Origin of the sequence: Amycolatopsis keratiniphila, from assembly GCF_000400635.2 — a bacterium.
Classification (GTDB): domain Bacteria; phylum Actinomycetota; class Actinomycetes; order Mycobacteriales; family Pseudonocardiaceae; genus Amycolatopsis; species Amycolatopsis keratiniphila.
The window spans coordinates 5138261-5368946 of sequence record NC_021252.1 but is presented as its reverse complement, the minus strand read 5'-3'; the positions used below and the strand labels follow the sequence as shown (position 1 = coordinate 5368946).

The window sequence follows — 230686 nt, the reverse complement described above, 5'->3', positions numbered from 1 at the left end:
TGGTCACCAGCAGTTGGACGCCGAGCCGGGCGGAATCCGAGATCGTGCGCGCCACCAGGACGGCGGAAAGGCTGATGGGCATGCACCGCAGACGTCCGGTGAAACCGCTGTAGATCTCCGCGAGCAGGCCGGCGCCCGAACTCATCGCCGTGGTCATCGCGATGTTCACCAGTGTCGCCGGGACGAGGAAGTTCACGTATCCCTGATACGCCGCGACCCCGGGCAGCGTGCTGACCCCGGTGAACACCTGGCTGAACAGCAGGAGCAGCACGATCGGTTGCAGCAGCCCGAAGAACACCAGCCGCCGGTCACCGAAGGCCGTCTTCAGCGAGCGGACCGCGAGCACCCGGACCTGGGTGGTGAAGGTGCTCGGCGGCCAGGTCGCCGGATCGGTCAGCACCGGCTGCGACGGTGCGCGGTGCCGTGCCTCGGTCATGGCGCGGCCGCCGGATTCCGGTGCAGTGAAAGGTAGACGTCGTCGAGTGTCGGCTCGGCGACGGTGAGGTCCTTCATGGGCGCGCCCGCCGCGTCGAGCGCGCGGACCAGCACCGTGATGTCGGCGGGCCCGGACAGCGCGACGCCGATCACCAGCCCGGAGGCCGACGTCGTGCAGCTCATCCCGAGCCGGTGCAGCGCGGCCAGCGCCCGGCGGGCGGCCAGGTCGGTGCCGAAGGTCAGCGTCGCGGTCCTTTCCCCGAGCCGCGCCTTCAGCTCCGACGGCCGCCCGGAAACCGTGACGTGGCCCAGCCCCAGCACGATGACGTGATCCGCCAGTCTGTCCGCCTCCTCGAGGTACTGCGTGGTGAGCACGACGGTGGTGCCGCGCGCGGCGAGCCGTTCGACGCCGTCCCAGAGCCCCGCCCGGCTGAGCGGGTCGAGCCCGGTCGTCGGTTCGTCGAGGAACAGGACGTCGGGGGAGCCGACCAGGCCGGCGGCCAGATCGAGCCGCCGCCGCATCCCGCCGGAGTACGTCCGCGCCGGCCGGTCCGCCGCGTCGTCGAGGCCGAACATGGCGAGCAGTTCGGCCGAGCGGGCCCTGGCCTGGCGCCGGTTCGCGCCCAGCAGCCTGGCGACGAGCTCGAGGTTGCCGCGGCCGGAGAGCGCGTCGTCGACCGCCGCGAACTGCCCGGTGACGCCGATCCTCCGCCGGACGTGATGCCCGGCGCGCACGACGTCGAAACCGCACACCTTCGCGCTTCCGCCGGTCGGCTTGACCCGGGTGCTGAGGATGTCGATCAACGTCGTCTTGCCCGCGCCGTTGTGGCCGAGCACCGCGAGCACGGTGCCGCGGCCGACCCGGAGACTGACGCCGGCGAGGGCCGTCACTTCACCGTAGTGCTTGGCGAGGCCGGTCACCTCGATGGCAGCCTGCTCCATTCGCCGAACCTAGCGGGGTTTTCGGCGCTGCCGCAATGCCCAGAGCCTCGTGAGTGGCAAGGACGGTTAGAACCGTCATTACCACTCACGAGACCCAAGGCAAAACAGTTACGCCCATTACAATCTTTTCCCCACGCGAAGCCGCCGTTCCCCGATTACTTGTCCCTCCGGCATTCCGTCAGTAGCGTGCTGCACCAGTTGGCCGTTCGGCCGGACAATCGAAATGAGGAAGCCCGAATGTCAGTGCTGACCGGGCGCGTTCTGCGCGCCTTCCTGCTCCCGGCGGTGCTGGGGCTGGGGGCGCTTTCCTTGGCTTCCGCCTCCGCCGACCCCGCGCGAACCCAGCAGGTACGAGAAGCCGTCGCGCAGGAACCCGCCGTCGCGCAAGCCGGGCTGACGTTCGGCTTCTACGTCGGCGACGAACAACAGCCCACGACCAGCCGCGTCGCGAAACTCGGTTCGGACATCACCTTCCCGCAGGGCCGGTTCGACGGCAAGATCCTCGGTTTCTCCGGGCAGGTGCCGATCACCGGCAAACTCGCCATCCCGCCGACGTCGAGCTATTTCGTGTCCTTCCGGTTCATGCCCGCCACCGGCGACGTCGCACTCATCCCGGACGGCGATGCCACCGGCACGGTCCTCGTGAAGACCGGCGCCAACGGCGACTGCAAAGCGGTCGGTACCAACATCTGCGCGCTCACCGACGTCACGAACAAGGTGTTCATCAAGCTCTCGAACGCCAAGGTGGACGGCAAGGTCCTCGACGTCGGCCCGAACTGCCGGACCGCGCAATCGGTCGCGGTGAACATCAAGGCCCTGGTGCCGCTCGCGTTCCCCGCGCCGCCGGTGAAGGTCACGAGCACCTTCGCCACACCGGCGTTCGCCGGATGCGGGGTGCGTGAGGATCTGAGCCCGTTGCTGACCGGGCTGGTGTCCGGCCCCGGCAACACCCTGGTCACCAACCTCAGGCTGCGATGCGTCGGCGATGGCCCGCCCCCCAACGGATGTGGAGCCTGACGATGGCCAATCCAGTCGCCCTGCTCGCCCGCGCGCCGGAGAAGGCCGCCGCGGGACTGCGCGAATTCGGCCGCATGTGCGCCATGGGGATCGACGTCGTCCTCGGGATGTTCCGCCGCCCGGTGCAGGTCCGCGAGTTCATCCAGCAGTTCTGGTTCATCGCGAGTGTGTCGATCACGCCCGCGATCCTCGTGTCGATCCCGTTCGGCGCGGTCATCTCACTGCAACTGGGTTCGCTCACGAGCCAGATCGGCGCGCAGCAGTTCAACGGCGCCGCGAGCGTCCTCGCGGTGGTGCAGCAGGCCAGTCCGATCGTGACCACGCTGATCATCGCGGGAGCGGGCGGGTCGGCGATCTGCGCGGACCTGGGCGCCCGCTCCATCCGCGAGGAGATCGACGCGATGGAGGTGCTCGGCGTCTCGCCGATCCACCGCCTGATCGTGCCCCGCGTACAAGCGGCCATCGGCGTTTCGGTGCTGCTCAACGGTTTGGTCAGCGTCGTCGGCGTACTGGGCGGCTACTTCTTCAACGTCATCGTGCAGGGCGGCACCCCGGGGGCGTACCTCGCGAGTTTCAACGCGCTGGCCCAGCTGCCCGACCTCGTCGTCAGCTCGATCAAGGCGTTCATCTTCGGTTTCCTCGCCGGTGTCGTCGCGGCCTACCGCGGACTGAACCCGAGAGGCGGCCCCAAGGGGGTCGGCGACGTCGTCAACCAGTCGGTGGTGATCACGTTTCTGCTCCTGTTCTTCGTCAACACGATCCTGACCGCGCTGTACCTGCAGCTCGTCCCGGCGAAGGGAACCTGATCCCGTGACCAGCGTCCCCGAACGGGCCCGCGAGGCGTTCAAACGCCCCGGGAACAGTCTTTTCGAGCTGGGCGACCAGTTGCTGTTCTACATCCGCGCGCTCGCGGCGATCCCGATGGCCGTCACCCGCTACTTCCGCGAAGTGGTGCGCCTTCTCGCCGAAGTGACCTTCGGCAGCGGGGCGCTCGCGGTGATCGGCGGCACCGTCGGCGTGATGGTCGGCCTGTGCGTGTTCACCGGGATCACGGTGGGGCTCCAGGGTTTCAGCGCGCTGAACCAGATCAACATCTCCGCGATGACCGGCTTCCTCACCGCCTACTTCAACACCCGCGAGATCGCGCCGCTCTCGGCGGGGCTCGCGCTGTCCGCGACGGTCGGCGCCGGGTTCACCGCGCAACTGGGCGCCATGCGGATCTCCGAAGAGATCGACGCGCTCGAAGTGATGGCCGTACGCAGCATGCCCTACCTCGTCACCACGCGGATCGTGGCCGGGTTCATCGCGATCATCCCGCTCTACGTGATCGGCCTGCTGATCTCGTATCTGGGCTCGCGGGTGACGACGGTGGTCTTCTTCGGACAGTCCGGCGGAACCTACGACCACTACTTCTCCCTGTTCTTACCTCCTGAAGACGTGTTGTGGTCGTTCGGCAAGGTGCTCGTGTTCAGCGTCGGCGTGATCCTCACGCACTGCTTCTACGGCTATCGCGCCGCGGGCGGCCCGGCCGGTGTCGGCGTCGCGGTCGGCCGCGCCGTGCGGACGTCGATCGTGCTGATCAGCGTGCTCGATCTTTTTCTCAGCCTGGCGATCTGGGGAGCGACCACCACGGTGAAGGTGTCCGGATGAGCGCGCGGGCACGGACGCAGGCGGCGGGGGTGATCTTCCTCGTCATCCTGGTGCTGCTGGGCTGGCTCGCCGTCGCGATCTTCAACAAGGACTTCGAGCGCGCGGAACTGGTCACGCTCAAGACCGATCGCGTCGGCAACCAGCTGGCCCCGCCCGCCGAGGTCAAGGTCCGGGGCGTGCCGTTCGGCGAGGTCAGGGCGGTCCGGGGCACGGCGGAGGGCGCGGAGATCGACCTCGCCATCGATCCGGCGAAGATCGATCAGCTGCCGCGCAACGTCTCGGCGCGGCTGCTGCCGAAGACGGTGTTCGGCGAGCGTTACGTCAACCTCGTGCTCCCGGAGCGGCCCGCCGGCGGATCGCTGCGTGACGGCGACGTCATCGGGCAGGACCGGTCGGCCAACGCGATCGAACTCGAACGTGTCCTCGGCGACCTGCTGCCCCTGCTGCGGGCGGTGCAGCCGCAGAAGCTGAACAGTTCATTGGGCGCGATCTCGCTCGCGCTCGACAATCGCGGGAAGTCCTTGGGGGACAGCATCGTCCAGCTCAACGACCTCCTCAACCAGGTGAATCCGCTGATGCCGCGGTTCAAGGCCGACGTCAGCGGTCTCGCCGACGTGGCGGATCTGTACACCGGCGCGGCGCCGGACATCCTCAAGGCCCTCTCGGATCTCTCGACGACCGCGAAGACCATTGTGGACACTCGTGCGGACCTCGACAAGCTGTACACGAGCGTCACCACCGCGAGCGGCGACCTGAACAAGTTCTTGGTGCAGAACAAGGACAACATCATCGGTGTCAGCGTGAAGAGCAGGCCGACCCTGGAACTGCTGTCCCGGTATGCACCCGAGTTCCCCTGCCTGTTCGACGCGGTCAACCGGCTCAAGCCGGTGATGGAGAAGGCGTTGGGCAAGGGCACCGGCGAACCCGGGCTGCACGTGACGCTGTCCGTCCACGACCCGCGCGACAAGTACGTGCCGGGCCGGGACGATCCGCGGTTCGACCAGAAGGGCGGGCCGCGCTGCTATGGCGGCGGCGGGTCTTCGGCGGCGGTCGCGTTCGCCGCCGATGGGGACCTCGGCCCGGCCAATTCGAAGGGGGAGCGGGGGCTGGTCGCCGAGATCCTGGCGCCGTCGCTCGGGATGAAGCCGGCCGAGGTCCCGGACTGGAGCAGCGTGCTCGTGGGCCCGGCGTTGCGCGGTACGGAGGTGACCGTCCGATGAGGGGTGTCGCGGGGCCGGCGATCAAAGGCCTGATCTTCTTCGTGATCACCGCGGTGGCGACCGGGATCCTGGCGATCACCATCGCCAACTCCGGGGTCGGCACGACGGTCGGCTACACCGCGAGGTTCACCGACGCGACGTCGGTCAACCCCGGCGACGAGGTCCGGATGTCCGGTGTCCGCATCGGACAGGTGGATTCGGTCGGCGTGGTCGAACGACGGCTGGCGGACGTGCGGTTCTCGGTCGAGAACAAGCGTCGTCTCACGGCCGGGGCCACGGTCACCATCCGGTATCGCAATCTCGTCGGCCAGCGGTATCTCTCGATCGACCCTGGTCCGGACGGGCCGGCGCCGCTGGACGAGGGTGCGCTGATCCCGCCGGAGCGGACCCATCCGGCGCTGGATCTGACGGCGTTGTTCAACGGGTTCAAACCGCTGTTCCAGGCGCTTTCGCCGAGCGACGTCAACCAGTTGTCGTTCGAGATCGTCCAGGTGCTGCAGGGCGAGGGGAGCACCATCGACAGCCTCATCGAGCACACCGCGTCGCTCACGAACACCCTGGCGGGCAAGGATCAGGTGATCGGCCAGGTGATCGGGAACCTCAACACGGTGCTCGACACGCTCAACTCGCAGGGCGACCAGTTCGACAAGCTCGTCGACGTCACCGCGCAACTGGTCTCCGGGCTCGCCGGTGACGCGAAACCGATCGGGCAGGCGATCGGCGGGCTCGGCGAACTCACCACGGCCACCGCGGATCTGCTCCAGGACGGCCGCGCGCCGTTGAAGGACAGCATCAACACCCTCGGCGACCTGTCGAAGAACCTCGCCGACAACACCCCGGTGTTCGAGCAGTTTCTGGCGAACCTGCCCAAGAAGCTGGATCGCATGGGCGCGATGGTCTCGTACGGTTCGTGGTTCAACTTCTACCTGTGCTCGGTGAAATCGGACGCGCCGCCCGCGCCCGGCGGTCCGCCGGTCGGTATCCCGTTGACCCAGGGACGGTGCCGATGAAAGCGCCGAGGATCAAACCCTTCCGCAGCCGCAACCCCATCGTCGTCGGCGCCATCACGGCGCTGCTGATGACCATCACGGGTTCGGCGGTGTTCTTCTCCGACGATCTCCCGGTGATCGGCGGCGGCACCACGTACGCGGCGGAGTTCACCGAAGCGGCCGGGCTCAAGCGCAACGACGAGGTCCGCGTCGCCGGGGTGAAGGTCGGCGAGGTCTCCGACGTCCTGCTGGACGGCGCCAAGGTCAAGGTCCTGTTCCGGGTCAAGGACACCTGGGTCGGGAACCGGACCACCGCGTCGATCAAGATCAAAACCCTGCTGGGCCAGAAGAACCTGGTCCTCGATCCCATCGGCAACGCCGAACTGGATCCGGACGAGCCGATCCCGGTGCAGCGCACGAGCTCGCCGTACGACGTCACCACCGTGTTCAACGATCTCGCGAACACGGTGGGCGCGATCGACACCGATCAGCTGGCGAAGGCGTTCGGAACGCTGTCGGAAACCCTCGGTGCCTCCACTCCGCAGGACGTCCGGACCGCTTTCGACGGCATCACCGCGCTGTCCAAGACGCTCGCCTCCCGGGATCAGGAACTGGTGAAGTTGTTCGCCAACACGAACAAGGTGTCCAAGACGCTCGGTGACCGTTCGCAGCAGATCGAGGCGCTGATCCGTGACGGCAACACGCTCCTCACGGAGCTGAACGCGCGTAAGGACGCGATCGCGAAGCTGTTCAGCGGGGTGAAGAACCTTTCGATCCAGCTCAAGGGACTGGTGGCGGACAACCAGAAGACGCTCGGGCCCGCGCTCGACCAGCTTGATCGCGTCGCCACCGTGCTGCTGCGCAACCAGGACAAACTCAACGAGAGCCTGCGGCTGGCCGGCCCCTTCTACCGGCTGCTCGGCAACGCGGTCGGCAACGGCCGGTGGATCGACACCTACATCTGCGGGCTCGTCCCGACCGGCGGCACGCCGGGCAGCTGCATGCCTTCGAGGCAAGGGGGACGCTGATGGGACGCCACTTCACACTCACGGATCTCGGCGCCCACGCCCGGCGGCGGGCCTGGATGCGGCGGCTCGCGGTCGCCGTCGTCGCGGGCCTGCTGGTGACGGCGGCCTGGCCGCTGCTGACCCGGCAGGCCGACCGCGTCGTGACCGGGTTCTTCACCGCGACCGTCGGGGTGTACCCGAACACCGAGGTACGGGTGCTCGGAGTTCCGGTCGGCTCGGTCACGAAGGTCGAACCACGCGGCACGAACGTCGAGGTGACCATGACGGTCCGGCCCGACATCAAGCTGCCCGCGGACGTCGGCGCCGTCGTGATCACGCCGAGCCTGGTCGCCGACCGGTACGTACAGCTCACCCCGGTGTACCTCGGCGGACCGGAGCTGGGCGGCGACGCGCGGATCCCGCCCGAGCGCACGGTCACCCCGGTCGAGGTCGACGAACTCCTGGGCAGTCTCAACCAGCTGATGACCGCGCTGGGACCGAAGGGCGCCAACCGGGACGGCGCGGTCAGCGACGTCCTCACCAAGGCCGCGACCTACCTCGACGGCAACGGCGGCAAACTCGGCGAGGCGATCAAGAACCTCGGCGAGTTCGCCAGGACGGCGAGCGACTCCAAGGACGATCTCTTCAACTCGGTCGACAACATCAGCAAGTTCACCGCGATGCTCGCCGCGAACGACGGCAAGGTGAAACAGGCGATCCAGCAGATCTCCTCGCTGAGCAAGATCCTGGCCGATCAGCGGGACCAGTTCTCCGGCGCGATGACCGAACTCACCGAGGCGCTCAGCGTGGTGCAGGGCTTCATCAAGGACAACCGGGGCAAGGTCAAGTCCGATGTGGACAAGCTCGCCGAGATCACCAAGCTCCTCACCCAGCAGAAGGCGTCGCTGAGCGAAGCACTCGACGCCGCGCCGAACGCGCTGGCGAACGTGCTCGGCGCGTACAACCAGGGCGCGGGAACGCTGGACGGACGAGGGAACCTCACCGAATTCTCGGGGGCGAAATGAAAACCCGGATCGCTGCGGTACTTGTCCTCGTACTGGCCGCCACCGGCTGCAGCGACGGCGTGGACGTCTACGACATCCCGCTGCCGGGCGGGGCCGCGCTGGGGGAGCGCCCGATCCACGTCACGGCGAGTTTCACCAACGTGCTGGACCTCGTGCCCCAGTCCGGGGTGAAGGTCAACGACGTCCCGGTCGGCCAGGTGCGGACCGTCGATCTGGCCCCGGACGGCCGCAGCGCGGTGGTCGGCCTGATCATCAACGGGGACGTGAACCTGCCGGCCAACGCCGTCGCGCGGCTGCGGCAGGCGAGCATCCTCGGCGAGAAGTTCGTCGAGCTCGCGCCGCCTCCGGAGGGGACGCCGAGCGGACGGCTGGTCGACGGCGCGGTGATCCCGTTGGCCAGTTCTTCGCTGACCCCGGAGATCGAGGAGGTCTTCGGCGCGCTTTCCCTGCTGCTCAACGGCGGTGGTGTCGCGCAGGTGCAGAACATCACCCGTGAACTCAACGACGCGCTCGGCGGCAAGGAGAGCGCGGCACGCAGCCTCCTGTCCAATTTGGACGTATTCGTCCGCGGGCTCGATGAACACAAGGCGGAGATCACCCGCGCCATCGAGAGCGTCAACAAGCTCGCGGCGACACTGAACGCGAACACCGAAGAGATCAAGGCGACGCTGAACGGGCTCACCCCTGGCATCGAGGTGCTGAACCAGCAGCGTCAGGCTTTGGTCGGGATGCTGAAGTCGTTGGACGGGCTCACCTCGGTCGCGGTCGACACGGTGAATCGCAGCAAGGACGACCTCGTCGCCGACCTCAAGGCACTCGAACCGTTGCTGCGGAAGCTGGCCGAGTCCGGGGACAAACTGCCGAAGGCGATGGAGATGATCTTCACCTTCCCGTTCCCCGACGCTGCGCTCGAAGCCATCCGCGGTGATTACCTGAACACGTTCCTGACCTTCAAGAACAGTGGTGGCCGCTGATGTTGACCAAGTTCGTCCGCGTGCAGCTGGTGGTCTTCGTGACCATCGCGGTCCTCGGCGTCGCGTACGTCGGCGCGACGTACGCGGGGCTGGACAAACTGGTGCTCGATCGCGGGTACACCGTCAAGGTGCGGCTCGCGACCGGCGGCGGCATCTTCAGCAACGCCGAGGTCACCTATCGTGGCGTGCCGATCGGCCGGGTCGGCGAACTGCGGCTGACCGCTTCCGGCATGGAGGTGGACCTCGAGATCGAGCCGGGCGGCCCGGAGGTACCCGCGGACACCGAAGCCGTCGTCGCCAACAGGTCCGCCGTCGGCGAGCAGTACGTCGACCTGCGGCCGCGCCGCGACAACGGCGCCATGCTGCGGGACGGTTCGGTGATCGCCGAGGCGGACACGAAGATCCCGCTGCCGGTGGACGTCGTCTTGTCCAGTGTGGACTCTTTCGCGAACTCAGTGCCGAAGCCCGCGCTGCGGACCGTGGTCGACGAGCTGTACAACGCGACGTCCGACGCGGGCCCGGCGCTGGATCAGCTCGTCGGCAGGGGGATCGAGTTCGTGCGGGAGGCGAGCGCGCACGTCGGCCCGCTGACCAGGTTCGTGACCGACGCGCAGACCGTGCTCGACACCCAGGTCTCACAGGCGGACGCGATCCGCTCGTTCGGCGCGAACGCGAAACTGCTCGCCGCGACGTTGAAGAGCTCCGATGGCGATCTGCGACGGCTGATCCCGGCCGTCCCGGCGGCCGCGAACGAGGTCAGCACACTGCTGCGGGAGACCGGGCCGAGCCTCGGCATCCTGCTGGCGAACCTGCTGACGACCGCGGACGTACTGGAAACGCGTCAGGACGGCCTCGAGCAACTGCTGGTCACCGCGCCGAAAGCGGTCGCCGCCGGGCACGCGATCATGGGGCCGGACGGCGCGCACGTCGGCCTCTCGCTGACGTTCTTCGATCCGCCGCCGTGCGTCACCGGTTACGGGACCGGCTATCGCGACGGACTCGACACCTCGCCGCGTCCGCTGAACACCGCGGCGCGCTGTGCCCTGCCGAAGGGCAATCCGACGAACGTGCGCGGCTCGCAGAACGTGCCCAGGAGGTGAAGGCCATGACCCGGATCGCCGCATTCATCGCAGCCGTCGCCACCGCGGCGGCGGCCTGGTTCGGCTACTCGTGGTGGGACGCCGTGCACGACGACGGTGTCGCGCGGGCCACGGTCCGCGACGAGGCCTTGCAGGCGGGCAGGCAATCGGTCGCCGCACTGACCACTTTGGACTACCGGCAGGCGGAACAGGGTTACCAGAACTGGCTGAACCTGTCCGGCGGCGCGCTGCACGAAGAGCTGGCGCGGGACCGGGAAGGCGGCCTCGGCCGGATCGGCCAGGCGAAGACCGTCACCACCGGCCGGGTCGTCGACGCCGCGGTGACCGAAGTGGACAGTGGCGGCGGGACGGCCGAGGTGGTCGCATCGGTCGAACTCGAGGTGCGGCCCGAAGGCGGGGAAGCCGTGACCAAGCACAACCGGTTCCGCGCCGGCCTGACCCGGACGCCGGACGGGTGGCGCGTCACGTCGCTCGGCCAGGTGCCGGTGACCGACACCGGAAAGCCCTGACGGAGGACGCGATGACCACGAAACGAGCCGGCAAACCGGCACGGCGCGCGGTGAAGGTGGCCGGGAAGATGGGCGGGAGCACCCGGGTCGCCTTGCTTGAGCCACCTGAGGAGGCGCCGGTCGTCGTCGCTCCGGTACGGCGGCGGGGCGCGGTGGTGTTCGGCGCGGTCGCGCTGGTGATGGCGGGCCTCGCGGGGTGGTTCGCCATCGAGGCGCGGGACGCGACGGCGGCGCTGACGCACAACACCGCGCTGACCGACGTCGCCACCACCGCCGAGGTCAGCGACCAGATCGGCAAGGCGCTCGGCACGGTCTTCTCCTACCGCTACGACGACCCCGCCAAGAGCGAGCAAGCCGCGAAGGCGGTCCTCACCGGACCGGCGCTGGGACAGTACGACCAGCTGTTCGCGCAGGTGCGGGGGCTCGCGGCGGAGCAGAAGCTGGTCGTGACCTCGACCGCGGTGGTCTCGGGTGTCAAGGTCCTCGATGGGGACCGGGCTTCGCTGCTGGTGTTTCTCGACCAGACCGGTGTGCGGGGGGATGGGCAGCGGAGCACGGGGGCGGCTCAGCTGAGCGTGAGTGCGGAACGGGCCGAGGGGAAGTGGCGGGTGACCGCTTTGGCTGCCGCCTGACGTCGGGGGCCGCCTTGGTGAGGGGTGTGTGGAAATAGGGACGTTCAACGTCCCTATTTCCACACACCCCTCAATCAACGCAACCAAGGTCCCCCAATCGCTTCCGTGAGTGACCTTCCCGTGCTGCAGCCTTGATGTGACCGGGAGTTGCGCCTGGCCCGAGGGTTGCGAAAGCCACTTTCGCAACCTTCAACGTTGCGAAAGTGGCTTTCGCAACGTCGGCCGCGGTACCCCGAGACGCGCGAGCGCGTGAAGGCCCCCTTCCCTCGGCTCAGCCGAGGGAAGGGGGCCTTCACGCGCAAAGCCGTCAAGAAGGAGCAGCCCGCAAAGCCAGGATCATCTCGAACCGCCGCTCAGGATCCCGCAGCCCGTCCGCGAACAGCGCCTCCAGTTCCTGCGCGCGGGACCGCACCGTCTGCGGATGCACCGCCAACCGCTCCGCGACCTCGCGGACGTTCCCGCAGGTCTCCAGCCACGCCAGCAGCGTCCCCGCCAGCCGCGAATGCTGCTTCCCGGTCAGTCCGGCCAGCGGCCCGAGCCGTTCCCGGACGAGCTCGGCGGCCAGGAACGGTTCCTTGAGCAGCCACAGGCGCGAAAGATGGTCGACACACCACGTCACGGGTTCGTCCACGAGCGCGCCGGTGTCGACGAGCCGCAGGGCCTCGCGCGCGGCACGCAGGGAGCGGGCCGCGAAGACGGGCGGGACCGCGGGGCCGATCGCGGCCCGCCTGACCGCCAGAGCTTCCGCGAATTGCTCCCGTCCGTCCGGTTCCGGAGCGGGCAGCAGCAGGCAGGGTGAAGTGCTCTCGAAGTCGGTGAGCGCGGCCGGTGGGGCATCGTCCGGCGGCTGGTCGAGGGCGACGGCGACGAGCAGGTCCGGTAGCTGCCAGCGGGCCAGGCCAGCGGCGTGTTTGACGACCTCGGGCGGCGACGGGGGTTCGGCGAGCAGGAGTTCCATCAGCCGGTGCCGCCGGCGCTCCAGTGCGCCGGCGGCTTTTTCCCGTGCCTCCGCGTGGCCCTCGACCGAGAGTGCCGAAAGCTCGTCGATGTAGGCGAAGATGGCTTCCGCGAGCAAGCACAGCGTCGCGGAAGGCACCCCCGCACGGCGCCCCACTTCGGCCATCCGGCGCCAGGTCACCCTGGCGCCCACCCGGTAGGCCGCCTGGAGGACGTCGACGTTGCGGCCCTGATGGAACTCCTGGACACCCAGGCTCACGAACACGCTCCGCCGGTCCTCCGACGGCCCCTCGGGGTTGCCGAGGCGCTCGAGGAACTGCACGAACGCCATCTGCACGCCGGTCTTGAGTGCCTTCCCGAACGCGCCGTCCAGTGGCCGCGCGTATTCGGGGATGGTCCGCTGGATCTCCCGGACCACCTCCCCGGCCGTATCGCCCAGCCCTGGCCGGAACACCGTCGCCAGTTCTCTCGGCAGCAGCGCCCAGAGCTGGACCGGACGCCCGCTCGACCCACCCGGCCGGGCGGGCGTGAGCAGCGGTCCGTACGTCGCCTCGACCCCGCTGCGGGCGTCCTGCGGTCGGGTCACCTCGTCACCTCGTTGTGAGTGGGAAACGCTGATCTGGTCAGTCGTCGGCGAGCAGGGCCTCCGCACGCAGGGCGATCTCCATGTCGAGCCGGTCGTCGGCGTTGTTCAACCGGTCGCCGAAGAGATCGATGAGCTGGTGCATGCGGTAGCGGACGGTCTGCGGGTGGACCTTGAGTTTCTTCGCGATCTCCGGAGCGCTGCCCCGGGACTGGAGCCAGATCAGCAACGTCTCCCCGAGCCGCGCCCGCTGCTTGGGCGTGAGGTCGTCGAACGGGGCGAGGCTGCGTGTGCACAGCTCACGGACCAGGAACTCGTCGGCGAGCAGCCACAGGGTGGACAGGTGGTCGCTGTACCGCGTGACCGGATTGTCCGGCAGGACCCCGCGCTGGACCAGCCGCAGCGTGCGGCGGGCCCACAGCAGGGAGCGTGGCGCTTCGGTGAGCCGCACGGCCGGGCCGATCACCGCGCGCCAGCCGGGAAGCCGCTCGGCGAGGTCCTTCAGGTGCTTGTCCGGGTCACCGGTGACCAGGCAGGGCTTCGGACCTTCGAAGTCGACCAGGACGTCGGCGTCCAGATCGGCGCTGTCGGGGTCCAGCGGGCCGAGCCGTCGTTCCAGTGCGACGACCGTGACCTCGGTGGGCAGTGCCCACTGCGCGTTCGCCGCGTGCGACGCGATCGACTGCGGTGAGGACGGGGGATCGGAGAGCATCAGTTCGAGCAACCGGCGCCTGCGTCTCGCCCTGGTGCCCGCGGCCCGTTCCTGCGCGGCCGTGTAGCCCTCGATGGACAAGGCGGAAATCTCGTCCACGTAAGCGAAAATCGCTTCGGCCGCGGTGCACAGGAGATCGGCGTCCGCTCCGATCGCCTGCCCGAATTCCGAAACGTGCCGCCACGCGACACGGCCGCCGACGCGGTACGCCGTCTGAAGACAGTCGAGACTGCGGCCTTCGCTGAATTCGACCTTTCCGAGGTTGCGGAACACCGCCGACCATTTGTCGAGCGGCGCCGTCCCCTGACCGACGGTGTCGAGGCAGTGCAGGATCGCCTGCCGGATACCCTGCGTGATCATCTGTCCGAACGCGCCTTCCAACGGCTGCGCGTATTCGGGGACGGCTCGTTGCACCTCCTGCAGGATGGCTCGTGCCAAGGGGTCGGCCCGCGGCCGGAACCGCTCGCCCAGGTCTCTGGGCAGTGACGCCCACAGTCCATTCGCACCGGTGCTGCGCACAGGTCGGTTCTCCACTGGGGTTCTCGGTGCCGGCGTGAAGGCGCGCGGTCGCTGGACCGGACCCGGTGGCTGGCGGTGCGGGGTGGCGGGGTGGCGCACGTCGGGGTCGGGTCGTGCGGTCCGCAGATCGTGCCGCGAGAATCCGGTATCCAAGTCGGTCATGTTTTTATCCTTGCTGGCAACAAAATCAGCCTCTTCAACGGTGAAGCCGATCCAGATTTTGTGGCTCACGCAACATAAAATCCTGCCGAGAGGACTGTCAACGGCTGGCGGGAGCTTGATCGGCCACCTGGATGGACTACACCCGAACGGGTGGTCCGAACCGGCGGCGAGTGACATTTAGGCAGGCCTGAGATGGCGTCCGGATGACAACTTTTCCTGGACGTTTTCGGGCGCTTCCGCCGCCTCGCTGGCGCGGATGAGTACCTCGACGACCTCGTCCAGGCTCAGCCTGGCGGGCGCGGTCGCGGCGAGGAAGCGTTCGAGCTCGCCGGCGAACCGGGCCGGGTCGGCCACATGTGGAAAGTGTTTCGCATTTTCGAACACGGTCAATCGGCTGTCCGGCAGCACTTCCGCCGTCTTCCGGCCGTGCGCGACCGGGATGAGCGGATCGTGCGCGCCCCAGACGACGAGCGTCGGCACCTCCCTGGCGAGGTAGAGCTTGTCGATCGCGCTCGCGCGCTGGCCGCGGAGGTCGATCAGGCTGCGGGCGATGAACAGGAAGGCGCGCCGCCTTCCTGGGTCTGCCAGTGACGCAAGGTGACGGGTCAGCTCGCGGGTCTCGGGGGAAAGTTCCCCGCCGAGGGACCGGCATGCCGCGGCGAGTCCGCGTGCGATCGCGACGGTGACCGGGTTGACCGCGAGGGACAGCGTCACCTTGGCCCCCGGCAGCGCCGTCGCGCGCAGTACCGGGGTCACCTGTGGGCCGAGTCCGGCGCTGCCCACGAGCACCAGACGGGCGCACATCTCGGGGAACTGGTAGGCGAACTGCATCGCGATCCCGCCGCCGAGGGAGTGCCCGGCGATGGTGGCGTGCCGGTTCCCGGTGAGCGCGAGGACGTCGCGCACCACGCTTGCCATCGCGCCGAGGCCGTAGTCGGCTCGCGGGGCGGCAGAATCGCCGTGGCCGGGAAGGTCCGGGACGAGGACGCGGCGCCCGAACCCGCTCCGCTCGAAATGGTCGAGCAACGGGACCCAGGTCTCGCCGCTGCCCGAGATCCCGTGCAGCAGCACGAGCGGCTCGCCCGCGGTGTCCTTTGTGGACGGAACGTATTCCCGCAGCCGGATTTCCCGGCCGTGCAGGGTCAGTGTGCGCGCTTGGAGGGCCATGTCCCGCCTTTCCGTTGTCAGGCGTCAAAATAACGTGTGGAACGGTCGGTTCGTCAGCGTGTCGCGGGACACGTCGGGCGATTGCGACCCGCGTGACAAGAATGCCGGTACCGACCCCGAGGCGGATGCCAAAAGCGGGGACGACGGGCTATTGCGCATCGACATTTTCCCACCGTCCCGGTATTCAGGAAAGCGTCGGTAAACACCCGTCACCACGGGAGAAACGCAATGGCCTGCCGGGCGGACTTCCACGTCGACCAGCCGAGGGCGAAGCACGCCCGCCGCGGCCTCCGCTGGGTGCTCCCCACCGTGCGGCCACCGGAACGGCGAGTGCGGCGCATCAGGTCCCTTCGTCGCGCCGGTGAGCGCGCATGAGGCGCTGCGCGCGCAGGGCGAGCTGCATGTTCAACCGGTCGTCGGCGTCCCTGAGGCGGTCGCCGAACAGGTCCTCCAGCTGACGGAGACGGTTCCGCACGGTCTGCGGGTGCACGCCGAGCCGTTGTGCGATCTCCGGCGCCCCGCCACGGGTTTCCAGCCACGCCAACAGGGTTTCGCTGAGCCGCTCCTGCTGCTTCTCGCTCAGCGAGGTGAACGGGTCGAGGCTCTGCTTGGCGAGTTCGGCGCCGAGGAAGTCTTCGGCGAGCAGCCACAGCGTGGCGAGGTGGTCCCGGCACCAGATGATCGGGCCGGGCGCGTCCTCGCCGGTCAACAGGAGCGCGCGGCGGGCGGTGCGGAGGGCGGCCGGGGCGTCGGTGAGCGGCACGACGGGGGACACGGCCACCCGCCAGCCGTCCAGCGCGTCCTTCAACGGGGCGAGGTCGGTGTCGGGGTCCGCGGTGAGCAGGTACGGCTCCGCGCTGTCGAGGTCGGCCAGCACGGTGTCGTCCAGGAGATGTTCCGGGAAGGCGGGAGCGCCCGCGGCGCGCTGGAGGGCGACCATCGCGGCGGCGCTCGGAACCCGCCAGCCCGCGCCGTCGGCCAGGCTGGCGATACTGCACGCCGAGCCGTCCGGTGCCTGGGCGATCAGCTCCAGCAGACGTCGCCGCCGGAGTGGGATCGCGCCGGCGGCCCTGGCTTCCGCCTGCTGGTAGCCCTCGATCGTCGTGGCGCACAGCTCGTCGACGTAGACGAAGACGGACTCCGCCGCGAGCGCGATGACGTCGAGACCGACGCCGAGCCCGCGCACGATGGGCCGCATCGCCCGCCATGCCGCCCGCGCGCCGACGGTCACGCTGTCGTGCAACGGTTCCAGGCTCCGGCCCTCGGCGAACTCCATCCGCCCGCGCATGCGGTAGAAGTCGATCCAGCGGTCGTGGGGGAGGTCCGGATCGCCGATGCAGTCGACGTAATGCCGCACCGCCCGCTCGCACGAGACGACCAGGACGCGGCCGAAGACACCGCGCAACGGCTGCGAATACGCGGTGACCGATCGCTGAACCTGCTTGACCATGGCGGCCGCGGCGTGCCCGGTATACGGACGCAGTTCTTCGCCGAGCGAACGCGGCAACGTCGCCAGCATGCCGAAACCGCGGTACTCGACCACCAAGACCACCCTTTGATTTTCTTCGAACCGGGGAGAAAAACATGAATCCGTTTGCATGACCGCGTCGGATCGACGGGAACGGTGCGGGGCCGTTTGTACTGGATCGGCGGACGGCCTGTACCCCGAATGTGACGTTGAATTTGCAACGGAAAGTCGCGGGGCTCACCGAGGTGACAACGGACGGGCGTTTCGGTGTGACGTCTTTTGACACGGATGTGTCGACGGTTCTACGCTCCGTGCATTCGAGTGCGCCGGTGGCGCGCGGACGAAAGGGAATTGGTGCCCGTAATCGTCGGCCTACTTCTCAACGGGGGATCGCACACGTGAGCTGGCAGCCCGTCGGCGCCCTCTGGGCACGCCTGCCGAGGGAACTCGGCGACGCCGTCCGCCCGCGGATCCCGGCGATCGCCCGGCACTGCGTCGAAGGCGTGATGTCCGAGATCGGTGAATGCGCCGAGGTGTTCAGTGACGGCGAGGCCCGCGCGGCGGCCGTCGAGCTGACCAGGCGCAGTATCGAACGCGCCATCGACCGGGTCGGCGTCCCCGAACTGCTGCAGAACGACCTCCTGGTCGATTTCCGCGCGCAGGGGCGGATCGCGTTCCATCAAGGCCTCAGCCGGGAAGCCGCGCAGGCGGCGTTCAGGGTCTCGAGCCGGGTGCTGTGGCGGTCGATCGCTTCGATCGGCCGTCAGCTCCAGCTGCCGGGTGACGTCCTCTACGGCGCGGCCGAGTGCCTCTTCGGCGACGTCGTCGAGGTGACGATGGCGCTGGCGGACGGCTACAACGCCGCACAGGCGGAGGCGACCGGTCCCGCGGAGCAGCGGGCGCGGTTGTTCCGGCTGCTGGCCGGCGGCACCGGGTACAGCCAGGCCGACGCCGGCGCGCTCGCCGTCGCCATCGGCTGGCGGATCCCGGAGCGGATCACGGCGGTCGTCTTCACCGCGTCACCCGGAGCGCCCCCGTTCCCGGCCGGGCTGCTGCCCTCGGCGGTTCCCGTCGATCTCGTCTCCGACCTGCCCGGTGCGCTGGTGGCCTGCCCCGAAGCCGATCTGAGTGGTCTGCGGGAGCTGCCGTCCGGCTGGTCGGCGACGGTCGGGGTGTCCGTCCCGACCGCGCAGGCCGCCGAGTCGTACCGCATCGCGCGCCGCGCGTCCGAGCTCGCTCAGCGGGGCATGATCACCCCGGTCGGCCCGGTGCTGTGGTGCGAGGAGCACATCACCACGCTGCTGTTGCTCGCCGACGAGTTCCTCCTCGACCGGCTGGCGGGCGAGGCGCTGGAACCGTTGTCGGGGCTGGCGCCGCGTCAGCACGACGAGCTGTCCGCGACCCTGCTCACCCAGGTGCAGACGCGGGGGAGCGCACCCGAGATCGCCCGGCAGCTCGCGGTGCACCCGCAGACGGTGCGGGCGCGGCTGCGGCGGCTTTCCGAGCTGTTCGGCGAGCGGCTGGACGATCCGGATCAGCGGCTGCGGATCGAGCTGGCGTTGCGCGCGGAACGTCTGCGGCCCGCCGACGTGTGACTCACCTTGTCCACAAAGGACGGATAGGTCGCGTGACCGCATGGCCGGCACGTGTGATCAGACGGACGACACGCGTGTCCAGACGGACGACACGGGACCGGCTCCGGCTGCGCGTGTGGCGTCCGTCCAGTCACGCGTGTCGTCCGTCTGATCACGTGCGCCGTCCCGCCGAACACGCGCAATCGCCGAAGCGCACGGGGTCGTGAGTGGCGATTCGGGTTCTAAGCCGAATCGCCACTCACGACCCGCGTGTCAGGCGCAGTTCGACGTCGCCGGAGCGCCCGCGACCCGGTCCTTGAGGAAGGCGAGCACGTCGGCGTTCCCGGTGTAGACCGCCGTGATGTGGTCGGTCTCGAAGGTCTTCCAGGTCGTCTTGACCCCGGCGGTGCAGTAGGCCTTGTGCAACGCGTCGGCCTGGGCGAACTGCACGAGCTGGTCCTGGGTGGCGTGGTAGAGGAACACCGGGACCTTGGGGGGAGTGCCGCCGAGCTTGTTCTCGTTGAGGCGTTTCACCCATTCCGGACGAACGTACCCGGCGCTGGTCGTGTAGTCGGCGATCTTGTTGTTCGCGTAGGTGGTGAGCAGCTCGAACGTGCACGCGCTCTTCTGCATCTCCGCGAGCTTCACGCGGCCGTTGTCGCTGAGGAACGAGTCCAGTTTCAGTTCGGGATAGGCGTTGTCCAGGCCGATCAGGGCGTAGGCGAAGACACCGAAACCGAACTTCCCGTCGAGCTGCAGGGTGACCTGGACGAGGTCGGCGGGCACACCGCCGGCGGCGACGCCGACGAGGTTCAGCTCCGGCGCGTAGGCGGGCTGGAGTTCCGCGGCCCAGGCGGCCGCCCCGCCGCCCTGCGAGTACCCGCGGAAGAGCACCTTGGCGTCGGTAGACAGTTTCGCCTCCGGCAGACGTTGCGCGGCGCGGACGGCGTCGATCACCGCCGGGCCTTCCGAACGCCCGACCACGTAGGTCGTCTTCGGATCCTGGCGATAGCCCTCGTAGTCGGTGAGGGCGACGGCGTACCCGGCGTCGAGCGCGTCGTCGAGACCGGACTGTTCGTAGAACGCGCCGATGTCGATCATCTTCGACGGCGTGCAGGTGAACGCGGGACCGTGCGTACCGGCGGCGAACGAGACGATCGGCGCCTTCGCCGGGTCCACGTTCTTCGGCACCAGCACGGTCCCGGTCACCGCGTCCGGCTGCCCGAGCGCGTTCGTCGACAGGTACATGACCTGCCACGCGTTGACGGAATCCTTACGCGGACCGGCTTTCGAGACACGCGAGCGGATGATGTCACCCGGTTTGCCCGCCGGGAGCGGGGAAGGCGGGGTGTAGAACGAGTCGTCGGACGCCGCCGGGACGGCGGAGCTCGCCGGGCTTCCGGTCAGCACGGTCAGGAGACCGGCGGACAGGACGATCGCCAGCGCGACGGCGAGCGCCCGGCGGGACGGACGGGGGAACGGGGTCGGCACGGCCGGGCCTCCAGGGCGGATGGGGTGGCGGTGTCGCGAAAGCCACTTTCAGGACATCAGGTGCTCGGGTGGCAGTGGCGAAGGCTCCTTTCGTCGCATCAGATGCGGTGAAGGGAGCCTTCAGCCCACGCATGTGTCCCGAAAGTGGCTTTCGTGACACCGTTCGGACTTCGTGGTCGGGGATCAGGCGTTGCCGCCGTAGACCTGGCGGCAGGTCGTGGACTCGGTGAAGGCGAGATCCAGTTCCGGATTGGTGCGCAGGTGCTTGATCGGGCCTTCCGGCTCGCTCAGCCCGCTCATCGTGCTGTCCGCGTCCGCGACGACCTTCTGCAGACTCGCCTGGTCGGTGACCTTCGCGTCCTGCATCCGGGTCAGGGTGGCGGACACCTTCGACTTGGTCTCGCCGAGTGTGGTGGTCGCCTTGTCCACGGCGGACTGTCCATCCGGGACCGGCGGCACGCCGGCGTTGCGGATCCCGCCCGCCATGTCGTCGAGCGCGGCGGACAGCGAGTTCAGGAAGCTCACCATGGCGGTCTTCGTCGCCTGCGGGTTGCCGGGATCGAACGCGGGCGGCTGGGACAGCTTCGCCGAGCCCGTCGCGACGCCCGAGCACACCTTGTCCACCCACGCGAGCGCGGCCGGGTCGGCGTGCCTGCCCGCGTCGGCGGGGTCGTCCGGCCCGCAGGCGGTCAGCAGGACCGACGCGGCGGTCACGGAGACGGTGGCGAACGCGATTCGCGCTGCCGTGCGGCGCATTCTTTTCATGGTTTCCCCGTCGAATTCGGCGAAAGAGGGCCTGCCCCGGCGCGACGAGCGGGATTCCGCGATGGTCGGCGGCGACCGGCTTGCTGAACCGCGAGGTTACTCACGAAAGAATCCGGCAGGCAAGGCGGGCGGCGGCCGGAAAAGGCGGATTGGCATGCGCGAGATAGTTTTCCGGGGTGCGATTGTCACCCTCGTCAGCGGTTCCATGAGCGGCTTGATCCGGCTCTGAACTGGGAAAACCCATGTGCCGCTACTAGGAACACTCCCGTCGCACCGTGTCAGCGTGACAATTTACCGATGGCGCGTCAACTTTTCCGGGGAAGCACTTGATAGCGGTGCGGACGCGTCGTTAGTTTACTGTTCGGTTGCGATCCGTCAGACATCGTCGCTACCCGGAGAATTCTCCCGGGCCGATATTCATTGCTCTGGGGAATTGTACGCCGTTTCGTATCATCGTTGATACCACGGAAGGACGATCGTGAGTCACCGTAGAGGAACCAAGAAGGCGGTCGCCGCCGCCGCTGCCGGTGCCGTGGGGCTTGCCACCGCGGTACTCGTGGTCGGGGCACAGTCCAGTGTCGCCGATCCGATCTCGCTCCCGCTCAACTATCACTGCAACCTGCCGCTCGTGGGGTCGCAGTCGCTCAAGGTGGTCATCAACACCGATCTCCCGCTGTCGGTCAAGACCGGTCAGCCGACCGGCACGTTCGACATCAAGGCCGTCTCCACGATCAACGCGGACACGGTCAGCGGGCTCAACCTGATCGGTGCGACCACGCTGGAAGGCCAGGCCATCGCGGCGGCGACCGTGGCGGCGCCGGGACTCAACCTCCCGGTCAAGGTCCCGAACGACATCGCCAAGCAGAACATCCCCACCTCGGGCGAGATGACGGTCAACGCGGCGGGCAAGACGCCTTCGCTGACCTTCAACCAGCCCGGCGAGGCGAAGATCACCGTGGGTGACATTCAGCTGAAGGTCACCCCGCGCAAGGCCGACGGTTCGGTCACCGGCATCACGCCGGACGGCACGATCGACGCGCCGTGCACGCAGGATCCCGGCCAGAACAACACCCTGGCCACGATCAAGATCGGTGACGGTGGTGGCGGCACGACCACGCCGACCACGCCCACCACTCCGACCACGCCCACCACCCCCACGACGCCGACCACGCCGACGACTCCGCCCACCTCCACCCCCGGTGGCGGCGGAATCAAGTACGCGTTCGGCATCAAGGGACAGACCGCGCTGAAGTCGCTCGGCAGCACGGCCGCGATCAACGGTGGGTTCGACGCGGACGTGGACCTCGCGTCGAAGACGTTCACCGGTGACCTGAAGCTCGACCCGTCGTCCACCCAGTTCAAGCTGTTCGGGTTCATCGACGGGCGTTCGGAGATCAAGGTCGAACAGGTCGGCAAGCAGACCGGCGAGCTCGTCGGCACCGGGTTCAAGGCGCACATCAAGTTCAACGTGTTCCTGCCGAGCGTGCAGATCTTCGGGATCCCCATCAGCACCGACCCGAAGTGCGGCACGGTCAGCCCGTCCACCAGCGAGATGACCACGGGTCCGGACTTCGACCTGCTCAAGGGCGGGAAGCTCACCGGCACCTACTCGCTGTCCGCGCTGCAGAACTGCGGTCAGCTGAACGACTGGGTCAGCGCGTTCGCCAAGAGCGACGGCAACACGCTGGACCTGAACCTCACCAAGAAGTAAGTCAGCAGCCGGTCCCCGTCGCCTCCCGCGACGGGGACCGGTGCCGTTTTCGGGAAGGCGACCATGCCCCTTCGTGCCAACGTCCGAATGCTGCTCGCGGCGGGCCTTGTCGTGCTGATCACCGCCGGCTGCCTGCTGTTCGTCGCCGTCCGCAGCGCGGCGGCCGGTACGCCGGTCGACAAGAAGCTGTCGTTCACCTGCCCGTTCCCGCTGATCGGGTTGCAGAAGCTCGACGTGAACATCAAGGCCGACTTCGAGGTGCCGACGGCGCCCGGCGGTACGCTCACCACCTCCGGGCTGACCATCACCGTGACCGTGCCGGACAAGGCGGCCCGCGGCCTGAACCTCGTCGGCGCCACCACCATCGAAGGCACCGCCGCCGCGGGTGTGACACTGGTCAACGGCGACGCGAATCCGCTCCCCGTGCGCCTCCCGCTCAATGTCGCGAAGACCGATCTCCCGCCGTCCGGCACGTTCGCCACGGTGGCGACCGGCTCGGTCCCCACCATCACGCTGGCGAAACCGGGCAAGACGACACTCACCGTCGGCGACTTCACCACCCGGCTCACCCCGAAGAAGGCCGACGGTTCCTTCACCGGGCTCGGCTCGTTCACCTCGGACTGCACGCTCGACTCCGGCCAGGACCCGGTCCTGCTTTCCTTCGAACTCGGTGAGAAACCCGCGGGACACCGGTACGCGGTCGCCGGGAAGACCGGCGTCAAAGCACTGAGCGCCGTGGCGCCGCTCGCCGGCACCTTCGACCTGAGCCCCACCGCGGCCACCGTGTTCAGCGGCGGCCCGGTGTTCGACAAGGCGCACGCCGACTTCCGGCTCTTCGGCTTCCTGCCGGGCTCGGCCGATCTGGAGTTCGTCGCCGACGGACCGCAGGGAGGCGACCTCGCCGGGACCGGTTTCGTCGCGCGGTCCCGGTTCACCACCGTCCTCCCGCTCGTCACGCTCGTCGGCATGCCGGTCAGCACCGGGCCGTCCTGCCGGACGTCGGCCCCGTCAACGGCGGAATTGCGTACCGGTGAGGGCTTCACCATGGCGAAAGGCGGCGCGCTCGCCGGCACCTACTCGCTCGCGCCGCTGACCGGCTGTGGCGCGTTCACCTCGTACGTGAGCACCCTCTTCCAGGGAGACGGCAACACCTTCGAACTCGCACTGACCCCACGCCAGGCCTGACTTGGGACACCTGTTTCACCACCATCGCAGTAGTCGGCCCGGCGGCGGGTCCGGTTCCCGCCGCCGGTAATCTGCCTCGCGACACCACCAGGGACACCTGTTCCACCACCGAGGAACCATCGGTGAAACCTGGGAGTGCCACGAAATGACGATTTCCGCGCCGGAGGCCACCGTCCGCACGGTGGAGCTGACCGTGTCGGGGATGACCTGCGCCGCCTGTTCGGCGCGGGTGGAACGCGCGCTGAACAAGCTCGACGGGGTGCGCGCGTCGGTGAACTACGCGACCGAGCGGGCCACCGTGCAGGTCCCCGGAACGCTGGCCGACGACGTGCTCATCGAGCGGGTCCGCAAATCCGGTTACCCGGCGGAGATCCGCGGCGACGAGGATCCGGACACCGGTTTCGCGCGGGTCCGGGATCTCCGCCGGCGGCTGGTCGTCGCCGCGCTGCTGGCGATCCCGCTCGGGAACCTCTCGATCACGCTCGCCCTGGTGCCGCGGCTGCGGTTCCCGGCTGGGAACTGCTGTGCCTCGCGTTGGCCGTGCCCGTCGTCTTCTGGTCCGCGCTGCCGTTCCATCGCGCCACGCTGCGGAACCTTCGTCATCGATCGTCCAGTATGGACACCCTGGTCTCGCTGGGTGTGCTTTCGTCGTTCGCGTGGTCGGCTTGGTCCGCCTTCGCCGGCGGCACCGAACCCGGCTACTGGATCGGCTTCGGCCCGACGGCGGCCGGTGCCGACGCCATCTATCTCGACGTGGCCGCCGGGGTGACCACCTTCCTGCTGGCCGGGCGGTACTTCGAGAGCCGGTCCCGGCGCAGCGCCGCCGGACTGCTCGCCGCGCTGGACGCCTTGGCCGCCAAGGACGTCCGGGTGCTGCGGGACGGAGCCGAGCGGATGGTCCCGATCGGCGAACTGGCCGTCGGCGACCTGTTCGTGGTCAAGCCGGGGGAGTCCATCGCCGCCGACGGCGTCGTCCACAGCGGACTGTCCACTGTGGATGTCAGCGCGGTGACCGGTGAACCCGTGCCCGCGGAGGTCTCCACCGGGGATCGGGTCATCGGTGCTTCGGTGAACCGGGACGGCAGGCTCGTCGTCCGCGCGACCGCGGTCGGCACGCATACCCAGCTGGCCCAGATGACCGCGCTCGCGGAACGCGCGCAGGCCCGCAAGGCCGCGGTGCAACGTCTGGTCGACCGGATCTGCGCGGTGTTCGTCCCCGCCGTGCTCGGCGTGGCCGCGCTGACGCTCGCGGTCTGGCTGCTCGGCGGGGCACCCGCGCGCGAAGGGTTCGCGGCGGCCGTCGCCGTCCTCATCATCGCCTGCCCGTGCGCGCTCGGGCTCGCGACGCCGACCGCGCTGATGGCCGGGGTCGGCCGCGGCGCCCAGCTCGGCATCCTCATCAAGGGGCCGGACGCGCTCGAGGCGAGCCGCACGGTGGACACCGTCGTACTGGACAAGACCGGCACCGTCACCACCGGGAAGATGACCGTCACCGCGTGCCGCCCCGCCGACGGGTTCACCACCGGCGAGCTGCTGCGGTTCGCCGCGGCCGTGGAGGTCGGTTCGGAGCACGCCATCGCGGCGGCCGTGGTGACCGCGGCGCGGGCCGAACTGCCGGACCTGCCCCCGGTCGAACGCTTCGCCGCGCTGCCCGGGCTCGGCGCGCAGGGCGAGGTCGAGGGGCACGACGTCCTCGTCGGCAACGCGCGGTTGTTCGCCGATCGAGGGATCCCCTGTGACTCCGCGGCGGCGGACGGCGCGACGGCGATCCTCGTCGCGGTGGACGGCCGGGTCGCCGGGCACCTGGAAGTCCGGGACGTCGTGAAGCCGTCGGCACCGGCCGCCGTCGAGGCCCTGCACGCGCTCGGCCTGCGGACCGTGCTCCTGACCGGTGACAACGAAGCCGCCGCGCGTGTGGTCGCGGAGGAGATCGGCGTCTCCGACGTGCGCGCCGGGGTGCTGCCGGCGGAGAAGGCCGCGGTCATCGAGGAACTGCGGGCCGGGGGAGCGCGGGTCGCGATGGTCGGCGACGGGATCAACGACGGTCCGGCGCTGGCCACCGCGGATCTCGGCATGGCGATGGCGCGGGGCAGCGACATCGCGGTCCGCTCCGCCGACATGGTGCTGGTCCGCGAAGACCTGCGCGTGGTCCCCGACGCCATCCGGCTCGCCGACCGCACGCTGCGGATCATCCGGGGGAACTTGGCCTGGGCGTTCGGCTACAACGTCGCCGCGATCCCGCTGGCCGCGCTCGGCCTGCTGAACCCGCTGATCGCCGGGGCGGCGATGTCGCTGTCCTCGGTGCTCGTCGTGTCCAACAGCCTCCGGCTCAAGGACTTCCGACGCGCCGCGTGACACTTCCGGGTGGTTTTGTACCATCGCCCCTCGGAACAAGGGGGTCTTCGTGAAGCCGTTGAACACCGGCGAACCCACCGGCGTGGGGCGCTACCGGGTGTTCGCCGCGCTCGGCGAGGGCGGGATGGGCCGGGTGCTGCTCGGGACCTCCTCCGACGGCCGCCTGGTCGCGATCAAGCAGGTCCATCCCGGTTTCGCGCAGGACCCCGGCTTCCGCGAGCGATTCCGCCGCGAGGTCGAAACCTCCCGCCTGGTGTCCGGCGCGTACACCGCGCCGGTCATGGACGCCGACCCGAACGCGCCGACGCCGTGGCTGGCCTCGGTGTTCGTGCCGGGACCGGCGCTGTCCGAGGCCGTCGCCGCCGGCGGTCCGCTGCCTCCGGTGGCGGTCCGACATCTCGCCGCCGGGCTCGCGTTGGCGCTCGGCGACATCCACCGGGCCGGGCTGATCCACCGCGACCTGAAGCCGAGCAACGTCATCCTCACCGGTGACGGCCCCCGGGTGATCGACTTCGGCATCGCCCGCGCCGTCGGAGGCGACTCCGAACTCACGCACACCGGCGCCGTCATCGGTTCGCCCGGGTTCATGTCGCCGGAACAGGCCGAGGGCAAGCCGCTGACCCCGGCGAGCGACATGTTCTCGTTCGGCGCGCTGCTGGTGATGGCCGCGACCGGAGCGAATCCCTTCACCGGGACCTCCACTCCGCACACCTTGTACAACGTCGTGCACGTCCACCCCGACCTGCGGCATCTGGCGCCCGAAATCCGGCAGATCGTCGAACCGTGCCTGGCGAAGAACCCGGCGGACCGGCCGTCCCCGGCGTGGGTGCTGGAGCGGCTGGGCCCGATCCCGCCGATGGCCGGCCCGTGGCCGCCGGTGGTGTCCCACCTCATCGCCACGCAACAGGCCGAGGTCCAGCGGCTGCTGAACCCGCCACCGCCGAAGCGATCCCGGCGTGGCCTTTACGCGGGGCTCGCCGCGGGCGCCGTCGTGCTGCTCGTCGGTGGCGTCGTCGCGGCGGTCTCCCTGAGCGGCGACGATCCGCCGCCGGCGGCCGTCGCGCCGAGTTCGCCGCCGCAACCGGACGAGCCGATCCCCACTCCGGTCAACCGGGACCCGCTCGGCCCGGACAACCTGCGCCGGGTCGACCTGTGCAAGGTCCTGAAAGGCCGCGACGTGCCCGGGTTCGGCAAGCTGAGCACCAAGATCGACATGCAGTTCGACTCGTGCACGTACTCTTCGCCCGCGGGCAAGTGGCTGGAGCTCGCCGTCGGCGGCGACCTGGTCGAAGGCGAAGCGGGCGGCGAGCTGGAAGGGCTTCCGTTGCGGATCAAGGGATCCGACGACGCGTGCGCGGTCGCCGTCCCGGTCTCCGGCCTGCCGAACACGAAGCTCACCGTCGACGTCAACTCGATGTCCACAAAGGACGCCGCGTGTTCGGTGGTGAAGGCCGCGCTCGCCGACGCGGTGAAGCGGATCCGGGCAGGCGGCCAGGAACGCGAGCTCCCCGCCGGGACCCTGGCGCCGCTGGACCCGTGTGCGCTGGTCGGCCCCGTGACGACGGACCGGCTGATCGGGCCGGTCGTCGAAACGATCCGCGAACATCTGCACCAATGCCGGTACGACGCGGCGGGCAATGTCCGGCTGAGCCTCGTGCGGGCGTATCCGCCGTCCCAGTCGAAGGACTCGTACTACACGGAGACGGCCACCCTCGATCTCGGCGGCGCCAAGGTGTACCTGGCGAAGAAGGACGACGGCGTCGCCCGTTCCACCTGTTCGCTGACGTGGCAGCATCGGTCCGTCAGCGACCGAGACGGCGAGAACGTCGAGCTCACGGTCGGGACCAGTGGTACGAAGATGACCGCCGACGAAGCCTGCGAGAAGGCCAAGGCCTTCGCCGGGGTGCTGCTGCAGAAACTTCCGAAACCCTAGGGCTGGTCAGTGAAACCGTTGAATCCCGGCGAACCCCGGCAGATCGGCCCGTACCGAATCATCGCCGAACTCGGCGAAGGCGGGATGGGCCGCGTCGTGCTCGGCCTCGCCCCGGACGGCAGGCTCGTCGCGGTCAAACAGCTGCACGCCCAGTTCGCGCACGACCCGCGCTTCCGTGAGCGGTTCCGGCGCGAGGTCGCCACGTCGCGGCTGGTCTCCGGCGCGTACACGGCCGCGGTCATGGACGCCGACGCGGAAGCGGAAACGCCGTGGCTCGCGTCGGTCTTCGTCACGGGACCGTCGTTGAAGGAGGCCGTGGACGCGGCCGGGCCGCTGCCCGTCGAGTCGGTGCGGCTGCTGGCGTCCGGGCTCGCCGCGGCGCTGACCGAGATCCACCGTGCCGGGCTGATCCACCGGGACCTCAAACCCAGCAACATCATCCTGACGAGTGACGGCCCGAGGGTGATCGACTTCGGCATCGCGCGGGTGGCGGAGGAGGCGCAGGACCTCACCGGGACGGGCGCGATCATCGGCTCGCCCGCGTTCATGTCCCCGGAACAGGCGGGCAGCGGGCAGATCACCGGCGCGAGCGACGTGTTCTCCCTCGGCGCGATCCTGGTCATGGCCGCGACCGGCCGCGGCCCGTTCACCGGCCCGACCGCGCCGCAGACGCTGTATAACGTCGTGCACGCCGCGGCGGATTTCAGCGCGGTCCCGGACGAGATCCGGCGGGTCGCCGAACCCTGTCTGGCCAAGGACCCGGCGCGGCGGCCGACTCCGGAACAGATCCTGGACTTCCTCGGCCCCGTGCCGCCAGGTATGGCGCCCTGGCCGCCCGCCGTGCACGCCCGGATCCGGCAGCAGGACACCGAAGTGCGCTCGGTGCTGGCCCTGCCGCTGCCGATCTGGCGGCCGCCGCCCAAGAAGATGGCGCCGCGGACGAAGAAGATCCTGTTCGGTTCGCTCGCCGCGGTCGTCCTGCTCGTCGTCGCCGGGATGGTCGCGCTCGGCCTCGCCATCGCCGAGCACGCCAAACCCGAGAGTCCCGGGGTCACCTCGCTGTCGGCGAACGATGCGCTCGCCGCGGAACGCTTGCGGCTGGTGGATCCGTGCAAGGTGCTCGCCGGGCGGTTCGTGCAGGAATTCGGCACCCTGAAGCCGGAAACCGGCCCGATCTACCCGGCTCGCTGCAGGTACACCGGGCTCAAGGGCGTCAGCTTCGAACTCCGGCTCGGCGAAGGGGTGAGCACCAGCAGCGTCGAACGGACGGACCGCACGGCCGAAGGATTGCCGTTGCTGCGCAGCACGATCAGCGGCGGCTGCGATTCGGTCGCGCAACTGCCGGCGGATCGGCGGCTCGGCGTCGTCGTGTCCCATCCGGGGCGGGAAGGCGATCCCTGCAAGGCCGCCGACGACATGCTGAGCGCCGCGCTCACCCGGCTGCGCACGCACGAGGTCGACCGTACGGGTGATCCGGCGAGCATCCTGCCGCTCGACCCGTGCACGGTCGGCGACCCCGCGGTGCTCGGCAAGGCCATGCCCAACGCGCAGCCCGCGCCGCGGACGCTGCGGATCTGCGAGTGGGTGGGCGGCGGGGACACGCTGACCGTCGAGCTGCAGCGAGGCGCCTACGCGCCGGAGGGATCGCCGGTCGACCTCGGCAGCGGTGTCACCGGTGACATGCGGGAGTTCGGTGGTTCGAACTGCGCCGTCACCTGGCAGCATCGGCCGCTGCCGGACCGCGAGGTCGAACATGTCGCCGTCCGTCTCCTGGCGCGCGAAGGGAGCGGAAGCCCTTGCGACCGGGCGAAGGAGATCGCGGGCTCGATCGCCTCAAGGCTGCCGAGACCTTGAGCTTCGCGGATAGGGAACCCCCTGTGAGGCCTCGGAAACGGGGTCCGCTAAGCTATCGCCAGTACGAACGAAACACCACGCGCGTTTAGCTCAGCGGGAGAGCGCTTCCCTGACACGGAAGAGGTCACTGGTTCAATCCCAGTATCGCGCACCAGGTTCACTTCCTCCGGTGGACCGAAGTTCGTACCACGGGCGATTAGCTCAGGGGGAGAGCGCTTCGTTCACACCGAAGAGGTCACTGGTTCGATCCCAGTATCGCCCACCACCGAAAAGGCCCCACCCGACACCGGGTGGGGCCTTTTCGTGTTGTGCCTGAACACGTGACTCGCGTGATTGAAGCCGTAACTCGCGTGATTGGACGCCGAACTCGGTGATGCGGCCCCAATCACGCGAGATGCGTCTCCAATCACGCGTGTTCGGCTTTAGCGGAGCGCTTCGATCATCGGTGTCAGGGTGTCCATGGTCGCGGCGAGGTCGGCCTTCGGGTCGGGGGAGTGGGCGAGCCAGACGGCGGCCTCGTTCATCGCGCCGGAAAGCAGGCGTACCAACGGTTCGACGGGCCGCTTCGCCAGGACGCCCTCGGTCATCAGGTCGGTCAGGGCTTCGGCGAGGTGCCGGGCGGAGGACTCCGCGTCCAGTTCGCGCCAGTCCTGCCAGCCGACGACGGACGGACCGTCCAGCAGCATGATCTGCTGGGTCTCCGGATCGGTCGCGGCGGCGAGGAACGCGCGGCAGCCGGCGAGCAGTCCGGCCCACGCGTCCGGCGCGGCGTCCGCGGCCCGCGCGATCTGCTCGCCGACGTCGTGCTGCACGACGCCGAGCACGTGCCGGAACAGCTCCGCCTTGCTGCTGAAGTGGTGGTAGAGCGCGCCTTTGCTCACGCCCGCGGTCTGCGCGATGGTCTCCAGGCCGACCTTGCCGTACCCGTGCTCGGCGAACAGCCGCCGGGCGGTGGCGGTCAACGCCTCCATCGTCTCTTCGCGCTGCTGCTGTTTCGTGCGGGCCATACCCGGATCTTGACATACCGACCGTCGGTTGGCTAACTTCGAAAAAACAAACCGACGGTCGGTATTGTTAGCGAGACAAGGCGGAATCATGCGTCTGACCAGCTTCTATCCCGTTCTCATGACCGAGAAGATCGCCGAGACACGAGACTTCTACCGCGATCACTTCGGCTTCGAGCTCACCTTCGAGGCCGACTGGTACGTCAGCCTCAAACGCGGCGAGTGGGAGCTCGCGATCCTCGCCCCGGGGCACGACACCATTCCCGGTGGCGCGGGCAAACCCGTGCAGGGACTATTGCTGAACTTCGAGGTCGAAGACGTCGACGCCGAGCACCGGCGGCTGGTCGAAGACGCCGGGCTGCCCGAGGCGCTTTCCCTGCGCAGCGAGGAGTTCGGGCAGCGGCACTTCATCGTCGCCGACCCCAACGGCGTCCTGATCGACGTGATCCAGGAGATCCCGCCGACCGGGGAGTTCGCCGGGCAGTTCACCGACGAGGCACGCCCGAGCTGACGAGCACGGCCACCAGGAACAGTCCACAAGCGACCGCCGCCGACACCTGAAGCCCCGTGGTGCAGGCGGCCCTCGCGGCGTCGAGCAATTCGTCGGCTAAAGGCGACGTGAGGCCTGAGGCGGCCGCCTCCGCCTGAGCCGGCCCCGAAAGAGCGAGCGCTCGCGCCGGTTCCGGCACGCCCGCCGGGACGGCCAGGTGTCCCGCGTACACGGCGGCGGCCAGGGAACCGAACACCGTCGTCCCGAAGCCGGCACCGAGTTCGTAGCCGGTCTTCTCGACCGCCGCGGCACCGCCCGCCTGGTCCGCCGACGTCGCCGAAAGCAGGGTGTCGGTGCTCGAAGTGAGCGCGAGCGCCATTCCCAGGCCCAGCCCGGTCAGCCCGGCACCCAGCAGCACCGGCGATGTCAGGGCCGCCGAACCCGCCGCCGGGACCAGCAACGAGACGGCCGCCACCGCGAACCCGGCCGTGCGGACCGGGGCGTTGCCGAAACGGCCCAGCAGCGAGGGCGTCACCACACTGCCGACGGCCGACGCGCCCAGCACGAGGAGCAGCCGGCCCGCCGCCGCCGTGGGCGAGAGCCCGAGCACCACCTGCAGGTATTGGGCGAACAGCAGCCCGAGCCCGACGAGCGTGCTCATCACCAGCAACACCCCGCCGACCGCGGCCCGCACTCCCGGTCGCCGGAACAGGGCGAGGTCCAGCAGCGGCGGGTCGGTCCGGCGCTGGCGGCGCAGGAACAGTCCGATGAGGACACATCCGGTCATGCCCGAGGCGACGGCCGTGGTCCAGGCGCCCGGATGCCCGACGGCGAATGCGATCCCGAGCACGCCGCCCGCCGCGAGCGCCGCACTGACCGCGTCCCACGGCCGCCGCCCGGGCGGATTCCGGGGAAGCCAGCGCAGCGCCAGGACGATCGCCGCCAGGATCACCGGCGGGTTCAGCAGGAACGTGGCCCGCCAGCCCCACACCTCGACGAGCACACCGCCGAGGATCGGCCCGAACACCGAGCCGGTGCCCGCGATCCCGCTGCATACCGCGATCGCCGTGCGGCGACGCCGCTGATCCGGGAACAGTTCGCGGAGCAGCGACATCGTCACCGGCATGATCATCGCTCCGCCGCAGCCGAGCAGCGCGCGGCAGCCCAGCAGCACCGGCACGTTCGGCGCGAACGCGCAGCCGAGCGACGCGATCCCGAACACGACGTACCCGGCGACCAGTACGCGCCGCCGCCCGTACCGGTCGCCGAGGGTGCCGAACGGCAGCAGCAGCGGCGCGGCGGTCAACGGGTAGATCGCCACGATCCACACCTGAGCCGCCGCGCCCGGGCGCAGCTGCCGGACCAGGTCGGGCAACGCGACATGCAGCACGGTCGCGTCGACCGCCACGAGGAAGAGCCCGGCGCCGAGTACCGCCAAAAGCGGCCAGGCGCGGTCGACCGCTCGCTCGGCCCGGGCCGTGGTCACAGGAGTCCCGTCAGATGCCTCGCCACGACATCGACGTGGGGCGGGTCGACCACCGACAGGTGATGCGCCTCGACCGGCACGATCTCCAGGTCCGGGCACAGTTCCGCCCAGCCGGCCGCGAGATCCGTGCGCGAATACCGGGGTTCCATGGCCAGCCCGGCCGCGTACTGCTCGGTCGCCCGGTAGAGCACGACCCGCCCGTCGTAGCGGCGGGGCGTACCGCGTTCGGCCGCCAGCGTGTCCAAAAAGGACTGACGCTGGTGCCGGAGCACACCGGGGCTGAGCAAGCCCGCTTCGGCGACCCGCCGCATGGTCAGCTCGATCTGCTCCTCTTCGGGCAGCGGTGCGAGCTCCTCGTGGCCGAGGCGCACTTCACGGCCGTAGGTCCCTTCGACGTATCCGGTGAAGCGCAGGAACCGCCGCGCCGATGACGCCCGCGGATCGAGGTCCGGCTCCGGAAGCGGGAGCATCGTGTCGATCAGCGCGACGAACTCGACCTCCTCGCCTTCTTCGGCGAGCCGCGCGGCGACGCCGTACGCCAGCGCCCCGCCGAACGACCAGCCCGCCAGCCGGTACGGCCGGTCTCGACGTTGTTCCCGCACCAACGGCAGCAACTGTTCGACCCGCTCTTCGATGCTGACACCGGGAACGCGTTCGAACCCGACGCACGGCACACCGGCGGGCAGCCGCTCCAGCAGCGGCCGGTACACCGTGCAGGTGCTGCCGCCGGGGTGGAACAGCAGCAGCGGCGCGACTCCGGCCTCACCGGGCACGAGGACGTGCACCGGCCCTCGCTCTTCCCGCGTGTCGAGAACCGTTCGGGCGACGTCGGCGATGGCCGCGAGCGTGTCGTGCCGACGGAGTTCGGCGGCGTCGACAGCCATGGCGAGTTCGGTGCCGAGCCCCTTGGCGAGCAGCTCGGCCAGCCGGTCGGGTGCGGCCGTCTCGGTCAGCCGCACGTGCGTGCCTGCCGCTTCGGTGCCGGTGTGTTCCTGCCACAGGCGCAGCACCAGCCGGTCCGCCGCGTCCCAGGCGCGACCGCGCGACGGCAACGGTTCCTCGTTCTCGCGGGGCGCGAGATCGCGGCTGAGATCGGCGAGCGTGGCGCCCCGGAGCACGGCGGCCGAGTCGGGTTCGGTGCCGAACTCCCGGCGGACGGCCTCGCGGATCCGGTTCGCCATCAGGGAATCCAGTCCGAGCTCCACCAGCGGGACGTGGGCGTCGAGGCGGTCGGGGCGCAGCCCCATGACGGCGGCGACGATCTCGGTGAGCCGGTCGCCTCCGCCGCTCCGCACGGGTTCGGGCTCGGGGGTGCGGGCCGCGAACGACGGTGCTTCCTCAGCGGAGGTGTACCAGTGCCGTTCGTGCCGCCACGGCATCGGCGGGACGTCGACCAGCCGGGCCCCGTCGTCCGGATCGGCGGTGGTGATCCGGGTGCCCGCGCAGTACAGCTCGGCCGCGGCGGCGCCCAGCGCGCGGACCTCGTCCTGGCCCCGGCGCAAGGTCCCGGTGACGAGCGCGTCGCCGATCCCCTCGGCTTCGAGCGTCCTCGCCACCGAACCCCGCAGGATCGGATGCGGCGACACTTCGAGGAAGACGCGGTGCCCGTCCGCGGCGGCGGCCGCCACGGCCTGCCGGAACCGCACCGGACGACGCAGATGCGTGGCCCAGTACCCGGCGTCGAAGTCCGGCAGCTCCCGCGGATCGGCCAGAACCGTGTCGTACCAAGGAACCGTGGGACGACGGCCGCCCAGTTCGACGAGCGCCTCTCGCAGCGCGGGCAGCACCGGGTCGACGCGGGCGGAGTGGCCGGCGACCTCGACCGGCAGCCGACGCGCCCGCAGGCCGGCGGCTTCGAGTTCCGCGACCAGGAGGTCGAGCACGGTCGCGTCCCCGGCCACGGTCAGCTGCCCCGGCGCGGATTCGACGGCGAGTTCGATGTCCGGGTACAGGTCCAGCTCTTCCGGCGCGAGTTCGACCGCCGCCATCGCGCCGCCGGGTCCGATGGTGCCCAGGAGCCGGGCCCGGGTCGCCACCAGGTGGACGGCCTCGTCGGGGGTGAGCACGCCGCTCACCACGGCGGCCGCCGCGGAGCCGAGGGAGTGCCCGACGACGGCCGCTGGCCGGACGCCGAGCGCCTCCCACTGGGCGGCGAGCGCGATCTGGATCCCGAAGATGGCCGTCTGGGTTTCAGGCAGGGACAAGGGATCCCCGCTGGTGAGCAGGGCGCGCAGCGAGCGGCCGGTGTGCTCGGTGAACAGGTCGTGGAGCTTGTCGACCTGTGCGGCGAACGCGGGTTCGGCGGCCAGCAGGCCCTGCCCCATGCCCGGCCACTGCGAGCCGTGGCCGGAGAACACGAACACCGGCCCGTCGGTGCTCCGCGCGGTGCCGGTGACCGCGCCCGCGGGCAGCGGATCGGCGTCGGAACCGACGGCGCGCAGCAGCCCGGCCAGCTCGGCCGTGTCCCCGGCGACGACGGCCGCGCGGTGCGGACCGCCGTTGTCGCGCCGGGAGAGCGTGTGGGTGACGTCGGCCAGGGACAGCGACGGTGTGGCTTCCAGCCAGTTCGCCAGCTGCGTCGCGCGTTCGGTGAGGCGGTCGTGGGTACGGGCGGACAGCAGACCGATGCGGACGTCACCGCGGTCCGGGACCGGCTCCGGCGGCGGCGCCTGTTCGAGGACGACGTGCGCGTTGGTCCCGCCGAAACCGAACGCGGACACACCCGCCGTGGCACGGCCGGACCGGCGTGGCCACGGCGTCGGCTCGGTCACCACCTTCAGGCGCAGGTCGTCGAACGGGATGTGCGGGTTGGGGGCGGTGAAGTGCAGCTGAGGCGGCAGTTCGTCCCGGGTCATCGCGAGCACGACCTTGATCAGCCCGGCGATCCCCGCGGCCGCCTCCGCGTGCGCGATGTTCGTCTTCACCGAGCCGATCAGCAGCGGTGCGTCGGCGGGACGGTCCTTGCCGAGTACCGCGCCGAGCGAGCGGGCCTCGATCGGGTCGCCCAGCAACGTGCCGGTGCCGTGCGCCTCGACGTAGTCCACAGTGGACGGATCGAGCCGGGCGCCGTGGTACGCCGTGCGCAGCATGTCCTGTTGTGCGACGGGGTTCGGTGCGGCCATGCCCTGTGAGCGCCCGTCGGAGTTGACCGCGGTGGAGCGGATCACCGCCAGCACCCGGTCCCCGTCGTATTCGGCGTCGGCCAGCCGCTTGAGCACGACGACACCGCAGCCCTCGGCGCGCGCGATGCCGTCGGCGTCCGCGGCGAACGTCTTGCATCGGCCGTTCCCGGCGAGCAGCCCCGCCGCGGCGAACGCGGCCGTCGGACCGGGCAGCAGCATGAGGTTCACCCCGCCCGCCAAGGCCAGATCCGCCTCGCCGTCACGCAGCGCGCGGACCGCGTGGTGCACCGCGACCAGCGACGAGGAGCAGGCGGTGTCCACCGCCATACTCGGCCCGCGCAGGTCGTAGACGTAGGAGAGCCGGTTGGCCGCGATGCTCCCGGCGGCGCCGGTGGCGGTCCACAGATCCACGCCGCCACCCGCCATCGTGAGATGGCCGTAGTCGTGGGTCGAGATCCCGGTGAACACACCGGTCCGGCTGCCGCGCAGGGAGGCCGGGGCGATCCCCGCGTGTTCCAGCGCGGCCCAGGCGACCTCCAGCAGCATCCGCTGTTGTGGGTCCATTGTGGACGCTTCACGCGGGGTGATGCCGAAGTGGTCCGCGTCGAAACCGGCCACGTCGTCGAGGAATCCGCCGACGATCGGGGCCGCGTCGGCGCTCCACCGGCCCGGCGGCGCGGTCCGGACGGCGTCCCGCCCGCTGCGGAGCAGCTCCCAGAACTCGTCGAGGCCGTCCGCGCCCGGCCAGCGGCAGCCGAGGCCGACGACGGCGACCGGATCGGTCCGGCGACGGTCCGTGCCCGGCTGTTCGGGTTCGGGCTCGGTCCCGCCGGTGAGCGAGCGGGCCAGGTGGTCGATGGTCGGGCTCTCCCACAGCAGGGTGGCCGGGAGCGAGGTGCCGAGCAGGTCTTCGAGATCGGCGGCGATACCGACGGCCTGGCGGGAGGACAGGCCGTAGTCGCTGAGCGGGCGGTCGGCTTCGAGCCGGGCCGCGTCGACGCCGGTGTGACCGGCGACGGTGTCCAGCAGCCAGCGGCGCAGCGTGGGGGTGTCGAACGACGGGTTTCTCATCGCACCAGGGCCTTTCCGTAATCGCCGGCGAGGTAACGGTCGCGGCAGGCGCTCCGCGCGATCTTGCCGCTGGAGGTCCGCGGGACCAGACCCGCCGGGACGAGCACGACGTCGCGCAGCGCGAGGCCGTGCGCGTCGGAAACGAGCCGCCGGACCGCCGCGGCGAGCGCACGCTCGTCCTCGGTGGTCAGCGCGCTGTGGCCGCGGTGCTCGGCGACGACGACCGCGGCTTCGGTGTCGGTGCCTTCGACGGCGAACGCGGCGACACTGCCGGGGCGGATGTCGCGGTCGGCCGAGGCCGCCGTCGCTTCGACGTCCTGTGGGTAGTGGTTGCGGCCGTCGACGATGAGCAGATCCTTGATCCGGCCCGCGATGTAGACCTCGCCGTCGTACCGGACGCCGAGGTCGCCGGTGCGCAACCAAGGGCCGGCCGGCAGGCCCGCGTGGTCGCCGGTCAGCCTCGCGCCGAAGGTTTCGGTGCTCTCCAAGGGTTTCTGCCAGTAGCCGGTGCCGACGTTGGGGCCGTGGACCCAGATCTCGCCGACCGAACCGTCCTTCAGGGCGACGCCGGTTTCGGGATCGACCAGCGCGACTCGCTGGCCCACCGGGACACCGCAGGCGACCAGCTTGAGGCCGTCCTCCGACGGCCGTGCCGTTCCGGCGCCCAGCGCCGCGCGGTCGAACGTGGTGACCCGAGGCGGAACGCCGGGGCCGGTGGTGACGAACACGGTCGCCTCGGCCAGCCCGTACGCGGGCCGGGTCTTGTCCGGGGTGTACCCGGCTTCGGCGAAGGTTTCGTGGAACCGGTCGAGCACGCCGGGGTTGATCGGCTCGGCGCCGTTGACGATCGCGGCGACCCGGTCGAGACGGAGCTTGGCGCGGTCTTCCTCGCGCACCCGGCTCGCGGCGTAGTGGAAGGCGAAGTTCGGGGCGGCGCTCCAGCTCCCGTTGTGGTCGCCGAGCAGTTCCAGCCAGCGCACCGGGCGTTCGATGAAGGCCAGCGGATCCATCAGCACCGATCGCATGCCCAGCGCCAGCGGCGTGATCAAGCCGAGTACGAGACCCATGTCGTGGAACAGCGGCAGCCACGACACCGTGGTCCCCGTCGGTGCGATCCCGAGCCCGTGCACCGCCTGGCGGACGTTGGCGAGCACGTTCTCGTGGGTCAGCACCACTCCGGCCGGGCTGCGCGTCGAGCCGGAGGTGTACTGCAGGTACGCCACGTCGTCAGGCGCCGCTGCCGGGGCGGGCCAGGCGCGGACGGGTCCGGCCTTGTCGGCCGCGACGACCGTGACGTGCTCGCCGCCGGGCAGGCCCGCCAGGAACTCACGGACCGCGTCCTCGGCCGCGGCGGTGGTGATCACCGCGGTGGGGGAGCAGTCGGTCAGTACGGCGGCGAGCCGTCCGGCGTGCCCGGGCAGCCCGGGATCGAACAGCGGCACGGCGATCGCGCCCGCGGTGATCGCGCCAAGGAAGGCGACGACGTACTCGGCGCTTTGCGGGCACAGGATCGCCACCCGGTCACCGGCCCGGACGGGCAGCGCGCCCGCGACGGCGTCGACACGGTCCTTGAGTTGTTTCCACGTCAGCGTCCGCCGTCGCCCGGCGCGATCGGTCGCGAAGTCGGTGAAGGTGACCGCCGGCCGGTCGCCGTCGGTGTCCGCCCAATGCCGGAGGCAGTCGGGAAGGGTGGGGCCGGCCGTGGCGGGCAGGTTTTCGGGGGCCAAGGACATGACGTCTCCTCGGGGTTCGGCGTTCGGCGGGGTGGTGCGGGGGATTCAGCGGCCGAGCGGACCGGCGGCGTGCCGCCAGGCGTCGACGGCGAGCGCGTCGAGATCGAGGCCGGTGGTCCCGGCGTCACGAAGCACGACCAGCACGTCGTCGGCGGCGATGGCGACGGTGCGCAGACGCAGCCCCGGCAGCTCGGGGGGCTGCCCGGGAAGCGTCAGGAGTTGTTCGTAGGAAAGGGTTTTCGCACCCGGCACGGCGGGAGCCGGGTGGACGGTGACGGTCGACACCGCGGTACCGGCCGCGTCGTCGACCGTCACCTTCGAGCACCGCCCGGCCTGCGCGGCCCAGGCCGCCAGATCGGGTGGGTTCGTCATACGGGCGACCAGTTCGGAGACCTGGCCGCCGGGGACGGCGGACTGGAAGCCCTGGCCGGCGGCGCCGTCGCGGACCAGCCTGCCGTGGACGACGTCTTCGCAACCACCGACGTCGACCCTGCTTTCGCGACTGTCCGGGGTGGACAGTGCCGAGGCCACGTCGAAACCGTCGCGCGCGGACGCTCGCGGGACGGATCCAGGTGGTAGCAGGGCGGCCTCCGGAACGACGGGGGAAGGCGGTGCGGGCGCGGCCTGAATCGATTCTCCGGGGGCGCCGGAAATGGTCGCGACCGCGGCGGCGGACACGACGAGAGCGCGAATTCGGGCAGCCATGAATAGCCCTTTCGGAAGGGTCCTTGGGGAGGGCGGTCCCTTCGGTGGGACGCGGGCGCCGGGGTCGCGTCGGGGAACGCCGAACCCGGGCGGCACGACGAAGGCTACGACGGGAAATCGAATACCGGAAGGTGTCAAGAGAACGTAAATGTCCTTCATGTACAGGGTGTGACCTGGGAGTTTCGGCCTTTTCGCAGGTGTGCGCGCCGGTCTGGTACTCCCGTGCCACAGTCGCTCACTGTCCGTGAGTGATGGGTCACCCGACTGGGGGAGGTTGAGGGATTTCTTGTTTCCCTGGCATTCATATTGTCCTCCCGGATTGTGGGCAGGACAATTGCCTGGAGGGGCTCGTTCCGCTTAACGTGTCGCCACCTCTGATTTTCTTTCTCGGGTAATCGCCGTCACATTTTCGAATTCTGTCGAACGACCGGGACAAAGGATTACGTATGCGCAATACTTCGAGGCGGCTGTGGGCGGTCGCGGCCGTCACCTGCCTGCTGTCGGCCGTCGTCGTGGCCCCGGCGCGGGCCGAGAGCGGTGTCCCGGAAGCCAGGGCGGACGACGGCTCGCACGTCGTGGCGCAGACCACTGTGGACGGTGACCCGCGGATGCTGGACCTCACCGTGCGCTCGGTCGGCGTCGGGAGTTACGCGATGGTCCGGCTGATTCTGCCGTCGGGGTGGGCCGCCGAGCCGGACCGGAAGTGGCCGGCGGTGTACCTGCTCGCCGGGGAGACGCGGCTGCAGGATTATCGCGGCTGGACCGCCAACACCGACATCCGGAAGCTCGCCGACGACTCCGGCGCGCTGGTGGTGATGCCGGGCTCGGGTTCCGCGGGGTTCTTTTCCGACTGGTGGAATTACGGCAAGAACGTCGTGCTCAATCAATGGGAGACGTTCACCGCCGTCGAGATCCCGCAGTTGATCGATCGCGGCTATCGCGGGGACGGTCGCCGGGTGGCGGCGGGGCTCTCGCTCGGCGGTTACGGGGCGGTCGAACTCGCCGCCCGTCGGCCGGGGGTCTTCCGGTTCGCCGGGTCGTTCAGCGGCAATCTCAACCCCACGGGCCCGTACGGCGAGCTGCTGACCAGCGCTATCGTCGCCTCCGCCCGGCAAGACCCCGAAGCGCTCTGGGGCGACCGCCGTCGTGAGGCGTCGCGCTGGGACGCGCACGATCCGCTGGTGAACGCCGATCGCCTGCGTGGCACCGAGCTGTACCTGTCCACCGGCAACGGTCTTCCGGGGCCGTTCGACGGCAAGCTCCCGATCGACGTGCTGCCCGGCGCGATGCTGCTCGAATTCCTCTGCTCCGGCCAGACCACCGCGATGGCCGACCGGCTGAACCGGCTCGGTGTCCCGGTCATGACGGACTTCTACGGTGCCGGCACGCATCATTGGGCGTACTGGCAGGACCAGTTGCACAAGACGTGGCCGCGGATGCTGCGCGCCCTCGCCGCGCCGGTGAAGGCGGGGGAGGCGTCGTGACCCGTCCGTCCTTTGTGGTCACCGGGGCGTCGAGCGGGATCGGCCGGGCGTGCGTGGCCGAACTCGTCCGGCGGCACGCCCATGTCTGGGCCAGTGTGCGCACCGACGCCGATGAAACCGACCTCGCGCGGACGTTCGGTGAGGCGGTCACCGTGTTGCGGATGGATCTCCGGGATCCGGCGTCGATCGCGGCCTGTGGGGAGAAGGTCGCGGCGGCGGGCCCCTTGCGGGGGCTGGTGAACAACGCCGGGATGGCCCGGCCGGGGCCGCTGGAGCACGTCCCTCTCGACGATTTCCGGCACCAGCTGGAGGTCAATGTCACCGGTCAGCTGGCCGTCACGCAGGCGATGCTGCCCGCGCTGCGTGCCGCGTCCGGTGCCAGGGTCGTGACGGTCGGGTCGATGGGCGGCCGGATCGCGGGGCCGATGGTCGGGCCGTATCACACGTCGAAGTTCGCCTTGGTCGGCTTGACCGACAGCCTGCGCGCCGAACTCGCCCCGTCCGGGATCGGCGTCGTCCTCGTCGAGCCCGGCGCCGTCGCCACGTCGATCTGGTCGCGTGCTCGCACCGCCGCCGAAGAGGTGCGCGCCGCGCTGCCGGAAGCCGCGCGGGAAAGGTATGCGGCGCAACTGGACGAAGCCGAACGCAGTGCCGAGCGGTCCGCGCGGAACGGTGTGCCACCCGAGCGGGCGGCGCGGGTCGTGGTCCACGCGCTGACCGCACGCCGTGTAGCGCCGCGGTACCTGGTGGGCAGGGACGCGCATATCGCCGCCGTGCTGGCGAACCTGCCGTTCCGCCTCCGTTACCGGCTGACGGCGGCGAAGCGATGAGCCGGCTCGTCGTGATCGTCGCTCCCGGCTCGCGGGGCGACGTCCAGCCGTGCATCGCCTTGGGGCGTGGTCTCGACGGTGATCGGGTGCGGGTGCTGGCGGCGGAACGGTTCCGGACCCTGGTGACCTCGCACGGCCTGGATTTCGCGCCGCTTTCGGCCGATCCCGCGGAGATCCTCGGTTCGGACGGCGGGCGCGAATGGACCGAGGGGCGCACGTCCGCGACCTTCCTGCGCGGGTTGCGCGGCGCGCTGGCCCCGGTGATGGAGCGTCTGCTGGCCGACGTCCACCAGGGCGCGGCGGGGGCGGACCTCGTGCTCGCCCCGACGCTGGGATTCCTTGGTGCGCACCTGGGCGCGTCACTCGGTGTTCCCGACGTCGAACTGCACTATCAGCCCAGCGTGCCGACGGGGGCCTTCGCCCATCCGTTGGTGCCGTGGGCGGCCAGGACCGGGCCGTGCGGCAGGCGGCTGAGCTTCCGCGCCGTCGACGCCGTCGCCTGGCAGGTGCTGCGGCCGGAGGTGGATCGGTGGCGTGAGCGGACACTCGGCCTGCCCGCAGCGGGGCTGCGCGGGCTCCGGCGGACGGAAACCCCTGTGCTGTGCGGGTTTTCCGACGCCGTGGTGCCCCGGCCGAAGGACTGGCCCGCGCGCGTCCACGTCACCGGGTACTGGTTCCTCGAGGCGCCCGTGGCCTGGCGGCCGGATCCGCGCCTGCGGGATTTCCTCGCGTCCGGGCCACCTCCGGTGTACGTCGGTTTCGGCAGTATGCGGCCGTCGGAGGCGGAACGGACGTTCGCGGCCGTCCGTACGGCGTTGCGCCGGACGGGGTTGCGGGGTCTGCTCGGTACCGATGCTCGAGTCGACGACGACGATCTGCTGACCGTCGGGGATGTTCCGCACGCGTGGCTGTTCCCACGCACCGCTGCGGTGGTGCACCACGGTGGCGCGGGCACGACCGCGGCCGCGTTGCGCGCGGGTGTTCCCTCACTGGTCTGCCCGGTCTTCTCCGACCAGCCTTACTGGGGCGACCGGGTCTTCCGCCTCGGCGCCGGGCCCCGACCGCTACCGCTGCGGGAGCTGACCGCGGATTCGCTGACCGCGCGGCTGCTGGAACTGTCCGGCAACCTCCTGTTCCGCCGCGGCGCGCAGTACGTCGCGGCGCGGCTGCGTGAGGAGGACGGGGTGGCACGGGCCCGGCAGGTGCTGCGATCGGTGGGCTAAATGTATGCGTTTCGCATATAGTTGAGGCATGGACCTCGAGACAGCGATCAACGAATGGCACGAGAGCGTCAACGAAGGCGACCTGAGGCGATCGGCGGACGCGGTCGGGGACCCCGTCGTCGTTCTCGGGCCCAAAGGCGCCGGGCCGATCACGTCCGCGCAGTTCGCCGACTGGGTGGATCGCTCGGGGATCAGGCTGAAGCCGCGATCGTGGCATCCGGTCAGCGATCACCTGATGGTGGTGGAGGAGGACGCGACCTGGCCCGAAAGCGCGGGACCGACCCGGGTGGCGACCGTGTTCCGGGTGGGCGGCGGCAAGGTCACCGCGGCGCTCCGGCTGCCCGATCTGAAGTCCGCGCTCGAACTGGCCTACATCTGCCGCGAGATGGCGGCGACCGAATGAGCGCCCCGGGTCCGGGCCAGGCCCTGTTCGCCTTCGTGCGGCACTGGTCGCGCCGGACGGCGGCCGTCGCCGACCAGGGCCGTCTCGTCCTCGTCTGCGAGGCGGCCCATTCTCTCGCCGGGCGCGGGGCCGAGACGACGGTGAACGCGATCGCCGTCGAGATCGGCCTCGACCAGAGCGGCGCGTCGCGGCTGGTCAAGGCCGCGATCGAGGTGGGCTGCCTGTCCAGGGAGCCGTCTCGGAGCGACGGGCGCCGCCGCGAGGTTTCGCTGACCGCGGCGGGCCGGTCCATGCTCGACCAGGCCCACCGTTGGCAGGAACAGGTTTTCGATCAGCTCACCGACGGATGGAGCGAGAAGCGGCGAAGCGAGTTTCAGCGGGCCATGAGCGAACTCATCGACCGCTCACATCGGCTAAATGCTCCGTGAGGCGGCCGAAGCAGGACTGCCAGCCTTCGTGGTGACTGTCGCGCTCCGCCGCGGTCTCGAAGATCGCTTGGTGGAACGACATTTCCGTCTTCCCGTCGAGGTCGGAGAGGGCGACCGTGACGAGGGTGTCGTGCCCGCGGAAGCCTTCGGGCTCCTCCCAGGCGAAGCTGAAGACGAGCCGCTCCGGCGCGACGATCTCGTGGTAGACGCCCGACATCCACAGCTCGGTCTCGCCGTCGCTGATGCAGGTGCGCCACTTGCCGCCCACGGTGAGGTTGACGGTGCAGGACTTGCTGGTGAAGCCGGCCGGGCCCCACCACCGCGCGAGATGGTCCGGGTCGGTCCACACGCGGAAGACGAGCTCGCGCGGTGCGTCGAGGAGACGGGTGATCGTCAGGTCGGTCATCGTGGTTCTCTTCCGCAGGTATTCAACCGATAGGTTAATCAATGTCCTGGTTGAACTCTAGTGGCGTTGTCAACCTGGGCGGCACGCGTGATCAGACGGACGTCACGCGTGACTGAACGGACGGCACACGTGTCCAGCCGGACGGCTCGCGGCGGGACCGGTCGCGGCCGAGTGTCGTCCAACCGGTCACGCGTGTCGTCCGTCGAATCACGCGTGCCGTCCACTCGGTCACGCTAAACCGCCCTGAACATCGGTGCCGGTCCGTACGGTCGCAGGCATGACTCTGCGTTCAGCACTCTGGCTGCCGATCTTCGACGAACTCGCCGATCCGGTGATCATCGCGCGGCTCGCCGCCGAAGCCGAAGAAGCGGGCTGGCACGGCTTGTTCGTCTGGGACCACATCCGGTGGCGTGAGCCGGTGCGCGCGATCGCCGATCCGTGGATCACTCTCGCCGCCGTCGCGTCCGCGACCGAGAGCCTCGCCTTCGGCCCGATGGTCACGCCGCTGGCTCGTCGCCGTCCGGTCAAGCTCGCCCGCGAGACGGCCACTTTGGACCGATTGGGCGGCGGGCGGCTGATCCTCGGCGCAGGGCTCGGCAGTGACCGCTTCGGCGAGGAGTTCTCGAGGACCGGCGACGAATCGGACGATCGCAAGCGCGCCGAAATGCTCGACGAATCGCTTGAGATCCTCACCGCCGCCTGGTCCGGCGAGCCGGTGCGGCACCACGGCGCGCACTACACGGTCGACGACATCACCTTCCTGCCTCGGCCCGCCCGTCCGATCCCTGTGTGGCTGGCCGGTTTCCCGGGGAAGACGAAGCCGATGCGCAGGGCCGCGCGCTACGACGGGTTCTTCCCGGTGAACCTGCCGCACGCGGACGAGTTCGTCGAGGCGGTCGAGACGATCACCGCGCTGCGCGAAGGCGACGAGACGCCGTACGACTTCGCCATCGGGGTGCCCGCGGGCACGGATCTCGCGCCCTACGAGCGCGCTGGGGCGACCTGGTGGATGGCCGAATTTCCCTGGGACGACCTGTCCGTCGACACGGTGCGCGGCGTCTTGAGGGAGGGCCCGTCTTGACCCCCGCTTTAATATCTCTTTACTAAATGCGATACTGGACCGACGAGGGGAGTACTTCCCAAGAGCTTGCCCGGTCAGTACGGACACCCCGCCGGTGTCCCCGGGAGGCCGCCCCCGCCGGGGTGAAGGAGACCTCGAACTTCGAGTTCGAGGAGGCTCCATGCCCGAGTCCGTGGCAACCGTGGGATCGCCGGGGTTGTGGGCGATCAGCATCGCCGTCCTGCTGGCACTGCTCGTCGCCGATTTCGTGGTGACCCGGCGCCCCCACGAGGTGTCGATGCGGGAGGCCGCCGGCTGGTCGGTCTTCTACCTCGCGCTTCCGGTGGTGTTCGGGCTCTGGTTGTGGCTCGAGTTCGGGGGCGGTCAGGCGCTCGAGTTCATGACGGGGTTCGTCGTCGAGAAGTCGTTGTCGGTCGACAACCTGTTCGTCTTCATGCTGTTGCTCGCCGCCTTCGCGGTGCCGTCCGAGGTGCAGCAACGGGTGCTGCTATACGGCATCGTGGGCGCGCTGGTGCTCCGCGGCGTGTTCATCGCGGCCGGTGCCGCGATGCTGTCGGCGGGAACCTGGGCGTTCCTCGTCTTCGGCGTGATCCTGTTCGTCTCGGCGATCAAGATCCTGCGCGAGGCCATGTCCGGCGGTCAGAGTGAGATGGACCTTTCGCAGCTGCGGTCGGTCCGGTTGCTGCGCAGGCTGATGCCGGTCACGGACGACTATCGCGGCACCAGGCTGACCGTGCGTGAACACGGACGCCGCGCGCTCACCCCGCTGGCGGTCGTGGTCGTCGCGGTCTTCGCGACCGACGTGGTGTTCGCGGTCGATTCCGTGCCCGCGGTGTACGGCATCACCGAAGACCCGTACCTCGTGTTCGCCACCAACGCCTTCGCCTTGATGGGCTTGCGCGCCTTGTACTTCGTGCTCCACTCGGCGCTCGCGAAGCTGGTCCACCTGAACCACGGCCTCGCGATCATCCTCGCCTTCATCGGGGTGAAGCTGGTGCTGCACTGGGCGCACGGCATCTGGCCGTCGGTGCCGCAGGTCCCGACCCCGGCCTCGCTGGGCGTGATCGTCGCGGTCCTCGTCACGGTGTCGTTCACCAGCCTGTACGCGCGCCGTCGCGAAGCCGCCCGGGCGGCACGGGAGTGAGTGATGATCACCGAACTCGTCGTCGGTTTCCTGATCGATCTTGCGGTCGCCGCCCTCTTCCTGGCCGCGTTGCTCCTGGTCTTCGCGGCGATGCGGCCGCCGCGGCCGCCGCGCGGTCCCTGACCGTGGGAAACCTGGCGTGTCGGTAGTCCGGACCGACGGCATGTCCGGTACGGCCGGTACGCTCCCGGTGGTTGAGAAGACAGCCGTCTTCTGTTCGCGCGCCGGAAAATCCGGTGAGGAAAGGTGGCTGTCCTTGTCCAACGCCGTGCGTTACGGCGAGCAGTCCCCGCCCCGTAGATCTTCTTTCCAGCCGACCCGGTTGCATGTCCTGCTGGTCGAGGACGACGACGGCGACGCGCTCCTGGTCGAAGAAATGCTCGCGGACGCCGTCGAAAACCTGGAACAGGTCGTCCTCGACAGGGTGACGACGCTCGAACGGGCCCTCGCACGGCCGATCACGGCCGACTGCGTGCTCCTGGATCTCCAGCTTCCGGACGCGACGGGGCTGACCGGCCTGACCAGGCTCCGGCAGCACGCGCCGTCGACCGCGGTGATCGTCCTGACCGGCCAGGAGGACGAGGCCACCGGGGTGGCGGCGCTGGGCGCGGGCGCCCAGGACTACCTGGTCAAACAGCATGTCGACGGCAGGCTTCTGGCGCGGACCCTCCGGTATTCCTGGGAACGCAGCCGCGCCGAACGTGTCGAGCAGCAACTGTTGCAGCATCAGTTGCTGGCCAGGGAGAACGCGCGCCTCGAACGGGGTCTGCTGCCGACCCCGCTGGTGACCGATCCCCGGCTCGGACTCGCGGTGAGATACCGGCCCGGCCGGAACGGGGCGTTGCTGGGCGGCGACTTCTACGACGCCGTCGAACTCCCCGACGGCACCCTGCAACTGGTCATCGGGGACGTGTGCGGGCACGGTCCGGACGAAGCGGCGCTCGGTGTCGCGCTGCGGATCGCGTGGCGTTCGGTCGTGCTCGCCGGGCTGCCGATGGCGGAAACATTGGCGATGGTGGAGGAAATGCTGCGGCACGAGGCATTGGGGCCGCTGTTCGCCACCGTCTGCATGATCACCGTCGCCCCGGACCGCCGCTCACTGAGGATGGCACTGGCCGGTCATCCGCAGCCGCTCCTGATCGACGACTCGGGCGGCAGGCTGCTGTCCAGGGAGAAACTCGGCCCGCCTCTGGGCGTCGCGCCGGGTACGGGATGGCAGGAGCTGACGGTGCAGCTGGGGCCGCGATGGTCATTGCTGCTGTACACCGACGGCCTTTTCGAGGGTCGCGTCGAGGGCAGCGGCGAACGGGTCGGGCTCGAACGGATGGCCGCCGCCGCGCTGGACAGCCTGAACGCCGAGGGCTACTCCGCCGCGGCACTCGATCGCCTGATCAGCGAGATGGACCTCCTGCACGGAGGGCCGCTGGACGACGACGTCGCGCTGGCTCTGCTCACGTTCGATTCCGGCGAGCCGCCGCGATGAAGCCCGTTTGGTCGATCAGCCGCTGGGCCGTGTTGTCCGGGGTGATCGCCGGCCTGCTGCTCGGGGGCGCGATCGTGGCCGGCGCGCTGACCTTGACGAACCTCACCGATTCGCGCGCCAGGCTGCTCGACGTCACCGGCCCGCAGGTGCTGCAGTCCACCTCCCTCTCGACGGCGATGCTGAACCAGGAGACCGGTGTACGCGGCTACATCCTGGCCGGACGGTCCGAGTTCCTGGAGCCGTACCGGGACGGATTGAGGGCGCAGGACGCGGCCGTCGCCGAGTTGCGGCGGCTCGGCGTAGTCCCAGGTACCGCGAGTGGTGACGAGCTGGACCGGGTGCTGAGCGCCGCCGCGACCTGGCGAAGGACGGTCATCGAACCCGTGCTCGCCGGAGCACCGGCCACCGGCGCGCAGGTGGACGCGAGCAAACCGCTGTTCGACGAGGTCCGCGCGGCGCTCGGTGTGTTGCAGAACCGCCTGGAGGCCGACCGGCTGGACGCGCGGGAGGACCTGGCGGCCTCCGCCGACGTCCTGCGGGCCATGCTCGTCGTGATCGCGGTCCTGCTCTGCGCCGCGTTCGCGCTGGTCTTCCTGGTCCTGCACCGGAAACTGATCAAGCCGATCCGTCAGCTGGCCTCCGAGGTCCGGGACGTCGCGCAAACCGACGTCCACCGCGAGGTCCGCGGCTCCGGTCCGAAGGAGATGCGAGAGCTGGCGTCCGATGTGGAGTCACTGCGTTCGCGGGTCCTCGAAGAGGTCGCGCAGTTGGAGCGGGCGCAGGAACTGATCGTGACCCGGACCCGCGAGCTGGAGCGGTCGAACTCGGACCTGGAGCAGTTCGCCTACGTGGCTTCGCACGACCTGCAGGAGCCACTGCGCAAGGTGGCCAGTTTCTGCCAGCTGCTCCAGAAGCGGTATCAGGGAAAACTGGACGAACGGGGGGACCAGTACATCGGTTTCGCCGTCGACGGCGCCAAACGGATGCAGGCGCTGATCAACGACCTGCTCGCCTTCTCCCGCGTCGGCCGGCGCCCGGGGGAAAGTATCCTGCTGGAGTCCGGGGAACTGCTGGACACCGCGCTGGGCAACCTCGAAGACGCGATCGCCGAGTCCGGCGCCGGCATCACCCACGGCGAGCTACCCGCCGTACGAGGGGAGAAATCCCTACTGGTGGCGGTCTTCCAAAACCTCGTCGGCAACGCGATCAAGTTCCGCGGCGAGGAGCCGCCGGAGATCGAGATCTCCGCTGAGCGGGACGGCGATGACTGGCGTTTCTCCGTCACCGATAACGGGATCGGCATCAGCGACGAGTACGCCGAGCGGATCTTCGTGATCTTCCAGCGGCTGCACGGCCGCGGCGAGTACCCGGGTACGGGGATCGGGCTGGCCCTGTGCCGCAAGATCGTCGAACACCACGGCGGGAGGATCTGGCTGGACACCACCGTCGCGTCCGGGACCCGGTTCTGCTTCACCCTGCCCGCAGCCCAGAACCCCGACGAAGGAAACGAGCAAGCATGACCGAGTCCTTGGAGCCGATCCACATCCTGCTGGTCGAAGACGACCCCGGCGACGTCCTCATGACGCAGGAGGCGTTCGAGCACCACAAGATCCGCAACACGCTTTCGGTCGTCTCCGACGGAGAGCAGGCCTTGCAGTTCTTGCGCAGGGAAGCACCGTACGAGGACGCGGAACGTCCGGGACTGATCCTGCTCGACCTGAACCTGCCCCGCAAGGACGGCCGCGAGGTGCTCAGCGAGGTCAAGGCGTCGCCGGAGCTGCGCACCATTCCGGTCGTCGTGCTCACCACTTCCGAAGCCGAAGAGGACATCCTCCGCAGCTACGACCTGCACGCCAACGCCTACGTCACCAAGCCGGTCGACTTCGACCGGTTCATCGACGTGGTACGCCAGATCGACAACTTCTTCGTCACCGTGGTGAAGCTTCCGCGCTGAGCTCAGGGAAAGCGGATCACGGTGATCCCGGCCAGCACGAAGAACACGAGCACCACCAGGGTTCCACTGTGCCCGCCGGATGAACTGGTCACGACCTGCTCGACGGCGCCGGTCAGCCGGACGCCGCAGTCCGCGACGACGGTGTGCCTGCCCGCTTCGATCCGCGTGAATTCGACGGCCGCGGTGAAGGCGCCGGTGCCGTCGGCGTAGGCGCCGCCGACGCGTTCGCCGTCCGACGTCAGCGTGACGCGTTCGCCGGGGGTGCAGCCCTTGCCGGTCGCGGACAACGCTTCGCCGGGCTGCACGCTCGGCCGGTCGAGGATCAGGTCGTTCGGGCCCGGCGGGGTGCTGCTCGTCGACGGGACGTCCGTCGGCGGCGGGGGAGTGTCCGTTGTGGACGGTGGCGTTGTCGTGGTGGTGGGCGGCGGTGTCGTCGTGGTGACCGGGGTGGTGGTCGTCCCCGGTCTGGTCGGGGTCGTCACCGGAACCGACGGCTTGGTCGCCGGCGGCACCTTCGTCGTCGGCGGGGCTGTGGTGACGGTCCCGGTCACGCGGAAGATCGCGCTCCCGGTCAGGGGCTGGCCGGTCCGCGCGTTCGTGCACGCGCCCGTGACCGTGTGGCTGCCGGGTGCCGCGTTGCCCGGCACCGTCGTCCCGACCTGTCCGCTGGGGGCGCTGACCGACGTGACGGCCGTTCCGTCCCACGTGAAAGAAATAGGTCCTTTGCAGGGCGAGAAATTCCAGGAAATGGTGAAAGAACTCCCTGCGGGCCCGCTCGAAGGTTTCAAACCAACCGTGGACTGATACGGGGACTGCTGCGCGTTTCCCGTTCCCACCTGGGAAATCAGGAACAACAACCCGGTCACGGTGCCGAATATCAGGCGAACCACGATACGCATTGGGACGTCCCTCTCCGGTAAGTACTCGCTGTAGCATTCCGGACCAGTCGGCCGAGGAAAACAGGGGATGCGCAAAATGGGACGTGTCATCGCGGCAGGGGTTGCGTTGGGGCTGTGCGCGGTCCTCTTGGGCTCACCACCGGCCAATGCGGACGATGTCCCTCGTGGCAAGCTCGACCTGGCGGTCACCCTCGACGACCGGCCGATCGCCAACGCCACGGTCATGATCGATCCGGTGAAACAGGTCGAACTCACCGTCACGGCGACCAACAGCGGAGGGACCGCTCTCAAGGTCCGCAGCGTGCGGGTGTCCGGGGTGGCGCTGGCCCTGACCTTCTTCGCCTACGACACCACGGCACCGTTCGAGGTCCCCGCGCACAGCCGGGTCACCCGGACCTTCGTGCTGGACATGGCGGACCTGTCCGGTCAAGCGATCGGGCTGCTCCCGTCGACGGTCGAACTGCTCGACGCCCAGCGCGGCACGCTCGGCGAGGCGACCACCGTCGCGGACATCCGCGGGTCTTTCTGGTCCGTCTACGGCGCTTTCGGGCTCGCGATGCTCGTGCTCACCGTGCTGGCGTGGCTGACCGCCCTGCTCGCGCTGGCCCGCCACCGCCTTCCCGCCAACCGGTGGCGGCGCGGCCTGCGTTTCCTGCCCGCCGGATTCGGCACCGGGCTCGTCGCCGTCGTCTCGCTGTCGGTGCTGCGGCTCGTCCCGCCGGAGCCGGCGATCGAGATCCCGGTGGTCCTCGGCGCCGCCGTGATCGCCTTCCTGCTCGGCTACCTGACCCCGCATCCCGCGCCGGGCCCCGGTGGCGACGAGACGGTCCGCTTTCCCGACGCCACCAAGGAATTCAACCGATGAGCGCACCCGCCGAGGTCGTCGCCGCGCTGCCGCAGTACGAGATCGGGGCCGCGATCGGCCAGGGCGGGATGGGGGTCGTCTTCGCCGGCGTCCACCGTTCGCTGCGCCGCGACGTCGCCATCAAGCAACTGCCGTGGGACGTGCTGAACCACGCCGTCAGCAGCGAGCTCTTCGACCGCGAAGCCCGGGTGCTGGCCAGCCTCGACCATCCGCACATCGTGCCGGTGTACGACTACGTGCGCACCGGACGTGAGCATCTGATGGTGATGGAACGGCTCGACGGCGGCACGGTGCACAGCCGGTTCCACAGTGGTGAGATCGGCGGGGAACAGGCCTGCGCGATCGGGCTGGCGATGCTCGCGGGGCTCCACGCGGCGCACGAAGCGGGCGTGCTGCACCTCGACGTCAAACCGAAGAACCTGCTCTTCACCACCCAAGGCGTGATGAAGGTGGCCGACTTCGGCATCGCGAAGGTGATCAGCGAGGGCGCCACCCTCGTCACGCACGGCGGCGAAGTCCTCGGCACGCCCGCCTACATCGCGCCCGAGCAGGCGATGGGCAACGCGCTGAGCCCGGCGGCGGACGTCTACTCGGCGGGCACGGTGCTCTACGAACTGTTGTCCGGGAAGCTGCCGTTCGACAACACCCGTGGCGCGATCAGCATGATGCGCCAGCACATGTTCACCGATCCGCATCCGATCGACGGCGTGCCGTCACCGCTCGCCGGGGTCGTGATGCGCAGTCTCTCGCGCGAACTCGATTCCCGGTACCGCGACGCGGAGACCTTCGCCGCCGACCTCGCCTCGGCCGCAACCGCCGTGTACGGACCGGGCTGGCTCGAACGCTCCCGCGTACCCGTCCGGCACCTCACCCCGAGGGTGATCTCCGCGATCGGCGCACCGGCGCCCGCCGGAGACGGCCCGACCCGGCCGGTCCGCCGTCCCGCGCCGGATCCGACGGTGTTGGCGACCCGCGCGGATCTCGAGCCGCGGAAACACTCCGGCACGGTGCTCTGGTTCCGGCTCGCCGCGGCGGCCGCCGCGATCGTGCTCGTGGTGCTCACCCTGCTCACGCCGGAACGGCTGCCGCACGAGGCCACGACGCTGAAGATCGACGGCGTCGCGGCCTCGTCGGCACCCATCGACCTCAGCAAGACGTTCGCGGTGACCGGGGAGGGGAACCCGGGACAGGTCACCCTCGCCCTTTCCGCCGCTGGGATCCCGCTCGGTTCCGCGTCGGCGGTGCCGAAACCCGAGGGCGAGGGCTTCCGAGCCGATCTCGCCTTCCCCGGACTCACCCGGTGGATCGCCGGCGGCGCCGTCACCGCGACCCTGACCGCGGACGGTGTCCCGCGGACCTTCACCGTCGTCACCGAACAGCATCCGCTCGCGAGCGCGCTCGGCGCGGGCAGCCTGATCCTCGCCCTGTTCGCCTTGGCGTATCTGGAATCCGGGCTGCGCACCATCCGGAACGGACACCGCTGGCGGGGCGCGCTCATCGGTGGACCGGTGCTCGGCCTGCTGTTCGGTGCGACGGCGTGGCTGTGCGTCTCGGTGCTGAGAGTGCACGAGCCCGCGGTCCTCTTCGGTGTCGGTTGCGCGATCGCGGGTGCCGTGGCGACCGGTTTCGTGGTCGCGGCCGCCCGCGTCCGGCGCACGCGCTGACGCCCGGACCGCCCCGGGTCACGACTTGCGGTGCTTGCCCTCGTCGTCGGTGACCTCGAACTGTTCCTTGCGGACCTTGCCGGAGATCGTCTGGTCCTCGGTGACGGTCTCGGTCTTGAGCCTCGCCCGCTCGACCGCGACGGTTTCCTTGTTCACCACCGGTTTCTCGGCGTGCAGCACGACTTCCTGTTCGTCCTCGGCGATCTCGGCCCGTTCGCCGCCCGGCTTCGTGATCGGCTCCCGCTCGATCCGGACCTCCTCGTGACTGACCGGAACGGTGACCTGCTGCTCTTCGGTGACGACGTACTTGCGCAGCCGGACATGGCCGGTCTCGACCTGCTCGGTGCCGACGTTCAGCCGTTCCTCGGAGCGCGTCATGGCGGGTTCGGCGTCCCGGTCCCGCTTGCCGGTGTCCGCGCGTGTGCCCGGGTCCATACCGGCCTTGCCACGACCGGTGTCGCCCCGGCCTTGCGTCCGGTCGTCCATCCGGCCGTCCGGGGACGTCCTCGGCATCGGCAGTCCGTAATGCCGGTACAGCTGCGCGCTCTCCTCCGCGGACAGGTGGCCGTCGGCCTCGATACGGGGCGCGTCGGTGACCGCGTCCTTGTCGACGCGGACGTGCACGCCTTCCTTGTCCGCATGCGCGCCCGACAGCGGGACGAAACTCTCCTTGGTGCCGAACAGGCCCGTTTTGACGGTGATCCATTCCGGCTGGCGCGTCGCGTCGGCGAGGTAGACGTTGCCCACCTTCCCGAGCTTGTTCCCGGTCGGGTCGACCACGGCACTGTCGATGAGTTCCTGCGGCTGCATGGTCTTCGCCATCGGTCCTGCTCCTCTCGAAAGATGCTGCTGAGAAGCCCACCGTCGGCCGGGCCGGTGATCATGGCAACCGTCGTGGTGCACCTGTGGGTGACCCCGGAAAGTGGTGGTTTGAAGCGCCGCTCACGGGCTAGGTGCGGGACGTAGTCGCAGGTGGAAGCGGGTGTCCGGGTGGTGGCGAGCACGCCTGGGGGATGGCGCGAAGGTGTGGTTCCGAAAATCGGATGCGGGGGCTTCCGGCCGTGTCCTACCCTCGTGAGCGTGATGCAGCAACTGCTGTTCCTCTGAGGAACGACGCCTCCACCGGTACCGCGAGCCGCGGTACCGGAGTTCGTTCTTCCTGCTCATCACCTTCACCGGAGGCAGTTCCTTCATGCATTCCCCTCTTTCGCCCGCGCCTGTGCGCGCGGCGCACGTCCGCCTGTCCGGCGTCCACCTCTCCTTCGGGGGACGGCCCGTGCTCTCCGGCGTCGATCTCGTCGCCGCGGCCGGGGACCGGGTCGCCATCGTCGGGGAGAACGGTCGCGGCAAGACCACCCTGCTCCGGGTGCTCGCCGGCGACCTGCCCGCCGATCGCGGCGAGGTGCACCGCTCGGGTTCGGTCGGCGTCGCCGACCAGCAGATCCCGCTCGGCGCGACCGACACCGTCGGCGCGTTGATCGACCTCGAACTGGCCGCCGTCCGCGAGGCGCTGGCTCGTCTCGAAGCCGCCACGGAGGCGCTCAGCGATGGTCTTCCGGGCGCGGACGAGGTCTTCGCCGCCGCGCTGGAACAGGCCGAAGCCCTCGACGCGTGGGACGCCGACAGGCGCGTCGAAGTGTCGTTGGCGGCCTTGAACGCCGTGGACGATCGTGACCGTCCACTCGGGACACTCTCGGTCGGGCAGCGCCACCGGGTCCGGCTGGCCTGCCTGCTCGGCGCCGGGCATCCGATCCTGCTGCTCGACGAGCCGACGAACCATCTCGACGCGGCGGGCCTCGACCACCTCACCGAGCGGTTGCGCGCGCATCCGGGTGTGGTGGTCCTGGTCAGCCACGACCGGGCGTTGCTCGCGGACGTCGCCACCACGGTGATCGACCTCGATCCTTCGAGCGACGGCAGGCCGCGCGTCTACGGCGGCGGGTACGCGGGTTACGTCGAGGCACGCCATGCCGAACGCGCCCGCTGGGAAGCCGAGCACGCCGAGCAGATCGCCGAGCGGCAACGGCTGGCCGACGATCTGTCCGCCGCCCGGAACCGGTTGCGCGACAACTGGCGCCCGCCCAAGGGCACCGGCAGGCATGTCCGTGCCACCCGCGCGCCCGGGCTGGTCCGCTCGGTCCACCGGCGGCAGGAAGAGCTGGCCGGGCACGTGGTGGCCGTCCCGCCGCCGCCCGCCCGGTTCTCCATGCCGGACTTGCCGTCACACGGAGGTGCTGTCCTGCTCCGTGCCGCCGGGATCACGGTGGCCGGACGGCTCGCGCGTCCGGTCGACGTGGCGCTGGAAAGCGGCGACCGGCTGGTGGTCACCGGCCCCAACGGAGCGGGCAAGTCGACGCTCCTGAGCGTGCTGGCCGGGGAACTGGAGCCGGACACGGGCACGGTCACCCGCTCCCGGTCGGCGCGGATCGGGCGGCTGGGACAGGAATCCGACCTGCCGGGCAGGCGGACGGCGATGGAGTTGTACGACGAACGGCTCGCCAGGTTGGGGATCTCCGGCCCGGGGCTGGGTGAACTGGGCCTGCTCGCCGGTTACGACCGCCACCGGCCGGTGGAGGAGTTGTCGGTCGGAGCCCGGCGACGGTTGGACCTGGCGCTCGTACTGGCCGCTCGCCCGCACGTCGTGCTGCTGGACGAACCGACCAACCACCTGTCCGCCGCGCTCGTCGACGAGCTGACCGCCGCGCTCGGGACGACACCGGCCGCGGTGGTGATCGCGACGCACGACCGGCAGCTTTCACGGGACACGGCGTCCTGGCCGAGGCTCACGTTGTGAACCGTCAATCGTGGCGGGCGAGGGTGTAGCGCACGGTCTGCGCCAGCACCACGCTGCCGTCGAGCTCGCGGAGCGGTTCGAGCTCCGCGAGCACGGCCCGGCGCACGGCGTCGAGCCGGTCTTGCGGGATCAGCTCCCAGAACATCCGCTGGCCGTGCGACCAGGACCAGGTGATCCAGTGCCCGGGGTCGGCGAACTTCACCGGATAGACGCGTTCCACGGACGTGACACCGGTGAAGCCCGCCGACTCCACGGCCTGGCCGAAACCCTCGATGGTGGCGAAGAGGCCCGACCTGATGGCGAGCGTCCAGGCCAGCTCCGGCGGTACGAACGGTTTGAACACCTCACGCACGGCGGCCCATCGCGGATCGTCGGCGCCGAAGGTGGTCACGCCCAGCCGGCCGCCAGGCGCCAGGAGGCGATGCCAAGACCGCAGCCCGGCGATCGGATCGGGCAGGAAGAAGACCACGAACGACGCGAGGACCACGTCGAAGGCGGCGTCGGGCAAGGTCGGTTCTTGGGCGTCCATAAGGGAAACCGAGGCGTTCGCGCCGCGAGCCTCGACGTCTTTCGCGGTCCGCTCGACCATTTCCGCGGACAGGTCGATCCCCAGCACCGATCCGCTCGCGCTGACCCGCTCGGCCGCCGGGAACAGCACCGCGCCCCGGCCGCAGCCGACGTCCAGCACCCGCTCACCGGGGACGAGCGTGACCCGGTCGAGCAGTTCTTCGGCGAACGCGCCGAAGAAGTCGACGCCGAGAGCGTCGTACGTCTCCGCCGTCCGGTCGAACAGCCGCGCCATCGCCTGCCGGGTGTAAGCGCTCATGCGCAGGACGATGGCCCGGCGAAAACGGTGTTGTCAAACGGATGGCGGATATTTGTCATACCGCTCTGTGTGGCGATCCCCGGAATCCGCTCCGGGGTGTCAATTCCTCTGGTGGCCGGTATTCGAAGGCGTAACTCGCGTGATCAGGCGCGCAACTCGCGTGATTGGAGCCGTAACTCGCGAGTTACGTCTCCAATCACGCGAGTTACGCCTTCGATCACGCGAGTGCGGTCTCACGAGAAGGCGCGGGAAACCTGCGAGAGCACGATGAGCCCGCACACCACCAGGTTCTTGTACTTGTGCTCCACCACGATGGCGACGAATTCGCGAATCGTGGCGCTCGGCCAGAAATACCACGCCGTCGGCGACCCGATGACCTGGCCGTTCACCTTGGCGCGCCGGGCGATGAGGGCGGCGCGGAGCACGTGGAAGTTGTTCGTGACGACCGTGCAGCGATAGTCCGCCTTCCGCTGCCGCATGATCTCGGCGCTGAAGGTGAGGTTCTCGAAGGTCGTCCGCGACCGGTCTTCGAGCAGGATCCGCTCCCTCGGTACCCCGTTCCCGACCAGATGCTCGGCCATGGCGTGGGACTCGGGCAGGTCCTCGTCGGGGCCCTGCCCGCCCGAGGTGACCACCATCGGTTCCCCGCCGCGGCGGGCTTCCGCGTCGAGCACGCGCCGGGCGCGGTTCAGACGGCCGGCCAGCAGCGGCGGGACCCGGTGACCGTCCAGCAGCCCCGAACCCAGCACCACCACGAAGTCCACGCCCTTCTCGGTCCGGATGCGGCCGTAGACGATCGAGTACAGGAGGAAACAGACGAAAAGGAACGAGAAGTAGACGACGAGGCCGTTCAGGATCCCCCGCACGATGTCGAGGGGTTCCCAAGACAGCTGCGTGACCGTCGCGTTGAAGACGATCAGCGCGCAGATGCCGATCCCCGTCAGCAGCGAGAGGACGTTGGCCAGCCTGCGTCCCTCCCGGCGGAGCATGGTGATCCCGTTGCAGATCAGGAAGACCGTCAGCGCGAGAACCGTCGGGATGATCAGCAGGATCACGCCGACCGCGACGAAACCCGCGGCCTCGGGAGACACCGAGGCGAGCAGCGCGATGAACGTCACGCCGAGGAAGAGGAGTGCGAAGAAGAGGTAGAAGCCGTTCCGCAACCGGCGCCGGTCGCGCAGGAAGCTCACCAGGAACGCCGCGCAGCACAGGGCCGCGATGGCGAAAGGGATGGCAGCGGCCTCCACGGGGAACTCCAGCCTTGGGACGATGCGGACACGCGGCGGCATTCAAACACACGACGGAGCCGCCGAACGCTCTTCCCGTTGGTGTGTCGCCGTTACCGACCCGAGCGAGTCAGCGTGCGCGTTGCACCGGACGCTCGTCCCACACCGGTTCCGTCGTTTCCCGCACCTGCCCGTCCGAGCCGAACACGAGATACCGATCGAAGGAACGTGCGAACCAGCGGTCGTGCGTCACCGCGATGGTGGTGCCTTCGTAGGCTTCCAGCGCCTGTTGCAGCGCTTCCGCCGAAACGAGGTCGAGGTTGTCCGTCGGTTCGTCGAGCAGCAGGATGGTGGCGCCGCCGATCTCCAGCAGCAGGATCTGGAACCGCGCCTGCTGACCGCCGGACAGCTTCTCGAACCGCTGGTCGCCCTGCCCGTCGAGTTCGTAGCGGCGCAGGATGTTCATCGCGGGCCCGCGGCTCCGGGCGTAGCCGGTCCAGAGGATTTCGACGAGCGTCTGCCCGAGCAGTTCGGGGTGGGCGTGCGTCTGCGCGAAGTGACCGGGGACGACGCGGGCGCCGAGCTTCCACTGTCCGTCGTGCGCGACGTCCTCGCCGGCCAGCAGCCGCAGGAAATGCGATTTGCCGGAGCCGTTCGAGCCGAGCACCGCGACCCGTTCGCCGTAGAAGACCTCCAGATCGAAGGGTTTCATCAGGCCGCTCAGTTCGAGCCCCGCGCAGGTGACGGCGCGAACCCCGGTCCGGCCGCCGCGCAGGCGCATGGTGATCTTCTGTTCGCGCGGGGGAGCGGCGGGCGCCCCGGCCTCCTCGAATTTCCGCAGCCGCGTCTGCGCGGCGTGGTAGCGCGAGGCCATCTCGTCGCTGCGCGCGGCGTACTGGCGCATGTCGGTGACGAGTTTCTTGAGCTGGGCGTGCTTTTCGTCCCACCGGCGGCGGAGTTCCTCGAAGCGTTCGAACCTTTCCGCACGCGCCTGGTGGTAGGTGTCGAAGCCGCCGCCGTGCACCCAGACGTCGCCACCGGCGGGCCCGGGTTCGACGCTGATGATCTTCTTCGCCGCCCGCGCGAGGAGTTCCCGGTCGTGCGAAACGAACAGCACGGTCTTCTTGGTCTCGCGCAGCCGTTCTTCCAGCCACTGCTTGCCGGGGACGTCGAGGTAGTTGTCCGGTTCGTCGAGCAGGAGGACGCCGGCCCCGCCGAGGAGCAGCGCCTCCAGCACCAGCCGTTTCTGTTCGCCGCCGGACAGCGTGCGCACCTCGCGCCAGCGCGCCTTCTCGTACGGCAGGTTGAGCGCCGCCGTCGTGCACTTGTCCCACACGACTTCGGCTTCGTAGCCGCGAGCGTCGCCCCAGTCTCCGAGCGCCTGTGCGTACGCCATCTGGTTCGCCTCGTCGTCGCGTTCCATCAAGGCGAGTTCGGTCTCGTCGACGGCACGCGCGGCGGCGCGGAGCGCGTCCGGCGACACCGAGACGAGCAGATCCCGCACAGTCCGTTCGTCGCGCACCGACCCGACGAACTGGGGCATCACCCCGAGCCCGCCGCTGATGGTCACGGAACCCGCGCTGGGGGAGAGTTCCCCCGAGATCAGCCGCAGCAACGTCGTCTTGCCCGCCCCGTTGGCGCCGACGAGCGCACAGACACCGCCCTCCCCGACCCGGAAAGAGACATCGTCGAGAAGCAGCCGTCCGTCGGGCAGGTGGTACTCGACGTGCGCGACTTCCACGTGACCCATGGCGACAGACTGCCCGCGCGCTCGGGAGTCACGCAACGCAATATCTCCGGTAATGTCGGTGACGTGGAGCGAACCTACTTCGGCGTGCGGCTCAAGCTGATGCTTGCGCTGTTCCTGCCCGAGTTGTTCGTCGTGCTCCCGGTCGTCGGCGGGATCAACCCGCTGAGCCTGGCCACCGCGCTGACGGCGTCGGTGGCGGTCGCCAACCCGCTCGGACTGGCCGCCGCCCTGACCGCGTCCCTCGCCGCCGTCCTGCTCGCGCTCGCGGTGCATTTCCGCCTGGAACCGGCGGCCGCCGCGATGCGGGTGCGCGCCATCAGCCTGCGCGAACGCGCGCAGCTGTTCCTGAGCCTGCGCGACCCCGACGCACGCGGTCGCGTCCGGCCAAGGGCTCCGTCACCGGGCATCGCGACTGCCTGACCTTTTTCGTTCGAAGGTGAGGCAGTCACTCCTGCCCGCATACCTTCGACCGACGGAGTGACCTGGTCATGTTCGATGTCTTCCTGTACCCCGTTTCCGCCATTCTCTGGTTCTGGCACAAGGTCTTCGGTGCCGTGTCGAGCCCCGACTCGGGCATCGCCTGGGTGCTGTCCATCGTGTTCCTCGTCTTCACGCTGCGCCTCCTGCTGGTGAAACCCGCTCTCGGCGCGTTGCGCGCGGGCCGCCGTATGCAGGCACTCGCCCCGGAGATGCGGCGGATCAAGGAGAAGTACGGCAAGGACCGCCAGCGCATGGCGAAAGAGATCCAAGAACTGCACGCCGAAAGCGGATCCAGCCCGCTGGGCGGCTGTCTCCCGGCGCTGATCCAGCTCCCGGTGTTCCTGTCGCTGTACTGGGTCCTGCGCGATTTCACCCCGGGAGCCGTTTCGAACCACGTTTTCGACCACGCCGGTGTGCGGTCGTTCCTGAACGCCGACCTGTTCGGCGCGAAGCTCGGCAACTGGCTTTCGCAACCCGCGGCGGAACTGGCCGCGTTCGGCACCGACCACGTCCACATGATCGCCGTCGGAGTGCCGCTGATGCTGATCGCGAGCCTGGCCACGTTCTTGTCGATGCGGTCGGGACTCGCGCGGCAGGCCTCTCCGGAGACGGCCGGGATCACCAAGCTGATGATGTACCTGGCGCCGGTCGGCATGCTGGTGTCGGGGGCGTTCTTCCCGGTGCCGATCGGGGTGCTGGTGTACTTCCTGGCCACCAACGTGTGGACGCTGGGGCAACAGCACTTCCTCACCAAGGTCGTCGACCGGGAGGAGGCGGGCCGCTGACCGGCCGGCGGTGTGTCGGCCAGATCACGCGAACCAGGGCCAAGAACTGTTCGGTACCGGCGTGTCGGGCAAAGCCCGATGGGGAATCATCGCGCTCGCCCGGGAACTGTTCCCGGGCGGGTGGGTGTTCCCGGCGCCGTCCGGCGCCGGGAACGCGTTCGCAGATGACGTCCGGTGAGCGACGTGGGGTCCTCGGCCAAGGCCGATGGCGTGCCTTCGAACACCACCGTCCCGCCTTCGGCACCCGCACCCGGCCCGATGTCGATGACATGGTCGGCGTGCGCGATCACCCGCTGGTCGTGTTCGATCAGCACGAGGGTCGCCCCGTCGTCGACGAGTTCGTCGAAGAGGGCGAGCAACCGGTCGACGTCGCTCCCGTGCAGCCCGGCCGTGGGTTCGTCGAGGATCAGGCGCAGTTCGTGCGCGGGGCCGGCGTCGGCGAGGTGCCGGGCGAGCAGCAGCCGTTGCCTTTCGCCGCCCGACAAGGTGTCGAGGCTCTGCCCGATCGTCAGGTAGCCGAGCCCGACCCGGTCCAGCCAGCGCGACCGTTGCCCGATCGGAGACCGCTCGCCGAACAGGGCGGCGGCGTCCGCCGGGTTCATCGCCAGCACGTCGGCGATCGTCCGGCCGTGCAGGCGCGCGGCGAGCGCGTCCGGGTTGAACCGGGTGCCGCCGCAGGCGTCGCAAGCGGTCTGGACGTCGTCGAGGAACGCCAGATCGGTGATGATGACGCCCTTTCCCTTGCAGACCGGGCACGCCCCGCGGCCGTTGGCGCTGAACCACGACGGATGCTTTCCGGTGGCCTTCCCGAAGGTTTCGCGGATGGGTTCGGCGATGCCGAGCACCGTGGCGGGTGTCGAACGGATGCCACCGCGCAGCGGCGCCTGTTCGACGACGACGAAATCGGGATGCCGCCGGGGGAGTTCGCCGGTGATCAGGGTGCTCTTGCCGGAGCCGGCGACTCCCGAGACGACGGTCAGGACGCCGAGCGGAACGTCGACGGTGACATCGCGGAGGTTGTGGCTGGTGGCACCGGAGATGGTCACGGCGCCTCGCGCGACGCGGGTCCGCTCACGGAAACGAAGCGGGGCACCGAGGAGCCGCCCGGTCTCGGTACCGGCCGTGACGAGTTCGCCGGGGCCGCCCTCGAACTGGATGCGCCCGCCGCCGTCACCACCGGCGGGGCCGAGATCGATGACGTGGTCGGCGGCCGCGATGACCGCGGGATGGTGTTCGACGACCAGGATCGTGTTGTGCGCGTCGCGGAGCCTGGCCAGCAGTTCGAGAAGGCGGTGCACGTCGTGCGGATGCAGGCCGGTGCTGGGCTCGTCGAATACATAGCAGACGTCGCTGAGCGCGCTCCCGAGATGGCGGACGATCTTGACGCGCTGCGCTTCGCCGCCCGACAACGTCCTCGACTCCCGGGACAGGCTGAGGTAGCCGAGACCGACGGAATCCAGCGCGTCGAGGCGTTCCCGGATCGCCTGCGACAGCGGCGCCACCGACGGATCGCGCACGGCCGAAACGACGTCACGCAGCTCGCCGACCGGCATGGCGGACCAGTCCGCGATGGACCGCCCGTCGATCAGGCTTCCGCGTGCCGCCTCGGAAAGGCGGGTTCCCGCGCACTCCGGGCAGACACCGCGGGTGACGACTCCGGCGAGCCCTTCCTGTTCCTCCGCCGTGAGCCGCGACGGCGTCTTGCGAAGATAGGAGTCCCGCAGGCGCGGGACGATGCCGTCGAAGAGGCCGTGCCTGGGGTAATCGGGGCCGGGGTCGTCGAGGGGGAGTGCTTCGGCGTGCAGCAGCGTCTCGACCTTCGCCGACGGCAACCGTCCCAACGGGACATCGGGGTCGACGAGTCCGGAATGCACGAGGCGTTTCCAGCGGTAGGTGCCGGGGGCGAACGTCGGGAACCGCACCGCGCCTTCGCGTAGGCTCCGCGAACGGTCGAGCAGCCGGTCGAGGTCGATGTCGTCGACCGAGCCGAGGCCTTCGCAGCGCGGGCACATCCCGGCCGGATCGTTGAACGAGTAGGCGGGCGAGAACCCGGCACCCGGCTTTCCGAGGCGGGAGAACAGCAGTCGCAGCAGCGGCGCGATGTCGCTCGCCGTGCCCACGGTGGACCGCGCGTTGCCGGTGAACCGCCGCTGATCGACGATCGTGGTGAAGACCAGTCCGTCGATCCGGTCGACGTCGGCGGGCGGATGCTGGGGGAGCCGGTTCCGGACGAACGCGGGATAGGTGCCGGTGACCAGGCGCTCGGCTTCGGCCGCGATGGTGTCGAACGCGAGCGACGACTTCCCGGATCCCGACACGCCGGTGAACACCGTCAGCCGGTGCTTCGGTACCCGGACCGAGATGTCGCGGAGGTTGTGCGTGCGGGCTCCTTCCACGGTGATCCACCGGCCACGGTCAGCTTGATCTTTCGCCATGAACCGAGGCTACGATGAGATGTGGCCGGATTACGGCCACAACTATCGGGAGGCATCGTGACTGCACCACGGGAACGGATGCTGCGGCTGTTGTCGCTCCTGCAGTCCGGCCGGGCGTGGCCCGCCGCCGAACTCGCGACGGCCATGGAAGTCCCGCCGCGCACCCTGCGCCGGGACATCGACCACCTTCGCGGGCTGGGCTACCCCGTCGAGAGCAGCCGCGGCCCGGGAGGCAACTACCGGCTGGTCGCGGGCACCGCGCTGCCGCCGCTCATGCTGGAACACGACGAGGCGATCGCCACCGTGCTCGGCCTGCGGCTCGCCGCGGCGGGCGGGACCGGCGTGGACCTGACCGCCGAATCGGCCGACCGCGCCGCCGCGAAACTCCGGCGCGTCCTGCCGCCGGCACTGCGGCGGCGGACCGACGAAATGCTCGCCGCGGTCGAATTCGGGACCGGTGAACAGCCGCGGGTCGCCCAAGACGTCCTGAACGTCCTGGCCGCCGCGATCGCGGCTCGGCGGTGCCTCGAGTTCGCGTACACGGGAAAGGACGGACCGTCGTCGCGGACGGTCGAGCCGATGCGGCTCGTCCAGCTCGGCACGCGGTGGTACCTCTACGCCTGGGACCTCGGCAGACGCGATTGGCGGAGCTTCCGGCTCGACCGGATCGGCGCGCCGTCGAAAACCGAGGTGGCGTTCGAGCCGCGTGCGCTCCCCGTCGACGATGTCGCGGCTCATCTCCAGGAGCGCTTTCACAGCCCCAAATCCCTCCGGATCACGCTGACCCTGGAGGTCGGCGCGGCCGAGGCCGCTGCCCGGCTTCACCGGGTCGACGGGAGTTTCGAGGCTCTTGGGGACGACAGGTGCCGATATGTCGCGTACGTCGATTCCTTCGAGTGGCTGGCGGTCGTCCTGACGCTCACCGATATCGGGTTCACGGTGGAGGAACCGGCGGAATTCGGCGAATACCTCGCGCGGACGGGGGAGCGGCTGCTGCGGGGCGCCACCCGCTAGCCCTGGGTTGTCAGTCCCGGTTCGAGTCCGTGAAGGCCTCCTTGAGGGACTCTGGGTCCCTCAAGGAGGCCTTCACGGACTTACCGCTCCCCACTCAAGAGGGCTGAGGCCACTGCTGCCCCCGCGTCCAGGAATCCAGCACCATCAGCGTCTTCGTACCCGTCACCTGGTGATGCCGCCGGATCTCGTCGATGGTGCGCTGCAGGTGGCCCATGTCCCGCACCCGCAGCCACACGAGCGCGTCCGGGTCGCCCGCGATGGTGAACACCGCCTGGGCCTCGGGCATCCGGGTGGTGGTGCGGACGATCTCGCCGACCTTGGTGGTCCCGGTGAACCGCAGTTCGGTGAACGCCTCGATGCCCCAGCCGAGTTTGGCGTGGTCGATCTGGACGGTGTAGCCGACGATGACGCCGTTCTCCTGCATGCGGTCGATCCGGCGTTTGACCGCCGCGGTGGACAGCGTGACGCGGGCCCCGATGTCGCCAAGGGTGCGCCGCGCGTCCTCGCGCAGCAGTTCGAGGATCTCGCGATCGGTCTCGTCGATGAGCTGGTCCGCCATGAGCCAGGATGGTACGCAGACGCAACGGATATCGGCCAGCGGTGAAGATGGGCCGGATTTTTTGCGTGCCGGGTGCCAATAGACTGCCGCCTGTTGCGACGGCCCGCGCGGTCGGGTCTCCTGTCGTGACGTCACGCGGGGGTGCCGAAGGAGGCAGGTCTGGTGGAGCAGTTCACGTTGGAGGACCGGTATCTGCGGGAGGACGGCACCGTCTACCTCAGCGGCGTCCAGGCCCTGGTCCGGATGCTGTTCGACCGGGTGCGGCACGATCGCGCCGCCGGGGCGTCCCCCGCCGTGTTCGTCTCCGGCTACGAGGGTTCGCCGCTGGCCGGCTACGACCTCGAACTCGGCCGCCGCTCCCACCTGCTCGAGAAGCACGACGTCGTGCACCGTCCCGGCCTGAACGAGGAGCTCGCCGCGACTGCGGTCATGGGCAGCCAGCTCACCGCGTCGGTCGGCTCGTCGCGCGGCGGGGTCACCGGGTTCTGGTACGGCAAGGCACCCGGCCTCGACCGGGCGACGGACGCGCTGCGGCACGCCAACCTCGCGGGTACCGATCCGGCGGGCGGTGCGGTGGCGCTGGTCGGCGACGATCCGAACGCCAAGTCCTCGTCGGTGCCGTGCGCCTCCGAGCTCGCGCTGGCCGATCTGGCCATGCCGGTGTTCTTCCCGTCCGACTCCCAGGACGTGCTGGACTTCGGCCTGCACGCCGTGGAGCTGTCCAGGGCGAGCGGATTGTGGTCGTCGATGAAACTCGTGGCGAACGTGGCCGACGCCGCGAGCACCGCGCAGGTCCGGCCGGCCTGGACGGCGCCGGAGCTGGCGCTGCCCGCGTACCGGCACAAGCCCAGCACCCGGTTGCTCGGCACCACGTTGATGGCGCTCGAACGCAGCCTGTACACCGAACGCCTGCCGCTGGCCGTCGAGTACGTGCGCGCGAGCGGGGTCAACCGCATCGTCCAGGAAGGGCCGGCGGACCGGGTCGGCATCGTCACCGCCGGAAAGTCCTATTTGGACTTGATGCAGGCGCTGCGGTTGCTCGGCCTGGACGCCGAAGCGTTGTCCCGGCACGGGATCCGGATCCTCAAGCTCGGTGTGATCCATCCGCTCGAACCGTCGATCGTCCGCCGGTTCGCCGACGGCCTCGCCGAGATCGTCGTGGTGGAGGAGAAGCGTTCCTTCGTCGAGTCGGCGATCAAGGAGGTCTTGTACGGCACGGCCGGCGCACCGCCGGTGTACGGCAAGACCGGCCCGGACGGCCGCACCCTGTGCACCGAACTCGGCGAGCTCGACCCGGACGCCATCGCGAGGGTGCTGGCCACCCGGCTGAGCGAGCACCACGAGATCCCGTCGGTGACCGCGTGGCGGCAGCGGCGCCGCCGCGAGCGCATCTCCGTCCCGTTGCTGACCAGGACGCCGTATTTCTGTTCCGGCTGCCCGCACAACTCCTCGACCAAGGTGCCCGATGGCACGGTGGTCGGCGGCGGTATCGGCTGCCACGCCATGGCGTTGTTCATGGAACCGGAACAGGTCGGGGACGTGGTCGGCCTGACCCAGATGGGCGGCGAGGGCGCGCAGTGGCTCGGGATGGAGCCGTTCGTCGACGCCTCGCATTTCGTGCAGAACATCGGTGACGGCACGTTCACCCATTCCGGCAGCCTCGCGGTGCGGGCGGCGGTGGCCGCCGGAGTGAACATCACCTACAAGATTCTCTACAACGCGACGGTCGCGATGACCGGTGGGCAGGACGCCGTCGGTGGCCTGTCGGTGGACCGGCTGGCGTCGCTGCTCCTGGTCGAAGGCGTCGCGAAGGTGGTCATCACCAGCGATGAGCCGAAGCGGCTTCGCGGCGTCCGGATGCCGGACGGCGTCGAGGTCCGGCACCGCGACGAACTGCTGAGCACCCAAGAGGAACTGGCCCGCGTGCCCGGGGTGACGGTGCTCATCCACGATCAGGAATGCGCCGCCGAGAAGCGCCGCAAACGCCGTCGCGGCAAGCTGGAGACCCCGGCCGCCAAGGTCGTGATCAACGAGCGGGTGTGCGAGGGCTGCGGCGACTGCGGCGAGAAGTCGAACTGCCTGTCCGTGCAGCCGGTGAGCACCGAATTCGGCCGCAAGACCGCGATCCACCAGTCGTCGTGCAACGTCGACTACTCCTGTCTGGCGGGGGATTGCCCCTCGTTCATGACCGTGGTGCCCACCGGTCGCAAACACCGGCGGAAGGCCGGGGAGATCACCGCGGCCGAACTGCCCGCTCCCGAAACGTCCGGCACCGACTTCACCGTTCGCATCACCGGCGTCGGCGGGACCGGCGTGGTCACCGTCGCGCAGATCCTCGCCACGGCCGCTGTCCTTGAAGGCAAGCAGGTCCGGACACTGGACCAGACCGGGCTCGCGCAGAAGGGCGGCGCCGTCGTCTCGGATCTGAAGATCACCACCGAGCCGACGCCGCAGGCCCCGAAACTCGCGGCCGGGGAATGCGATCTCTACCTGGCTTGCGACGTCCTCGTCGGCGCGGATCCCGCGTATCTGACGGTGACGGATCCCGGCAGGACCACGGCCGTGGTCTCCACGACCGAGGTGCCGACCGGCCGGATGGTCGTGGACACCACGGTGTCCTTCCCCGATGCCGCCGCCGTGCGCGGGGCGATCTCGGACAACGCGGCGCGGACGGTGGCGCTCGACGCGCGGGAACTGGCGGAGATCCTGTTCGACGACGACCAGTTCGCCAACATCCTCCAGCTCGGCGCGGCGCACCAGACCGGCGCCATCCCGCTGGACGCGGCCAGCGTGGAACGCGCGATCGAACTCAACGGGGTCGCCGTCGCGGGCAACCTTCAAGCGTTCCGCCGGGGCAGGCAACTCGTCGCCGATCCCGACGCGCTGCACGCCGTGGTCGCGCCGCCCGCCGTCGCCGCGAGCCCCACTCCGTCGGCGGGCGCGCTGCGTGCCCGCGCGCTCGTGCGCGCCGAACCGGGTTCGGAACTCGCGCGCCTGCTGGACATCCGCGTTCCCGAACTCGCCCGGTACCAGAACGTTCGCTACGCGAGGGAGTACGCCGAGTTCGTCGAGCGAGTCCGGTTGCTGGAAGGGGATTCGACCGCCATCACCGAAGCGGTGGCGCGGAATCTGCACAAACTGATGGCCTACAAGGACGAATACGAGGTCGCGCGGCTTTCGCTCGATCCCGCCGTGCTCGCCGGGATCGAGGCGGAGTTCGGCGTCGGGAGCCGGTACGCCTATCGCCTGCACCCGCCCTTCCTGCGCGCGATGGGCATGAAGCGGAAGATCGCGCTCGGCCCGAAGTTCCGCCCGGTGTTCGTCGCGCTGCGCGCCGCGCGGAAGCTGCGCGGCACCCGCTGGGACCCGTTCGGCAAGGCACACGTCCGGAAGGTGGAGCGGGAACTCGTGGGGCAGTACCGGGAGACGATCCTCGCCGCTTTCGGCACCGAGGACGCCGATCGCGGCAGGATCCTGGCCTTGGCCGAGCTGCCCGACTTGGTTCGCGGCTACGAAGACGTCAAACTGGCGAACGTCGAGGCCTACCGCCGGGAACAGTTGGCGCTCCTGGCCGATCTCGTCCAGGCGGACCGGCTCGGCGCGAACATCTGACGCTCTCGACGGCTGATTTCGGCCTCTGGCAAGAGGTTCTGCTTTCCGGCGGTCCCGGTCGGCGGTCCGTGTGCATTAGTGTCGACGCGGGGTCCGCACATCCACTGATCGGGATTGGGGAGTCGTCGTGAAGAGGAATTGTGTGCCGGTAGCGCGAAGACGGATGTTCACACTGGTGGCGGCGCTCGCCGTGGCCACCGGCTCGGTGACGGGGACCGCGCGGGCCACCACGACGGGGCCGGTGGATCTCGGCACGCTGCCGGGGGACGACGAGAGCACGGTCCTCGCGGTCAACGAGGCGGGGGAGATGGTGGGGCTGTCGCTCGTGGGTCCGACCCCGAAGCGCAGCCATCCGGTCCGCTGGGACGCCAACGGTCAGATCATGGCGCTGCCCACGCCGGGAGGCACCGAGGGGCAGGTGCGCGACATCAACGGCCTCGGGGTGTCCGCGGGGTACGTGCTGACCGCGACCACCGCCGTACCCGCTCGCTGGGACGCCGCGGGGCAGGCGACCTTGCTGCAGCTTCCGCCCGGTTATCACAACGCCACCGCGTGGGCGATCAGCGACACCAACGTCGTCATCGGGGCCTGGCTGACGCCGTCCGAGCAGTACCACGGGTTCCGCTGGGATCCCGACGGCACGGCCACCGACCTCGGCACGTTGCCCGGCGAGACCTGGAGCATGGCCGACGGCATCTCCGGCGACGGCGCCATCATCGTCGGCGGAGCCGTCCGCTCCGCGGCGAACCAGGCCGTGCGGTGGGTGAACGGCGGGCCGATCACCGAGCTGGCGCCGCAGGGCGTGAGCAGCGGTGCGGGCCGGATCAACAAGGGCGGGGTGGCCGCCGGAACCTTGCGGGAGACCAGTAGCGGACCTCCGATCCCGGCGAAGTGGGATCGGGACGGCGTGCTCGATCCCCTGGACTGGCCGAGCCCGCACTCGGTGTGGATCTACGGGATCGGCCCCACCGGTTACGTGGTCGGCAGCGGCTACCTCAACCCGCCGCGCCGCTCGGCCCTGCTCTGGGACCTCGACGGCGGCGTCATCGCGCTGCCCGACGACGGCCTCGGCGCCGACGCCGAAGCGGTCGACTCCCAGGGCACCGTGGCGGGCACTTTCCGGAGTCAGGCGACGGTCTGGTTCCGGGACGGGGAACGGCGGCAGCTCGGCAAGCTGCCGGGCGGCACTCGCAGCCGGGGTTACCGGATCACGGACAACGGCCGTGTCGTCGGGACGGCTTCGAACGCGGCCGGGCAGTCGCACGCGGTGTACTGGACCCTCGACTAGCGGATCCGCCGAATATCCACTGGACGGCACGACGAGACTCGGTGTGTGGATTCCCGTCGAGCGATGAGCACTCCGGACCTGGGCCCGATGCCGCGGCGCATCACCGTGGACGCGCTGCAGGTGCGCGCGCTGCTGGACGAGCAGTTCCCGGAGTGGGCCGGTCTCCCGGTCCGGCCGGTGGCCGAATCCGGGTGGGACAACAGGACTTTCCGGATCGGCGACGACATGCTGGCGCGGCTGCCGAGCGCCGCCGAGTACGCGTTGGCGGTGGACAAGGAACAGCGCTGGCTCCCGCTGCTCGCTCCCCGGCTGCTGTTGCCCGTCCCGGTTCCGCTGGCGAAGGGGCAGCCCGGCGCGGGTTACCCCTTCGAGTGGTCGGTCTACCGGTGGCTCGACGGCGAACCCGCGACCGCCGGCCGGATCGCCGATCCGGTCCGGTTCGCCGTCGACCTCGCCGGTTTCCTGGCGGCCCTGCGGACCGTCGACACCACGGGCGGCCCGCGTCCGGGCAAGCACAACTGGTTCCGGGGCGCCGGTCTGCGCACCTACGACGCGCAGACCGAGCGCGCGCTCACGGCGCTGGACGGCGACTTCGACACCGGTCCGGCCCGCGAGATCTGGAAGGCCGCGCTCGACAGCCCGTGGGACGGAACGGACCGCTGGTTCCACGGCGACATCGCGCCGGGGAATCTCCTGCTCGACGGCGGGGAACTGGCGGCCGTCATCGATTTCGGCACCTGCGGCGTCGGCGATCCGTCCTGTGACCTGGCGGTCGCCTGGACGTCGCTGACCGCCGCCGGCAGGCGAGCCTTCCGCGAGCGGCTTTCGGTCGACGATCCGGAATGGGAGCGTGGGCGTGGGTGGGCGCTGTGGAAGGCCTTGATCACTTGCGCTCGGACGCGCGACCGCGTCGACGAGGAAGCGGTGAACGCGCGGCGCGTCCTGGCGGGGATTCTGGCCGGTCCTTCCGGCGCCCGCTGAGCTTGACCCGATCGCGGCCCTGTTGGCCAGTAACCACCCGCGCGGGGGTGGCGGCGGACGTTTTGGGGGCGCGGCTGACAGATTCGCGAACGGTGAATCGGCCGCGTATGACAAAGACGAAGAATGGTCGCGCGGCCTCTGTGATTTTGCTTGCCTGCCGAGCCTCGCGGGTGTGTTAATTCCCTGTGGCATACCCGTAAATGTGCGCACGCGCCCGCTGGGAAGAGCCCGCGAAAGCGGGCATTAATCGTTTGTCCGATGGTTTCGGCGGGTGTGGTCTATGTGTTGGAGAGGGACCTGTGAAACACAGAAGACGTAGTCGAAGACTGGCTGGGGGCATCGCCGTCGTGAGCACGGCGGCCTTGGTGGCATTGGGTCTCACGATCGGCTCGGGCACCAGTGCCGCCGCTCCGGGTGAGCTCACGCAGAATTACTCGTGCCCGTTCCCGTTGATCGGTAATCAGAACGTCTCGGTCACCATCAAGACCACGCAACCTTCGACGATCGAGACCGGGAAACTGACTCCCGCCATCGAGATCACCGCCGTGTCCAACGCGGGCAAGACGGCGACGGAAGGCCTTCGGCTCGTCGGTGCCGAGTCCATCAAGGGCACCGCGAAGGCGACCTCCACCGTGACGATGCCCGGCAGCCAGGGCACGATGACCGTGAAGGTCGACTCCGACGTGCCGAAACAGCCCATCCCGGCGGCGGGCAACGACCTGGTCGTGAACGCCACGGGCAGCGCGCCCGCGCTGAGGTTCGATCAGCCGGGCACCGCGACGCTCGCCGTGAACAACCTGCAGCTGGTGATGACCCCGCTCAAGGCCGACGGCACCGAGACCGGTCTCGGCACCTTCACTTCGGACTGCACGCTGGCGGCGGGGGCCGAGACCGTCCTGCAGACCTACACGGTGACCGGTTCGCCGGTCACCCCGGAAGCCGTTGTCGGCACCGGGAACCGCCCGCCGCTGAAGCAGGTCTACAGCTGCCCGTTCCCCTTGATCGGCAACCAGGACGTCACGGTCGACATCAACGCCACGTTGCCCGACTCGATCCCGGTGGGCCAGTTCACCCCCAAGATAGACATCAAGGCCGTCTCCAACGCGGGCTCGACCGCGACCGAAGGGCTCCGGCTCGTCGGCGCCGAGACGATCAAGGGATCGGCGCTGGCCACCTCGCTGGTCTCCAGCCCGCAGGGGCATCTCGCCGTCGGCGTGCCGACCGCGGTTCCGCAGCAGCCCATCCCGCCCAAGGGCAACGACCTGGTGATCAACGCGAGCGGTTCCGCACCGTCGCTGCGGTTCGACCAGCCGGGGACGGCCACGCTGTCGGTGCACGATCTGGTGCTGACCATGACGCCGTTGACGGCTTCCGGCGCGGAGACCGGCCTCGGCACGTTCGTCGCGGACTGCACGCCCGCGAGCGGCCAGGCCAACGTGCTGCACACGTTCACCGTCACCGCGGCGGCGGACACGACCGCGCCGTCGGCTCCCGGCGCCGTGACGGTCGGTGACGTCACCCAGAACAGTGTCGCGCTGTCCTGGGGCGCCGCCACCGACAACGTCGCCGTGACCGGCTACGACGTCTTCAACGGCAGCACTCTGGTGAAGTCGGTGACGGGTACTTCGGCCACTGTGGACGGTCTAACCCCGGACACTGAGTACTCCTTCACCGTCAAGGCGAAGGACGCGGCTGGCAACGTCTCCACGGCCACCGCGCCCGCCACCGCCCGGACCGCGAAGGCCCCGGACACGCAGGCACCGACGACGCCCGGGAACGTGCACTCGACCGGAACCACTCAAACCAGCGTGACGCTGGCCTGGGACGCGTCGAGTGACAACGTCGGTGTCACCGGCTACGACGTCTTGAAGGGCACCGAGGTCGTCAAGTCGGTCACCGAACCCCAGGCGACGATCGACGGTCTGGCGGCCGATACCGAGTACACCTTCACCGTGGTCGCCAAGGACGCCGCGGGCAACGCGTCGGCGGCGAGTGCCGCTGTCACGGCGCGGACGCAGGCGGCGCCTGACACGCAGGCTCCGGGGGCGCCGGGCAACCCCCGCTCCACCGGAACCTCGGCCTCCAGCGTCGGGTTGGCGTGGGACGCGTCGAGCGACAATGTCGGCGTCACCGGTTACGACGTCTACAACGGCGACACCCTGGTGAAGTCGGTGACCGAAACCAGTGCCACCGTCGACGGTCTCGCCGCCGACACCGAGTACACCTTCACCGTGGTGGCCAAGGACGCGGCCGGGAACAAGTCGGCGCCCAGCGCGCCGGTGACCGCCCGGACCGCGACCGCTCCGGACACCGAAGCGCCCAGCGTTCCGGCCGGTCTCGCCACGGCCGACGTCACCCAGTCCAGCGTCGCGCTGTCCTGGACCGCGTCGAGCGACAACGTCGGTGTCGTCGGCTATGACGTCTTCAACGGCGGTACTTTGGTGAAGTCGGTGACGGGGACTTCGGCCACTGTGGACGGTCTCGCGCCGGACACGGAGTACTCGTTCACCGTGGTGGCGAAGGATGCCGCGGGCAACGTGTCGGCTCCCAGCGCCGCCGCCACGGCGCGGACGCAGGCAGCTCCCGACACGCAAGCTCCCGTGGCACCGGGCAACCCGCGCTCCACCGGGACCACGCAGACCAGCGTGAATCTCGAATGGAACGCGGCGACGGACAACGTCGGTGTCGTCGGTTATGACGTCTTCAACGGCGGCACTTTGGTGAAGTCGGTGGCGGGGACTTCGGCCACTGTGGACGGTCTCGCGCCGGACACGGAGTACTCGTTCACCGTCGTCGCCAAGGACGCCGCGGGCAACGCGTCGACCCCGAGTGCCGCCATCACCGTCCGGACGCAGGCCGCTCCCGACACGCAGGCTCCCGCGGCGCCGGGCAACCCGCGCTCCACCGGGACCACGCAGACCAGCGTGAGCCTCGCGTGGGACGCGGCGACGGACAACGTCGGAGTCACCGAGTACGACGTCTTGAAGGGCACCGAGGTCGTCAAGTCGGTGACCGGGACTTCGGCCACTGTGGACGGTCTCACGGCCGACACGGAGTACACCTTCACCGTGGTCGCCAAGGACGCCGCGGGGAACAAGTCGGCCGCCAGCGCGCCGGTCACGGCGAAGACCAAGCCGAACACGTCCCCGATCGTCAAGTACAGCTACGACCTGGCCGGCAAGACCCAGCTGAAGAAGCTCTCCGGCCCGATCGACCTGCGCGGTGGCATCAACGCCGCGATCAGCCTGGCGAACGGGACCTTCGAGGCCGACCTGACGCTGAACCCGACGAGCGCGAACCTCACGCTCTGGGGCTTCGTGCCGGTCAACGCGAAGATCGAGTTCGCGTCGGCGGGCAAGACCACCGGCACGCTGGCCGACGGCGTGCTCAAGTCGACCTCGGCGGTGACGGTCAAGCTGCCGCGGATCAGCGTCTTCGGTTTCCCGGTCTCGGCGAGCGCGAAGTGCCAGACGAAGACGCCGGCCCAGATCCCGCTCCAGTCGAAGGCGGGCTTCGATCCGCTGGCCGGTGGCAAGCTCACCGGCTCCTACACCCTGCCGCCGCTGCAGGGCTGCGGGTTCCTCAACGACATCATCAGCGCCGTCACCTCCGGCCCCGGCAACACGGTGGAGGTGAACCTCAAGCCGCGTCCGGTCGGCTGATCCCGCGCACCACGTGATCCGGCCCCGTCGCACCTCGCGGCGGGGCCGGTTCGCCGCGCCGGATTCCGGCGAACAGCAGCGCGGTCGCGACGAGGAGGATCGGCCACGGCGTGAACAGGAGGACCGCGGCGATCAGCAGAGTCCAGATCCCCAGCGCCCAGGCGAGGAACACGGGCGGGGTGATGCCGCGCCGTTCCAGCCAGAGCACGGTCAAGCCGACGAGGACGAGCGGCACGCCGAAGCTGGCCGCGCTGAGCCAGAAGGCGCTGTTCGCCGGGCTCATGGCGGCGAGGTCGTCGCGCCACAGGCCTCCGCTGAACCACGTGCCTGCGTGACCGGCTGCCTTCATCACCGTGAGGGCGCCCAAGGTGTGGGCCGTGCCGAAGAACGTTATGAGCCAGCCCGCCCATTTGATCATGTCATCTCCCCAGGTCGTGTTATACGGTTGCGTATAACGTCAGGTTAGACCGGTTATACGGTGGCGTACAACCAGTGGAGAGGTGAGGTGGGCCACGGCATGGGCGCATTGCGCACACCGCGGGAGAAGTGGGTCGAAGAAGGTCTGCGGGCGCTGGCGGAGGGTGGGGTGGACGCGGTGCGCGTCGAGGCTCTCGCCAAGGCGCTCGGCGTGACCAAGGGCGGGTTCTACGGCTACTTCGCCGACCGCGCGGCTCTGCTGGAGGCGATGCTGGACGCCTGGGAGTACGAAAGCGTCGACGAGGTCCTTGCTCGCGTCGAGCGAGAGGGGTGCGACGCGCGGGACAAGGTCCGGCTGGCCGGTAGGCTGACTTTCTCCGGTGGCCGGTTGCTGCCCATCGATCTGGCCGTTCGTGACTGGGCTCGCCGCGACGACGCCGTGGCCGAACGCCTGCGGCGCGTGGACAACCGGCGCATGCAGCTGGCCCGCGACGGGATCGCCACGTTCTGCGACGACCCCGACGAGGTCGAAGCCCGGGCGTTGCTCGCCTTCTGTGCGGCCATCGGCAACCACTTTCTCGCCGCGGACCACCCGGGACAGACCCGTGTCCAAGTCCTCGCCCGCGCCGCCGACCTCATTCTCGATGGTCCGCCCACTGATCCCAGCCGATTCACCGGACCACCGGCCTGATTGGTCCGGGTTACTCCGATCGGCCCTGACGGGCGCGGCGGTTCAGGTAATAAGTTGCCGCTAACAACAAATCCTGCCGTCGATGAAGCCTGTGGGAAGGACCCTCATGAAGTCACCGAAACGGCGTCGCGCGATAGTCGCGCTGTTGACCGTGCCGGCGCTGCTTGCCGCGACGCCGGTGAGCGCCGCGCCGCTGGCGGACGCGCCCGGCGCACCGGGTACCGGGGCGGCCTGGACGACCGGGGGCAAGGAAGGTTTCGGCACCGCCGCCGGCGCCGCGTCGAAGGTGTGGTTCACCCTCGGCCAGGGGATCAGCCACGAGATCTATTACCCGACCGTGGACACCGCCAACGTCCAGGACCTGCAGTACGTGGTGTCCGACGGCGCCGGTTTCACGCAGCTGGAACGCGATCACACCACCAAACAGCTCGTGCTCACCGATCCGCGCTCGCTGAGCTACCGGCAGATCAACACCGCCACCAACGGCCGGTATCGCATCACCAAGACCCACACCGCCGACCCGGCCCGGTCCACCGTGCTGATCCAGACCAGGTTCGAGGTGCTCAGCGGGGGGCCGCTGCAGTTGTACGCGCTGTACAACCCTTCGCTGAACAACAGCGGCATGGGCGACACGGGCGCCACCTCCGGCGGGCAACTGGTCGCTTCGGACGGGCCGGTGTCGAGCGCGCTGGCCGCCTCCACCGGTTTCGTCAAGGCGACCAGCGGTTACAGCGGAACCGCGAGCGACGGTTACGTCGACCTGAGCGGCGACCACGTCCTCGGCGCGCAGTACGACTCGGCCTCGACGCCGGGGAACCTGGTGCAGCTGGGGCAGATTCCCGTGGGAACGGACACGACCTTCACGCTGGCGGTCGGTTTCGGGAGCGATCGCGGTGCCGCGTCGGCGAACGCGTCGGCCTCGCTCGCGGGTGGTTTCGCGTCGGCGGACACCGCGTACCGGTCGGGCTGGAGCGGCTATCTGTCCTCGTTGGCCGCGGTGCCCCGGTCGATCTCGGGTGCCGGGTTGACCACGCAATACAACGTCGCGCTGATGACCCTCAAGGCTCATGAGGACAAGACCTATCCGGGGGCGAACGTCGCCTCGCTCACCAATCCGTGGGGTGAGGCGAAGGACGGGAACGGCACGGGGGACTGCGGCTACCACGCCGTCTGGTCTCGCGACCTCTACCAGGTCTCGACCGCGCAGATCGCGGCGGGAGACTCGGCGGCGGCCAACCGCTCGGTCGACTACCTGTTCACCGTGCAGCAGCGCCCGGACGGTTCCTTCCCGCAGAACACCCGGCTCGACGGCGCCAACTGCTGGACCAGCCTGCAGATGGACGAGGTCGCCTTCCCGATCGTGCTGGCGTGGCAGCTGAACCGGTTCGACGCGGGGATGTGGGCGAAGGTGAAGAAGTCCGCGGACTTCCTCGTCGCGCGTGGTCCTTCCACACCGCAGGAACGCTGGGAGGAGAACGGCGGCTACTCGCCGTCCACCATCGCCGCGGAGATCGCCGGCCTGATCTGCGCCGCCGACATCGCCGAACGCAACGGGGACACCACGAGCGCCGCGCGTTATCGCCAGATCGCCGACCAGTGGCAGGCGCAGGTGAGCGCGTGGACGTTCACCACGTCCGGTCCGCTTGGCGACGGCCGGTATTTCCATCGCATCGACGGAAACGGCAATCCCAACGACGGCCAGAACATCTTCCTGCAGAACGGAGGCGGGAACCACGACGAGCGCGCCATCATCGACGCGGGCTTCCTGGACCTCGTCCGCCTCGGCGTGAAGCCTGCGGCCGATCCGGACGTCGCGGCCTCACTGTCCGAAGTGGACTCCACGCTGAAGGTCGACACCCCGAACGGCCCGATGTGGTACCGGTACAACCACGACGGCTACGGCGAGACGGCGTCCGGAGGCCCCTACACCGGCGCCGGCGTCGGACGGCTGTGGCCGCTGCTCACCGGTGAACGTGGCGAGTACGAACTGGCCAACGGCCGCCCGGCGACAACGCATCTGGCCACCATGGCCGCCTCGGCGAACGCCGGTTTCCTGATCCCGGAACAGGTTTGGGACCGGCCGAGCGCCGCGGGCTTCACCTTCGGCGAAGGCACCGGTGCGGCGACGCCGCTGGCGTGGTCGATGGCGCAGTTCGTCCGGCTGGCGCACTCGATCGACGCCGGTGTCCCGGTCGAGACGCCGTCGGTGGTCAAGCAGCGGTACAGCGCGGCGTGCTCCGGCGTTTCGGCCGAGTTCACGGTGAACGCCACGACTTCGTGGGGCCAGAACATCTTCGTCGTCGGTGACCGTGCGGAACTCGGGGCGTGGAACCCGGCGAACGCCGTCCCGTTGTCCTCCGCGAACTATCCTTTGTGGACAGGGAAGGTCGCGCTGCCGAAGGGTGCCGCGTTCCAGTACAAGTACATTCGCAAGGAGGGTGGGGCCGTGACCTGGGAGTCGGGCGCGAATCGTGTCGGTACCGCTTCGGGTGGCTGCACGTTGGCGCTGAACGACACCTGGCGGCCCTAATACCTGGTCCGTGAAGGCCTCCTTGCCTACCCTGAGGGTAGTGAAGGAGGCCTTCACTACCCTCAGGGGCGCCGCAGGCGCACCAGCAACCACAGCGGTCACAGCGATCGCGCGTGAAGGCCCCCTTCATTGCGTCTAGCGCAGTGAAGGAGTCCTTCATGTACTTCCGTGAGCAAGGGCGGCGGTGGCGTGGTGGCTCACGACCACCTGTACGGAACGGCGGCTTCGCGTGTTTGATCGGACGGCACGCGTGATCAGATGGACGACACGGCGGTGGCGAAGCCTTCGCCGTGAGTCGTCGTCCAGACACGCGTGTCGTCCGTCTGATCACGTGTGGCCGCCGCCATCAGCAGCGCGCCCGCCAGTGCGCCGAGCCGCAGACGCGACCTCCCGCTGGACACGGTCGTCCTGTGCGGTTCCATTTCCGATTCCTCCCCATGTCCGGATCTGCTGCCGGCTCCACGCTCTCCACCCGCGGGGCATCGTGGCAAGCGGAACCGCCCGGAATGGGAGGCTGGAACGAAACCTTCCCGCTGACCTGCGACTTCGCCATGCCGGGAGACGTGATCTCGCGAATTCGCGCGGCGAAAGGTCCGCGGTGGGACACTGAGAACCGGTCGGAACGTGGCGCGGAGGGGGCTCAGCGTGATGGCGAGTGAGGCGGCTGCCAGGCTGGCGGCACTTCTCACCGAGCACAAACAGCGGAGCGGCCTGAGTTACGAACAGCTCGGACGCAAGGTGCATTCGAGCCGGTCGACCGTGCACCGCTACTGCACGGGACGGAACGTCCCCGCGACGTTCGCGCCGATCGAGGCGATCGCGACGGCGTGCGGCGCGAGCCGGGAGGATCTCGCGAAGCTGTACCGATCGTGGGAACGCGCGGACCTGGGCGACGCCACGGTCCGGGACATCCTCGGCACGGACACCGTCGTCCGGGAAGCCGACGTGGCCGTCCCCGATCGGAGGCGGCCGCTGACCAAGGTCGCGCTCGCCGCGGTGCTCGGGGCCGTCCTGCTCGCCGGAGGCGCCATGGGGAATCCGCCGGACCGGCAGGCGCCCGGCACGACCCCCACCGTCCAGGCGGCGATGTGGACGAACGCGCCGCGGGCGATCGAGCCGGAATTCGTCGGGGTGACGGCGAACTCCAATACCGGGCAGATGCCGTCGTTCGGGGTCGGGTCCGTCCGGTTGTGGAACACCCGCACCCGATGGCAGAACCTGGAGCCCGCCCGCGGCAGCTACGACTGGGCGACACTCGAACGGCTCGTGACCGGCGCTCGCGGGGCCGGTTTCCCGGTGACCCTGACCTTTGGCGGCACTCCACTCTGGGCGAGCCCGAACAGCCCGAAGTCCGTCTACACCGACGACTCCCGCACGGGCCCGCCGGACGACCTCGCGGACTGGGAGCGTTTCGTGCGTACGGTCGCCGAGCAGTACCGGGGCCGGATCGCCGCTTACGAGTTGTGGGACATGGCCAATCACCAGGACTTCTTCTCCGGTTCGATGGCCGAACTCGTGGAGATGACGCGGCTGGCGAGCCAGGCGATCAAAGCCGCCGACCCCGACGCCACCGTGGTGTGCCCGTCCATGGGTGAGCTCTGGGATCCCGCGGCGTTCGACGAGTTGCGGCAGTTCGCCCGGCTCGGCGGCTACGACCATTGCGCCGCCGCCGCGGTGAAACTGGCTCCCCGCAACGACTCCGACCCGCCGGAGACGATGCTTCCGTTGGCGCGGGAGATCGAGAAGGCACTGCAGGAAGCCGGTGCGGGCGTCAGGCTGTGGAGCACCGGCTCGGCCTACGACGTGAACAGGCAACAGCCCGTGGACGCCGACAGGGGAGCGCAGCACGCGGCCCGGTTCTTCCTTTCCGGGCTGTACGCGCAATACCGCCGGATGTACTTCTACAACTGGGGAAGCGCCAAGATCCCGATCGTGCTGCAACCCGTCGGCGGTCCGCACACGAAGGCGGCGCGACACGTGGAACGCCTGAACGAGTGGTTGAAGGGCAGCCGGATCCACTCTTGCGGGCAAGGACGCGAAGCCGGGTTGCCCGACCATCTTTGGCAGTGCCGCTTCGACCAGGGCGGCAGGAATTTCCTGATCTGGTGGACCATCGACCGATCCGATCGGATCCCGTCGGCGCCCGGCACCACCTCGGTCGAACGGCTCGACGGGGCCGGCACGCCGATCGAACCCGGCGCCGACGTCACCGTCACCGGCAGCCCGATCCTGCTCCGGCTCGGCTGAGGCCGGGCTTCAGCCGCTGTTCAAAGCGGACACGACCGCCGCCACGGTCACCGTGTTGAAGACGAAGGCGATGATCGCGTGCGTCGTCACCGTCCTGCGCATCTCGCGGGAGACGACGTCCACGTCGGTCGTTCCGAACGTCGTCATCACGGACACCGCGAAGTAGATGTAGTCGGACCACTCGGCGGCTCCGTCTCCGGGGAACCGCATCGCCTTCCCCGCCTCGACCACGTTGTCCGCGTGGTAGGCGATCGCGAAGGACACGAGGACACAGACCCACGCGACGACGACCAGGGCCACCGCCACTCCCACGCGCATCCCCGCCGGCAGGCTCTCGCCGCCCAGCCCCGGCATCCACACGACCGCCACGGCGAGCGCGGCCGCGGCGATGAAGATCGACACCCCCGGCCCCGGCGCCGTCCCGAAGACGTAGCGCTGCACGAACGTGCCGCGGCTCTCCCGGCGCGCCCAGTCCCGGATCTGCTCCGAGGTCGCCGCGCCGAACGCGGCCACTGTCACCACGAGATAGCCGACGAGGTAGGCGAGAAGAACCAGGACGCCACCGTCCACCGGCGCGAGCGAAAGCACGTCGTCGCCGAACGCGAGCGCCAACGCGGCGACGAGCAGCGCGAACGCGAGGCTCAAGCCGCTCCGGCGCCGCTCCGACAACCAGATCCGAGCCGTTTCCCGAGACAGTGCCGTCTCCCTTCGCGCACGTCGCACCGGAGCACGCTACTCCATTCCGGTGGCGGAACCTTTCATCGCGGCGTCGCTGATCGCGTTCGCCTCGTCGATCCGTGCCATGTGCTCCTCGGCCCAGTTCCGGAGCGCCGCCAGCGGCATTTCCAGGGACAGACCCAGGTCGGTCAGCCGGTAGTGCACCCGGGGCGGCACGGTGGGCTCCACCCGGCGGGCGACGAGGCCGTCGCGGACCAGGCTGTGCAAGGTCACCGACAGCATTTTCTGGGACACGCCGGGGATCCGGCGCCGCAGCTCGGCGAACCGCACCTCGTGCGGAGCCGCCTCCGCGAGCACCTTGACCGCCATCGACGTCCATTTCGTCCCAATGCGGTCCAGCAGGCGGCGGGTGGGGCATTCGGGGTCGAAGAGATCACCGCGCCGTGTGGTCACCTGGAGCTCACCACCTGTGTCGAAAGTGCCGTCTTGGCGGCATCGCTGAAGTTACCTACGGTTTTCTGGTAACCAATGGTAACCACTACGGAGGCGACGTGCCCTCGACACGACGGATCACCGTCAACGGCGTCCAGCTCAACGTGGCGACCGCGGGCAGCGGGCCCGCGGTCCTGCTCCTGCACGGGTTCCCGCACACGTGGCGGCTCTGGAGCGAGATCATCGGCCCGCTGGCCGAGCGCCACCGGGTCATCGCCCCGGATCTGCGCGGGTTCGGCGACAGCACCCGTGCCGCCGACGGCTACGACGCGGGGACGCTGGCCTCGGACGTCGAGAGCCTTCTCGACGCGCTCGGCGAGCCCAACGCGGCCGTGGTCGCCATCGACGCCGGCACCCCGGTCGCCTTCCTCCTCGCCCTGCGGCGGCCGGATCTGGTGCGGCGGCTCGTCCTGATGGAGTCGATGCTTGGCTCGCTGCCCGGCGCCGAGGACTTCCTCGCCGGTGGCCCGCCGTGGTGGTTCGGCTTCCACGCCGTTCCCGGGCTCGGCGAAACGGTCCTCATCGGACACGAGGCGGAGTACGTGGACTGGTTTCTCGCCTCGGGCACCCTCGGGCGTGGTGTGGCGCCGGAGATCCGAGACGCCTTCGTCGACGCCTACACCGGCCGGGATGCCCTGCGCTGTGCCTTCTCCTACTACCGCGCCATGCCGGTCAGCGCGCGCCAGATCGGCGAGGCGGTCGCGGCCCGCCGTCTCACCGTGCCCACGATGGCGATCGGCGCCCATCCGGTGGGCCGCGCGCTGGAACGGCAACTGCGTCCCGTCACCGACGACCTCACCGCACATCTGCTGCCGGACTGCGGCCACATCATCCCGCTGGACAAACCAAAGGAACTGCTCCGCCTGCTGACGGCGGCGTGTGTCCACAGTGGATCCTATTAGGCAAGGAACATTGTCTATCCGCACAGAGCCCGCACGCGGGCGACGCTCAAGACGAAACAGTGGATCCGCGACCACAAGGACAGCGGTCAGTTCGGCGCCTGGCACAACGGTGTGGACGACAACAAGCTCAACTCGCTCGGCTTGGGGAACAGCCCCGTCCCCGGCCCCGGCTCGACCTGGGGCGGCAGGATCTACGGGAACCACGGTCAGGCGGGCGGCAAGTTCGGGAACGAGGTCCGGTTGCCGCACAACGGCAAGACGAGTGACGGCAAGTACTACGAATTCGACGTCCACCCGACGCCGCGGTATGACAACAAACCCATCAGGGACGCCGACCAGTACACCGACTTCAACGGGAAACCGTTGCCGGAGAACCAGCGGCCGAAGCCGGATCGCATCGTGAAGGACGACAACGGCAAGTCCAGAGCAGAGCTACCTCGCATCAGGCACTCGACGATGTGGGAATCGGGACGTTGAGTGTCCCGATTCCCACATCGTCGCCGTCGCCGAAAATCGGCACCGCCCCTCAACAGGACGAGGAAAGCTCGGCGAGTTCCGTTTTGGTGCCCTCCGCGGCCGGCAGGCCCAGCTCGGCGTAGCCGGCGATCGCGCGTTCGTAGTGGTCGCGGACGGTTTCCGGATCGGAAGCGGCCCGGGCGAGTCCCCGGTGGGCGCGCGCGATCTGCTCGTGACAGCCGTACCTGGTCGCCACGGCCAGGGCCTCGGCGTGGTTCGCGCAGGCCGTGTCCGGGTAGCCGCACGCCAGGCAGGCTTCGCCGAGTCCGTTGAGCGCCCACGATTCGCCGTCGCGCCCGCCGTGCCGCCGGAACAAATCGAGTGCCTGACGGTGGTGGGCGGCCGCGTCGACCGGACGGCCGTCCAGCGCTTCGGCCCGCCCCAGTCCGTCGATGGCCCATGCCTCGCTGCCCCGATGGCCGAGTTTGCCGAACAGGGCCGCGGCTTCGCTGTGCAGGCGACAGGAATCGGCCGGCCCGCCTTCGTTCGCGGCGAGTTCCCCGAGACCGATCTTCACCCAGGCCTCGCCGAACCGGTGGCCCGCCTCCCGATGCAGTGCCATCGCCTGCCGAAGGTGCTCGTATCCCTGTTCCCGGCGGTCGATCCGGGCTTCGACGGTGCCCAGCCGGGTGAGCTGATGAGCTTGCCCGGTCAGGTCACCGAGACGGCGGAACAGGGCCAGCGCGCGGGTGTAGTAGCCGACGGCCTGCCGGTAATATCCGGCGCTTTCCTCGATCATGCCGACGTTTCCCAGCGCGCGTGCCTGTCCGAGCGGATTCCCGGCCTCGTCGAACAAGTCGTACGCCGCCCACATGGCCGCGGCGGCGGATTCGGCCCTGCCCGCCTGCATGTGGAGGCCGCCGACGGCGACCAGCACCTCCGCTTCGGCGCGGCGGTCACCGATGGCGCGGGCCGCCTTGATGGCGTGTCCGTGGACGGCGAGCGCAGCCGTCTCGTGGTGCCCGTCGAGGTAGCGGAACAGCAGCGCGGACAACGTCACGGCGTGTTCGGGCCGTCCGGCCGCGGCCAGCGCCTGGACGGTCGGCAGTTCGGCGTCCAGCCAATCCCGCGCGCTGTCGGCGTCGTCGAGCGCCGGTATCACGCACTTCGGCGAGGCGACCGTGGGCCGGCGGTTCGCTTCGGCGGGGTAGAGACGGTCCATCGCCGCCGCGACTGTGGCGAGGTAGTAGCCGTAGATCCGGTCCAGTGCCGCGGGCTCGTCGCACTCGATCTCCGCGGCGTACGCCTTCAGCAGGTCGTGCATGCCGTGGCGGTCGGCGCCGACGGGGTGGACCAGATGCGCGCGGACGAGGGCGTCGAGCCAGGCCCGGGCCTGGTCGTAGGAGCTTCCGGTCAGCGCGGCCAAGGCGTACGAGTCGAACACGGGCGCCGGATGCCTGCCGAGCAGGGCGAAGGCGCGGACGGTGTCTTCGCTGAGCTGACGCAGCGACCACGAGAACACCGCACGCACCGCGGCCCGCTGATCACCGCCGGAACTGAGCAGTTTCAAGGTCTGCTGGGCGGCTCGCAGCTCGCCGACCAGCCGGGACAGCGGCGTGGACGGCCGGGACACGGCGAGTTCCGCCACCAGGCGGAGGGTGAGCGGCAACCGGACACACCGTTCGGCCAGTTCGGCGGCGGCCTCGGGTTCGGCGGTGACCCGGGTGCCGATGAGCCGCCGGAGCAGGTCGGCCGCGTCGGCCACCGACAACCGGTCCACGTCGACCCGGTGGGCGCCGTGGAGCGCGACCAGCCCGGCGAGTGAGTCGCGGCTGGTGACCACCACGGCGCAGCTGTGCGTGCCGGGGAGCAAGGGCCGGATCTGTTCGAGCGTCGCCGCGTTGTCCAGGAGGACGAGCATCCGCCTGCCCGCCACCTCGGTACGGAACCGGGCGGCGCGTTCCGCCTCGCCGGACGGCATCCGCGTGCCTTCGGGCAGCAGTGCGGACAGGAGGGCGGCCAGCGCGTCGGCCGAGGACATCGGCTCGCCGGGGGCGTAGCCGCACAGATCCAGATACAGCTGCCCGTCCGGAAAACGGTCCCGCATCCGGTGGCCCCAGTGCACGGCGGTCGCGGTCTTGCCCGCCCCGGCCGTACCGGTGAGGCAGACGAGGACCGGTTCTTCGCCGGCGCCGTCGGCGAGCCGGTCCAGCTCCGCCAGTTCACCGGCCCGGCCGGTGAACGCGGCGACGTCGGCGGGCAGTTGGGCGGGTACGGGAGGCGGCGCCGCGGCCACCGTCGGCAGGTCGTGGCGGAGGACGGCCTCGTGCACGGCGGCGAGCTCCGGACCGGGGTCGGCGCCCAGTTCTTCTCGCAATGCGCGAAGAATCCGTTCGTAGTGGGTGAGCGCGTCGGCGCCGCGGCCCACGGCGTACAGCGCCCGCATCAACGCCGCCGCGGCGGGTTCCTGCAACGGCTGTTCGTCGGTGAGCTCGGTCAGGCGGGTGAGTGTCGCCGCCGCGTCGCCTTCACGGATCTTGGCGTCGGCCCACGCGACGATCGCCGCCGTGCGCTCCTGATACAACGTCCGGCGGGTGCGTTCGGCCCAGTCGCCGCGAAGCCCGGCCAGCGGTTCGCCCTCCCAGAGTTCGAGTGCCGCGCTGAGCCGGGTGACGTCGGTCGGGTGCTCGCGGAGCAGGCGCCGGAACCGGAAGACGTCGACCTGTTCCGGCCGGGCGACGAGGCGGTAACCGCCCGGATCCCTCGTCACCCGCGCGCCGGCGGGATCGGCCTGTTCCAGGGCGCGCCGGATCCGGGTGATGTGGGCCTGCAGGGAACGACGCACCCGTTCGGGCGGCGACTCGCCCCAGACCCGGTCGATCAGCAGGTCCACGCCGACGGTACGGCCCGCTTCGAACAACAGTACGGCGAGTACGGCCTGCCTCCGCGGCTCGCCGATGGCGACGGCCCGCCCGCGTACCTGCAGGCGGACCGGCCCCAGTACCCGGAAATCCACGGAAGAATGGTAGAACCGATATTTCGGTCACCACAACACAATCTCGGCTTTTTTCGGGACATGACGAACAGAAATCGTTTTATCGCAAGGGAAAGGAACGGAAAGAGTCGGTACCCTGTTGGCGGGTAACCGATGGTGGTCAGGCATGATCACGGCTCATGACGCGCGACACTGACGACCGATCGTTGTACGAAACCATCTTCCGGCGCCGGGACACCAGGGGCGAATTCACCGGAGAGCCGATTCCGGCGGACGTACTGCGTCGCGTGTTGAGCGCGGCGCACGCCGCACCGAGCGTCGGTCTTTCCCAGCCATGGGATTTCGTCGTCGTGTCCGATATGGACCTTCGAAAGAAGTTCCGTGAGCACGTGCTGGCCGAACGCGAAGTGTTCGAAGGACGGCTGGATGCCGAGAGGGCCCGCGTCTTCGCGCCGATCAAGATCGAAGGGGTCGTGGCGTCGTCCGCGGGAATCGTGGTCGGCTATGACCCGTCGCGCGGTGCGCCGGACGTCCTGGGACGGCACGCGATCGCCGACGCCGGCCTGTACTCGGTGTGCCTGGCCATCCAGAATCTCTGGCTGGCGGCGACCGCCGAAGGGCTTGGCGTCGGATGGGTCAGCTTCTATCGCGAGGAGTACTTGCGCGATCTGGTGGGGTTGCCCGGACATGTGCGTCCGGTGGCGTGGCTGTGCGTCGGTCCGGTGCGGGACCTGCCGACGGTGCCGGATCTGGAGCGGCACGGCTGGCGGGAACGGCTTCCGCTCGACGCGGTGCTGCACTTCGAGCAGTACGCGAAGGGGAGCGGACTGGCCGGTCGCGAGTGACGCCAAGCCCGCCGCGCGTGCCTGATACGGGCGTTTTGTGCGGGGGTCGTGAGTGTTGATGGTCGTTCTGGTGAACCTGTATTTGCTTACCCACTCGGCTTGACGCCGTCATGCTGCTGTGGCGGAGCCGATATCGGCGAGTGGGGTCGAGCGCCCCTCGACGATGTAGGAATTGGGACGCTCAACGTCCCGATTCCTACATCGTCGGCACCTGGCACGCCGAGCTTCCGGCGCCATCCCCCCGAGACCCGTACGACTCTGGACATTGGCCCAGCGCCCTCGGAAGCGTGGCGCGGTGGTCAGCGCAGCTTGTCGACCTCGGCGATCCGCTCCCAGCGCGCGCCGAGCGCGTTGAGCAGCGCGGCCATGTCGATGTCGTCGTCGCCGTCGAGGAGCGCCTTGTCCAACCGCCGGGCACGGCGGTTGACCTGGCTCAGTACCGACTTGCCCTCGTCGGTGAGCGAAAGCAGTTTGCGCCGCGCGTCGTGCGGGGATTCGACGCGCCGGATGAGTCCCCGCCGCTCCAGCCTGCGGCACAGGTCGGCCATCGTCGAGGTGTCGAGGGCGACCGCGCCCGCGAGCGAGCTCTGGTCGCTTCCGGGGTAGGCGCGGACCGCGGACAGGACGGCGAACTGCGGACCGGTCAGCACCGGGTCCACGTGACGGTTCCACGCGGCGAGGTAGGCCTGATACAGCCGCCGGGCGCCGTAGCCGGGGGCCGCCAGCAGGTCCGACGGCGTCGCGGGAGTGACGGCCGGCGTGTCGTCCCTGCGCCGGCCCGTGCGCGCCGATTCACCCATCGCTACTCCTTGTCGGCTCCAACCCGCTGCCCGGGCCCCCGCGGTGATCCTACGTGTCCGGACGGTCGCTCACCGGCAGGCCGCCGAGATCTGTCCGTAGTCACCTCTTGCGTATCCGGATAGTACGTGTTCGTATGAAGGCCGGTCTTCCGTATCCGGATAGTACGTGCTCGGATCAATATGGAGGTGGTCGGCGATGGACCGGAACCTGTTCAACGACATCTGTTTGCGCCAGCTGACGTTCTCGGGGGTGCACGAGGGCGAGACCGTGGTGGTGCTGACCCGCGGCGGTGAGCGGGCGGAGTACGCCGACGCCTTCTTGTGGGCCGCTCAGCAGCTGGGCGCTTCGGCCTACCACATGCGGCTGCCCTCGCCGGTCAGCGCGGCGGGCGCGTGGGCGGTGGGCGACTCGGGGCTCGGGAACATCCCGCTGGCGGTCGAGGCGCTCAAGAGCGTCGACATGGTGGTCGACTGCACGTTCCTGTTGTTCAGCAAGGAACAGTTCGCCATCCAGGACGCGGGGACCCGGATCCTCACCGCCGTCGAGCCGCCCGAGCTGCTGGCCAGGCTCATGCCGACGAAGGAACTGCGCGAGCGCGTGGAGATCGGCGCGGAACTCCTGGCCAAGGCCGGCACGATGCGCATCACCAGCCCGGCGGGCACCGACGTCACCTATCAGCTCGGCGTGTACCCGACGTTGTCCGAATACGGCTACACCGACACGCCCGGCCGCTGGGACCACTGGCCGGCGGCGTTCGTGTTCACCGGCGGTGCCGACGACGGCGTCGACGGGAAGATCGTGCTGTCACCGGGTGACGTTCTGTTGCCGTTCAACACCTACGTACAGACCCCGGTCGAGATCACCATCGAGCAGGGTTTCATCCGGGACATCCGCGGTGGCGCCGGATCGTCCGGGCTGGACGCGGATCTGCTGCGTTCCTACATCGAGAGTTTCGACGATCCGCGCGGCTACGGCATGAGCCACGTGGGCTGGGGGCTCGACGAACGCGCGCACTGGCACGGCCTGACCCAGTTCCCCGGCGGGATGGGCATGGAACTGCGGAGTTTCTACGGCAACGTCATGTTCTCCATCGGCCCCAACAACGAGCTCGGCGGCCCGAACGACACCCCGTGCCACTTCGACATCCCGATGCGCGGCAATTCCCTTTACCTGGACGACGAACTGATCGTCGACAACGGCGAGCTGACCGTCGCCGAGATGCGTCCGGCGGCCCGCCGATGACCGACCACCACATCGGGATGATCGTCCCCAGCTCGAATCTCACGATGGAGACCGAGCTGCCGCGGATGCTGCGCGCCAGGGAGGAAGCCGATCCGGGCGACCGGTTCGTCTTCCATTCCGCGCGGGCCAGGATGCGGCACGTCGAACCCGAACAGTTGCGGGCGATGAACGCCCAGGCCGGCCGGGCGGCGGCCGAACTCGCCGACGCCAAACCCGACGTCGTCGCCACCGCGTGTCTCGTGGCGATCATGGCGCAGGGGCCCGGTTACCACTGCACCGCCGAAGACGACATCACGCGCGTGCTGCGGGAAGAGGGCTGCGACGCGCCGGTCGTCTCCAGTGCCGGTGCGCTGCTGTCCGGGCTCGGCGCGCTCGGCGCCCGCAAGGTCGCGATCATCACGCCGTATATGAAGCCGTTGACCAAGGCGGTGGCGGACTACATCGAGGACGCCGGGGTCGAGGTGGCCGACGCCCTTTCCCTGGAGGTGCCGGACAACCTCGCCGTGGCCCGGCTGGACCCCGCCGGGTTGCGAGAACACCATCGCAAACTGAATCTGTCCGATGTGGACGCCCTGGTGCTGTCCGCCTGTGTGCAGATGCCGTCGCTGCCCGCGATCCAGCCGGTGGAGGACGAGATCGGGATCCCGGTCCTGTCGGCGGCGACGGCGACGACGTTCCGGATCCTGACGGAACTCGGCGTCGAGCCCACGGTGCCGGGCGCCGGGAGGTTGCTCAGCGGCGCGGAAACGTTGACGAAGACGGGAGGCGGGCATGGCCGCGAGTCAGTCGTTTGAGGTCGTTGTCGTCGGTGGCGGGCTCGGCGGGCTCTGCGCCGCGTTGTCCTTGCGGCAGCGGGGTTTGCGCGTCACCGTGGTCGAGGCCGCCCCGGCGCTGGGCGAGATCGGCGCGGGGATCCAGACCGCGCCGAACGCCAGCCGGATCCTCATCGGGCTGGGGTTGCGCGCCCGGCTGGAGCGGGTGCGGACCGAGCCGCAGGACCAGGTGCGCCGTCGGTGGGCCGACGGGAGCATCATCGCCCAGCTGGAGCTGGGCAGCCGGGTGACCGACCAGTACGGCGCGCCCTACTGGCACTACCACCGCGCCGACCTGCACGGAGTCCTGCTCGACGCCTGCCTGGATCCCGACGGGACCGGTCCGGTGGTGCGGGTGGCGACCGGTGCGCGAGTGGCCGACCTCGACCGGACGGTGCCGGACCGGCCCACCGTGATCACCGCCGACGGGCGCCGGTTCACCGGCGACGTCGTGATCGGGGCGGACGGCATCCGGTCTTCGGTGCGCGATCTCGCCGGCTTCGACGACACCCTCGCGTTCTCCGGCGAGATGGCCTACCGGGCGCTGATCTCCGGCGACCTGATCGCGCAGGACCCCGCCACCCGCTTCCTGGTGGACCGCTATCACTCCACGATCTGGTACGGCCCCAACAAACACCTGGTGCACTACATGATCCGCGGCGGGGAGTACCTGAACGTGGTCGCGATCGTGCCGTGCACCGAATCGGTGGCCAAGGACTGGAGCGGTCCGGCGACCGCCGCCGAACTCGCCGCGGAGTACCACGACTGGGACGATCGGGTACCGACGATGCTGGCGAAGGCGAAGGACGAGGACGTCTCGGTGTGGGCGATGTACCGCCGTCGCCGTGACCCGGTCTGGGTCGACGGCCGGGTCGCCCTGCTCGGCGACGCGTGCCACGCGATGCTGCCGTACCAGGCACAGGGCGCGTCGCAGGCGATGGAGGACGCCGCGGTGCTGGCCGAGGAGCTGGGGCGGGTGACCCGCGACGGGATCGACGGTGCTTTGATCCGCTACGTGGACCGGCGCGCCAAGCACGCGGGCATGGTGCAGGACGCCTCGCTGCAGAACATGGACTTCTACCACTTGCCCGACGGTCCCGAACAGCGCGAACGGGACGAGAAGCTGCGGCGCTTCGACGGCGAATCCGACGTGTCCTACGACTGGCTGTGGAACGGCAGCCCGCTCACCGACCCCGACACCGAGTCCATCCACTACCAGTTCGCCCGCTGAGGCGCGCTGGCCGGCAATCGCATCGGAGTGGTTCATGCGTACTGGTGATCAGATCGTCCAGGACCTGCCCTGGCGTTGGAGCGTTCAGGGAAAGATCTTCCTCATCGGCGGGCTGGGCTACATGTTCGATGCCTGGGACGTCGCGTTGAACGGATTCCTCACCCCGCTGGTCGGGACGGAATTCGGGTTGTCCGCCGGCGGCAAGGGCCTGGTGGCCACCGCGAACCTGATCGGCATGGCCGTGGGCGCGGTCGCCTGGGGCACGATCGCCGACCGGATCGGCCGGAAGAAGGCGTTCAGCATCACGCTGCTGCTGTTCGCGCTGTTCTCCGTGCTGGGCGCGCTCGCGCCGAACGTGGAGACGTTCCTCGCCCTGCGTTTCCTGGCGGGGATCGGACTGGGCGGCTGCATCCCGGTCGACTACGCGATCGTCAGCGAGTTCTCCCCGCGCAAGCATCGAGGCCGGGTCCTGTCCGCGATGGACGGCTGGTGGCCGATCGGGACCACACTGGCCGCCGTCAGCGCGACGCTCCTGCTCCCGGTCGAGGGGAACTGGCGCTGGATGCTGGTCTTGATGATCCTGCCCGCGCTGCTGCTGTTCTGGGTGCGGCGTGGTGTCCCGGAATCACCGCTGTACCTGGTGCGCAAGGGCCGCGAGGCGGAGGCACGGGCGGTGATCGACGACCTCGTGCGCCGCACGGGAGCGACTCCGGAGCCGTACTCGATCCCGCCCGCGGTGGTCGAGGACACCCGGGGCGGCGCGGTCGCGGCCGCGTTCGACCAGCTGCGCCGGGTGTGGGCGTTCAACCCGAGGATCACGGCGGTGGCGTGGTCGCTGTTCATCAGTGTCATGCTGGTCTACTACGCCGCGCTCAGCTGGATGCCGTCCATCCTGCGGGCGCAGGGATTCGGCGAGATCGCCGCCTTCGCCTCGACCGCGCTCATGAACGCGACCGGCATCGTGGGTGTCGCGGTGGCCGTGCTCCTGGTCGACAAGGTCGGCCGCAAGCGGATCATCATGGTCGCCGGTCCGCTCACCGCGCTGTCGCTCGTGGTGTTCTCCCTGCTGCTCGACACGCCTGCCGCGGCGGTCGTGGCGATCGGCGCGTTCGGCCTGTTCGCGCTGGTGGTCATCCCGGTGATGTACGCCTACGTCTCCGAGCTCTACCCGACGGAACTGCGGGCTTCGGGATTCGGCTGGGCGTCGTCGTCGAGCCGGGCGATCACCGGTTTCGCGCCCCTGCTGTTCGGCAGCGTGCTGTGGCCGGTGCTCGGGTTGCCCCTCACCTTCGCGGTGCTGGGGGTGCTCGTGGTGGCCGCGGTCTTGTTCATGATGACGGGCGCGCCGGAGACCCGCGGCCGCGAACTCGACCGGATCGTCGACCCGGCCGAGCCATCCGCCGAAACCAGGACGGCTCTGTGAAGCCCGCCGCGTTCCGGTACCACCGGGCCCACGACGTCACCGACGCCGTCGGCCTGCTCGGCGAGCTCGCCGCGGCGGGCGAGGACCCGAAACTCATCGCCGGCGGCCAGAGCCTGATGCCGATGATGAACTTCCGGCTCGCCCGTCCGACGGCGCTGGTGGATCTGGGACCGTTGCGCCGGGACCCGGCGCTGAACTCCGTCCGGCGTGACGGGGCCGGCCTCACCATCGGCGCGCTGGTCACCCATCGGGCGGTGGAGGTCTCCGAGCTGGGACCGGATTTCGACGTGCTCTCCCGTGCGATGCGGTGGGTGGGGCACCTGCCGATCCGCTCCCGCGGCACGGTGGCGGGCAGCATCGTCCACGGTGACGCGACCGCGGAATGGTGCCTGCTCGCCCTGCTGCTCGACGCGGTGATCGTCGCCGAAGGCCCGCGCGGTCCCAGGGAGATCCCGGCCGCGGAGATGTTCCACGGCTTCTACACCACGGCCGTCGAACCGGACGAGGTCGTGACGGCGGTGCGTTTCACCAGGCCGTCGCCGCGGGCCGCGGTGACCGAATTCGCACGCCGCCACGGCGATTTCGCGATCGTCGACGCCGCGGTGAGCATCGACGCGGAGCACGGGGGCCGGGTCGTGCTCGGCGGCGTGGCCCCCGCGCCCGTCCGGGTGCCCGAGGCCGAGGCACTGCTCGACGGCGGCGTTCCCGGTCCGGAGCTGTTCGCCGCGTGCGGTGCGGCCGCCGCGGCGGCGATCGATCCGCCCGACGACGCGGCGGGCAGCGCTGCCTACCGCCGACGGCTGGCGCGAACGCTCGTCACCCAGGCGCTGCACGAGGCGTGGGAGAAAGGAGAAACGCGATGACCGCACGGTTCGACGGGCGCCAGGGCCGCTGGGTCGGCGCGTCGGTGCCCCGGCGTGAGGATCCCCGCCTGCTCACCGGCCGCGGCCGGTTCGTCGACGACATCCAGCTGCCCGGCATGCTGCACGCGGCCTTCGTCCGTTCGACGGTCGCGCACGGCAAGCTGGCCGGGATCGACCTTTCGGCGACTCTGGCGGTCGATGGTGTCGTCGCCGCGTATACGGCGGAAGACCTGGCACTCGGTGACATCGTCGCGTTGCTCGACCGTCCGCCGGAGGAGTTCTCGCCGACCGCGATGCCGATCCTGGCCAGGGAGAAGGTGCGGTTCACCGGCGAACCGGTGGCGCTGGTCGTCGCTCGGGATCCGTACAGCGCCGAGGACGGTGTCGAGGCCGCGGTGGTGGACTACGAGCCGCTCGGGGCGATCGTGTCGGAGGAGTCGGCGTTCGCCGAGGGCGCTCCGCTCGTGCACGACGAGGTGCCCGGCAACGTGCTGGTCGACGTGTCGATGTTCGACACGCCTGGTGTCGACGCGGCGTTCGAAGCGGCCCGCGCGGGCGGCGGCCGGGTGGTCGAGGTCGTCACGAAGAGCGGGCGGCAGAACGCGCTCCCGCTCGAAACACGGGGAGTCGTGGCGTCCTGGGACGACCACGACGACCAGTTGCTCGTCCAGATGTGCACGCAGGTGCCGCATCAGGTGCGCACGGCGATGGCCCGTTCGCTGCGGGTCCCCGAACGCACCGTGCGGGTCACCGTCCCGGACATGGGCGGCGGCTTCGGCCAGAAATGCGTCGTCGGCCGCGAGGAGATCGCGGTCGCGGCGGCGGCGCGGCGGCTGAACCGGCCGTTGAAATGGATCGAAGACCGGCGTGAGGCGCTCACGGCGGGATTCCTTGCCAGGGAACAGCGTTACCGCACGCTGGCGGCGTTCGACGAGGACGGGCGGATCACCGCGCTGGACGTCGACGTCGTCTGCGACATGGGCGCCTACTCCTGCTACCCGTTCACGGCCGGCATCGAGCCGCTGATGGCGTCGGCCGAGATGCCGAGCGTGTACCAGGTGCCCGAGTACCGCGTCCGTGCCCGCGCCATCGCGAGCAACAAGGCACCGACGGCGCCCTATCGCGGAGTCAGCCGTCCGCAGTACGTGATGGCGATCGAACGGATCATGGAACGCGCCGCCAGGGAACTCGGCCTCGATCCGGTCGAGATCCGGCGGCGGAACGTGATCACGCAGTTCCCGTACACCGGCGTCAACGCCATCACCTACGACCCCGGCACCTACCGTGAATCGCTCGAGCTCGCCGAGGCGGCGATCCGGGACGAGGGCTGGTACGAGATCCGGGACCGTGCGGCGGCCGAAGGCAGGCACATCGGCATCGGCTACTGCTGTTTCTCCGAGCGGACCGGATACGGCTCGGGCGCCTTCGCCAAACGGAAGATGGCGGTGGTCCCCGGTTTCGACATCTCCGAGATCCGGATGGACACGACCGGCTCCGTCGTGGTCACCAGCGGGACCATGAACCACGGTCAGTCGCACGAGACGACGCTGGCGCAGATCGTGGCCGACCGGCTGGGGCTGCACCTCGACCAGGTCAAACTGCGTCAGGGCGACACCGAGCGCATCGCCTACGGCTGGGGCACTTTCGCCTCCCGCTCGGTGACGATCGGTGGCTCGGCGGTGTCCCTCGCGGCCGGGAAACTCGGCGAACTGCTGTGCAGGATCGCCGCCCATCTGCTCGAGACGAGTCCCGACAACGTCCGCCTCGACGGTGACGGCGGCGTCGTCCAGATCGACGATCCGGAGCGCCGCGCGTCCTTCGAGGAGATCGCCGATGTGGCGTACCTGCGCAGTCACCTGCTGCCCAAGGACGTCGAGCCGACGCTGACGGCCACGGCGAGCTTCGACGTACCCGGCGACGGCACCTTCTCGAACGCCACGCACGCCGTGGTCGTCGAGGCCGATCCGGGCACCGGCCAGATCAAGATCCTGCGCTACGCGTGCGTGGAGGACTGCGGGGTGGTGATCCACCCGCAGGTCGTCGACGGCCAGTGCCGGGGCGGGATCGCGCAGGGCATCGCCGGCGCCCTGTTCGAGGAGATCACCTACGCGGGCAACGGGGAACCGTCGGCCGCGAGCTTCATCGACTACCTGGTCCCGACCGCGACGGAGATCCCCGACATCACCGTCACCCATCTCGAAACCCCTTGCGCGTTCACGGAAAACGGTGCGAAGGGGGCGGGGGAGGGCGGCACCATCGGCGCGCCCGCCGCGGTGCTGAACGCGATCAACGACGCGTTGCGCCACACGGGGGTCGAACTCGACGTGACCCCGGTGCATCCGCAGACCGTGCTCGCCGCGCTCGACGCGGGGGTCCACAAGGAAATGAGCGTTCTGTCATGAGCGACCGGCACCTGATCGTCCTGAACGTCAACGGCGAGCCGCACGAGGCCCTCGTCGAGCCGCGCAAGACCCTGCTCGACGTGCTGCGGCACGACCTCGGGCTCACCGGCACCCACGTCGGCTGCGAGCACGGGGTGTGCGGCGCCTGCACCGTCCTCGTCGACGGCGAACCGGTGCGGGCGTGCCTGATGTTCGCCGTGCAGGCGGAGTCGGCCGAGATCCGCACGGTCGAATCGCTGGGACGCGACGGCGAACTTTCCGATCTGCAGCGGTCTTTCAGCGAGCACCACGGCCTGCAATGCGGCTTCTGCACCCCCGGATTCCTCATGCTGGCTGAGGGTTTTCTGGCTCAGCGGCCCGACGCCGGCCGTGAGGAGATCCGCGAGGCCGTGTCGGCGAATCTGTGCCGCTGCACCGGTTATCAGACGATCGTGGACGCGATCGAGGCGACCGCGACCCGTCGATGCCACGCCAAGGAGAAGGAGGCGACAGCGTGATCCTGGAGAACCAGCTGTCCGTACCGGCCGGACCCGACGAGGTCTTCGCCTTGATCAACGACGTCGAGCGGGTGGCGGGCTGTCTGCCCGGCGCGACCCTCGACGGACGGCAGGACGACGCCTATCTCGGCCGCGTGAAGGTCAAGGTCGGCCCGATCACCGCCGCCTACTCCGGCACCGTGCGGTTCACCGACGTCACCGAGGCCGACCGCAGCCTGCGGCTGGTGGCCAGGGGAGCGGACGCCCACGGCAACGGCGACGCCGAGGCCGACGTGACGCTGACCGTGCGCGAGGCACCCGGCGGCGCCACCATCGAACTGCGCACCGATCTGTCGATCCGCGGCAAGCTCGCCCAGTTCGGCAAGGGCGCGATCGGCGCCGTCTCCACCCGGCTGCTCGACCAGTTCGCCCGCAATCTCGCCGACCAGCTGCGAGCGGGGCCCGTCGCGGCCACGAGCGCCGCTCCCGCGCCGGTGCCGGAGGCCGTCGACGGTCTCGCCATGGTGCTTCCGGAGGGCGTCAAACGCTACGGCGTGATCGCGGCCGCCGCGGCCCTCGGGCTGTTCCAGGGCTGGCTGCTGGGCCGGATCCGCACCCAGGACAAACTGATCAAGGAGTTGCAGCGTGGCCGTCGATGAAAGCCTCGACAGCGTGTACGACCGGGCCGGTTTCGGGGCGAGCGTGCCGCGCGGATCGCGTCCGGCGCTGGTCGTGGTCGACCTGACGCGGGGCTTCACCGAGCCCGCGTTCCCGTCCGGCGCCGACCTCACCGCCGAAGTCACCGCGACCACCGCCCTCGTCGCCGAAGCACGGCGACAGGGTGTGCCGGTGATCTACACCGCGATCAGTTACACACCCGCCGAGGCGGACGGCGACGCCGTGGCGTGGCTCCGGAAAGCGCCCGGGATGCGGGCGCTTTGTGAAGGAAGTGAAGTGGTCGCCCTCGACCCGAGGCTCGAACAGCGGGAGGGCGACCATCTCATCCTGAAGAAGGGCGCGTCGGCGTTCCACGGGACTTCGCTGGCCGCGCTCCTCACGAGTCTGGGCACGGACACCGTCGTCGTCTGCGGTGCGACGACTTCGGGATGTGTCCGTGCGACCGCCGTCGACGCCGTCCAGTCCGGTTTCGACACGCTCGTCGTCCGGGAAGCCTGCGGTGACCGCGCTGCCGGGCCCCACGACGCCGCTTTGTTCGACCTGCAAGCGAAATACGCGGACGTCGTCGGACTCGACGATGCCCTGACGTATCTCGCGGATCTGGATCGCCGCACACTCGGGCAACCCGCGTTGGCGGATCTCGGCGACGTTCCGGCGACCAGCCGGTGGGTGACGTCGGGTTCAGTGCGGCTGCACGTGCTCGACTACGGTCCCTCCGATGGTATCCCGGTGCTCGTGCTGCCGGGGATCACCAGCCCGGCGGTCACGATGGACTTCGTGGCACGGGAACTCACCGACCTCGTGCGGCCGATCGTGCTCGACGTCCGCGGCCGCGGGCTGTCCGATGACGCCGCGGAGTACGACTTGGCGAGCTACGCCGCGGACGTCGATGCGGTCGTGGACGGACTCGGGCTGCGCGATCCGATCCTTTTCGGACACTCTATGGGCGCACGGATCGCAGCCCGTGCCGCCACCACCCGGCCGTTCCGGGGCACGGTGCTCGCCGACCCGCCGCTGAGCGGCCCCGGGCGGGCACCGTATCCGACCACACTCGACGCCTTCCTCGGGCAACTCGACCAAGCGCGCCGGGGGACCGATGCCGACGAGGTGGCCCGATCGTGGCCGCGATGGCCGCGTCGGGAGCAGGAACTGCGCGCCCGCTGGCTGTCTTCGTGCTCCCGCGACGCGATCGTCGCCACGCACGGCGGGTTCGAATCCGAGGACTTCTTCGACGACTGGCCGAAGGTGCCCGCGTCGACGTACTTCCTGTACGGCGGCGCGAGCCCGGTCGTCACGGCCGCCGGTGCGGCGGAAGCGGCCGAGCGCAATCCGTCGGCCGAGTTCGTCGAGATCCCGAAGGCGGGGCACATGATCTTCTGGGATGAGCCCGAAGCCGCTCTTGCCGCTTTGCGGGAGGCGTTGCGCAAGCTGCTCTGAGCGGGGTGAAGCCGGAACTCGCGTGATCAGAAGCCGCACTCGCGTGATTGAGGGCGTAACTCACGTGATTGGAGGCGGGACACGTCGGTGCGGGCGAGTTACGCCTTCAATCACGCGAATAGCGGCTTCAATCACGTGAATCGCGGTTCTGATCACGCAACGAATCAGCGATCGAGTACGGCCGTAGGACCCAGGGCCCAGGGACACCGGCCAGGATCGGTCCTCGGTCCGACGCGAAGGCGTATCCCGTTGGGATGGACTGGCGAGCGACGTGTTCGCGCTCGACGGGAAGAAGTCCTGATGCTCAAGTTCGACCGGCTCACCAAGCGACGAGGATCGGCGACGATCCTGTCCGACGTCAGTTTCGAAGCCCGTCCGGGAAGGGTGACCGGCTTCCTCGGGCCCAACGGCGCCGGGAAGTCGTCGACCCTGCGGATCCTCCTTGGGCTGGACCGGCCGACGTCGGGAACCGCGCTGGTCGACGGCGTTCCGTTCGCCGCCTTGCGGGATCCTCTGCGCAAGGTCGGCGCCGTACTCGACGGCTCGGGCGCGCATCGCTCGCGCACCGGCCGAGCGCATCTGAAGTGGGTCGCCGCGGCGGGCGGGATCCCGCGCGGCAGGGTGGACGAGGTCCTCGCGGAGGTCGGGCTGTCCGCCGCCGCGGGCAAACGCGTCCGCGGCTACTCGCTGGGGATGGGGCGACGGCTGGCACTGGCGGCGGCATTGCTCGGCGACCCCGAGGTACTGGTGCTCGACGAACCGGTCAACGGTCTCGATCCGGAAGGCATCCGATGGATCCGCGGTTTCCTCCGCGAACGGGCCGCGGCCGGGCGGACCGTCCTGCTTTCGAGCCACCTCATGGGAGAACTGTCGGAGACGGTCGACGACGTCGTGGTCATCGACGGCGGCAGGATCGTCGCGCGGGGAACACTCGCCGAGGTCGTCGGTCGGCACCGAAGCCTGGAGGACGCGTTCTTCGCGCTCACCACAGGGGCCGTCCGATGAGGGTCTATCGCGGAGAACTGCGCAAACTCACCTCGCTGCCGTCGGTCTGGGCCGCGGTCGCGGTCGGCGTACTGGTCCCGGCCGGCCTGACGTTCCTCAACGCGAGGGCGGCGGTCAGTCGTGGCAACGTGGACCTCGGATTCCAGGAACTCGCGTTCGGCGTGGTGGGCGCGATCATCCTGGGCGTCGTCGCGGTGAGCAGCGAGTACACCGCCGAAGGGGAGAACGCCGGTGGTGGACGCCAGATCACCACGAGTCTCACGGTCGTGTCGTCCCGGAGGCGCTTGCTGGTCGCGAAGCTGGCGGGGATGAGCACGGTGGTCGCGGCGCTGGCGGCGGTTTCCTCGGCCATCACCCTCACGATCGTCGAAGCGCTGGGCGTGAGCGATTTCGGGCGCTTGCCGGGAGTCGTCCTCTACTGGGTGCTGACCGCCCTGCTCGCGTCCGGCCTGACCTTGTTGACACGCAACGGAATCCTGCCGCTCACCGTGCTGATTCTGAACACGTCGGTGGTCACGGTCACTTACCTGCTCACGAAAGTCACGCCGCTGGCCGCGTTCTTCCCCGACCTGGCCGGGTTCCGGATGTTCGTCGAGCGGGTGGATCTGCCCGTCCGGCTCTCGCCGGTCACCGGTGGCCTGGTGATGACGGCCTGGGTCGCGGCGCTGCTCGCCGCCGGTTCCCTGGTCTTCCGCAGGAGGGACGCGTGACGGGCGGCCGGGCGATCCGGGCCGAGATCCTCAAACTGCTCAGCCTGCCGGCGACGTACTTCACCCTGCTCGGCACCTTGGGTGTTTCGGCGATCCTCGCGACCGCGTTCTCGCGACAAGGCGTCTCACCCGTCGGCTACGTCCAGGCCGGGTTCATCGTTCTCGGTGTCGTCGCGGTGACGTCGGAGTACGGCGGCGGCCAGATCCACCGCACCCTGACCGCCATGCCGCGCCGGATCACCCAGCATCTTGCCAAAATGACCGCTCTTCTGATCGTGGCCGTCCCGGCGGCCGCCCTGACCGCGCTGGCCGGCGGACCGTGGTCCGACGTGGCGGGAGCGAGCGCCTATCTCGCGCTCACCACGATCCTCTCCGCCGCCGTCGCGACGGTTGTGCGCTGGAGTGTCCCGGCGGTGGCCGGGCTCCTCGGGTACTACTTCATCGCGGGCCCGCTTCTCCGTGACCGGGCCACTTTCGCGGAGTACCTCCCGGACGCCGCGAGCCACGACGTGCGTTCACTCGGCGGCTCGGCCGTCGTGCTGGGCTGGGGGCTCGTCGCGGTGGGGATCTCGGCGATCACGTTCCACCGGCGGGACGCTTGACCGCGCGCGGGGCCACCAGTCCCAGGTCGTACGCCGTGATCACCAGCTGGGCGCGGTCGCGGGCCGATAGCTTGCTCAGGAGCCGGCTGATATGCGTCTTGACCGTCTTGACGGCGATGGTCAGCGTCTCGGCGATCTCGGTGTTGGACAGCCCGCGGCCGACGTAGGTGAGGATCTCGATCTCACGCTGGGTCAGGCCGGCGGGCGGGGGCGGGCTGTGGTGCGGCGGCGCCGTGACGTAGTGCGCTATCAGCCGGGTGAGAATGGCGGGCGCGAACAGGGATTCGCCGCTGTGCGTCCGGCGGACGGCGGTGATGAGCTCGTCCGGTTCGGTGTCCTTGAGCAGGAATCCGCTCGCACCCGCGCGGAGCGCGCCGTAGACGTACTCGTCCAGCTCGAACATGCTCAGCACGAGGATCCTGGTCCCGGCCAGGTCGGGGCGGGCGCTGATCTCCTTGGTGGCCAAGATCCCGTCCTGGCCGGGCATGCGGATGTCCATCAGCACGACGTCGGGGCGCAGCCGCCGCGCCAGTTCCACCGCCTGCGTCCCGTCTTCGGCCTGTCCGACGACGACCAGGTCCGGGGTGGCGTCGATGATGATCGCCAGGCTATGCCGCAGCAGCCGCTGGTCGTCGGCGAGCAGGACCCTGATCGGTGGCTGTCCGGTCACGGGCGTGCTCCGTCCGGTAGTCGCGCGATGAGCCGGAATCCGGTCCCGGACGGTGCCGCGTGCAGGTCGCCGCCGAGCACCTCGGTTCGTTCTCGAAGTCCGGCCAGGCCGTGACCGGCACCCGGGGCGGGGGACCAGGCACTTCGTGGCCCGTCGTCCTCGACGGTCACGACGATCGTGTCACCGTCGCGCTGTACGTCGACGCGAGCGATCGTCGGTCCGGCGTAGCGCGCGGTGTTCGCGACGGCTTCACGGACGATTTCGCACACAGTCGCTTGTACCCCAGGGGAAACGTCCCCGAGCTCGCCGACGTCCAGTCGCGGCTCGATGCCCAGCGGACGAGCGGCCTCGACGATGGCGGGAAGATCCGACAGGTTCAGCACGGGCCGCAACGGGGCGCCGCGCTCGTCAGGGTCGCGAAGCACGGCCAGCATGCGCCGGAGTTCGGTGACCGCGTCCCGGCTCGTCCGCTCGATGTCGGCGAGTGCCTGTTCGCGCTCCGCTTCCCGGACTTCCCCTTGGACCCGCCGCGCCGCACTGGCTCGCAACGTGATCACCCCGAGGCCGTGGGAAACGATGTCGTGGAGTTCCCGGGCGATCCGGAGCCGCTCATGCTGCGTGGCGTGCTCCGCCGCCCAACCGGTGAGGCGGGCTTCGTAGTCGAGGCGCCGCTTGCGAGCGCGGATCAGCGTCCATGTCGTCACGCCGATGGCCGTGGCCACCACGAGAATCGGCACGACGACCGCGCCGGGCCCGTTCGCGCCGACGGCCAGCAGCGCGATCGCGGCCACGACCAGCACCGCGGAGGCGACCAGCCACGCACGCGATCGCCATTCGGGGCGGTCCGGCGGTGTCATCACCGGCCATCGTATTACCGGCGGTTCTCAGGCCGCATGCGCCAGCGTCAGCGCACCGCCCGCCGCCGAAAGCAGGAGAACGGACCAGCGGACGGACCGTTCACCGACCCGGCGGCTGAGCGCCCGCCCCAGAAGATCGCCCGCGAGTGCGGCGAGAGCGACCGCGAGGAGCACGCTCACGGGCACCTCCACCCAGCCGAGGCTGGGCAACGCGACCAGGCCGAGGAGGAAGAAGTAGATCGACAGCGTCCCGCGTGTCTCGTCCGCGCCCCAGCCCGCGCTCGCCCCGTACACCGCCACGGCGGGACCCGAGAGCCCGGCGACGGAGTTCATCGCGGCGCTCAGCACGCCCGCGCCGACGGCGCCTGTCCGGCCGGCCAGCCGTCTGCTGGTGATGCCGCTCGCCAGCACGCCGACGGCGAGGACGCAGCAGCCGCCCGCGGCGAGCAGCAGCGGCCGCGCGGGGACACCGCGGACCACGAGCGCGACGATCGGCGTGAACAGCACCGCGGGCACCGTCAGCCACGCGACCTGGGTCCATCTGATCGCCCGCCAATGGGTGATCGCGACCGCGAGATAGACCGGGAAGCCGAGCAGCAGGGTGAGCCGGACGGCGTCGAGCGGGCCCAGGGCCAGCGCCAGGAACGGTACGCACAGCAGGGAAAGCCCCATCCCGGAAAGGCGCTGGGCGACCACCCCGGCCGCCGCCGCGAGCGAGGTCATGGCCAGGGTTCCCACGAGTCCATTGTGGATCCGGTCTCGGCGTGGCGGTAGCCGTCGTCTGGCGAAGACGTCATAGCCCAGCGCTATGAGCGGCGAAGGATGCCTTGTGGTGTGAAGGTGGCTTTCGTCGCGTCGAATGCGGGGAAAGTCCCCTTCGGCCCAGGCTCTGCGGGGCTGCGGTCAGGGGTGTGTCGCGAACTGGACCCGTCGAACGCGCGGGTTCTGGCACTTCTGGCCGTTCCAGCCGTGCCGCACGCTCAGCGTCACTGCCTTTGGAACAGACGGGAGCGTGAGATGAAGATCGGTGTCCCTCGTGAAGTCAAGAACCACGAGTACCGGGTCGCGGTGACGCCCGCGGGCGTACACGAGTTCACTTCGGCCGGGCACGAGGTGTTCGTCGAGCGCGGAGCGGGGGAAGGGTCCTCCGTGCGCGACGAGGACTACGCCGCCGCCGGTGCGAAGGTGCTCGACAGCGCCGACGACGTCTGGGCGACCGGAGACCTCGTGCTCAAGGTCAAGGAGCCGATCGCCGAGGAGTACCACCGCCTGCGCCGCGATCAGCTGCTGTTCACCTACCTCCACCTCGCCGCGAGCGAGCCGTGCACGCGGGCGCTGCTGGACGCGGGCACGACGTCGGTGGCGTACGAGACGGTGCAGCTGCCGAACGGATCGCTGCCCCTGCTGTTCCCGATGAGCGAGGTCGCCGGGCGGCTGGCGCCGCAGGTCGGCGCGCAGACGCTGATGCGTGCCAACGGCGGGCGGGGTGTGCTCATCGGCGGCGTCTCCGGGGTTGCCCCGGCCCGGGTGGTCGTACTCGGAGCCGGTGTCGCGGGTATGAACGCGGTCGCCGGCGCGGCGGGGACCTGGGCCGACGTCGTCCTGTTCGACAAGAACGTCGACAAGCTCCGTGCCGCCGACCGGATGTACCAGGGCCGGATCCGCACCGCCGCGGCCAACGCGTACTCGATCGAAGAGGCCGTGCTCGAAGCCGACCTCGTGATCGGCGCGGTGCTCGTGCCCGGTGCCAAGGCGCCGAGCCTGGTGTCGAACGATCTCGTGTCCCGGATGAAGCCGGGCAGCGTGCTCGTCGACATCTCCGTCGACCAGGGTGGCTGTTTCGAGGACACGCGACCGACGACGCATGCCGAGCCGACGTTCCAGGTGCACAACTCGGTGTTCTACTGCGTCGCCAACATGCCCGGCGCCGTTCCGCACACCTCGACCTACGCGCTGACGAACGTCACGCTTCCCTACGCGCTGGAGCTGGCGAACCACGGTCTGTCCGGCGCCGTCGCGCGGTGCCCGGAGCTGCGCGGCGGGGTCAGCACGGTGGACGGCAGGCTGACGTCCGCGCCGGTCGGAGAGGCACTCGGAATCGCTTCGGCGGGCCTCGACGACGTGCTCGGCTAGGTGGTGCGGGCCGGGATCGGGAGCTAGGTTCAGATCCCGGCCCGTCGCCGGAAGGGAGGTGCCGTTGCCGCGAACGTTGATCGAAATCGACCGGACGTCCGCCGAGCCGCTCTACCGGCAGGTGCGGCGTGCCATCGAGCACGGCATCGCGATCGGCACGTTCGACCCGGCGCACCGGCTGCCGAGTTCGCGTGAGCTGGCCGCAGAACTCGGCGTTTCCCGCAACACCATCAACCTCGCCTACCAGGAGCTGGTCGCCGAGGGGTTCGTGGAGAGCCGGGAGCGCAGCGGGCTGTTCATCAACGCGGAGATGCGGCCACATTGCGCGGTGCAGGAGCGTGGCACCAGCCCGGCCATCGACTGGAGCGCGCGGGTGCGCCGGTACCCGGACGCCGGGGTGCCGCATATCGAGAAACGCCCGGACTGGCACACCTACCCGTACCCGTTCCTCGCCGGGCAGGTGGACGTCACCGCGTTCCCGGCGCGGTCGTGGACCCGCTGCCTGCGTGACGCGCTGTACCGGCCGCACGTGTTCCCGAGCCTGCAGGACAGCGTCGGCTCCGACGACCCGATGCTGGTCGACCTGATCTGCCGTCAGCTGCTCACCGCGCGGGGGATCGAGGCCGACCCGTCGGAGGTGCTGATCACCGTCGGCTCGCAGCAGGGCCTCGACCTGCTCGGCCGCGCGCTGCTCGGGCCGGACAGCGTCGTGGCGATGGAGAACCCGGGATACCTCGACGCCCGGCACATCTTCCTGCGCACCGGCGCCGGGCTGCGCGGCGTCGACGTCGATCAGAGCGGCCTGCGCCCGCCGGACACGCTCGACGGCGTCGACCTGCTCTATCTCACCCCGAGCCACCATCACCCGACGAACGCGACGTTGAGCATCGGCCGCCGCCGACGGCTGCTCAGCCTCGCCGCGAGTGCGGGCACGGTGCTCGTCGAGGACGACTACGACAGCGAATTCCGGTACCACGGCAGCCCGACGCCCGCGCTCAAGGCGCTCGACGGCACCGGTGACGCGATCTACCTCGGCACCTTCTCCAAGTTCCTCTCGCCGGGCCTGCGGCTCGGGTACCTGGTCGGGCCGCGTGAACTGGTGCGGGAGCTGCGGGAGATCCGGCGGTACGTGCTGCGGCATCCGCCCGGTCACCTCCAGCGGGCGCTGGCGTTGCTGATCGACAGCGGCGAGTACCACCGCTCGCTGCGGCGATACCGCACGAAACTGATGCGGAAATGGGAGGCGACCTGCGCAGCGGTCACCGAACACCTGCCGTGGACGCAGACGGCGTACCCGCCGGGCGGCGTCAGCCTCTGGATGACCGGGCCGCCCGAGTTGGACTGCCGGGCGCTGATCGAGCGCGCCGAGCGCGACGGCGTCCTGATCGAGCCCGGTGACATCTTCTTCGTCGGCGACGATCCGCCGAAGAACCATTTCCGGATCGGGTTCGCGGCCGTTCCCTTGCGTGACATAGACCCCGGTATCCGGCTCCTCGGCCAGGCCTGCCGCGACCTGATCGCGTAACTGGTACCACCGCACCGGAGCGTTCTGGACCTGTTCAGGCGGCCAGACGTGCCGCACTGTCTGGGGATCCCTCGTGAGCCAGGACACGTCGCCAGGAGGTCCCTGTGGTGGAGTTCGTTCGAGAAGCCGATTTCGTCGCGCTCGGTGGCACCGTCCTCACCTTGGACGCGGCGGGGAGACGGGTGCGCGCGCTGGCCGCGAGCGGCGGGCGGATCACCGCGCTGGGTTCCGAACGGGAGATCTCCCGGCTGATCGGCCCGGGGACCACCGTGCTCGACCTGGCCGAGCGCACGGTGATCCCCGGTTTCGTCGAGTCCCACAACCATCCGGCGTTCTTCGGGATGACGCTGGCCGCGCCGGTCGACGCCGGCAGCCCGCCCAACGACACCATCGCCGACATCGCCGGACGCGTCGCCCAGGCGGCGAAGGAACTGGGCCCGGGGGAGTGGATCCGGGGTTTCCGGTACGACGACACGCTGCTCGCGGACGGCCGTCATCCGACGCGCGCGGACCTCGACCCCGTCTCCGGCCGCAATCCCGTGGTGCTGACCCATGTTTCCGGTCACTTCTGCACCGCGAACTCGCTCGCCCTGCGCGAAGTCGGGATCACCGCCGAGACCCCGGACCCGCCCGGCGGGCTCATCGTGCGCGACGCCCGCGGGGAGCCGACCGGTGTGCTCGTCGAGACCGCGGCCTTCCTCGTCACGTCCCGGTTGCCCGGGCAGAGCGCGGGCGAACTGGCCGAAGCGCTCCTCCTGGCGGACGAGGAGTACCTCGCCAACGGCGTGACCTCCGTGCACGACACCGGTATCGGGCTCATCGGCGGAGCCGCGGAACTGGAGGCGTACGCGCTGCTGCGGCGCGCCGGAAAGCTGCGTGTCCGGGTGCGCGGCTACCTGTTCGACGGTCTCCTGCCCGGCCTCGACGAAGGCCACCCGGAACCGCCGGAAGCCCAGGCGGACGACAAGTTCGCGATGACGGGGGTGAAGATCGTCGCGGACGGTTCGATCCAGGGCAAGACCGGCTGCCTCGCGGAGGGCTACACCTGCGATCCGGACGAGCACGGCATGATGCTGCTCGAACCCGCCGACCTCGGCCGCCGGATCGCCGCGCTCGACGCGGCGGGCTGGCAGGTCGCCGTGCACGGCAACGGCGACGCGGCGATCGACGCGATCATCGACGGCTACTCCCGGCTGGGCTCGCCGCGGGGAACCGGCAGGCGGCATCGGATCGAGCACTGCCAGACGGTGCGCGAAGACCAGCTGGACCGGATGGCCGCCCACGACGTCCTCGCGTCGTTCTTCGTCAAGCACGTCTACTACTGGGGCGACCGGCATCGCGACGTCTTCCTCGGGCCCGAGCGGGCGCGCCGGATCAGCCCGCTGGTTTCGGCCCGGTCACGAGGAATCCACTTCGGACTGCATTCGGACACCCCGGTGACCCCGGTGCCGCCCCTGGAGGGGATCTGGTGCGCGGTGCGCCGGATCACCAGGCAGGGCAAGGTACTCGGCCCCGAACAGGCCGTGGACGTCGACGCCGCGTTGCGCGGCTACACGATCGACGCGGCCTACCTCGCGGGCGAGGAAGACGTCAAAGGCAGCCTGGAGATCGGGAAACTCGCCGATCTCGCGGTGCTGTCCGGTGATCCCACCACGGTCGACCCCGACCTGATCCGCGAGCTGACCGTGGACGCCACCGTCAGCGGCGGCGAGGTCGTCTGGCGGCGCGAGACGACGGGAGCACGACGATGATCCGCAGCTGGCCGAGTGTCCTCATAGGACTGTTCGTCCCCGCCGTCGTCCTGCTGGCGGGAATCCTGATGCTGTCCGGTTCGACAGCGTCGGTGCTGGGCATCCCGGTGCTGTTCTTCTGGGTGTTCTGCTGCTGCCCGCTGACCACCCTGTGCCTGTGGATCAGCTGGCGTTTCTTCGACCGCGCCCACTACCCGGAGGACGACTGATGCTGATCGCGATCGTGGCGGTGGTGATGGCGGGCTCGATCGGGCTCGCGGTGTGGGCCGGACGGTCCACACGCGACGGCGGAATCTCGGAATTCCTAGTCGGCGGCCGGTCCTTCCCGGCGTGGCTGGTGTACTTTCTCGCGGTCGGCGAGGTGTACAGCATCGGGACGATGATCGGGTTCCCCAGCGGGATCTACGCGCACGGCGCGAGCTACGGGATCTGGTTCCTCGGCTACATCCTGCTCGCGTACTCGCTGGGCTATTTCCTGGCCCCGCTGGTATGGCGGGCGGCGAAACGGTACGACGCGATGACCGTGCCCGACGTGTTCGGACGGCATTTCGGCAGCAGGCGGCTGGAGCTGATCACCTGCGTGACGATGCTGATCGCGCTGGTCCCGTGGGGGCAGTACCAGTTCATCGGGCTCCAGGTGGTGCTGAGCAATCTGGGGCTGCGGCTGGATCCGGTGCAGAGCGTGGTGCTGGCGGGCATCGTGGCGTTCGTCTACATCGCCGTCTCCGGCGTGCGGTCGCCCGCGTTCGTCTCGATCCTCAAGGATTTCTTCATGCTGCTCGGCGTGGTGCTCGTCGGGGTGGCGGTCGTGATCGCCGCCGGCGGCACCGCGAAGGTCAGCGGGCCCGAGGTGCTCAGCGCGGCGCAGACCACCATGGGCGGCTCGGAACTGACCTTCGCGATGACGACGATCCTCTTCCAGAGCATCGTGTTCTACCTCGGTTTCGGTGGCGCGTATGTGTTCCCGGCCCGGTCCGAACGCGCGGTGAAGAGCTCGACCGTGTGGATGCCGATGTACATGCTGATCTACCCGTTCCTGGTGCTGGCCGCCTACTACGGCGTGCGCGCGCATCCGGATCTGGAGAACCCGAACACGGTGTTCATGGTGACCGCCAAGGGTTTACTGCCCGACTGGCTGCTGGGACTCGTCGCCGCCGGGGCGGCGCTCTCCGGTGTGCTGGTGCTCGCGGCGACCGCGCTCACCATCGGCGGCATGGTCTGCCGCAACCTCGCGCCGAATGTCCCTGCTGCGGCGCAACGGCGCTGGACGGTGGTCGCGGTGGCGAGTTTCCTGGTGCTGGCGGCGGTACTGACCCTCGTCGCGTCGACGTTGATGCTCACGATCCTGAACCTGACGTACAACCTCCTGGCCCAGGTCGTCCCCGGCTGGCTCGCGATCCTCTTCGTGCGCCGGGTGCGGACGGCCGCGGTCGCCGCCGGGATGGTCGCCGGGGTGCTCACCGCGATCGCCCTGTACGTCACCGGTGCGACGTTCGGCGGGTTCAACGCGGGTCTGGTGTCGCTCGGCGTGAACCTGGCCGTGGTGGTGGCCTGGAGCCTGGTGAAACCGGACGTGGCGCGGACACCGGTGGCCCGGTCGGCCGAGGCCGCCCCGGCCGCCGAGGCGGTCCCGTCACTCAGCACGTGACCAGAGACGGAACTCGCGTGATCGAGGACCGAACTCGCGTGATTGGAGGCGGAACTCTCGCCTCGCGGGTGATGCGCCTCCAATCACGCGAGTTCCGCCCGGAATCACGCGAGTTCCGGCTCCAATCACGCGTGATCCGGTTAGCTCGACCGGGTTCGCCACGAGCGCAGGGCGAGGCGCCGCGTCGCGGGCCGGACCTCCTCGGCCACCTGGTGTCCGTACACCGCCGTCGCGACCGAGCGTTTCAGGTCGCGGCACCGCCGGAGTACGTGCGGCGGGAACCCGGTACCGGTCGGGCGGTCCGGGGTTCCGCCCTCCTCGGCGTCGAACGACGTCCAGCCCGAGCCGAGGTCGATCAGGCTGCGGTGCTTGGTCGTGTAGTACCCGCGCGACACGCTGAACGCGAGACCGGCCGCGCCGGCCGCCGCGGCGACGAGATGCAGGTGATAGCGGCTGGAGATCCAGGTCTGCCCGGGCGCCAGCGGCAGGCCGTGGCGCCAGATGTCGCGGAACGGATGGAACTCGGCACCGGCGAGTTCGTGTTCGAGCAGCGCCGGGACGGCGCGGTCGACACGGGGAATCCCTTCGACGACGGCGAGTTGCTCCGGGTCGACTTCCCAAGCCCGCAACAAACCCAGCACCTGGGAGGCCAGCACGGACGGTTCGAAGGCGCCGATGTCGGATTGGACGCACAGCACGAATTCGCGCGCCTGCGCGGCGGGTCTCTGCTCGGGCGGCTCCAGGAAGACGTCGTCGCATGTGCGGACGACCCCGGGCAGCAGTTCGGCCGACGGGTCGTCGCGGACGTCGACGACGTCGAAACGGTCGGCGAGCGACCGGAGGAGATCGGTGGCGCCGGGCGGGAACGGCGTCAGTCCCTGCCCGGTCATGGCGGTGCGGGCACCTGACCGCCGGGCGGCCGCAGCGGCACCGGCGAGCAGCCCGATGTGCCGGGGCCACAGCGCGTTGAGGTAGCCGCCGCCGACCAGGTGCAGCACGTCGGTCCGGCCGAGCAGATCGATGCCCGCGTCCCAGCGTGGCGCGAGCCCGGGGTCGTTCACCGCCGACTGGACCCAGTTCGCGACTTCCCACGGATCGTCCGACGGCGCCTCGCCGCACAGCCGCCACAGGGTGTCCGTGCAGCGAAGGCGCGGATGCAGATCGTTCAGCAGCAGTTGCGCGGGTCCCGGTGAGTGCGTGTCGAGCCAGACGTCCGCCTCCGGCTCGGTCCGTGCCAGATAGCGCAGCCAGGTCGCCGCGATGAGTTCGTCGCCGAAATTCGGAAAGCCGCTCGGGCCGATCAGATAGTGGGAACGGCGGGGACGCGGCGCGCGGGTGGGGGAATCGCTTCCCGCACCCGCGCTTCCGTCGAAGGTCACTGCGCGACGGTGATCTGCGTGTCCAACGCCTTGTCGCCCTGCGCCTTTTCGTTGCCGGTCGCCTCGGTCTTGACGCGGTCCTTGGCCACACCCGCCCCTTCGAGCGCGGCGGTGATCGCTTCCGCGCGCTTTTCGGAGAGAGCCTTGGACTTTTCCGCGTCGGGGTAACCCGCGTGCGTGGCGACGGCGATCTTGACGTCGTTGCCCTGCATGGCCTTGGCGATCTCACCGAGTGCCGTTTTACTCTTTTCGGACAGTTCCGCACTTTCGGTGGTGAAGGTGATCGGTGACTGCTGAAGCGCCTGCTGGATCGCGGCGGTCACTTTCTGGGCCGCCTCGCCTCCGGCCTGGCCCCCGTCGCCGGTGCCCGCTCCCGAGGAGGCCGGGGCGCCGGAGGACGGCGCGCCAGCCGCACTTGAAGCGGTTCCATTCGTGCCAGAAGACCCAGCCGCACCGTTTTCGCCTTCGGAGCCGCATGCGGCCACGAGGCCGGCCACGATCGCCACGCCCGTCACCGTTCGGGCAATTGTCCTGCGCATGAAGTTCGAACTCCCTTTGGCCGTCTCCGCATTGGCTGACGCCAGGGATACGAACACGAAAGGACTAAAAGCGCCAACCGCGAGCGAGTGCGTCCCTCGGTCGCCATCCGTGGCCGAAGTCCGGATAAATCGCTTCGACCAGGAAACTCGTTACAGTCATGGATCGGTGAAGAGATCGGCAAGTCCACCCGAGTGAGCGACCGTGGGTGCCGTCGCTTCGTGGTCGAAGCGCTTTTCCTTACCTGGTCGAAGGAAATCGTGCCGGGGACTCACCCACCCGTCGTCCCCGAGTTGCCCCGCGACGCGAATGCACTTTGATGGAAGGCATGCGCCGGATTGACGGCGTACCGAATAGTGAGGAGTTCTCATGGGTATCGACTTCGAAGGCATGAAGGACAAGGTGAGCGGCGAACACGTCGACAAGGCCGCCGATTTCGCAAAAGGCCGCTTCGGTGAACACTCCGACAAGATCGACTCGGCCGCCGACAAGGCGAAGGACTACCTCGGTGAATCCGGTGGCGAGCAGCAGGGCGAAGGCCGGCAGGACTCACCGCAGGGTCAATAACCCGAGGACGTCCCGGAACGGCGCGTACCCGGACGTCACCGAGGTGTCGAGCACTCGCGAGCGGCGGTAGAAGGGGCTGAGGTCGAGGCCGACCCCGACCCCGCGGATCTCGACGGTGCTTTCCTCCCGCAGCACCGTTTCCCGCAGATGCTCGTCCAGGTAATGCGGATCGTTCGCCAGGCTCGTCGCGCTGTCCATGGGGCTGCCGTCGGAGAGGACGAGCAGGATCCGGCGTGCTTCCGGTCGTGCGCGCATCCGGGCGCAGGCCCAGGCCACCGCCTCACCGTCGATCCCTTCCCGGAACAGATCGGCTTTCAGCAGTGCGGCGAGGCCGGGGCGTGCCCGGCGCCACGGCGTTTCGGCGGCCTTGAACACGAGGTGAAGCCGTTCGTTGAGCCTGCCTGGATGCGGTGGCCGCCCGGCCCGGATCCAGTCGCGCCTCGGCCTGCCCCCGTTCCAGCCGCCGGTGGTGAACCCGAGCACTTCGCAGGCCGCCCCGGCGAGTTCGATCGAGCGTGCGAAGAGGTCGACCAGCGCGGCGACGGGCTCCGCGTGCGCGGTCATCGAACCCGAGCAGTCGATCAGGAACGTCACGAGCGTGTCCGCCACCGGTTCGATCCGCTCGGTGCGGAAGATCCTTCGTTCCGTGGGTGAACTGATCAGCTGCGCCAGGGTCCGGCCGTCGAGCAGGCCTTCCTCCTGCGCACCGTCCCAGCCGTCGCGTGCCGGTTCGGCGAGCACCGCCTTGAGGTCGCGTGCCAGCCGTCCCGGCCCGACGCCCTGCCTGCCGACACGCCGGTCGAGCCGCTCGCGGAGTTCGGCGAGCATCGCGGGGCGAACCAGGTCCGAAGCGCGCCGCTCGCGGTCGTACGCGGTGGTGTGGATCCGGTACGCCGCACCGGATTCGCCCAACGTCCGGCTGTTTCCGGCGGTCGCCGAGGGGATCTCCTCGCCTTGGCTCGCGTCGAAGTCGATCGCGAGGTTGAAGCGGGGGTCGGTGGGATCGCCGTCGTCTTCGGCGTCTTGAGTGGTTCCGGCGAGCAGCGCGCCGGTCTTCCGGGCGATCGCCAGCGCGTGTTCGGCGAACGCCTTCTGATCCGTCCGATGCCGTCGCAAGCCCGCGAGGTCGTGGCCGAGCGACGGCGCCAAGGCGAACCGGGTCGCCTCGATCAGGTCCTCGGTCTCCTCGACCACGGGTTCGGCGGTGATCCGCGAGCGGCAGATCTGGGCGACCGTGTACAGCAGCAGCCCGCGGGCGGTCTCCGTCAGCCCGGACCGGTGGAACTCCAGCGACCAGCGGACATGGCGCAGACGCAGGTTCCTCCGCATCCCCGGCAGCTCCGCGGGTGGGAGCGACTCGACGCGGAACTGTTCCAGCAGCTCGAAAATCCCGCGTTCGGCCGGATCTGCCGGGCTCAGACCGCGGTGCAGCGCGGCGTCCGACGCGGTGAGGCGCAAGGCCATCCCGTCCGCGATCCCGCGTGCGGACAGCAGATCGTCGTCGGCGGACTGACGCAGGTGAGGTGCGTGCAGGGGCAGCGGTTCGCGTCCTCGATGCAACCGCCGCGCCCGGAAATGCAGTGCCGGATCGCCGCTGAGGGCCCGTACCGCGGCCGCGCACAGCTCCTCGACCTGGTTGCGGCGCCGGGTTTCCGCCTGCCCGGCGGTCATGCCGAGAGCAGGTGGAGTTCGTCGTCGAAGCAGCGCTGGAAGTACTCCGCCACCAGGTCGCGCTCGGCTTCGTCGCATTTGTTCACGAAGGACAGCCGGAAGGCCGTCGCCGGATCACCGAAGATCTCGATGTTCTCCGCCCAGGTGATCACCGTGCGCGGGGACATCAAAGTGGACAGATCACCGGCCTGGAAACCCTTGCGGGTCAAGGCGGCCACCGCGACGAGGGAGGCCGCCAGGTTTTCCGGGAGGCCGGGCACCCTGGCCCGCACGATCGCGATCTCCTCGGCGGCGGACAGGTAGTTCAGCGACGCCACGATGTTCCAGCGGTCGATCTGCGCGTGGTTCAGCCGCTGCGCGCCGTGGTACAGGCCGTTGAGGTTGCCAAGGCCGACCGTGTTGGCGGTGGCGAACAGCCGGAACGACGGATGCGGCCGCAGCACCCGGTTCTGATCGGTGAGGGTGAACTTGCCGTCGCGTTCGAGGACCCGCTGGAGCACGAACATCACGTCCGGGCGGCCCGCGTCGTATTCGTCGAGCACCAGCGCGACCGGCCGCTGCAACGCCCACGGGAGGATGCCCTCCTGGAACTCGGTGACCTGCTTGCCCTCGCGCAGCACGACCGCGTCGCGGCCGACGAGGTCGAGGCGGTTGAGGTGACCGTCCAGGTTGACCCGCACGCACGGCCAGTTGAGCCGCGCGGCGACCTGTTCGATATGGGTCGACTTCCCGGTGCCGTGCAGCCCCTGCACCAGCACACGGCGGTCGTGGGTGAACCCGGCGAGCAGCGCCAGCGTCACGTCCGGGTTGAAGCGGTACGCCTCGTCGACCTCGGGGACGTGCTCGGTGCGTTCGCGGAACGCGCCGACGACAAGATCCGAATCGATGCCGAAGACGTCACGCACCGGGAGCCGAAGCTCGGGGACCATGAGAACTCCTTACGACGGAACACTTTCCGGTTCGGACCCGCCCTCGGCGTCGACACGGCTGATCGCCTCGGCCGCGCGCTGCAGTGCCGGGAGCGTCTGCAGGGCCTTATCCGGCGTCAGCCGCATGACCGGCGCCTGCACGGCGACGCAGAGGTTGGCGCGCCCCGGTACGAGGACCGCGACGCACACCAGACCGGGCAGGAACTCCTCGTCGTCGAGCGCGAACCCGTCCCGGCGGACGCGGGTGAACTCGGCCTCGAGCGCGTCGAGGTCGGTGATGGTCTTGTTCGTGTACTGCTTGAGCGGCGCGTGCGCGAGCAGCTTCCGCCGCTGCGACGGGCTCATCTGCGCGAGGATCATCTTGCCGCTGGCCGAACAGTGGATCGGCACCCGCGAGCCCGGCCGGAGGTAGAACCGCAGCGGTTCCGGGGTTTCGACCCGGTCGAGGTACACGATCTCGTTGCCGGACAACGTGGTCACGTTGCAGCTCTCGCCGAGTTCGTCGACGAGGTGACGCAGGACGGCGTGCCGGGCGCCGTGGTGGGTCGCGTTGAGGAGCAGGTTCTCCGCGAGCCGGCGCAGCCGGTGGCCGGTGCCGTAGTGACGCCCGTCGGCCTGCCGGATCAGCAGGCCCGCGCCTTCGAGCTGCTGCAGCATGCGGTGCAGCGTCGGTTTCGGCAGGCCGGTCTCCTCGACGAGACCCTGCAGGGAGACCAGCTGATCCTTGGCGGCGATCAGCTCGAGCAGGGAGAACAGCCGCATGGTCGGCGTGTCCCCGTTGATCGGATCGGGTTCGCGAAGCAGCTCCATGTTCCGAAAAGTAGCACACGGCGTCTCGGTTTCCAGAATCTAGCGTTGACGCTCGGCGGTCCGCGTCCTATCGTCGATTGCATCCTGATTTCAGGAACGCCACGTACCGATTTTTGTAAATCTCGCCTGTCGAAGGAGCGGAACATGACGGAACGGAAGACGGGTGACGGCCGCGTGGTCGTCAACGGCCGGAAGAAGATGACCCCGTCCGAGGCCTTCGTCGAGACGCTCGTGGCGAACGGCGTCACCGACATCTTCGGCATCATGGGTTCGGCGTTCATGGACGCGATGGACATCTTCGCGCCGGCGGGGATCCGGCTGGTACCGGTGGTGCACGAGCAGGGCGCCGGGCACATGGCCGACGGTTACGCCCGGGTGAGCGGCAGGCACGGCGTCGTCATCGGGCAGAACGGCCCCGGCATCAGCAACTGCGTGACCGCGATCGCGGCCGCGTACTGGGCGCACAGCCCGGTCGTCATCGTGACGCCGGAAGCGGGCACCATGGGCACCGGCCTCGGCGGCTTCCAGGAGGCCAACCAGCTGCCGATGTTCCAGGAGTTCACGAAGTACCAGGGGCACGTCAACAACCCGAAGCGGATGGCCGAGTACACCGGCCGTTGCTTCGACCGCGCCCACTCGGAACTCGGCCCGACGCAGCTCAACATCCCGCGTGACTTCTTCTACGGCGAGATCGAGGCCGAGATCCCGGAGCCCGCCCGCCTCGACCGCGGCCCCGGCGGCGAGCGGAGCCTCGACGAGGCCGCCGCGCTGCTGGCCACGGCGGAGTTCCCGGTGATCATCTCCGGCGGCGGCGTCGTGATGGCCGACGGCGTCGAGGAGTGCAAGGCGCTCGCCGAACGTCTCGGCGCGCCGGTGGTGAACAGCTACCTGCACAACGACTCGTTCCCGGCGAGCCACCCGCAGTGGTGCGGGCCGCTGGGGTATCAGGGTTCCAAGGCCGCGATGAAACTGATCTCGCAGGCGGACGTCGTGATCGCGCTCGGTTCGCGGCTCGGCCCGTTCGGCACCCTGCCGCAGCACGGCATGGACTACTGGCCCAAGGACGCGAAGATCATCCAGATCGACGCGGACCACAAGATGCTCGGCCTGGTCAAGAAGATCACCGTCGGCATCTGCGGTGACGCCAAGGACGCGGCGGTCGCGCTGACCAAGCGGCTGGCGGACCGCACGCTCGCCTGTGACTCCACAAAGGACGCTCGCGCGGCGAAGATCAAGGCGGAGAAGGACGCGTGGGAGGCCGAGCTCGACGCCTGGACCCACGAGACGGACCCGTTCAGCCTCGACATGATCGCCGAGCAGGAGGGCGAGGAGGGCAACTGGCTGCATCCGCGGGAAGTGTTGCGGGAGCTGGAGAAGGCCATGCCGCCGCGGGTGATGGTGTCGACCGACATCGGCAACATCAACTCGGTCGCGAACAGCTATCTGCGGTTCGAGGAACCGCGAAGCTTCTTCGCCCCGATGAGCTTCGGCAACTGCGGGTACGCGCTGCCGACCATCATCGGCGCCAAGGCCGCGGCACCCGACCGGCCCGCGATCTCCTACGCCGGCGACGGCGCGTGGGGGATGAGCATGGGCGAGATCATGACCGCGGTGCGCCACGACATCCCGGTCACCGCGGTGGTGTTCCACAACCGGCAGTGGGGCGCGGAGAAGAAGAACCAGGTCGACTTCTACAACCGCCGGTTCGTCGCGGGCGAACTGGAGAGCGAGAGCTTCGCGGGGATCGCCAAGGCGATGGGTGCGGAGGGCATCGTCGTGGAGAAGCTCGACGAGGTCGGCCCCGCGCTGCAACGCGCCGTCGAGGCGCAGATGAACGAGGGCAAGACCACCGTCGTCGAGATCATGTGCACCCGCGAGCTGGGCGACCCGTTCCGCCGCGACGCGCTGTCCAAGCCGGTGCGGTTCCTGGAGAAGTACAAGGACTACGTGTAGGCCTCGGTTTGCGCGTGAAGGCCCCCTTCCCTCGGCTGAGTCGAGGGAAGGGGGCCTTCACGCGCGCACGGGGAGGGCTGCGGTGAGGCGTCGGTCCAGTTGGTCGTGAGTGGCGATTCGGGTTCTAACCCGAATCGCCACTCACGACCAACTGGACCCATCGAACGCCGCCGCTCTGGTGCTGGGCCGGTGCCAGCCGGGTTGCGAAAGTCAAAGCACAGACTCGTGTCTCGAAGGAGGTCTCCGGTGGACGTCACCCAGCTGCGAGCGCAGGCTCGACGGCATCTCGGCCCGCACTTCACCCGCAAGGACACCTGGGCCTCGGATTTCCCGGTGTTCGTACGCGGCGAGGGAAGCTACCTGATCGACACCGAAGGACGCCGTCATCTCGACGGGCTCGCCGGGCTGTTCTGCGTCAACATGGGCCACGGCCGGGCAGACATCGCCAAGGCCGCCGCCGACCAGGTAGGCACCCTCGCCTACGCGAGCAACTGGGGTTCGGCGCACACGCCCGCGATCGAGGCCGCCACGCTGCTGGCCGAGCTGGCGCCGGGCGACCTCGGGACGACGTTCTTCGTCAACTCCGGTTCGGAAGCGGTCGAAACCGCGCTGAAGTTCGCCCGGCAGTATCACCGCAGCCAGGGACAGCCCGAGCGCACGAAGATCATCAGCCGTGACATGGCCTATCACGGCACGACCATCGGCGCCCTCTCGGTGACCGGGCTGGCGAAGATCAAGGAACCCTTCGGCCCGCTCATGCCCGGCGTCCGCCACGTGCCGAACACGTTGGGGCTGCTGGGAGACTGCGGCCCGGCGTCCGAATTGGACTGTGTCGCCGCGATCGAGCGGGTCATCCTCGAAGAAGGGCCGGAGACCATCGCGGCGCTGTTCGCCGAGCCGGTGCAGAACGGCCGCGGCGCGCTGGTCCCGCCGAAGGGGTACTGGCCCGCTTTGCGTGTCCTGTGCGACAAGTACGGCATCCTGCTCGTCTCGGACGAGGTCATCTGCTCGTTCGGCAGGCTCGGGCACTGGTTCGGGCACGGGCTCACCGGCGTCGTGCCGGATCTGATCACCTTCGCCAAGGGATCGACGTCGGGATACGCGCCGCTCGGCGGGGTGATCGCGCGCGAGAAGCTGGTCACCGAGCTGTACGACTCGCCGAAGGGCGGTGTCTTCACCCACGGCGCCACCTGGGGCGGGCATCCCGTCGCCACCGCCGTCGCGGTCGCGAACCTCACCGCGATGCGGGACGAGAACGTGCTCGGCAACGTCCTCGCCGAGGGGCCGGAACTGTTCGCCGCGCTGAACTCCCTCAAGTCCGCGCACCGCTGCGTCAAGGACGTCCGCGGCACCGGCTTCTTCTACGCCATCGAGCTGATGGCCGACCGCGACAGCGGCCGCGAGCTGACCGAGGCCGAATCGCTGAAGGTGCTTCGCGAGGTGCTCCCGGAGGCGTTCCGCCGCACGGGCGTCATCCTCCGCGGCGACGATCGCGGCGCGACGATGCTGATGATCTCCCCGCCGCTGGTCGCCGACCGCGAGGTGCTCACCGAACTGCTCCATGGCGTCGACGCGATGCTCAACGACGTCGAGAAGGTCGTCCAGCCCTGAATCAGCCCTTTTCACCCGGTGGGGGTCGCCGTCTTCCGGCGGCCCCCGCTTCGTACGCGGAGGTACTTCGATGAGCCTGACCACCGAGGTCACGCCGGACGCGACGCTCGACGGATGGCGGAAGGCGTTACGCGGCCGGAACCTCCGCGTCGCCTTGCCGGACGGCGACGACGAGCGCGCCGTCCGCGCCGCGGTAGCACTCCGGGACGAAGGTGTCGTGCGGCCGTTGCTGTTCGGCGACGGGGCGCGCCTGCTCGCGGCAGGGGCCACCGACGACTTGATCGTGGACGTCGCCGACGCGCTCGCCGACGACCGGACCGAGGCCGCCCTGGTGACGGGGTTCGCCCGGCATCCGGAAAAGCTCGCTGCCGCCCGGCGCGATCCGGTGTTCGTGGCGGCCGCCGCTTTGCGGGCCGGCCACGTGGACGCCTGCGTCGCCGGCGCGACCCGGCCGACCGCCGACGTCCTGCGCGCGGGGCTGCGGGTCGTGGGTCTCGCCCCGGGAGTGTCCACTTTGAGCAGTTGCTTCCTGTTGCTGCTCCCGGATGGACGACGGCTGACCTTCTCGGACTGCGCGGTGGTGCCCGAGCCGGGCGCGGCACAGCTGGCGGACATCGCCCTCGCCGCCGCGGCGACCCACCGCGGCCTGACCGGCGAGGATCCCGTGGTCGCCATGCTGTCGTTCAGCACCCAGGGGAGTGCCGACCACCAGCGGGTCGAGGTCGTCCGCGAGGCGACTTCGCTGGTGCGGCAGCGGGAACCCGATCTTCCGGTCGACGGTGAGCTGCAGTTCGACGCCGCGCTCGTGGCGTCGATCGCGGCGGCCAAGGCGCCCGGTTCCGCGGTCGCCGGCCGCGCTAACGTCCTCGTGTTCCCGAATCTGGACGCGGGCAACATCGGCTACAAGATCGCCGAGCGGCTCGGGGGCGCCGTCGCGCTCGGCCCGATCCTCCAGGGCCTCGCGGCGCCGCTCAACGACCTCTCGCGCGGCTGCTCGGCGTCCGACATCGAGACGCTCGCGCTCTTGACCGCCGTCCAAGCTAGCCGAGCAGTGCGAGGCTGACGTAGGCGATGGTGCCGACGAGCAGCGTGGAGAGCAGGCCCAGCAGCAGCGCCCGGCCACCGGTGCGGACCAGGGTGCCGATCCGGACCGCGCAGCCGAGCCCGAAAAGCGCTCCTGCCAGCAGCAGCGTGCAGGCGGCCTTGGCGACGTCGAGCGCCACGCCGGGCAGGATCCCGGTGCTGCGCACCACCACCATCGCCAGGAAACCGAGGACGAACAGCGGGACCAGCGGGGCGCGCTTCCCGGCGGCGGACGGGCGGCGCCGCCGTTCGTGCACGCTGACCGCGGCGACCATCGGGGCCAGCAGGACGACACGGCTCAGCTTCACCACCACGGCGACCGCGACGGCGGCGGTCCCGGCCGGGGTGGCGGCCGCGACGACCTGGGCGACCTCGTGCACGCCCAACCCGGCCCAGCCGCCGATCCGCAGCGCGTCCATCCCCAGCCAGCCGCCGATGAGCGGGACCGCCGCGATCGCCAGGCCGCCATAGAAGGTGACCAGTGCGACCGCGGTCGCGACGTCGGAGTCCTCACGTTCGATGACCCCTTCCATCGCCGCGATCGCCGACGCGCCACAGATCGAGAAACCGGTCGCGACCAGCATCGCGAGCCCGCGCGGAACACAGATCAGCCTGCCGAGCCCGATCGTGCCGAGGAACGTGAGGCCGACCGTCAGCACCACCGCGAGCAGCGTGCCGGGACCGAGCGAAAGCACCGAAGGGAGAGCGAGTTGCAGACCGAGAAGAACGACACCGGCACGCAGGAGCTTCTTCGTGACCTTCGCGATCGCTTGCCGGGTGCCGTCCGAAAGCACCGGCAGCGAACCGGCGAGCACCCCGAGCACGACCGCGAGAGTGAGCGCGCTCAGCACGGGAACGGCGGTGCTCAGCAGGTACGCGACGACCACGCCGAGGGCGGTGACGGCCAGACCGGTGAGGTGCGGCTTCGTTCGCCGCGCGGAGATGGTGCCCATACCGACGAGCGTCGTCCGGAAAGGACAGCGCCGGTAGGCGGGAGAACGGCGGGTAGGTCATGCACTTTGGCTATGACCGCTCCGGAACTGGACTCCTTGCGCCTGCTCGTCCTCGTCGGCGAACTGGGCAGTATCGGTCAGGCCGCCGCCGCTCTCGGGATGACGCGGCCGTCGGCGGGCAAGCGACTGTCCCTTGTGGAACGAAGGCTCGGGCTGGTGCTGGTGGACCGGACCCGCCGCGGCTCCGCGCTCACCCCGGACGGCCGGGTGATCGCGGGCTGGGCGCGGCGTGTGCTCGCCGAACTCGGCGGACTGCTCGACGGCGCCCAAGCCCTGCGGGCGCGGCACGAGACCGGACTCCGGATCGCGGCGAGCATGACGCTTGCCGAGCATCTGGTCCCGCGCTGGATCGGCGAGCTCAACCGCGCCCACCCCGGCCTCCGGCTCGGCCTGGAGGTCACGAACTCGGATCGGGTCGCCGAGCTGGCCCGCGCCGAGCTGGCCGACATCGGTTTCGTCGAATCGCCCGGCCCGTTCGCCGGGCTCGCGTCGCGGAAGGTCGCCGCGGACCATCTCGTGGTCGTCGTCGCCCGCACTCATCCCTGGGCGCGTGAACGCCGTTCGCTGACCCCGGCGGAGCTGGTGAACACGCCGCTCGTCGTCCGGGAACACGGCTCCGGAACCAGGGAAACCGTCGATATCGCGTTGCGCAAGGCCGGCGTGGGGCCGGTGAAACCATTGCTGGAACTGGGTTCCGCCTCCGCCGTCCGCAGTGCGGTGATCGCAGGCGCGGGCCCGGCGGTGATCAGCGCCTTGGACGTCGCGGACCACGAGCTCGTGCCCGTCGCGGTGGAGACCGTCGACTTCGGACGGGTGCTGCGCGCGGTCTGGCCGGAGGGACGGCGCCTCACCGGTCCGGCGGCGGAACTGCTGGCGCTGGCCGTGCGCCGCTCGTCGCGAAGGTGATCTGGACCCCTTTCCCACATCGTAACTGGCACTCGCCCCTGGCCCGACTTGTTCCTACGGTGACCGGAACCACAATGGAGCTCCCAGCGCCACCGCTCCGGCGGTGCGTGCGAGAAGGAGGAGACGTGACTTCAACGTCCGGTCCGGCACAGAGCAGCGGCCTGAAACCAGGGCTCAAACAGCGACATATGAACCTGATCGCCCTCGGCGGCGTCATCGGCGCCGGGCTGTTCGTCGGCAGTGGCGTGGTCATCCAATCGGCGGGCCCGGCGGCGGTGGTCTCGTTCCTCATCGCCGGCCTGATCACCGTGCTCATCATGCGCATGCTCGCGGAGATGACGATCGCCAAACCCGCGCTCGGGTCGTTCTACGTCTACGCCAGGGAGGCGCTCGGCAACCGCGCGGGCTTCGCCGTCGGCTGGATGTACTGGTACTTCTTCGTCATCGTCGTGGCGGTCGAAGCCGTCGCGGGCGGCCGGATCCTGCAGCTGTGGGTACCCGACGTGCCACTGTGGGTGCTCAGTCTCGGCCTGCTCGTGATCCTCACCGGTACCAATATGGTCTCGGCGCGGTCCTATGGCGAGTTCGAGTACTGGTTCTCTTCGATCAAGGTCGTCGCGATCGTCGTGTTCCTGGTCGTCGGTGCCCTGTACCTGTTCGGTTTCTGGCCGGGTGCCAACGGCGGCCTGACGAATCTGGTGTCCCACGGCGGATTCGCGCCACTCGGGATCGGGGCGGTGCTCGCGGCGGTGGTGCCGTGCATCGGTTTCTACACCGGCGCGGAGATCGTCACCATCGCCGCCGCCGAGTCCGCGGAGCCGAAGAAGGCGATCGCGAAGGCCATGCGCTCGATCATCTTCCGCGTGGTGCTGTTCTACGTCGGCTCCGTGTTCCTCGTCGTCGCGATCAAGTCCTGGGACGATCCGGCGACCGCGGTCAGCCCGTACGCGGCGGTGCTGGAGGTGCTCGGCATCCCGGCCGTGGCGACGATCATGAACGCGATCGTCCTGACCGCGGTGCTCTCGTGCCTGAACTCGGCCCTGTACACCTCGTCGCGGATGTTGTTCGCGCTCACCAGCAACGGCGACGCGCCGAAGGCGTTCACCCGGCTTTCCGGCAGCGGCGTGCCGAGGCGCGCGATCCTGGCCGGGACGGTCATCGGCTACATCTCGGTCATCGCCGCCTACACCTCACCGGATCTGATCTTCCAGTTCCTGGTCAACTCCTACGGCGCCGTCGCGCTGTTCGTGTACCTCGCGATCGCGCTCGCGCAGGTGCGGCTCCGCCGCCGGCTTGAGCGCGAAGACCCGGGCAAGCTCACGCTCAAGATGTGGCTGTTCCCATGGCTGAGCTACGCGACCATCGCGCTGATGGCCGCCGTGATCCTGGCGATGGCGCTGCTGCCGTCGACCCGCTCGCAGTTCTGGCTGAGCGCGGTGACGCTCGCGCTGATCCTCATCGGGTTCGAGATCCGCAGGCGGCGCGGCAAGCCGGCGGTTCCGGTCGCGCCCGTCGATCCCGTCCCGGACGAACCGAAGCGTGCCCCGGCCGCCGTCCGGGAGTGACCTGGATGGGCTGAAAGCGTCCTTCGCCGCGTCTGATGCGGCGAAGGACGCTTTACCATCGGCTCACCGTGGTTTCCCCTGCCACGCTTGCTGAACGCGAAGCCGGCAGGCCCCACCTTCCGGGAGTGGCTCGAAACCCGCTCCTGACCGACCGGCCGAGCCTCGGGCTGAAGGGGCCCTTCACCGCATCCGACGCGGTGAAGGGCCCCTTCAGCCCATTCCCTAGACTTCAGCGGTGATCGCATCATGGGGGCTCGATGCCGCGCTCGAAGTCGGGATCGCCGCGTTCTGCGCGGGCGAAGAACCGCCGAGTGACGACGTGTTCTGGGACCGGCTGACCGGCGCGGGAGTCGAGCCGTGGCTTGCCGAGCGGCTGCTGGTCTTCCTGCCGATGGCCTACGTCCGGCGGTTGCTGCCGGACGTCACGTATCCGGACGCCGTGCGCGACTCCCGCGGGCAGGTCTTCCTCTCGCAGGAGCCGGTTTTCGTGGCGGCGTTCGATCGCGCCCAGTACGCGAACCGGGCGGAATTCGAGCGGATCGCGTTCCGCAGCAGCACGTTCGCCGTGATCAACGAGGCGCTGAACGCCGGATCGCAGCTCGCGGACCTGGAGCTCGCCGAACCCGTGCTGTTCAAGGATCTGGAACCGGTCGTCGAGGGCGACGGCGGTGTGCCTTCACCGCAAGCGGTATTCGAGGCTTTCCTTCGCGAGCACGGTGTCGTGCTGGGCGATGACACTCGTGTCGATACGAAACTCATCGTGCATCCCGCCCCGGAAGGCATGGTGATGGCTCAGGTCGACTTCGCCGTGTCGCATCCCGCGCTGGCCGAGCCGTGGCTCGTCGAAAGCTTCGCCGGGCACGGCACCACTTGGCGTGAGGCGATCGGCCGTGCGGTGGACGGTTTCCGCCACGGGGCGTTGCATCCGATCGTCGACGGGTTGCTGTCGCCCGGCGCCGCGGCCGATCAGGTCGGCCGCGAGCGGTACGACCATCCGGACGGCGCGTTCGAACTGGTGCTGGGCGCGCAGATCACCATGTTCGCCGAGAACGTGCCTTCCGTCGAACCGCTGCTCGACCGGTTGCTGGAAGCGTTGCGCGCGGAAAAGCTCAGCCGGAAGGTGCACGGGCTCCGGTTGTTCGTCGCGCACAACGAGGGCGCTTTGCTGAACAACGAAGTCCTGTTGGACAGCCGCCCGTGGTCCGGCGGCGAGGCGGTGGTGGCGGATCACCCGGCGCTGGTCGCCGAGGGGCGGGTCGCGACGCGGGTGTTCGGGCTGCTCGTGCCCCTCGACGTCTAGTTCAGGTCGGTTCCGCGGGTTTCGGCGCTGAGGAACAGGGCGACGACGGTGACGGCGATCGTGCCCACGAGGTACAGCACGACCGCCGTGGGGCCCTGTTTTTCGGCCAGCCACACCGCGATGAGGGGGGCCGGCGCGCCTGCGATGATCGAAGATCCTTGGAAGACCAGGGAAGCCCCGGCGAAGCGGCGGCGCGTCGGGAAGAGTTCGGCGATCCAAGCCGCTTCCGGCCCGGCGAGGAGTCCGTGCAGCGCCGCCCCGACGCCGATGCCGAGGTAGAGCAGAGGCAGCGCGTCGGCCTGGACGATCGCGAAGAAGACCGGCGCCCAGACCGCGAGGCCGAGCGCGGGGACCAGCATCGCCACGCGCCGCCCGACGCGGTCGGACCAGTAACCGCCGGCCAGCATCCCCGCGAACTGCAGCAGCGACCCGATGGCGACGGCGAGGAGCACGTCGGACTTGTCGTAGCCGAAAGTCTTTGTGGCGTAAGCGACCACGAAGACGGTGTAGACGTAGAAGGCCACGTTTTCGCCGAGCCGCACGCCGAGACCGCGCAGGACGGGACCGGGGTGGGCGAGCGTTTCGAGGATGCTCGACCGTTCGCGGACGGTTTTCGTGGCTGCCCGTGCCTGTGCTTCCTGGAACACCGGCGACTCGTCGATGCGCCGCCGGATCCAGAAGCCGATGACCAGCAGCGGGACCGCGAACAGGAACCCGACCCGCCAGCCCCACTGGTCGAAGGCATTGTCGGGGAGCACCAAGGCGATCCCGCCGACCACGGCCGTGGCCAGCACCGTGCCCAGAGGCGCTCCCGCCTGCGGCCACGCCGACCAGAAACCGCGCCGTTTCGGGCTTCCGTATTCGCTGACCATCAGCACCGCCGCGCCGAACTCGCCGCCGAGGGCGAATCCCTGGATCAGCCTCAGCACGACGAGCGAGATCGTCGCCCCGATGCCGACCTGCGAATAGGTGGGAAGCAGCCCGATCGCGGAGGTCGACAATCCGAGGAGCAGGAAAGTGGTCACCAGCATGGGTTTGCGCCCGAGGCGATCGCCGAGATGCCCGAAGACGATGCCGCCGATCGGACGGGCGACGAAGCCGAGCCCCTGCGTCGCCAGCGCGAGCAGCAACTGCGCGAACCCGTTGCCGCCGGGGAAGAACAGCGGCCCGAGCACGGTGGCCGCGAGGATTCCGTAGAGCGCGAAGTCGTACCACTCGAGCACGGCGCCCGCGGTACTGCCCGCCAGGACCCGCCGGAACGCCGACCGGCTGACACCGGGGGACCTCGAACCGGCCGCTTCGCGCGAGGCGGGCACGTTCGTCACTTTCGCTCCTCGTCTCCGGCCGATTCCATGCGTCCGATAATCGGACAGTTCGGGACGCTATTCGGACACGTAGGAACATAGACCGAGCCGACAGGATCACGCAATCGTCGATGTCGAGGAGACCGGACCGGCTCCGACTCTTCCGTGAAAGCGCCCGGACAGCGGCGCCACGGAGACGAAGGAGGCCTTGCGATGACCAAGGTGGTGCTGGACGTGTCGATGTCGCTGGACGGTTTCACCGCCGGGCCGAACGTGCGGGCCGAGGAGCCGATGGGGGACGGCGGTGAACGGCTGCACGAGTGGATGGCCGGGGAGGGGGCCGATGCCCGTGCCGTCGAAGAGGTGAACGCGATGGTCGGGGCAACGGTCATCGGGCGGCGCACCTTCGACCTCGGCCTGCGGCCGTGGGGCGGTACGCCGTGGCCCGGCGTGCCGAGTTTCGTGGTCACTCATCGGACAGAGGAAGACTTCCGCGGCGACAACGGCGGGATGTTCTTCTTCGACGGACTGGAGGCCGCGGTCCGGCGAGCCGAAGACGCCGCGGGGGGACAGGGACGTCTTGGTGATGGGCGCGGACGTCGCCGGGCAACTGCTCGTCGCCGGCCTGCTCGACGAGGTCCATCTTCATGTCGCTCCGGTGCTGCTGGGGCAGGGGACCGGTGTGTTCGGCGGGCGGGTGGGTGAGTTGGTGCTGGAGGGGGCGCCTGTCGCTGGGTTGGCCACTCACCTGCGTTTTCGGGTCGCCGGCGTCTCGTGAGGGGAGAGGACGATTCCCACCGTCTATGCCCCTCACGGGGGTCGTGAGGTTCTGTCGCTGGAATTCGCCTTTCGCGTCCGGCGTCGACGATCCGGTCCGTGAAGGCCTCCTTGCCTACCCTGAAGGTAGTGAAGGAGGCCTTCACTGACTTGCGAGGGCAAGTACCGCGCGACGCCCGCTGGCCCTGTGCGAAGCCACCAGTCAGATGCGGAACTCCTGATCTGCCAGGGAGTCGACGCGATGCTCGGAGCGTGGACGCTAACGACCGCAGCGATCCACCCGTTTCCACGGCCAATCCGAAACGAGCCAGCGTGCGACGGCGTCGGCGAGCACGGCATCGAGCTCCGCTTTGTCGGCCCGCACCCAGGACTGCACCGTGACGTCCCACTCTTCGGAGGCCGTGGGATACAGGTAGACGCAACCGATGACGTCGCCGTCGGCCGGGCTGAGGACGGTGAACGTGAAGCCGGTGTGCCGCGCGAAGTCTTCGGCGTGGCGGCGCAGGTCGGCGAGGTTCTCCTCGAGTGTCATGCCGTCGCGTGGCGGCCAGTCGCCGTCGGGATAGCCGGGAGTCGAACGAATGTGCTCGATGCTCGACATCCAGGCGGCGTGGTCGGCCGGATTGTGTTCCGGTCCCAGGGGTTCGAGGCGGAACTCGTCGGTGACGAGTGCGGTCGGCGGCAGGAAACCGGCTGGTACGAACACATCCGCGGCCATGGGCGAAGACCGTAGTGACGGATCGGGCCGCTCGCACTCGAATTTCACCCGCGGCAGCACCGGCGCCGTCCGCAAGACCTGACGGCTACCTCTCGAAAACGAGGTCGTAATCCTTGCGCCAGGTGGCTCCCTGATCTTCGGACGCCTCCCAGCGGCCCGTGATCCGATCCGGCTCGACCTCGGCGACGAACCGTTGGAACATGTCGGGGTCTTCCCGGCTCAGAGTCCATTCGGTGCCGTCGAAATCCATGGCGAAGACCCGGCACACGCCCCGTTCGTCGTGGTACAGCGCCGTATACGCGTCGCGGGTGTCGCTGCGGCCGAGAACCAGGACCATCTCGCTCGCGGCTTGCCCGTCCTCACCGCCCATCGTCCAGCGAAGGACCACGAACGCGTCACCGAGCCATTCGATCGTCGCCGAACCCGGCACCTTCTGATCGGGCGGTTCCAGAAACCACGCGTCGCTCAGTGTCGTCCGCCACGAACCGACCAGGACGTCCAACCGTTCCATGGCTTCGTTGCGCATCGCTGCCTCCTCGCGTGGCCCGGTGATCCGCAGCGTAGTCAGTTCGCCGAACGGGGCAAGCTCGCGCGGACCTGCTCGGCGGCCAGCTCACCCGACGAGGCCGCGTCGGCGAGGGAAGGCATGTCGAGCTGGTAGTCGCCGGCCAGATGCACCGGGCCGAGATGGCGGCGCAGGGTCGGCAGCGAGGCACGTCCGCCGGGCGCCCAGAACGGCACGACCCGGTGGTGACGCCGGACGATCCCCTCGTCGAGTTTCCCTTCGAGTTCGGGGTAGAGCGAGAGGAGGTCCGCGGTGAACCGGCTGACGATTTCCTCGTCGGTGAGTTCGAACAGGTTGTCCGCCACCGCGCCACCCGCGAAACAGGCCAGCGCGCCGCCCGGTTTCCGCGCACCGGGACCGCGCAGGGCCGCGGCGTGGTTGAACATCGCCTGGAACGACAGCTGCGGCGTCGAAACGGCGATGTAGTCGTCCCATCGCTGTGGGCCCTCTTCGTGGGTGAAGAAGCCGACCACCACGTACCGCCCGTAGTGGATGTCGTCGAACGCCGACCGGTATCCGGGCGGCAGGCCGGGCATGAGCTTCACGGCCACGTCACTCGGAACGGCGACGATCGCGCGACGGGCCCGTATCCGCGCCGGTCCGTTCTCGTCGGTGTGGTCCACGACGACGCCGTCCTCGGTCCACTCCACCGACGTCACCGGGGAGTTCAGCCGCAGCCGATCGCCGAGGTCGGCGGCCAGTACGTCGGTGAGGGTCTGATTTCCCCCTTCCGGCAAGGAGAAGTTGGGTACCTTCGCCGGATCCGTCAGAAGGATGCCCATCGAGAAGACGAACTGGGTCGCGGCGGTCTCCTCGGGCTCGCAGCCCATCCATTGCCCGGACCACGACCGGACCATGTCCCGTGCGACCTCGGAGCCGATCCCTCGAAGCACGTACGACGCGGATGTCGCGTCGAGCTTCGCCCTGACCCGTTTCGCCAGGCGGTTGCCGGGATTCATCTGCAGGAACGGTGCCGCGGCGAGGATGCGCGCGCCGACGGCCGCCAGCCCGACCCGGTCCAGGAAGGTCATCCGGGAGCGGAACATCAGACCGAACGGATTCGAGGTGTCGACCTGCTTTCCGTGGAGCGCGAGGGCCACCTTCTTGCCCGCCAGCGTCCCCATCCCGACCTGGTGGCGTTCGAGGGCTTCGATCAGCGGGCCGGTCCCCTCGGTGAACTGGGTGCCGAGGTTGATCCAGTAGTCGCCTTGGCGCACCGACTCCACCCGGCCTCCGGCGCGATCGGTGGCTTCGAGCACGACGACGTCCCGATCGGACAGGGCGGTCGCCGCCATCAAGCCGGCCATACCGGCACCGACCACGACGACTTCCGTCTCGGTTTCGATCACGGTTCACTCCGTTCCGGTGTCGGCTTCAGCGCCGTGGAGATGGCGTCCACCAGCCGTCCCATGGCCGCTTTGCTGCTCCGGCTGATCGCCGTGAAGGAGATGTAGCCGTGCACGAGCCCGGGCTCGTGGATCACCTCGGTCGGCACGCCGCTCTTCAGCAAGGCGGTCGCGTAAGCGAGTCCGTCGTCGCGGAGCGGGTCGAATCCGGCGACCGTCACGATGGCGCGGGGGAGGCCGCTCAGGTCGCCCGCCTGCAACGGCGAAACCCGCGGGTCCAGACGGTCGGCTCCATCGGGCAGGTAATGCCCCATGAACCACTCGATCTGTTCGGCCGACAACGCGGCGGAGCCGGCGAACTCGTCCTGGGACGGGCGCCGCTCCGAAATATCGGTCACCGGCTGGATGAGCACCTGCGCCATCGGCTGGACCGCTTCGCCGCGAAGTCGTTGGCAGAGCACGGCGGCGATGTTGCCGCCCGCGCTTTCACCCGCGACGACGATCCGGTGTGGGTCCGCGTGCTCGGTCGCGTACTGCCAAGCGGTGAGCGCGTCGTCGTGCGCCGCCGGGAAGGGGTGCTCGGGCGCGAGACGGTACTCGACGGACAAGACGTCGGCGCCCGTTCCCTGCGCGAGCATCCGCGCGGGAGAGGCGTAGCTCGCACGGCTTCCCAGCGCGAATCCGCCGCCGTGGAAGAAAAGGATCAGACTCCCGGACGGCTTGCCGGAGCCGTAGCGGGTCGCCGCCAGCCCACCGCCGAGGTCGAGTTCCTGTTCGACCGTGCAAGGGCCGATCCGGTCGGCGAACAACGCCGCGTCGCGCTCGGTCACCTCGCGGGCCTCCGCCGCCGACAGATCGCTGTAGTCGTCACCGGCCTCCGTGAGCCTCATCAGGAAGGCGACGTCGACGGCCATCCGGTCGCCGGCGTCGTTGACCGGCGGGCGTACCAGCCGCGCGAGGAGCGGGGCGGGGGTGCGGCTCAAGGCGATGACGAAGGCCCGCTGGACACGCTGGCCGAAGGTGAGACGCGTCGCGGTCATGAGTCGCTCGCGACGCTCGTGAGGTCGGCGCGGGCGGAGTCCCGGACGGAGAAACGGATGTGCCGGTCGACCAGTTTCCCTTTGAAGAGCCGGTTGTCCTTCACGAACGTCGTGTGCATCCGCCAAGGCAGTTCGGTGCCCTGCCGCGGGAGTTCGGGCTTCGCCCGCTGCATGTAACCCGCGGTGAGATCGAGGAGATCCGTGGTGGCGAGTCCTTCGGGCACGACCGGCACCGCGATGTCGTACCCGTTCGTCTCCATCCGGCGGATCACGTCGCCGACCAACCGGCACACGTTGCCCAGGCGGAGGGTCCACGACGCCTTGGTGTAGCCGAGCATCATGGCCCAGTTCGGGATGCCGGAGATGAGGGCACCGCGATAGAGGAGGGTTTCGGACATCTTCACCGGACGACCGTCCACTGTGGGCTGGATGCCGCCCAGCAGCTGCATGACGAGACCGGTCGCGGTGACGATGACGTCGGCCTCCAGCGTCTTGCCCGACTCCAGCAGGACACCGTTCTCGGTGAAACGGTCGATCCGGTCGGTGACCACGTCGGCGTTCCCGTCGCGGAGTGCCTTGAAGAACTCGCCGTCCGGCGTGACGCAGAGGCGCTCGTCCCAAGGGGCGTACGGCGGATTGAAATGCGTGTCCACGTCGATGCCCGGCGGAAGCTCCTTGATCGTCCACTTGCGCAACGCCTTCCGCCCGAATTCGGGGAACTTGCGCAGACTGGAAACGAGCAGGAAGTCGATCCAGATGTTCTTCAGGCGCGTGGCCGCGTAGCCGCGCTTGGCCCCGAGCAGCTTGGTGAGCTTGACGGCGATGTTGTCGAACCGCGGCTGGGAGGCGATGTAGCTCGGGGTGCGCTGCAGCATCGTCACGTGCGCCGCGGCGCCTTCGCCCATCAGCATGGCCGGGAGCATCGTCACCGCCGTCGCGCCACTCCCGATGATCACCACACGCTTGCCGCGGTGGTCGTAGTTTTCGGGCCACTGCTGGGGATGCAGGATGTCGCCCCGGAAGTCGTCACGCCCTTCGAAGTGCGGCGTGTACCCCGCGTCGTATCGGTAGTAGCCGGTCGCGCTGAAGACGAAGCGGGTCTTGATCGTCTTCGCGCGTTCGGTACCGGCGTCGTCCGTCGCGGTCACTTGAAGCGTCCAGCGTGCCTCCGTGCTCGACCAGTCGGCGGACGTCACCCGGTGCCGGAGCCGGAGGATCTTGTCCAGGCCGAATTCGCGCACCGTCTCGTCGAGGTATTCACGGATCAGCGGCGCTTCGGCGATCGCGCTCCGATGCCGCCACGGCTTGAACTCGTAGGCGTAGGTGTGGAGATCGGAGTCGGACCGGACACCGGGATAGCGGAACAGGTCCCAGGTGCCGCCGATCGAGTCGCGGGATTCCAGCAGGATGACCTTCTTGCCCGGAAAGTCGGCCATCAGATGCTGGGCCGCGCCGATACCGGAGATACCGGCGCCGATGACGACGATGTCGGCGGCCTCCGTGGCGTCCGTGTCCTTCATGCTGCACTTCCTTTGCCGTTCCGGTTCTGGGGGAGAGCGGGGACGACGCCGGTCCCGCGGGCGCGGGTGGCGACGATGGGTTCGGCGAGGACTTCCGCGCCGCCCGTGCGATCGGTGGCCCTGGCGATCACGCGCAGCTCGAAGTCGATGGTCCGGCTTCGGGTGCCTTTCGCCGCGAGCCGTGCCTCGACCTCGATGACGTCGCCGCCGCGCACCGACGACAGGAATTCCACGGACGAGTAGCCCGCGAAGAGGCTTTCGTGACCGTCCATGACGATCGCGAGATGAGTTCCGGCGTCGCCGAACAGCGCCAGGCCGAACGCTCCGTCGACGAGGTTGCCTGCGTAGTGAGCCTCGGAGTAGGCGACGTAGCGCTGGTGGATGACGTGCATGAAAGCTCCTAGTAGGTCATCCGATTAAGTCATTTGATCGAGTGTGTGGCAACTTCCCGCCTTCGTCAAGAGGCGGCAGGGACGCTCGCCCGAATGGGCCTGTTGACAACGTGCGACGGCGCGCTCATCATCTTCGTCAATTGATCGAGTCATTTGACTAACTCTGGCGTGCTACCCGCCAAGATCGAAAGGGCCGACGAATGGCCGAGATCATGACGTTCCCCGAAACACCCGTAAGGGAGGGCCCGGCCGTCGCCATCGTGATCGAGGACGACGCGAGTCCCGTTGTCCGGTTGATCGGGCGCACCTTGCGTGACTCCTCGCGAACCGGTCACGCACACGAGGTCTTGAGCCGGTCCGCCGGCACCGTGGCGGTCCGGTCCCACGACACGCCGCAGTCCGCGACGATCGCCTTCCGCGGCGACACGATCGCGGTGACCGGCGGTGTGGTGATCGAGCCCGACGCGACGGTCTTCGTCGACCTGCGGGCGCGGTTCGCCTCCGTGCGGGAGTCCGCCGGCGATATCGTCCTGGCCGCCGACACCTTGCGCGCGCTGACGCCGCCGCTCCCGCACTGGCGTGCGGCCGCCCGGAATTTCTGGGCGGTGACAAGGGAAATCCCGGGCATCCCCGACGTCCTCATCGTCGAGGCCGATGGCTCGGAGCGGCAGCGGTTCGGCGACGGCGAGACCGAGTACCTGATGGCGGGTCCGGCCGACCTGCTCGCCGGCTTCTTCAGCGGAGCGGACGATTTCGCCGGCTCCCTGGCGGCCGGGCTGCGGATCAAAGGCACGTTGGCGCAGATGTCGGTCATGACGGCCGCTTCGTGGAAGGTCCGTTTCGATGTCTGACCCGCGCGCCGTGCGCCTCGAAGCTACGAACCACGACGGAAGCTTTCTCGGCAAGAACGTGTCGCCCACGAAATTCGCCTCGGGCAAGGAAGCCGGCTTCGCCTTCGCCGACATCCTGTTCGCGATCGACCTCGGCAACGAGATCGTCCTCGGTGACGCCTTTCCGGACTGGCGCGGCAATCTCCACGACATCCAGATGGTCCCGGACCTGTCGACCCTCGTCGAATGGAAGCCGGGCCTGGATGCGGTCATCGGCGACTACTGGCTGAAGGACGGCACCCCCGTGCCGATCTGCCCGCGGAACCTCGTGCGGAAACTGGTGGCCCGGCTGGCGGTTCTCGGGTACACGGCGACGATCGCCGTGGAGATCGAAGCGACGCTGTTCGAGGAATCCGTTCAGGAGGCGCGAAAGCGCGGGTACCGGGAGCTGACGCCGTTGGGTGGCGGCACGGGAGCCACCTACCACTTGGCGAGGTCCAAGGACTGGGTCGACTACATGGAGGCGGTCGTCGATCGCCTCGATCGTGTCGGCATCACCTGGGAGGCATGGACCGACGAGGCCGCCGCGGGCCAGACGGAACTGAACCTGGCGCCCGCGGATCCGATCACGCTGGCCGATTCCTGGGCGCGTACACGGCAGGTGATGCGTGAGGTCGCGTTCGAACAGGGCCACACGGTGACCTTCATGGCCAAGCCGACGGCGGGCTATGGGCAGGGCGCCCACATCAACCTGTCGCTCCAGAGCGACGGGGTGAACCGGTTTTTCGCCGAAGAAGGCCCGTCCCGGCTGATGCGGCACGCGGTCGGCGGACTGCTGGCCACGATGGCGGGCAACACCGCGATCGCGTTGCCGCAGATCACCTCCTACCGGCGGCTGGTGGACTTCACCGGGCCACCCACCGTCGTGAGCTGGGGCGTCGACAACAAGACGGCCGCGGTCCGGGCCATCACCGGCCACTCCAAGTACTCGCGGCTCGAATATCGGCTTCCCGGCGCCGACGTCAATCCCTACCTCGCGCTGGCCGGGGTGCTGGCCGGAGTCCTGGCAGGCATCGAGCGGGAGATCGAGCCGCCGGAGCAGGTCACGGACATGGCGTGGTGCCTGCCCGAAGGCGGCGGGCCCGCCCGGATCCCCGACACGATGTCGAAAGCGGGCGCCGCCCTGGACGCCGATCCTCTCCTGCGCGAATACCTCGGTGACGAGTTCGTGGACTTCTGGGTCGCGTCACGACGCTGGGAGTGGATGGAGTTCCACACCAAGGGCGGCGACCCGTTCGCCGAACTCTCGCACTGGGAGTCCACTCGATACTTCGAGTTCCCGTGAGCGCGCGTCCGATGATCGGCATCACCGGCAGGCGGTTCCGGCTGGATCTGATCAGGAGAGCCGACGAGCGGTACGGCGACCGTTGTCTCGACAGCTACATGTCGGACTTCGCGAGCCGGATCGCGCACGCCGGCGGGCTTCCGATGTATCTCTCTTACGACACCGACGCGACGGAGATCTGTCAGCGGCTGTCCGGGGTCGTGATCACCGGCGGGCAGGACGTCCACCCGGCGTTCTGGGGCGGCGACCAGAGCGTGGTCCGCGACATCGATCCGAGAACCGACCCGATGGTCCACGACGCGGCCCGGGACGAGTACGAGATCGCGCTCGTCCGCGCCGCCCTGGAGCAGGGGATTCCGGTGCTCGGGGTGTGCCGAGGGATGCAGGTGCTCAACGTCGCGCTCGGCGGCACCCTCGTCGCCGATCTGCCGTCCGGGCCCGTGAGCCACCTGTCGGCGGAGACCGCGCCCACCGACGGAACCGCCGATCACCTCGTGTCCTTCGAAGAAGGCTCGATCGCCGCCGGTCTGTTCGGCGAGCAGGCGATGACCAACTCGTGGCACCACCAGGCCGTCGACCGCTGCGGCACCGGCCTGGTCGTGACCGGACGGACGAGCGATGGCGTGATCGAAGCGGTCGAGCTCCCGGATGCTCCGGTGCTCGGCGTCCAGTGGCATCCGGAATGGATGAAGAGCGAAGACCCGACGGTGACATGGATGGTCCAGGCCGCGGCGAAGAGGCGAAGGAGCTTGCCATGACCGCGGAAGTCGCTTTCGAACGGCTCGGCGACGACCCCGCCGTCCCGACGCTGACGGAACTGCTGTCGCGGCGCGCGAAGGACTCGCCCGCGCGGGAGTTCCTGCGTTTCGGCGAGTGGTCATGGAGCTTTGCCGAGATCGACGACTGGACCTCCAGGCTGGCGCACCGGCTGATCGAGGTCGACGGCGTCCGGCCCGGCGAACGGGTCGCGATCATGCTCCCGAACGTCGTGCATTGGCCCGTGGTGTGGCTCGCCGTGCTGAAGGCGGGCGCGGTCGCCGTACCGGTCAACAGCTCCTATCAGCGGGCGGATCTCGCCTTCGTCCTCCGGGATTCAGGGGCACGCGTGGTGTGCACCGATGCCGAACGTTCGGTTCTGATCGGTGAGGTCGTCGCGGGTGAGGACGTCCGCGTCATCGATGTCGCCGACGACGGGTCGGAGTCGTTCCCCGCGACTCCTCCGGCTGTGCCGATCGACGGCGGGGCACTCGCGAACCTGCAGTACACGTCGGGCACGACCGGTTTCCCCAAGGCGTGCATGCTCACCCACGACTACTGGGTGCGGTTGGGCTGGATCTGCGCGGCGGCGACCGGGCTCGGTGCCGACGACATTCTTCTTACCGCGCAACCGTTCTCGTACATGGATCCACAGTGGAACACCGCGCTGGCCCTGACGGCCGGTGCGCCGCTGGTGGTGCTGCCCCGATTCTCCGCGTCGACCTTCATGGCGGACGTCCGGCGGCACCGCGCGACCTTCTTCTACGTCCTCGGTTCCATGCCGACGTTGCTGTTCAAACAGCCGCCTTCCCCCGAAGACCGCGACAACGACCTCCGGCTCGTCTTCTGTTCGGGAATCCCGACTGGTCTTCACGCGAAGCTGGAGGAGCGATGGGATGCCCCGTGGCGCGAGGTCTACGGGATGACCGAGTCCGGGATCGACCTGTTCAGCCCGTTCGACGACCCCGGCGCCGTGGGAAGCGGGAGCCTGGGCGGCCCGGTGCCGACGAAACAGGTGCGTGTCGTCGGCCCCGACGGCGCCGACCTGCCCGACGGTGAGGCCGGTGAGCTGATCATCGCGGGCACACCGATGATGAACGGCTACTGGAACCGCCCGGAGGACACCGCCCGCGTGCTGCGGGACGGCTGGCTCCACACCGGCGACGTCGTCGTCCGCCGCCAGGACCACGGCATCCGGCTGGTCGGCCGGATCAAGGACATGGTGCGACGCGGCGGCGAGAACGTCGCGAGCGTGGAGGTCGAAGCCGCCCTCGAACGAGACGATCTGGTGGTGTCGGCCGCCGTCGTCGCCGAACCCGACGAGACCTTCGGCGAGGAGGTCAAAGCGTTCGTGCGGCTGGCGGCCGGCGTGCCCGCCGTCCGGGCCACCGCCGAGCGGATCGTCGAACGGGCGGGCAAGGAACTCGCGCGGTTCAAGGTGCCGCGCTATGTCGAGTTCGTCGCCGATTTCCCCCGCACTCCTTCCGAACGCGTTTCCAAACCGGCGCTCAAAGCGCGTGCCGCGGCCGATCCCGGCGTGACGTACGACCTCGGTGCGCGACGGCCGAGGGGATTCCTCGACGTCGGCGTCGTCCGGGACGTGGCGGTGGTGACGCTCCGCCGCCCCGAAAAGCTCAACGCCATGGACGTCGCCACCCGGCTCCGGCTGGCGAGTGTCATCCGCGAGTTCGGGACCGGCGAGCGCGTGCGCGGGATCGTGCTCACCGGAGAGGGACGAGCCTTCTCCGCGGGCGAGGATCTCCTGAGCGCGCCGTCCACCGAAGCCGAGATGCGCGAGGCGTTCGCGAGTTTCCACGACATCACCCGCGCGATCCTGGAGACGCGGGTGCCCGTGATCGCGGCCGTCAACGGAATCGCCGTCGGGGGAGCCTCGGAGATCACGTTGTGCTGCGACGCTCGCATCGGAACCTCGGCGACGGAGTACTTCCAACCGGAAAACGGCCGGGGCATCACGATCTCGAACGCGTCCAGCGTGCTGTTGCGGCGGCTCGTCGGAAACCACGCGACGCGCCTGATTCTCGGTTCCCCTCGCGTGCCGGCCGGCGAAGCCCTGCGGATCGGCCTTCTGGACGAGATCGTCGAGCCCGCCGCCTTGATCGACCGCGCCGTCGACACCGTCATCGACTGGACTCCCGAGGGGAACACGACGGCCCTTCATCTCGCGCTCCTGCGCCCGCGGGCAGAGGACGTCGAAGCGGCCTTCACCCGTGAGGACCTCGCTGCCGCCGAGGCGTGGGCGAGCGGGGTCCTGCGCGCGGGCATCGAGGGCTTTCTGTCCACAAGATCCGAAAAGGAGACCTCGACATGATCGACACCCAGGCCGCGGTGCTGACCGCCGTCGGCGAACCACTCGAGCTGACCGTCATCCGGGTGGACGACCCGGAACCGCACGAGGTGCGGGTCGCGGTCACGAACGTGGGGCTGTGCCACAGCGATCTGCACTACATGACCGGAACGGTGCCGACCGGCCTCCCGGTCGTGGTCGGCCACGAGGTGGCGGGCGTGGTCGAGGCGGTCGGCTCGCAGGTGTCCGGACTGCGCCCCGGTGACCGGGTGGTCGGCGCGCTGACCCCGTCCTGCGGCCGGTGCGCGAACTGTGAAGCCGGGCGGTCGACCCAATGCCGCCGGGTGGAGGAGATCCGTCGCCGCCCGAGGCCCGCGTTCCAGACCACGGCGGGTGAGCCGATCGAGCGACTGGGGGACATCGGGGCGTTCTCCCGGCACGTCCTCATGCGCGAGAACTCGTTGGTGAGGCTCCCGGACGACGTTCCGCTGCACGTCGGTTGCCTGCTGGCCTGCTGTGTCATCACCGGCGTCGGCGCCGTGTTCCGCGGCGCCAAGGTGCGTCCGGGCAGCACGGTCGCGGTCATCGGCTGCGGTGGCGTCGGATCGGCCATCATCCAAGGCGCCAGGCTCGCCGGCGCCTCGGCGATCGTCGCGATCGACCTGGACGACGAACGGCTCAAGGCCGCGCGGGACTACGGCGCCACCCATGTCGTCAACGGCGGGGACGGCGACCCGGTCGCGGAACTCCATCGCCTGCTCGGCGACGGGGTGGACTACTCCTTCGAAGCCGTCGGCTCGGCCCGCACCGCCGCGACGGCGCTGGCCCTCGTGCGCCCGGCCGGGACCGCGTGCCTGGTCGGGATCGCGCCAGGAGGCACCGAACTCAGCGTCCCGGCATCGGACTTCTTCTTCGGGGAGAAGCGGCTCATCGGCTCCTACATGGGCTCCGGCCAGGCGCGGCAGGACATCCTGCAGTTCGCCCGCCTGTACCAGCAGGGGCGCCTGCTGCTCGACGAGATGGTGACGCGCGTAATCCCCTTCGGCGAGATCAACGAGGGCTTCGAGGCGATGAAGTCCGGCGACGTGACCCGCATCGTCGTCGATCTCCAGTCCTGACCAGCGAAGGAACGCGAAGATGAGCAACGAGATCGAGATCCCCCAGCCGGTGAACCACATCGCCGGCTCCTGGATCGCCTGCGAGACGGTCCCCGACACGTGGAACGTCGACCCCAACACACGCGAGCGTATCCATCGCTCCGTCACCACGGCACCCGACGACATCGAGCGCGCGCTGCGGCACGCCGAGCGCGTGTACGACGTCGGCCGCTGGGACGAAGACGCTCGCCGCGAGCGCGCCGGCCTGCTCGAGCGCGTCGCCGACATCGTCGAGACCCGTACCGAGGACATCGCCCGCACGGACTCGCTGACCAGCGGCACGCCGATCAGCGTCACCCGCAAGGTCGCGGCCTTCCTGCCGATGAGGATCCGGGCGTCGGCGGCGGATCTGGTGAACATTCCGCGCGTCACCGCGCTGGCGGCGGGCGGTCGCGACGTCCGGCTCTACAAGGTGCCATGGGGGCCCGCCGCGATCCTCACACCGTGGAACGGTCCGAGTTTCATCCCCGCGGCCAAGATCGCCAGTGCGGTGGCCGCGGGCTGCCCGGTCATCCTCAAGCCGTCGGAGCACGCGCCCGGCAGCGCGCAGATCATCGTCGAGTGCTTCGTCGAGGCGGGCCTGCCCAGCGGTGCGCTGCAACTCGTGCACGGCGGTGGCGACGTCGGCGCGAGGCTGACCGCCGACCCGCGCGTCAAGATCGTCTCGTTCACCGGCGGACCCGGTGCCGGACGCGCCATCGCACGGGCGGCCGCGGAGGATTTCAAGGTCCTGCAACTGGAACTCGGCGGCAACAACCCGGTGCTCGTGCTGGACGACGCCGACGTCGACGTCACCGCCGACGGGATCCTCGACGGGATGACCAAACTCAACGGTCAGTGGTGTGAGGGGCCGGGCAAGATCCTCGCGCACCGAAGCCTGGTCGCCCCCCTTCTCGATGCGTTGACCGAGCGGATCTCCAAGCTCGTCGTCGGTCACTCGCTCGACGAGGACGTCCAGCTCGGCCCGATCTCCAACGCCCCGCACTTCCGGACTCTCCAGAGCAGGCTCGAAGGGCTGCGCGACCTCGGGGCGACCCTCCACGGGCCCGCTCGGCTGCCCGAGCTCGACGGCTACTTCCTGTCACCGACCATCGCCGTCGGCGCCGACCCCGCACAGGCCACGGCCGAGCTGTTCGGTCCGGTCGTTTCGCTGCACGCCGTGGATTCCGACGAACAAGCGCTGCGCGTCGCCAATGCCGATCCGTCGGGGCTCGACGCGTACGTGTTCGGCGCCGACACCGACCGCGCGATCGACGTCGGCTCGAGGATCTCGGCGGGGGAAGTGCGCGTCAATGGCGCGAAGATCGCCGACCTCGGTGACGACTCGGCTCAGAGCTTCTGGGGCCCGGCCGGTATCGGCGGCCACGGACCCGCCGAGTCGGTGCGTGTCTTCTGCGGCGACCGGGTCGTCGGGGTCGATTCGCCCGGTCTGCCGTTGTGACGGCTCACCCGGTCACGAAGCCACCGGCGCGGATCCGAGCCGGGCCGCGAGCCAGCTGTCGAGTACCGACGTCGCGATCTCCATCTGCCCCAGTGCGGCGGTCCGGTCCCCGTAGGTCAGCCAGTTCGCGGCGAAACCGTCGGCCAGCGCGGCGATGACGAAGGCGATCTCGTCGACGACCTCCGGTTCGGTCGCGCCGGCTTCAGCGAGCCTGACGCGCACCGTCTCGAGAGCCTTGTCGTACACCGCGATACCGCGGTCTCCGTGCTGACGTCGTGCCCAGCTGATGAGCTCCACCGTCGCCGCGGTGAAGCTGATCGACTCGAGATAGCACTCCATGACTCCGCGCAGGAGCCGTCGAGCGGTCTCTTGCACGTCGCCGTGGGTTTCGTCGTCCGCGAGTATGGCGCGGTACCTGCTCGCGACGAACTCGTAGACGTCGCCGAAGAGATCTTCTTTGGAGTCGTAGCAGTAGTGCAGCATCGCCAGGTTCGCTTTGGCCTCCTCGGCGATCCGCCGGGTCGTCGCGCCCTCGATGCCGTAGGTCGCGATGACCTCCACCGCGGCCTTGATGAAGTCGCTGCGCCGTTGGGCGGCGGGGATCCGTGGCACGCAATCCTCCCGGTGCACGTAGTTGGACGCTTGATTAAGTCAACGCCAGCCTAGCAGCGGAGCCGTCAGCGGGAACTTAGTCAAGCGACTTGATCGGATGGCTAACTCTGGCGTAGGCTATGAGCCGGATCACAAGTCGGCTCGATATCCGTATGTACCGCCTTCGACGCAAAGGCGAAGGCACGACTCGAAGGAATCAAGGACATGAAGGATCTGCTCTTCATGCTGGCCGATCTCTGGATGATCTTCGCCGGCTTCTGTTTCGGGTGGAAGTTCATCCGGCACTACAAGAATTATCTGCTCGGCTTGGAATGGATGATCGTCGCGACGTCGGGCTCGAATTTTCTCCTCTGGGCGCTTCTCGGTGGAGACGAAGGAAGTCCCCTTTACAGCATCGCGTATTTCTTCGACGCCTTCTCGCGCTCGGTCGGCATCACCCTCATCCTGGTCATGGGGTTGATGCGCGTGACGCATCGGTACAAGCCGTCCGTCGCGGTCGATGTCGGCGTGTTCGCCCTCGCCGCCGTCGCCGGGCTGTACCTCCAGCAGTTCCGTGCCGATCAGCTGCACGTCGGTCCGGCGACGTTCTTCGTCGTGGTCAACGTGCTCACAACGGCTTTCCTCGCCTACTTCTCCTGGCGGCTCTGGCGAATCGGCGCCACGGTGCAGGCCGTCGGCGCGGCGCTGGTCACCATCGCGGGATCCGTCATCGCGATCACCTACGACTTCTTCCCGATCCCCGGCGACGACGCGCACCGGACGCTTTTCTACAGTGCGGCACTGGCCACCTGGGGATTCCAGATGTTCGTGTACTACTTCGCCTATCGCGCTCTGCATGAATACAACGTGGCGGCAGGATACGAAAGGGATTCGGGCGCGGCGGTGCTGTCCGGAAGTGGGCGATGAAGACCGGCGGTGTCCAATACGACACTTTCAGCGGCTGGGTCGATCCGCCCGCGGATGTCCGGCCTTCCCTTTCCGGCGACCTCACCTGCGATGTCGCGGTGGTCGGCGGCGGCCTCGGCGGTATGTCGACGGCGTTGCGGCTGGCCGAACGCGGCCGGGACGTGGTGCTGCTGGAGGCCGAATTCTGCGGGCACGGCGCCAGTTCGCGCAACGCCGGCCAGCTGGCCGGCGCGCCGGGAGGCGACCTCCAGCTCCTGAATCTGTTCTACCGCAAGAAGATGCCCGGCATGATCCGCCTTGCCGAGCATGCCGCGCACCATGTCGAGGACCTCATCGAGAAGCACGACATCGACTGCGGCTACGAACGGAGCGGCAACGTCTTCGCGGCGGTGTCCCGTGGGCAGATGGGCCGGGTGCGGCGGGTGGCGAAGCTTCTGCGGCGGGCCGGGGGCGACGTGGAACTGGGCACGACCGAAAGCCTCGGGATCCCACACGGTTTCGTCGGCGGGATGCGGGAAAACGTCGGCGGGATCATGAATCCCGGTTTGTTCACCGCGGGGGTACGCCGGGCGCTGCTCGGCACGCCCGCGCAAGTCTTCGAGCGGACCAAGGTCACCGGCGTCGCACGCGACCGCGGCCAGGCGGTCATCACCACCGCCCAAGGTGAAGTGCGGGCGAACAAGGTGGTTCTCGCGACAAACGCGTACGCGGGGGAGTGGGACATCACCCCGCCCCGGCTTTCCGTGCCCATCTGGGTCATCGAGGTGGAGACCGAGCCCATCGACCCCGCCCGGCTGGCGGCCCTGGGCTGGACCAGCCGCTCGGGTCTGGTCACCCAGCACAACATCATGGAGAACTATCGCCTGACGCCCCGCGGAACCATCGTCTTCGGTGTCCGGCGGCTCGAACGCGGCAGGACCTATCCGCTTCCGGCGAAGAAACCGGACCCGGCGCTCGTCGAGGAACTCGCCCAAGCGTTCGCGAGACGGTTCCCGGCCCTGTCCGACGTCGCGCTCGATCGCGCGTGGGGCGGCTGGATCGCGATCACTTCGTCCTGGCTTCCCCTCGCCGGACAGCTCGACGAAAGCATCTACTACTCGATCGCCTGCAACGGCCACGGTCTGGCCCAAGCGCCCTATGTCGGCTCGCTCATCGCCGATCTGATCGTCGACGGCGAGCGGCACGAGGACCTGGCGGCGCTGTGGGTGAAGAAGGCCGAGTTTCCGCGCCCGATGATGATGGGCCCGTTGGGGCTGCGCACCATCTGGGCCGTCGACCGCTTCAACGACTTCGTGAACGGGAGCCGGCGTAACGCACTGCGAGGTCAGCGGCGGAGCGCTTGAGCAATGCGGTTGGCGGCGTTGCTCAGTTCGGCGAGCACGGTCGCCGCGGCACGGTCGAGTGGGGAGGATTTGGGACGTTCAACGTCCCCAATCCTCCCCACTCGAGTCGCCTGGCCGATCCAAGGTTGGCTGCTCGTCGTGCCGGGGCCGACGATGTGGGAATCGGGACGTTGAGTGTCCTGATTCCCACATCGTTGAGAGTCGCTCGGGACTCGGAGCTAGACCAACGGAAGATTTGCGACGTTAAGCGTCCCTAATCCTCCCCACTCGCCGACATCGGCTCCACCTCGGCCGCAGCGCAGGGTCAAGCCCACCAGCCTTCGCCGCCCAATGATAAGCATATGCTTATCATAAGCAGTGTTCAGCCATCTCGGGCCGCCGCGAACTGAGGAGCGAGCATGATCAGAGGTAGGTGGATGCCCGGCCATGCCGCGGACTTCTCCGGAGAAGTGCTGGTCAGCGTCACCGTGTTGACACTCGACGACTTCCGGAGCACGCCGGGCGCCTACCGGGCGGGTTACTTGCTCAGCCGCGAGTGGCCCCGGTTGCCCGGCGCGGTCGGCCAATGGCTGTGGGCGGAACCGCTGCGCCGGCGGCTCGGATCGGTCTCGGTGTGGCGCGACCATGACGGCTTGCGTGGTTTCGTCGGCTTGCCCGCCCACGTGGCGATCATGCGGAAGTACCGCGATCTCGGCACCACCCGCGCCACCACCTGGCGTACCGCCGACCTCGATGCGCGAGCCATCTGGCGAGAAGCGGACCGGTGGCTGAAAGACGAGGCGTGAACCGCCGCCGGGAACGGGTTCCCGGCGGTGGTTTCGCGGTCACAACGAGGACGAACAAACGCGTAGCGGTCCGACACGGGCACCGACCGGGAAGTTCGTGGCGGCGAAGTTCCAGCCGCCGAACGCGTTCGCGGTCGCTTCCGGGTTGTTGGGCGACGGAGTGCCATAACCCGCGTCGACCATGTTCCAGCCCGTCCAGGTCACTCCGCCGTCGAACGAGGAGTTGCGCGAGATGGGGCGGAACGACGCGGGAGCCTCGTCACCACGGGCGAACACGACCAGTTCGCCCGAACTCGTCGCGGCCGCGCCCGGTTCGGACACCGCACCACCCCGTGGTGCTCCGAGGTCGAACCAAGAGCCCCAGGACGAGCCGTTGTAGCTGATCCCCGCCACCCGTGAGCCGGTCGTCCGCACGAACACGTCGACCAGCCCCGGCCCGCGGGAGACGGCGATCGGATCGACGGCGAACCTGCCGCCGAGCCCGATCCAGTTGCTCCACTCGGCTCCGACCCGTTCCAGGTAGTACAGGTCGTCGGCCTGGCCCCGGGTGACGACCGCGACGTGACCTGGCCCCGAGGAAACCCCGATCGGGCTGGAGGTCAGCACGCCGCCGAGGCTGGTGTGCGGACCCCAGACGCCGTTCACGTATTCGCGGTACCACAGTTGTTTGTTGGAGCCACGGTAGAAGACGATGAGATGTCCGGGCCCGGCCGACACCGCGTGCGGATTCCAGGTGATCACCCCGCCGAGGTTCTGCCAGCCGGACGCCACGCCGTTTTCGAACTGCATGAAGTACAGCGCGTCGTCGGCGCCGCGGACGAACACCGCCGAATGTCCCGGGCCCCAGGAGACGGCACCCGGCTCGGAGCGGGACACGCCGCCGAGGTTCTGGGCGGCGATCACGCCGTTCGAGCGGGGATCCACCTGAGTGCGGAAGACTGCGCCGCCCAAGGCGATCTGGAAGATGTCCAACGGTCCGTTCGGCATCGACGCCAGCCCGGGGTCGATGTTGCTGCCCCGGCTGAGTTCGGCGCACCCGACGGCGGCGTTCGCCATCGCCGGGCACAGCATGGTCGCGGCCACTACCGCGACTATCGCGGAAGCTTCCTGAATGTGCGCAAGTTCCCTCCTTGCTCCGAAGAGATCGAGCGGGAATCCTGTCCGGCGACACGACACGGGACTGTTGTGAACCTGTTGTGGCGATCCCGGCCTCAGTGCGATCGGGCAGTGCGCACCTACGCTCAGCGCTGTTCTGGAATGCCTCGTTTCTCCGAGTGACCTTCGGGTTCAGCGCAGCGGCGCGGTCCGATCGGCCAGCGGGCCCCCGGGACGCAGAAGCGTCTCCAGGTAGCGAAGCGATTCGGGAAGGACGCTGTACCAGCTCCAGGTGCCGCGTCGCTCCCGATCGAGGATGCCCGCAGCGACCAGGACGCGGAGATGATGACTCAGCGACGGCTGCGGCATGTCGAACTCTTCGGCGAGATCGCAGAAACAGGCCTCGCCGCCGGGTGAATACCGGACCAGCGACAGCAGCCGGATCCGGATCGGGTCCGAGAGGGCCTTGAACAACTTCGCCGCCTGCTCGGCACCGTCCTGGGAGATGACCGCCGCGGGCTCGGCCATCAGCAGGGTGATGGGCACCGGCTTGCGCCCGCGTCCGTTCTCCGTCGCCACGTGCCCTCCTCGGTCCGAGTGACCTTCGACGGCGAGCGTACCCGGTGGATTGACAAACATCGATGCAAGCCTTTCAATCTGGATCCGTAGACTTCGATCCAGTCGAGCGCCGAGAGGACTCCGCCGATGACCCGCACGCCCGAGGTGTTGTTCGTCTGCGTGCACAACGCCGGTCGCTCGCAGATGGCCGCCGCGTTGCTGCGGCACTATTCGCTCGGCCGGGTCGCCGTCCGGTCCGCGGGTTCGGAGCCCGCCGAGATGGTGAACCCGGCCGCGGCCGCGGCGCTCGCGGAGTGGGGCTTGGACATCACCGCCGAGGTGCCGAGCAAGCTGTCCGCCGAGGACGTGGCGGTTTCCGACGTGGTGATCACCATGGGCTGCGGGGACACCTGCCCGGTGTTCCCCGGCAAGCGGTACCTGGACTGGCCTCTGGAAGATCCGGCCGGGCAGGGCTTGGACGCCGTCCGCCCGATCCGGGACGAGATCGACCGCCGTGTGCGTGGCCTGGTCGCCGAAATCCTCGACGCGTGAACAACTTCCCGGAGCCAGGAGGCCCCAGCGTGACACGTGTCGCCGACGAGCCCGACGTCCTGCGCAAACTGTCCTTTCTGGACCGTTATCTGCCCGCTTGGATCATCGCCGCGATGGTGATCGGACTCCTGTGGGGCAGTATCGTCCCCGGCCTGCAGCGGGTGCTGGACGCGGTGAAGATCGGGCAGGTTTCGCTCCCCATCGCGCTCGGGCTGCTGCTGATGATGTACCCGGTGCTGGCGAAGGTCCGCTACGACCGGCTCGGCGCGGTGACCAAGGACCGGCGCACGATGGTGCTTTCCTTGGTGCTGAACTGGATTCTCGGCCCGGCGCTGATGTTCGCGCTCGCCTGGCTGATGCTGCCGGACCTGCCTGAGTACCGGACCGGCCTGATCATCGTCGGTCTCGCCCGGTGCATCGCGATGGTGATCATCTGGAACGACCTCGCTTGCGGTGATCGCGAGGCCGCGGCGGTGCTCGTCGCGGTGAACTCGGTCTTCCAGGTGGTCATGTTCGGGGTGCTCGGCTGGTTCTACCTCGACCTGCTGCCCGGCTGGCTCGGTCTCGACACCTCGAGCATCGACTTCTCGCCGTGGGAGATCGCGCTCAGTGTCGTCATCTTCCTCGGCATCCCGCTCGCCGCGGGCTATCTGTCCCGCCGCGTGGGGGAGCGAAGGAAGGGACGTGACTGGTACGAAGGCACGTTCCTGCCGAAGGTCGGCCCGGTCGCGTTGTACGGCCTGCTGTTCACCATCGTGATCTTGTTCGCCCTGCAAGGGGACACCATCACCTCCCGGCCGCTCGACGTCGCCCGGATCGCCTTGCCGCTGCTGGCCTACTTCGCGATCATGTGGATCGGCGGCTACCTGCTCGGCAAGGCGTCCGGGCTGTCCTACGAGCGCACCACGACGCTGGCGTTCACCGCCGCGGGCAACAACTTCGAACTCGCGATCGCCGTCGCCATCGGCGTTTTCGGGGTGACATCGGGGCAGGCGCTCGCCGGGGTCGTCGGGCCGCTCATCGAGGTGCCGGTGCTGGTGGCCCTGGTGTACGTGAGTCTCCGGCTGCGGCAACGCTGGACCGCGAAATCCCCGGCGGAGTGACCGTCGCCAGCTCGTCGAACAGCCCGGCGCCACCGCACACGCCGGTCTCCGCCATGTGCAGTTCGACCCGCGCGGCCGCTTCGTGGTCGCCGGCGAGTTCCGCGGCGATGCTGCGGACCTGCTCGTAGCCGGTCATGGCGAGGAACGTCGGTGCCCTGCCGTAGCTCTTCATCCCGGCCAGGTAGAAGTTCTTTTCCGGGTGGGAGAGTTCCTTCGCGCCGTGTGGGTAGACGGTTCCGCAGGAATGCACGTTCGGATCGATCAGCGGCGCGAGCGCGACCGGCGCCCGCAGTGCCGGGTCCAGTTCCAGCCGGAGCTCCGACAACCAGGTCAGATCGGGCCGGAATCCGGACAGTGTTACGACCTCGCCGACCTGCTCGATCCGTTGCCCGGCAGAGGAGATCAGGGTGAGCCTCCCGGCGTCGTCGCGTTCGACCGCCTCGGTGCGGAACCCGGTCACGACGGTGATCAGCCCGGACTTCACCGCCGCCTGCGCACGGAGGCCGAGCGCGCCCCGCGCCGGGAGCTGGTCGGCGTCGCCGCCGCCGAAGGCGTTGCCGACCGAACCGCGGCGCAGTACCCAGCTGATCCGCGTATCCGGTGCGTCCTTCGGGAGACCGGACAACGCGACCAGGGCGGTCAGTGCCGAGTGCCCGCTCCCGGCGACCACCACGTGTTCGCCCGAGTACCGGGACCGCACCGCCGGGTCGCCCAGATCCGGCACCCGGTAGACGATCCGATCCGCCGCGGCTCTTTCGCCGATGGCCGGAAGTCCTTCCCCGCCAAGAGGATTCGGCGTCGACCAGGTTCCCGACGCGTCGATGACGGCCCGTGCCGAGATCCGCTCTTCCGAGCCGTCCGAAGCTCGGACGTGCACGGTGAACGGCTCCTCGTCACGGCCGCTGTCCACGACGAGATCCCGGCCCCGCCGCGCGACACCGACCACCTCGGCGCCGAAGCGCACCCGACCGGCGAGCGCCGCCGCCAGCGGCCGCAGATACTGCTCGGCCCAGTCCGAACCGGTCGGATACGTGTCGCCATCGGGTCGCGTCCAGCCGGTGTCTTCCAGCAACCGGCCGGCCGCCGGAGCTACGAGCTCGGACCACGCCGAGAACAACCGCACGTGATTCCACTCGGCCACCCCCGCGCCCGCTCCGGCCCCGCGTTCCAGCACCAGCGGCTCGACACCTCGCTCGGCCAATTCGGCGGCCGCCGCCAGTCCCACCGGGCCCGCTCCGATCACCACGACAGGCAATTCGCTCATCCCCGCGCACCTTTCATCGATCCTGCTCGATTGAAGCGGACTGTATCGACCGGGATCGATTGACGCAACCATCGATTCTGGTCGATACTGTGCGGTATGACCACGGTTGTGCCCGTCCTCCTGCCCGAGCGTGAAGCCGCGACGTACGCCGGTTGGTTCGCCTGTCTGGCCGAGCCCATGCGCGTCAAACTTCTGCACGCGGTCGCGACGTCGCCCCGTGGCCTGACCGTCGGCGCGCTCACGGAGATCCTCGGAACCAGCCAGTCGACGTGCTCCCATCACGTGCGAAAGCTGGCCGAGGTCGGCTTTCTGCACCTGCGCAAAGAGGGCACGGCCACGGTGGTGACGATCAACCAGGCCTGCTGCAGTGGGCTACCGCATGCCGCCGACGCCGTGATGGGCCTGCTCGCGCCACGTCCGTGCTGCCCGGAGAACCTGCCGGAAGACGTCATCGTCCGCGCGCTGCGCGAGGACGACTGGGACTCGGTCCGCCGGATCTACGGTGAAGGAATCGCCACCGAGATCGCCACGTTCGAAACCGAGGTTCCCAGCCGGGAAGCCCTCGACGCGAAATGGCTGCCCGGCCACCGGTGGGTCGCCGAGATCGGCGGCGAGGTCGTCGGCTGGACGGCCGCCGTCCCGGTTTCGGAGCGCGAGTGCTACCGGGGGGTCGCCGAGACTTCCGTCTACACCGCGGAAAGCCACCGCGGCCGTGGTGTGGGTAAGGCCTTGATGCACAAGCAAGTCACGGAAGCCGACGCGGCCGGGCTCTGGACACTGCAGACGTCGATCTTCACCGACAACCGCGCGTCCATCGCCCTGCATCAGAGTGCCGGCTACCGCACCGTCGGCATCCGCGAACGCATCGCCCGGCGCGACGGCGTGTGGCTGGACACCGTCTTCCTCGAACGCCGGGGCCCGGTCGACGCCTAGAGTGGGGTTCATGAGTGACCCGGAGCAGCTGGCCCGTGCGTTGCGAACCACGGCCAGGAACGCCGCGACCACCGCCCTGCGCGAGGGGCTGGAAGAAATCGAAGAGCGCCACGGCCGGCGCGTCGCCGACGAGGTCGCCGGCCTGATCGACGTCGACGGGGTGTTCGCCGGGTTGCGGGAAACCGAGAGCCCGCGGCGGAGCGGTGACGACGAGCCGTGGGAGTTCAAGCGGGAGTCCTTGACCTGACCGTGGCTCACTTCTCCCAGGTGTAGCTCAGGGCCGGTGGATCGTCGGTCGTCTTGGTGACGGTGAGGCGCTGCTCGGGATGCGCGGCCGCCCACCGGGTCATCTCGTTGTAGAGCTGGTCGCGCAGGCCGGCGTCCCGCACCTCGATCGTGGCGCGCTGGGCCAGCTTGCTCGGGTCGACGTCCGGGTCGGTGCGGATCGCCAGGTTCCAGAAGTGTTTCTTGTCGGTGCCGTCGGCGCCTTGGCCGTCGTTGGTGAAGTAGACCTCGTCGGTCTCCTTGTTGTAGATCGTCTGGGTCACCTTGATCTGGTCGTCACCCTGGGCGGCGTTGAAGTAGCCGGACGGGTCCGAAGAACCCGGTTCGCGGGTGTAGAACCCGACTTCGCCGCCGAACGCGCCGCCGAATCCGTAACCGCCCTTCCACAACTCCAGCCGGTATTGCCTCCCGGTCTTCGGGTCGGTGAACTCCATGTTGTCGCCGTCGTCGCCGGTCGCGTCGAGGTTCGCGCCGATGAGTTTTTCGAGCTTGTCGTACAAGTCGTGCCAGCCGAGGAAACTCTGCACCGAGTGTTCGCCGGTGGTGTAGTAGTCGCCCTCCGCGACGTACTTGAAACCGAGGTAGTCGTAGATCTTCTGTGCGATCTCGCGGTTCTGCAGAAGCAGTTCCCAGTCACCGGTCAGCAGCGCGGCCTTGAGTCTCGGGTCGTTCTTGACCAGCTCGGCGAAGCCAGGGATCTCGCGCAGCATGATCGCGGCGATCTCGGCGAGATTCCGCTTTCCCGAGCCCGCGAGTTCCCATACCTGGCCCGTCCTGTTCCGCAGTTTCAGCCCTTCGGCGAGCAGGACCGCGTCGTACCCGAGGATGATCCGCTCCAGATCGGCGAGCACGACGAGGGCCTGCGCCTTGATCGCCTTGTCCTGTGCCCAGGCGAAGACGATGTTGCCCTTACCGTGCGAGAGGTCGTTCCAGACGCCGTCCAGCTTCTGCCGCAGGGATTCGGCGTCCGCGAGGTGACTGCGTGCGTCGCCTTGTGCCTTGGCCAGCGCGTCGCGGACCACGTCGAACGACTTCGCAGACTCTTCGAGATCGTGGGCCTGGTCGTCGCGGTTCTTCTTGAAGTCCGCCAGCGAGGCGAGCGCCGACTCGCCGGCTCCGCCTTGCCAGCCTTCGGCGAGCTGAACGCGGACCGCCTCGACCAGCGATTTGGCGTCCAGCACGGCTTCCTTGGTGGCCCGGCACGCACGCGCCCGGTCGTCCAGCTCCGTCGTGCTACCCTTCGCGACCTGGTCGTGGAGCTGTCGGATCTTGTCGAAGACCGAGCTCACCGGTCGATCCCTTCGAAGCCTTTGTCCAGTGCCTTCAGGAAGATGTCGCGCGCGGTGGAGTCTGTGCCGTCGTAACTCTTCGCGGCGGCCTGGATGGCTTCGACCAGGCTGGTGACCTGCTGCTGAGAGGCCGTCAAATCCTCCTGCCGGGTCAGCAGCCAGACGTCGTAGTCTCCCGCGAACCCCGCGGCCCGATGGGTGGCACCGACGTTCGGCGCGCCGCCGGGAGTGAGCGTCGGCGGCTTGCCGGCGGCGAGCTTGCCGGCCGCGTTGCTGATGTCCGCGACATCGACCTCGAACCCCACAGCACGTCCTCCCCGCCCCAAGTGACACTCCCCATGGGCAATGTAACACCCAACTCCCGCCTTGCGGTGCGGTTCACGCTTTCGGCCGAAGGTGGACGAATCGTCGTGTTGCGTGATCGGGCATACCTCCGTTGGAGTGCTTTCGGTGACCGATTTGCAAAATCGGGCGCGTAGGCGCTAACGTCGATTTCAGTTCGGGGGCCGAGGATTTCGGAACGTCAGGCATGTCGAATTCGCGAGAACTGTGACCAGAATCGGGGCGGTTGCCGCGTCCGCGGCATTGATGTTCACCGCGGTACCTGGGGCGGCCACCGCGTCGACACAGGTCGAGTCGCTGTTCTGGATCAGATTCGCGGCGGGGGTTCAGCGCTGCTTGGACTCCAATTCCGCGGGCAGCGTCTACACGCACGCTTGCCAAGACAGGAACAACAATCAGAAGTGGAACAACTACGCTCCCGGAAAGTTCAAGAACAAGGCGACCGGGTTGTGCCTCGCCGCCGGTGTTCGCCGGGTCCTGCGATGTCAATGCCAGCGACTGGCGGACGTCGTCCACGACGAACAAGTACTTCACCAACGTGTCGACCGGTCTCTGCCTGCACAACAGCGGCGGCCAGGCCGAGGCCGTCGGACTGCGGGTCTGCCGTGCGGGAACCGCATTGTGGACTGTGACGAAGCTGAGGAGCTGACTCGAAACCGTCCGCCGGTCTACTTTCGTTGCTGCGTCACGTCGACCGCGTTCAAAAAGCGCGTGTACGACTCGTCCACCCCGATTCCGGTCGTATCGAGTCGGATCGCGTGCGGACGTCCGGCCAGATACTCGGCGAGGTGGCCGCGGATCCTGTCGACCAGGTCGGAATCGGGATCTTCCAGCATCGTCTGGAGTCGGGCCTCGACGGCGTTGGCCGGACGCTTTCCGTGCAGGCGCTGCAGATGCTCGTGGTCGTCGACGAGGAGGACGACCTCGACGTAAGTGGCTCCAGTCGCGACGGCTACCGCTTCGAAGGCCGGGTCCGGATCGCGGTCGTGAACGGTCACGAGTTGCGGGAGGATCACGTCGTGCCCGTCGCGAAGATGCCGCGCGGCCATGTCCCGTCCGTGGCCGCGGGCGATCTCCAGGGCCTCGAAGAAGTTCTCCTTCCAGCCGCCGATCAACCCCGTGAGCACATCCAGATCGAGGGCGAGCGTTCCCGGGTGCTCGTCGGCGTAGCGGCGGGCGAGGGTCGACTTCCCCGTGCGTGAGAGGCCGTTGAGGTGGATCAGGCGCGCCATGAGCCGACCCTATGCCCTGGCCCCGGTCGGTGGCCGGACAGTCGATCTATGATCGCCGTATGCATGTTCTCGGGCCGACCGATCCTCTTCCTCAGCGGCCGGTCCGACGGGTTGCGGTGGCAGGTCCCGCGGGAGCGGGCAAATCCACCCTCGCGCGAACACTGTGCGAGCGTCTGGGCGTGCCTTATGTCGAGTTCGAGTCGTTCTACCTCGGTCCTGGATGGACGGTCCGGGAGACGTGGCAGGACGACGTTTTGCGGTTCCTCGACGGGGAAGTCTGGGCGATCGAGTGGCAAGGCGAACAGGTCCGGGAGCGGCTGACGGCGCGGCTCGACGTGTTGGTGTGGCTCGATCATCCGCGTGCCTTGCACATGACTCGCGTCGTCATGCGCACGCTTCGACGTCGTGTCGGGCGGGGGTCGAAGATCGCCGGGGGAAACGTCGAGGGCCCGCTGCGCACGTTCTTCACCGACCCGGAGCACATCGTCAAGCTCGCGTGGCGCTACCACCCGATGATGCGCGCGCGGGTCCGCAAGGTGATCGATGAGAACCGTTATCCCGGACTCGTCGTCGTCCGGCTGCGCGGTCAACGACAGGTCGATCAGTGGCTTCGAGGGGCGTTCGATCAGGCCGCGGTGTGAACCGGAAGATGCTCGACTCCGTCAGCCGTTCAGCGCGGCCTCGTACTCTTTCGCCTGGTTCGGTGTCAGGAATCGTGACACCCGCACCAGGACAGGGCCTTTCAGATAGTCGTATTCGCCGACCGCGGGCAGATTCTTGGCCACCGACTGGATGAAGTCCATCCGCGCCTTCGCGCCGGCCTCGTCCGGGAAAACCTCTACCGAACCGCCACGTTCCACCGCGTCCGCGCCGAGATATTCGACGTCGGCAGGCTTGACCCGGGAATCGCCGAACGCGATCTTCTCGCCGAGTGTCTTCGTGACGTCTTCGGCGGTCCTCGGAGCGGTGACCGTGGCGGATCCGATCGCCGACGGGGAACTGCTCCCGCATGCGGCCAGCGAGAGCGTGGTGACGGTCGACGCCGGTATGTCCCGTGAACCTGATCTTCTGTGACCGGCCGAGGCCGGATCGTGATTGTCGTTTCACAGCACGGCAGGCTGAGTTCCGGAGACTCCAGCGCTCAGGGCCAATGCCGCGGCTTCACCGCGTGAAGTGACGTTCAGCTTCTTCAAAAGACCTGCGACGTGGAACTTGACCGTGCTTTCGGTGATGCCGAGCGCGGCGGCGATGGACTTGTTGCGTTGTCCCTGCGCCACCAGCCTCAGCACTTCGAGTTCGCGAGGGTTGAGGTCCGCCAGCTGTGTCTCGTCGACGCGGCCCGCGGCCGGCTCGAACGGGAGGTCGACGGTGACGCGGCTGCCCCAGCCGGCGACGGCGTCGATCTCGACAGTCGCCCCCAGCGTTTTCGCGCGGCCGTCGAGCTGAGCTCGCAGGCTGTGCACGTCGAGGTTCCCGGATTCCTGGTCCCGGATATCGAGATGCAGCGCGGTGCTGTCACTCGACCAGGCGATCCGGAGGCGGGTCAGATCCGGCTGGCCGGTGAAGGCCAGTACCGCGGCGCACGTCATCGCCCTGGCGGCGTGGGCGATTTCGCCCGGTACCGGCCGCCCGTTCTTCGCCGGGGCCGTGAACTCCAGCTCCGCGTCGTGGTGGCGCAGCATCTGGCGGATTTCCCGCCGTAGCCTGCCGAACGCGGCATGCGCGGGCTCTTCGGAGTGCGCGAGATCGGTTTCCCTGGCGGATCGAAGCGCGACCAGCGCGGCCGAGGCGGAGTCGGTCGCGGCGAGCCGGGCGCGGTGGTCGTCCAGCCGGGCCGACCGCAAGGTGGTGAGGATCGTGACGAGCGCGGTTTCGTGTGCCGCGGCCATTTCGGCGATCGTCCTGGCGCGTTCACTGGAGGCCGCGCGGGATTCGGCGAGGTAGTCGGGGCTGGCCTGGCTCACCTGCTGGCGGATCGAGGTCGCGACGATGCCGAAGACCTCGGCCAGGGGAGCGGGATGCGGGAAGCGGGTCCGGCTCGACCGGGGGACGAGGACGAGCAGGGTGCCGATCGGATCCTGGACGGTCCAGACCGTCCGGGTGACGCCGCCGAGAGTGGCCGTCGTGGTCAGCTGCCGTCCGGGCGGCACGCTCGCTTTGAGCGCTTCGAGTTCGGCGATGGTGACCTTGTCGGCGATTTCCCGGGCACCGGTGACCTTCCGCGGCCGCCCGGTGCACTCCCGGGTGAAGATGACCAGGGTCTGGTGTGGCCAGCCGTCGGCGAGGAAACGCGAGAAACGGTCGGCGATTTCGCGCAGCGGGCCCTCGATGACGTCGCGCAGCGCGGTCAGGTCGGCGGTGTCGGGCATCGGGCGAGCCTAACCGCCTGCTTGCCTGGTCGAAAGGAGAGGATCCACTGGCCCGATGGCCAGGTCGCCGCTGACCGCTTTCGGCCTAGCCTCAGATGAAGCATGCGCTCATGCGCATGCCTATGTCGCCGAACGGTGGAGGAAACAGGGAATGCCACAGCAGGTGCGCGGGGTGATCGCCCGGTCCCGGAACGCTCCGGTGGAGCTGACGGACATCGTGATCCCGGACCCCGGCCCCGGTGAGGTCGTCGTGTCGATCGCGGCCTGCGGGGTCTGCCACACGGATCTGACCTACCGCGACGGCGGCATCAACGACGAGTTCCCGTTCCTGCTCGGCCACGAGGCCGCGGGCACCGTGGAAAGCGTCGGAGAGGGCGTGGAATCCGTGCGGCCCGGGGACTTCGTCGTCCTCAACTGGCGCGCGGTGTGCGGACAGTGCCGGGCCTGCAAACGCGGACGCCCGCAGTATTGCTTCGACACCTTCAACGCGACACAGAAGATGACGCTGACCGACGGCACCGAGCTGACCCCGGCACTGGGTATCGGCGCGTTCGCGGACAAGACGCTCGTCCACGCCGGACAGTGCACCAAGGTCGATCCCGCCGCGGACCCGGCGGTCGCGGGCCTGCTCGGCTGCGGCCTGATGGCCGGGCTCGGCGCGGCGGTCAACACCGGCGCCGTCGGCCGCGGGGACTCGGTCGCGGTCATCGGCTGCGGGGGAGTCGGAGACGCCGCCATCGCCGGGGCCCGGCTGGCGGGGGCGGGCACGATCATCGCGGTCGACCGGGACGAACGGAAGCTCGTGTGGGCCCGTGAGCTCGGCGCGACCCACACCGTCGACGCGAGTGACACCGACACGGTCGCCGCGATCCAGGAGCTGACCGGCGGTTTCGGCGCCGACGTCGTCATCGACGCGGTAGGCCGCCCGGAGACCTGGGAAGCGGCGTTCTATGCCCGCGACCTGGCGGGCACCGTGGTCCTGGTCGGCGTCCCGACCCCGGACATGCGCCTGGAGATGCCGCTGATCGACTTCTTCTCCCGCGGTGGCGCGCTGAAATCGTCCTGGTACGGCGATTGCCTGCCGGAGCGCGACTTCCCGATGCTGATCGACCTGTACCTCCAAGGCCGGTTGCCGCTGGAGCGGTTCGTGACCGAGCGGATCCCGCTCGACGGTGTCGAGAAGGCATTCCACGCCATGCACGCCGGTGAAGTGCTGCGTTCGGTGGTGATCCTGTGAGCGGGAACCTGCGGATCGAGCGCGTCGTCACCGCCGGGGTCTTCGAACTCGACGGCGGGAGCTGGGACGTCGACAACAACGTCTGGCTCGTCGGCGACGACGACGAGGTGGTGATCGTGGACGCCGCGCACGACGAGAAGACCATCGTCGAGGCCGTGGGCGGCCGTGACGTCGTCGCCGTCGTCTGCACCCACGGGCACAACGACCATGTCACCGTCGCACCGCAGCTGAGCGAACGCCTGCAAGCTCCGGCAGTTCTGCATCCGGGGGATCGGGAACTGTGGGAGATGACCCATCCCGGCGGCCGTTTCCGGGCTACGGAGGACGGTGACCGGATCGCCGTCGCCGGCACGGAACTCGAGGTCATCCACACGCCGGGCCACTCGCCGGGATCGGTCTGCCTGTATCTCCCCGAGGCCAAGGCCCTCTTCTCCGGGGACACGCTCTTCTCGGGCGGGCCCGGTGCGACGGGACGCTCGTTCTCCGACTTCCCGACGATCATTTCCTCGATCAGGGACCGGCTTTTCGCCCTGCCGGAGGACACCAAGGTCCACACCGGACACGGCGACCCCACCACGATCGGCACCGAAGCGCCTCACCTCGCCGAGTGGATCGCCCGCGGACACTGAGGTAGCTGTTGATCCGGTGACGGCCGGAAGGCGCTCAGTCGTCCGGCCCGCGCAACGTCAGGACGACGCGGAGCACGTGTTCCACCGCTGCGGGGAACACGGCTCCGCGTAGTTCGCCCCGGCTCGCCAGGGTGAGCCCGGCGAAGTCCAGCATCCGGTCCTCGCCGAGCCGCCGGACGGTCAGCGTGGCCACTTCCTCGAGATCGAGGTCGGGATGGTCCATGCGGGTCAGCGCGAACTCGATGAGCAGTTGCTCGTCCGTCATTCCGCACCTCCGCCTCACCTCGAGGATACGACGGCCGTGATCAGCGCAGGACGCGTCCGAGGAAGTCCCGGATGAGCGCGGCAATCTCCGGGCCGTGCGTCTCGAGGGCGAAGTGCCCGGCGTCGAGGAGGTGCAGTTCGGCGTCGGGCAGGTCGCGCAGGAAGGCACGGGCCCCGTCGGGGCCGAAGATCTCGTCGTGCTCGCCCCACGTGATGAGCGTCGGCGGCCGGTGCTCGCGGAAGTACTCCTGGACGGCCGGGTAGACGTCGAGGTTGAACTGGTAGTCCCAGAACAACTGCAGTTGCACCTCCTTGTTCCCCGGACGGTCGAGCAGGGCCTGGTCGAGGGTCCAGGCGTCGGGGGAGAGCCGGTCCAGCCGGTCGGCGGGGACACCGTGGGTGTACTGCCAGCGGGTCGCCGCGGGCTCCAGGAGTTCGCGCACGGCTTCCTCGTGGGTTTCGCGGTCCTTGGCGTGGGCGAACAGGACGTCCCAGAACGGCGTGAAGCCGTCGACGTAGGCGTTGCCGGACTGCACCAGCAGCGCGGTGACCCGCTCCGGGTGTCTGCTCGCGATGCGGAGCCCGATCGGCGCGCCGTAGTCCTGGATGTAGAGGGCGAAGCGGTCCAGGCCGAGCGCGTCGAGGAGGCCGAGAGTGATCGTGGTCAGGTTCTCGAACGAGTAGTCGAACCGGTCGACGGGCGGGGCGTCGGAGTGGCCGAAGCCGATGTGGTCGGGGGCGATGACGTGATAGCGGTCGGCCAGCGCGGGGATCAGCGTGCGGAACATCTGCGACGACGTGGGGAAACCGTGCAGCAGCACCACCGTCGGCGCCGTGGGGTCGCCGGCTTCCCGGTAGAAGACGCTCCGGCCGTCGATGGTCGCGGTGCGGTGAAAAACGTCGCCGGGGGACCGGGTGACTTCGGACATGACGGGCACTCCTTGCATCTAACCGTCTAAAGTTGTTTGAACGGTTAGACTCAAGCACGACGCAACCTAACCTGTCAAGCGGTCGACGGAGGGTAGAATGACGCTCGTGCTGCAACGTCCTCTGATCGGTGAACCTCTCGCGCTGGATCTGCTGAACACCACGTGGCCCGATCGTGGCGAGCGTCGTGACGTCTTCGACGAGCCCGGGGGAGTCGGTGCCTGGCTGGCCGAGCGAGGCCTGACGGATGCGCCGGGGGCGGAAGAACCGTTGCGCCACACGCGTTCAGTCCTGCGCGAGGTGCTCGAAAGCCCCGGCGCCTCCGCTGAACGTGCGCTGAACGAGGTGCTGGCCCGCGGGCGGTTGCGGCCGGAGCTGCGGGAGGGCGGCGTCGAAGAGGTGATCGAGGTCGACGACGCGGCCTGGCGGCCCGCGTGGCTCGCGGCGTACGGCTACTTGAGCCTGCTTCGCACGCGTCCGGACCGGATCAAGCGGTGTTCGGCGTACCCGGTGTGCACGCTGTACTTCGACGACACGACGCGTAACGGCACCAGGCGATGGTGTTCCATGGAAACCTGCGGCAACCGGGCGAAAGCCGCTCGCCACTATCGCCGCGAACAATCGGCCTAGCGCCCGCCCGGCCACGCGAACGGTTCTGGTACTGGACGCCGGCAGGGCTTGACTGTCCACAAGAGACACGCTGCCGGTGCGCGGCCGCGGGCGGAAGGCTCCCTTCGTCGCATCACACGCGGTGAAGGGAGCCTTCAGCCCGCTTGTGACATGCCACGGTCGCCTTGTCGCACGCATGGAATCCGGCAAAACGGGTAAAGGGCCGGTATGACTGAGGGTCGAGTGGCGGTGTTCGCGCCGTCTCCGCAGCTGACGGTGACGGTGGAAGAACTGGACGGGGCGCCCGACGTCCACGTGCACGCGGGCGGGCAGGGAGTGTGGCAGTCGCGGATGATCGACGCCCTCGGCGCGCGTGCGGTGGTGTGCTGCGCGCTCGGCGGGGAGACCGGGCGGGTGCTGCGGCATCTGATCGGCGTCGACGCGGAAGTCCGTGAGGTCGCGGCGCGCAACGGCGCCTACGTGCACGATCGGCGTGACGGCAGCCGGGACGAGATGGTGCGGATGCCCGCGGACGCGCTGACCCGGCATGAACTCGACGATCTGTACGAGCTGACCCTGGTCCAGGCGTTGCGCGCGGACGTGGCCGTACTCAGCGGGCCGGACGGGGACGACGTCCCGGTGCCGCATTCGGTGTACGAGCGGCTCGCCCGCGACCTCGGCGCGCACGGCACGCCGGTCGTGGTGGACCTCTCGGGTGAGCGGCTGGCCAGTGCCCTCGCGGGCGATCCGGCGGTGATCAAGGTCAGCCATGAGGAAATGGTCGAGGACGGCCTCGCCGAGTCGGATTCGCTGGCCGATCTCGCGGAGGGTTGCCGTGAGCTGGCGTCGGGCGGTGCTCGTGCGGTCGTCGTGTCCCGTGCGGCCGAGGAGACGCTCGCCTGCCTCGAAGGACGGTTCGTCCTGGTGGAGTCGCCCGATCTGACGCCGGTCGACACCCGCGGCGGCGGGGATTCGATGACCGCGGGGCTCGCGGTCGGCCTGGCACAAGGCCGGTCGTTGGAAGACGCACTGAAGCTCGGAGCCGCGGCCGGTGCGATCAACGTGACACGACACGGTCTCGGTTCGGGTAGCGACGGCGCCGTACGGGAACTCACCGGACGCGTACGCCTGAAACCGTGGGAGGCCTCCTGATGCGTGCCCTGATCACCAACGACGACGGTATCGACTCGCCGGGCCTGGCGGCGCTGGCCAAGGGCGCCGCGGAGCACGGCTGGACCGTGGTGGTCGCCGCGCCCGCGGCGGAAGCGAGCGGAACCAGCGCGGGCCTGACCGGTGCCGGGGGAGCGGGCCGGGTCGCGGTCGAACGGAGGGAACTGCCCGGTCTGGCCGGTGTCCCGGCGTTCGCCGTCGCCGCGCATCCCGGGCTGATCGCCTTGGCGGCGGCGCAGGGAACGTTCGGCGACGTACCGGAAATCGTGCTGTCCGGGGTGAACCACGGGGCGAACGTCGGGCGCGCGATCCTGCACTCGGGCACGGTGGGTGCGGCGCTGACGGCCTCGATCAACGGCGCCAGGGCGCTCGCGGTGTCGCTCGACGTGGGGCTGGATCCCGGCCCGCGACCCCATTGGGACACCGCCGTCGCGATCGCCGCGAGCCTGTTCGACCGGCTCACGGAACTACCCGCAGGCACGGTTCTGAACCTCAACGTGCCCGATCGAGCCGAGGCAGGACCGCCGAAACGCACCGGGCTGGCCGAATTCGGCGCGGTGCGCAGTCACATCCAGAACGGCGAGGACGGCGCGTTCACCCTGACCGCCGTCACGGTCGAGGGAGAGTTGTCGCCCGGTAGCGACGCCCGCCTGCTGAGCGAAGGTCACGCGACGGTGACCGCGCTGAACTCGGTGACCGAAGATCCCGACCTCGACTGGTGACCTCCTGTCAGGTCACCGCCGGAACCAGCCCCGTCGCTTCACGGGGTTTTCCGGCTGTAGCCCCAAACTTCCGGTCAGGAAGAAGGTCCCGGCGACGATGTTGCCGGGCGCGGGCGGCCGCTCCAGTTCCGTCGTCGCGATGGCGACGTCGAGTTCGATCGCCGCGATGGTGCGGACCCGGATCCGGTGGAACGCCGTGCCGGTGACGGTGTTCACGGGGGTTTCGACCTCGACGACCTCGCCGGCGAACAGCGCGTGGGCGGAGGGCGTCCAGCCGGGCGCGGGTTCTTCCGGCGAAAAGGTGCCGGACGGGATGAAGTGGTCGGCGGCGAATTCCAGTTCACCCTCCTGGGAAGCCGAGTACGCGTCGGCGTCGGCGTGCACGGTGACTTCCTCGGCCAGGGCCGCCAGCACCAGGGACCCGGACTCGAGCCGCCCGCCGGAGTGGGCGAGGACCGCTCGGTCTTCCAGTTCGATCGCGATGGGGCAGATCAGCTCGCCGCCGACACCGTCCAGGAGGGCGAGCATCGCGGTCTCGTCGTCGACGAGGCGGATGTCGCCCACAGGCACCGCGGGCGCCGACCCTGCCAGGCACGGCAGAAGGAACTCGATCTCACCGTTGTGGACCTGCGCGACCAACCGGGCTCCGGACGGATCGGTCCAGACGTGCTCGCTGATCTTCTTGGTGATCCGCCGGGCAGTGCCCGCGCTGATCAGGGAAACGACCCGTTCCCCGAACTCTTCCTCGCTCGTGACGTCGATCCCGATCGTCCCGAAGTGGCTGGACACGCCGGCTCCCCCTGTTCCTTGGTCCGCTGGAGCCTACTGGCCGAGCTGGATCAAGGTCATCCGGATTTTGCCGTGGCGTGGTGAATACTGGCCGTCATGAACGAGACCGCCCGCGAGTTCGCACGGTTGCGAAGCATCATCGAGCGGGAATTGCCCAACGCCGCGCCTTTTCTGTCCGGCGCGTCCGAGCAGGAACTCGACCGGCTCACCACCGAGACCGGGCTCGTCCTGCCGGCCGAACTGCGCGACCTCCTGAGCGTGTCGGCGGGCCAAGACGACCCCGATCAGCTGAACGGCCCGCTCAACTTCCACCATTTCCTGACCGTCGACGAGATCGTCGAGATGCACCGGATGCTCACCGAAGTCGTCGGCGACCTTGCCGAGCCCGTCGAGCAACCCGCCTGTCTCCAATGGACGGTGTGGTCGGAATCCTGGTTGCCGTTCCTGGCTTTCCAGGGCGATTGCTACTTCCTGGACCTGGCCCCCGGCGAACGCGGCACCCTCGGGCAGGTCGTGTTCCGCCCCAACGTGCCGGACTTCGACGATCCGGTAGCGCCGTCGCTCACCGCGTTCCTCGCCCGCGCCGCGGACCTCGTCGAAGCCGGGCACGTCAAGGCCGAAGACGGCACGCTCGTCGTTCCCGATCTTTATTGAGCGGATTACTTCACGGCGCCTATCGCCATTTCGCCCGCCGGCGGCGAATCCGGCTCAGCGCCGGTAGTGGACCTCACCACGCAGAGCAGGTGATGTGGGACTGCCGCAGCGCTGCTCGAACGTCGCGTCGAGCGCGACCAGCCCCTCGGCGCCGCGTTCGATGTGGCCGATCGTGAACGTCGAATAGTCGTCGACGCAGGCCAGGCCGTTGGAGGTGGCCAGGATATGCGCTCCGTCCGCGTGGCTGTAGGTTCCAGCCTGCAGGTTTCCTGACGGGGTGGTGAAGTCGAGCGCGATGTAGTCGAAGCCGTGGTCGGTCTCGGCATCCACCCGCAGGGTGGTGCCGCTCTCCCAGAATCGCACCTCGTTCTCCGGCGAGGCGGTCCAATGACCGCTTCTGCCGCTGACGGGGTGGGCGCCCTGTTCGGCGGTGAAGTCGAGGCTCGCGACGGTCTCGGCGGCCGCGACAGGCGCCAGCGCGGTGGCCAGGCCGGCGGTGATGGCGAGCGTGGTGATGGCACGGGAAAACTTCATGGAACCCCCAAGGTCAGCCGCTCTCGGTGGAGCGGGTCCTCACCTATGTTGCCGGTACTCGTGCTGCCTGCCACGAGTAGAACTACTCAACCGGGTGTACCGCGAGCCTGATCGCTAGAGTTCGATCGTGGCCGTGCTGGAGATCTCGGATCTGGTAGTGGCGTGGGACGCGCGCACCGGCGAGCGTGTTCCGGTCCGCAGGGCGGAGGTGGTCGACCGGCTGCAAGCGGCCGGGGACCGCGGGGCCGCCCGAATCGTGCGTCAGATGCCGGTGCTCGGCGAGTATCTGGATCCCGCCGCGGTGGACCGGCTCCTGGTCCGGGTGCACACGGAACTGCAACGGCTCAACGAAGAACTGCACATGACCCACCGGTTCGCCGAGTTGCTCGTGCCGATGCTCGCGGTCGCCAGGGCGAGCGGCCACCGTTTGCGGGTGGTGGACGTCGGATGCGGGCTGGGGTTCACGGTGCGGAGCCTGGCCGCTTCCGATGTGCTGGGCGCGGACGTCCAGCTGGTGGGGGTGGACTTCAATCGTGCCCTGGTGACGGAAGCGACCAGGCTGGCGCAGGAAGAGCGGCTTCCGTGCACGTTCGTCTGCGCGGACGCGTTTTCCCTCGCCGAGGAGGCCTGCGTCTTTCTGTCGAGCGGGGTGCTGCACCATTTCGAGGCAGGCAAGTTGCCGGAGTTCTTCCGCGCTCAGGACCGTGACGGGACGGTGGGATTCATCCACTACGACGTCGCCGCGACCCGGCTCGCCCCGCTGGGTGCCTGGTTGTTCCACCGCGCCAGGATGCGAGAGCCGCTCGGCCGCCACGACGGTGTCGCGTCCGCGCGGCGCGCTCACGGGGATTCGGTCCTGCTGTCCGCCGCCGCGGCGGCAGCGGGGATGAAGACATTCCTGTTCGAATCGTTCAGATACACCAACCCGTTCTGCGCGGCGATGAGGCCGGTCGTCGGAATCCGTCCGGCGCTGGCCACCGAGTTCCGTCGTGCTCTGGGCCACCGGGCACGCAGACTGGCCGCCGGCTGATGGCGGCGGTGGTTCCGATCGCGCTCGGTCTGCTCGCGCTCGTGGACAGCGGTTTCGCGGGATTCCGGGCCGCGACCGGCCGCGACGCCCGGATCGTCAAACGCTCCTATTTCCTGCTGGCGGCGCGGCGAGGGCTCACGGGTGGAGCGATCGGGCTCGGACTTCTCGCTTTGCTGATCGCGGCGACCCTCGCCTGTTCGGCGGATCCGGGCGCTCGTTATAACGAGCTGCTCCACGCGGGCACACGCATGCTCCAGGTGCTGGCGCCGTACGCGGCGCTCGTGGTGGCATCGTTGCTGGCGTACTGGCTGCTGCCGATGCGGGGGAGTACGTTCGTGATCCTCGTCGGCCTCGGGCCGTTCACGTTGCTGCGGCCCCTGATCGTGCTCGGTGCCCTGGTGTGGTCGGTGGCGGGGACGAGCGACTGGCTCGCGTGGGTGGTCGCGACAGCGGCCGCGGTCATGGTCTTGGCCGTCGAGCCGGTCGTCCACCGTCGGTGGTACCGGACTCCGGGGTGAAGCGGCAACGGTGGTGATGGGAGAGGAGCACATGGAATCTCTGTGGACGACACTCGGCGTCGTGGCCGTGGTGGTGGTCGTCATCCTCGTTCTGGTCGCCTTGTTCCTGGTGGTCAAGCTGGTGCGGAAGCACCGTCAGGTCCATCAGCCCGGCACGCCGGTGCCGACCAAGGTCGCCTACTGGGTTTCCTTGGCCTACACGGTGTTCCCGTTCGATTTGTTGCCTGACCCGGTGTACTTCGACGACATCGTGATCCTGGCGGGCGGGCTGGTCTACGTCAGCAGGTCGCTCACCAAGAAGGCGCGCGACGAGCGCCCGGCGGAGTGAGGATGGCCGGTCCCTGGGGTCGCCGACGTCGAAAGCGTGCTGCCGAGCACGGGAGAAGTGGACGACGACCGGTGACGGTGCCAGTGTCGAGCGGGTCTCGATTCTTCGCGCTAGAAGGGGCTTTTCATGCCGAAGGTGGCGACTCAAGCGTCCGTGTCGCTGGACGGTTTCATCGCCGGTCCGGAGAACGGAGGGTTCGAGTACCTTTTCGCGTGGTGCCGCGCCGGTGATGTCGAGGTGCCCACCGCGTCCCCGGGCCGGTCGTACAAGGTCTCCGAGGCGTCCGCCGGCTATGTCCGCGACATGATCCACGGCTATGGGGCCCTGGTGGTCGGGCGAAACCAGTTCGACGGCATGGACGGGTGGGGTGGACAGCACCCCATGCGCGTGCAGGTTTTCGTGGTCACTCATTCGGTACCCGAAGGCTGGGCTCCCGAAAGCGCCGAGTTCGTCTTCGTGACCGAGGGCGGCGTCAAGGCCGCCGTCGAACGGGCCAAGGCGGTCGCCGGCGACAAGAACATCGGCGTGGGCCCGGGCGTCGTAGCCCGCGAGGCGCTGGAAGAGGGGTTGCTCGACGAGATCCGCATCGACCTCGTGCCGTTCATGCTCGGCGAGGGTGTCCGTTTCGTGGACACGCTCGGCGCCGCTCCCCTGGAATTCGGCGATCCCCAGGTCATTCAGGGGAAGAAGGTCACGCACCTCGTCTATCCGGTCACGGCGGGGGCCGCCGGAGCGCGGTGACTTCGACGCGCTCCATCAGCAGCGCGAACGACATGAGCAACAGCGGGATCATCAGCACCATCCACATGATCCTTCTGATACCCGAATCGGCCGCCGGGCAATCGCCCCGCGGTCACCCGTTCAGGGCCGTGCGGTGGTGAAGCAGGCGCGGACGGTGGTGCCGTGCCGGCCGGTGTGAACGCGGACCAGGTCGGAGAGATGGTTGATGAGCAGGAGTCCTCGACCGCGTACCTGTCCTGCGGGGGCGGGTCGCCGTCCGGCGAGCGGGTCGGTCAGGTGGCCGGCGTCGTGGACTTCGCAGACCAGCATGCCGTCCTCCGGCCAGATGCCGAGCCGTCCTCGCCCGCCGCCGTGGTCCACGCTGTTGGCGACGAGTTCGGCGACTACGAGTTCGACGTCTTCGACCCGTTCGCCGGTGAGACCGGCCCGTCGTGCCTGGTCACGGGCCATCGCGCGGGCTTGGGCCAGGGAGACGGTGTCGCCGGTGACGGGGTCGAGGGTGGTGTGCCGGGAAGGTTCGGTGGGGGTGGGCTCGGGCAGTGGGGTGTTGTAGCCGTCGATGACGCGGCCGGGGTCGTAGCCGGCGCTGGCGCGTTCGCCGGTGGAGTCGATCAGGAGCGGGTGGGTGGCTTCGGCGTCGGTCAGTGCGCGCGCGTCGAGGCGGGTGACGTCGTAGGGGCAGAGGATGGTGACGTCGCGGCCGGTGAACGCGAGGTTGATCAGCGCTTCGTGCTGGGCGCAGGCCGGATATTCGAGCTCGGACCGTTCGGCCCAGATGGGCTCGCCGATGATGCGGACGTGTCGGCCGGGGTGGCTGTCGGCGAACGCGCGGAGGACGCCGGGGATGATCCGGCCGGGGTTGCGGCCTTCCTCGGTCATGTCCAGCAGCAGCACCCGCTCGGCGTCCGGGCCCAGCGCGGTGCGCAGCAGTTCCAGGTTGGGACCCGGCACGGAGACGGCGACGGGTTCGCCTCGGTCCAGGCCTTGCCGGATGAAGGGGACGGTGCCCGCGAGGTAGTCGTCCTGTCCGCGATAGAACAGTGCGGGGTGGATGAACGGATCGGTGCCCGCGGTCTCCGTGGTCGGGCTCATCTTGGGCGCATACCCTCGTTCAGGAGATTCATGTACTCCTCGGCCCAGAACAGGCGCAGCACCTTCCGCACGGACTCGGGCGCGTGCCGGACGGTCAGCGAGCGCGGCGGCCGGACCCGGTGGGCGGCGTCGACCAGGGCGCTCACTCCCCGCACGTCGGCGAACGCCAGCCGGGACAGGTCGATCGTCCCGCCACCGGCCCCCACCAGCACGTCCAGCCTCTGCTCCCAGATCGATCGGGTCGACGGGTCGATCACGCCGACGACCCGTATCCCCGACGTGCCGGTGAGGTCGGCGATCCGCAGCCCAGGGCCGGTCGGGATCGAGGTGTCCTGCACCGCCGCCTCCCGGCTCGACAAAAGATTCATTACTCGAGGACTCTAGGCGACGAGTGAAGCCCGGCCTGGCGGGGTCTCCAGGGCAGATCTCATGCGTCGACGAAGATGGTGCCCGCGTCGGCGAGTTGTTCGACCACGTGGACCGGTTCGAGCAAGGTCTCCGGCGTGTAGAAGCCCGGCGCCACCGCTTCACCGCGCAGGCCGAGCAACCGTTCGATCCCCATGGCGAGGCCGAGCGAGGTCAGCGGACGCTGGCCGTGCGGGTGGACCAGGTACCGGCTGACGCTCAGTGGGGTATCCGCCGGGCCTGCCCCTTCGAGTTCGACCCGGACCTCGACGGACGGACCGTCGCCCCGTCGCGACCCCGCGGATTCACCGACCGCGAAAGCGAATTCGACGTCCGGTGCGCCCGTCGCGAGCGCCAGGCTGGTCACGTCGAGGATCGGGATGGTCTGGCCGGTGACCGTGGTGCCGTCGAGGCTGCGCAACTCCACCCGGGCGTCGGCCGCGCCTGACCAGGCGAAAACGCCGTCGCGCCGCGCGTACCCGGCCGAGGTGACCTCCGCCCAGCGCGCCAGGTCCGCGAGTCCCGCGGGCCCGCCGGCGTCGTCCTTGTCGAGGATCGCGCCGACCCGGATCGTGTCGACCCGGCGGAACTCTTCGGCCCACGCCAGAGCGGTGAGGGTGATGACGCCTGCGGCCCAGTGGCTGGCCATCAGTACGGGAGCGGCCGCCGGGCGCTGCGCGGCGGCGGTGACCTCCGGCGCGATGTCGATCATGCCGCTGGACAGGCTGACGTAGGGCACACCGCGGTCCTGGGCGAACCGCAGCCCGTTCAGCCTGCTGTCCCACAGCGTCGCGACCACCGCCGCGTACTGCTCGCCGTCGGGCAGCCCGAGATCACCGCGGGCGAGATCGACGGTCGCCGCGGTGGCGCCGCCCAGTTCGTCGGCCACCCGTTGCGCGCGGGCCGGGTTGCGGCCCGCGATGGTCAGCGGCAACTCCGGATACCGCCGCCGGAGAAGAGCGGCGGTATCCGAGCCCGCCTGTCCCGATCCGCCCAACAGCAGAACCGATCCACGCTGGTCCATGTGTTCCTCCTCGATTCCCAGTAACCTACATTTTGTAACCTACACGATGTAGCTAGGATGGTGTGGACCGCGAGAGGAGGGCGATGACCGCCGTACCGACCCGCCTGTCCAAGCAGGCCAGGCGCGAGCAGTTGCTCGACGTGGCACTGGCGATCGTGCGTGCGAACGGTGCCGACGGGTTGACGCTGCCCACCCTCGCCGAGGCGGCCGGGGTGAGCAGGCCCGTCGTGTACGACCACTTCGCTTCTCGCCCGGCGCTGCTGCTCGCGCTGTACCGGCGACTCGACGAACGGCACCGGGCCGCCATCGCGCGGGCGCTGGAACAGGCTCCACCGGCTGCGGCGGACGTCGCGGAAGCCATCAGTGTCGCGTACTTCGCCTGCGCCGCCGACATTCCCGAGTTCCACGCCGTTTCCTCGGCGTTGAAGGGCACTCCGGAAATGGAGACGATCCAGCACGAGATGCACGACGGCTACACCGAGCTGATGGCCGACGCGCTGACGCCGTACTCCGGGCTGGACCGGGCGGCGCTGCGACTGCACTGCGCGGGCGCCCTCGGCGCCGCCGAGGCGATCGCCGCCCAACTGAACCGCGGCACCACGACCTCTGCCGACGCCATCACGGCATTGACCGGCGTCATTCTCGGCCGCATCGAGCGGACCACCGGATAGCCGTCGCAGGCTCGGCTACTCAGACGGAACTACAGCGGTCTGCGTCTGATCGCCATGACGACGGTGTCGTCGGCGTGCAGGATGATGTCGTGCATTTCGGTGGCGAGAGCACGGGGGATCGCCGCCGTGGGTTCTCCGGCGTGTCGTGGCGCGATGGCCAGTAGCCGGGTCTCGCCTTCCTGGTGGTTCTTGCGGCTCTCGGTCAAGCCGTCGGTGTAGAGCAGGATCAGGTCGCCCGCGGCGAGGGTTCGGCTGACCAGGCTGCCGTTGCCGGGATCGGGAAATCCGATCCCTCTCCCGACGATGGGAGGCAGCAGGAGTTCGGTGTCGCCGTCAGCGGTGACGAGGACCGGACGGGGATGGCTGCCGTTGGCGATCGTGATGTCGCCGGTCACCGGGTCGAGCCGGGCGAGCAGCACGGTCGCCATCAAGCCGGGCTCGATGGTCGCCAAAGTGCGGGCGGCGCGGGAGATCAGGTCGTGGAGGGGATGGCCTTCCAACGCGAGGGTGCGGATGGCGTGGGTGACGGTCAGCGCGTGCCGGGTCGAGGTGACGCCGTGGCCGACGGCGTCGACGAGGGTGATGTGCAGGTTCCCGTCGGGCAGCACGAACCAGTCGTAGAGGTCGCCGCCGGTCGGGGAGTCCGGTTCGCTGGGCGCGTAGTGCACGGCCAGGTCGAAAGCGTCCACGTGTGGTGGTGGCGGGCGCAGCGCGTCTTCGAGTTCGCGGAAGATCACCGCGTGGGCTTGCCGGAGTTGTTCGTCCCGCTCCTCGAGTTCGACGTACATGGCGAGCACACCGCTGTTGGTTTCGGCGAGTTCGTGTTTGAGCTCGCGCTGCTCCTGGGTGACGGTGTCGGCGCGGGCGATCAAGGCGAGCATTTCCTCGCGGGTGGCCAGTTCCTCTTCGACGGGAACCGTCGCCGCGTCGTGGACGGCGGGGAGGTGCCAGGTCAAGATCGCGCTGTCGCCGGGGTCAGGCAGCAGGGGCAGGGTATTGCGGTGGTCTTGCCCGACCGGGCCGGGCAACCGGAGGGTGACGGCCAGCCTGCCGTTGCCCGCATGGGTCGACAGCTCGGGTGGCCGCTCAGCGTGCTCGGCGAGCAGGGTCACCGCGAGGACCAGTTTGGCGCGGTCGTCGACGGTGACCCCCGCGGCGGCGCAGGCTTCGCGAAGACGTCGGCGTAATCGGTCGGTGGGGGAGTGCGTCATGGTGTGCCTGTTCCGGATCCGACCGCGATCAGGGTGGCGTCGTCGTGGGGGTCGCGGTACCGGTGGGCGAGGTCGGCGGCGAGGAGCGCCGGCACCGGGAGCGGGCCGAGGGGCGCGGCGCCGCGCCAGCCGTTGCCGATTCCGTCGGTGTGCAGGACGACGAGGTGGTGTTCGGGCAGTTCCACGGTCCGGACGTGGGGATCCGGCAGGGTGAAGCCGACGATGCCGGGCATGCCGAGCAGTGGCCGGCTCTGTCCAGGCGTCAGCACCAGGCCGCCGATGTTCCCGACACCGCAGAATTCGAGCAGGCCACCGGAGATCCTGGCCAGTGCGACCGCGGCGCCGCGGGTCCGCCGCAGCGACCGGTGCATGGCGGTGAGGTGGTCGCGGATCGGCCGGCCTGGGTTGCGGCGGAAGAGGTCGATCGCGGTCTCCGCCGCCTCGGCGGCTCCGGGGCCGTGGCCGAGGCCGTCCACGACGGCGATGGTCCGGGCACCGGGCAGGTCGGCGAGCGCCAGGCCGTCACCGCACTGGTCCTCACCTTCGCGCGCCAAGCGGACGTGAGCGACGGCCGCGGTGCTGGTGCCGGTGATCAGTGTTCGTGCCGCCGCGGTGGTGCCCGAGCCTGCCGCCGACCGGATCCGGAACTCCGTGGCCAGTCTGCCGACGGCGCCGAGGCCGGTGCCGAGCGTCGCGGTCGTGCTGTGGCCGTCGATGCGCCAATAGTCCAGATCGGTCATGCCCGGCCCGGAGTCCGCGGCGTAGACGTCCACACCGTCCCCGGCGAGGGAACGGTGGATGAAGACCGTGCCGTCGGTGGCGTGTTTGTCGATGTTGCCTGCCAGTTCGGAGGCGATGACGGCCGCGCGCTCGGCCAATACCTCCGGCAGGCCTGCTTCCGCGGCGACTTCCCGGGCGACGCGCGCCGCCGTGTACACCGCGCTGATGTGGTCGATGCGGATCTGGCGGGTGAGGTCCGCGATGGTGAAGGTCATGGTTTCCAGCGCACGATCGTGACCGTGGTGCCACGGCCGGGAGCGGTGTCGATGGTGAACTCGTCGACGAGGCGCCGGGTGCCGCCGAGGCCGTGCCCGAGGCCGGCGCCGGTGCTGAACCCGTCGGCCATGGCCTGCTCGACGTCGGCGATTCCGGGGCCTTCGTCGCGTACGGTCAGCTTCAGGCCCACCCGGCCCTCTCGTACGACGGTGATCGTCATCGAGCCCCCGCCGCCGTGGATGTAGGCGTTGCGGACCAGTTCACTGGCCGCCGTGACGATTTTCGTCTGATCGACGATGGAGAAGCCCACCGCGACCGCGCAGGCCCGCACGGCGTGGCGGGCGGTGAGGAGGTCTTCCTCGGCGCGGACCGCGTGTTCGCGCGCTGGGATGTCGCGCCCGGAACCGGTGAGTTCGTCAGGAAGCATGAGGCGCCTCTTCGGCGGCCTCGGCGGGGCGGCGCCACCCCAGCAGTTCCATCGCCTGTTCCGCGTTGAGTGCGGTCTGGACGCCGGTGAGCCGCAGGCCGAGCTCTGACAGGGTGATCGCGACAGCCGGGCGCATCCCGGCGACGATCATCCGCGCCCCGAGCAGACGTCCGGTGGCGGCCAGTTGCATCAGCACCCGGGCGACGAAGGAATCGATGATCTCCAGCCGGGAGATGTCGAGGATGACCCCGCGGATCCCCTCATCGGAGATGCGGGTGGTGAGTTCGTCGGTGAACCGCAACGCGGTGGTGTCGTCCAGATCGGCCAGCAGCCCGCTGATCAGGATGTCGCCGAGCCGCAGGATCGGCAGGCCCGCCTCGGCGGTCACCCCGTCACCGCACCGGTGCGGTCACCGAGCAGTTCCAGCGCGGCGGCGAGCGCGTCGGCCAGCGAGCCACGCGTCACGATGTGGGAGAGATCGATACCGAGCTGTGTGACGGTCTGCGCGATCGATGGGCGGACCCCGCTGATCAGGCATTCGGCGCCCATGAGCCGCACCGCGCTGACCGTTTGCAGCAGATGCTGCGCCACCGCGGTGTCCACTGTGGACACGCCGGTGATGTCGATGATCGCCACGCGGGCTTCGTGGGTCTGGATCGCCTCCAGCAGGCTGCTCATCACGACCTGCGTGCGGGCGCTGTCGAGCGTGCCGATCAGGGGGACGGCCAGTACCTGCCGCCACAGTCGCACCACCGGGGTGGACAGCTCCAGCATCTGCTGGTGCTGGCGGCGGATGATCTCCTCGCGCCCTTCGACGTACACCGAGAAGGTGAGCAGGCCGGCGGCGTCCAAGAGCTGGTTGACCAGCAGCGACGTCTGATAGCGCAGCGCCGCGTCCTCGCTCCGGCGTTCGACCGCGGCCATGGTCGTGTTTTTCAGTGCGAGGATCGCCGTGGCCGTGAGAGCCGGTGCGGTACCCGCGCGAGCGCGCCGTTCGGAAAGCCCGCGCAGGGCGGAGCGGACCGCCTGGTCCCGCTCGATGATCTGGCTCAGCGGCATCCCGATGGCGAGCGCGTCACGGAGCGCGCCGAGCAACTCGGTCGCCTCGCGCCGCAGCGCGGTCTCGTCGAGCCGGGCCGACGAGTCGGCCAGCTGCCATCGGACCCACTCGTCGACCAGCTCGTCGTGGTCTTCATCGAAGATCCGCGATAGCAGGTCCCGGACGGCGGAGTCGTCCGTCCTCAGCACTGAGGCCTCCCAGGAGCTTCAGGCCGCTGTCCGGTATCCGGCAACGACTGTTGTCATATGACAATAGTTAGCCTACTGGAGAGAAGCGGATGCGCCATCCCCGGATCTAGTCACCTGCCGCGGCCTCACGGAACTCTCGGAGACCTGCGGCGAGCGCCGCCCTCGTTTCGGGGGTGAGCTTCGCCAGCACGGCCTGCAGGCTTTCCCGCCGCCGAGCCCGTAGATCCCGCAGATACGCGCGGCCACGGTCGCTGAGCCGCAGCGTGATTTCGCGGCGGCTGGCCGAGCTGGGCAGCCGCTCGAGGAACCCGACCGCCTCCAGCCGGTCGCACAGGCGGCTCACCAGCGGCGGAGTGGAGCCGAGGACGTCGGCGAGCGCGCGCAGGTTCAGGCCGTCGTGGTGATCGAGTGCCACGACGGCGCGTACCTGGGACGTCGACAGCGGACGCGGTGACGCCTCGCGAGCCCGCTCGAACATGATCTCGAGCAGCTCGGCCGTCTCGGTCACGGCCGCCGCCACCGTCTCGGTGCCAGGCGGCTCGGAGGACCGATTCACAGCCCCACTCTCGCATCCTTATGCTGAACTGTCAGCTCAGCTCACCGCGGCACGTCCTGCGACCGGTCCGACGGAGCGGTGCGGACGCACCCCCGCGTACTCGATCCGAGGACCGGGTTCTGGCGAGTGGAAGGCAACCCGGTGGACAGATCCTTGGCAGTCGAGCGTGTCCTGCGCGGTGTCCAGCCTCACGCGCTGCTCGACGGGCTGCGCGCGGCGTTGAGCGAACACTTCGGTGCCGGCACCGTCGAACTGCTGATGGCCGACTACAGCCTCACGGAGCTGCGGCGAGTGACCGTCCTGCCGTACACGACCGAGCCGATGCCGGTGGCCGACACCGCGGCGGGTGAGGCCTTCACCAGCCAGTCGGCGACGTTCGAACCCGACGGAGACGGTATCCGCGCCAACCTCCCGGTCACCGTGCGCGGCGACCGGCTCGGCGTCCTGGTCGTCACGCTGCCCGAAGAGCCGGAACCGCCGGTGTGGGCCGAACTCGGCAGGTTCGCCGAGGCACTCGGGCACGAGGTCTTCGTCGCCGACCGGGACACCGATCTGTACGTGCAGGCCCGCCGCTCGTCACGGCTGACGCTCGCCGCGGAGATGCAGTGGCAACTGCTCCCCGGCCGCGCGTGCAGCCGGCCCGAATTCGCGCTGGGTGGCCAGCTGGAACCCGCCTACGCCATCTACGGCGACTGCTTCGACTGGTCGGCCTCCGCCCGCACCTTGGCGGTCACACTGGTCAACGGCATGGGCGAAGGCAGCAGCGCCGCCTTGCTGACCAATCTCGCCGTCAACGCGCTGCGCAACGCCCGCCGCGCCGGGATTCCCCTCGACGCGCAGGCGGAACTCGCCGACCAAGCCATCTACGCGCAGCACCGCGGTCAGGAACATGTGGCCACGCTCCTGCTGGAATTCGACCTCGCGACCGGTGGGATCACCGCGGTCGACGCGGGCTCGCCTCGCCTCTGGCGGCTCCGTGACGGCAAGGCCGAGCGAGTCCACTTCGACGAACAGCTTCCCCTCGGCACCTTCGAAGACACTTCCTACACCGCCGAAACCCTGCAGGCACTGCCAGGCGACCGGTTCGTCTTCGTCAGCGACGGCGTGTACAACGCGGCCGGGCCGCACGGGGAACTTTACGGCGACCGCGAACTGACCCAGGCCATCCTCGCGACCACGGACCTTCCCGCGGCCCACGTTCCGAGCGCCGTCTTGACCGAACTGCACGACCGTCGCGACGGAGGGCTGGCCGCCGACGACGCCATGGTCGTCTGCCTCGACTGGTTCGGCTCGAACCCCAGCGCCGACCGGGAATCCGACATCGCCTCCGCGCTCACCGACGACACGAAGATCTGAAAGGCGGCGAATCACGAGGAGAGGACGTTGCTCACCCGGACGCGCGCGGCGTCGATCATCGCCTGTGAACGCGGGAAGTCGTGCAGTTCGGCGCGCAGAAGGTCCAGCGCGGGCAGCAGGGAACCGGCCGGGACCCGGCGGGCCGACAGGATTTCCGCGGTCCAGGCGAGGAACTCGGTGAACAGTTCTCCGTCACCCACGTAGAGCGAGACCGCCAGGTATTCGACGATGTGAGCGAGGTCTTCCGCGGTGTGCTGCCGCTGGCGGCTCGTGTACTCGCGTATCGCCGGGACACGGTCTTCGAGCCCGGCCAGAACCGCCCTCACCAGCGCGCTCGAAGTGCTGGAAACGAGGGTGTACTCCTGATCGGCCAGATGCGGCAGGTCGTCGAGCGGCTGATGCCCGGCACGGGGGCGGGGCAGCGGGGAGGCCAGCAAATCGGCCGCCGCCCGCGCTTCCGGCGCCCAGGCGTCCGCTCCGAGCAGGCGCGCGTACCGGCCGTCCGGCCCGAAGGCCGCCCCGCCCACGATGACCGGGGTCGCGGCCGCCCGGCAGGCGGTGATCGTCGCGTGCGCGGCGGGCAGGCGAGTGGCCAGCGAAGCCGACAGTGCCACCGCGTCCGGCCCGGTGCGGTGCAGATGCGCGACCAGACGCGGCGCGGGCACCTGGGCGCCGAGATAGTCGACCCGGAAGCCGCGGACCTTCAGCACTTCGGCCAGCAGACGTGCGGGCATGGCGTGCCATTCGCCGTCGACGCACGCCACCGCGATGCGGCCCCGGTGCTCCCGCGGCTTGGGGAGCACGGAGCCGATGCCTGCGAGCACCCGGTCGTTGATCGCGGTCGCGGCGTGTTCCTGCGCCACGGTGAGCCGGTTCGCCGCCCATTCGTGGCCGACCTTGCGTTGGACCGCGCCGACCATGTCCAGCAGCACGGTCTCCGCGTCGAGCCCCGCGCCGAGCGCCTGGACCACGGCCTCCCCTGCCGCGTACTCGTCGCCGGCGGTCACCGCCTGCCACAGTCGTTCGAAGTACTCGGCCGTCACGGGGTCGCGGGCCTCAGCGGGGCAGGCGGCGCGGTGATCACCAGCACCGCCATGTCGTCGTGCGACCGGCGGCCGATCCACTGCGCGGCCAGCATGTGCACACGTTCGGCGACCGCTTCCGCCGTCACCCCCGCGCATTCGGCCAAGGCCGCGATCAGCCGGTCCTCACCGAACATCTCGTCGCCCAGCGGGCCACCCCGGGCCTCCACGATGCCGTCCGTGTAGAGCAGGCAGCTTTCGCCGGGTGCGAGCAGGATCTCCGCGGACCTCGTCCGGATCGAGGGAAGCACGCCGATCAGGCTGCCGCCGGTGTCCACCTCTTCGACGGCACCGTCCGAGCGGACGACCAGTGGCGGCGGGTGTCCCGCGCAGGTGAGACGCACCGACACCCCGTCGCCCTCCCGTCGGGAGGAGGCAAGAGCGAGCGTGGCGAACCGGCTGCCGTCCTGGCTCAGCAGTGAGGCGTTCAGCAGGCTCAGCAGCCGATGGTGGTCTTCGGCGATCGGGAGCAACGCGCGCAGGGTCGTCCGGATCTTCCCGGTCAGGACGGCCGCGTCGAGGCCCTTGCCGCAGACGTCGCCGAGGACGGCCAGCGACTCCCTGCCGCCGGTGTCGACAGCGGAATGAACGTCGTAGAAGTCGCCACCGATGCGATCCTCGTCCTGGGCCGGCCGGTAGCGCCCGGCGAATTCGACGCCGCCGAGCTGCTCCAGCCGCGGCGGAAGCAGTTCGCGCATGAGCGTTTCGGTCGTCGACGCCTGGTGGGCGAACATCCGGGCCGCCGAGATCGCGGCCCCCGCGCGGGCCGCGAACAGCCGGGCGAAGACCTCTTCCTGCTCGGTGAACGCCGCCTGGTCACCGGTGCGCAGCAGGATCAGGGCCCCGGCGGGCACACCGTGTCCCGGCAAGGGTGTGACGACGATCGACGTGGCCGGGCCGAAGCCGGCCGGCAGCACCCACGACGGCGCGGCGCCGGGGTCGAGCCAGCGCGAAGGCACCGGCGGGAAGCCGCGCAGTGCCTCGTCCAGACCCGGCAGTTCCGCGGGTTCGATGGTCAGCCTGCTCAGCGACACCGCCTGACCGCGGACGCACGCCGCCGCCGGATGAGCACCCTGGACCGGCGGGGCCAGCACCACCGCGGCCCCGGCGAGGTGTTCGGCGGCCAGCCGCGCGGCCACCTCGATGCAGCGTTCGACGTTGAGCGAGCTCAGCAACGCCGCCGAGGCGTCGGTGAGGAACGCGACGCGCTGCCGTTCCTGTCGCAGCAGGTCACGAGCGGCTTCGGCCTCGGTCTCGTCGGTGAGCCACCAGGTGACGACACCGTCGTGCGGTACCCGCGACGCGGTCCAGCTACGGCCTCCAGTCTCACCTCGAACGAGCCCGTCGGCGTCCGAAAGCCAGGACGGCACACCGTGCCGGAAAGGGAGCCCTTGCCTCGCCTCGGGAAACAGCGCGCGGGCGGCGTCGTTGAGGTCACGGACGTTCCCGTCGCCGTCGACGACGAGGGCTGGGGAAGGAGCGGTGTCCCAGCTCCGTCCGGCGGGGGCGGCGATCACCGGTTCGGTCATCGGCAGGCCCGGAGGCCCGGCTTCGCCGGACGGGGGTGGGTCCGCGCGACGTCAATCGTCATCGTTACTCCTGCTCAGGGGTGGTGCCAGAAGGGCTGGCGCCTCAACCCCTGACCCGAACCTACCAGTGCTTCAGGGAACGGGCCGATCAGTGGGACGTGACGGTGCCGATACGTGGACGAGGGTGTCCTATGTGGACACTTTCACGTCGGACCCGGAGCGTCGGCTGGTGCCGTGACGCGGGCGTCGTCGAGGATGAGCGGCCGCCACTCGGCGGCGCCACCGCGGCCGTGCCCAGGGTCGACGCCGGTGAACACCCGCCCTCCGACCCGTACGTGAACGTGGCGGTCGTGCCAGGCGACCGTCGCGCGGTGCCGGACGCGCCCCGTGCACCGCCAGGTTCGCTCGGCGAACCGGACGACCGTGGAGTGCCCGTGGATCTGGCCGAACGGTACGACGCCGCGGTACCCCATCCAGGGTTCGTGCAGCGCCGCGCCGGATTCGGCCCACAAAGGTCCCGCCGTGCCGTCGCGGCCGTGTGCGCCCTTCTCCCAGATCAAGTCCGGGCGGCCCTCGAGAATCTCCGCGGCTTCGGTCGCCGACATCGGCTCGTTCAGCCGTTGCCAGGAGGCGAGAGTCAAACCCGCGTGCGTGACCAGGAGTTCCTCGCCCTCGGCGGTGCGCACCGCTTCGGCCACCCGCAACCGCCCTTCGGCCCACCACTGCCGCAGCCGGGCCACGCCGTCGGCCGCGAGGGGCTCGCGCCAGAAGACGTCACCGCCGGGCAGGTACTGCGCCTCGTGGTTCCCGGCGAGCTGGATCCATCGCCCGTCGTCCAGCAGGTTCGCCACGATGTCGAGCACTCCCGTGCTGTCCGGGCCGCGGTCGACCAGATCTCCGACCTGGATCACGGTCAGATCCGGCGGAAGCCGTTCTCCGGTGGCGCCGAGCCAGGCCAGAGCTCGGCGGAGCTGATCCGGATGCCCGCCGACATCGCCGATGATGGCGACTCTTCCCATGTGCGCTCCCCAGGCCGTCCGTCAGGATCCAGGCTACGGAACTTCGGGGCGAGCTGTGACGCTCGTCGGGCAGGGGCCCGGCAAGGTCGCATAAGCGCTGGTCGGTGCCACTCTTGATGATTCGGATTGTGCCCCCGGGCGAGGGTTGCCGCCAGAGGGCTTGAGCGAACTTTGTCCACAAAGGACACCAGTTGCCAGCTGGATGTCCGTTTGATGCACATATGCACGGTTTTCAGTCATGGTCGTGAGTGGTAATGCGGGTTCTAACGCTCATTGCCACTCACGACCCGAAAGCGTCTCTTGTGGACACTCGGGAAGATGACAGGCCGATGCAAGGAGCCTCCGTCAGTCGGCTTGCTCCAGCGCGGTGAGGCCTTTCGTAGTGATCACCGCCTCCATGCCACGTGAACCGCATCGTTCCCGTGTGATCAGGCCTCACTTGCCGATCCGGGTGAGCTGGTGGTGCATGCGGTTCTTCTCCCCGGCGGCCAGCCGGCTGAGCTCGTATACGCGTATCCGCCCGCGATCACCTCTTCGCGGCGATGAACCTCGAACAGGACCTGTTCGCCTGGAGCTGAGAAGCGGACCCCGAGGCATACCTGTCGTTCTCTCCTCGATGTGGTGGGCGGCACGCGGCGACCTCGGTTCATGACGGTCGTCCCCCGAACTGCCAGTCGTGGACCTCGATGTCGGCGTACCGGTGCGGGGTCAGGACGGCGCGTGCCGTGTCCGGGTCCGGTGCCCGGACCAACGCGGCCGTGCCCAACCATCTTGTGTCGTCGTCGGAGATCAGCGGCCCATACGCGATCAGGTCGTCCCGATCGGGCGGCATGGCGAGGTCGGCCGCCTGTCCCGCGCCGAGGCCCAGCACCAGGTACCGGTCGCCACCGGTGCGGCCGCCGGGGAAATCCCACATGGTGCGCCCCAGCGTGTTGCGCCACCGGCGCAGCAGCACGTCTCGGTAGACGCCGGCCTGGTAGTTGGGCTCGTCGAAGGCGAACGCGCGGGCTGCGCCGGGATCCGGCAGGTCGAGGATGTGCACGCTGCCGGTGGGAGCGTCACCGGCGAGGGTGGGCCCGCGGGCGATCATCTCCGTCGCGTACCGATCCATGTAGGACCAGTGCTCTTCCAACAGCTCTTCGCGCAGCGCCATGGAGCCGGGCCGATCGCGGTGGTAGCAGAAGAACTCCATGCCCACAGTTTCCACCCACCCTGCACCGCCTGGCCCGGTAGTGTGCCGGTACTCGCTGAAGACTCTTGGGGAACACGATGAGCATGGATGACGCCGCCCGTGTGGCCTCCTCGGTCGACAGGGTCTCGGTGGGGCGGGTGTACGACTATCTGCTCGGCGGCACGCACAACTACGCGGTCGATCAGGCCTTCGCCGAACAGCAGCTCGCGGTGCTGCCGGAGATCCGGGATTTCGCCCGCGCGAACCGGGCCTTCCTGGGCCGTGCCGTCCGTTTCATGGTCGGGCAAGGGATCCGCCAGTTCGTGGACATCGGCTCCGGGCTGCCGACACAGGGCAACGTGCACGAGGTCGCCGACGAGGTGGCACCGGGCGAATGCCGGGTGGTCTACATCGACAACGAACCGATCGCCCGAGCGCATGCGCAGATCCTGCTCGAGCAGACCGCGGACCCGAACCGGCACGCGGCGCTGGACGCCGATTTCTTCGACCGGCGTCTGCTGTGGGACCGCGTGCTCGACACGGGCCTGATCGACCGGACCGAGCCGATCGGGCTGCTGCTGGTCGCCTTGCTGCATTTCATGCCCGACGAGCAGGATCCGCACGCCGCGCTCGGTTTCCATCGCACGATGCTGCCGCCGGGCAGTTTCCTGGCGGTCTCGCATATTCATGTCGCGCCGGAGGATGTCGAGACGCGGAGCGCCGGTGAGAAAGTGGCGCGGGAGTACGGGCGCCGGACCAATCACGCCGCGATCATGCGCTCGCGTGAGCAGATCGCCGAGTTCTTCGGAGACCTGGAATTGGTCGAGCCCGGCCTGGTGTGGCTGCCGCAATGGCACCCCGACACCCCGGGCGCCGGTAAGGACGCCGCCCGGTCGCGCGGCCTCGCCGGGGTGGCACGCACCCGCTGACCCCGTTTACCGGCAAGGAGTCACCCGGGCAACCGACGATCGTCGCGTCGCCGACAAGGCCGGAACCGTTACAGGCAACCGGGTGAATCTTCGTTGTTTCCGGTTTTTCCGGGCGCGGCGATGATCGAAAACCACCGTTATGGACTCGCTTCGCCAGGTTGCACGATACGGTGCACGTGCGAATGGTCGTGCTCCTCACATGGTGGGAATCCCATTCGGCAAGATCACCTTCTTGTTTTCGCTGTTGGCGGTGTCGTCGGCGCGGGAGAAATGATCTTCGAGGACGCTTAATCGCATTTTCGCGTTTGAACGGATGGCTCGCGGGGAACCAGCAGGCGCCGTCTCGGGTGTTTCATATGCGGAAAAGGCGGCTGAGCTGGAAAAAGCGACGAGAGGAGGACGCCTGCGATTGTCCCGCCGGGGGCCAAGCTCGGCGGTCGGAACAGCGGAATCCATTTCTTGTTAACGCATCCTTCGACGGGTGGATGTGTTGGCCCGTCCATGCCTTCTTCCGGTGTGCCGCCGGAGGTAATTCCAAGATGTGCGGCGGATTGACACCGGTTCAATAAAATGAATGACCGGTATCGCCACCCTGTGTAGCGCCGGGCGCTTTTCGGTCGAATCGTTATTCCCACCATCGGCGGTACAGACGATCTCACGGTCCGGGCAGCGTGATGTTCCGGCCCGATGCGGACTCCCGGTTCCACGGGTGGGGGAACAAGGAATGTGACGCGGTACGGAACGCGGCAATCAAATCGCGGTTTTCTGGTGGCAGGGGAGGAATAGGTCATGCGGTCTGCGGCGGAACAGTACGGCCACACTGGACGGAATCCGGTGCCGAAGCGACGGCTTCAAGAGATACTGGCCGGCTTGGCGGGCAGGCACGGCGTTCCTGGAGCACAGCTCGCGGTACTCGACGACGGCGTGACGACAGTGGTCCAGACCGGTGTCGAGCACCAGGACAGAAGAAGACCGATGAGCCCGTCGTCCGCCGTACCGATCGGATCGGTCACGAAAGTGGCCACCGCCACGGTCGTGATGGCGCTGATCGCGGACGACGATCTCGAACTGGACCAGCCGGTCGGCGAGATACTGGGCGATCCCGGTCTCGCGGAGGGAGTGACACCACGACATCTGCTGAGCCACACCAGCGGCCTGCCCTCCGATCCGGCCGACGTCACCGGGGCGTGCCTGCGTGAGATCCGCGCGGCGGTTTCCGTCTGCCCGCCCGGCACCGCGTTCTCGTATTCGAATCTGGGCTACGCCTTGGCGGGCTCGCTGATCGAAGCGGTCACCGGGATGACCTGGCGTGAAGCCGTCGAGGCGATACTCCTGCGACCACTGAAGATCGAGCCCGCCTACGCCGAAAGTCCGAGAACCGTTCCCGGGCACGGACGCGCCACGGGCCCGGCCGGTGCCCGTCCGGTCGAGCAGGCCCTGCCGCCGATGCTCGAACCCGCCGGTGCGCTGGCGTTGAGCGCCGCGGACCTGGTCGAACTCGGCCGAGTCCACTTGGGAAAGCCGGGATTGCTCGACGTCGTGACCGCCGCGGACATGCACAGCCGGGTGCCCGATGCCGAGCCGTACGGTCTGGCCGACGGCTGGGGCCTCGGAATCGCGCACTACGAGGACGACGACGAAGTCTGGCTCGGCCACGACGGCACCGCCGACGGCACCTCCTGCCAGTTGCGGATCGATCAGGCGGGTGCCTGCGTCGTGGCGTTCACCGCGAACGGTGCCGCGGGCACGGACATGTGGCACGACCTCGTCGCCGAGCTCCGCGCGCTCGGCATCGCGCTTCCGCGGCGGCGGCCGCCCGCACCGGCCGGCCCGGTCCCGATCGCGGCCGGCGACTTCGGCACCTATCGCAACGGTGCCCTCGACTACACGATCCGCCCCGGCGAACACGGCGGAGCCGAACTGGTCGCCGACGGCGAGGTCTTCCCCGAACTCACCCTCCACGACGACGCCTCGTTCACGGTGCTCGACCCCGTCTCCGGGCGCCCGACACCGTGCGGCCGGCTGCGCGGAACGCCCGGTGAGGCGACCGCGATCGAAATCGGCGGCCGTCTCGCGCGGCGTCACTGAGCCGTCTTCTCCCTCCCCGTCCCCCTGGCCCACCTCGGTGGGTTCGCTTGTTGTGCCTGGAAGGTACCGAAAAGATGACCGTGCTCGACACGACGGCCGCCCCCCGAGCCGAAAGAGCCGTCGCCCTGCCGGAACTGTTCGCCGCGCGGGTGCGCTCCACCCCGGACGCGGTCGCCGTGGACGGCCATGGTGGACGGCTGACCTACGCCGGACTCGCCGACCGGGCCGCCCGCCTCGCCGCCCGGCTGGTCCGGCTCGGAGTACGTGCCGAGGACAGGGTCGGGTTGCTGCTCGAAAGGTCCGCCGAACTCGTCGTCGCCGAGCTGGCGATCGTGATGGCGGGCGGGGTCTACGTGCCGCTCGACCGGCGCGCCCCCGACGATCGCTCGCGGCTGGTGCTGGCCACCGCGGGTGTCTCGGTGCTGATCACGGACGAGCCGGAGCGTGCCGCGCGAATCCACAGTGGACGCATCGTCGTCGCGGGACGGTCACTTGCGCCGCCGGACGTGGTGCTTCCACGTGTCGACGCGGATCAGCTGGCGTATCTCATGCACACGTCGGGCTCGACAGGGACGCCGAAGGGAGTGGCGGTCCGGCATCGGGATGTCGCGGTGCTGGCGGCCGACAGCCGGTTCGCGGGTGGCGCGCACCGCCGTGTCCTGCTGCATTCCCCGGCCGCCTTCGACGCGTCGACCTACGAGCTGTGGGTTCCACTGCTCGGCGGCGGAACGGTGGTGATCGCGCCGCCGGGCGAGCCGGATGTGGAGATGCTGCGCGACATCGTCGGCCGGTACGAGGTCACCTCGCTCTGGCTGACCGCCGGGCTGTTCCGCGTCGTGGCACAGGAGGCACCGGACTGTTTCCTCGGTGTGGAAGAAGTGTGGACCGGCGGAGACGTGGTCCCGGCGGCCGCCGTCCGCCGGGTGCTGGGCGCCTGCCCCGGGCTCACCGTGACCGACGGCTACGGTCCCACCGAAACCACCACCTTCGCCACCTCGCGTCCCATGTCCACAAAGGACGGTGTGTCGGACCCCGTGCCGATCGGCCGCCCGCTGGACGGCGTCCGCGCCCACGTCCTCGACGAGGCGCTGAACGCCGTCCCGGCCGGGACGGCGGGGGAGCTGCACCTTTCCGGGGCCGGTCTGGCCCGTGGCTACTGGGGCAGACCGGGTGCGACCGCGGACCGCTTCGTGGCCGATCCCGGCGTGCCCGGCGGCCGGATGTACCGGACCGGCGATCTGGTGCGGTACAACGACGACGGCGAACTGGAGTTCCTCGGCCGGGCGGACGACCAGGTCAAGGTCCGCGGTTTCCGCGTCGAGCTCGGCGAGATCGAATCGGTGCTGGCCGCCGCGCCGGGCGTGGGCGAGGTCGTGGTCGTCGCCCGCGAGCGAAAGCCGGGCGTCAAGCGGTTGGTGGCCTACGTCGTGCCCCGGCCGGGCGAGGCGCTCGATGATCTCGCGGCGACGGCCGCGGCGGTGTTGCCGGACTACATGGTGCCGTCGGCGTTCGTCGTCCTCGACGCGCTTCCCCTCAACGCCAACGGGAAGGTCGATCGCCGCGCCCTGCCCGCGCCCCCGGAAGAGAGCCGGACGGACACCGAGCCGCGCTCGGAGACGGAACGTGCCGTCGCCGACGTGCTGGCGGGCGTGCTCGGAATGGACCGCGTCGCGAGCGATGACGATTTCTTCGCTCTGGGCGGCGATTCGCTCCTCGCGGTGCAGGCGTTGTCCCGGCTGCGCCGGACCTTCGGCGTGACGTTGTCGGCTCGCGCCGTGTTCGACGCGCCCACCGTGTCGGGACTGGCGCGGCTGGTCGACGAGGCGCAGCCCGCCGGGAACGACGCGATCCCGGCCGCACCACCGACGCGGGTGATACCGCTCTCGCCCGCCCAGCGGCGCCTGTGGTTCCTCGACGAGCTGACCGGGGACAGCGCGGAGTACAACACCGCGGTCGGTCTCCGGCTTTCCGGACCGCTGGACGTCGACGCCCTGCGCGGTGCGCTGGCCGCGCTCTGTGCCCGTCACGAGTCCCTGCGCACGACCTTCGACGGGTGTGCCCAGCGCATCGCCGACACGGCGGAGATACCGCTGCGCGTCGAGGAAACCGCCGCGGACGACGACACGCTGGCGGCGGACTTGAGCGTTCCGTTCGACCTGCGCAGCGGCCCCCTGACGAGGGCCACGCTCTATCGCGAGGGGCCGGAGGAGCATCTGCTCGTCCTGTGCCAGCACCACATCGTCACCGACGGCCGGTCGATCGGCATCCTGACCGGCGAGTTGCTGGACTTCTACGCCGGGATCACCCCGCCGCCGCTGGAGTCGGGCTATCGCGATTACACGCACTGGCGCCTTCAGACCGACGACGACGCTCAACTCGGCTACTGGCGTGCGGCGCTCGACGGACTCGAACCGCTCGCTTTCCCCACCGACCGCCCGAGGCCCGCCCAGCGCGGTACGGCCGGCGCGGTGCACCGCCACGATCTGCCCTCGGACCTCGTCCGCGGCCTCACCGAGGTGGGACGTCCGCACGGGGCGACGTTGTTCATGACCCTGACCGCGGCCGTGCAACTCCTCCTGTCGGCCTACGGAGGTCAGCGCGACATCGCCGTCGGCACCGCGGTCTCCGGGCGCGACCGGCCCGAATGGGAGCCGCTGACGGGGTTCTTCGTGAACACCCTCGTACTGCGCTCCCATATCGATCGCGCCCGTCCTTTCCCGGAATTCCTGGCCGGGTTCCGGGAGACGGCGCTGGAGGCGTTCGCGCACGCCGACGTCCCCTTCGACCGCGTCGTCGAGGCGGTACAGCCGGAACGCGATCCGTCGCGGACGCCGCTGGTACAGGCGGTGGTCGTCCTGCAGAGTCCGCTGGTCCGCCCTCGTGAGGCCGCCGGCCTGCGGGTTTCGGAGTACGACCTGCCCCGGCCGTCGGCCCGGTTCGACCTGGTCGTCGAGTTCTGGCCGAGGGAAGACGGCCTGCGGATCACCGTCGAGTACGCCACCGCGCTGTTCGACGGCGCGACGATCGAGCGGCTGACCACGAGCCTGGAAGCCCTCCTCACCGGGATCGCTGCCGATCCCGGCCGTCCGGTGGGCGAGCTTCCGCTGCTCACCGAGGCCGACCGCCGACTCCTTGCGTCGCCGGACCCCGCGCCGTCGACGACCATCACGCGTCTGTTCGACCAGCACGCCGAGCGGCATCCGCAGGCCCCCGCGGTGCTCTTCGGTGACGACCGCCTCGACTACGGCGAGCTGCGTGCCGAAGCCGACCGGCTGGCGGGGCGGCTGATCGAACTCGGCGTGCGCCCGGAAGACCGGGTCGGCGTGCTGATGGACCGCTCGGCCGACCTGGTGGTGGCCCTGCTGGCGATTCTCAAGGCCGGTGCCGCCTATCTGCCGCTGGACCTGCGTGCCCCGGCCGACCGCCTGCGTCTTCTGCTCGACGGCACGTCGCTTCTGCTCACCGACGAGACGTGGCACGGAACCGCCGCAACCGTCCACAGCGGACGGATATTGACACTGCCCGCCACCGGGGACGCGGCCACGGTGACGGTCGAACCCGCGAACCTGGCCTATGTCGAGTACACCTCCGGCTCCACCGGCGTACCGAAGGGCGTGGCGGTCCGGCACGCCGACGTGGTCGCGCTGGCCACGGATCCCCGGTTCACCGGTGGCGCGCACGAGCGGGTGCTCCTGCACTCGCCACTGGCGTTCGACGCCTCCACCTATGAGCTGTGGGTTCCGCTCCTGAACGGCGGCACCGTGGTCATCGCGCCGCCGGGAGACGTCGACGCGGAGGTCGTCCGCGACCTGACCGCCCGGTACGGTGTCACCGCCCTTTGGCTCACCGCCGGTCTCTTCCGGCTCTTCGCCGGTGACACGCCAGAGTGCTTCCGCGGCCTGCGGGAGGTCTGGACGGGCGGCGACGTCGTCCCGCCCGAAGCCGTGCGCCGCGTGCTGGAGAGCTGTCCCGGCGTCACGGTCGTCGACGGCTACGGGCCGACCGAGACCACCACGTTCGCGACTTCGTTCCGCATGACATCCGCGGAAGCGGTCCCCGAAACGATCCCGATCGGGACCCCACTGACCGGGATGCGCGTCTACGTGCTCGACGACGGACTGCGGCCGGTCCCGCGCGGCGCGCTCGGCGAGATCTGCGTCGCCGGCCCGGGGCTCGCCCGCGGGTACGCCGGACGGCCGGGCGCGACGGCCGATCGGTTCGTCGCCTGCCCGCACGGTGCACCCGGCGAACGCATGTACCGCACCGGCGACCGCGGGCGATGGCGTACCGACGGGACCCTCGAGTTCGCCGGCCGGGCCGACGACCAGCTCAAGATCCGCGGCTTCCGGGTCGAACCCGGCGAGGTGGAGCGTGCTCTCACCGCCCGGCCCGAGGTCGCGGAGGCGGTGGTCACGGCGCGCACCGGGTCCGGCCGCAAGCACCTGGTCGCCTACGTCGTGGCCGGGGAAGGGTCCACAGTGGACACCGGGACCTTGCGCGAGAGCCTTGGCCGGACCCTGCCGGACTATCTCGTGCCGTCGGCGTTCGTCGTCCTCGACGCGCTTCCCCTCAACGCCAACGGGAAGGTCGATCGGCGCGCGCTGCCGGAGCCGGTCTTCGAGCCCGCCGCGAGCGGGGGAACGGCGCCGAGGACCGAGCGGGAAGCCGTGCTCGCGGGGATCTGGGCCGACGTGCTGGGTCTCGACCGGGTCGGTGTCGAGGACAACTTCTTCGCCCTCGGCGGCGACTCGATCCTCGGCATCCAGGTCAGCGCGCGGGCGCGGAAGGCGGGACTGTCGATCACGACGGCGGACCTGTTCCTGCATCAGACCATCGCCGCCCTCGCCCCGGCCTTGACCGGCGTCTCCACGGTCCCGGACCACGGGCCCGTCACCGGGGACGTCGTGCCGACCCCGATCCAGCGCTGGTTCTTCGACACGATCTCCGAACCCGCCCGGTTCGACCAGGCGATCGCGGTCGAACTGGCGAAGGGCACCGACGAGGTCGCGCTCGCCGCGGCCATCGACGCGGTGATCGAGCACCACGACGCGTTGCGCACGACCTTCACCCGCGACGGAGATCGGTGGCGGCTGCGCATAGCCGGTGTCGAGGACGGACATTCGCTGCTGCGCTGGAGGTTGTCCGGTCCTCCGGAACGGCGCGTGCTGCATCTGTCCGCACACCACCTCGCCGTCGACGGCGTGTCCTGGCGGATCCTGCTCGACGACCTCGACCAGGCCTACCGGAAGGCCGATCTCGGGCCGAGGACCACTTCGTTCCAGGACTGGGCGACACGCCTTTCCACCTATACGGAACAGGGCGGATTCGACGACGAACTGGAGCATTGGCGTGCGATCCCCGAGGTCGCGCCGATCCCGGTCGACGGGATCGGCACGAACACGGTCGGCCGGGCCCGCGCGGTGACCGTGCGGCTGACCGCCGGGGAGACGCGGTCACTCCTGCGCCAGGTGCCCGAGGTCTACCGGACGCAGGTCAACGACGTGCTGCTCACCGCGCTCGGCCGGACACTGCGGGACTGGACCGGCCGGGTCCCGGTGATCGATCTGGAAGGCCACGGCCGGGAGGAACTGTTCGACGGCGTGGACCTGTCGCGCACGGTGGGCTGGTTCACCAGCCTGTTCCCGGTCGCGCTGGACGTCCCGGACGAATGGGGCGCCGCGCTCAAGGTCGTGAAGGAGCGGCTGCGCGCGGTCCCGCGACGCGGCATCGGTTACGGCGCGCTGCGCTATCTCTCCGGCACCGCGCCCGCCATCGACCCCCAGATCAGCTTCAACTACCTCGGCCAGTTCGAACTGACCGGTGAGCTCTACACCGGCTCGCCCGGCGAACTGTCCTTGGCCGCCGACCCCGGCGGCGTCCGTCCCCATCTGCTCGACGTGGTCGGCCAGGTCACCGGCGACACGCTGGAGTTCACCTGGCACTACGCGGAAGGCGTGCACGAAGAGGTCACCGTGACCCGGTTGGCCGAAGGCATGCTGGAGAACCTGCGTGGACTCCTCGGGCACTGCGCCGAACCCGGCGCGGGCGGGCGGACGCCGTCGGACTTCCCGCTGGCGGGGCTCGATCAGTCCACTGTGGACGAGCTGGTCGGCGACGGCCGGGACGTGGAGGACGTGTACCCGCTGACGCCGATGCAGGCGGGCATGCTGTTCCACAGCCTGGCCCGGCCCGGCGATCGCAACTACTTCGAACAGATCACCTTCATCGTCGACGACGTTCCCGATCCCCGTGCGCTCGTCGCGGCCTGGCAACGGGTGGTCGAGCGGACCCCGATCCTGCGGAGCCGGCTCGTCTGGGCAGGGGTACCGCGTCCGCTGCAGATCGTGCGGCGTTCGGCGGAGATCCCGGTGAGCTGCCCGGATTGGTCCACAGTGGACGCGGAGGAGGCGTTGCGGCGGCGGTTGGCCGAAGACCTCGCCGAAGGGCTCGACCTGACCCGTGCCCCGCTGACGCGGCTGGTCGTCGCCAAGGAGTCGGCGACCTCGGTCCGGGTCATCTGGACGTTCCATCACGTACTACTGGACGGCTGGAGCGTCTTCGGTGTCCTGTCCGACGTCCTCGCCGTGCTGCGCGGTGAAGAACCGCCGGTGCGACGCCCGTTCCGCGACTACGCCGGATGGCTCGCCGCGCAGGACGACGAAGCCGCCGAAGCTCACTGGCGGGCCGAACTCGCCGGGGTGACGCCGACGCCGCTGCCCGGCGATCGCGGCGCCCGCGCGCACGCCGCCAGTTCGTCCGCCCGGGTGCCGGTGGACTTCGACGACACCACGACCGCCCGGATCAACGCGTTCGCGCGACGGCACCACCTGACGCTCAACACGATCGTCCAGGGCGCCTGGGCGGCGCTGCTGTCCCGCTACAGCGGCGAATCCGAGGTGTGTTTCGGCGCGACGGTGTCGGGAAGGCCGGTCGAGCTGCCGGGAGCGGACGACATTGCGGGCTTGTTCATCAACACTCTGCCGGTGCGGGTCCGGCTCGACGCCGGACGCGGCCTCGTCGACTGGCTTCGGGAACTGCAAGCGGCACAGGCGGAATCGCGCCGGTTCGGCCATGTCGGCCTGCCGCGGTTGCAGTCCTGGAGCGACGACGGCGGCAGCCTGTTCGACAGCATCATCGTCTTCGAGAACTACCCGGTGGGGGACGTCGCCGGGGTGCGGGACGTCCGCGCGGCCGAACGCACCAACTACCCGCTCGGCGTCGTCGCGTATCCGGGCCGCCGGCTGTCGCTGATGCTGACCCACGACCCCGAGTTGATCGGACCGGATCTGGCCCGGCGGCTCGCCGGGCACCTCGAAACGCTGATCCGTGGCTTCGTGGACACACCGTACGACCCCGTGACACGGGTACCGATGCTGTCGGAGCGGGAGATCCGGCACCTGCTCCGCGAGCGCAGCGCCACAGTCCGGCGCATACCGGAAGGATCGGTGCCGGAACAGTTCGAGGCTCGCGCACGCCGGAATCCCGACGGGGTCGCACTGGTGACCGATGAGGAAACCGTCACCTACGGCGAACTCGACGTCCGGGCGAACCGTTTGGCGAACCGGCTGCGCGCGCTCGGCGTGCGCGCCGAAGACCGGGTCGCGCTCCTGATGGACCGGTCACCCGCCCTCGTCGTGGCCGAACTCGCGATCCTGAAGGCAGGCGGCGCCTACCTGCCCTTGGACCTGCGCGCACCCACCGAGCGGTTGCGGTTGCTGCTGAGCGAAGCCGAGGCGGACGTCCTCGTCACCGATGAGGCCTGGCTGTCCATCGCCGAGGAGATCCACGACGGCGCGATCGTCATGGACGCGGGTGACGCCCCCGAAGCCTCGCCCGTGGTGCCGGTCGACCCCGAGCAGCTCGCCTACGTCATCTACACCTCCGGCTCGACCGGCAAGCCGAAGGGCGTCGCCGCCCGGCATCGCGACGTCCTCGCTCTCGCGGCCGATCAGCGTTTCGCGGCCCACGACCGGGTGCTGCTGCATTCACCGCAGGCCTTCGACGCGTCCACGTACGAGCTGTGGGTGCCCTTGCTGAACGGTGGCACGGTCGTCCTGGCCCCGCCGGGGGAACTCGACGTCCACACGCTCGGCCGGGTGATCGCCGCGCACGCCGTGACGGGTGTCTTCATGACGACCGGGCTGTTCCGGCTCGTCGCGCAGGAGGCCCCGGAGACGTTCGCCGGCGTGCGGGAAGTCTGGACGGGCGGCGACGCCGTCCCCGCCGTCGCGCTGCGCCGGGTCCGGGCCGCGTGCCCGCGGACCCTGGTCGCCGACGTCTACGGCCCCACCGAGACCACGACGTTCGCCACCGTGCACCCGCTGCCGGACGAGGTACCCGACGTCGTGCCGATCGGGGCACCGCTGGACAACACCCGTGCTTACGTCCTCGACGACGGCTTGCGCCTGGTGCCGCCGGGTGCGCCCGGCGAGCTGCATCTCGCCGGGGCAGGGCTCGCGCGGGGCTACCTCGGACGGCCCGGGCTGACCGCGGACCGGTTCGTCGCGGATCCGTTCGGCCCGCCGGGGGAGCGGATGTACCGCACCGGCGACGTGGTGCGCTGGAACGACGAGGAGGCACTCGAATTCGTCGGCAGGGTGGACGAACAGGTCAAGATCCGCGGTTTCCGCGTCGAACCGAGCGAGATCGAGGCCGCGTTGGGTGAGCACCCCGGCGTCGAGCAGGCAGCCGTGCTGGCCCGCGCGGACGGCGGGGTGAAACGGCTGGTCGCCTACGTCGTCGGCGAGACCGAAGGGCTCGGGGAATTCTTGGGGCGGACCCTGCCGGACTACATGGTCCCGGCGGCGTTCGTCCGGTTGGCGAAGTTCCCGGTCAACGTCAACGGGAAGCTCGACCGCACCGCCTTGCCCGCCCCGGACTTCGGGGCCCGTGACCACGTCGCGCCGCGTACCGATCGCGAACTCGTGCTCGCCGGGATCTGGGCCGAGGTGCTGGGTGTCGAACGGGTCGGCGCGACCGACGACTTCTTCGAACTCGGTGGCGATTCGATCCTCAGCATCCAGGTGGTGTCGAAGGCCCGGCGTGCCGGGCTGGAACTGCTGCCCGGTGACCTGTTCGCCCATCGGACCCCGGCGGCACTCGCTGCCGCGGCACGCAGCGCCACCGAAGCCGTCCGTCGCGGCCCGGTCAGCGGCGAGGTGCCGCTCACCCCGATCCAGCGGTGGTTCTTCGCGACCCAGACGGCCGATCCGGAGCACTTCCACCAGTTCGTCCGGTTAGGACCTGCGCGGATCGACCGAGCCGCGGCGCGCAAGGCCGTGGACGCGTTGCTGGAGCACCACGACGCGCTGCGGATGCGGTTCACCCACGAGGACGGCTGGAAGCAGGAGAACGGTCCTGTCGGCGCCGAGACACCGCTGATCCGCCTCGACCTCTCCGAGCATGGCGTCACCCTCGCTGTGCACCACCTCGTCGTCGACGGTGTGTCGTGGCGGGTGCTCGCCGAGGATTTCGACCGCGGTTACGCCCAGGCTCTGCGGGGCGAGGCGATCGACCTCGGGCCGCGCACCACCTCCTTCCGGGAGTGGGCGATCAGGCTCGCCGAGCACACCGCCGGCGGCGGATTCGACGACGAACTCGACCACTGGCACGGCCTGCCGGCGGACACCTCGATCCCGGTCGACGGCGAGGGTGAGGCCACGGTCGCCTCGATGCGCGAGGTCACCGTGCGGCTTCCCGAAGCGGAGACCGAGGCGCTGCTGCGGGAAGTGCCCGCCGCCTATCGCACGCAGGTCAACGACGTGCTGCTCACCGCGCTGGGCCGGGTGCTGCGGGACTGGACGAGCAAGGTCCCGGTCATCGACCTGGAAGGACACGGGCGCGAAGACCTGTTCGACGACGTCGACCTGTCCCGCACGGTGGGCTGGTTCACCAGCGTCTTCCCGGTCGCACTCGACGTCCCCGAAGACTGGGGTACGGCACTGAAGTCGGTGAAGGAGCAGCTCCGGGCCGTGCCACGACGCGGGATCGGCTACGGCGCCCTGCGTCACCTGGCGGGGACCGCGCCGTCGATCGACCCGGCGGTGAGTTTCAACTACCTCGGCCGCTTCACCTCGGGCAGGCTGGAATCGGACGAGAGCGAGCTTTCGGCGCGAGCGCATCTGCTCGACGTCGTCGGCCGCGTCGAGTCCGGCGAACTCGAACTGACCTGGTACTACACCGAGGGTGTCCACCACGAGTCCACAGTGGACAGGCTCGCCGAGGCGATGCTGACGGCCCTGCGGGAGATCATCGCGCATTGCACTGAACCGGAGGCAGGTGGGCGCACCCCGTCCGATTTCCCGCTGCTCGCGCTCGATCAATCCACAGTGGACACCCTCGTCGGCGACGGCAGGGCGGTCGAAGACCTCTACCCGCTCACGCCGATGCAGGTGGGGATGGTGTTCCACTCGTTGTCACAGCCGGACGAGCGGCTCTACTTCCAGCAGGTCGGTTTCGTCGTCGAAGGTGTCGACGACGTCGACGCGCTGGCCGAGGCCTGGCAGCACGTCGTCGACCGCACTCCTGTGCTGCGCACCCGGATCGCCTGGGAGGGTGTGCCGGAACCGGTGCAGGTGGTGCGGCGACGGGTGACCGTCCCGGTCAACCGGCTCGACTGGCGCGCCCACTCCGCCGCGGGGCAGGAGCGGTTCTGGCAGGAGGTCCTGGCCGCGGACCGCGCCGAGGGGCTGGACCTGGACGGTGAAACCCTGCTGCGGCTGACCCTGGCACGGCTTTCGGATACGGAAGTCCGGGTGCTGTGGACGTTCCACCACGTCCTGCTCGACGGCTGGAGCGTCTTCGGGGTGCTGTCCGACGTCTTCGCCGCCTACTCCGGGGGCGAACTACCGGAGCGGCCGCCGTTCCGCGATTACGTCGCGTGGCTGGACCGCCAGGACGACACCGAAGCGGAACGCCACTGGCGTCGCGAACTCGGCGACTTCACCGCACGCGGCCGGCTCACGGCGCAGGACCACACGAGCAGGTCGGCCGAGTGGCTGCGGGTCCCGGTCGAAAGCTCCGCCCGGCTCGCGGAAGCCGCGCGGAAGGCGGGGCTCACGATGAACACCGTGCTGCAGGGCGCGTGGGCGCTGGTGCTGTCCCGGCTGACCGGCGAGCGTGACGTCTGTTTCGGCACCACCGTTTCCGGCCGCCCGGTCGATCTGACCGGCGCCGACGACATCACCGGGATCTTCATCAACACGCTCCCGGTCCGCGTCACCACCGATCGGTCGCCGGTCGCGCGATGGCTGGCGGCCTTGCAGGACCGCCAAGTGGAGTCCCGCAGGTACGGGCATCTGCCGTTGACGAAGTTGCAGGCGTGGAGCGGTTCCGACGGCAGCCTCTTCGACAGCATCGTCGTCTTCGAGAACTATCCGATCGATTCGGCGACGCGGGACGGGCTGCGGTTGCGCGACGTCGATGCCGCCGAGACGACGAACTACCCGATCAGCGTCGTCGCGTCGCCGGGGGAACGGCTGAGCCTCGACGTCGGCTACGACCCCGATCTGTTCGACGCCGCGACGGCAGAGCGGATCACGGACCAGCTCGTGGGTGTGCTCGACGCCTTCGCCGAGGACCTGAACCGTCCGCTCGACAGCATCGACCTGCTCACCGACGCCGAACGGCTCCAGATCCTCGGCGACTGGAACGACACCGCGCATCCGCTGCCGGAAGGAAGTCTCGCCGAGCTCTTTGGACGGCAGGTCGCGCGCGCTCCCGGCGCGGTCGCCCTCGTCGGCGACGGCGTGCGCCTGACGTACGCGGACCTGGACGAGCGCGCGGACCGGCTCGCCCGGCGGCTGGTGTCGCTCGGCGCCGGTCCCGAAACCGTCGTCGGCGTGCTCATGGACCGTTCCCCGGACCTGGTCGTCGCCGAACTCGCCGTGGTCAAGGCGGGCGCGGCGTATCTCCCGCTCGACACGAGGGCTCCCGCGCCGCGGCTGAAGACACTGCTGGACGGTGTGCCGATCCTCGTCACCGACCGGACCCGCGCCGAGTCGGTGGTCCACAGTGGACAGATCGTCGTCCCCGACGGCCGGACCGCGGACGTGGCGCTGCCCGGCGCGGCGCCGGACAACCTGGCTTACGTGATGTACACGTCCGGTTCGACGGGCAGGCCGAAGGGCGTGGCCGTACGCCAGCGTGACGTCGTCGCCCTCGCCGCCGACCGGCGCTTCGCCGCGCACGAGCGGGTACTGTTGCACGCTTCGCCCGCCTTCGACGCCTCCACCTACGAGCTGTGGGTCCCCCTGCTCAACGGCGGCACTGTCGTCGTGGCCCCTCCGGGAGACCTGGACGTGGACACCCTCCGGCGGGTCATCGCCGAGTACGAGGTCCACGGGGCGTTCTTCACCGCCGGGTTGTTCCGGCTGCTCGCCCAGGAAGCCCCGGAGACCTTCCGCGGGATGCGCGAGGTCTGGGCGGGCGGCGACGTCGTCCCGGCCGCCGCGGTCCGGCGGGTGCGGGAGGCGTGCCCGGGCACGGTCGTCGTCGACGGCTACGGTCCGACCGAGACGACGACCTTCGCCACCTCGCATCCGATTCCGGACGACGTCACCGGTCCCGTCCCGATCGGGAAACCGCTCGACAACATGCGGACCTACGTCCTCGACGCCGAGCTGCGGCTCGTGCCGCAGGGCGTGCCCGGTGAGCTGTACATCGCCGGTGCCGGACTCGCCCGCGGGTACTTCGGTGATCCGGCGCTGACCGCCGACCGGTTCGTGCCCGACCCGTTCGGCCCGCCGGGGGAGCGGATGTACCGCACCGGCGACCTCGTCCGCTGGAACCCGCTCGGCGAACTGGAGTACACCGGGCGCGCCGACGAGCAGGTCAAGGTCCGCGGTTTCCGGATCGAACCGGCGGAGATCGAGGCCGCGCTGACCGCGCATCCGGGCGTCGGCCAGGCCTCGGTCCTGACCAGGGAAGACCACGGCGTCAAACGCCTCGTCGCGTACCACACCGGCGACGCGGACGGCCTCGCCGAGTTCCTCGGGCGGACCCTGCCCGACTACATGGTGCCCTCGGTGTTCGTCCGGCTCGACCGTTTCCCGTTGACCGCCAACGGGAAGGTCGACCGCCGCGCCCTGCCCGCGCCTGACTTCGGCGAGAAGTCGGCCGGGACCGCGCCCACGACCGAGGCCGAACGCGCGCTCGCCGGGATCTGGTCGGACGTGCTCGGCGTCGCGGACGTCGGCGCCGAGGCCAACTTCTTCGAACTGGGCGGCGACTCGATCCTCAGCATCCAGGTCGTGTCGCGTGCCCGCCGCGCCGGGCTGAACCTGCTGCCCCACGACGTCTTCCGGCATCCGACCCTCGCCGCGCTGGCCGCCCACGCCGGCGGCGACGCCGGGCCGCGCGCCGAACAGGGGCCGGTCACCGGGACGGCGCCGCTCACCCCGATCCAGCACTGGTACTTCGACGGCCTGCCGGACCGGTTCGACCAGCGAGTGGTGCTGGAATTCACCGAGGACGTCGACGAAGCAGCGCTGCGCCGTGCGCTGGAAGCCGTGTGGGCGCACCACGACGGGCTGCGGCTGCGCTTCGGACGCGACGGCGTCCAGCACGGCGAACCGGTGTGGCCGGCCGAGCTGCTCACCGACGAGATCGCCTTCGACCTCGGACGCGGGCCGTTGCTGGCCGCGGTGCTCGACGGGCGGCGGCTGACCCTGGCCGCGCACCATCTCGTCGTCGACGGCGTCTCCTGGCGGATCCTGCTGGAGGACCTGGAAACCGCCTACCGCGGCGGCGAACTCGGGCCGAAGACGACGTCGTACCTGGAGTGGGCCAGGCGGCTGGCCGAGCACGCGGAGTCCGGCGGCTTCGACGACGAACTGGCTTACTGGCGCGAGATCCCGGCGCTGCCCGACGACGGCGAACCGGCCACGATCGCCGACACCGGCGAGGTGACGGTCCGGCTCACCGCCGAGGAGACCAGGGCGCTGCTCCAGGAGGTTCCCGAGGTCTATCGCACGCAGGTCAACGACGCGCTGCTCGCCGCGCTGGGCCGGGTGCTGCGGGACTGGACCGGACAGACCCCGGTGATCGACCTGGAGGGCCACGGACGCGAAGACCTGTTCGACGACGTCGACCTGTCCCGCACGGTCGGCTGGTTCACCAGCATGTTCCCCGTGGCGCTCGACGTCCCGGAGGACTGGGGCGCCGCGCTCAAAGCGGTGAAGGAACAGCTCCGGGCGGTGCCGCGGCGGGGCATCGGGTACGGCGCCCTGCGGTATCTCACCGGTACCGCGCCGGCCATCGATCCCCGGATCGGCTTCAACTACCTCGGCCGGTTCGAGGACGCCGAGGCGGGCGCGTTCCGGACCGGCGCGCTCGACGCCGACGTCGATCCGGCCGCTCCCGCGCGTCACACGCTCGATATCGTCGGCCGTGTCGTGGCCGGGACACTGGAGCTGACCTGGGCGCACGTGGAGACCCGGCACGATCGTGGCACCGTCGAAGAACTCGCGGAGCGGATGCTGGCCGCGCTGCGTGAGATCATCGCGCACTGCGCGGCACCGGAAGCCGGTGGCCGCACGCCGTCGGACTTCCCGCTCGCCACCCTCGACCAGTCCACAGTGGACAAATTGGTCGGCGACGGCCGAGCGGTCGAGGATGTCTTCCCGGTGACGCCCATGCAGGGCGGGATGCTGTTCCACGGCCTTTCCCAGACGGCGCAAGGCATGTACGTCGAGCAGGCGACATTCGTCCTCGAAGGCGTCACCGACCTCGACCGGCTCGCCACGGCGTGGCAGCGGGTCGTGGACCGCACGCCGGTTCTGCGGACGGCGTTCGTGTGGGCCGGCGTCGAGGAGCCGCTGCAGGTGGTTCACCGCGAGGTACGGCTGCCGATCCGTGTGCTGGACGGAACCGGTCACGATCTCCAGCGGCTCTTGGCTGAGGACCGCGAACAAGGGCTCGACCTCGCGGAGGCGCCGCTGATGCGCGTGGCGCTCGTGCGGTTGTCGGAGACCGAGGTCCAGGTGCTGTGGACGTTCCACCACGCACTGCTCGACGGCTGGAGCGTCTTCCACGTCCTGTCCGACGTCTGTGGCGCCTACGCCGGGCAGACGCTGCCCACGAGGCCGCCGTTCCGGGACTACCTCGCGTGGCTGGGCCGCCTCGACCGGACCGACGCCGAACGGTTCTGGCGTCGCACGCTTTCCGGGATCGACGGGCCGACACCCGTTCCCGGCGATCGGGCGCCCGCGGCCGGGCACATCGCCTGTTCGTCCGAGTGGTTGCCCGTGCGCTTGGACGAGGCGGCGACGAGCGGGCTCGACGAGTTCGTCAAACGCCACGGCCTCACGCACAACGTGGTCCTGCAAGGGGCCTGGGCCTTGCTGCTGTCGGCTTACAGCGGCCACGACGACGTCGTGTTCGGGTCCACCGTTTCCGGGCGCCCACCCGAGGTGACCGGGGTGGACGCGATCACCGGCATCTTCATCAACACGCTGCCGGTCAGGGTCGGGATCGACCGTGGTGCCCGTGTCGCCGAGTGGCTCGCGGATCTTCAGGCGAGTCAGGCCGAGGCACGCCGTCACGGACATCTTCCGCTCGCGCTGGTCCAAGGCTGGGCGGAGCTGCCCGGGGGAGTGAACCTCTGCGAGAGCCTGGTGGTGTTCGAGAACTATCCGATCACCGGTGCCGAGGCCGGGCACGGCCTGACCGTGCGCGATCTGTCGGCACGAGAGACGACGAACTTCCCGCTGACGGTCGTCGCGTCGCCCGGTCGTGAGCTGAACGTCGACCTGGGCTACGACCCGGCCTTGTTCGACGCCGAAACGGTGAGCCGGCTGGCCGGTCACCTGCTCACGCTGCTCCGGGAACTGACGGTGGACGGCGCTCGGGCGATCACCGACGTGTCGATGCTGACCACGGAGGACGAACTACTCCTGGCGCGATGGACGGAAACCGGCACGGCGGCCCCCGCCCGGTCGCTGCCGGACCTCTTCGCCGAGCAGGTCCGCGCCCGGCCCGACGCGGTGGCTGCCGTCCTCGACGGCGAATCGGTCACGTACGCCGAGCTGAACCGGCGGGCGAACCGGCTGGCCAACCGCCTGATCGGGCTCGGCCTGCGACCCGAGGAACCGGTCGGCCTCGCCACGAGCAGGGCGGGCACCGTCGTGGCGGAACTGGCCGTGGTCAAGGCGGGTGGCGCGTATCTGCCGATCGACACCCGCGCCCCGGCGGAACGACGGCAGGTACTGCTCGAAGGTGTGCGGTTCGTCGTGTCCGACACGGAGTATCCGGACGCCATCCGGCTGTCCTCAGTGGACGACGAGCCGGACGGTGATCCCGCCGTCGTCGTCGATCCCGACCAGCTGGCGTACGTCATGTACACCTCGGGGTCCACCGGCACGCCGAAGGGCGTCGCCGTGCGGCACCGTGACGTCGCGGCCTTGGCCGTGGACAGCCGGTTCCGCGGCGGGGCACACGAACGCGTGCTGCTGCATTCCCCGGCGGCCTTCGACGCGACCACCTACGAACTGTGGGTACCGCTGCTCACCGGCGGCCGCGTCGTCACGGCCCCGGACGGCGGCCTCGACGCGCACCGGCTGCGGACCTTGATCCGCGAGCACGGGCTGACCGGGATGTGGGTCACGGCGGGCCTGTTCCGCGTGCTGGCGCAGGAAAGCCCGGACTGCTTCGCCGGGCTGCGGGAGGTGTGGACCGGCGGCGACGTCGTGCCCGCCGAGGCGGTGCGGCGAGTGCTGGGTGCCTGTCAGGGGCTGCGCGTCGTGGACGGCTACGGCCCTACCGAGACGACGACGTTCGCCACCGCCCATCCGATGGACGAGACGGTTCCGGACCGGGTCCCGATCGGCACCCCGCTGGACGGGATGGTCGCCCGCGTGCTGGATCCGGAGCTGCGCCCGGTGCCGCCGGGAATGCCGGGCGAGCTGTACCTCGCCGGCGCGGGTCTCGCTCGCGGCTACCGCGAGCGGCCGGGGCTGACCGCCGACCGGTTCCTCGCGGCCCCGGGCGGGCAACGGATGTACCGCACCGGCGACGTCGTCCGCCGGACCCGAGCGGGCACCCTCGAATTCCTCGGGCGGGCGGACGATCAGGTGAAGCTGCGCGGGTTCCGGGTCGAGCCGGGTGAGGTCGAGGCAGTGCTGGCCCGGCATCCCGCCGTGGCGCAGGCGGCCGTCGTCGTTCGCGAGGACCAGCCCGGTGCCAAGCAACTCGTCGCCTACGTCGTGTCGGAAGCCGGGCAGGACACACTCCGGGACTTCCTGGCCGATCGGCTGCCGGACTATCTGGTGCCGTCGGCGTTCGTCGCGCTGGACCGGATCCCGGTCAGCGCCAACGGAAAGCTCGACCGCAAGGCATTGCCCGCGCCCGCCGCGCCGGAGACGGGGTACGTCGAGCCGGAAACCGAAACCGAACAGGCGCTGGCCGCGATCTGGGCCGAAGTACTCGGCGTGGAGCGGGTCGGCGCCGAGGACAACTTCTTCGCCCTCGGCGGGGATTCGCTGCGGAGCCTGCACATCGCGGCCAAGGCGGGCGCCTTGTTCGCCGTCCGGCTGACCCCGGCCGACATCCTGACCGCGCGCACCGTCGCGGGACTGGCCGGGACGGTCGAAGAACTCATTTTGGGCGAGCTCGAGAGCCTCGCCTCCGAAACGGAAGCGTGAGGACGCCACCATGACCTCGTCCCGACAGGACCGCATCGCGGCACTGCCCGCCCACCTGCGGGAGGTGCTGCGCGCGCGGATGGCGGGAACGGCAGGCCCGGCGCCGGAGATCCCGGCCGCCGCCGACCGTTCCCGCCCGATCCCGCTCTCGTCCGCCCAGCGGCGGCTCTGGTTCCTCAGCAGGCTGCGGCCGGACGATCCCGAGTACAACAGCGCGTTCGCCCTGCGCCTGACCGGACCACTCGACCGCGCCGCGCTGGCCACCGCGCTACGACTGCTGGTCGCTCGCCACGAGCCCTTGCGCACCACCTACGAGGAGATCGACGGCGAGGGCTTCCAGATCGTGCGGCCGCCCCGCGAGGTCGCGTTGCCCGTCGTGGACGTCGGGCCCGACGACCTCGAGGACGTCCTGCGCGCCGAGTACATCCGGCCGTTCGACCTGAGCCGCGGGCCACTGCTGCGCGCGGCGCTGCTGCGACTCACCGACACCGAGCACGTGCTGCTGGTGTGCGTGCACCACATCGCCACCGACGGCGCGTCGATGGGTGTGCTGACCGACGAACTCGGCCTGCTCTACCGCGACGGCGACCGCGCCCGGCTGCCCGCCCAGCCGGTGCAGTACGCGGATTTCGCCGTCTGGCAACGAAACCGGCCACTCCGGGGCGCGGGTCTCGGCTACTGGAAATCGCATCTCGACGGCGTCGCCCCGCTGGAACTGCCCACCGACCGGCCGCGGCCACCGGTCCGGAGCACCGACGGCGCGACACGGGAGTTCACCGTGCCCGCGGAGGTCGCGGGACGGCTGGCCGAGCTGGCGCGCTCGTCGGAGACGACGCTGTTCACGGTGCTCGTCGCCGCGTGCCAGGCGCTGTTCGCCCGCTACACGGGGCAGGAGGACATCGCGCTCGGCACGGTCGTGCAAGGCCGCGAGCGGCCGGAACTGGAACGGGTCGTCGGCTTCTTCGTCAACACCGTCGTTTTGCGCTCGGCCGTCGACCGGTCCGTGTCCTTCACCGAGCACCTGACCCACGCCCGCCAAACCGTTCTGGACGCCTTCGCCCACGACGACGTGCCGTTCGACGCGGTCGTCGACGCCGTGCGGGCGGGCCGTGACGCCGGCCGGAACCCGCTGTTCGACGTCATGGTGCTGCTGCATTCCGCTTCCGGCGACGGTCCGGAATTCCCCGGTCTGACGGTGGAACCGGCGGACGTCGCCCGGGACGCGGCGAACTTCGACCTCTCGATCGAGTTCGAGGAATCCGGCGGCAGGCTGGCCGGGCTCGTCGAATACAGCACCGAACTGTTCGACGCCGCCACGATCGACGGCTTGATCGGCCACCTGCTGCGGCTGCTGGCCGGGATCGCCGCCCAACCCGGGCGCCGGATCGCCGACCTGCCACTGACCGACGAGGACGAAGAGCGCCGCCTGCTGTCGTGGGGGAGCAACGAGCTCGAGGTTCCGGCGACGACCATCGTCGACCTCCTGGACCACCAGGCGACCACCCGCCCGGACGACACCGCGCTCGTCTGTGGCGACACCCGGCTGACCTTCGCCGAACTCGCCGCCCGCACCGACGGCCTCGCCGCGGAACTGGCCGCCCGCGGCGCCGGTCCGGACCAGGTCGTCGCGGTGCTGCTGCCGCGTTCGGCGGACGCGATCGTCGCGTTGTTCGCCGTGCTCAAAGCCGGTGCCGTGCACCAGTCGATCGACCCCGGCATGCCGGCCGAACGGATCCGGACCCTGCTTGACGACACCCGGCCGGTCGTCGTCCTCGACGACACCTTCACGGTCACCACCGACCGGTCGCGGCCGGTGCCGCCGCAGCCGACCGACGCCGCGTACGTCATCCACACCTCGGGTTCGACGGGCACGCCGAAGGGTGTCGTCGTCGGACACGCGGCCCTGGTCAACCTGCTCGCCAACCATCGCACCGTCTTCGGCCGCGAGCGGATGCGCGTCGCGCTGACCGCGACCCTGTCGTTCGACACGTCGTGGGAAGGCCCCCTGCTGCTGGCGGACGGCCACGAACTGCACGTCATCACCGAAGAGACCCGGCTCGATCCGGACGGGCTGACGCGCTACGTGCGGGACGAGCGCGTCGACTTCCTCGACGTCACCCCGTCGTACCTGCGGCAGTTGCTGCCCGCCGGGCTGCTCGACGGAGAACACCGGCCGAAGTTCCTCATGGTCGGCGGCGAGGCCCTCGACAGCGACCTCTGGCATGCACTCGCGGCTTCCGGAACGGAGGTCCACAACTACTACGGCCCCACCGAGTCCACTGTGGACGCCACCTGCGCGCCGGTGACCGGTGACCGGCCGGTGATCGGCAGGCCACTCGGCAACGTGACCGCGTACGTCCTGGACGAAGGGGCGAGGCTCGTGCCCGCCGGGGTGCCCGGCGAACTGTGTCTCGCCGGCGCCCAACTCGCCCGCGGCTACCTCGGCAGGCCGGGACTGACCGCCGACCGCTTCACCGCCGACCCGTTCGGCCCGCCCGGCACCCGGCTCTACCGCACCGGCGACCGTGCCCGCTGGACCCCCGACGGGCGGCTGGAACACCTGGGCCGCGTCGACGACCAGATCAAGGTCCGCGGCTTCCGGATCGAGCCCGGCGAGGTCGAGACGGTGCTGCGCGCACAGCCGTCGGTCACGGACGCGGCCGTGGACGCGCGGGACGGCAAACTGGTCGCCTACGTCGTCGGCGACGCCGACCTCGGCCCGCTACGGACGGCGTTGCACCGCGTCCTGCCCGCGCATCTCGTCCCCTCGGCGTTCGTCGGCCTGGACGTACTGCCGTTGACCAGGAACGGGAAACTGGACCGCCGCGCCCTGCCCGATCCCGGACACGACACCTCGACGCCGTACGTGGCTCCCCGCAACGACCGTGAGCGGCTGGTGACCACCATCTGGTCCGACGTCCTCGGTGTCGAACGCGTCGGTGTCGACGACGACTTCTTCGAACTCGGCGGCGACTCCCTCCTCGGCATCCGTGTGCTCGCGCGGCTCCGCGACACGCTCGGCGCCGACGTGCCCGCGCGGCTCGTCTTCACCGCGCCCACTCCGGCGCGCCTCGCCCTGCGGTTGCCCGAGATCACCGCGCCGCAGGCGGCGATTCCGGTGCTGCCCAGAGACGGCGGCCGGTTCGAGGCGCCGCTTTCCTTCGCGCAACAGCGGTTGTGGTTCCTCGACGAATTCGAACCGGGCAGCACCGAATACGTGTCGCCGACGGCCTTGAGGCTGCGTGGTGAGCTGGACACGGGCGCGCTGAATCGCGCCCTGACCGCGTTGGTCGCCCGGCACGAATCCTTGCGGACCACCTTCGCGACCGTCGACGGCCGCGGCGTTCAGGTGATCCACCCGCCGTACGCCGTCGACGTGCCCGTCACCGAAGGCGACCTGGACGGCGCCCTCGCCGCCGCGACCGGCCCCGTCGACCTGCACAGCGGACCGTCGCTGCGGGTCGCGCTGACCCGGCTCGCGCCCGGCGATCACGTACTCACGCTCGTGCTGCACCACATCGTCACCGACGGGTGGTCCTCCGGTGTACTGCTGGCCGAGCTGGCCACGTGCTACAGCGCGTTCCGCCGAGACGAAGAGCCAGCCCTTCCACCGTTACCGGCGCAGTACGCGGACTACGCCGTCTGGCAGCGGGAACGGCTGCGAGGCACCGACTTCGACGCCCAGCTCAGCTACTGGCGCAACCGCCTCGACGGCGTGCCCGCGCTCGACCTGCCCACCGACCGGCCCCGGCCGGCCGTGCGCACCAAGAACGGCGCCCTGTACGAATTCAGCGTGCCCGCCGGGACCACGGCGCGGCTCAAGGAGCTTTCCCGGCATCAGGGCGGCACCCTGTTCATGACCCTGCTCGCCGCGAGCGAACTGCTGTTCGCCCGCTGGTCGGGGCAGGACGACATCGCCGTCGGCACCGTCGTCTCCGGCCGCGAGCGGACGGACCTCGAAGGCCTGATCGGGTTCTTCGTCAACACCCTCGTCCTGCGGTCCACTGTGGACTTGAAACTCGGGTTCGACGTCTTCCTCGACGACGTGCGGGACACCGTCCTGGACGCTTTCGCGCACCAGGACGTGCCTTTCGATCGGGTCGTCGACGACCTGCAGCCCGAACGCGACACCAGCCGGACACCGCTGTGCCAGGTGCTGGTGGTACTGCACAACACCCCGGACACCCGGCCGTCGATGGCGGGCCTGGAGGTCGAAGAGCTGGCGCCGCCGGTCGTGACCGCCGGTTTCGACCTCACGATCCACTTCCAGGAGACCGAAGGCCGGCTCGACGCGCTCGTCAACTACAACACCGATCTGTTCGATCCCGCCACGATCGAGCGGCTGACCGGCTGGCTTCGCCGCCTGCTCGACGGCATCGCGACGGCTCCGGAACTGCCGCTCGGACAGCAGCCCTGGATCAGCCCGGCCGAACGCGACCGGGTGCTGCTGGAGTGGAACGGCAAGGCGGAGGCGGAACCTTCGCCCGTCCTGCACGAACTCTTCGCCGAACGCGCCGCGCGTACTCCGGACGCCATCGCGGTGACGAGCGGGAGCACCGAGCTGACCTACGGCGAACTGGACCGGCGCGCCAACCGCCTCGCCCATCGGTTGATCGACCAGGGTGCGGGGCCGGAGCGGCTGGTGGCGCTGCGGCTGCCGCGTTCGGCGGACCTCGTCGTCGCGGTACTCGCCGTGCTGAAGACGGGCGCGGCGTACCTGCCGATCGACCCGGCGTACCCGGAGGCGCGGATCGAGGCGACGCTGGCGGACGCGCGTCCGGTGTGCGTGGTCGACTCCGTGGAGGCCGACGGCCGCCCGGACACCGCTCCGCGGGTGCGGGTCGAGCCGGACAACACCGCCTACGTCATCTACACCTCCGGCTCCACCGGCGTGCCCAAGGGTGTGCTGATCCCGCACTCCAACGTCACCCGCCTGTTCTCTTCGACCGCGCACTGGTTCGGCTTCGACGAGAACGACGTCTGGACGCTCTTCCACTCCTACGCCTTCGATTTCTCGGTCTGGGAGCTGTGGGGCGCGCTGCTGCACGGCGGCAGGCTCGTGGTCGTCCCGCAGGACGCGGTCCGCGAACCGGAGGAGTTCCTGGCGTTGCTCGCCGAGCAGCGGGTGACGGTCCTGAACCAGACGCCGTCGGCGTTCCACCGGCTGAGCACGCTGCCGACTCCGGACCTCAGCCTGCGATACGTCATCTTCGGTGGCGAAGCGCTGGATCCGGCGCGGCTGACCGAGTGGTACCGGCGGCATCCGGACGGGCCACGGCTGGTGAACATGTACGGCATCACCGAGACCACGGTGCACGTCACGTACCGGGCGCTGGAAGCGGACGGGACGGCCACCGTCGGGGTCCCGATCCCGGACCTGCGGACCTACGTGCTCGACGCCGATCTCGCTCCCGTCCCGCCCGGCGTGACCGGTGAGCTTTACGTGGCCGGCGCGGGCCTGGCACGCGGTTATCTGGACCGGCCCGGCCTCACCGCGTCGCGGTTCGTCGCGGACCCCTTCGGCGGAGCCGGCACCCGGATGTACCGCACCGGCGATCTGCTGCGGTGGACCGGCGGCGGTGAGCTGGACTACCGCGGCCGGGCCGATCACCAGGTCAAGATCCGCGGATTCCGCATCGAACCCGGCGAGATCGAAGCGGCGCTCGTCGCGCATCCCGACGTCGACGCGGCGGCCGTCGTCGCCCACGGGACCGGCGACGCGCGGCGGCTCGTCGCGTACCTGACGGGACCTGTGCCGGGGACGACGGCACTGCGGGAGTTCCTCAGCCGCTCCCTGCCCGCGCACATGGTGCCCGCCGTGTTCGTCCCGCTGGAGCGGTTGCCGCTCAACGCCAACGGGAAACTCGACACCCGTGCGCTGCCGGAGCCCGGCGCCCGGACCGAGAACCGGTATTTGGCACCGCGCACCGACGTCGAGACCGTGTTGGCGGGGGTCTGGTCCGAGGTGCTCGGCGTCGACCGGGTCGGTGTCGAGGACAACTTCTTCGGTCTCGGTGGGGATTCGATCCTCAGCATCCAGGTCGTCGCGGCGGCCCGGCAGGCGGGGTTGACGCTGTCTTCGAAGGACCTTTTCCGCAACCAGACCATCGCCGAACTCGCGCACGTCGCCCGCACCGAAGTGCCGGTGGACCAGGTCGAGGTGGACGACGCCGGACCCGCGCCGCTCGGTCCGATCCAGTCCTGGCTGTTCGAGCGGATGGACGAGCCGTGGCGGCTGACCATGTCCGTGCACGTCGTACTGTCCTCAGTGGACATACCGAAGCTGATCTCCGCCCTGAACCGCGTCGGCGAGCATCACGACGCGTTGCGCATGCGCTTCTCCCGGACGAACGGGGGCTGGGTGCAGGAGCCCGCTCCCGTCGAATCCGCCGACCTTCTCCGGCACGTCGACCTGTCCGAAGTGGACGGTGTCTCCGCCGCCATGCACACGGAGGCGGTGCGGGCGCAGACGTCGCTCGACGTGACCACCGGGCCGCTCTGGCGTGCGGTGGTGTTCACCTTCCGGGACCGGGCACCGCAGCTGTTCCTCACCGCCCACCATCTCGTCATGGACGGGGTGTCGTGGCGCGTTCTGCTGACCGACCTCGAACGCGCGTACCGGGGCGAAACCCTGGCGCCGGTGCGAACATCTTTCACGTATTGGGCGCGTTCTCTGCGCGAACACGTGAAAATGGGACGACTCGACAAGGAAATCGGGTACTGGGAAACTGCGTTTCGCGGAGCTCGGACGGACATTCCGGTTGACCGCCCGGGCCGCAACACCGCGAAGTCGGAGCGCGGTGTCTCGGTGTCACTTGGCCGGGCCGAGACCACCGCGCTCCTCCGCGACGTACCCGGCGCGTACCGCACGGAGGTCAACGACGTGCTGGTGAGCGCGCTCGGCCGGGTGCTGGCTCACTGGACGGGGCGGTCGCGGGTCGTGATCGCCATGGAGGGCCACGGCCGCGAGGAGATCGCCGGCCCGCTGGACCTTTCGCGCACGATCGGCTGGTTCACCGCGCAGTACCCGCTCTCGCTCGCCGTGCCCGAAGGCGATTGGGGCGACGTGCTCAAATCCGTGAAGGAACAACTGCGCGCGGTTCCCTCGAAAGGCGCGGGATTCGGGGCTTTGCGCTACTCGAACGCCGAAGAAACACCGGGTTCCGCTTTGCGAGAGGCTCCCGAACCGCGGATTTCCTTCAATTACCACGGCCGCTGGGACATGGGGAGCCCCGACGGCGGATGGATCCGGGGCAGAGGGGAAACCCTCGGACACGACAGTGATCCGGAGAGCGTCCGTCCGTATCTGCTCGACGTCGTCGGTGTCGTCGAAAGCGGCGAATTACATCTCACCTGGCAGTATTCCGACGAGGTGCACGACGAAGACACCGTGCGCGGGATCGCCGAAGCCATGCTCGGCGCGTTGCGCGGGATCATCGCGCATTGCGCCGAAAGCGGTGGACGTACGCCGTCGGACTTCCCGTTGGCGCGGCTCTCGCAGGCGGACGTCGACCGCTTCGCCGGTGACGGCCGCGACGTCGAGGACATCTACCCGCTCACGCCGTTGCAGACGGGCATGCTGTTCCACAGCCTGGTCGACACCGGATCGACCGCCTATTTCGACCAGTTCCGGCTTCACCTGGCCGGCGTGAGCAGGCCGGACGCGCTCGCCGAGGCGTGGCAGCGCGTGGTCGACCGCACGCCGATCCTGCGCAGCAGTACCGCCTGGGACGGTATCGAGGAGCCGGTCCAGCGGGTCCACCGCGAGGTCGTCGTCCCGGTCCGGCACCACGACTGGCGCGCGCTCACCCCGGACGAGCAGGACCGGGAACTGAAGAGACTGCTCGCCGACGACGTGGCGGCGGGAATGGAGCTGACCGAGCCGCCGTTGATGCGGCTCGCGATCGCCCGGCTCCCCGAAGACGAGGTGCAACTGGTGTGGACCTCGCATCACGTCCTGCTCGACGGCTGGAGTACGGCGCAGGTCTTCGGCGAGGTGTGCGAACAGTACGCGGCCATCGTGGAAGGCCGGCCCGCGCGGCTGGTCCCGCGACGTCCGTTCCGCGACTACCTGGCCTGGCTCGCCGCACAGGACCGTGCCGAGGCGGAGGACCACTGGCGCGCCGTCCTGGACGGGTTCACCACCCCGACCCCGTTGCCCTTCGACCGGCGGCCGACAGAAGCGCACCGGGCGGAGTCCGCGGAGGCGGTCTTGGTCGAGCTTTCCCCGGAGGAGTCGGCGAAGCTGCACCAGACGGCGAAGTCCGCGGCGCTCACGGTCAACACGATCGTGCAAGGCGCGTGGGCGCTGCTGCTCGCGCGCTACAGCGGGGAAACCGACGTCCTGTTCGGGACGACCGTGTCCGGCCGCCCGGAGGGGATGCCGGGGGTCGAGTCGATGATCGGCATGTTCATCAACACGGTCCCGACGCGGGTGGAGGTCCGTGGCCGGGAATTCGCGCTCGACTGGCTGCGCGAAACCCAGGCGGCGCAGGCCGACGCGCGTCGCCACGACTTCCTCGCCCTGCCCGAACTCCAGGCGTTCACGGCCGTTCCGGCCGGTACGGCGCTGTTCGACAGCGTGGTGGTGTTCGAGAACTACCCGATCGAGGACAGCGGACAGGCCGACGTGCGTGTGCTGGACGTCGAATCGCTCGACACGACGAACTTCCCGTTGAACCTCACCGCCTATCTGCACGACAAACTCGGGCTCGAACTCTCCTACGACCCCCGGCTGTTCGACGCGGCCACGGTTCGCCGTCTCGCGGATCAGCTCGCCGGTTTCGTCCGTGCCATCGCCGCGGACCCGCGGTGCCGCCTCGACGCGCTTTCCCCGTTGTCGCCGTCCGAACGGCGTGAACTGCTGTCCACGGGCAGCGGCCCGCTGATCGACGTGCCGTCCGGCACGGTGCTGGACGTCTTCGAGGCGACGGTCGCCCGGATACCGCACGAGACCGCGCTGATCTTCCGAGACGAGGTGCTGGACTTCGCCGAGGTCGACGCCCGCGCCACGCGGCTGGCGGGACACCTGGCCGCCCAGGGGGCGGGGCCGGAAACGGTGGTCGCCGTCGCGCTTCCCCGTTCGGCCGAAGCCGTCATCGCGATCCTCGCGATCTTCAAGACGGGCGCGACCTACCTGCCGGTCGATCCCGGCCTTCCGGAGGAACGGAAACGGTTCCTGCTCGAGGACGCACGACCGGTCGTCGTGCTGGACGGGACGGACCCCGGCCCCGCGACCGCTGCGGCGACCGGGGCGAGCGCGGACACCGCGGCGTACGTCATCTACACCTCCGGTTCGACGGGAACGCCGAAGGGCGTCGTCATCGAACACCGCGGCCTGATGAACATGCTCGCCGCGCACCGCCGCGTCTTCCTCGCCGAGGAGCGCCGCAGGGTGGCGCTCACCGCGTCGTTGTCGTTCGACACGTCCTGGGAAGCGCTTCTGGCCCTGATCGACGGGCACGAGCTGCATGTGCTCGACGACGACACCCGGCTCGATCCCCACGCCGTCGTCGGCTACGTCCGCGACCACCGGATCGACCTGATGGACCTGACCCCGGCCTATCTCCAGCAGTTGCTGGAGGCAGGACTGCTGAGCGGGGAACATCGGCCCGGCACGGTACTCGTCGGCGGTGAGGCGACCGGCGAGCGGCTGTGGCGGGAGCTGGTGGCGTCCGGTGTCACCTCGTTCAACTACTACGGCCCCACCGAGGTGACGGTCGACGCCGTCCACACACCGGTGGCGGGAGACCGGCCGCTGATCGGCCGTCCGCTGCCCAACCTGCGGGCCTACGTCCTGGACGCCGGCGGCACCCCGGTCCCGGCCGGGGTGCCGGGGGAGCTGTTCCTCGCCGGCGTCCAGCTCGCCCGCGGCTACCTCGGCCGTCCCGGGCTGACCGCGGACCGCTTCGTCGCCGACCCGTTCGGCCCGCCGGGCACCCGCATGTACCGCACCGGCGACCGGGTGCGCTGGACCACCGACGGGCGGCTCGACTACCTCGGCCGCGTCGACGACCAGGTCAAGATCCGCGGGTTCCGGGTCGAACCCGGCGAAGTGGAAGCCGTGCTGCGGCAGCATCCGGCGGTCACCGACACCACGGTCACCGCCCACGACGGACGCCTCGTCGCCTACGTCGTCGGTGACACACAAGGGCTGCGGGACTGGCTGCGAGACCGCCTGCCCGACCACCTCGTGCCGTCGGCGCTCGTCGCGCTCGACGCCCTTCCCCTGACGCGTAACGGCAAGGTCGACAAGCGAGCGCTGCCCGCACCCGGCCGCGACGCCGCGGCCGAGTACGTGGCGCCACGGACCGAGACCGAACGCCGCCTCGCCGTCATCTGGGCGGAGGTGCTGAAACTCGACCGGGTCGGTGTGACGGACGGTTTCTTCGAACTCGGCGGCGATTCGATCCTCAGCATGCGGATCACGTCGCGGGTGCGGGCGGAACTGGGCGTCGACGTCTCACCGCGCGCGTTGTTCACCGCGCCGACCCTCGGCCGGTTCGCCGCGGCGCTGCCGGACCGGCGGGCCGAAACGCGGCCGATCCCGATCGTGGCCCGCGACGGTGCGCTGCCGTTGTCCTTCGCCCAGCAGCGGTTGTGGTTCCTCGACGAGTTCGAGCCCGGTGGCGCCGATTACCTCTCGCCCACGGCGTTGTTGCTTCGCGGGGAACTCGACGTCGCGGTCCTCAAGCGTGCGCTGGAGCTCCTGGTGGCCCGCCACGAATCGCTGCGCACCACGTTCGACGCGATCGACGGCCGCGGCGTCCAGGTCGTGCACGAGCCCTGCGACGTCGACCTCCCGGTCGAGGAGTTCGACGAAGACGTGCTGGCACGGGAAGCGTCGCGGCCGTTCGACCTGCGCACCGGACCGCTCCTGCGGGCACGGCTCTTCCGGCGGACGTCCGAAGAGCACGTTCTGCTGCTGGCGCTGCACCACATCGTCACCGACGGCTGGTCGTCGGGCGTGCTGGCCGCCGAACTCGACGAGGTCTACACCGCCCTCGCGCGTGGCGAGGAGCCGGAACTGCCCGAACTTCCCGTGCAGTACGCGGATTTCGCGTCCTGGCAACGCGAACTCCTCGACGGTCCCGAGCTCACCGGTCAGCTGGACCACTGGCGGGACCGCCTCGCCGGGCTGGAACCCCTCGAGCTGCCCACCGACCGGCCCCGGCCGGCGGTGCGCACGACGGAGGGCGAATGGCTGGGGTTCGACCTTCCCGCCGACGTCGTCGCGAAGCTCCGGGAGCTGGCCACCGCCCAGGACGGCACCCTGTTCATGACCTTGGTGGCCGCCTGCCAGATCCTGCTGGCCGGATGGACGGGGCAGCGGGACGTCGCGGTCGGCACGGTGACCGCCGGACGGGAACGCGCCGAGCTGCAACGCCTAGTCGGGTTCTTCGTCAACACCTTGACCTTGCGGTCCACTGTGGACAACGGATGCTCCTTCCGGGAGTTCCTCGCCCAGGTGCGGACCGTGGTGCTCGACGCCTTCGCCCACCAGGACGTCCCGTTCGAGCGTGTGGTGGACGCCGTGCAACCGGCCCGCGACCCGAGCCGGACGCCGCTGTTCCAGGCCATGGTCGTCCTGCAGAACACCGGTGACCGGCCGGGTTCCGGCACGCTCGTCGCGGGGGAGGTCGCGCTGCCCGCGGTGTCGGCCCCCTTCGACCTCCTCGTGCAGTTCGAACAGGACGGCGACACGGTGCACGGGGCGATCAACTACAGCACCGGGCTGTTCGACGCGGAGACCATCGAACGGCTGATCGCGCGGCTGCGGGCGCTCCTGACCGTGCTCGCCGCCGAGCCGGACCAGCCGATGGCGGCCCTGCCGTCGTTGCCGCGCGGTGAACTCGACCGGTTGCGTGCCTGGAACGACACCGCGCGCGAAATCCCGGTGGCCTCCCTGGCCGAACTCGTCGAAGCACAGGCCCGCCGGACGCCGGACGCGTCCGCTTTGGTGTCCGACACCGGCTCGCTGACTTTCGCGGAGCTGAACGCGAGGGCGAACCGGCTGGCCCGATGGCTCGCCGAGCGGGGTGCCGAGCCGGAGCGGATCGTGGCCGTCCGCCTGCCGCGTTCGGTGGCGCTCGTGGTCACCGAACTGGCCGTGGCCAAGACTGGCGCCGCGTTCCTGCCCGTGGATCCCGGCTATCCGGCCGAACGGATCGAATACATGCTGAAGGACGCCGACCCCGTCCTGGTGGTGCACGGTGAGATCGACGCGGCCGGGTACGACGACACCGACCTCGGTGTCCGGAGCGATCCGGCACAGCCGGCTTACGTGATCTACACGTCCGGCTCGACCGGCCGGCCCAAGGGGGTCGTCGTCACCCATTCCGGGCTCGCGTCGTTCTCCGCGGCCGAGATCGAGCACTGCGAGGTGCGGCCGGGCGATCGAGTGCTCGCCTTCAGCTCGCCCAGCTTCGACGCCTCGATCCTGGAGCTGTGCCTGTCGCTGCCCGCCGGCGCCGCGCTCGTCGTGCCGCCCGAGGGACCGCTGCTCGGCACCGGGCTGGCCGACGTCCTGCGACGGGGGCGGATCACCCACGCGCTGATCCCGCCGATCGCGCTCGCCACCGTGCCCGAGGTGGAACTGCCCGACTTCCGCACGGTGATCGTCGGCGGGGACACCTGCCCGGCGTCGCTGGTGGACCGCTGGGCACCCGGAAGGCGGATGATCAACGCGTATGGGCCCACGGAGTCCACTGTGGTCACTTCGTGGAGCGAGCCGCTGACCCCGGGCGTGCCACCGCCGATCGGCACTCCCATCCCGAACACCGAGGCCCATGTCCTCGACGCCGCGCTGCGGCCGGTACCGATCGGGGCCACCGGTGAGCTCTTCGTCTCCGGCGACGGCCTGGCCCGCGGCTATCTGCGCCGCCCTGGCCTGACCGCGGACCGGTTCGTGGCGAACCCCTTCGGCGACCGGGGGAGCCGGATGTACCGGACCGGCGACCTCGTCCGCTGGACGGCTCAGGGCGTGCTGGAATTCGTGGGCCGCGTGGACGAACAGGTCAAGATCCGCGGCTTCCGGGTGGAACTCGGCGAGATCGAGACCGCGCTGCGACGCCATCCCGAGGTGCGGGAGGCGGTGGTGGCCGCCCGGGAGATCGGTGGCCACAAACGTCTCGTCGCCTATGTTGTCGGCGAAGTGGCGGGGCTGCGAGCCTTCCTCGGCGAGACGTTGCCCGACTATCTCGTGCCGTCGGTCTTCGTACCGGTGGCCGCGATCCCGATCACCGCCAACGGCAAGGCCGACCGTGCGGCGCTCCCGGTTCCGGACCCGTCCTCGGTGCAGGGCGCGGACCACGTGGAGCCGCGCACCGAAACGGAAGCGGTGCTCGCGAAGCTGTGGGCCGAAGTCCTCGGTCTGGATCGGGTCGGCGTCACGGACAACTTCTTCGATCTCGGCGGCGACTCGATCCTCGGCATCCAGGTCGTCCACCGCGCCCGGCGGGCCGGGCTGTCGACGCGGTCGAAGGACCTGTTCACCCATCAGACGGTCGCCGAGCTGGCGACGGTGGTGAAACCGGTGGACACCGCGGACGCGGACCGCGAGGTCGTCGTCGGCGAGGTTCCGCTGACCCCGATCCAGCAGTGGTTCTTCGCCGCCGAACCGGCCAATCCCGCGCATTTCAACCAATCGGTGCTCGTCGAACTCGACGGGCAGGTGGAGGAGGAGTCGCTGCGGCTCGCGCTCGACGCCGTCATCACCCAGCACGACGCGCTGCGCCTGCGCTTCGAGCGGACCGAGGCGGGGTGGACGCAGTACAACGAACCGCCCGAGCCGAGGCCGGTGCTGAAGAAGGTGCCCGCGGCCGAGCTGGCGGCCGAGGCCGAGTACGCGCAGGCCGATTTCGACCTGGCACGGCCACCGCATCTGCGCGCGGTGCTGACGGAACCGGACGGCGCGGAGAATCCCCGGCTGCTGCTCGCCGCGCATCACCTGGTCGTCGACGCGGTGTCGTGGGGCATCCTGCTCGAAGATCTCGAACGCGCGTATCGGCAGATCGAAGCCGGTGAGAAGACCGACCTCGGGACCAAGACGACGTCGTTCCGGGAGTGGGCGCACCGGCTGCGTGAGTTCGTCGAAAACGGCGCACTGGACGCCGAACACGGACATTGGTCGCGTGAGCTGCCCGGCCGCACGATCCCGCGCGACCGCACCGGCGTCCCGCCCGCGCCACCGGAATCGGTGACCGTGGAGGTCGATGAAAACGACACCGACGCCCTGCTGCATTTGGCCCCCGGCGTCTACCGGACGCGGATCAACGACGTCCTGCTGACCGCGCTGGCCAGGGCGCTCACCCGCTGGACCGGGGAATCCGCCGTGGCGGTCGATCTGGAGGGCCACGGTCGCGAAGAGATCCTCGACGACGTCGACCTTTCCCGGACCGTCGGCTGGTTCACCACGTTGTTCCCCGTCGGGCTCACGGTCGACGGCTCGGCGGGCTGGCGGCAACTGGTCAAGGCGACCCGGAAGCAGTTGCGTGCCTTGCCCGGCAACGGTTTCGGCTACGGATCCCTGCGGTACTTCAGGTTCCCGGAACTCGGGGACACGGCGCCGGAGGTCGCGTTCAACTACCTGGGCCAGGGTGACCACGCGAGCGAGGGCAGCGGGTTCTACCGCCGGGCGCACGCACCACTCGGACGCGAGCAGGACCCCGAGAACCGCCCGGCGCACGTCCTCGAAGTGGTCGGTGGTGTGCGGGACGGCAGGCTGGAGTTCTCCTGGTACTACCAGCCACACCTGAACACGCGGGCCACGGTGGCGGCCGTCGCCGCGGACTTCGCCGGCGCCTTGCGCGCCATCGCGTCCGACTGCCGGGGTGACGAGACGTGAGCGGACTGCGGAACAATCGCGACTACCGTCTCCTGTGGACCGGGCAGGTCGTTTCCGAAGCCGGTTTCAGCACCACGATGATCGCTTTTCCGTTGGTGGTGCTGGCGATCACCGGATCCGGCGTCCAATCAGGACTCGTGGTCGGCGCGGTGGCGATCGCCCAGCTGGCCGCCGGACTGCCGGCCGGCGCGTTCGCGGACCGCTGGTCCCGCAAGCGGATCATGCTCGGATGCGAGGCCGCACAGGCGATCGCGGCCGCCGTGCTCGTCCTGGCGCTGTGGTCGGACGTGGCCGGAGTGGGTCTCCTGGTCGCCGTCGCGGTGGTGATGGGAGTGTGCCGCGCCTTGTTCGAACCGGCGGAGGAGGCGAGCCTGCCGCTGCTGGTCAAACCGGAAGAAGTACCGTCGGCGGTCTCGCTGAACGCCGCGCGGACGAGCGCGGGCCAGCTCTCGGGTACCGCGCTCGGCGGATTCCTGTTCTCCTTCGGCCGGTTCGTGCCGTTCGTCTTCGACATCGTGGCGCACCTGTTCGCCTTCGTGTCGTTGTGGTTCGTCCGGCTGCCGGTCCGCCGGGCCACCGCGTCCCGGCCGCCCGCGCATCTGGGCCGGGAGATCGCGGAAGGACTCGGCTGGGTGTGGCGGCAACCGCGGCTGCGCGTCACGACGTTCTGCGTCGTCAGCCTCAACCTTTTCTTCTCGGCCTACTACCTGGTGATCATCGTGCTGGCGAACGGTCGCGGTATGCCTTCCGGGGAGATCGGCGTCATGGCGGCGATGCTCGGCGCCGGCGGAGTGCTCGGTGCGCTGGCCGCGCCGGTCCTGTACCGCAAGGTCAGCCCATACCTGTTGATCGCCGGGGTGTTCTGGGCGTTGACCGTACTGACACCACTCGCGATCTTCGTGCACAGCGGATACCTCATGGGCCTGCTGTTCGCGGGGATCGCCTTCCTGCCGCCCGCCGCCAACACCGCCATCGGCACCTATCAGTTGCTCAACACCCCCGACGAGTTGCGCGGTCGGCTCGGCGGCGTGCTGGGGGTGACCGGCGGCCTGGCCGCCGCGTTCGGTCCCGCGCTGGGCGGCTGGCTGGTCGAGGCCCTGCCCGGCTCGGCCGCGGTGCTCGCGTGCGCGGGCGCCATCGCGGTCGTCACCGTGTTCACCACCTTCAACCCCACGCTGCGCGGGCTCCCCGCCACTTCCGAACCACTCGAAGCCGAACCCACCGGAAAATAAGGAGAGAGAACTGATGGACGACAACACGACGTTCCAGGTCCTGGTCAACGACGAAGAGCAGTACTCCCTGTGGCCGGAGGGAAAAGAGATTCCCGAAGGCTGGCGTCACGACGGCAAGACCGGGACCCGTCAGGAATGCATGGACCATGTGGACGAGGTCTGGACGGACATGCGTCCCCGAAGCCTCAGGGAGCGCATGGCGGCGGAATGACCCGATCGCGGTGCTCGGGACGGTGACCGCCGTCCCGGGCACGTCCCTGTCCGAACCGCCACCTGCGATGTCCGCGACCTTGTCGGGTGAGTTGACCTATGACGCGAAGCCGAACTTCGCTCACCAGTGGGCACGATGACGGCTCCGGCAGCACGGTGGCGTCCGGTCGGTGTCGGTCGTGATCATCTTCGTCTCCGGGATATCAGTCGCGATGACTGATTCCTCGGTGGTGCGCCTCGCCTAGCGTTTCCGGCATCCAGCAGTGGCCGTCGGCCGCAGGACGAAACGCGTATGGCCTGATCAGTGAAAGGCCGGAGGGCAGGGGGCGTTCATGGGGCAGAGTGAAGCGGTAACGCGGGGTTTGCGGATCAGGGTGCTGGGGCCGTTCGAGGTGGAGACCGCTGCCGGGCCGGTGGACGTGCGAGGTCGGCAGCGGGTGTTGCTGGCGGCGCTGGCGTTTTCGGCGAATCAGGTCGTCCCGTGGTGGAAGCTGATCGACCAGGTTTGGGGCGAGGAATCTCCGCTGGACGTGCGCAACGGTCTTCAGACGCTGGTGAGCAGGTTACGGCGGAGCCTCGGGGCTGACGTCATCGAGACGAGCGAGGGCGGGTATCTGTTGCGTGCCGACGCCACGCAGCTCGACGTGCTCGCACTGCGTGAGCTGGTCGAGTCGGCTGCCGTCGCGGCGCGCGAGGGGGATACGGACCGGGAGTACGCGCTGCTGGCGTCGGCGGTCCGGCTGTGGCGTGGGGATCCGTTGGAGGATGTCGCGTCGCCGGGTCTGCGGGAGGAGGCGGGCCCGAAGGTCGCCGAGCTGTGGTTCGCCGCCCGGGAACGGATGCTGGATGTCGACCTGGAGCGGGGCCGGGGGCCTGAGGTGATCGCCGAACTGCGGGAGCTCATCGCACGGCATCAGCTGCGCGAGTCGTTGTGGGCCAGGCTGATGCTGGCGCTGCACCGGGCGGGGCGGCGGGCCGAAGCCTTGGATGCCTACCGGCAGATCACCGAACTGGTGCGAGAGCGCCTTGGGCTCGACGTGGGACGTGCCATCGCCGATCTGCACCAGGCCATCCTGCTCGACGACGAGGCGCTCGTGGCGGAGCAGCCGGCGAAGGTGCCTCGCCAGTTGCCGGGTGATGTGCGCGGGTTCGTGGGGCGTGGCGACGAGCTGGCGGGTTTGGACCGGCTGGTGAGTGGAGCCGACGGTCAACCGGTCGTGATCTGCGCGGTCGACGGCGCCGCCGGGATCGGGAAGACGACCTTGGCCGTGCATTGGGCACATCAGGTCGTGCCGCGATTCCCGGACGGGCAGCTGTATCTGAACCTTCGTGGTTACGGCCCCGAGGTGCCGGTCGATCCGGCGGACGCGCTCGACGTGTTGCTGCGTTCGCTGGGGGTGCCGCCGGAGCGTGTCCCGGCCGATGTCGAGGAACGGGCCGCGCTCTGGCGTACCGAGTCCGCGGTACGCCGGATGCTGGTCGTGCTGGACAACGCCCGTGACAGCGCCCAGGTGCGGCCATTGCTGCCAAGCGGGGGTTCGGTGGTGGTGACCAGCCGCCGCAAGCTCCGTGGCCTGTCGGCCAGGGAGGGAGCGCGCCACCTCACCCTGGGCCTGCTTTCGCCCGCCGAGGGTCTGGAGCTGTTCACCGAGCAGGTCGGCCACGGCCGGGTGGCCGCCGAGCCGGACGCGGCGACGGCGATCGTCGAGCTGTGCGCGCGGCTGCCGCTGGCGTTGCGGCTGGCCGCCGACCACGCCGCCCGGCACCCGGAGTGGCCGCTGTCGGCATTACGGGACGAGCTGGCCGGCCAGCGGGGACTGGAGGTGCTGTCGGTCGAGGACGACCGCGACACTGACCTGCGTTCGTTGTTCGACTGGTCGTATGACGTGCTCGATGCGCGTGCGGCGGCGGTTTTCGCTGTGCTGGGCCTGTTTCCCGGCGACACCATCGGCAGGCACGCGGTCGCCGCGCTGGCCGCGATCCCGACGGCGGAGGCGGGTGCCGCGCTCGGGCGGTTGGCGGAAGTCAGCATGCTCCGGCAGCGGCTGCCCGACCGGTTCGAGCTGCACGATCTGCTGCGGCAGTACGCACGCGACAAGGCGGCGACTCTGCCCGGCGCGTCGGCGGCGATCGAAAGGCTGGCGGCACACTATGTGCACACCGCGGAACAGGCGCGTGGCCATCTCAGCGGCCTTCCGCACCGGATGCCGATCGATCCGGCCGGTCCCGGCGTGCCGGTGGTCGACTTCGCCGACCACCGCTGCGCGGTCGCCTGGTTCGACCGGGAGATCGACACGATCGCCCGGTTCGTCCTCGGCGTGGACGAACACGGTCTGCACCTTCAAGCCACGGTGCTGTTCCAATTGTCCTGGCAGTACCTTTACCTACGTGGGCAGTGGCGGCGCATGGTCGCGATGGGGGAGGCCGCCATCCGCAGCGCGACCGCCACCGGGGACCGGTTCCTGACGGCGAAGTGCTACAACGGCGTGGGCACCGGCTACGGTCGAGTCGGCGACCGCGAGAAGCAGATTTTCTGCTGCCACACGGCACTGGAGGTCTTTCGCGAGTTGGGCGACCTCGCCGAACAGGGCACCTCTCTGCTCAATCTGGGGTCCGCCCTCAACGGGGGGCGCCGATTCGCCGAGGCCGTCGAACCACTACGGGAAGCCGTCCGGTTGTACGAGTCCGTCGGCGACGACCTCTCCAGCGCGATGGCCCTCAACAACCTCGCGGACACCTTCGTCGGGCTCGGCCGATTCGAGGAGGCGAACGGACCCGCACAGCGAGCTCTCGACACCTTCCGCGAGGGAAAGGAACCCTCGCGGATCGTCGCCGGTCTGGAGACCATCGCCGCCGTCCAGGCAGGTTCAGGCGATCACCAAGCCGCCGCCGCCACTTTCCGGGAAGCCATCGACCTCGTCGACGATACCTACGTGACCAGATCGGCAGTCCCGCTCCGAGTCGGCTTGGGGCACGCGCTGCTCGCGCTCGGCGACGTCGACCAGGCACGCCGGGTGTGGCAGGAGGCCTACGACCGGTGCTTGCGCGATGGAGATCAGACCACCGCAGACGAGACCCGGGCCCTGTTTTCCACGCACGCCCGGCAATCCTTGCTGATTCATCGATCAAGCTCGCCTCCGGTCGGCGCTGACAGCGCGGTGCAAGCCGGACGACAGAGCACAGGGCCCGAGTCGCCATAGGTTCCCCCAGAACGGATTCCACCCGCTCGATCTGGAGGAAATGACCATGAGAAAACTGTTCGCCGGTGTGCTGGCGGCGGCCGCGGTGTCCGTGACGCTGTTGACCGGGACGGCCACAGCCTCGGCTTCGACTTCGGGAGAGGTCGGCGTCACCGGCGTCGGCAACCAGGTCTGCGACTACGGCGAGGCGTGTCTGTTCGCGTGGCCCAACTGGGACGGGCCGACCTGGGACGCCAACGGCTGCGGCTGGCACATCCTCGACGGCTGGATGCAGAACCAGACGTCCTCCGTCCGGGCACACGGCAACGCGATCACCCTCTGGGACTGGAACCACGGCACCAACCAGTGGGCCAAGATGCTCACCGTCCAACCGTGGGAAAGCCTGCGGCTGGTCAGCTCCAACGACCGCACCGACGCCATCACCGTGCACTGCTGAGTGCCGGTCGCTGAGATCCCCGCTGCGCACCGGGAGAGCGCAGCGGGGATCTCTCCGGTTCCCCACAAATACAGCCGCGGCATGAGCCCCGCAGACCCTCATAGCGCACGCTCGATCCGGAACACAGACCCGGCTTGCCCTACGTCCGGCGTGAATGGCGGGATCGGCTGCGGGATCGCAGGATGGACAGCGTGATGGGGTGATGCGATGCGCGAGCGGGCGGCGGTCCTGCTGCTGTGTGCGGCTCAGTCCGTGGACGTGCTCGGGGTGACGATCGCGGTGATCGGCCTGCCGGAGATCGGCCGCCGGTTCCCCGGCGCGGAGGCCTCCACGCAATGGGTGGTCAGCGGCTACGCGTTGTTGTTCGGGGGTTTCCTGGTCTCGGCGGGGCGGGTCGCGGACCGCTACGGGCACCGGAGGACGTTCGTCTGGGGAATGGCCGCGTTTCTCGCCGCGAGCCTCGCGGGTGGCCTGGCGCCCGGGTTCCTTTTCGGCGGATTGCTGGTGCACTACGCGGGCTGGCGCTCGATCTTCCTGCTCAACGTGCCGATCTGCCTGGCGGTGTTGCTGTTCGCGCGTTCCCTGCTGCCCGCGCGTACCGAACGCGCCGGGCGCGGTTCGCTGGACCTGCCGGGCGCCATGCTGGTGACCGGCGGGTTGCTCGCCGCGACCGGAACCGTCCGGGTGGTCCTCTCGTGGGCGCTGTCGCCTTGCTGGCGGCCTTCGTCGTGGTGGCGTTCGCGCTGACCTTCGCCACCACCCCGGCCAGTGTGCTGGGAACGGTGTTCTTCCAGCAGCAGCAAGGCTTGTCGGCCGGGACCACCGGATTCCTGTTCGCCCCCTTCAGCATCGGCGTCGTGGGCGGAAGCCGGCTGGGCACCCGGCTGCTGGACCGGCTCAGCGGCCGATGGGTCGCCTTCGGGGCGTTCGGTGTCGCTCGCGATCTCGGGCACCGGTCTCGGCGCGGCGTCGGTGGCGGCGACGAACGCCGGGACCGCCGTGGTGGGGGAGACGGACCGCGGTATCGCGTCCGGTCTGCTGAACACCGTGCCGCAGCTGGGCTCCGCGCTCGGCACGGCGGTGATCAGCACAGTCGCGCTGGGGAGCGTGATGGATCTGCCGTCCGGGATCTTCGTGGCTTTAGGTGCCGCCGTCCTCGGTACGGCCGCGACCCTCGGACTGAGCGGGCCACGGGTGACAGCGGGGACCGCGCACTGGGAACGGGGACAGCCTTAGGGGCATCGTCGCTCTTTGCCGCACGGCGGCGAGCTGAACCGGTGGAAGGCCTGTCGGTAGTGCGGTGAAATGGAGTCGTGGCCAACCTTCCGATCCGCGATCGTGCCGGCAACGTCTTGGTCGACTTCCGTCTTGTCGCGGAAGAAGAGTTGGGGCGTCTGGCCGAGCACGTGGGCGTGCCCGCGTCGTTGGTTGTCGCCATCCATGCGGGGGCGGTCCTGATGATGTTCGACAGCTGGCGGAGGCAGTGGGAGCTTCCGGGAGGGACGCGGGAGCCGGGTGAGTGCCCGCGCGAGGCCGCGGTGCGGGAGCTGGGTGAAGAGACCGGCATCCACGGCGTGGACCTGTCGTTCGCCGCCGTGGCCGAGTTCGATCTCACGAAGCCGGAGCGTCGGGAACTCCTGGCCGTATATCGGACTCGGCTCCAGGTCGCGCCTCGACTGACCGTCAACAGTGAAGCGCTGGACTTTCGTTGGTGGCCGCCATCGGAACCGGTGAGCGAGGATATGAGCCCGCTGGACGCGGAGATCGCCAGGCGCGTGGTCCGATCGGCTGACAGCTGAATGGCCGGCCGTGCTGTTATGCCCGCAGACGCCGCGCCGGCGTTCGAGGTCGCCAGCGAGACTGACGTCACCAATTGACTCGTGCGTTGTGGTCTGTTCGACCGACAGCATGGGAACACGCCTGCCGGTAGCTTGTGGCCGACCCCGATCAGACACTGGAGAAAGCCACCATGACGACTACCCGGCGCGTTCTTGCCGTTCTGGCCACCACAGGGCTGGCCGTCTCAATCCTCGGCACAGGCTCCGCCTCGGCCGCGACCAAGGGCAAGATCTACATCTCGAACAACTGCGGTAGCTCGGTCTCCACGACGATCCACCGCACCGACGGCTCGATGATCGCGGGCACCGCGGCCGCTCCGGCGGGCAGCTACCTCGGATATCCGGTCAATCCCGGCACCTATGAGGTTCGCGTGCCTGCCGGTAACCGGAACGTGAAGATCCTCGACCTCGGCAGCAAGGCGCACTCGGTCATCGTCAGGGCCTGCTGACGACTGTCGACCGGCTCGCTGCACCTTGGTCACCACGCACGGGCACCCCACCTACGGCAAGCACGCGATGACACTCGAGCACCATCCGTTGCCCGCTGCGACCTCGCAGCCGAAGGGCGCTACCGGGATCGCTACCGGGGTTCTGGCGATTCTCGGTGGTCTCGGTTTCCTGGCAGCTACCGCGCTGCACACCGTCGAGTTCGCCTATTCCCTGATTTTGCTCGCCGTCGGAGTCATCGCCCCCGACATCGATCTCTCCGTCGCTGTTCCCGTCTTCCTCGGGATTGCCGCGGTGACCGATCTATTCGCCACAGCGCTGCTCGCGAGTGGTGGGATCCTGCTGCTCCAGCGCAAACGCCCTGGACGGGTACTCACCGCGGTCGGAGCGTCGATCGCCTTCGGATTCGCCGGCCTGGTCCTGCTCGTGCCGTGGATAGGCTCGCGTTTCGCTGTCTCGTACAGCGGATTCACCCCGCGCATCGGCTCCGGCTGGCCGTTCGCGGTGGTCCTGGTCGCGGCGGCCGCGACGCTCCTGTTGGCGCTGATCCAGCCAACGGCGCGCTGGCTCGACGCCGGCACGCCTCCTCGTCCGCGGCGCTGAACGAGCCGGCGAGCCGAGTTCGAGCATTGGCTACGGTACGGGGATGAGCAACCTGTGGCTCACTTCCCGTCCATCGGCTGAGGTCCTTCGCGCGCGAAGCATGTCGTGAAGGGTCCACATAGGACACTTTAGTCCTATGTGGACCCCGTCGGGGCCGCTACCAGGCCTTCCCGAACTTGATCCGGAACTCAGGATCCTCCTCGGCGCGCTTGTCCGCCCCCTTGATCCTGGCCTTCGGCTTGCCCGCCTTCTTGCGCTTGGCGGCGAGTGTCTCCGGATCCCACGGGTTCTCGAGCAGGCGTTCGCCGTCGGGTTCCTTCGCCGGTTCGTCCGTCACTGCGCGGCCGCGGGTTCCTTCGGCACCGGCTTGACCCCCCAGAGCTCGGGGTTCCCGGCCGCCTCGGCCATCTCCTTGACGTCACTGAAGTCGTTCGCCTGCCGGGCGAGGAACACGCCCATCTGGCGCAGGTCGCCCATCTTGCGGACGGAGGCTTCGATCAGATCGCTGACGTTCTGGACGAAACCGTTGAGCAGGCGGATGACGTTCGCAGCCTCACCGAAGGGGTTGATGAGGTCTTCGAGGAAGTTCGCCGTAGCCTCGGCGATCTGGTTGGCGCACTCGCTGATGAAAGCGATCGCGTCGCCGTAGGTCTCGTAGACGATGTCGATGCAGCTCTCCATCGTGCCGGCGATCTCGTTGAACACACCTTCGTTGCGGGAGATGCGCTTGGTGGCGTTGATCGCGTAGGTGTTGTACGCGTCGTACCCGCCGCCCTGCCAGTACGCGGCGAGGTTGTTGCGCGAGTCGTCGATCGCGGTCTCCGAGTCGACCATGTACCAGGCCTGGCCCCACCACACGGCCAGTTCCTCCATCCGGTCGGCGTTGCCGAACAGGAGATCCCGGATCATGAACAAGGTGTCGAGCGCACCCTTGTGCTCGTGCTCTTCGGCCTTCTGCTGGACCTTGTTGGCCGCGTTCTCAGGCCACTCGGCCTTCTGGCGTGTCGCCATGCTCTGTTCTGTTCCTTAAGTTTCGGGTGTGTGCCGGGGCCTAGAAGCGACTGTTCGCAGCATCGTCGTCGCCGCCCATGTATCCGAACTTCTCGTAGTACTCGGCGTCGCGGTTCTCGTACTCCTTGGCGACCTTGTCCAGGTTGTCGCGGACCTCGTCGATCTGCTCGATCCCGACGCGGGCGGTCTTGAGGATGGTCTCGCGGGCGACGTTGTAGTCCGTGGGGAAACCGGTCTTCATACCGAGCAGCCCCATGTCTGCGGGGGCCATGGCCGCATAGTCGCCGCCGAGGTTGACGAACTCCCGCCAGGCGTCCCCAGTGGTCACCCACGCCTCGGTGTTCTTGCGGAGGGCGTCCGGTACGACGTAGTAACCGGTGCCTTCGATTCGAGCCAAAGTCGTTCTCCGTTCGGTGATCAGCGGGGGCGTGAGGCGGTGAGGGTCTGCTGCCTGAGTTCCTGCGCGTGCTCCTCGGCGGCGACGATCGCCTCCAGCAGGTTCTCGCTCAACGCCTGGGCCGTGGTGTAGGGGAGGTTGTCGAGGTCGATTTCGATGCGTTCCAGCCGGCCGGCACCGGAGACCTCGACGACGCCGAGCTCGTCGGGGATGTCGACCTCGATGGTCTGCTCCCTGACGTTCGCGAGGGCCGTCGTGAGCGCGGCGTCCCGCTCCTCGATCTCGCTGACCAGGTTCTCCAGCCTGCGCTTGCGGCTCACGCGCGCACCCCCGGGAGGATTCCTTCGGCCTTCTCGCGGCCTGCAGCGCTTGCCGCGGCCCGGGCTGCGGCGATGGCTTCGATCGTGTCCGGGCCGATGTTCTGCGGGTAGGCCTGACGCAGCGCCTCGGGGCTCACGTCGAGGTCCGTCAGCCGTCCGTTGCCGTCCACTTCGGCCTCGACGAGACCGCTGTCCGAACGACCGGTAAAACGTTCTTCGGCGTGTTCGGCGCCCAGACGTTCGAGTTCCGCGGCCTTGGCCTCCCAAACGGCCATTTCCGCGGCCGTGGGCGGAGCCCAGTCGTATCCGTTCATACGGTGCATGTAAGCATCGTTGACTTTGTCGACGCGGACAGTTCGGGACAAACGCCGTAGACATTGTGTCCTAGATCACCCTCTTCGCTTCGCGGACGACACCGCACCGCCCACGAGGAACGCCAAGGAGCCCGGCAGCGAGAGGACCGAGTCCGAGCGTCCGTGCGGGATCGCGTCGATCAGCATGTGCACGAGTGGCTCCACGCTGACCTGTCACGTGTCCTTCGTCAGATGACCACTGAGTTCCGTTCCCGCGATGCCGTACGCGCTCGATACGGGCGATCGCCTCCCGGCAACGAGCTCTCCGGCCGTCTGCAAGGTTTGAAATCGTCGCCCACGACGAGCGTCCGGGTCGCGGCGCTGCCGGATCTCGATGTGTGCAGCCACGAGCCGATCGCACGGGCGCACCTGTCGATCGCTTCCGCCGCCGTGTAGGGCGCCCGTCCTCCTGTTCCTGCCGCATGGCCTGCATGTAGGAGTTGATGGCGAGGATGACGTATCCGGCCCAGCCGCCCTCCTTCGCGAACGTCTTGTACTGGTCGGTGCCGAGGTAGGTACTCGGCTACCTCGACGTCGGAGTCCAGGCCGCACTTCGCCGATGACCGCCTCCGAAGTGTCCTCCGGAATGGCGTCGTACCGCGGGTGTAGCCGACACGGACTGCGTCCAGTTCGTCCGGCCATCCGGGCCCGCGCAATGGTGGTCCAAGAGGACTCGAACGCGGAGCGGCATGATTTTCCCGGCCGTTCTTCGGCAGTCAAGTGTCCCCTTGAAGTGACCCGTCCGGGTGGCGTCTGCCCGACAGGGAAGCCGATGGTGCCCATTGTGACGCCCTGGCAGATCGGCGAACCCCTAACAGTGTGACGGTATTGTGCTGTTCTGCGGGAACGTGCGTGCAGTTCGATCTCCGGCGATTCACGTTGGCGAGGTGTCGCATTCATGAATGAGCGCGAAGTCGACAGGCAACGACTCGGGTCGTCCGGTCCGGCCCGCGACCGGAGCACTCGTCCCCGGGTCACGGAAGACAAGCTCCCGCCCGGTGTGGCGAACGTGGCGGACCTGCAACGCCTCGCCGGGAACAAAGCCGTCACCGCCTATCTCGGGGCGAAGAAGCCCGGGCTCCCCGTCCAGCGTGACGTCAACAAGCGAGGTACCTTCGCCGGCTGGGGCGGGACGAACGACAGCAGCGTGATGGTCAACGCCAACGCGTCCGTCGACGTCGCCGACGGGAACCGCTCGGTCAGTCATCCGGTCTGGTTCCTCAGCAACGCCACGGAGACCGTCGAAGTCGATCCCGGAGCGACGGGCACCGTGCTGCTCCGGCTGCCCTGGTACTGGCACCACCACGGCATCGTCCAGGAACTCGGCCGGGTCTACGGCACGAACGAACGGCACATCCACGCCGGTGGTGGTCCCATCGACTATTGGGTTTCGGCGCCCTTCACGGTGACACCCGAAGGCCGAGTGGCTTTCGTCAACACCACTCCCGGCGGCACGATCGGTGCCGCCGGGTACCTCGAAGGGGTTCCGACCATCACTTCACGAGACGGCGAGAATTCCGGCACTCTGACGGTCAGCGTCGTCTTCCGGGCGCTCCAGTCCACCACCACGACGGACACCGGAACGAGGACGACGACCACCACGGTCACCGGATCGGGGACCGGGGCCGCCACCCCAGGCGGAGTGGGGGGATCGGTGACCACGGGCGGCAGCTATGCGGTGAGCGAGGCCAATTCGCACGCGGTCGGAATGACGGTGAGCGGTACCACCTCGGTCACGTGCAGCTTCGCGGTCAACATCCGGGTGCGGATCCTGCCGAAGATCACGAAGATGAAGACCATCTTCTATTCCGCCGAGGGCAGGTTCAGGTCCGGAAACGACGGCATTCTGGGGGTGAACGAGTGGTGGGCGTCCCTCCCGGCGCCGGTGCGTGAATTGATCGTTTCCGGGCGGAAACCGGTGCGGATCACTGGCCGGGCGAGCCAGACCGGCAGCCCGGAGCGGAACGAGCGGGTGATCGCCGGCCGCATCGACGACGTCACCAGGCGCCTGCACAACGTCGCGGGCCGGATGGAAGTCGTGCCCGACAGCGAGTTCACCGTGCCCAACGAGCGGTCGGTCGTGATCAGGGTCGAGTACACGGCCGCCGAGGCGCGGGCAGAGGGAGCGGGATCCCCTTGATCCTCGCAGAGGGTCTCGCAGGCGTTCAGGCCGCTGGGTCACCGGAACGGGGTCTGTGGGCCGGCTGCTGAGATGGTCCTTCGGCCCGCAGCCAGGCGTTGTAGGCGGTATGGAAGGCCGGGTTGGCGGAGTCCATGCCGAGGACGCTCCCGCAGAGCGTGGGACAAGTCGCGAATCGGTTTGTGACCGGGTGTGCCGATCGTGATGGTCTCCGCAGGTGTGTTCCGGGCGGAACCGGGGTAACCGGCCACTGATTCATCCGGATCATGGGAAAGGGAATCGACATGAGCCTGAACGACGACGACATCTCCACCACCTCGGGTGAGGACAAGGAAGGACCGGCCGACGCCGGGGCGGGCCAGGGGACTTCCGGCGAGCACGACGGTGGAGCGGACGGTGGCGCCGAAGGGCCTGCCGATTCCGGCGCCGGTGAAGGCACCCCCGGCCAGCACGACGGCGGAGCCGACGGCGGCGCGGACAGTGGCGCGAGCTGATCTGAGCGAGCCGTCCACCGATACCGGGCGAAGGCGTGAAAGCCTCCCGGTGCCGGTGGACGGCCGCGTGTCGAAAACTGTCCTATCGCGCCTGGTCGGTACAGACATCGAAGAGTTCGCCGCCCGGCATTGGGGCAGGAAACCGTTGTTGCGGCGAACCGGCGGCGACTTCGGTGATCTGCTCGATCTCGACGGCGTCGACGAAATCCTGTCCCGCCGCGGGCTGCGGACGCCGTTCCTGCGGCTGGCTCGCGACGGCGCGGTGGTCGATTCCCGCTCGTTCACCGGCGGGGGCGGTGTAGGTGCGGAGATCGGCGACCAGGTCCGCGACGACCGGGTCGCCGCTCTTTTCGCCGACGGCAGCACCATCGTCCTCCAGGGACTGCACCGCATCTGGCCGGCCGTCATCGACTTCACCACGCGCCTGGCCGACGAGCTCGGCCATCCCGCGCAGGTAAACGCCTACGTCACCCCGCCGTCGTCGCAAGGCTTCTCGGCGCATTACGACGTGCACGACGTTTTCGTGCTCCAGTTGGCCGGCCGCAAACGATGGAAGGTGCACGCGCCCGTCCACCCGTCGCCGCTGCGTGATCAGCCGTGGAGCGAGCACGCCGATGCCGTCGCCGCGCGGGCCCGTGACGATGCTCCGGTGATCGACGAAGTCCTCGAACCGGGCGACATGATGTATCTGCCCCGCGGCTGGCTCCATTCGGCGACGGCGCTCGGTGACGTTTCCGCGCATCTGACCGTCGGCGTCCACGTGATCACCGCGTTCGCTTTGGTGGAGGCGTTCACCGCGCTCGTCGGTTCCGAGGAAGGGCTGCGCGCGTCGCTCCCGCTCGGGATGGACGTCGGCGACCCGGACCGGCTGGAAGCGCATGTCGAGTCCGTCCGGGAAATTCTGATCGCCGCGCTGCGGGCGGTGCCCGGCGACGCCGTCGCCCGGCAGGCCCGGGACAAGGTGTGGCAAGGAAATCGTCCGGAACCGCTGGCACCGGTCGCCACGGCCAGGTTCGTGCTGGGCCTCGGCGACGGGGATGCCATGCGGCGTCGCGACGGCTTGCGGTTCCGCATCGGCGACACAGCGGACGGCAGGGTCGTTCTCGAACTCCCGGATCGTCGCCTTTCGTTGCCGGCAGCCACCTCGACCGCTTTGAAGGCGCTACTGGACGGAAGGGTGTGGCGGCTGGGGGAGATCCCGGGAATGGATCGAAGCGATCAGTTCGTGCTCGTGCGCCGCCTGCTCAGGGAAGGCGTGCTGATGGCCGCGACCGCATGATCGCGACACCGGCGCAACGGTGCGCGGACCTGGCCGAAACCGCGGGCGAACCCAGGGAGGGAACGGCCCCGCCCGCGGAGCACTGGCTCTTGGTCGAGCATCCGGGCCCCTGGGGCCGCTTCGCGCTCAGGGAATCCGGGATGGATCCGGGCGCGGTCGCCCAGCTCGGTTCGTGGGCGGCGCGGGTCAACGGCCGGATCACTCTGGTGCGCCGTGTCGCTCGGCGTCCGTCCATCCGCGATCGGCCGTTCCGCTGGTTCCGCGTCGATGCCCGCCCCGGCCACGAGCAGATCCGCACCGGGGAATTCAGCGACGCCGCGGAACTCACCCGCAGCACCTTCGCCGAGGGACGCGTGTGGCCGGAACCCCTCGCGCTCGTGTGCGTCCACGGCAGACACGACACCTGCTGCGCGGTACGCGGCCGTTCGCTCGCGACCACGCTGGCCGCGGAGTTCCCCGAGTCCACTTGGGAATGCAGCCATCTCGGCGGCTGCCGGTTCGCTCCCTCGATGGTGTTGCTGCCACACGGTTTCACCTTCGGCGGCCTGCGTCCGGCCGATGCGAGCGGTCTTTTCCAGCGGTACCTCGACGGGGTCGTCGACGGCCGGTTCCTGCGTGGCCGTTCCTCGCACCCACCGGCCGTCCAAGTGGCTCACCATCACGCCCGCACCGCCACCGGCGCCGTCGGCATCGACGATCTCCGGCTGACGAAGACCACACGAACCGGTGATACCGACTGGCGGGTGGTCTTCGCCGAACCCGACTGCATCGTGCGTCTGCGCGAAGGCCGGATCCCGGCAGGCCGACGGCTCACGTGCGCGACCGGGCCCGTGCGGACGATACGGGTGTTCGAACTGCTGGATTTCCGGTACTGACCGTGGGTGACCGTATGGGGGATCAGTGGTGGTGGGGTGCGATCGGCGCCGTGATGGTCGTCGTGGGCTTGCTCGTGCGCTCGTCGACCGACCGGAAGTGGCGATCTTTCGTCGTCGAGATCGTCACTCTGGCGGGCTGGACGCTGGTCGTAATGTTCGTGATCAAGCCTCTGGTTCCGGCGAACGTCCTCGGTGTCACGATTCTGGTCGTGATCGTCCTGGGTGTCCTCGCGGTTCCACTGATCGCTCGGCGCAAGAGGAGACGGCACGAATCGGGGTAGCGCCCTGGCGCACAGCCTGTCCGGGTCGCCGCCCTGCGCCACCTCGCTGACCTCGAACGGACTCAGCGCACGCGGCATCGTCGATTCGGGGCGTTCACTTGTCGTCGTCGGAGGAAAGCAGGCCCGACTTCTCGGCTCGGGCCACCACCTTCTTGACGAACTCGATCGAACCGCAGTCCTGATCGAGCAGCGCGTTGCGGCGTGTGGCCCACGCCGTGCCCAGGTCTTGGCGGACCTTTTCACTCACTTCGGTGCGCGCGGGGTTGAGGATCGTCTGCTCTTCCTCGCCGATGTGGTGCATGAGCGCCTCGGCCAGCTTCTCGACCGCGTCGTCGAATTTCTGTGTGTCGGTGCCTTTGCATTCCAGCAGGTCCAACAGCGCCTGGTTGCCCTCGGCGTGTTCTTCCTCGCCGTGTTCCTGCTCGTGCTTGTCGATGGCGTCCTTGCGCCGCAGTGCGGGGTAGACATCCTGTTCTTCGGCTTCACCGTGCGCGATCAGTGCCGCCGACAACGCGGCTCGGGCACCTTCACGGTCCGCGGTCGCGTCCCGCAGGTCACGGAGGAGCTGTTCGAACAGGCGGTGGTCGTCCAGGATGAGGTCGACGACGTCACCGGCAACTGGACGGGGAATCGTCACGGCAGTCATATGCCGACAATTCCCGGGCAGCGGCCGTCCGGCAACTCGAAGCACGGCCGCCGCCGTCGGGAGTGCTGCCGAGGTGATCATCCGCGTCATGGCCGCATCCTGCTCAGGACGACGGCGGCCCGCCCCACGACAAGGGAACGGGCCGCCGTCCAGATCACTGTCAGCCGTCGTACCAGCCGTAGTCGACGATGCTGCCGTGGTTGTAGCAGTCGCCGCCCCACAGCCAGGTGCCCGGTCCCACCAACGGCCCGTAGGTTTCGTGGCCGTCCGAGCACTTGGTCCAGGCACCGCTGCGGCCGTAGTCCACGAACACGGTGGCGTTCCACGCAACTCCGTCGTAGTAGGTGGTCGTCCACCTGGCCACGTGGCTGGTGCCGACCTCCCCGCCGACCGCCGAGTGATGCTTCCCCTTGGTGTCGGCGGACGCCGAGCCGGCGCCTGCCAGCAGGACACCCCCGGTCAGCGCCACGGCCCCCGCCGCCACCGCGATTCTGCGGATCGTCACGTTATCCAATTTCCCCTCCGGTGATCGTTTCCGGTTTTCGAGCACGAGCGCCGCGTAAAGCGCGGTACCCGCTGTCACCTGTCTAGTGCGGCGGGAGCGTTCTGTGCCGGGGAGTGGACAGCGAACGACAAACTTCCGGACAATGGAGA

General features: G+C 69.4%; 192 protein-coding genes, 2 tRNA genes and 1 pseudogene (1 of these 195 only partly in view). 119 read left to right on the top strand and 76 right to left on the bottom strand.

What is annotated here, in order from left to right:
• Together AORI_RS65220 and AORI_RS65215 are read right to left on the bottom strand one after the other, a co-directional pair.
• Positions 1-436: the 5' portion of an ABC transporter permease gene (locus AORI_RS65220; RefSeq protein WP_016335179.1), read on the bottom strand. Its footprint begins 419 nt before the window's first position; the window shows 436 of its 855 coding nt (coding positions 1-436); it begins with the start codon at positions 434-436; the stop codon falls past the left edge of the window.
• The gene (locus tag AORI_RS65215) at positions 433-1377 is read right to left on the bottom strand and encodes an ATP-binding cassette domain-containing protein (protein WP_016335178.1); all 945 of its coding nucleotides are present in this window, start codon (positions 1375-1377) and stop codon (positions 433-435) included. Before AORI_RS65215 ends, AORI_RS65220 begins: the two co-directional genes overlap by 4 nt.
• A 237-nt stretch (positions 1378-1614) precedes the next feature.
• On the opposite strand from AORI_RS65215, the gene AORI_RS65210 reads away from it, so the two are divergent.
• From AORI_RS65210 to AORI_RS65160, 11 genes are read left to right on the top strand one after another with little or no spacing between them, the layout of a single operon-like run.
• Entirely contained in the window at positions 1615-2394 is a 780-nt protein-coding gene (locus AORI_RS65210; RefSeq protein WP_016335177.1) for a hypothetical protein, read from the top strand.
• A gap of 2 nt (positions 2395-2396) precedes the next feature.
• Complete coding sequence (locus tag AORI_RS65205) at positions 2397-3200, top strand: MlaE family ABC transporter permease (RefSeq protein ID WP_016335176.1); 804 nt, start codon at positions 2397-2399, stop codon at positions 3198-3200.
• Between the two features lie 4 nt (positions 3201-3204).
• A complete protein-coding gene (locus AORI_RS65200) occupies positions 3205-4044 on the top strand; it encodes an MlaE family ABC transporter permease (protein WP_007033208.1) in 840 nt (279 codons plus the stop codon).
• Positions 4041-5264 (top strand): MCE family protein, encoded by a 1224-nt coding sequence (locus AORI_RS65195; protein WP_016335175.1) that lies wholly within the window; start codon positions 4041-4043, stop codon positions 5262-5264. The genes AORI_RS65200 and AORI_RS65195 overlap by 4 nt, the downstream gene beginning before the upstream one ends.
• Entirely contained in the window at positions 5261-6274 is a 1014-nt protein-coding gene (locus AORI_RS65190; protein ID WP_016335174.1) for an MCE family protein, read from the top strand. Before AORI_RS65195 ends, AORI_RS65190 begins: the two co-directional genes overlap by 4 nt.
• Complete coding sequence (locus AORI_RS65185) at positions 6271-7281, top strand: MCE family protein (protein WP_016335173.1); 1011 nt, start codon at positions 6271-6273, stop codon at positions 7279-7281. Before AORI_RS65190 ends, AORI_RS65185 begins: the two co-directional genes overlap by 4 nt.
• Complete coding sequence (locus tag AORI_RS65180) at positions 7281-8285, top strand: MCE family protein (RefSeq protein ID WP_016335172.1); 1005 nt, start codon at positions 7281-7283, stop codon at positions 8283-8285. The genes AORI_RS65185 and AORI_RS65180 overlap by 1 nt, the downstream gene beginning before the upstream one ends.
• The gene (locus AORI_RS65175; protein ID WP_016335171.1) at positions 8282-9259 is read left to right on the top strand and encodes an MCE family protein; all 978 of its coding nucleotides are present in this window, start codon (positions 8282-8284) and stop codon (positions 9257-9259) included. Before AORI_RS65180 ends, AORI_RS65175 begins: the two co-directional genes overlap by 4 nt.
• On the top strand, positions 9259-10359 hold the full coding sequence (locus AORI_RS65170; protein WP_016335170.1) for an MCE family protein: 1101 nt from the start codon (positions 9259-9261) through the stop codon (positions 10357-10359). The genes AORI_RS65175 and AORI_RS65170 overlap by 1 nt, the downstream gene beginning before the upstream one ends.
• A gap of 5 nt (positions 10360-10364) precedes the next feature.
• On the top strand, positions 10365-10868 hold the full coding sequence (locus tag AORI_RS65165; protein ID WP_016335169.1) for a hypothetical protein: 504 nt from the start codon (positions 10365-10367) through the stop codon (positions 10866-10868).
• Between the two features lie 11 nt (positions 10869-10879).
• Positions 10880-11500 carry a hypothetical protein gene (locus tag AORI_RS65160; RefSeq protein WP_016335168.1) on the top strand — a complete coding sequence of 207 codons (621 nt, stop codon included), beginning with the start codon at positions 10880-10882 and terminating at the stop codon, positions 11498-11500.
• Between the two features lie 307 nt (positions 11501-11807).
• On the opposite strand, the gene AORI_RS65155 is transcribed toward AORI_RS65160, so the two are convergent.
• The 4 genes from AORI_RS65155 to AORI_RS65140 form a co-directional block, all read right to left on the bottom strand.
• Positions 11808-13043, bottom strand: a complete 1236-nt coding sequence (locus AORI_RS65155) for a PucR family transcriptional regulator (protein WP_016335167.1) — start codon at positions 13041-13043, stop codon at positions 11808-11810.
• A gap of 37 nt (positions 13044-13080) precedes the next feature.
• On the bottom strand, positions 13081-14271 hold the full coding sequence (locus AORI_RS65150; RefSeq protein ID WP_016335166.1) for a PucR-like N-terminal domain-containing protein: 1191 nt from the start codon (positions 14269-14271) through the stop codon (positions 13081-13083).
• 339 nt (positions 14272-14610) lie between these two features.
• Entirely contained in the window at positions 14611-15600 is a 990-nt protein-coding gene (locus tag AORI_RS65145; protein WP_016335165.1) for an alpha/beta fold hydrolase, read from the bottom strand.
• Between the two features lie 340 nt (positions 15601-15940).
• The gene (locus tag AORI_RS65140) at positions 15941-17152 is read right to left on the bottom strand and encodes a PucR family transcriptional regulator (protein WP_016335164.1); all 1212 of its coding nucleotides are present in this window, start codon (positions 17150-17152) and stop codon (positions 15941-15943) included.
• Between the two features lie 314 nt (positions 17153-17466).
• Between AORI_RS65140 and AORI_RS65135 the strand changes: the two genes are divergently transcribed.
• Positions 17467-18663 carry a PucR family transcriptional regulator gene (locus AORI_RS65135; RefSeq protein ID WP_016335163.1) on the top strand — a complete coding sequence of 399 codons (1197 nt, stop codon included), beginning with the start codon at positions 17467-17469 and terminating at the stop codon, positions 18661-18663.
• A 252-nt stretch (positions 18664-18915) separates the two neighbouring features.
• Here AORI_RS65135 and AORI_RS65130 read toward each other — a convergent pair whose 3' ends face one another.
• Together AORI_RS65130 and AORI_RS65125 are read right to left on the bottom strand one after the other, a co-directional pair.
• On the bottom strand, positions 18916-20133 hold the full coding sequence (locus AORI_RS65130) for a lipase family protein (protein WP_016335162.1): 1218 nt from the start codon (positions 20131-20133) through the stop codon (positions 18916-18918).
• 183 nt (positions 20134-20316) lie between these two features.
• On the bottom strand, positions 20317-20889 hold the full coding sequence (locus AORI_RS65125) for a hypothetical protein (protein WP_016335161.1): 573 nt from the start codon (positions 20887-20889) through the stop codon (positions 20317-20319).
• On the opposite strand from AORI_RS65125, the gene AORI_RS83475 reads away from it, so the two are divergent.
• The 8 genes and pseudogenes from AORI_RS83475 (at position 20855) to AORI_RS65090 (ending at position 30201) form a co-directional block, all read left to right on the top strand.
• Positions 20855-21127, top strand: a complete 273-nt coding sequence (locus AORI_RS83475; RefSeq protein WP_123798505.1) for a hypothetical protein — start codon at positions 20855-20857, stop codon at positions 21125-21127. The genes AORI_RS65125 and AORI_RS83475 overlap by 35 nt on opposite strands.
• A gap of 249 nt (positions 21128-21376) precedes the next feature.
• Positions 21377-22609 (top strand): DUF6801 domain-containing protein, encoded by a 1233-nt coding sequence (locus tag AORI_RS65120; RefSeq protein ID WP_016335160.1) that lies wholly within the window; start codon positions 21377-21379, stop codon positions 22607-22609.
• A gap of 63 nt (positions 22610-22672) precedes the next feature.
• Entirely contained in the window at positions 22673-23794 is a 1122-nt protein-coding gene (locus AORI_RS65115) for a DUF6801 domain-containing protein (RefSeq protein WP_043848197.1), read from the top strand.
• Positions 23795-23939: 145 nt separating this feature from the next.
• Positions 23940-26149, top strand: a pseudogene (locus tag AORI_RS82250) (heavy metal translocating P-type ATPase).
• Between the two features lie 49 nt (positions 26150-26198).
• Positions 26199-28082, top strand: a complete 1884-nt coding sequence (locus AORI_RS65105) for a serine/threonine-protein kinase (RefSeq protein WP_016335156.1) — start codon at positions 26199-26201, stop codon at positions 28080-28082.
• Positions 28083-28091: 9 nt separating this feature from the next.
• Complete coding sequence (locus tag AORI_RS65100) at positions 28092-29936, top strand: serine/threonine-protein kinase (RefSeq protein ID WP_016335155.1); 1845 nt, start codon at positions 28092-28094, stop codon at positions 29934-29936.
• 79 nt (positions 29937-30015) lie between these two features.
• Positions 30016-30090, top strand: a tRNA-Val gene (locus tag AORI_RS65095).
• A gap of 36 nt (positions 30091-30126) precedes the next feature.
• A tRNA-Val gene (locus AORI_RS65090) sits at positions 30127-30201 on the top strand.
• Positions 30202-30358: 157 nt separating this feature from the next.
• On the opposite strand, the gene AORI_RS65085 is transcribed toward AORI_RS65090, so the two are convergent.
• A complete protein-coding gene (locus tag AORI_RS65085; protein WP_016335154.1) occupies positions 30359-30943 on the bottom strand; it encodes a TetR/AcrR family transcriptional regulator in 585 nt (194 codons plus the stop codon).
• A gap of 88 nt (positions 30944-31031) precedes the next feature.
• Here AORI_RS65085 and AORI_RS65080 point away from each other — a divergent pair, with 88 nt between their 5' ends.
• Positions 31032-31451, top strand: coding sequence for a VOC family protein (locus AORI_RS65080; RefSeq protein ID WP_016335153.1), 420 nt, complete (start codon positions 31032-31034; stop codon positions 31449-31451).
• Here the strand turns inward: AORI_RS65080 and AORI_RS65075 are convergent.
• Genes AORI_RS65075 through AORI_RS65060 form a run of 4 tightly spaced genes read right to left on the bottom strand, consistent with a single transcriptional unit; the run spans position 31426 to position 39547 of the window.
• A complete protein-coding gene (locus tag AORI_RS65075) occupies positions 31426-32916 on the bottom strand; it encodes an MFS transporter (protein ID WP_016335152.1) in 1491 nt (496 codons plus the stop codon). The genes AORI_RS65080 and AORI_RS65075 overlap by 26 nt on opposite strands.
• Positions 32913-37109, bottom strand: coding sequence for a type I polyketide synthase (locus AORI_RS65070; RefSeq protein WP_016335151.1), 4197 nt, complete (start codon positions 37107-37109; stop codon positions 32913-32915). Before AORI_RS65070 ends, AORI_RS65075 begins: the two co-directional genes overlap by 4 nt.
• On the bottom strand, positions 37106-38842 hold the full coding sequence (locus AORI_RS65065; RefSeq protein ID WP_016335150.1) for a fatty acyl-AMP ligase: 1737 nt from the start codon (positions 38840-38842) through the stop codon (positions 37106-37108). The genes AORI_RS65070 and AORI_RS65065 overlap by 4 nt, the downstream gene beginning before the upstream one ends.
• Before the next feature lie 45 nt (positions 38843-38887).
• Entirely contained in the window at positions 38888-39547 is a 660-nt protein-coding gene (locus tag AORI_RS65060; RefSeq protein ID WP_043848196.1) for a hypothetical protein, read from the bottom strand.
• A 446-nt stretch (positions 39548-39993) separates the two neighbouring features.
• On the opposite strand from AORI_RS65060, the gene AORI_RS65055 reads away from it, so the two are divergent.
• From AORI_RS65055 to AORI_RS65035, 5 genes are read left to right on the top strand one after another with little or no spacing between them, the layout of a single operon-like run.
• The gene (locus AORI_RS65055) at positions 39994-41031 is read left to right on the top strand and encodes an alpha/beta hydrolase (protein ID WP_016335148.1); all 1038 of its coding nucleotides are present in this window, start codon (positions 39994-39996) and stop codon (positions 41029-41031) included.
• Complete coding sequence (locus AORI_RS65050; protein WP_016335147.1) at positions 41028-41861, top strand: SDR family NAD(P)-dependent oxidoreductase; 834 nt, start codon at positions 41028-41030, stop codon at positions 41859-41861. Before AORI_RS65055 ends, AORI_RS65050 begins: the two co-directional genes overlap by 4 nt.
• Positions 41858-43084, top strand: coding sequence for a glycosyltransferase (locus AORI_RS65045; protein WP_016335146.1), 1227 nt, complete (start codon positions 41858-41860; stop codon positions 43082-43084). The genes AORI_RS65050 and AORI_RS65045 overlap by 4 nt, the downstream gene beginning before the upstream one ends.
• Positions 43085-43112: 28 nt before the next feature.
• The gene (locus AORI_RS65040) at positions 43113-43487 is read left to right on the top strand and encodes a hypothetical protein (protein ID WP_016335145.1); all 375 of its coding nucleotides are present in this window, start codon (positions 43113-43115) and stop codon (positions 43485-43487) included.
• On the top strand, positions 43484-43915 hold the full coding sequence (locus tag AORI_RS65035) for a MarR family winged helix-turn-helix transcriptional regulator (RefSeq protein ID WP_016335144.1): 432 nt from the start codon (positions 43484-43486) through the stop codon (positions 43913-43915). The genes AORI_RS65040 and AORI_RS65035 overlap by 4 nt, the downstream gene beginning before the upstream one ends.
• Here the strand turns inward: AORI_RS65035 and AORI_RS65030 are convergent.
• Positions 43881-44321 carry an SRPBCC family protein gene (locus AORI_RS65030; RefSeq protein WP_016335143.1) on the bottom strand — a complete coding sequence of 147 codons (441 nt, stop codon included), beginning with the start codon at positions 44319-44321 and terminating at the stop codon, positions 43881-43883. The two genes, AORI_RS65035 and AORI_RS65030, sit on opposite strands and share 35 nt — an antisense overlap.
• 277 nt (positions 44322-44598) lie before the next feature.
• Here AORI_RS65030 and AORI_RS65025 point away from each other — a divergent pair, with 277 nt between their 5' ends.
• From AORI_RS65025 to AORI_RS65005, 5 genes are all read left to right on the top strand, one after another.
• Positions 44599-45402 (top strand): LLM class flavin-dependent oxidoreductase, encoded by an 804-nt coding sequence (locus tag AORI_RS65025; RefSeq protein ID WP_016335142.1) that lies wholly within the window; start codon positions 44599-44601, stop codon positions 45400-45402.
• Positions 45403-45562: 160 nt separating this feature from the next.
• Positions 45563-46546, top strand: a complete 984-nt coding sequence (locus AORI_RS65020; protein ID WP_016335141.1) for a TerC/Alx family metal homeostasis membrane protein — start codon at positions 45563-45565, stop codon at positions 46544-46546.
• Between the two features lie 256 nt (positions 46547-46802).
• Entirely contained in the window at positions 46803-48029 is a 1227-nt protein-coding gene (locus AORI_RS65015; RefSeq protein ID WP_046199998.1) for a PP2C family protein-serine/threonine phosphatase, read from the top strand.
• Positions 48026-49549: a sensor histidine kinase gene (locus tag AORI_RS65010; RefSeq protein ID WP_016335139.1), complete on the top strand. Its 1524-nt coding sequence runs from the start codon at positions 48026-48028 to the stop codon at positions 49547-49549. Before AORI_RS65015 ends, AORI_RS65010 begins: the two co-directional genes overlap by 4 nt.
• The gene (locus AORI_RS65005; RefSeq protein ID WP_016335138.1) at positions 49546-49983 is read left to right on the top strand and encodes a response regulator; all 438 of its coding nucleotides are present in this window, start codon (positions 49546-49548) and stop codon (positions 49981-49983) included. The genes AORI_RS65010 and AORI_RS65005 overlap by 4 nt, the downstream gene beginning before the upstream one ends.
• Before the next feature lie 2 nt (positions 49984-49985).
• Here AORI_RS65005 and AORI_RS65000 read toward each other — a convergent pair whose 3' ends face one another.
• Positions 49986-50288, bottom strand: coding sequence for a hypothetical protein (locus tag AORI_RS65000; RefSeq protein ID WP_016335137.1), 303 nt, complete (start codon positions 50286-50288; stop codon positions 49986-49988).
• On the opposite strand from AORI_RS65000, the gene AORI_RS64995 reads away from it, so the two are divergent.
• The 3 genes from AORI_RS64995 (at position 50245) to AORI_RS64985 (ending at position 53411) form a co-directional block, all read left to right on the top strand.
• Positions 50245-50787, top strand: coding sequence for a hypothetical protein (locus AORI_RS64995; protein WP_123798503.1), 543 nt, complete (start codon positions 50245-50247; stop codon positions 50785-50787). The two genes, AORI_RS65000 and AORI_RS64995, sit on opposite strands and share 44 nt — an antisense overlap.
• A 171-nt stretch (positions 50788-50958) precedes the next feature.
• On the top strand, positions 50959-51747 hold the full coding sequence (locus AORI_RS64990; protein WP_046199822.1) for a hypothetical protein: 789 nt from the start codon (positions 50959-50961) through the stop codon (positions 51745-51747).
• Positions 51744-53411, top strand: coding sequence for a serine/threonine-protein kinase (locus AORI_RS64985; protein WP_016335134.1), 1668 nt, complete (start codon positions 51744-51746; stop codon positions 53409-53411). Before AORI_RS64990 ends, AORI_RS64985 begins: the two co-directional genes overlap by 4 nt.
• 18 nt (positions 53412-53429) lie before the next feature.
• Here the strand turns inward: AORI_RS64985 and AORI_RS64980 are convergent, their stop codons facing one another.
• Positions 53430-54233, bottom strand: a complete 804-nt coding sequence (locus AORI_RS64980) for a DUF2382 domain-containing protein (RefSeq protein ID WP_016335133.1) — start codon at positions 54231-54233, stop codon at positions 53430-53432.
• Positions 54234-54603: 370 nt separating this feature from the next.
• Here AORI_RS64980 and AORI_RS64975 point away from each other — a divergent pair, with 370 nt between their 5' ends.
• A complete protein-coding gene (locus AORI_RS64975; RefSeq protein WP_016335132.1) occupies positions 54604-56205 on the top strand; it encodes an ABC-F family ATP-binding cassette domain-containing protein in 1602 nt (533 codons plus the stop codon).
• A gap of 4 nt (positions 56206-56209) precedes the next feature.
• Here AORI_RS64975 and AORI_RS64970 read toward each other — a convergent pair whose 3' ends face one another.
• The 3 genes from AORI_RS64970 to AORI_RS64960 all read right to left on the bottom strand — a co-directional run bounded on the left by AORI_RS64970 (position 56210) and on the right by AORI_RS64960 (position 60007).
• The gene (locus AORI_RS64970) at positions 56210-57031 is read right to left on the bottom strand and encodes a class I SAM-dependent methyltransferase (protein WP_016335131.1); all 822 of its coding nucleotides are present in this window, start codon (positions 57029-57031) and stop codon (positions 56210-56212) included.
• Between the two features lie 233 nt (positions 57032-57264).
• Entirely contained in the window at positions 57265-58278 is a 1014-nt protein-coding gene (locus AORI_RS64965) for a YdcF family protein (RefSeq protein ID WP_016335130.1), read from the bottom strand.
• A 109-nt stretch (positions 58279-58387) separates the two neighbouring features.
• Positions 58388-60007 carry an ABC-F family ATP-binding cassette domain-containing protein gene (locus AORI_RS64960; RefSeq protein WP_016335129.1) on the bottom strand — a complete coding sequence of 540 codons (1620 nt, stop codon included), beginning with the start codon at positions 60005-60007 and terminating at the stop codon, positions 58388-58390.
• Positions 60008-60070: 63 nt separating this feature from the next.
• Between AORI_RS64960 and AORI_RS64955 the strand changes: the two genes are divergently transcribed.
• A complete protein-coding gene (locus AORI_RS64955; protein ID WP_016335128.1) occupies positions 60071-60427 on the top strand; it encodes a DUF6412 domain-containing protein in 357 nt (118 codons plus the stop codon).
• 68 nt (positions 60428-60495) lie between these two features.
• Positions 60496-61272, top strand: coding sequence for a membrane protein insertase YidC (gene yidC / locus AORI_RS64950; RefSeq protein WP_016335127.1), 777 nt, complete (start codon positions 60496-60498; stop codon positions 61270-61272).
• A gap of 86 nt (positions 61273-61358) precedes the next feature.
• On the opposite strand, the gene AORI_RS64945 is transcribed toward yidC, so the two are convergent.
• Positions 61359-63707, bottom strand: coding sequence for an excinuclease ABC subunit UvrA (locus tag AORI_RS64945; RefSeq protein WP_228688172.1), 2349 nt, complete (start codon positions 63705-63707; stop codon positions 61359-61361).
• Positions 63708-63764: 57 nt separating this feature from the next.
• On the opposite strand from AORI_RS64945, the gene AORI_RS64940 reads away from it, so the two are divergent.
• The gene (locus AORI_RS64940; RefSeq protein ID WP_228688171.1) at positions 63765-64721 is read left to right on the top strand and encodes a helix-turn-helix transcriptional regulator; all 957 of its coding nucleotides are present in this window, start codon (positions 63765-63767) and stop codon (positions 64719-64721) included.
• Between the two features lie 94 nt (positions 64722-64815).
• Here the strand turns inward: AORI_RS64940 and AORI_RS64935 are convergent, their stop codons facing one another.
• Positions 64816-65280, bottom strand: a complete 465-nt coding sequence (locus tag AORI_RS64935) for an Lrp/AsnC family transcriptional regulator (RefSeq protein ID WP_016335124.1) — start codon at positions 65278-65280, stop codon at positions 64816-64818.
• A 162-nt stretch (positions 65281-65442) separates the two neighbouring features.
• On the opposite strand from AORI_RS64935, the gene AORI_RS64930 reads away from it, so the two are divergent.
• From AORI_RS64930 to AORI_RS64915, 4 genes are all read left to right on the top strand, one after another.
• Positions 65443-68892: an indolepyruvate ferredoxin oxidoreductase family protein gene (locus AORI_RS64930; protein ID WP_016335123.1), complete on the top strand. Its 3450-nt coding sequence runs from the start codon at positions 65443-65445 to the stop codon at positions 68890-68892.
• 163 nt (positions 68893-69055) lie between these two features.
• Positions 69056-70180: a hypothetical protein gene (locus tag AORI_RS64925; protein WP_016335122.1), complete on the top strand. Its 1125-nt coding sequence runs from the start codon at positions 69056-69058 to the stop codon at positions 70178-70180.
• A gap of 63 nt (positions 70181-70243) precedes the next feature.
• On the top strand, positions 70244-71161 hold the full coding sequence (locus tag AORI_RS64920; RefSeq protein WP_043848195.1) for an aminoglycoside phosphotransferase family protein: 918 nt from the start codon (positions 70244-70246) through the stop codon (positions 71159-71161).
• Between the two features lie 347 nt (positions 71162-71508).
• Complete coding sequence (locus AORI_RS64915) at positions 71509-74823, top strand: fibronectin type III domain-containing protein (RefSeq protein ID WP_228688170.1); 3315 nt, start codon at positions 71509-71511, stop codon at positions 74821-74823.
• Here AORI_RS64915 and AORI_RS64910 read toward each other — a convergent pair.
• A complete protein-coding gene (locus AORI_RS64910) occupies positions 74801-75241 on the bottom strand; it encodes a DUF6463 family protein (protein WP_016335119.1) in 441 nt (146 codons plus the stop codon). The genes AORI_RS64915 and AORI_RS64910 overlap by 23 nt on opposite strands.
• 99 nt (positions 75242-75340) lie before the next feature.
• Between AORI_RS64910 and AORI_RS64905 the strand changes: the two genes are divergently transcribed.
• Together AORI_RS64905 and AORI_RS64900 are read left to right on the top strand one after the other, a co-directional pair.
• Complete coding sequence (locus AORI_RS64905) at positions 75341-75931, top strand: TetR/AcrR family transcriptional regulator (RefSeq protein WP_016335118.1); 591 nt, start codon at positions 75341-75343, stop codon at positions 75929-75931.
• A gap of 106 nt (positions 75932-76037) precedes the next feature.
• On the top strand, positions 76038-78461 hold the full coding sequence (locus tag AORI_RS64900) for a glucan 1,4-alpha-glucosidase (RefSeq protein ID WP_016335117.1): 2424 nt from the start codon (positions 76038-76040) through the stop codon (positions 78459-78461).
• A gap of 254 nt (positions 78462-78715) precedes the next feature.
• On the opposite strand, the gene AORI_RS83700 is transcribed toward AORI_RS64900, so the two are convergent.
• Complete coding sequence (locus AORI_RS83700) at positions 78716-78883, bottom strand: hypothetical protein (protein WP_158509138.1); 168 nt, start codon at positions 78881-78883, stop codon at positions 78716-78718.
• Between the two features lie 226 nt (positions 78884-79109).
• Here AORI_RS83700 and AORI_RS64895 point away from each other — a divergent pair, with 226 nt between their 5' ends.
• Positions 79110-80708, top strand: coding sequence for a helix-turn-helix domain-containing protein (locus AORI_RS64895; protein WP_046199820.1), 1599 nt, complete (start codon positions 79110-79112; stop codon positions 80706-80708).
• A gap of 9 nt (positions 80709-80717) precedes the next feature.
• On the opposite strand, the gene AORI_RS64890 is transcribed toward AORI_RS64895, so the two are convergent.
• Both AORI_RS64890 and AORI_RS64885 read right to left on the bottom strand, forming a co-directional pair.
• A complete protein-coding gene (locus tag AORI_RS64890; RefSeq protein ID WP_123798501.1) occupies positions 80718-81431 on the bottom strand; it encodes a DUF1345 domain-containing protein in 714 nt (237 codons plus the stop codon).
• A gap of 9 nt (positions 81432-81440) precedes the next feature.
• Complete coding sequence (locus AORI_RS64885) at positions 81441-81839, bottom strand: winged helix-turn-helix transcriptional regulator (RefSeq protein ID WP_016335114.1); 399 nt, start codon at positions 81837-81839, stop codon at positions 81441-81443.
• Between the two features lie 98 nt (positions 81840-81937).
• Between AORI_RS64885 and AORI_RS64880 the strand changes: the two genes are divergently transcribed.
• Positions 81938-82780 carry an alpha/beta fold hydrolase gene (locus tag AORI_RS64880; RefSeq protein WP_016335113.1) on the top strand — a complete coding sequence of 281 codons (843 nt, stop codon included), beginning with the start codon at positions 81938-81940 and terminating at the stop codon, positions 82778-82780.
• A gap of 111 nt (positions 82781-82891) precedes the next feature.
• Positions 82892-83257 (top strand): hypothetical protein, encoded by a 366-nt coding sequence (locus AORI_RS64875; RefSeq protein ID WP_016335112.1) that lies wholly within the window; start codon positions 82892-82894, stop codon positions 83255-83257.
• 49 nt (positions 83258-83306) lie between these two features.
• Here the strand turns inward: AORI_RS64875 and AORI_RS64870 are convergent, their stop codons facing one another.
• Positions 83307-86252: an AfsR/SARP family transcriptional regulator gene (locus tag AORI_RS64870; RefSeq protein ID WP_016335111.1), complete on the bottom strand. Its 2946-nt coding sequence runs from the start codon at positions 86250-86252 to the stop codon at positions 83307-83309.
• Positions 86253-86410: 158 nt separating this feature from the next.
• Between AORI_RS64870 and bluB the strand changes: the two genes are divergently transcribed.
• Positions 86411-87076 carry a 5,6-dimethylbenzimidazole synthase gene (gene bluB / locus AORI_RS64865; RefSeq protein ID WP_016335110.1) on the top strand — a complete coding sequence of 222 codons (666 nt, stop codon included), beginning with the start codon at positions 86411-86413 and terminating at the stop codon, positions 87074-87076.
• 299 nt (positions 87077-87375) lie between these two features.
• Here the strand turns inward: bluB and AORI_RS64860 are convergent, their stop codons facing one another.
• Entirely contained in the window at positions 87376-87876 is a 501-nt protein-coding gene (locus AORI_RS64860; RefSeq protein WP_016335109.1) for a MarR family winged helix-turn-helix transcriptional regulator, read from the bottom strand.
• 196 nt (positions 87877-88072) lie between these two features.
• On the opposite strand from AORI_RS64860, the gene AORI_RS64855 reads away from it, so the two are divergent.
• The 12 genes from AORI_RS64855 (at position 88073) to AORI_RS64800 (ending at position 100758) form a co-directional block, all read left to right on the top strand.
• Positions 88073-89119, top strand: a complete 1047-nt coding sequence (locus tag AORI_RS64855) for a 2,5-dihydroxypyridine 5,6-dioxygenase NicX family protein (RefSeq protein WP_016335108.1) — start codon at positions 88073-88075, stop codon at positions 89117-89119.
• Complete coding sequence (locus tag AORI_RS64850; protein WP_016335107.1) at positions 89116-89913, top strand: maleate cis-trans isomerase family protein; 798 nt, start codon at positions 89116-89118, stop codon at positions 89911-89913. Before AORI_RS64855 ends, AORI_RS64850 begins: the two co-directional genes overlap by 4 nt.
• A complete protein-coding gene (locus tag AORI_RS64845) occupies positions 89891-91162 on the top strand; it encodes an FAD-dependent monooxygenase (protein WP_016335106.1) in 1272 nt (423 codons plus the stop codon). Before AORI_RS64850 ends, AORI_RS64845 begins: the two co-directional genes overlap by 23 nt.
• A gap of 34 nt (positions 91163-91196) precedes the next feature.
• On the top strand, positions 91197-92585 hold the full coding sequence (locus AORI_RS64840) for an MFS transporter (RefSeq protein ID WP_016335105.1): 1389 nt from the start codon (positions 91197-91199) through the stop codon (positions 92583-92585).
• The gene (locus tag AORI_RS64835) at positions 92582-93448 is read left to right on the top strand and encodes an FAD binding domain-containing protein (RefSeq protein ID WP_016335104.1); all 867 of its coding nucleotides are present in this window, start codon (positions 92582-92584) and stop codon (positions 93446-93448) included. The genes AORI_RS64840 and AORI_RS64835 overlap by 4 nt, the downstream gene beginning before the upstream one ends.
• Positions 93445-95850: a xanthine dehydrogenase family protein molybdopterin-binding subunit gene (locus AORI_RS64830; protein WP_016335103.1), complete on the top strand. Its 2406-nt coding sequence runs from the start codon at positions 93445-93447 to the stop codon at positions 95848-95850. Before AORI_RS64835 ends, AORI_RS64830 begins: the two co-directional genes overlap by 4 nt.
• Entirely contained in the window at positions 95847-96347 is a 501-nt protein-coding gene (locus AORI_RS64825) for a (2Fe-2S)-binding protein (RefSeq protein WP_016335102.1), read from the top strand. Before AORI_RS64830 ends, AORI_RS64825 begins: the two co-directional genes overlap by 4 nt.
• Positions 96344-96985, top strand: coding sequence for an SRPBCC family protein (locus tag AORI_RS64820; protein ID WP_016335101.1), 642 nt, complete (start codon positions 96344-96346; stop codon positions 96983-96985). The genes AORI_RS64825 and AORI_RS64820 overlap by 4 nt, the downstream gene beginning before the upstream one ends.
• The gene (locus AORI_RS84680) at positions 96972-98441 is read left to right on the top strand and encodes an isochorismatase family protein (RefSeq protein WP_016335100.1); all 1470 of its coding nucleotides are present in this window, start codon (positions 96972-96974) and stop codon (positions 98439-98441) included. The genes AORI_RS64820 and AORI_RS84680 overlap by 14 nt, the downstream gene beginning before the upstream one ends.
• 300 nt (positions 98442-98741) lie before the next feature.
• A complete protein-coding gene (locus AORI_RS64810; RefSeq protein ID WP_016335099.1) occupies positions 98742-99446 on the top strand; it encodes an ABC transporter ATP-binding protein in 705 nt (234 codons plus the stop codon).
• Positions 99443-100156: a hypothetical protein gene (locus AORI_RS64805; protein WP_016335098.1), complete on the top strand. Its 714-nt coding sequence runs from the start codon at positions 99443-99445 to the stop codon at positions 100154-100156. The genes AORI_RS64810 and AORI_RS64805 overlap by 4 nt, the downstream gene beginning before the upstream one ends.
• A complete protein-coding gene (locus tag AORI_RS64800; RefSeq protein ID WP_016335097.1) occupies positions 100153-100758 on the top strand; it encodes a hypothetical protein in 606 nt (201 codons plus the stop codon). The genes AORI_RS64805 and AORI_RS64800 overlap by 4 nt, the downstream gene beginning before the upstream one ends.
• Here the strand turns inward: AORI_RS64800 and AORI_RS64795 are convergent.
• Genes AORI_RS64795 through AORI_RS64785 form a run of 3 tightly spaced genes read right to left on the bottom strand, consistent with a single transcriptional unit; the run spans position 100733 to position 103023 of the window.
• Complete coding sequence (locus AORI_RS64795) at positions 100733-101428, bottom strand: response regulator (protein ID WP_016335096.1); 696 nt, start codon at positions 101426-101428, stop codon at positions 100733-100735. The genes AORI_RS64800 and AORI_RS64795 overlap by 26 nt on opposite strands.
• Positions 101425-102285, bottom strand: a complete 861-nt coding sequence (locus tag AORI_RS64790) for a sensor histidine kinase (RefSeq protein WP_043848194.1) — start codon at positions 102283-102285, stop codon at positions 101425-101427. The genes AORI_RS64795 and AORI_RS64790 overlap by 4 nt, the downstream gene beginning before the upstream one ends.
• A 27-nt stretch (positions 102286-102312) precedes the next feature.
• Positions 102313-103023, bottom strand: a complete 711-nt coding sequence (locus AORI_RS64785; RefSeq protein WP_228688169.1) for a TSUP family transporter — start codon at positions 103021-103023, stop codon at positions 102313-102315.
• 279 nt (positions 103024-103302) lie between these two features.
• Between AORI_RS64785 and ald the strand changes: the two genes are divergently transcribed.
• From ald to AORI_RS64760, 5 genes are all read left to right on the top strand, one after another.
• Positions 103303-104418, top strand: coding sequence for an alanine dehydrogenase (ald, locus tag AORI_RS64780; protein WP_016335093.1), 1116 nt, complete (start codon positions 103303-103305; stop codon positions 104416-104418).
• 64 nt (positions 104419-104482) lie between these two features.
• Positions 104483-105943, top strand: a complete 1461-nt coding sequence (pdxR, locus tag AORI_RS64775) for a MocR-like pyridoxine biosynthesis transcription factor PdxR (protein WP_016335092.1) — start codon at positions 104483-104485, stop codon at positions 105941-105943.
• Positions 105944-106047: 104 nt separating this feature from the next.
• A complete protein-coding gene (locus AORI_RS64770; protein WP_043848193.1) occupies positions 106048-107694 on the top strand; it encodes an amidohydrolase in 1647 nt (548 codons plus the stop codon).
• Positions 107691-107903 carry a DUF3311 domain-containing protein gene (locus tag AORI_RS64765; RefSeq protein ID WP_016335090.1) on the top strand — a complete coding sequence of 71 codons (213 nt, stop codon included), beginning with the start codon at positions 107691-107693 and terminating at the stop codon, positions 107901-107903. Before AORI_RS64770 ends, AORI_RS64765 begins: the two co-directional genes overlap by 4 nt.
• The gene (locus AORI_RS64760) at positions 107903-109342 is read left to right on the top strand and encodes a sodium:solute symporter family protein (protein WP_016335089.1); all 1440 of its coding nucleotides are present in this window, start codon (positions 107903-107905) and stop codon (positions 109340-109342) included. Before AORI_RS64765 ends, AORI_RS64760 begins: the two co-directional genes overlap by 1 nt.
• A gap of 140 nt (positions 109343-109482) precedes the next feature.
• On the opposite strand, the gene AORI_RS64755 is transcribed toward AORI_RS64760, so the two are convergent.
• The gene (locus tag AORI_RS64755) at positions 109483-110721 is read right to left on the bottom strand and encodes a polysaccharide pyruvyl transferase family protein (protein ID WP_016335088.1); all 1239 of its coding nucleotides are present in this window, start codon (positions 110719-110721) and stop codon (positions 109483-109485) included.
• Positions 110718-111317 (bottom strand): OmpA family protein, encoded by a 600-nt coding sequence (locus AORI_RS64750; RefSeq protein WP_228688168.1) that lies wholly within the window; start codon positions 111315-111317, stop codon positions 110718-110720. Before AORI_RS64750 ends, AORI_RS64755 begins: the two co-directional genes overlap by 4 nt.
• Positions 111318-111627: 310 nt before the next feature.
• Here AORI_RS64750 and AORI_RS64745 point away from each other — a divergent pair, with 310 nt between their 5' ends.
• The gene (locus AORI_RS64745) at positions 111628-111825 is read left to right on the top strand and encodes an Rv0909 family putative TA system antitoxin (protein WP_016335086.1); all 198 of its coding nucleotides are present in this window, start codon (positions 111628-111630) and stop codon (positions 111823-111825) included.
• Here AORI_RS64745 and AORI_RS64740 read toward each other — a convergent pair.
• The 3 genes from AORI_RS64740 to AORI_RS64730 are packed head-to-tail and all read right to left on the bottom strand — an operon-like array spanning position 111808 to position 115235.
• On the bottom strand, positions 111808-113496 hold the full coding sequence (locus tag AORI_RS64740) for a cobaltochelatase CobT-related protein (RefSeq protein WP_016335085.1): 1689 nt from the start codon (positions 113494-113496) through the stop codon (positions 111808-111810). The two genes, AORI_RS64745 and AORI_RS64740, sit on opposite strands and share 18 nt — an antisense overlap.
• Positions 113493-114425 carry an AAA family ATPase gene (locus tag AORI_RS64735; protein ID WP_016335084.1) on the bottom strand — a complete coding sequence of 311 codons (933 nt, stop codon included), beginning with the start codon at positions 114423-114425 and terminating at the stop codon, positions 113493-113495. Before AORI_RS64735 ends, AORI_RS64740 begins: the two co-directional genes overlap by 4 nt.
• 9 nt (positions 114426-114434) lie before the next feature.
• Positions 114435-115235 (bottom strand): IclR family transcriptional regulator, encoded by an 801-nt coding sequence (locus AORI_RS64730; RefSeq protein ID WP_016335083.1) that lies wholly within the window; start codon positions 115233-115235, stop codon positions 114435-114437.
• Between the two features lie 144 nt (positions 115236-115379).
• Between AORI_RS64730 and xsc the strand changes: the two genes are divergently transcribed.
• The 3 genes from xsc to AORI_RS64715 all read left to right on the top strand — a co-directional run bounded on the left by xsc (position 115380) and on the right by AORI_RS64715 (position 119862).
• Positions 115380-117188 carry a sulfoacetaldehyde acetyltransferase gene (gene xsc, locus AORI_RS64725; RefSeq protein WP_016335082.1) on the top strand — a complete coding sequence of 603 codons (1809 nt, stop codon included), beginning with the start codon at positions 115380-115382 and terminating at the stop codon, positions 117186-117188.
• 246 nt (positions 117189-117434) lie between these two features.
• On the top strand, positions 117435-118799 hold the full coding sequence (locus AORI_RS64720) for an aspartate aminotransferase family protein (protein ID WP_016335081.1): 1365 nt from the start codon (positions 117435-117437) through the stop codon (positions 118797-118799).
• Between the two features lie 70 nt (positions 118800-118869).
• Positions 118870-119862, top strand: a complete 993-nt coding sequence (locus AORI_RS64715) for a phosphotransacetylase (RefSeq protein ID WP_016335080.1) — start codon at positions 118870-118872, stop codon at positions 119860-119862.
• Here AORI_RS64715 and AORI_RS64710 read toward each other — a convergent pair.
• Positions 119840-120835 carry a YeiH family protein gene (locus tag AORI_RS64710; RefSeq protein ID WP_016335079.1) on the bottom strand — a complete coding sequence of 332 codons (996 nt, stop codon included), beginning with the start codon at positions 120833-120835 and terminating at the stop codon, positions 119840-119842. The two genes, AORI_RS64715 and AORI_RS64710, sit on opposite strands and share 23 nt — an antisense overlap.
• A gap of 72 nt (positions 120836-120907) precedes the next feature.
• Here AORI_RS64710 and AORI_RS64705 point away from each other — a divergent pair, with 72 nt between their 5' ends.
• The 3 genes from AORI_RS64705 to AORI_RS64695 all read left to right on the top strand — a co-directional run bounded on the left by AORI_RS64705 (position 120908) and on the right by AORI_RS64695 (position 124666).
• A complete protein-coding gene (locus AORI_RS64705; protein ID WP_016335078.1) occupies positions 120908-121801 on the top strand; it encodes a LysR substrate-binding domain-containing protein in 894 nt (297 codons plus the stop codon).
• 188 nt (positions 121802-121989) lie between these two features.
• On the top strand, positions 121990-123366 hold the full coding sequence (locus AORI_RS64700) for an amino acid permease (protein ID WP_016335077.1): 1377 nt from the start codon (positions 121990-121992) through the stop codon (positions 123364-123366).
• A gap of 235 nt (positions 123367-123601) precedes the next feature.
• Positions 123602-124666 carry a DUF6348 family protein gene (locus AORI_RS64695; protein WP_016335076.1) on the top strand — a complete coding sequence of 355 codons (1065 nt, stop codon included), beginning with the start codon at positions 123602-123604 and terminating at the stop codon, positions 124664-124666.
• Here the strand turns inward: AORI_RS64695 and AORI_RS64690 are convergent.
• A complete protein-coding gene (locus AORI_RS64690; RefSeq protein WP_016335075.1) occupies positions 124663-125991 on the bottom strand; it encodes an MFS transporter in 1329 nt (442 codons plus the stop codon). The genes AORI_RS64695 and AORI_RS64690 overlap by 4 nt on opposite strands.
• 565 nt (positions 125992-126556) lie before the next feature.
• Here AORI_RS64690 and AORI_RS84400 point away from each other — a divergent pair.
• Complete coding sequence (locus AORI_RS84400) at positions 126557-126748, top strand: dihydrofolate reductase family protein (RefSeq protein WP_016335074.1); 192 nt, start codon at positions 126557-126559, stop codon at positions 126746-126748.
• 258 nt (positions 126749-127006) lie between these two features.
• Here the strand turns inward: AORI_RS84400 and AORI_RS64680 are convergent, their stop codons facing one another.
• From AORI_RS64680 to AORI_RS64655, 6 genes are all read right to left on the bottom strand, one after another.
• A complete protein-coding gene (locus tag AORI_RS64680; RefSeq protein WP_016335073.1) occupies positions 127007-127465 on the bottom strand; it encodes a GNAT family N-acetyltransferase in 459 nt (152 codons plus the stop codon).
• 85 nt (positions 127466-127550) lie between these two features.
• The gene (locus tag AORI_RS82495; RefSeq protein WP_016335072.1) at positions 127551-127991 is read right to left on the bottom strand and encodes a DUF1579 domain-containing protein; all 441 of its coding nucleotides are present in this window, start codon (positions 127989-127991) and stop codon (positions 127551-127553) included.
• Between the two features lie 38 nt (positions 127992-128029).
• Positions 128030-129379 carry a flavin monoamine oxidase family protein gene (locus AORI_RS64670; protein WP_016335071.1) on the bottom strand — a complete coding sequence of 450 codons (1350 nt, stop codon included), beginning with the start codon at positions 129377-129379 and terminating at the stop codon, positions 128030-128032.
• Positions 129376-130416: an alpha/beta hydrolase gene (locus AORI_RS64665; protein ID WP_016335070.1), complete on the bottom strand. Its 1041-nt coding sequence runs from the start codon at positions 130414-130416 to the stop codon at positions 129376-129378. The genes AORI_RS64670 and AORI_RS64665 overlap by 4 nt, the downstream gene beginning before the upstream one ends.
• On the bottom strand, positions 130413-131936 hold the full coding sequence (locus tag AORI_RS64660; RefSeq protein ID WP_016335069.1) for a flavin-containing monooxygenase: 1524 nt from the start codon (positions 131934-131936) through the stop codon (positions 130413-130415). The genes AORI_RS64665 and AORI_RS64660 overlap by 4 nt, the downstream gene beginning before the upstream one ends.
• Complete coding sequence (locus AORI_RS64655; protein ID WP_016335068.1) at positions 131933-132328, bottom strand: hotdog domain-containing protein; 396 nt, start codon at positions 132326-132328, stop codon at positions 131933-131935. The genes AORI_RS64660 and AORI_RS64655 overlap by 4 nt, the downstream gene beginning before the upstream one ends.
• Before the next feature lie 200 nt (positions 132329-132528).
• Between AORI_RS64655 and AORI_RS64650 the strand changes: the two genes are divergently transcribed.
• Genes AORI_RS64650 through AORI_RS64625 form a run of 6 tightly spaced genes read left to right on the top strand, consistent with a single transcriptional unit; the run spans position 132529 to position 140162 of the window.
• A complete protein-coding gene (locus AORI_RS64650; protein ID WP_016335067.1) occupies positions 132529-133179 on the top strand; it encodes a hypothetical protein in 651 nt (216 codons plus the stop codon).
• Positions 133172-134503, top strand: coding sequence for a glutamine synthetase family protein (locus AORI_RS64645; protein ID WP_016335066.1), 1332 nt, complete (start codon positions 133172-133174; stop codon positions 134501-134503). The genes AORI_RS64650 and AORI_RS64645 overlap by 8 nt, the downstream gene beginning before the upstream one ends.
• The gene (locus AORI_RS64640) at positions 134500-135261 is read left to right on the top strand and encodes a gamma-glutamyl-gamma-aminobutyrate hydrolase family protein (protein WP_043848191.1); all 762 of its coding nucleotides are present in this window, start codon (positions 134500-134502) and stop codon (positions 135259-135261) included. The genes AORI_RS64645 and AORI_RS64640 overlap by 4 nt, the downstream gene beginning before the upstream one ends.
• Entirely contained in the window at positions 135258-137588 is a 2331-nt protein-coding gene (locus AORI_RS64635) for an AMP-binding protein (RefSeq protein ID WP_016335064.1), read from the top strand. Before AORI_RS64640 ends, AORI_RS64635 begins: the two co-directional genes overlap by 4 nt.
• Positions 137585-138682: a Zn-dependent alcohol dehydrogenase gene (locus tag AORI_RS64630; RefSeq protein WP_016335063.1), complete on the top strand. Its 1098-nt coding sequence runs from the start codon at positions 137585-137587 to the stop codon at positions 138680-138682. Before AORI_RS64635 ends, AORI_RS64630 begins: the two co-directional genes overlap by 4 nt.
• Positions 138683-138701: 19 nt before the next feature.
• Complete coding sequence (locus AORI_RS64625; protein ID WP_016335062.1) at positions 138702-140162, top strand: aldehyde dehydrogenase family protein; 1461 nt, start codon at positions 138702-138704, stop codon at positions 140160-140162.
• Between the two features lie 12 nt (positions 140163-140174).
• Here AORI_RS64625 and AORI_RS64620 read toward each other — a convergent pair whose 3' ends face one another.
• The gene (locus AORI_RS64620; protein WP_016335061.1) at positions 140175-140774 is read right to left on the bottom strand and encodes a TetR/AcrR family transcriptional regulator; all 600 of its coding nucleotides are present in this window, start codon (positions 140772-140774) and stop codon (positions 140175-140177) included.
• A gap of 204 nt (positions 140775-140978) precedes the next feature.
• On the opposite strand from AORI_RS64620, the gene AORI_RS64615 reads away from it, so the two are divergent.
• The 3 genes from AORI_RS64615 (at position 140979) to AORI_RS64605 (ending at position 143808) form a co-directional block, all read left to right on the top strand.
• Positions 140979-141680: a hypothetical protein gene (locus AORI_RS64615; RefSeq protein WP_016335060.1), complete on the top strand. Its 702-nt coding sequence runs from the start codon at positions 140979-140981 to the stop codon at positions 141678-141680.
• A complete protein-coding gene (locus tag AORI_RS64610) occupies positions 141677-143023 on the top strand; it encodes an NAD(P)/FAD-dependent oxidoreductase (RefSeq protein ID WP_016335059.1) in 1347 nt (448 codons plus the stop codon). Before AORI_RS64615 ends, AORI_RS64610 begins: the two co-directional genes overlap by 4 nt.
• A gap of 398 nt (positions 143024-143421) precedes the next feature.
• Positions 143422-143808, top strand: a complete 387-nt coding sequence (locus AORI_RS64605; protein ID WP_123798499.1) for a hypothetical protein — start codon at positions 143422-143424, stop codon at positions 143806-143808.
• Positions 143809-143847: 39 nt separating this feature from the next.
• Here AORI_RS64605 and AORI_RS64600 read toward each other — a convergent pair whose 3' ends face one another.
• Together AORI_RS64600 and AORI_RS64595 are read right to left on the bottom strand one after the other, a co-directional pair.
• Positions 143848-144891 carry a DUF8189 domain-containing protein gene (locus tag AORI_RS64600; RefSeq protein WP_016335057.1) on the bottom strand — a complete coding sequence of 348 codons (1044 nt, stop codon included), beginning with the start codon at positions 144889-144891 and terminating at the stop codon, positions 143848-143850.
• Between the two features lie 204 nt (positions 144892-145095).
• Complete coding sequence (locus AORI_RS64595) at positions 145096-145482, bottom strand: ArsR/SmtB family transcription factor (protein ID WP_016335056.1); 387 nt, start codon at positions 145480-145482, stop codon at positions 145096-145098.
• Positions 145483-145608: 126 nt separating this feature from the next.
• On the opposite strand from AORI_RS64595, the gene AORI_RS64590 reads away from it, so the two are divergent.
• The gene (locus AORI_RS64590; RefSeq protein WP_016335055.1) at positions 145609-146013 is read left to right on the top strand and encodes an arsenate reductase ArsC; all 405 of its coding nucleotides are present in this window, start codon (positions 145609-145611) and stop codon (positions 146011-146013) included.
• A gap of 29 nt (positions 146014-146042) precedes the next feature.
• Complete coding sequence (gene arsB, locus AORI_RS64585; RefSeq protein WP_016335054.1) at positions 146043-147116, top strand: ACR3 family arsenite efflux transporter; 1074 nt, start codon at positions 146043-146045, stop codon at positions 147114-147116.
• Here the strand turns inward: arsB and AORI_RS64580 are convergent.
• The gene (locus AORI_RS64580; protein WP_081809701.1) at positions 147031-148380 is read right to left on the bottom strand and encodes an NAD(P)-binding domain-containing protein; all 1350 of its coding nucleotides are present in this window, start codon (positions 148378-148380) and stop codon (positions 147031-147033) included. The genes arsB and AORI_RS64580 overlap by 86 nt on opposite strands.
• 96 nt (positions 148381-148476) lie before the next feature.
• On the opposite strand from AORI_RS64580, the gene AORI_RS64575 reads away from it, so the two are divergent.
• Entirely contained in the window at positions 148477-149313 is an 837-nt protein-coding gene (locus tag AORI_RS64575; RefSeq protein WP_016335051.1) for a helix-turn-helix domain-containing GNAT family N-acetyltransferase, read from the top strand.
• Positions 149314-149323: 10 nt separating this feature from the next.
• Entirely contained in the window at positions 149324-149560 is a 237-nt protein-coding gene (locus AORI_RS64570; protein ID WP_123798497.1) for a hypothetical protein, read from the top strand.
• A 7-nt stretch (positions 149561-149567) separates the two neighbouring features.
• Here AORI_RS64570 and AORI_RS64565 read toward each other — a convergent pair whose 3' ends face one another.
• The 3 genes from AORI_RS64565 to AORI_RS82490 form a co-directional block, all read right to left on the bottom strand.
• The gene (locus AORI_RS64565; protein WP_016335049.1) at positions 149568-150887 is read right to left on the bottom strand and encodes a DUF4474 domain-containing protein; all 1320 of its coding nucleotides are present in this window, start codon (positions 150885-150887) and stop codon (positions 149568-149570) included.
• Complete coding sequence (locus AORI_RS64560; protein WP_016335048.1) at positions 150884-151192, bottom strand: hypothetical protein; 309 nt, start codon at positions 151190-151192, stop codon at positions 150884-150886. The genes AORI_RS64565 and AORI_RS64560 overlap by 4 nt, the downstream gene beginning before the upstream one ends.
• Before the next feature lie 705 nt (positions 151193-151897).
• Positions 151898-152461: a P-loop nucleotide/nucleoside kinase family protein gene (locus AORI_RS82490; RefSeq protein ID WP_016335046.1), complete on the bottom strand. Its 564-nt coding sequence runs from the start codon at positions 152459-152461 to the stop codon at positions 151898-151900.
• A gap of 59 nt (positions 152462-152520) precedes the next feature.
• Between AORI_RS82490 and AORI_RS64545 the strand changes: the two genes are divergently transcribed.
• Positions 152521-153102, top strand: a complete 582-nt coding sequence (locus AORI_RS64545) for a (d)CMP kinase (protein WP_043848190.1) — start codon at positions 152521-152523, stop codon at positions 153100-153102.
• 21 nt (positions 153103-153123) lie between these two features.
• On the opposite strand, the gene AORI_RS64540 is transcribed toward AORI_RS64545, so the two are convergent.
• Positions 153124-153321 (bottom strand): hypothetical protein, encoded by a 198-nt coding sequence (locus AORI_RS64540; RefSeq protein ID WP_016335044.1) that lies wholly within the window; start codon positions 153319-153321, stop codon positions 153124-153126.
• A 34-nt stretch (positions 153322-153355) separates the two neighbouring features.
• Between AORI_RS64540 and AORI_RS64535 the strand changes: the two genes are divergently transcribed.
• Positions 153356-153535, top strand: a complete 180-nt coding sequence (locus AORI_RS64535; protein WP_016335043.1) for a hypothetical protein — start codon at positions 153356-153358, stop codon at positions 153533-153535.
• Positions 153536-153564: 29 nt separating this feature from the next.
• Here the strand turns inward: AORI_RS64535 and AORI_RS64530 are convergent, their stop codons facing one another.
• Positions 153565-154830 (bottom strand): helix-turn-helix transcriptional regulator, encoded by a 1266-nt coding sequence (locus AORI_RS64530; protein WP_016335042.1) that lies wholly within the window; start codon positions 154828-154830, stop codon positions 153565-153567.
• Positions 154831-154981: 151 nt separating this feature from the next.
• Here AORI_RS64530 and AORI_RS64525 point away from each other — a divergent pair, with 151 nt between their 5' ends.
• Entirely contained in the window at positions 154982-156067 is a 1086-nt protein-coding gene (locus tag AORI_RS64525) for an S-(hydroxymethyl)mycothiol dehydrogenase (RefSeq protein WP_016335041.1), read from the top strand.
• Entirely contained in the window at positions 156064-156696 is a 633-nt protein-coding gene (locus tag AORI_RS64520) for an MBL fold metallo-hydrolase (RefSeq protein WP_016335040.1), read from the top strand. Before AORI_RS64525 ends, AORI_RS64520 begins: the two co-directional genes overlap by 4 nt.
• A 34-nt stretch (positions 156697-156730) precedes the next feature.
• On the opposite strand, the gene AORI_RS64515 is transcribed toward AORI_RS64520, so the two are convergent.
• Both AORI_RS64515 and AORI_RS64510 read right to left on the bottom strand, forming a co-directional pair.
• Positions 156731-156961 carry a hypothetical protein gene (locus AORI_RS64515; protein ID WP_016335039.1) on the bottom strand — a complete coding sequence of 77 codons (231 nt, stop codon included), beginning with the start codon at positions 156959-156961 and terminating at the stop codon, positions 156731-156733.
• Between the two features lie 40 nt (positions 156962-157001).
• Entirely contained in the window at positions 157002-157889 is an 888-nt protein-coding gene (locus tag AORI_RS64510; RefSeq protein WP_016335038.1) for an alpha/beta fold hydrolase, read from the bottom strand.
• A 97-nt stretch (positions 157890-157986) separates the two neighbouring features.
• On the opposite strand from AORI_RS64510, the gene AORI_RS64505 reads away from it, so the two are divergent.
• The 3 genes from AORI_RS64505 (at position 157987) to surE (ending at position 160388) form a co-directional block, all read left to right on the top strand.
• Entirely contained in the window at positions 157987-158517 is a 531-nt protein-coding gene (locus AORI_RS64505) for a CGNR zinc finger domain-containing protein (RefSeq protein WP_016335037.1), read from the top strand.
• Between the two features lie 207 nt (positions 158518-158724).
• Complete coding sequence (locus tag AORI_RS64500) at positions 158725-159648, top strand: PfkB family carbohydrate kinase (RefSeq protein WP_043848189.1); 924 nt, start codon at positions 158725-158727, stop codon at positions 159646-159648.
• Positions 159648-160388 carry a 5'/3'-nucleotidase SurE gene (surE, locus tag AORI_RS64495; protein ID WP_016335035.1) on the top strand — a complete coding sequence of 247 codons (741 nt, stop codon included), beginning with the start codon at positions 159648-159650 and terminating at the stop codon, positions 160386-160388. The genes AORI_RS64500 and surE overlap by 1 nt, the downstream gene beginning before the upstream one ends.
• Positions 160389-160400: 12 nt before the next feature.
• Here surE and AORI_RS64490 read toward each other — a convergent pair whose 3' ends face one another.
• Positions 160401-161177 (bottom strand): hypothetical protein, encoded by a 777-nt coding sequence (locus AORI_RS64490; protein ID WP_016335034.1) that lies wholly within the window; start codon positions 161175-161177, stop codon positions 160401-160403.
• A gap of 96 nt (positions 161178-161273) precedes the next feature.
• On the opposite strand from AORI_RS64490, the gene AORI_RS64485 reads away from it, so the two are divergent.
• A complete protein-coding gene (locus tag AORI_RS64485) occupies positions 161274-161831 on the top strand; it encodes an SMI1/KNR4 family protein (RefSeq protein ID WP_016335033.1) in 558 nt (185 codons plus the stop codon).
• Positions 161832-161885: 54 nt separating this feature from the next.
• On the opposite strand, the gene AORI_RS64480 is transcribed toward AORI_RS64485, so the two are convergent.
• A complete protein-coding gene (locus AORI_RS64480; RefSeq protein WP_016335032.1) occupies positions 161886-162365 on the bottom strand; it encodes a hypothetical protein in 480 nt (159 codons plus the stop codon).
• Positions 162366-162492: 127 nt separating this feature from the next.
• On the opposite strand from AORI_RS64480, the gene AORI_RS64475 reads away from it, so the two are divergent.
• From AORI_RS64475 to AORI_RS64460, 4 genes are all read left to right on the top strand, one after another.
• Entirely contained in the window at positions 162493-163395 is a 903-nt protein-coding gene (locus AORI_RS64475) for a class I SAM-dependent methyltransferase (RefSeq protein WP_016335031.1), read from the top strand.
• Positions 163395-163913, top strand: a complete 519-nt coding sequence (locus tag AORI_RS64470; RefSeq protein WP_016335030.1) for a hypothetical protein — start codon at positions 163395-163397, stop codon at positions 163911-163913. The genes AORI_RS64475 and AORI_RS64470 overlap by 1 nt, the downstream gene beginning before the upstream one ends.
• Positions 163914-163944: 31 nt before the next feature.
• Positions 163945-164241 carry a YkvA family protein gene (locus AORI_RS64465; RefSeq protein WP_016335029.1) on the top strand — a complete coding sequence of 99 codons (297 nt, stop codon included), beginning with the start codon at positions 163945-163947 and terminating at the stop codon, positions 164239-164241.
• A gap of 126 nt (positions 164242-164367) precedes the next feature.
• Positions 164368-164982 (top strand): dihydrofolate reductase family protein, encoded by a 615-nt coding sequence (locus AORI_RS64460; protein WP_016335028.1) that lies wholly within the window; start codon positions 164368-164370, stop codon positions 164980-164982.
• A 120-nt stretch (positions 164983-165102) separates the two neighbouring features.
• Here AORI_RS64460 and AORI_RS64455 read toward each other — a convergent pair whose 3' ends face one another.
• The 3 genes from AORI_RS64455 to AORI_RS64445 are packed head-to-tail and all read right to left on the bottom strand — an operon-like array spanning position 165103 to position 167503.
• Complete coding sequence (locus AORI_RS64455) at positions 165103-166074, bottom strand: sensor histidine kinase (protein ID WP_016335027.1); 972 nt, start codon at positions 166072-166074, stop codon at positions 165103-165105.
• Positions 166071-166442 carry an STAS domain-containing protein gene (locus AORI_RS82485; protein WP_051552911.1) on the bottom strand — a complete coding sequence of 124 codons (372 nt, stop codon included), beginning with the start codon at positions 166440-166442 and terminating at the stop codon, positions 166071-166073. The genes AORI_RS64455 and AORI_RS82485 overlap by 4 nt, the downstream gene beginning before the upstream one ends.
• Before the next feature lie 59 nt (positions 166443-166501).
• Positions 166502-167503 (bottom strand): saccharopine dehydrogenase family protein, encoded by a 1002-nt coding sequence (locus tag AORI_RS64445; protein ID WP_016335025.1) that lies wholly within the window; start codon positions 167501-167503, stop codon positions 166502-166504.
• Positions 167504-167586: 83 nt separating this feature from the next.
• Here AORI_RS64445 and AORI_RS64440 point away from each other — a divergent pair, with 83 nt between their 5' ends.
• The gene (locus AORI_RS64440) at positions 167587-168174 is read left to right on the top strand and encodes a TetR/AcrR family transcriptional regulator (RefSeq protein ID WP_016335024.1); all 588 of its coding nucleotides are present in this window, start codon (positions 167587-167589) and stop codon (positions 168172-168174) included.
• 29 nt (positions 168175-168203) lie between these two features.
• Here the strand turns inward: AORI_RS64440 and AORI_RS64435 are convergent, their stop codons facing one another.
• The 6 genes from AORI_RS64435 to AORI_RS64410 all read right to left on the bottom strand — a co-directional run bounded on the left by AORI_RS64435 (position 168204) and on the right by AORI_RS64410 (position 172612).
• Positions 168204-169385 carry a PP2C family protein-serine/threonine phosphatase gene (locus AORI_RS64435; protein WP_016335023.1) on the bottom strand — a complete coding sequence of 394 codons (1182 nt, stop codon included), beginning with the start codon at positions 169383-169385 and terminating at the stop codon, positions 168204-168206.
• Positions 169382-170380 carry an ATP-binding protein gene (locus AORI_RS64430; protein ID WP_016335022.1) on the bottom strand — a complete coding sequence of 333 codons (999 nt, stop codon included), beginning with the start codon at positions 170378-170380 and terminating at the stop codon, positions 169382-169384. The genes AORI_RS64435 and AORI_RS64430 overlap by 4 nt, the downstream gene beginning before the upstream one ends.
• Positions 170377-170808, bottom strand: coding sequence for an anti-sigma regulatory factor (locus AORI_RS64425; RefSeq protein ID WP_016335021.1), 432 nt, complete (start codon positions 170806-170808; stop codon positions 170377-170379). The genes AORI_RS64430 and AORI_RS64425 overlap by 4 nt, the downstream gene beginning before the upstream one ends.
• Positions 170798-171196, bottom strand: coding sequence for an STAS domain-containing protein (locus AORI_RS64420; protein WP_016335020.1), 399 nt, complete (start codon positions 171194-171196; stop codon positions 170798-170800). The genes AORI_RS64425 and AORI_RS64420 overlap by 11 nt, the downstream gene beginning before the upstream one ends.
• Complete coding sequence (locus AORI_RS64415) at positions 171193-172056, bottom strand: STAS domain-containing protein (RefSeq protein ID WP_016335019.1); 864 nt, start codon at positions 172054-172056, stop codon at positions 171193-171195. The genes AORI_RS64420 and AORI_RS64415 overlap by 4 nt, the downstream gene beginning before the upstream one ends.
• Positions 172057-172162: 106 nt before the next feature.
• Positions 172163-172612 carry a MarR family winged helix-turn-helix transcriptional regulator gene (locus AORI_RS64410; RefSeq protein ID WP_016335018.1) on the bottom strand — a complete coding sequence of 150 codons (450 nt, stop codon included), beginning with the start codon at positions 172610-172612 and terminating at the stop codon, positions 172163-172165.
• 141 nt (positions 172613-172753) lie between these two features.
• Here AORI_RS64410 and AORI_RS64405 point away from each other — a divergent pair, with 141 nt between their 5' ends.
• Positions 172754-173968, top strand: a complete 1215-nt coding sequence (locus AORI_RS64405) for a PP2C family protein-serine/threonine phosphatase (protein WP_043848934.1) — start codon at positions 172754-172756, stop codon at positions 173966-173968.
• 11 nt (positions 173969-173979) lie between these two features.
• On the opposite strand, the gene AORI_RS64400 is transcribed toward AORI_RS64405, so the two are convergent.
• The 4 genes from AORI_RS64400 to AORI_RS64385 form a co-directional block, all read right to left on the bottom strand.
• A complete protein-coding gene (locus AORI_RS64400) occupies positions 173980-175011 on the bottom strand; it encodes a cobalamin B12-binding domain-containing protein (RefSeq protein WP_016335016.1) in 1032 nt (343 codons plus the stop codon).
• A complete protein-coding gene (locus AORI_RS64395; protein WP_016335015.1) occupies positions 175008-176579 on the bottom strand; it encodes a PP2C family protein-serine/threonine phosphatase in 1572 nt (523 codons plus the stop codon). Before AORI_RS64395 ends, AORI_RS64400 begins: the two co-directional genes overlap by 4 nt.
• A 203-nt stretch (positions 176580-176782) precedes the next feature.
• Positions 176783-177598, bottom strand: coding sequence for a metallophosphoesterase (locus AORI_RS64390; protein ID WP_016335014.1), 816 nt, complete (start codon positions 177596-177598; stop codon positions 176783-176785).
• Between the two features lie 646 nt (positions 177599-178244).
• Positions 178245-178790, bottom strand: coding sequence for a YciI family protein (locus AORI_RS64385; protein WP_016335013.1), 546 nt, complete (start codon positions 178788-178790; stop codon positions 178245-178247).
• An 83-nt stretch (positions 178791-178873) separates the two neighbouring features.
• On the opposite strand from AORI_RS64385, the gene AORI_RS64380 reads away from it, so the two are divergent.
• The 13 genes from AORI_RS64380 (at position 178874) to AORI_RS64320 (ending at position 222236) form a co-directional block, all read left to right on the top strand.
• Positions 178874-179698 (top strand): SAM-dependent methyltransferase, encoded by an 825-nt coding sequence (locus tag AORI_RS64380; protein WP_016335012.1) that lies wholly within the window; start codon positions 178874-178876, stop codon positions 179696-179698.
• Between the two features lie 789 nt (positions 179699-180487).
• Positions 180488-181786: a serine hydrolase domain-containing protein gene (locus AORI_RS64375; RefSeq protein ID WP_046199819.1), complete on the top strand. Its 1299-nt coding sequence runs from the start codon at positions 180488-180490 to the stop codon at positions 181784-181786.
• Between the two features lie 50 nt (positions 181787-181836).
• A complete protein-coding gene (locus AORI_RS84605) occupies positions 181837-199425 on the top strand; it encodes a non-ribosomal peptide synthetase (protein WP_267283959.1) in 17589 nt (5862 codons plus the stop codon).
• Positions 199426-199435: 10 nt separating this feature from the next.
• On the top strand, positions 199436-214270 hold the full coding sequence (locus AORI_RS84600) for a non-ribosomal peptide synthetase (protein WP_016335009.1): 14835 nt from the start codon (positions 199436-199438) through the stop codon (positions 214268-214270).
• Positions 214267-215502 carry an MFS transporter gene (locus AORI_RS64360; protein WP_016335008.1) on the top strand — a complete coding sequence of 412 codons (1236 nt, stop codon included), beginning with the start codon at positions 214267-214269 and terminating at the stop codon, positions 215500-215502. The genes AORI_RS84600 and AORI_RS64360 overlap by 4 nt, the downstream gene beginning before the upstream one ends.
• Positions 215503-215515: 13 nt before the next feature.
• Complete coding sequence (locus tag AORI_RS64355; RefSeq protein WP_016335007.1) at positions 215516-215713, top strand: MbtH family protein; 198 nt, start codon at positions 215516-215518, stop codon at positions 215711-215713.
• 331 nt (positions 215714-216044) lie between these two features.
• Entirely contained in the window at positions 216045-218912 is a 2868-nt protein-coding gene (locus AORI_RS64350; RefSeq protein WP_051552910.1) for an AfsR/SARP family transcriptional regulator, read from the top strand.
• Between the two features lie 46 nt (positions 218913-218958).
• Entirely contained in the window at positions 218959-219348 is a 390-nt protein-coding gene (locus AORI_RS64345; protein ID WP_043848187.1) for a hypothetical protein, read from the top strand.
• A gap of 207 nt (positions 219349-219555) precedes the next feature.
• Positions 219556-220095 carry an MFS transporter gene (locus AORI_RS64340; protein WP_016335004.1) on the top strand — a complete coding sequence of 180 codons (540 nt, stop codon included), beginning with the start codon at positions 219556-219558 and terminating at the stop codon, positions 220093-220095.
• A gap of 183 nt (positions 220096-220278) precedes the next feature.
• Positions 220279-220584 carry an MFS transporter gene (locus AORI_RS64335; protein WP_016335003.1) on the top strand — a complete coding sequence of 102 codons (306 nt, stop codon included), beginning with the start codon at positions 220279-220281 and terminating at the stop codon, positions 220582-220584.
• A 77-nt stretch (positions 220585-220661) separates the two neighbouring features.
• Positions 220662-221147, top strand: a complete 486-nt coding sequence (locus tag AORI_RS64330) for an NUDIX hydrolase (RefSeq protein WP_016335002.1) — start codon at positions 220662-220664, stop codon at positions 221145-221147.
• A gap of 170 nt (positions 221148-221317) precedes the next feature.
• Positions 221318-221635: a hypothetical protein gene (locus tag AORI_RS64325; RefSeq protein WP_043848933.1), complete on the top strand. Its 318-nt coding sequence runs from the start codon at positions 221318-221320 to the stop codon at positions 221633-221635.
• A 67-nt stretch (positions 221636-221702) separates the two neighbouring features.
• On the top strand, positions 221703-222236 hold the full coding sequence (locus AORI_RS64320; RefSeq protein ID WP_046199992.1) for a hypothetical protein: 534 nt from the start codon (positions 221703-221705) through the stop codon (positions 222234-222236).
• 157 nt (positions 222237-222393) lie between these two features.
• On the opposite strand, the gene AORI_RS64315 is transcribed toward AORI_RS64320, so the two are convergent.
• The 5 genes from AORI_RS64315 to AORI_RS64295 are packed head-to-tail and all read right to left on the bottom strand — an operon-like array spanning position 222394 to position 224278.
• Positions 222394-222573, bottom strand: coding sequence for a hypothetical protein (locus tag AORI_RS64315; RefSeq protein ID WP_016334999.1), 180 nt, complete (start codon positions 222571-222573; stop codon positions 222394-222396).
• Complete coding sequence (locus AORI_RS64310) at positions 222570-223247, bottom strand: hypothetical protein (RefSeq protein WP_016334998.1); 678 nt, start codon at positions 223245-223247, stop codon at positions 222570-222572. Before AORI_RS64310 ends, AORI_RS64315 begins: the two co-directional genes overlap by 4 nt.
• Before the next feature lie 40 nt (positions 223248-223287).
• Entirely contained in the window at positions 223288-223644 is a 357-nt protein-coding gene (locus AORI_RS64305) for a hypothetical protein (protein ID WP_016334997.1), read from the bottom strand.
• A gap of 20 nt (positions 223645-223664) precedes the next feature.
• Positions 223665-223964 carry a hypothetical protein gene (locus AORI_RS64300; protein ID WP_016334996.1) on the bottom strand — a complete coding sequence of 100 codons (300 nt, stop codon included), beginning with the start codon at positions 223962-223964 and terminating at the stop codon, positions 223665-223667.
• Positions 223961-224278, bottom strand: coding sequence for a YbaB/EbfC family nucleoid-associated protein (locus AORI_RS64295; RefSeq protein ID WP_016334995.1), 318 nt, complete (start codon positions 224276-224278; stop codon positions 223961-223963). The genes AORI_RS64300 and AORI_RS64295 overlap by 4 nt, the downstream gene beginning before the upstream one ends.
• 231 nt (positions 224279-224509) lie before the next feature.
• Here AORI_RS64295 and AORI_RS83470 point away from each other — a divergent pair, with 231 nt between their 5' ends.
• The 6 genes from AORI_RS83470 (at position 224510) to AORI_RS64270 (ending at position 229386) form a co-directional block, all read left to right on the top strand.
• On the top strand, positions 224510-224713 hold the full coding sequence (locus AORI_RS83470) for a hypothetical protein (RefSeq protein WP_123798495.1): 204 nt from the start codon (positions 224510-224512) through the stop codon (positions 224711-224713).
• A gap of 502 nt (positions 224714-225215) precedes the next feature.
• Positions 225216-226457 carry a hypothetical protein gene (locus AORI_RS64290; RefSeq protein ID WP_016334994.1) on the top strand — a complete coding sequence of 414 codons (1242 nt, stop codon included), beginning with the start codon at positions 225216-225218 and terminating at the stop codon, positions 226455-226457.
• 284 nt (positions 226458-226741) lie between these two features.
• The gene (locus tag AORI_RS64285) at positions 226742-226951 is read left to right on the top strand and encodes a hypothetical protein (protein ID WP_016334993.1); all 210 of its coding nucleotides are present in this window, start codon (positions 226742-226744) and stop codon (positions 226949-226951) included.
• Between the two features lie 67 nt (positions 226952-227018).
• A complete protein-coding gene (locus AORI_RS64280; RefSeq protein ID WP_043848930.1) occupies positions 227019-228230 on the top strand; it encodes a cupin domain-containing protein in 1212 nt (403 codons plus the stop codon).
• Positions 228227-229105: a sucrase ferredoxin gene (locus AORI_RS64275; RefSeq protein ID WP_016334991.1), complete on the top strand. Its 879-nt coding sequence runs from the start codon at positions 228227-228229 to the stop codon at positions 229103-229105. The genes AORI_RS64280 and AORI_RS64275 overlap by 4 nt, the downstream gene beginning before the upstream one ends.
• Before the next feature lie 14 nt (positions 229106-229119).
• The gene (locus AORI_RS64270; protein WP_016334990.1) at positions 229120-229386 is read left to right on the top strand and encodes a hypothetical protein; all 267 of its coding nucleotides are present in this window, start codon (positions 229120-229122) and stop codon (positions 229384-229386) included.
• A gap of 94 nt (positions 229387-229480) precedes the next feature.
• Here AORI_RS64270 and AORI_RS64265 read toward each other — a convergent pair whose 3' ends face one another.
• Together AORI_RS64265 and AORI_RS64260 are read right to left on the bottom strand one after the other, a co-directional pair.
• Positions 229481-230032, bottom strand: coding sequence for a hemerythrin domain-containing protein (locus AORI_RS64265; RefSeq protein ID WP_016334989.1), 552 nt, complete (start codon positions 230030-230032; stop codon positions 229481-229483).
• 160 nt (positions 230033-230192) lie between these two features.
• Positions 230193-230537, bottom strand: a complete 345-nt coding sequence (locus AORI_RS64260) for a hypothetical protein (protein ID WP_016334988.1) — start codon at positions 230535-230537, stop codon at positions 230193-230195.
• Positions 230538-230686 lie beyond the last annotated feature (149 nt).

What these genes read in the sequence shown, in the direction of transcription:
- AORI_RS65215 (WP_016335178.1), bottom strand. Translation starts at nt 1,377, where the DNA reads ATGGAGCAGGCTGCCATCGAGGTGACCGGCCTCGCCAAGCACTACGGT.
- AORI_RS65210 (WP_016335177.1), top strand. Translation starts at nt 1,615, where the DNA reads ATGTCAGTGCTGACCGGGCGCGTTCTGCGCGCCTTCCTGCTCCCGGCG.
- AORI_RS65205 (WP_016335176.1), top strand. Translation starts at nt 2,397, where the DNA reads ATGGCCAATCCAGTCGCCCTGCTCGCCCGCGCGCCGGAGAAGGCCGCC.
- AORI_RS65195 (WP_016335175.1), top strand. Translation starts at nt 4,041, where the DNA reads ATGAGCGCGCGGGCACGGACGCAGGCGGCGGGGGTGATCTTCCTCGTC.
- AORI_RS65190 (WP_016335174.1), top strand. Translation starts at nt 5,261, where the DNA reads ATGAGGGGTGTCGCGGGGCCGGCGATCAAAGGCCTGATCTTCTTCGTG.
- AORI_RS65185 (WP_016335173.1), top strand. Translation starts at nt 6,271, where the DNA reads ATGAAAGCGCCGAGGATCAAACCCTTCCGCAGCCGCAACCCCATCGTC.
- AORI_RS65180 (WP_016335172.1), top strand. Translation starts at nt 7,281, where the DNA reads ATGGGACGCCACTTCACACTCACGGATCTCGGCGCCCACGCCCGGCGG.
- AORI_RS65175 (WP_016335171.1), top strand. Translation starts at nt 8,282, where the DNA reads ATGAAAACCCGGATCGCTGCGGTACTTGTCCTCGTACTGGCCGCCACC.
- AORI_RS65170 (WP_016335170.1), top strand. Translation starts at nt 9,259, where the DNA reads ATGTTGACCAAGTTCGTCCGCGTGCAGCTGGTGGTCTTCGTGACCATC.
- AORI_RS65165 (WP_016335169.1), top strand. Translation starts at nt 10,365, where the DNA reads ATGACCCGGATCGCCGCATTCATCGCAGCCGTCGCCACCGCGGCGGCG.
- AORI_RS65160 (WP_016335168.1), top strand. Translation starts at nt 10,880, where the DNA reads ATGACCACGAAACGAGCCGGCAAACCGGCACGGCGCGCGGTGAAGGTG.
- AORI_RS65145 (WP_016335165.1), bottom strand. Translation starts at nt 15,600, where the DNA reads ATGGCCCTCCAAGCGCGCACACTGACCCTGCACGGCCGGGAAATCCGG.
- AORI_RS65125 (WP_016335161.1), bottom strand. Translation starts at nt 20,889, where the DNA reads ATGCGCCGCACGGCAGCGCGAATCGCGTTCGCCACCGTCTCCGTGACC.
- AORI_RS65115 (WP_043848197.1), top strand. Translation starts at nt 22,673, where the DNA reads ATGCCCCTTCGTGCCAACGTCCGAATGCTGCTCGCGGCGGGCCTTGTC.
- AORI_RS65085 (WP_016335154.1), bottom strand. Translation starts at nt 30,943, where the DNA reads ATGGCCCGCACGAAACAGCAGCAGCGCGAAGAGACGATGGAGGCGTTG.
- AORI_RS65080 (WP_016335153.1), top strand. Translation starts at nt 31,032, where the DNA reads ATGCGTCTGACCAGCTTCTATCCCGTTCTCATGACCGAGAAGATCGCC.
- AORI_RS65070 (WP_016335151.1), bottom strand. Translation starts at nt 37,109, where the DNA reads ATGAGAAACCCGTCGTTCGACACCCCCACGCTGCGCCGCTGGCTGCTG.
- AORI_RS65065 (WP_016335150.1), bottom strand. Translation starts at nt 38,842, where the DNA reads ATGTCCTTGGCCCCCGAAAACCTGCCCGCCACGGCCGGCCCCACCCTT.
- AORI_RS65060 (WP_043848196.1), bottom strand. Translation starts at nt 39,547, where the DNA reads ATGGCTGCCCGAATTCGCGCTCTCGTCGTGTCCGCCGCCGCGGTCGCG.
- AORI_RS65055 (WP_016335148.1), top strand. Translation starts at nt 39,994, where the DNA reads ATGCGCAATACTTCGAGGCGGCTGTGGGCGGTCGCGGCCGTCACCTGC.
- AORI_RS65045 (WP_016335146.1), top strand. Translation starts at nt 41,858, where the DNA reads ATGAGCCGGCTCGTCGTGATCGTCGCTCCCGGCTCGCGGGGCGACGTC.
- AORI_RS65040 (WP_016335145.1), top strand. Translation starts at nt 43,113, where the DNA reads ATGGACCTCGAGACAGCGATCAACGAATGGCACGAGAGCGTCAACGAA.
- AORI_RS65035 (WP_016335144.1), top strand. Translation starts at nt 43,484, where the DNA reads ATGAGCGCCCCGGGTCCGGGCCAGGCCCTGTTCGCCTTCGTGCGGCAC.
- AORI_RS65030 (WP_016335143.1), bottom strand. Translation starts at nt 44,321, where the DNA reads ATGACCGACCTGACGATCACCCGTCTCCTCGACGCACCGCGCGAGCTC.
- AORI_RS65025 (WP_016335142.1), top strand. Translation starts at nt 44,599, where the DNA reads ATGACTCTGCGTTCAGCACTCTGGCTGCCGATCTTCGACGAACTCGCC.
- AORI_RS65020 (WP_016335141.1), top strand. Translation starts at nt 45,563, where the DNA reads ATGCCCGAGTCCGTGGCAACCGTGGGATCGCCGGGGTTGTGGGCGATC.
- AORI_RS65010 (WP_016335139.1), top strand. Translation starts at nt 48,026, where the DNA reads ATGAAGCCCGTTTGGTCGATCAGCCGCTGGGCCGTGTTGTCCGGGGTG.
- AORI_RS65005 (WP_016335138.1), top strand. Translation starts at nt 49,546, where the DNA reads ATGACCGAGTCCTTGGAGCCGATCCACATCCTGCTGGTCGAAGACGAC.
- AORI_RS64990 (WP_046199822.1), top strand. Translation starts at nt 50,959, where the DNA reads ATGGGACGTGTCATCGCGGCAGGGGTTGCGTTGGGGCTGTGCGCGGTC.
- AORI_RS64985 (WP_016335134.1), top strand. Translation starts at nt 51,744, where the DNA reads ATGAGCGCACCCGCCGAGGTCGTCGCCGCGCTGCCGCAGTACGAGATC.
- AORI_RS64980 (WP_016335133.1), bottom strand. Translation starts at nt 54,233, where the DNA reads ATGGCGAAGACCATGCAGCCGCAGGAACTCATCGACAGTGCCGTGGTC.
- AORI_RS64975 (WP_016335132.1), top strand. Translation starts at nt 54,604, where the DNA reads ATGCATTCCCCTCTTTCGCCCGCGCCTGTGCGCGCGGCGCACGTCCGC.
- AORI_RS64970 (WP_016335131.1), bottom strand. Translation starts at nt 57,031, where the DNA reads ATGAGCGCTTACACCCGGCAGGCGATGGCGCGGCTGTTCGACCGGACG.
- AORI_RS64960 (WP_016335129.1), bottom strand. Translation starts at nt 60,007, where the DNA reads ATGGGTCACGTGGAAGTCGCGCACGTCGAGTACCACCTGCCCGACGGA.
- yidC (WP_016335127.1), top strand. Translation starts at nt 60,496, where the DNA reads ATGTTCGATGTCTTCCTGTACCCCGTTTCCGCCATTCTCTGGTTCTGG.
- AORI_RS64945 (WP_228688172.1), bottom strand. Translation starts at nt 63,707, where the DNA reads ATGGCGAAAGATCAAGCTGACCGTGGCCGGTGGATCACCGTGGAAGGA.
- AORI_RS64935 (WP_016335124.1), bottom strand. Translation starts at nt 65,280, where the DNA reads ATGGCGGACCAGCTCATCGACGAGACCGATCGCGAGATCCTCGAACTG.
- AORI_RS64925 (WP_016335122.1), top strand. Translation starts at nt 69,056, where the DNA reads ATGTTCACACTGGTGGCGGCGCTCGCCGTGGCCACCGGCTCGGTGACG.
- AORI_RS64920 (WP_043848195.1), top strand. Translation starts at nt 70,244, where the DNA reads ATGAGCACTCCGGACCTGGGCCCGATGCCGCGGCGCATCACCGTGGAC.
- AORI_RS64910 (WP_016335119.1), bottom strand. Translation starts at nt 75,241, where the DNA reads ATGATCAAATGGGCGGGCTGGCTCATAACGTTCTTCGGCACGGCCCAC.
- AORI_RS64905 (WP_016335118.1), top strand. Translation starts at nt 75,341, where the DNA reads ATGGGCGCATTGCGCACACCGCGGGAGAAGTGGGTCGAAGAAGGTCTG.
- AORI_RS64900 (WP_016335117.1), top strand. Translation starts at nt 76,038, where the DNA reads ATGAAGTCACCGAAACGGCGTCGCGCGATAGTCGCGCTGTTGACCGTG.
- AORI_RS83700 (WP_158509138.1), bottom strand. Translation starts at nt 78,883, where the DNA reads ATGGAACCGCACAGGACGACCGTGTCCAGCGGGAGGTCGCGTCTGCGG.
- AORI_RS64895 (WP_046199820.1), top strand. Translation starts at nt 79,110, where the DNA reads ATGGCGAGTGAGGCGGCTGCCAGGCTGGCGGCACTTCTCACCGAGCAC.
- bluB (WP_016335110.1), top strand. Translation starts at nt 86,411, where the DNA reads ATGACGCGCGACACTGACGACCGATCGTTGTACGAAACCATCTTCCGG.
- AORI_RS64860 (WP_016335109.1), bottom strand. Translation starts at nt 87,876, where the DNA reads ATGGGTGAATCGGCGCGCACGGGCCGGCGCAGGGACGACACGCCGGCC.
- AORI_RS64855 (WP_016335108.1), top strand. Translation starts at nt 88,073, where the DNA reads ATGGACCGGAACCTGTTCAACGACATCTGTTTGCGCCAGCTGACGTTC.
- AORI_RS64850 (WP_016335107.1), top strand. Translation starts at nt 89,116, where the DNA reads ATGACCGACCACCACATCGGGATGATCGTCCCCAGCTCGAATCTCACG.
- AORI_RS64845 (WP_016335106.1), top strand. Translation starts at nt 89,891, where the DNA reads ATGGCCGCGAGTCAGTCGTTTGAGGTCGTTGTCGTCGGTGGCGGGCTC.
- AORI_RS64840 (WP_016335105.1), top strand. Translation starts at nt 91,197, where the DNA reads ATGCGTACTGGTGATCAGATCGTCCAGGACCTGCCCTGGCGTTGGAGC.
- AORI_RS64830 (WP_016335103.1), top strand. Translation starts at nt 93,445, where the DNA reads ATGACCGCACGGTTCGACGGGCGCCAGGGCCGCTGGGTCGGCGCGTCG.
- AORI_RS64825 (WP_016335102.1), top strand. Translation starts at nt 95,847, where the DNA reads ATGAGCGACCGGCACCTGATCGTCCTGAACGTCAACGGCGAGCCGCAC.
- AORI_RS64810 (WP_016335099.1), top strand. Translation starts at nt 98,742, where the DNA reads ATGCTCAAGTTCGACCGGCTCACCAAGCGACGAGGATCGGCGACGATC.
- AORI_RS64805 (WP_016335098.1), top strand. Translation starts at nt 99,443, where the DNA reads ATGAGGGTCTATCGCGGAGAACTGCGCAAACTCACCTCGCTGCCGTCG.
- AORI_RS64790 (WP_043848194.1), bottom strand. Translation starts at nt 102,285, where the DNA reads ATGACACCGCCGGACCGCCCCGAATGGCGATCGCGTGCGTGGCTGGTC.
- ald (WP_016335093.1), top strand. Translation starts at nt 103,303, where the DNA reads ATGAAGATCGGTGTCCCTCGTGAAGTCAAGAACCACGAGTACCGGGTC.
- AORI_RS64765 (WP_016335090.1), top strand. Translation starts at nt 107,691, where the DNA reads ATGATCCGCAGCTGGCCGAGTGTCCTCATAGGACTGTTCGTCCCCGCC.
- AORI_RS64760 (WP_016335089.1), top strand. Translation starts at nt 107,903, where the DNA reads ATGCTGATCGCGATCGTGGCGGTGGTGATGGCGGGCTCGATCGGGCTC.
- AORI_RS64745 (WP_016335086.1), top strand. Translation starts at nt 111,628, where the DNA reads ATGGGTATCGACTTCGAAGGCATGAAGGACAAGGTGAGCGGCGAACAC.
- AORI_RS64740 (WP_016335085.1), bottom strand. Translation starts at nt 113,496, where the DNA reads ATGACCGCCGGGCAGGCGGAAACCCGGCGCCGCAACCAGGTCGAGGAG.
- AORI_RS64735 (WP_016335084.1), bottom strand. Translation starts at nt 114,425, where the DNA reads ATGGTCCCCGAGCTTCGGCTCCCGGTGCGTGACGTCTTCGGCATCGAT.
- AORI_RS64730 (WP_016335083.1), bottom strand. Translation starts at nt 115,235, where the DNA reads ATGGAGCTGCTTCGCGAACCCGATCCGATCAACGGGGACACGCCGACC.
- xsc (WP_016335082.1), top strand. Translation starts at nt 115,380, where the DNA reads ATGACGGAACGGAAGACGGGTGACGGCCGCGTGGTCGTCAACGGCCGG.
- AORI_RS64715 (WP_016335080.1), top strand. Translation starts at nt 118,870, where the DNA reads ATGAGCCTGACCACCGAGGTCACGCCGGACGCGACGCTCGACGGATGG.
- AORI_RS64710 (WP_016335079.1), bottom strand. Translation starts at nt 120,835, where the DNA reads ATGGGCACCATCTCCGCGCGGCGAACGAAGCCGCACCTCACCGGTCTG.
- AORI_RS64705 (WP_016335078.1), top strand. Translation starts at nt 120,908, where the DNA reads ATGACCGCTCCGGAACTGGACTCCTTGCGCCTGCTCGTCCTCGTCGGC.
- AORI_RS64700 (WP_016335077.1), top strand. Translation starts at nt 121,990, where the DNA reads ATGAACCTGATCGCCCTCGGCGGCGTCATCGGCGCCGGGCTGTTCGTC.
- AORI_RS84400 (WP_016335074.1), top strand. Translation starts at nt 126,557, where the DNA reads ATGGGCGCGGACGTCGCCGGGCAACTGCTCGTCGCCGGCCTGCTCGAC.
- AORI_RS64680 (WP_016335073.1), bottom strand. Translation starts at nt 127,465, where the DNA reads ATGGCCGCGGATGTGTTCGTACCAGCCGGTTTCCTGCCGCCGACCGCA.
- AORI_RS82495 (WP_016335072.1), bottom strand. Translation starts at nt 127,991, where the DNA reads ATGCGCAACGAAGCCATGGAACGGTTGGACGTCCTGGTCGGTTCGTGG.
- AORI_RS64665 (WP_016335070.1), bottom strand. Translation starts at nt 130,416, where the DNA reads ATGACCGCGACGCGTCTCACCTTCGGCCAGCGTGTCCAGCGGGCCTTC.
- AORI_RS64660 (WP_016335069.1), bottom strand. Translation starts at nt 131,936, where the DNA reads ATGAAGGACACGGACGCCACGGAGGCCGCCGACATCGTCGTCATCGGC.
- AORI_RS64655 (WP_016335068.1), bottom strand. Translation starts at nt 132,328, where the DNA reads ATGCACGTCATCCACCAGCGCTACGTCGCCTACTCCGAGGCTCACTAC.
- AORI_RS64650 (WP_016335067.1), top strand. Translation starts at nt 132,529, where the DNA reads ATGGCCGAGATCATGACGTTCCCCGAAACACCCGTAAGGGAGGGCCCG.
- AORI_RS64645 (WP_016335066.1), top strand. Translation starts at nt 133,172, where the DNA reads ATGTCTGACCCGCGCGCCGTGCGCCTCGAAGCTACGAACCACGACGGA.
- AORI_RS64635 (WP_016335064.1), top strand. Translation starts at nt 135,258, where the DNA reads ATGACCGCGGAAGTCGCTTTCGAACGGCTCGGCGACGACCCCGCCGTC.
- AORI_RS64630 (WP_016335063.1), top strand. Translation starts at nt 137,585, where the DNA reads ATGATCGACACCCAGGCCGCGGTGCTGACCGCCGTCGGCGAACCACTC.
- AORI_RS64625 (WP_016335062.1), top strand. Translation starts at nt 138,702, where the DNA reads ATGAGCAACGAGATCGAGATCCCCCAGCCGGTGAACCACATCGCCGGC.
- AORI_RS64615 (WP_016335060.1), top strand. Translation starts at nt 140,979, where the DNA reads ATGAAGGATCTGCTCTTCATGCTGGCCGATCTCTGGATGATCTTCGCC.
- AORI_RS64610 (WP_016335059.1), top strand. Translation starts at nt 141,677, where the DNA reads ATGAAGACCGGCGGTGTCCAATACGACACTTTCAGCGGCTGGGTCGAT.
- AORI_RS64605 (WP_123798499.1), top strand. Translation starts at nt 143,422, where the DNA reads ATGATCAGAGGTAGGTGGATGCCCGGCCATGCCGCGGACTTCTCCGGA.
- AORI_RS64590 (WP_016335055.1), top strand. Translation starts at nt 145,609, where the DNA reads ATGACCCGCACGCCCGAGGTGTTGTTCGTCTGCGTGCACAACGCCGGT.
- AORI_RS64580 (WP_081809701.1), bottom strand. Translation starts at nt 148,380, where the DNA reads ATGAGCGAATTGCCTGTCGTGGTGATCGGAGCGGGCCCGGTGGGACTG.
- AORI_RS64575 (WP_016335051.1), top strand. Translation starts at nt 148,477, where the DNA reads ATGACCACGGTTGTGCCCGTCCTCCTGCCCGAGCGTGAAGCCGCGACG.
- AORI_RS64570 (WP_123798497.1), top strand. Translation starts at nt 149,324, where the DNA reads ATGAGTGACCCGGAGCAGCTGGCCCGTGCGTTGCGAACCACGGCCAGG.
- AORI_RS82490 (WP_016335046.1), bottom strand. Translation starts at nt 152,461, where the DNA reads ATGGCGCGCCTGATCCACCTCAACGGCCTCTCACGCACGGGGAAGTCG.
- AORI_RS64545 (WP_043848190.1), top strand. Translation starts at nt 152,521, where the DNA reads ATGCATGTTCTCGGGCCGACCGATCCTCTTCCTCAGCGGCCGGTCCGA.
- AORI_RS64530 (WP_016335042.1), bottom strand. Translation starts at nt 154,830, where the DNA reads ATGCCCGACACCGCCGACCTGACCGCGCTGCGCGACGTCATCGAGGGC.
- AORI_RS64525 (WP_016335041.1), top strand. Translation starts at nt 154,982, where the DNA reads ATGCCACAGCAGGTGCGCGGGGTGATCGCCCGGTCCCGGAACGCTCCG.
- AORI_RS64515 (WP_016335039.1), bottom strand. Translation starts at nt 156,961, where the DNA reads ATGACGGACGAGCAACTGCTCATCGAGTTCGCGCTGACCCGCATGGAC.
- AORI_RS64510 (WP_016335038.1), bottom strand. Translation starts at nt 157,889, where the DNA reads ATGTCCGAAGTCACCCGGTCCCCCGGCGACGTTTTTCACCGCACCGCG.
- AORI_RS64505 (WP_016335037.1), top strand. Translation starts at nt 157,987, where the DNA reads ATGACGCTCGTGCTGCAACGTCCTCTGATCGGTGAACCTCTCGCGCTG.
- AORI_RS64500 (WP_043848189.1), top strand. Translation starts at nt 158,725, where the DNA reads ATGACTGAGGGTCGAGTGGCGGTGTTCGCGCCGTCTCCGCAGCTGACG.
- surE (WP_016335035.1), top strand. Translation starts at nt 159,648, where the DNA reads ATGCGTGCCCTGATCACCAACGACGACGGTATCGACTCGCCGGGCCTG.
- AORI_RS64485 (WP_016335033.1), top strand. Translation starts at nt 161,274, where the DNA reads ATGAACGAGACCGCCCGCGAGTTCGCACGGTTGCGAAGCATCATCGAG.
- AORI_RS64480 (WP_016335032.1), bottom strand. Translation starts at nt 162,365, where the DNA reads ATGAAGTTTTCCCGTGCCATCACCACGCTCGCCATCACCGCCGGCCTG.
- AORI_RS64470 (WP_016335030.1), top strand. Translation starts at nt 163,395, where the DNA reads ATGGCGGCGGTGGTTCCGATCGCGCTCGGTCTGCTCGCGCTCGTGGAC.
- AORI_RS64465 (WP_016335029.1), top strand. Translation starts at nt 163,945, where the DNA reads ATGGAATCTCTGTGGACGACACTCGGCGTCGTGGCCGTGGTGGTGGTC.
- AORI_RS64460 (WP_016335028.1), top strand. Translation starts at nt 164,368, where the DNA reads ATGCCGAAGGTGGCGACTCAAGCGTCCGTGTCGCTGGACGGTTTCATC.
- AORI_RS64455 (WP_016335027.1), bottom strand. Translation starts at nt 166,074, where the DNA reads ATGAGCCCGACCACGGAGACCGCGGGCACCGATCCGTTCATCCACCCC.
- AORI_RS82485 (WP_051552911.1), bottom strand. Translation starts at nt 166,442, where the DNA reads ATGAATCTTTTGTCGAGCCGGGAGGCGGCGGTGCAGGACACCTCGATC.
- AORI_RS64445 (WP_016335025.1), bottom strand. Translation starts at nt 167,503, where the DNA reads ATGGACCAGCGTGGATCGGTTCTGCTGTTGGGCGGATCGGGACAGGCG.
- AORI_RS64440 (WP_016335024.1), top strand. Translation starts at nt 167,587, where the DNA reads ATGACCGCCGTACCGACCCGCCTGTCCAAGCAGGCCAGGCGCGAGCAG.
- AORI_RS64435 (WP_016335023.1), bottom strand. Translation starts at nt 169,385, where the DNA reads ATGACGCACTCCCCCACCGACCGATTACGCCGACGTCTTCGCGAAGCC.
- AORI_RS64430 (WP_016335022.1), bottom strand. Translation starts at nt 170,380, where the DNA reads ATGACCTTCACCATCGCGGACCTCACCCGCCAGATCCGCATCGACCAC.
- AORI_RS64425 (WP_016335021.1), bottom strand. Translation starts at nt 170,808, where the DNA reads ATGCTTCCTGACGAACTCACCGGTTCCGGGCGCGACATCCCAGCGCGC.
- AORI_RS64395 (WP_016335015.1), bottom strand. Translation starts at nt 176,579, where the DNA reads ATGACCGAACCGGTGATCGCCGCCCCCGCCGGACGGAGCTGGGACACC.
- AORI_RS64390 (WP_016335014.1), bottom strand. Translation starts at nt 177,598, where the DNA reads ATGGGAAGAGTCGCCATCATCGGCGATGTCGGCGGGCATCCGGATCAG.
- AORI_RS64385 (WP_016335013.1), bottom strand. Translation starts at nt 178,790, where the DNA reads ATGGAGTTCTTCTGCTACCACCGCGATCGGCCCGGCTCCATGGCGCTG.
- AORI_RS64380 (WP_016335012.1), top strand. Translation starts at nt 178,874, where the DNA reads ATGGATGACGCCGCCCGTGTGGCCTCCTCGGTCGACAGGGTCTCGGTG.
- AORI_RS64375 (WP_046199819.1), top strand. Translation starts at nt 180,488, where the DNA reads ATGCGGTCTGCGGCGGAACAGTACGGCCACACTGGACGGAATCCGGTG.
- AORI_RS84600 (WP_016335009.1), top strand. Translation starts at nt 199,436, where the DNA reads ATGACCTCGTCCCGACAGGACCGCATCGCGGCACTGCCCGCCCACCTG.
- AORI_RS64355 (WP_016335007.1), top strand. Translation starts at nt 215,516, where the DNA reads ATGGACGACAACACGACGTTCCAGGTCCTGGTCAACGACGAAGAGCAG.
- AORI_RS64350 (WP_051552910.1), top strand. Translation starts at nt 216,045, where the DNA reads ATGGGGCAGAGTGAAGCGGTAACGCGGGGTTTGCGGATCAGGGTGCTG.
- AORI_RS64345 (WP_043848187.1), top strand. Translation starts at nt 218,959, where the DNA reads ATGAGAAAACTGTTCGCCGGTGTGCTGGCGGCGGCCGCGGTGTCCGTG.
- AORI_RS64340 (WP_016335004.1), top strand. Translation starts at nt 219,556, where the DNA reads ATGCGCGAGCGGGCGGCGGTCCTGCTGCTGTGTGCGGCTCAGTCCGTG.
- AORI_RS64325 (WP_043848933.1), top strand. Translation starts at nt 221,318, where the DNA reads ATGACGACTACCCGGCGCGTTCTTGCCGTTCTGGCCACCACAGGGCTG.
- AORI_RS64320 (WP_046199992.1), top strand. Translation starts at nt 221,703, where the DNA reads ATGACACTCGAGCACCATCCGTTGCCCGCTGCGACCTCGCAGCCGAAG.
- AORI_RS64310 (WP_016334998.1), bottom strand. Translation starts at nt 223,247, where the DNA reads ATGGCGACACGCCAGAAGGCCGAGTGGCCTGAGAACGCGGCCAACAAG.
- AORI_RS64295 (WP_016334995.1), bottom strand. Translation starts at nt 224,278, where the DNA reads ATGAACGGATACGACTGGGCTCCGCCCACGGCCGCGGAAATGGCCGTT.
- AORI_RS83470 (WP_123798495.1), top strand. Translation starts at nt 224,510, where the DNA reads ATGACCACTGAGTTCCGTTCCCGCGATGCCGTACGCGCTCGATACGGG.
- AORI_RS64290 (WP_016334994.1), top strand. Translation starts at nt 225,216, where the DNA reads ATGAATGAGCGCGAAGTCGACAGGCAACGACTCGGGTCGTCCGGTCCG.
- AORI_RS64285 (WP_016334993.1), top strand. Translation starts at nt 226,742, where the DNA reads ATGAGCCTGAACGACGACGACATCTCCACCACCTCGGGTGAGGACAAG.
- AORI_RS64275 (WP_016334991.1), top strand. Translation starts at nt 228,227, where the DNA reads ATGATCGCGACACCGGCGCAACGGTGCGCGGACCTGGCCGAAACCGCG.
- AORI_RS64270 (WP_016334990.1), top strand. Translation starts at nt 229,120, where the DNA reads ATGGGGGATCAGTGGTGGTGGGGTGCGATCGGCGCCGTGATGGTCGTC.
- AORI_RS64265 (WP_016334989.1), bottom strand. Translation starts at nt 230,032, where the DNA reads ATGACTGCCGTGACGATTCCCCGTCCAGTTGCCGGTGACGTCGTCGAC.